Genomic DNA, 195,737 nt, shown 5'->3' on the forward strand with positions numbered 1-195,737 from the left:
CATAATCGCACCCGCAAATAACTATTTTTAGTATCCGTCCAGAAAGGTACAAATAATATTTCCACCCCTTTCTCGGCCAAAATCCGTGACAGTTCAGGAAACTCCACATCATAACAGATTAAAATACCGACCTTACCAGCATCCGTTTCGAATACAGATAGCTTGTCTCCCCCCTGAATGACCCAGTCATTCTGTTCGTGTGGAGTAATATGGATTTTACGCTGTTCATCGATTTTACCACTGCGATGACATAAATAGGACACGTTATAGACTTTGTCACCTTCACTCAATGGCATCGAGCCGGTAATAATATTGGCATTATATTCAATCGCCATTTGCGACATTTTTTCGCGAAATAAATCGGTATATTCGGCAAGGTAACGGATGGCCTCTGTTTGTGAGGCTTGATTGGTCAAGCCCATCAATGGCGCGTTAAAAAATTCGGGAAAAACAATAAAGTCACTTTGATAGTCAGACACCGTATCAACAAAAAACTCGATTTGATCAAGCAATTCTTCGACGGACTCCACTTCACGCATTAGCCATTGCACAGCCCCTACCCTGACCACACTTTTCGGTGAGGTAAGCACTTTACCGGTAGGCTCATATAAAATGTTATTCCATTCCAGCAAAGTGGCATAACCAACGGATTCCTGATCTTCCGGTAAGTATTTTTTCAGTAATCGTTTCACCTGAAAATCGTTGGCTAACTGAAAGCTCAAAATAGGATCGTAAATAGCTTTTTGATCCACCTGAGCAATATATTCCATGGGTGTCATTTCAGACTTGTAATTATGATATTTTGGAATCCGCCCGCCGGCCAGAATAGCGCGTAAATTATACTGGCGGCAGAGTTCTTTGCGGGCATCATACAAACGTCTGCCCAAACGTAATCCACGGTGGCTGCTTTTTATTACCACATCCAGACCATATAAGGCATCGCCATCTGCATCGCTATTAACATTATTATTGCTATCAACAATATCGTCATAGGTATGAGGGTTAGAGAATCGTGCATAATCCACTTGAACACTCAGTGCAATGCCCACCAGCTCCCCACCATCCAGAATACCTATCTGGCCTTCAGGAAATTCGTCAATCAAGTGAGAAATAGTATGTACAGGCCAAGCTCCGCCTAATTCGGTGTAGGTATCATCCATCAATGATTTAATTTGTGGATATTGAACTTTAGATAAATTACAAATTTCGATACGAGCTTTTTCAACTGACATAAAAAATCGTTATCCTGTTATAAGTTAAGGTGCACTATATCAACACCGCAATTTTATTGGTCAATTAACCAACCTTTAGCCACTGCCATATCAACCTGTTCTAGCACATAATTCCATAGCTTCGGGGCTAACTGTTGCAGGTAATCATTACGCTGTAATACTTGTGACTTGAGCACGGTGTGTTGGGCCCAACTACCACCTTGATTAACCACGTTTTGCAACAGCGGTAGCACGCGATCCATGGCTTTGGCAAAGCGGGCATCCGCGCTGGTTGCTTGTTCAAATTCCAGCCATAACTGTAACATTTGTTGGTATTGTTCTTCTGGCAATAAGCCAAATATTCTTTCGGCCGCTTGACGTTCTATGGCTTGCTGAGCATCCAGCTCCTGTTGCGAGGCAAATGCGAAGGTATCCCCCGCATCGATTTCAACAATATCATGGATCAGCAACATGCTAACCACTCGGTTTATATCTACCGGTTGCTCAGCGTAATCCTTAAGTACTTGAGCCATCAACGCAATATGCCAGCTATGTTCAGCACTATTTTCAAACCGATTATTGTCGCATTGAACTAACGCTTTACGACGGATAGCCTTAAGTTTGTCTAACTCGCGAATAAACGACAATTGTTGGGTGAGTGATTGCATGACGATTTCATTACTCCATCGTTTCTACTAGGGATTTGATCTTCGAGGCTTTTTCAAAATGATCCAGTTGATGAGTTTTTATCCACCATGTTGCAACTTGCATAAGAGTGTCAGGATCATCATTTTTGTTGGCGAAAAAAGCATAAAAAGACAATCCCACATTAGCGCCTTTAGCGGCTATTTTCTGCTCACAGATGCGTATAATTTTAGCTCGTAAGTCACGTTCAAAACCGTTCGGTAAAACTACCAAGGGAGGGATTCACCATTAGCATGCTGGAATTGACCGGATGTTTGCAGATTTAATTCATCGATGCGACTAATTAATTGCTGCGCGGCCACTTCAGCGGTGATATCTCCGGCTCCCCCCACCATATCGGTTTGGACAAACCCGGGATGTAAAATGGCCACAGCAATACCCTGTGCTTTTAAATCTTTTGCCAGTGATACGGCGCCCGCATTAAGTGCGGCTTTTGACATACGATAACCATAATAGCCACCGGACGCATTGTCCGTCATTGACCCCATACGACTGGTAATCATGGCAACTTTGGCCTTTTCCGCTAAACAAGGCAGTAACGTCTGGGTAAAGAGAATGGGCGCTAATGAATTAACCTGAAACTGGTACATGATCCGGTTGGCGTCCATATCTGACAAGGTTTCAGTTCCCAACACACCCGCATTATTGATAAGTAAATCAATTTTTTGTTTGGATAAGGCTGAACTGATTTTGTCGTAGGTCAAAGGCTCGGCCATATTAACCCCGTCAATTATCGTCGCTGCGGATTTATCCAACTCACCGGATGAATGCCGACATACAGCCCACACTTTATCTCCTCGCTGACTCAATTGTTTGGTTAAGGCCAAACCTATTCCACGGTTTGCGCCAGTAATTAATACATTGGCCATTATTGATTCCTTATCAATCGTTGTAAATCAGCGGGGGTATCCACTCCCGTTGGCGGTACCTGCCTAGCAATATCCACATGAATTTTTTCGCCGTGCCATAACACCCGTAATTGTTCCAATGACTCAATTTGCTCAAGTCCCGATGGCTGCATATTGACGTACTGCTTAATAAACTCGGCTTTATATGCGTAAATACCAATGTGACGCAGATAATAATCACCAATTTCATCAATCACGTCTTCATCCATAAAGCGGCTGCGATCATAAGGGATGGTAGAGCGACTGAAATACAAGGCATATCCTTGTTTATCGGTGACCACTTTAACCACATTAGGATTAAAGGCTTCTTCCACATCGGTAATCTTCACAGCCAATGTAGCCATTTCAGCTTGAGTAAAGTGATGTAAATTTTCAGCGACCTGTTGAATATTCACTGCCGGTATAAAGGGTTCATCCCCCTGAACATTAACCACCACGTGATCACTTTGCAGATTAAGTTTACTCACTACTTCGGCTAAACGTTCCGTTCCCGACTCATGTTGATTACTGGTCATGCACACTTGGCCACCAAACTGTTCTACCACATCGGCAATACGCTGATCATCAGTAGCAACGATGACCTGACTTGCTCCGGCTTCCAATGCTCGTTGGTAAACGTGCTGGATCATCGGCATTCCATTGATATCGGCCAACGGCTTGCCCGGAAATCGGCTGGAAGCGTAACGGGCAGGAATAATGACGGTAAATTTCATCTTCAACCTTTAATTTCTTCAAGCTCATCACTGGTTAATTCACGACTTTCATTTTCCAATAAAATCGGAATATTTTCCCTGACTGGATAAGCTAACTTGTCAAAACGGCAAACCAGTTCTTGATTATCTTTGTTTAAAATCAACTTACCTTTGCATAAAGGACAAGCCAAAATTGTTAATAAGGCTTTATCGAACGCCATTTTTTACCGCCTTCACTTTTTTAAGAAATAGTTGTCGAAATTCTTCGGTTAATTTAGCACTGACCGGCAGATACCACCAATTTTGCTGGGCAAACTCACGGCACTTTACTGCATCTTTTTCAGTCATTAAAACCGTCCCTGCCGGAATGTCTTTAGGTTTAAAACGATGGTGATCGGCAAAGACTAAACATTGGGCTAAATTAACCTGTTTAGACTTAAGCAAATCAAAAAAACGTTGGGGGTTACCAATTGCCGCTATCGCTGTCACAGGCTGTTGTTGTAACTCACTGATCGGCAAGCTTTTATTCGCCTGTTGAAGATTAACCAACCGCCCGGATTCAAGAGACATTAAAAAATCGCCTTTTCGGACCATTCCACCGTTCACCACCACAAAATCCACGCTATTCATTCGTTCTGCACCTTCACGCAAGGGGCCCATCGGCAACAAATAACGATTCCCCAAGCGTCGCTGGCCATCCATTACCACCAATTCGATATCACGATCAAGCGCATAATGTTGTAAGCCATCATCACAAATAATCACATCGCAACGGTGCTGCTCCAGCAAATATTGCCCCCCTCGTACCCGATTTGGATCAACAACCAAAGGACAACGAATGTGTTGACGCATTAATACTGGTTCATCGCCAACTTCCGCGGCAGAACTCTCTGTTTGCACCAATTGCGGATAATCAATACCTTTGCCGCCATAGCCTCGACTTAGCACTCCCGGGTGATAACCTTCCTGACGAAGAATTTCCACTAACCGTATAACCAATGGCGTTTTTCCGGTGCCTCCAACACTTATATTGCCCACCACAATAACCGGTACCGGAAGCTTGACAGATTTGAATATACCGCGCTGATAGGCTTTTTTACGCAACGTCGATATTGCCCAAAATAATGCCGTTAATGGCCACAACAACCACACTATTGGATTTTTACTATACCAGGCGCGTTCCAACCAACTCATTAATGATGACCTTCAACAAACTGCATCTTGTGTAATGATGCATAAGGGCCATCATTATCAATTAATTGGTGATGATTACCTTGCTCGATAATTTGACCTTGTTCGATCACTAAGATTTGGTCAGCCTTTTCAATCGTAGAAAGGCGATGAGCAATCACAATACTGGTTCTGTCCTGCTGCAGCTTTTCTAAGGCATCCTGAATTAAACGCTCTGACTCGGTATCCAGCGCGGACGTCGCCTCATCCAAAATCAATATTGGTGCATCGGTTAAAATGGCTCGTGCAATCGCAATACGTTGCCGCTGTCCACCGGATAACATTAAGCCGTTCTCGCCTATCTGGGTGTCCAACCCTTGCGGCATATCATCAACAAACTCCATGACATGAGCGGTTTTAGCAGCGGCCAAAATTTGTTCAGTGGAGACATTCTCGGCACCATAGGCAATATTATTGGCAATACTGTCACTGAATAAGGTTACCTGCTGCGAAACCAAAGCAAATTGTTTACGTAAATCTTTCAGTTTTAATGCCTCGATATTGATACCATCGAGTAAAACCTCACCTTGCTGTGCTTGGTAAAAACGCGTCAATAAACTGGATATGGTGGACTTGCCACTGCCCGAACGGCCCACTAACGCTAAGGATTCTCCCTGTTTTACACTAAAGGAAATATCCTTCAGGGCATCTTGCTCCTTACCCGGATAGCAAAATGTGACATGATTAAACTCAATATTTCCTTGCGAACGCACCAGCCGTTGTTGTCCGGTGTCCTGTTCCACTTTCTGATCAATTACTTCAAATACGCTGCTACAAGCCGCCATACCGCGCTGGAAATCGCTATTAATGGTCGTTAACTGTTTAAGCGGCTTAAGTAACATGATCATATTTACTACCACTTGAGTAAATATACCGGGAGTTAGATGTTCCACCATCTGCGGCACACTGGCGATGTATAACACCGCAGCCAAAGCTATGGAGGCAATAATTTGAATAGAGCTCACGCTTAAAATTTGTGCCACCAACAATTTCATAATTTGTTGACGGTTATAGTTATTACGCCGAGTAAACTTCTCTACTTCTTTATCTTGACCACCAAACATCAAAACGACTTTATGGCCTTTAATAACCTGCTCAACATTGGTCGTTAAACTTCCCATCGCTTGCTGGATGCTGCGACTGACTTCACGAAAACGTTTACTTACCACCGAGACAATAACGGCTACGACCGGCCCGATTAGCAAAAAGATCAACGACAATTGCCATGAGTAATAAAACATAGCAATAAGTAAACCCACCACAAACGCACCTTCACGTACCATGGTTGCCATGGCCTTGCCCGCCGCATTGGCTACTTGTTCGGTGTCGTAAATTACTTTGGAAATAAGATTGCCCGGTGCATTTTTATCGTGGAAAGAAACCGGCAAATAAAGGTAATGCTGGAAAAGTTGCTGACGAAGATTCATCACCACTTTGTTACCAATCCAACCTAGGGTGTACGTTCCCATAAAATTGAACAGGCCACGCAAAATGAAGATCGGCACTACAAACCAGGCTGCCATGCGTAAAAAATCGTAATCTCCGCCCCCCAAACTATCATCAATTAAGGGTTTAAGTTGGGCAATAACAAGGGCATCCAGTAAGGCATAACCTATCATGCCAATGGCAGAAACCAGAAACGCCAGTTTAAAATCGCTTAAATATCGGCGAAAACGACGAAAGGTTTGAGTGCGGTTGAGAGTTTCAGTCATAGTTATACTATTTGAGTTCGATTCGCCTATTGTAACGTTGCCAGCAAAATTACCCAACTATCAATAAGATATTTTAATTTTTATCTACCAGACAAAATGCCCCGCTGTTTCAGACAGCAAAAAATTGAATCACCATCCGACCTTTTGACTAACCCAGCTATATCCTAATTATTCGCATACCAATATGGGTATACGTCCTGTCGGTAGGTCAAGGTGGCTATGTTTTCTGGTGAAAAGATAAAGCTGGTTTGTCCGTTTTCTGACGTTGAATAAATTGTGGCTGCACTTTGCTGGTAACGAGCAACCACCTGTTTGTCCGGAAAGTGCCAACGATTCAAATAACCTTGACTGAATACCACTAATTGAGGATTAACAGCGTCAATAAATGCCGGTGACGATGACGTTTTGCTCCCATGATGGGGAACAATTAAAATATCAGCCTGTAATGAATCATTGGATGATTTTGTGACTAAATGCTGTTCGGCCAGTTGTTCTATATCGCCTGCCAACAACACCTTATGCAGCCCGTCACTGATCATCAACACACAGGAACGGTTATTTTCATTGCCGCTAAAATCAGCGGGTGGCCAGAGTACTTTTAATCTTAATCCATGCCATTGTTGCTGCCAGCCTTGCTGACATTGGTCGTGATTGGAAAGCTTTTGACGAATAGGTATCTGTGCAGATAGCGACGCAAGACTGCCTATATGATCCATATCATGATGAGAAATAAACACCCAATCCAAGCTCTGAATCCCGCGTTTTTGCAATACCGGTAGTAACACAGCATCTGCCATGTTGAATCCACTTGGATAGGCCGGCCCAACGTCATACACGAATGCATTCTGTTGAGCCTGTACAATCACAGATAATCCCTGCCCTACATCCAAGACATCCACTCGCCAGTCGGGTTTATTAGTATCGATAAAATGTGACAGTAGAGGTAATAACAACAAGCTACTTAAGACTTTTTTCATGGGAAGTGGTGGCAAGCAAATTTGTACAATAAACACACTTAAACACAGCCATGCCATCACACCAATATCCATCAAACTTATTGCCACACCATGGAGCTGACTCACCCACTCCAACGCTGTTATACAATAAGATGCTAACCAATCGGCAATGGAAAAAATCCACATCGCCACATTGCTGCTAACACTAAACGCTAGCAGTCCAACTAAACATAAGGGCACCAATAATAATGTCACCACCGGTACGGCCAGCAGATTAACAAAGGGGGCAACAAAGGACATCAGCCCAAATTGCCAAGCAACCATGGGTAACATCATCAAACATAACACCATTTGTACCCGCACCATTACTGTTAAGGACTGTTTGAATGTAATTGCCCTTTGAGCGGTTTTAGACTGTTTAACCACTGGCCAGCGCCAAAAAAGCAGACCGATAATCATCACGGCCATAAAACTCAACCAAAAGCTGACTGACAACATACTCAGCGGCATAAGCAGCATGAAGATCAATAGGCAACTTAACCAAATACGGCTGGGACGCCAGTATTGGTAGCGCACTACTAAGATTGACACCATTAACAGCATCAACCACGCACGTAGGGTAGGTAAGCTAAATCCGGCCAGAAATGAATAACCAAAAGCGCTGCATAGCGCGATAAGAATACTGGCATGATGCACATTAATTTGTTGTGGACAAAAGCGCCCCAACAGCTGACTAAACAGCCAGTAACTCAATGCGCTAACAATCCCAAGATGTAAACCTGAAATAGCAATTAAATGAGCAATACCGGTGCGTTGTGCCAGTTGCCAGTCATCTGGTTCCAGTAATCCACGGTAGCCCAAGGTTAAGGCGGCCAGCCAACGAGTATTTTGCAGAGGTAATTGGACAAATTCATTCAGTAGTTCCTGTCGCCAACTCACAGATGGCTGCAGAATCTGATTGTCCGCTTTATTAATGACGTAACCGGTGGCCCGAATATGATTAGCCAATAACCATTGTTGATAATTGAAGCGTGCATCATTGGCTAAACCATGGGCGGGTTTTAGCTTTACCCGTAATTTTACTTTTTGCCCTTGTTGTAGCAAAAACGCAGGTTCATTCCAGCTTAATCGCAATGAAGGCGCATTGAAGTCCAGCGGCTGGTGATTGAAACGAGTTACCAGCAGGTTAAAGCGAATCGGATTAGCCGGTAACACCACCGTGGTGATCTGCCCTTCGACCCAGACCGATTGTTTAACCAAGCTGGACGGTAACTGCCAGGATAGTTGCCAATAGCCCACTAAAGCGAGCCAGATGACGCCGGCTAACAAGCCCGATAACGCTAAACGATTATATTTAACACTGATTAAGCACACAAAAGCCGCGATACACAGTACCGCGGCTGAAGGTAATGTTGACCAGCATAATGCACTAAAACAGCCGAGTAGAAAAAATACAATCCATGTATTCACACAGCCTAACCTTAATCGTTAAATGTAGGGTTATGATTCCTCAAAGGTCTTGGATAATGAGGCAAGTTTATCGACTTCTCCACTCAACTCCACTGCAATCACATCGACTTTTTCGGCACTTAAAAAAGTTTGCTCCGACACTTCAGTGATCCGTTCTATATTGCGACCAATTTCATCACAAACATTTTCCTGTTCTTCAGTAGCCGTCGCAATTTGTAACGTATTCTCGGTAACTTCATTCATTAAATTGAGAATATCATTAATGGCGACTGCAGATTCCTCAGCATTGACGACACAACTCTCCGCCTGTCCTTTACTATCCTGCATCACATTGACCCACTCTTGAATGGTCTGATGCATGCCTGCGAGGTTCTTATGTATATTAGTCGTAGATTGCTGGGTACGCGAAGATAACGCTCTTACCTCATCTGCCACCACTGCAAACCCCCGCCCTTGTTCACCAGCACGTGCTGCTTCAATGGCAGCATTTAGCGCGAGCAAATTGGTCTGTTCGGCAATCGCTTCAATTTCACTCATAGTGGCACCGACTTTTTCCGCTTCGCTTACCAGTCTATTGGCCGAATCTGCCGCCTGTTGAACGGTATCAGCTAAGGCCTGAATTTTATTGGTGCTATTGGTAATTAATCCTTTAGTCTCGGCACATTTATCCCGCGTTTGATTAACGGTTTCAGAAGTATTCGCAGTATTTCTAGCAATATCTTGTGAGGTGGTAATCATCTCATTAATTGCCGTCGTAATTTGCTGCACTTCAGAAGTTTGATGTTCGAGATTGAGCTTGGCTGAATTAGAGGACTCGCGCATTTCGGTCGCCAGTTTCTGTAATGTTTGCCCCTGCGAACCGGTCATTCCCAAAATAGTTTTAATCTTGGCTAACGCAATTTTAATCCCAAAATCAAAAATAGACACCGCCCCTTTACCCGAGTAAATATAACGACTGATGCTGTCATATTTGGACTGCAGTTTTTGAGTACTAGACGCCAGACTAAATAATTCAGTACTAAATACTCCAAACACAATTAAGCTAGTTAACAGAATAGGTATCAAGCTTAACCAACCGATCGTTAAGCCAGAAGCAACGGCGACAGTAACAACTAATGCCAGCATAATTAGCCATTTTTGGCTTACCGTCATTTCATTTAACACACCGGTTTTATTGGCTAGTAACGCTTGATAAATTGGGATGGCACGCTGTCTTAACGCGGGGCTTAATTTACCTCTAACTGATTGATAACCAACAATCGACCCATTCCGATAAACAGGTGTAACAAAAGCGTCGACCCAATAATAACGTCCATCTTTACACCGGTTTTTGACGACACCACGCCAAGGTTTTCCCTGTTTGAGGTTCGTCCACAGATCTTTATAGGCCAGTGCTGGCATATCCGGATGACGCACAATGTTATGATTTTTATTAAGTAGTTCGTCCCGTGCAAACCCACTGACTTTAACGAAATTATCATTAACATACTGAATCACACCACGGGTGTCAGTAATGCTTATTAATTCTTCTTTTTCTGCGAACGTTACTTCTTGGTCTATCACCGTTGCATTTTTACGCATTTATTATATTCCTCGTGACCTAGTCCGGTTAAAATCCGATTTTGAGTCGATCTTAACTTATCTCGGCCTAACTTGTTTTAATTAAAATGATCAACTTCAGTACATGAACTACGGGAATTGGCAAGATTGCTTATTGCCAAGCAGAAGGTCAATGACCTAGAATTGCCTTTCTGTTCGAACCTTCAGCAAGGTTTACTTAACCGATATAGCGGCATATCAAACAGTTTGTTTAGTGGCGCAAGTGATCTCAAGGTCATAAATTTGCAAACCCGATGTTTCATGATGGACATATCCATAATAAGACTGACATACCATATTGATGTAGGAATATATGCCTAAAAAACTGATTAAACGTTTTATACCTGACCATCAGACGATAAAACAAAACAAGTTTATCGCGTTATTTGGCACCTTATTGCATGACGCAAATTTATGGCACCTTAATCGACGCTCAGCAGCAGGAGCGTTTGGTATCGGTGTTTTTTTCGCGTTCTGGCCCGTTCCGTTTCAAATGTGGTTATCTGCCGCAGTCGCCATTCCATTGCGAGTGAACCTGCCTTTATCGGTTGCAACAGTCTGGATCACTAACCCATTTACCATGCCGCCGATATTTTACGGCGCGTATTTGGTCGGAGCCTGGATTTTAAATACCCCGGCGAATGAATTTCATTTTCAATTAAGTTGGCAATGGGTTGTGCAAAGCGTAGAAACCATCGGCCCTGCATTTTTGGTTGGTTGTGGTGTCTGTGCGGTATTTTTTGGCTTACTCGCCTATTTCGGCTTGCATTTGGTATGGCGCTGTTCGGTGTCAAGAGCCTGGCAGCAACGTAAATTACAACGCCAACAGCCATCAGCCTAAACTAATGGCCTAATACCTGAGCAGGTTGTATTTTAGCGGCTCTAAGCGCAGGCCATACGGTGGCAACTAAACTTAAGCTCAATGCAATAGCAATTGTGATCCATACATCTTGCCAATGTAATTCCGACGGTAAAAAATCAATAAAATAAATATCACCGGATAAAAAGCGTGTACCGGTTATACGCTCAATAAACAATGCGATGGCGCTCACATTAAGCGCGCAGAGTACGCCAAAAAAAGCTCCTGCCAATGTTCCCACCAAGCCATTCAAGCCGCCCTGCAATACGAAGGTGCGAATAATTAGACTATTCTCCGCTCCCATCGTTTTAAGCATGGCAATTTCCGCCTGCTTTTCTGCCACGGCCATCATTTGGGCTGAAACAATATTAAAACAGGCGACTCCGATCACGAGGGTCAAAACCACATAGACCACCCAGCGTACCAGGATAATATCCTGATAAAGGTGACCTTGGGTGCGGGTCCAATCAGAAATATACACATGCTGCGCAAGGCTATAACCTATGTCGCGTGTTTTTTGCGGTGCCGAGAATGGATCTCGGAAATAAAATTGTAAACCTTGGGCACCAGTCGTCACGTTCACAATTCCTTGTGCATGAGTCAAATGCATTAAGGCAATATGCTTATCCAGTTCACCGCCTATCGAGAGCGCGCCAGCCACCTCAAGCCATTGACTTTTTGGCGCTTTAAGCTGATTTCCCTGACTAAATTGCGGTAATAAAAGTTGCACCTTATCCCCAATGCTCACTCCCAGTTCACGCATAATACCAGCACCTAACATAATGCTATGCGGCTTGCTGGCAAATGCAGGCCAATCTGGCACATCTATCGCTTTAAAAATCGGGCTATCGGCATAGATGCGCGGGTCCACTGCGGTGACTTCTACCGCCTTCATTTTCTTGCCTTGTTGCAACAAGCCGGTAATGTTAATCACCGGTTGTGAGAACACCAACTGGGGATCATGACTGAGTTGCTGTTGAATAGCTTGCCAGTTTTCTAATCCCTGACTGGATGCGGCCGTAATCTCTCCATGGGGGATAACATTTAATAATTCATCTTCCAGTGCACGTTCAAAACCATTCATAACCGATAAGATCAAAATAAGGGTAAAACAGCCCATCGCGATACCTAAGGTGGATGACGCTGAAATAAACGAGATAAAACCATTTTGATGTTTATCGCGGCGGAACCGCCAAGCCAACTGCCAACTAAGGTTAAACATTCGTTACAACTGCCGTCTCAGAGCGCGAACTAACTTGTTGTCGAAGCGTTCCACTGGTCAACTCCCATACAGTATCAAGCTTGGCCGCAAGTTGCCTATCGTGGGTCACCACCACAAAACTGGTATTAAAATCCTGACGTAATTCGCCAATGAGCTGATAAATCGTTTCACCGGTTTTGTCATCCAGATTCCCCGTGGGTTCATCCGCTAATACAATCGCCGGATTGGTCACCAGCGCTCTGGCAAAAGCCACCCGTTGGCGCTCACCGCCAGATAGCTGCGACGGTTTATGGCTGAGTCGATGACTTAATCCGACTCTATCCAATATTTCAGTCGCACGGGTAGTGGCGGATTTTTTATCCAACTTACCAATTAATAAAGGCATCGCCACATTTTCCAGCGCAGAAAATTCAGGCAATAAATGATGTAGTTGATAGACAAAACCCAACTGGCGGTTGCGAAAAGCGGCCTGCTGTTTACGGTTAAACTTAAAAATATCTTCGCCCTTAAACAATACTTGTCCGCTAGTGGGATTATCCAGCGCACCAAGAATATGCAACAAGGTACTTTTGCCCGATCCTGAATTACCTAAAATCGCCACTTGCTGACCGACCTGTAATTCAAAGTTAACCTGTTTGAGTACCTCAATTTGACTTTCGCCTTCTTGGTACTGTTTAGACAAATTAATACATTCTAATAAACTACTCATCATTGCTACTACTCGTATCTTAAGGCAGAGGCTGGCGCGACATTCGCTGCGCGGTAAGCCGGATATAAGGTGGCGACAAAGGTCAGGATCAATGAAAAAATCACAATACCGATGATCTGCTGCGGATCAATAACAACAGGCAAGCCGGTTGCACCAGGAATAGGAACCAGTCCGATTAAACCGGTGATGTTATTTAATTGATTGGCAATGACTAATCCTCCCAGCAAACCTAATAGCGTTCCTTTTAAGCCGTTATACAATCCATTCGTCAAGAATATGCGTAATATATCGCCCGCAGTCATACCTTGAGTGCGCAAAATGGCGATATCACCGCGTTTCTCGGTCACCACCATCACTAGCGCCGACACAATATTAAAAGCCGCCACGGCAATAATTAACAAAAGCATCAACCCCATCATGTTTTTTTCCATTTTAACCGCATCAAATAACGCACCTTCCCTTTCCCGCCAACTGCGCACTGGCACATCAACGAGGTGTTTAATCTGCTCAACCACGCTTAAATAATTAAACGCGTCGTCGAGGAATAAACGGGTCTGGGCAATACTATCGGTATGCTGGCGTAATAACCTCGCGCTATCATCGATATTGAGCAACACCACTTTGTCATCCAGTTCTGAACTTAAGTCAAATAACCCGCTGACCACAAATTTACGTTGACTAGGAATGGGACCGATAGGACTATAAACCGTCGCACCAGCAACAATAATACGCACCTCATCACCGGTCTGTACGCCTAGCTCCCTGGCCAACGATGCGCCCATCACCACCCGATAGGTTTTGTCTTGCAAATCCTTCAAGCTGCCAATCAGCATTTTGCTGGCAATGGCTGAATATTTATCCATTGTGTCTGGCGTGATCCCTTGCAACACAACGCCCTGCAATCCACGTTGACCTTGAATTAACCCTTCGGCTTCAATTTGCAAGCCCGCCCCTTGTACATGGGGGATAGATAACAGCTGTGAGGTAAAATCATTCGGTTGACCGGCACTTTGCACCAGAAGATGGGGCACTATGCCTAAAATCCGTTGTTTGAGTTGACTTTCAAAACCATTCATTACCGATGAAACCACAATTAAAGCCGTCATGCCCAAAGCAATGCCCATCACGGAAAAGAAATTAATAAACGCAATAAAATGCGAAGTTTTACTGGCACGAGCATAGCGCAGGCCGATAAATGCAAAGGTAGGTTGAAACATATCGGGTTATTTGAGGTCAGTTAGGTTCAGGAAAGTCACCAGCTGCTTGCCAGTTAACCGCCCTTATGGTTTCCTTAATGGATCAAGATGATACGTGTAAGCCCACGGTCACACAAGCGGAGTAATAATGGACAATTTAAGTCTGCAACAAAAACAACAACAATTTCATGAGTTTTTCACCATAAAACATGCCATTAAGGTGAATATGCTTCCTTTGCCAGACTCATTTGTATTGCCCAGCCAGGCTGAGTTAAGTGAACATATGCCCTATGAATTTCGCGTCGCCTGTGAAGTGTCCGGCATTGAGGCTAACGCGCTGCGCCCCTTACGTAACTTGGGTGAACAAGCCGTAGAGCTGGTTAATTATTTAAAAATGCAGTCGCGCAAAATTGATCTGATCATGTCAATAGTGCTGCAACATCAGGATGTTGCAGAAAACCGCTATACCAGTCTCGAATTTGGCGGTGGCGGCGTGACTTTAGTTAGTGATACCCCTGTTGACGTGGAATCAAAAGCCGAACTTAAACTATTTTTAACCGAAGAAGCAGCAGCTGTTTTTTGTTATGCCGAAGTTATTGCTTGCCAAGCGGTTGATGAGCAGTACCATATCTCGCTTATTTTTAACCGGATCAGAGAAGAAGATCAGGAGTTGCTGGTTAGAGCCAGCTTGCATTTACAAACACAACAACTTAAAAAGCGTCGAAATACATAACACATGACACAAAATATTTATGCTCCCACCCTGCCCAAAGGCAAGGGTGATCACCTCTATTGGGGAAATTTACAGGGCAGTAGTATGGCGTTGGCCATCGCCAATGCTGTAAAAAGTCGTTCCAGTTCAGTACTCATTGTGACCGCAGACACGCCTTCTGCTGTCAAGTTACAACAAGAGTTAGACTATTTCCTTAATCCTTCGACGTTGCCGGTCAAGGTTTTTCCCGATTGGGAAACCCTGCCCTATGATACATTTTCACCACACCAAGATATTATTTCGCAACGACTGGAAACCTTATATCGCCTAACCCAGCCAAAGCCTGGTGTATTTATAGTACCGGTTAATACCTTGTTGCTGCGCCTGGCACCAGTGGACTATTTGGCTCAATATCTCCTGCTACTCAATCAGGGCGATATGCTAAATATCGACGATTTCCGCAGCAATATGCAGCGCGCCGGTTACTATTCCGTTTCGCAGGTAATGAGCCATGGGGAATACTCCATCCGTGGCAGTATTGTTGATTTATTTCCCATGGGCTCCCGTCATCCTTATCGGATTGATTTATTTGATAACGAAGTAGACAGTATTCGTTTGTTCGATCCTGAAACTCAACGCGGTGGTGATAAAGTCAGTAAAATTAGACTGTTACCTGCCCATGAATTTCCCACTGATGATAAGGCGATTGATTTATTTCGTCAGCAGTTTGTCGATAAATTTGATGCCAGCAACGCTAAAGAATCACTATTTTATCAGGTTAGCAAGGGCATGATGCCCGCCGGTATCGAATATTATTTACCGCTGTTTTTTAAGCAAACCGCCACATTGTTCGACTATTTGCATCAAGACACCTTAATTATCAATTTGGGTGATCTTAAACCTTCAATTGAATTTTATTGGCGTGATCTCAGCGAACGCTACGAACAGCATCGTTATAATCCGTTACGCCCGTTAATGGCGCCTGCTGATTTATTTTTGCGGCAGGAAGAATTGTTTGCTCAATACAAACAATGGCCCCGCATCAGTTTATCGGTACAGCCAATTGAAGAAAAAGCCGGTAGGAGTAACTTTGCTACTGCCGTTATCGGTGATATAGCGATAAAACCCAATCTAAAAGTCCCTAATGCCTCAATACAACAGGCCATAAAAGACTGGCAAGCGGAAGGTCGCTTGGTCATGTTCAGTGCCGAATCCCAAGGACGACGGGAAAGTTTGTTAGAGCTACTGGCAAAAATGGGTCATAAACCCCACGAATTTGAACACTTGCAGGCTTTCTTTGACAGCGGTGAAGCGATTGGTATCAGCATCGGCTGGGCCGAACATAGTTTTTTACTCGAACAGCAAGGCAAAAAGTTAGCCTTTATCACCGAAACAGAATTACTCGGACATCGAATTAGTCAACGACGTTTGCGAGATAAACGTCAAGCAACCGATGAAAATGCGGTTATTCGCAATCTGGCCGAATTATCCATTGGCCAGCCTGTGGTGCATCTTGATCACGGTGTAGGCCGTTATCTTGGCTTGCAAACTCTGGATGCAGGGGGTATCAACACCGAGTATTTATGTATCGAGTACGCCAAGCAATCCAAGCTTTACGTTCCCGTCGCTTCATTACATTTAATCAGCCGTTATAGTGGTGGCGATAATGAGCATGCACCTTTACACCAATTAGGATCAGACACCTGGAGTAAAGCAAAAAGCAAAGCTGCTGAAAGAGTACGTGATGTGGCAGCACAATTATTGGATGTTTATGCCCAACGAGCCGCCAAACCTGGTTACGCGTACCCAATAAACTGGGATGAATACCGGGCTTTTGCCGACAGTTTTGCGTTTGAAGAAACCCCCGATCAACAGCAAGCTATCAGTGCTGTGATCAACGATATGGGCCGCGATAGTGCCATGGATAGATTAGTCTGTGGGGATGTTGGATTCGGCAAAACCGAAGTAGCAATGCGCGCCGCCTTTTTAGCTGCCAACGATGGCAAACAAGTGGCGATTTTGGTGCCTACTACCTTATTAGCCCAACAACATTACGATAACTTTAAAGATCGTTTTGCCAACTGGCCATTCCGCATCGAGGTCATGTCCCGTTTTCGTTCTGGCAAAGAACAAAAAGGCACAATATCGGGGTTAGATGAAGGTAAAGTGGACATTGTTATCGGTACCCATAAATTGTTACAGGATGACGTTAAATTCGATAATCTGGGGCTGGTCATTATTGATGAGGAACACCGTTTTGGTGTACGCCAAAAAGATAAATTTAAGGCCTTGCGCGCCGAGGTAGATATTTTAACCTTAACGGCCACTCCCATCCCCCGTACTCTTAATATGGCTTTTAGCGGCATGCGCGATTTATCCATTATCGCCACTCCACCAGCTAAACGTTTAGCAATCAAAACCTTTGTCCATCAGCGGGATAAGAATATTATTCGCGAAGCCATCATGCGAGAAATATTACGTGGTGGGCAAGTGTATTTCCTGCATAACGAAGTAGACAGTATCGAAAAAACCGCTCAGGAACTGGCTGAAATTGTTCCTGAAGCAAGAATTGCTATCGGTCACGGGCAAATGCGTGAGAAAGAACTAGAACGGGTTATGACGGACTTTTATCATCAGCGTTTTAATTTGTTGCTCTGTACCACCATTATCGAAACCGGTATTGATGTGCCCTCGGCCAATACCATTATTATGGATAGAGCAGATCATCTCGGTTTAGCCCAAATGCACCAACTGCGTGGCCGGGTGGGACGTTCCCATCATCAGGCTTATGCCTATTTACTCACGCCCCATCCTAAACGTATTACCAAAGACGCCAAAAAACGTCTTGACGCCATTGCCAGCGCTGAGGATTTAGGTAGCGGATTCACCTTGGCGACCCATGATTTAGAGATCCGTGGAGCCGGCGAATTACTCGGTGACGATCAGTCAGGCCAAATTGCCTCCGTAGGGTTCTCACTGTATATGGAAATGTTGGAACAAGCGGTAAAAGCCCTGAAAGAAGGCAAAGAACCCTCTCTAGAAGCGGTGATGGCGACTCAAACTGAAATTGATTTACGTCTGCCAACGCTATTACCGGAAGATTATATCGGGGACGTAAATACGCGCTTGTCCCTATACAAAAAAATTGCCAGCGGCAAAAATAAAAATGATTTAGATGAAATCCAGATTGAATTGATTGATCGCTTTGGTTTACTTCCACCAGCGGCTAAAAATTTGTTTAAAGTCAGTGAATTAAAACTACTTTCACAGCAAATTGGGATTAAAAAAGTTGAAGCTCATGCTCGCGGTGGCATAATTGAATTCAGCGAACACACTCGAATTGATCCCGGTTATATTATTAAGCTAATTCAAACCCGTTCAGATAGGTTTAAACTGGATGGTCCACAAAAACTGAAGTTAAGCTTAAATGCCGACGATAATCAGCAGAGAATTGAACTGATCAGCGATATGCTGAACGAATTCTCACAACACATGCAGGCGACAGCATCTTGATAAATAAATTATGGCCCTTTGCCTTATTAGCAACCAGTTTGATTAGTCCTTCTGTCATTAGCGAAGAACAAGATTGGTGGTTTGATGTTGAAGTGATCTTATTTAGTCGTGATGCAGAACAGGTCGATGAGGTTTTTGAACCGGTAGTTAAACCTATCGATGTCCATCGCTCAACAGATCTGTTGACGGCATATTTGGCCCCGGATTTATCATACTTACAGCAAATGTTACCGGCTTGCCAAGCGTCCGAGCATTTTCCAATGGCAACATTTCGTCTTGAGGGCAATCCGCTCTGGGATCCAGACTTAAGCAACTCCACGGTTACGCCCGTGATATTGCCATACTGGTTCGCACCACCGAACTGGCAACAGCTAACTCGACTGGATTGTTTAACTGAACAAAACTGGTTTGACCCCAAAATAAAACCTCCCTTACCTACTGAGGTTCCGGTGCATATTAGCGGAATAAGTCAACGTTATCCGGTTGCCAGCCATTTACTCAGTGCCGAACAACTAGAATTAAATTCAATTTATCAGCAACTTAACCGGTTACGCGGGGTTCAGCCCATGCTCCATGTGGGATGGCGTCAACAGGTGGTGTTTGGACGCGATAACGCTAAAGCCATCCGTCTATTTGCCGGTCATAATTATTCGGATCAATTTGATTATTGGGGAAATCAACTTGCCCCGGAACCAATCAATAGCCCCCTTCTAGAAGCTGCTGATACCCAACCCCATCAAAATCTGGTTGAACGAATTGAACTGGCCCTCAAAAATGATGCGTTGCCAGCAATCATCAAAAAGAAGGAAGAATTTGTACAACAGGAGTTTTCCGGTCAAATTCCGGCACAAGTGTGGCAATTAGACGGTTTATTCAAAGTTTATTTGCAATATATTAACCGGGTGCCCTATTTACATATCGATAGTCAGTTTAACTATCGTAAACCAGATGCCTTGGACACAACGCTAACCGCTCAAACCAATCATCTTAACGGGCCTCCGGAACAGTTTTTATATAGCTATCCGTTTAAACAATTACGCCGCGTTATTAGTCAGGAAATCCATTATTTTGATCACCCCTACATTGGTATGATTGTCCAAATTCGTCGCTATCATATCCCTGCACTGCCTAAAGAAGAGCAGAATTAATTGATGAAAATATATACCAAAGGTGGTGATAAAGGTGAGACCCAAATTTATGCCGATAAACCATTACGCCTGAAGAAATCCGCCAATGAACTGGAATGTTACGGTACGCTGGATGAATTAAATGCACATATCGGTATGTTAACAGCACAGTTAACCAGCCAAGCACCTGCTCTGCTGACAGAAATACAACAAGCCTTATTTCAGATTGGATTTGCCATTTCAGCAACCAGTCAGTTATCAGCCCACGATTTGGATAAACTGGAACGAGCAATTGATGACATGCAGGCTAATTTACCCGCCCAAACCAGCTTTATCCTTCCCGGCGGTACGCTTGCAGCCAGCCAGGCCCATATTTGTCGCACCGTGGCAAGACGTGCCGAACGTCATCTGGTAAGACTGACCGAACAGCACCAAGTGGCAGAGTTAAATTTAAGTTATATCAACCGCTTATCCGATTACTTTTACGTACTGGCACGACACATTAATTTTGCCAGCGGTGAACCAGAAGCAAAAGTGTAATTTTTCCTGAAAACGAGACAACTTAAGAAAAGCGTTCAAGTACTTGCTGGGCTTGTTGCCATTTTGAAGACTCTTTCAAGGTTGCCATTGTCGGACTGGTCGGTTTAGCCATGGTCTTTAATCTGTCGCTGGCTTGATAATCAATAGGTAAACCATCTAGCACTTGGATAGCTCCGGCCTGGTTGTTACACACCAATACCATATCGCAGCCAGCTTGCATGGCTGCCTTCGCCCGGTCAGCAAATCCCCCTACCACTGAAGCACCATGCATGGATAAATCATCGGAAAAGACCACACCGTCAAAATCGAGCTTTTTACGTAAAATTTCTCTTAACCATTTACTCGAAAACCCTGCAGGAAGCTTATCCACTTTAGGGTAAACAACATGAGCCGGCATAACCGCATCCAGTAATCCGCGCTGATGTACTTCGGTAAAAACCCGCATATCGCTACTCATGATTTCTTCCGCAGAACGTTTATCCACCGGACTGCTAGTGTGGGAATCCTCCAACACGCTGCCATGACCAGGAAAATGCTTGGCACAGGATTTCATTCCGGCTTGATGCATTCCCTGAATAAAACGACTGGCTAACTCGATTATAATGGTTTCTTTTTGATGAAAGCTGCGATCACCGATCATCTCAGACACTCCGCAAATATCCAGTACAGGAGCGAAACTAATATCAATATCGAAGGCCAATATCTCGGCGGCCATCAGCCAACCAAGCATTTCCGCATTGGGACTGGCGATTTCCATATCTGAACTGGCATTAGTATATATTCTGCCCATCGCCGGAATGGGACTGAATCCTTCTTTAAAACGCTGTACCCGCCCGCCTTCCTGATCCACAGCAATCAACACCTGATTGCGCGAATAGGTGCGGATTTGTCGGGTTAATTCAGTTAATTGAGCGTGGTCATGATAGTTGCGACTAAACAAAATTATCCCGCCAACCAAAGGATGATCGAGAATTTCTTTTTCATCAGCATTAATCTCGTAAGCTGATAAATCCAGCATTAAAGGACCCATGAAAACCTTCAATTAAAAGAGTCAGTTAGATAGGCGACTATAAAAGATGAGGAATAATTTTAAAAGCGGATAGGTGATATAAGAGGATAAATTAAGCCACAATAATTAATTTGCCATAAAGTAAAATATTACTTCAATTACCCCGCAATAAATGCTTATAATATGAGCGATTCTCCAGTTACATGCCTTGAGCGCGCTTTATGTGCGCTTTTTTTTGTCTGTAATTCAGTAATGACCTCGTTTGCTAGCTTATTATTTTACCAAACAGGATCAAAAACGCCGCTATATACAACCATATATAGCGGCGTTTTTAGTTATTAAATCAATATATTAGGCGACAGATTGCTTATCTTGTTCCTGTTGCTTTCCTTCCAGTACGCCTGGCTTGAACGTATCAACACTAATCGCTTTAACACGTAACGCCTCTGCTCGTTTCAGTTGTTCCGCTTCATGCTCGGAAATCACTTCTTTTTGCAGCGCATTGTCCACCGTTTGCTGGAAAATGGTTTTACGCGGGATCAATCCTTCTTTTTGCGCAACAAGAATTTTCTTCTCAATTGCGACCACTTCGTGCATGGCTAAAAATGCACTTTCAACAACCCCTACTGAATCATCGTCTTGCTTACCGATATAACATAAGTGAGTTAGACGATCTCTAGCTACACCAGGTTGCATCAAGGCGTTACTGACTTGTTGAGTGACATCATCTTTAGGCATTTGGTAATTAATCCCGTAAGGGAAAATAACCAGTTTTAATACCCGCGCCACAAAACGGCTGGTGAAGTTTTGGAAAAATCCGTCAAACGCAACACCAATTTTAAATAAACAACGCTCCAAACTGTATTGTACGAAAGGTAAATCGGCCACCTGACGGCCGTCATCTTCATAGCGTTTCAGGATACAGGAAGCAATATATAGCTGGCTCAATACATCACCCAAACGGGCAGAAATCATTTCCTTACGTTTTAAGTCTCCACCTAATATCAACATGGAAAAATCAGCAGCTAACGCCAACCCTTTCGACATACGGGATAATTGCTTGTAGTAAGATGCTGTAACACCCGACACTGGTGCACCGTTAAAACGTCCTCCGGTTAACCCCTGGAATAATGAACCAAAGAAGTTTTTAGTTGCGAACCCGACGTGGTTAACCAACAACTTATCGAAATCTTTTAAGCCTTGCTCTTTATCCGCATTAGCCGCGGCTTCCATTTCTGCAAACACATATGGATGACAACGGGTTGCACCTTGGCCAAAAATCATCAGGTTACGGGTCAGAATATTCGCCCCTTCAACTGTAATCGCCACTGGCGTCCCAAAGTACTGATGAGCCAAATAGTTCATTGGCCCGATTTGTACCCCTTTGCCCGAGTGAATATCCATTGCATCGTTAAGTAATTCCCGCGACATTTCGGTCATATGATACTTGGCAATAGCCGTTACCACCGATGGGCTTTCACCTAAATCAATGGCTCCCGCCGTCATCGTACGCATCGCTTCCAATGTATAGGTTAATCCACCAATCCGGCCCATCGCTTCCTGTACGCCTTCGAATTTACCGATAGACAATCCAAACTGCTTACGAATGGCCGAATAAGCCCCGGTCGTACGGGCGGATAAATGCGCGGTAGAGGTAGCCAGTGCCGGTAATGAAATACCACGTCCCGCAGATAAACACTCCACCAACATGCGCCAGCCACGGCCGGCATAATCAGGTCCACCAATAATCCAATCCAGCGGGATAAAGACATCTTTACCACTAGTGGTGCCGTTCATAAAGGCCATCGCGACCGGAAAATGGCGATCGCCAATATTCACCCCTTCATGACTGGTAGGAATTAACGCACAGGTAATACCGAGCTCTTTTTGATCCCCTAATAAGCCGTCAGGATCGTACATTTTAAACGCTAAACCTAACACGGTAGAAACCGGGGCCAAGGTAATGTAACGCTTATCCCAATTCAGTTTCAGCCCTAACACTTCTTTACCTTCATGTGTCCCTTTACATACCACGCCAGTATCAGGAATCCCGCCAGCGTCAGAACCGGCTTCAGGAGCAGTTAAGGCAAAACAGGGAATATCGGTTCCATCTGCTAATCGGGGTAACCAAAATTCTTTCTGTTGCTGGGTCCCATAATGCATTAACAGCTCACCTGGGCCTAAAGAGTTAGGCACCATTACCGTTACAGCACAGCTTAGTGAACGACTCGAAATCCGCGACACAATAGTTGAACTGGCAATCGCAGAAAACTCTAAGCCACCAAAGGATTTAGGAATAATCATGGCGAAAAAGCCGTTGTTCCGCAGGTAATCCCAGACCGGTTTAGGCAAGTCTTTATCTTCATGGACAATTTTATAGTCATCCAGCATCGCCAGCAGCGTTTCGAGCTGATTATCCACAAACGCTTGCTCTTCATCGCTTAACCGTGGTTTGGCATAAGCATGCAAGGTATTCCAGTCTGGTTTGCCTTTAAACAATTCTCCTTCCCACCAAATAGAACCGGACTCCATCGCTTCGCGTTCGGTACTCGACATGGGAGGCAAGATCTTTTTGAAAATATCAAACACCGGTTTGGTAATCAGGCTACGCCTTATCCCGGTTACGCCCAGCACAATGGCCAAAGCAACGATAATAATGAGTAAAATAGACATGTTGGTACCTTCTTAAGCTATGTCGAGAACAGAGTGATTAGTATTATTATTAGTTGGAACTGGCACATTGATTGGTGCGACAGTACCGGCTGAAATATAAGGAATGAGTCGTTTGATAATCCCTTCTATATTAACTATTTGTTGGTAATCTGCCGCGGCAATATCACCTAGCGCTTTACTTGATGCCATGGTGAAAACGAAAGTGCCGATGGCAAAATGTAAACGCCAAAATATTTCGCTTGCTGGTAATTCAGGGGCAGCCAGATGAACCGCTTCTACAAAACGTTTCAGCACTCCCCCATAATGGGTTTGAATATATTTGCGTAAATGCCCCTGAGATTCAGAGTATCCACGACCTAAAAGCTGCACAAAAATTGCCGTTCCCTGTTTCTGTACTGAATTAAGTAACAATAAAGGCTCCACTAAACTATTGAATACCTGATCCATAGTAGGTTGCGGATTGTGTTGTAGCAGCACAGTTAACTGCTTTTCCAGCGCAGGTGCCAACACTTGCAAATAGCGTTGCAATACCTCCTGGATTAACATTTTTTTTGAACCAAAGTGATAATTCACTGAAGCCAAATTTACTGACGCTTTAGTGGTTATCGCCCGCAATGATGTATCGGCAAAGCCATGTTCAGCAAACAGTAGCTCGGCAGCATCAAGAATTTCAGTTTTGGTGGTCACACTCATATTAAACAGCCATTTCAAACGAGAGTTTGAATTTATAAGTAAACGAGACAAAATTCAAGCGCGCGTTTGAATTATTTAGTATTTAACATTGTTCAAGCCACGACTATGGCTGACGACAGACAACAACCCGTTGTTTGCTATACTAAAATGCTTAAAAATAAAACAATCAAGGAATGGACAATATGATCAAACGCAAATTTACCCTCAGTGCATTAGTCGTTGCCTCGTTAATCGCCTGTACACCACAAAAAAAACCAGAAAAACCCGATACACCAGAAAAAAATGTTCCCGCTGTTAATAGCGGAGATACGACACACGCAAACACTGCTCTGACTGCGCAAGATGCCGCAGCATTCTTAACCATGGCCCAACATGATCTGGAAAAAATTCAATTACCTGCCGCCCAGGCTTCTTGGGTGTATAACACCAATATTAATTACGATACCGCTGCGGTGGAATCCTACTTAAGTGAAAAACTATCCAGTCGAGCATCTGAACTGGCCAAGCAAGCCGCACAATTTAATGAGGTCGATGTGGATTTTGATACACGTCGCCAACTAGATTTATTGCGCTACTCATTAACCATGCCTCCTCCAGCCGACCCGGACAAATCAGAACGGTTGGCAAAAATTAGTTCTGAATTAAATGGCATGTATGGAAAAGGTCAATATTGTCGGAATAAAGATGAATGTTTTAGCTTAGGTGATATGACAGCCTTTATGGCCAAGAGTCGTGATCCGGATTTATTGCTCGAGTATTGGAAAGGCTGGCGCGAAGTCTCTCCCCCCATGAAGGCAATGTTTGAAGAGCAAATTGAACTGGCTAATGAAGGAGCGCATGAACTCGGTTTTGCTAATGTTAGCGAACTTTGGCGAAGTAAATATGATATGCCAGCCGATGAGTTCCCCGCAACACTGGATAAGGCATGGGATCAGGTTAAGCCATTCTACGAAGCTCTACACTGCCATGTAAGAGCAAAATTGGGGGAATATTATGGTGAAGATGTCGTGTTACAAGACCAGCCTATTCCCGCGCATTTACTCGGTAATATGTGGGCGCAGACCTGGGGCAATATTTATGAACTGGTTAAGCCGGATCAAAAAATGGACGTTCCTGATGTCACCAACGCCCTTGAAACTCAGGGCTATGATGAAATTAAAATGGTTAAACAAGCAGAATCTTTCTTTTCTTCGTTAGGATTCGAGCCTTTACCTGATACATTCTGGGAACGCTCACTATTTACAAAACCCGCTGATAGAGATGTGGTTTGTCATGCCTCAGCCTGGGATTTGGATGATAAAGATGACCTTCGAATTAAAATGTGTATCCAGAAAACAGGTGAAGAATTCAACGTGATACATCACGAACTGGGGCATAATTATTATCAACGAGCCTACAAAAATGAACCACTACTCTATCGAAGTTCAGCGAATGACGGGTTCCATGAGGCGATAGGCGATACCATTGCGTTATCCATTACCCCCAAATATCTAAAACAGATTGGTCTTATTGATAAAATTCCGGATGAATCCAATGATATAGGCATGCTTATGCAGGTTGCACTGGATAAAATAGCGTTCTTACCTTTTGGATTGATGGTTGACCAATGGCGCTGGAAAGTGTTGTCAGGAGAGGTCGCACCAGAAGATTACAATACCGTTTGGTGGCAATTACGGGAAAAGTATCAAGGAGTGAAAGCACCGATTGAGCGCCCTGCCGATGCCTTTGATCCTGGGGCAAAATATCATGTTCCCGCTAATGTGCCCTACACTCGCTATTTTTTGGCTCATATTCTCCAGTTCCAATTCCACAAAGCGTTGTGTGAAATTGCCGGCGATGAAGGTCCAGTGCATCGCTGTTCCATATATGGCAGCAAAAAAGCCGGTGAAGCGCTAAATAACATGCTCGCCATGGGGCAAAGTAAACCTTGGCAAGACGCACTACAAACCCTAACCGGTTCAAGAGAAATGGATGCCACTGCAGTCCTGGACTATTTTGCACCATTAAAAGCCTGGCTGGATGAGCAAAATAAAGGTCGCACCTGCGGCTGGTAAAATAGGATTATCATTCTGGCTGCTGGCTGGCGGAACGGATTTCGCCAGTCGGCTTTTGTCATTATTACCCCTCTAAATAAAAATATCGTCATTTGATTACCACTTGGGAACGCATGGGTTCTGGTTGAACCTTCGCCTCACACCAAAATGTCAGGCTTAAGCTATCGTTAAGTATTTGCTAGTAACGTTACCCACATCGTAGTAACGGTTGGAGTACTTAATTTGCGTTTCCTACTTATTTGTTTCATGGCATGTTTTAGTGCGTGTACTTTGGCTAAGCCAGCTCCTGACTTTCCAATCAACGACACAACGCTTGCTGATTCGCTATCTGATTTAAAAGGTAAGGTGATTTATCTCGATTTCTGGGCATCATGGTGCAAGCCATGCCGAAAGTCGTTCCCCTGGATGAATACAATGCATCAGCAATATGCAGACAAGGGATTAGTCGTGCTAGCGGTTAATCTGGATAGTGATACCGCAATGGCCAAACAATTTTTACAACATATACCGGCTCAATTTCCGATTGTTTTTAATCCTACAGGAAGCATTGCCGAGCTATATGATCTATTGGGAATGCCCAGTAGTTTCCTAATAGACCGCAGCGGCACTATACGTTACTCCCATCAAGGATTCTTCGTCGATAAGCAAAGCGGTTATGAACATGAATTACTTACATTACTTAATAAAACGGAGTAACCACAATGAAAAATAAATTATTGCGTATTACTTTTGTCGTTACTTTACTGCAGTTATCCGGATGCGCTTCACTCGGTGTCAATCCATGGGAAAGAGATCTGCTGGCAAAAGATGAAATGATGTTAGATGCTGACAGTATTGATGTTGGGCTGGATGAGCATATTTACTTTAGTAAAGAAGCGACAAGTGGTGGTCGCGCATTTGGTGGTGGAGGTTGTGGATGCAACTAACAAAACACGCCAATATAAATACCGCGCTGGCCGCTGCGACATGTGCTTTATTAGGTACATCAACGAGTGCGACAGCGGCAGACGACGATGAAGGCTGGCAATTTGATACTGCAGTGCTTTATTACGGCGAAACCGATAGAGTCACCGCTCTGGAAACCGTGCTCAATGCCCGCAAAGATTTTGGCGATGAACATATATTCAACGGCAAAATGGTGGTGGATGCATTAACGGGTGCTTCAGCTTCCGGTGCAGTGGCACAGCCTGATATTCAGACCTTTACTCGACCTTCAGGCAAAGGTCAGTATCAGATTAATCCTGGTGATACACCATTGGATGACACATTTCATGACACTCGTGTGCAAGTTGATGCACAGTGGACTCAACCACTATTCTCTGACACAAGAATTACATCCGGCGCTCATCTGTCAAAAGAATATGATTATCTGTCTATTGCCTTGAATACTTCACTGGCATGGGATTTTTACAACAAAAACACCACATTATCGGCTGGCTTATCCTACGCCTATGACAGCATTGATCCTGAAGGGGGCCGACCTGTCGCACTTTCATCAATGGTTATTGATAACGGACAATTTAGCAGTGAGCAGGCCTATCAAAATGCCTTTGATGCCACTCGTCTGGATGGGAGTGATAACAAAGATACCATTGATTTGTTACTCGGGGTGACACAAGTCATCAACCGCAGAACCATTATGCAATTTAATTATGGGTTGTCACAAATTGACGGCTACCTGACCGATCCATTCAAAGTCGTTAGTTTGGTGGACCAACAAGGATTCACTCAACAATTATTGTATGAGAATCGACCAGATTCACGTACTCGGCATAATTTTTACTGGCAAACTAAATATGCGATGGATAGCGGCGTTGCAGATGTCTCCTACCGTTTTTCCACTGATGATTGGGACATTGATTCTCACACCATTGACAGTAAATTACGCTTTAACCTCAGTAACCATAGTTATATTCAACCGCATTTTCGGTACTATCAGCAAAGCGCCGCTGACTTTTATACGCCCTTCTTGAACCAACAAGATAGCGTACCGGAATTTGCCAGCGCCGATTATCGAATTGGTGAGATGACGGCTTACACTCTGGGGGTAAAATATGGAACGACGTTGAATAATGGTAATGAACTGGCCTTCAGGCTGGAGTATTATCAACAAACACCCAAAAATAATGGCGTTGAACTTCCGGGAGTTTTGCAGCAACAAGCCCTATTTCCGACAGTAAAAGCGGTTATTGCGCAGGTAAATTATAGCTTCTAAGCCACAGATAGGGACTATCTGGATTGATGAATAGCCACATTACTATCCAAGTAAATAACGACCACATATGTGGTCGTTTTAGTGCTATGGCCAGTCCTTGTGAAATACTGATTGAGAGTGACGATAAGGATGTCGCTATGCGCTTAGTCGAACAGGCTTACAACGAAGCTAAACGGATTGAGCACAAATTCAGTCGTTATTTGGATACCAGTATCATTAGCCAGATAAACCAGGCAAATGGTCACCCCGTAAGCTTGGATAATGAAACATTTAAGTTACTTACCTTTGCCGATACCTGTTTTGAGTTGAGTCAGGGATTATTCGATATTACTTCAGGTGTATTGAGAAAAATCTGGAAGTTTGATGGTTCAGACAATATACCCACTGCCGAACAGGTAGACTCATTGCAAAAATCCATTGGTTGGCGACGGGTTAAATTCGACAGCCAGTCAGTTACCCTGCCCCGTGGATTTGAATTGGACTTTGGCGGTATCGGTAAAGAATATGCGGTAGATTCAGTCGCTAAATTATGTCAAAAACTTGCCCCAACTGTTTCGGTATTAGTCAATTTCGGCGGAGATGTGCAAATCACTTGTCCACGTAAACAAGGTAAAGGATGGCAAATTGGTATTGAACATCCGGATATTGAAGATACTCCTTATAAAATCATTCAACTCGCTCAAGGTGGACTGGCGACGAGTGGTGATGCTCGACGTTACCTGCTAAAAGATGGCGTCCGCTACAGCCATATTTTAAATCCCAAAACCGGCTATCCAGTCAAAGATGCTCCACGTTCGGTAACCGTCATCAATCAGCATTGTATACAGGCTGGATTGATAACCACCATTGCTTTATTGCAGGGGCCCCAAGCCGAATCATTTTTACAACAACAACAGGTACAATATTGGTGTATTCGTTAGTCGCCAATAAATTATATTGAAGAATAATTTTACCTAGCTTCAGAAATTGTTAAGGTTATCTCAATATGCTGTTATTAAATAACTGATGTAGATCCTCATTTGAACTTTATCCAACTTTCAAATCGTTACGCATTAGGCCGCACTGCCAATATGCTGTTTTTGTCATTTTGTTGCTCTCAGACCTTCGCCTGTGAGAAACCGGTTGATGTCGATTTTATTATCCACCCAATCTTTGACGAAAGTCAGCCGGATATAATCTGGCTCCATAAATTGGCCAACTCTTTACATATTGATACCAAACCAGTCACCTTGGAAAATGAAGTGGCTTTTATGCCGCCATGCGACCTAAACGAAGACGATTTAGCAGAGGTAGAAAGGCATTTACGCAGCAGGCGTTATATTCGTGACGCCAAAGTAGTCGCAAAAATCGATGAACAAGGTCATCAGAAAGTACAAGTTGAGACGTGGGACAACTGGTCACTGCTGCCGACCGTTGACTTCGGTCGCAAAGGCGGTAAAAACCATTTTGCCATCGGCGTTAAAGATAGAAATGTGTTGGGATTAGGCATTGATGCTGATTTTGATTACTTTACCAATCCACAACGCAATGGCTACAAACTGGACAGCCAAATTCCGTTATTTATTGGCCTCAATAGCGTCGCCAACATCCGTTTACAAAACAATAATGATGGAAAACAGCTTTCTGTTTATTTAGATAAACCTTTTGTCAGCCTTAAATCTGACTATGCCGGTCGAATCGGTTATAACCACGAAACCCGCACTGATAGCATTTATCAAAACAGCCACGACATGTATCAGTTTAAACATGAGTTGCATTATGGCGAGTTAAGTTATGGCTGGTTAGATCAACACGATGGTGAGTCCACATTTCGTTACTTAATTGGCTTTCAAAGCCAAGTGGATTACTTCGAATCAATTAATACCACCGATACGGTGCCTGACGACAGGGAGTTTAACTATGTCTGGTTTGGTATCGAGTACATTGAAAATGGCTATAAAGAATTAAACAATATTCACCTAATTGATCGGATTGAGGATTTTAATCTGGGATGGTACTTCAGCAGTCAAGTAGGCGTTAGCCCCGCGAATAACAATACTGAGACTAGCCTGTTATGGAACTGGCAAGTAAGTAAGGGAATTGAAATTAATGACGATACCTTATTGCTAACCCATATTGATGTTGAGTCCAATAAAACCATAAATCAGCCCCGTCGCCTCAAGGCAGAGGTGAATGCCGAGCTATTTTATCAACTCGCTGCAAAATGGGCCCTTTATGGCAAAGCGTTGAGTACCTTTTCGCGTAATCAATTTATCGACCAGCCAGTTACATTAGGGGGGGATAATAATTTACGTGGTTATCCAGAACAATATCAGCATGGTGATAACAGTATTCTGCTCACTTCTGAAATTCGTTATTATCCGCGGATTAATTTATTTAAGTTATTCGAATTAGGCGGCACGGCCTTTTTTGATATGGGCAGAACAACGGGTTCTCCATTAATGCCCAACGATGAAAATGGCTGGTTGAAAAGTATTGGATTGGGCGCCCGTTTTTATTCCACCCGTTCCAGCGAGCAACAAGTTATCCATATGGATCTGGCCCATCCCATCTCTGCCAATCCAGACATTAGCAATTGGGAAATCCGTCTCGAAGTCAAACATGCTTTTTAATTAGTGTCTTTCTGATTGACTGTGGGGTGCTGACAACGAGGAACCCATTCCCACCACTGATGCTGACCATTGGCTTTATTATTCTGAGTTTGGTAAATATCCCACGTTACTAAGTAATCGGGGTTGAGCATTTTGCGCTGTTGACTACTGGTATGGTATTCACCTTTAGGGGCGCTAAACCAACAAGATAAGTCTATCGGTAGAATAAAATCCGCTTGATTACCCTGGCCTTCACTAAGTAATTGCAGTGTAATCCCTTTTTCCTGATCAACCTGGGTCACCTGTCCTGCCAATAATGTTTGCTTAATGATCTGCCCTTGTAAGTCAAAGTAGGTTAACCCAATGACACACCTTTTATCTAAACAGTCCTGTAAGCTAGTTAGTGACTTCATCATTAATGCGCCAATGGCGCCACTCCAGTGGCAGGGTTATTAGCTAAACCAATATCTCTGGCGTGCTGCTCAAAACCTTTATTTTTCCAGAAAAAGGCGCCAGGCATGGTGGTGGGTATGACCAGAATATAGAACAGTGCCCGGCCTATCGCTGCGGTAAAACAGTTTAGCAAGGCTAATCCTGTCCATAGCAACAAAATTAGCGGAGGATTCACCCCAACAACATTTAACGCCAGCAAGCCTAATGCGGCCAAAATATTAAATCCCAGCAACCAGTTGCGTAATACATAGGTTTTACCAAAGGTGGTGGATTGAATGTAGTGCGCCGCCCCGCCTTCATTTTCACTGCGGTTAAGATCATACTGATGCCCCGCCAGACCAATTCCTTCGAGCAACATACCGCTGATAAAGGTCAGGGTAAAAATGGGCAGTGCGGCATTGAGACTTTGTTCCATCAGATATAGCGCAGTTAATACCACCGTACCGGAGACAAAGGCCCCCAACGACAAGCTGTTGCCCACAAAAGAAGTCGCGGTCTGCCAGTGATTCCAAAAAGGACGCGCTTTAATCTGATAACACTTATTCATATAATACAATCCGCCACAACCAGCTAGCAGGGCAAACAACCCTGCCCCAATCATTAGCTCTTGCATCGGCAATTCAGCCGTTAGACGGGCTAAATTCAGTCCGATTAGATCAGTACTGAGTTGATTGACCCATTGATTGCCCGGTAGGGCAAATAATGCGGTTAATCCGGCACCGGCACTAAACATCGCCAGTCCAAATCCCTCGCGACTCATAGGCGAATAACGCAAATTATTAAACCCCCGATAAAAACGAAAAGGTTTGCCTAAATGGGTCACACTCATAAACAACCCGAAAGACGTCATGACTACCGCCAGCACACACAAAGGTAAAAAAGCATCGGAGGCCATAAAAAGTTGCAGCGATTCATTACCCAGTAAGGCACCGATAAAAGGAATAAAGAACGTTCCTAATGCCGCTTGGGCAAATAAGGTAAATAACACGAGGGGATTTTCGCGGCTATTCAGTTTTGAAAAATTCCAATGCCGCGCCTTACCCACCTTTTGGTCAATGACCGGTTTGTAGTCACCTTTATTATCGCGATGATATTTAACCGGCATTGAATCGGTACGATTCATTTCAATTGGCATGGTTTTAGTTTGCTGGAAACGGATATTTGGATGGGTGATCTCCGGATCGGGAAAACCGGGAATTTGAGTTTTACATTGCTCCCGATTTTGCGGAGTATTTTCAATCACACCAAAATCCAGTGCATTGCCCACACAAGCAGACACACAAGCCGGCTTTAAACCCACTTCTAGTCTGTCTACACACATATTACACTTGGACACGCGACCTTTTACCGGATCAAGCTGTGGCGCGTTATAAGGGCAGACCCAGGTACAATAGCCACAACCGAAACAGGTTTCAGGATCTTGTAATACCGCACCGTATTCGGCATGTTTGGTATACGCTTTGGTGGGACAGCCTTTAAGACATACCGGATCATCACAGTGATTACAGGCCATCGAGATGTTCATACGTTTATAGTCGGGGTATGAGCCCCCTTCTACATATCCTACCGAACGAAAAGCAATATGCGCCGGATTCTCATTTTTTTCCGAACAAGCAGCTTCACAGGCGTGACAACCAATACAGTTATCCGCCGTAAAGAAAAAGCCATGTTGCTTATTGCGGTTAGGATTACTGCCTACTTCAGGGTTTTCATTAATAAACATCGATCGACCGGCAGGTAACCCGCTAAGATCGACCAAATCGATAAGTTGTCCGTAACGGTTTTTGTCAGCAATAGGTTGCTCGGGCAAAAAAGCATATTGTTGTTCCTGGGTGCGGACTTCCCAATGACTGGATCGGCCTTGTTGCTCATTACCCGTTTCCATTGCTTTTGGATCAAAGGTTTCTACCGCTAAATCTTTATCTTGTATCACCTGATTCATTTTCAACTCCTGTAACTAGTATGTGCGTCGTTCAACATTTAAGCGGGCCGCTTCAGCCTGATCCACCGGTTCGATCCGCACAGAACACTGCTTAAATGCCGGTTGACGTGAATAGGGATCAAGTAATCCCAGTGATAAACGATTAACACAATCATGAAAGTGAAACGGGATAAATACCATATTACGTGGGACCCGGTGGGTTAACTGCACCAGTACTACGGCATCCCCTCGTCTGCTAGCCAGCCTGACATAACTTTGGTGTTGAATACCCGCCTCTTTGGCTGCATCGGGATTCATTTCCATATAAGGTGTAGGGCTGAACTTGTTACAGTTACCAATTTTGCCGGTACGGGTACGAGTATGAAAGTGTTCCACCACCCGACCGCTGTTTAGCCAGAAGGGATAATCGTTACAGGGTTGTTCGTTGTTGTTGTAAAACCTGACCGGGATCAGGTTGGCTTTACCGCTTTGGGTTTGAAATTTTCCATCGGTATATAAACGTGGATCACCTTTGAGTCCTTCGGCTCCCTCACGATAAGGCCACTGAATGCCTCTGGCGGCGATAATTTTTTCATAGCTCATGCCAGAAATATCCAGCGTTCGGTCTTTTCCCTTGGATAACCACTTCATCTCCTCAAAGGCCTGTTCCGCTTTGTCCGGAAAATGAATGACCTTGCCGTTATCAAAACGTTTAGCCATCTGGTTAAAGATCCAAAAGTCCGGTTTGGAATTGGCATACGGTGGTAACACGTTACTGGTTAAGTTAACCCGCCGCTCAGTATTGGTGTGGCATCCTTCTTTTTCTGCCCACACCGAAGCCGGAAAATACACATGGGAATACTGATTGGTTTCCACATCTTCGTACACGTCCTGTACCACCAAAAACTCCAGTTTTTCCATCGCTTTACGTATACGTCCCGTATTCGGCATCGAGGTCATCGGATTGGTGGCAACCAGCCATAAACCTTTAATTTCACCGGTCTCAATAGCCGGAAATATATCCGTTTGTGAAAGTCCTCTTTTGGTAGGGAAAAAATCTTTATCAATTCCCCAATAATCTGCGATCTCCTGACGATCCTGTTCGTTTTCCAGATAACGATAGCCCGGCAATCCCGAGCAAGATGACCATTCACGGGTGCCCATTGCATTGCACTGGCCGGTGATGGATAAACTGGTACCGCCGGGCTTGCCGATATTACCGGTGATCAGATTGAGATTGTTGATATTGGCCACGCCATCAGAGCCATGAGTAGACTGGTTAATCCCCATAGTCCAGATACTCATCGCAGCCGGTGCCTTGGCATAAATTCTGGCCACATTACGAATGGTATCTTCATCAATACCGCACGTGTGTTGTGCGACTTTGGGATCGTAATCCTGTACCAGTGCCTTGATCTCGTCAAAACCCTGGGTATGAGCATCAATATAAGCCTGATCCTGCAACCCCTCATTAATGATCACATGCATCATTGAGTTGATCAGCACACAATCCGTGCCGGGTGTAATGGGTAAATGAATATCGGCAAACTGGGCGAGCATGGTCACCCGGGGATCCACCACAATCAATGGAAACTTGCGTTTCTCAAGCGCTTCTTTTAACCGCCAGTAAATAATTGGATGTTGCTCGGGCAAATTGGAGCCAAAAGCCATAAAACAATGGGTATGCTCAAAATCGTCATAGCACCCCGGTGGGCCGTCAGAGCCGAAGGAGCGTTTATAACCGCTGACGGCAGAGGCCATACATAAGGTGGTATTACCATCATAGTTGTTAGTACCAATACAGCCTCGAACCAACTTCCCCAAGGTGTAAAACTCTTCGGTTAATAGCTGCCCGGTGGAAACTACCGCAAAGGAATCCTTGCCGTACTTAGCCTGAATATCCTTAATTTTCTGCGCGGTAACATCCAGTGCATTGTCCCAGCTGGTTTTTTCAAAGCTTTCATAATGCTTATTACGGATCAGCGGTTCTGTACCCCGTCCCGGGCTTTCAAATAATTCATGCTCCAGCAAGCCTTTAATACACAGTTTGCCACGGTTTACATCCGCCCCGGCATGGCCTCGGGTGGTCACAATTCTGTTTTGATCATTCAGACCAATTTCAATTGCGCAGCCGGTTGAGCAATAGTTGCAAGTGGTGTACTTCCATTCCTTTATTTTTTTGCTGGGAATAACAATAGGTTTTCTGTTTTTACGGCCAAACAGCATAAGTTATGATCCTGACTGAGTTAAAGCGGTAAGCATTTTACTGATGCATATATCGATAAAAGATAATTAGCAATTCTCAAGCCACATATTTATTCTTTATATTTCAAATAGATAGATTCTAACCTTGATTTTTTTGTGGGCCATTACGGTGCCATTGTCACAATATGGTGCATGGTTAAAATGGCGCACCAAAAAGGAACACTCATAAAAAATGGCATCAGCGGAGGATGTTTAACCAACAATCAATGAACATTTTATTTCTGCACTATACTTGGTGGGTTGTACTCCCCTTGCGCTTCCTCTGAGCCCAATTTAGCTCGTTGTATTGGATTAATTGGTTTTATCAGAGGACACACTATGTCAGACATTGATGCCATTATTACTGCACTGACTGTCGCTGCCGGTTTTTCGTTATTGATTGAACGAATTATCGAGTTTCTAAAACATGTGATTGATGGTGCCAACGCCAATCAGGTCAAATCCCAAGCCTTGCAAGAAAGCGCCTTTATGCCCCAAAAGGCTAACGAAGCCCTTAAGAAATATCATGCTGTACTCAATAACCTTGAAGATAAAACGGCTAATTTGTCTCCTTTAATTGATCTTCAATCTGAACAATACCAACAAAAGTTATTTAAAGATGGTGACTTTGCCATTATGGAAGAGCGCTTGTTTGAAAAAACCAGCTCAATCGCGTTAAAGCAGCTCGACTCGCCCACTGAAGCCGATTTAAACCGCGCCCGTTTGCAATTATTTTATTTACTCAGCGCTTTTGGGTTTGCCGTGGCAATCAGCTCATTAATGAATATCCATTTACTCAGCATGCTTATGTTAAAAGACTGGATGACACTTTCAGCAAGTTTAAAAGTGGCTGATCATATATTGACCGGACTGGTGATTGCAGGAGGAGCGCAGCCGATTCATTTATTGATAACCTTCCTAACCAGTAAGAAAGTCCCTGAACTCGAACAGCCCGTTGAGTACGAGTCAAAAGAACAGGAAATAGTGGCCAGTGCCAACGATACACCCGTAGTTTCAACTGCCACTCTCCAAATGGAAGTCGGTGATATTGCCGATATATGGACGCCAATTAATTATCAGGGAGGCGTAAGACCTGACTCGTTAGAAGAGCGTAATTTACGTCAGGGTGAACCTAATTTAATTGTTTATCATCATACTGCGATGCATAGTCAGTTAGGCTTTCAGGCGATTGTTGATGAATTTTTGATCGCCAAACAATGGTCTACCGGTTATCACTGCGTCATTATGCCTGATGGCGCAATTAAACCATTTTGCCGGTGGGACAGAGTCGGCAATCACACTAAAGCTTATAACAATCGTAGCCTCGGTATCGCTTTTCACGGCAACTTCCATCTGGCTGATGGCGATAAATATGCGAATAACGATGGACGATATGGGATCCAGCAGCCGACGCAAAACCAACTTCAGTCAGGTGCACGTGTTATTGCGTTGTGGACCCACCTATATGCGCAAATAAAATTAGATTTTGATAGCCATATTTTACCCCACTGCGATGTTTTAGCGGGTCAAACAGTGTGTCCAGGCTCCAATTTTCCTCATGTTCAATTGCAAAAACAAGTCAGTCACTTTTACTTGGCATGGCTAAATCACCCTGAAGCCATGCAACAAATTGAGCGGTTTCAACATAAAAACTATCTCTATTCACAGGAGGCGCACTAATGGACGGAACGCATTCTGCTCTGGTGTTAATCACCAGTGCGTTATTTATTGCCATGGTGATTGAACGAATTTTAGAAATAGTCATGGCGACCTATACCCTATTCGAGATTAAATGTGGCTGGTTTAATTTCTGGAATTGTCGGGCCATTCATCTGCAAAAACGTCTGCATGACTTTAATATCAACAACTTAAGCGCAACCGAAAAAAGCCAAAAGACCAGTGTGCAACTAGCTAAAATACGTGAACGAGTGATAGGCACCCTACTGGCACGTTTAAAAATAGACGATCCTGCTTATACTGATGTAGCTTCATTATCGGCAGCAAAACTGCGGCATTTCAGCATCAAATTCAGCCTAAAAGTACTGGGTGGCCTATTGGGGATTATTATCGCCGTACTTGTCAATATTGATATGTTTGCGTTAATCAGCCAATTACTTAAGCAGTCACCCAACTCCGCGCCTTCCCATTGGCTAATCCTGCTGCATCAAATACTAACCGGTATTGCCATGGGACTAGGTGCCGGTCCCTTGCATAAAATCATTACGGCACTGGAAAAAGCCAAACAAAAGCGCAAGACCCATTAAAGGAGTGATTATGTTTGAATTATATAGTCAGTATTCAGATTATTTAGGCGTCGTGATTGGTTTAATCGCGCTGATTATTGCTTGTTTATTATTGCCAGCAAAAATCAGAGGTCATGTGTTAACAGCGGGATTATCATTAGCTGCCCTGCGAATTTATCAAATTTATAGTAACCAGAAAAAACTTAAAGAAGCCGATCACCAATGGCAAAAACTACAACAGGATCACCAACAACTAAAAGGTCGTTTATCGACACTGCAAAATGAAACCGAATCTATCCGTGAGCAGAAAATCAAGATTGAACAAACCTTAGATCATTTAGAAGCGGAGAAAAAGCGGCTGGAGCTCTCTTCTGATCAAGACTTGCAGCGTAAACAACAGCTCGATCAACAAGTCGCATTGCTGAACAATGAAAGTGAACAACTCGCTTCTCAGCGTCAGAAGAATATCAATGCATTAAGAGCCATTGCTGCCTTTAACCGTCAGGTCACAAACCAACATCCCGATTAACGAGGAATAATAAAATGCTACGTATTTTTGGTTTTGTCGTTAGCTTATTGTCCAGCATGACAACCCTAGCCGACTGTTCATATGTCATTCTCAAACAGAACTTGCAAACAAAACAAATTGATGGCGAAACATATCTTGTAGTGCCACAAAAACTGGTGTCGACCCAGTGCATTGATATAGGAGCATTAGCGAATGATTTAGATACCTTAAATCAGTACAAATCGCTATTAGCCGAATATAAGCAACATGATGACTCTATGGCCGACAGTATTGTCGACTTTCGAAAATTATTGGCAGGATATGGTCAAACAAGTCAGGATCTTTTGCAATTAACCGCCCGCTACGACGAACATGTAAGTCAATATGACAAACTAAGCCGCGACTTTAATGACTTATTGATTGATTACAACGAGCTAGTAAAGAAATATCGCAGTATTGCGTTAAATCAATCCAGCTCATTGTCGTTTGATATTGGAGCTGGACTGTCAGAAGACGGTAACGTATCGGGCTTGATGGGAGTAGGATATGAAAAAATCAGAGTATGGGGAGTGTATCAAAATGGTCAATCCGCACTGATGCTAGGCACTCGAATCACATTCTGATTTTCCCGTGGCAGGTTATCCTGGGGCAACATAAAATAAGCTAACAGGCCACACACTAACCAACACACCGCAGCACTGGCGACATCATGAGACAGGAAGTGTGCCCCGCGCATTTGTTGCGCAACTCCAAATATAATACCGGTTAACATTCCCGGTAATAACCACTTATTCTGAGTTAATCTAGAGTCGATAATAGTGCCCGTTTGCTGTCGAATGCTACTAATGGCGCGAGCAGCAAAATACAAACTGAATAGTGCAAAACCACCAGATGCATGTCCCGACGGAAAACAATGGCCAATTTGTAAATTAGTCGAGAAAGCTCGTTCCAGTAGGATATTGGTGCGCTCCCCACCAAATAAAAATAAATCCCAAGGGCAAGGCAAGGTCGTTAATTGTTTCAGCATTGATACGGTCACCATCGACATAATAGTAGCGAATGCTACATAACGATAAACCGGGTTATATATATGTTGACGGTAACGTGGCAAAAAAGACCGTAATGCGACACCAAGCATCAACACCACAATAAGGCCAATAACATCCCTGCCGCCGCGATGAATAACACTATTAAGAAGCCAGCTTTGTTTAAATTGCCATTGCTGTGCGGGATAATAAATTAATTCAGAAAGATACAGATCAGTGCCTGAATATTGCAATATCACTACGCAAATAAACGCCAAAACGACAGGCTTGAGGATCGAAGTAAATGCCATGTTTTTTACACATTGAAAAAGTAAAAAACCAATTTACTGACATTTTCTTAGCTGATACTTAATTTAAGGGATTTGAATAACAACAAGGGAAAATTGTAGCTACTAAAATTTTGCGTTGACTTGCAACAAATTAATAGCAGCTACAATGATTGAATGGAATCTATTGCTATGGACGTATTATCGACTGCTCAATCCATAACTTCGATCTTCCATGGCCTCTCGCCAACCACCTAACCATTGAGAACGCGCATCTGATGTTGCATCTGCATGGGGACAATTTTCTTTGGATCTACCGGAAATTCCTGCTTGATAACCTTTTGCATGGGCTCTTGAAAGCTTATCTCTTTTTTGTCTTTTCATTGATTACCTCATCCATCTAATTATTGATTAATGATGTGATCATTGCGACCACAAATAATAGATAGGGTAACTCTGTGATAGGTTCAATAAAGTTGATCAACAAGTTATGGAAAATATAGTTAACCCTATGAATTAAATGGACTTTTATCGTTACATCTTTTTGTCATAAACCTTCCATAAAATTGATAATTTTGAGATATAAAACAGACTTCTAAATTGAATTCGCAGAAAACAAAAAGGATGCCGAAGCATCCTTTGAACTGTTTCTCGTCAGGTACAATCACTGCTCGGGGCGAACCAATTTGACTCAATATTATATTTTGCGACGCAATACCAACATTAGACCGGTAACGAACATGAACCATATCCCCATTGAGCCGGCTTTACGCTGATACTTATCCGTATCTTCAACTTCACAGTTATCATTACTTCCGCCCGCAACAGGTACTAATTTAACCGATACCACCACTTCACTTTGGGCCTGGCTGCCATCACTATTTAATAACGGCTCTCCGGCTAAATTAAACAAGTCTTTTTTCATCAATGCTGTACCAATAATTTCATCAAAATCATTGATGTCGTTAGCCTGTACAATAGTATATGGACTATCGCATGCAATGGTATCGTTTAAATCTGTAAAGCGTTGTTCATTATAATCATAAATAAAACCATGCCGACGACGCTCCACACCCAGTCCACTATCCACTTCACCATCACCCACAACTAGATTATTGTTGTTAATCCCTTTAGCGAGGCTGTCTGAACCGGTAAAAAAGTCTTTTGGATAAAGCGTTTCATTATTATCAATGTCATGGACAAAGAACTTATGCCGAGTATAACCATTGATTGTTTTAGAGCCTTGACCAATGACCAGATTATTATCGTTAATTCCGACTGCATCACTGGCAAAGTACTCATTGTCATCCGTAATACCAACCTCACCTTCATCATTAAAAATCGTAGCAAAGGTACTAACTTTATCTGGATCACCTTTATAAAAACCTTCTGATGTGCCCACGATGATACCGTTATTATTTATCGCCTTGGCTCGGCTATTATAAAAACGGGTAGCGTCCTCAGCAGGTTCAGCCAAGATGCCAAAGGTTTTCGTTTCAATTACCTGACCGTCAGCATCCAGCTTCCAATAAGCTGCACGAGTTTCATAAGCCGCTGAAGATGCGACGTTCTGTAAACAGTATTCAAGCGGAACATCGCCACGGGCTTCATCATCTTCACAATTATCAATGGCTTCTTGGGTACTCTCCGAAATAGCCGTGGTTGCCGCCCCAACTACTTCATTATTATCATTAATACCGCGCGCTTCACTTTTACCGCCCACTTTATCTTCAGGGGGTAATAGGCCAATGTTGGTGCCATCGATATCCACAAATGCACGCAGCGCAAAATCACGTATCTGCAACTTAATTTCTACATCATTTTCATTGAAATAGCTTAACGTTTGATAAGGAGCGGTCGCTCCTCCCACAACCCAACCATTATTATTAATATCATAAGCAAAGGTATTAACACTGTTGGAAAGTGTGCCCATTTCAGGGATCTGGATATCAAAACCGGTAAGACTATCGGCAACGTTTGTATTACCTTTTGCCGCACCATACTGGCTTATTTGCTGAAACAGCACATTGCCATCTTGCGCTTTGATTGCGTTATATAAAAAGATTAAATCATCGGCGTTAATATTGCCGTCGGCAACTGCATCAATATCAGTTAAACCGTTAATCAGTGCCTGACTTTCTAAATCCAGTAAATCAATATTAATCGGCGGATTATATTTAAATTCTAACGTAGAAATGAAATCACCCGAGTTATTCAGCGCCGTGGAATAACTATTGCGGCTCAACTCCCCCGTAGGCATTTCGATTACTTGATAAGTCGCGGCTTGTAAAGTAGGTATCGATACTAAAGCCAATGTTAGCGCTGACAGTGGTGCCAACCTTGTTTTATTCATTTTTATTCCTGTTTACTTCTTATTTCATATTCTCAAGTTCATCCCACCTGCTATAGGCACTTGCTAAACGGTGTTCCAATTCGGCAAGTTCATCCAGAGTCAGGCGTGATTGTGCAGCGTCTTGTTTGAAAAATTCAGGATCATTAACCTGAGTTTGCAATTGTTGCAGTGTACTTTCCATCTGTTCAATTTTTTCCGGTAACTGCTCCAGCTCTAATTGCAATTTGTAAGATAATTTTTTCGTTTTCGCAGTAGAAGACTTCGGTGTTGGACTTTGTGATTTTACAGAAGTTTCAGCCACAAGGATATTTTGTTTTTGCTCTTGATACCAGTGTTCAATATCATCATAACCGCCAATAAATTCAATGACTTCTCCCTGTCCTGCAAAGAACAGGCTGGAAGTCACCACATTATCGACAAATTCCCGATCATGGCTAACCAAAATAACCGTACCAGGATATTGACTCAGGGTATCTTCCAATAACTCCAGCGTTTCTACATCCAGATCATTGGTTGGCTCATCGAGAATTAATAAATTACTCGGTTTTATCAATAACTTGGCCAATAACAGGCGATTTTTTTCTCCTCCAGACAATGCGCTAACAGGCACGTTGACGCGTTCCGGGGTAAACAAAAAGTCCTGTAAATAACTAATCACATGCTTACTGCGACCATCAATCATGATTTCCCGTTTACCATCGGCGATACAATCAATCAATTTCATTTCAGGATCGAGTTGTAAGCGGTGCTGATCAAAATAAGCAATATCTAACTTGGTACCGCAATGAACTTTACCCTTATCCGGGGTTAATTCAGCCAATAGCAATTTGATTAAAGTACTTTTACCACAACCATTGGGACCGATCAGTGCCAGTTTGTCACCACGCATTATATTGACATTAAGGTCCTTAATGATCTGCTTTTCCGCAATACGGTAATCTAGCCCTTCAACTTCAAAGACAATTTTGCCCGACTGCTGAGTTTCTTTTATATGGATCTTGGCCTTACCTTGCACATTACGTCGCTCAGAGCGCTCATTACGCAATGCTTTAAGCGCTCTGACCCGCCCTTCGTTTCTTGTTCGTCGGGCTTTAATACCTTGTCGTATCCAGGTTTCTTCCTGACTGAGTTTTTTATCAAACAAGGCATTTTGGGTTTCTTCGATTTGCAAATCTTCCGCTTTTTTATCCAGATATTGCTGATAATTACCGGGATAACTGGTTAACTTACCTCGGTCCAAATCCACAATACGGGTGGCAATATGACGAATAAACGCCCTATCATGGCTGACGAAGACAACTGCCCCCTGATAATCAAGAATGGTTTTTTCCAGCCATTTAATCATCTCAATATCAAGGTGGTTGGTAGGCTCATCCAATAATAAAATATCCGGATCCGAGACCAATGCTCGCGCCAACGCCGCTTTGCGCCGCCAACCACCAGATAACGAAGACAATTGCTGATCCGGTGTTAATTGCAGTTGGCTGAGTACTTGCTGGATCCGTTGTTCAAACTGCCAGCCATTGAGGTGATCAAGTTGATGCTGCAGTTGTTCCAACTTATTCAGTTGTGCTTCGCTATGGTCCTCGGCAATCACCATTGTCTGGTGATAATAAGCCTGCAGCACTTTACCAATCTCGGCCAATTCTTCGGCTACATAATCAAACAACGACATTTCCACCGAAACAGGAGGATCCTGGGGTAAGCGCGAGATAACCACATCACTGCCCACTATACGTTGTCCATCGTCAAGCTTCATATCAGCGGCAATGACTTTTAAAAGCGTCGACTTGCCGCAGCCATTGCGTCCTACTAAACAAATCCTTTCGGAGGATTTAACCAATAATTCTATCCCATCCAATAACGGTGGATGGCCTAAACTCAATGATGCGTTTTTTAATTGTAATAAGGTACTCAAGCTAAAAATCCGGATAATAAGGTTAAATCAAAAGGCCAATTTAATTCTTGCTGGGTATCTTGGCGCTTTACAACGGGAATACTCACACCGTATCGCGCGAATAATGAGTCGTCATAGGCGATATCCACTTCTTCCAGTGTAACGTTTTGCGGATATTGCTGAATAATTGCCTTCGCTTGTTCACATAAATGGCAACCTTCAGTTGAATATAAAATAAGGCTAATTGGCATCAGTTAATAACCAGCAGTGATGAATTTTGGGGTTACGCTTGAAATCGTCTGGTAAGGTTTTTTGCGTCCAGTCTTGAATATGCAAACCCAGTGACTTAATCGCTTCCTCGTCGAGTTTGAAGCGACGTAAATTATTAGAAAAGATAATTTCTCCACCCGGTTTTAAGCAGGCTTTTGCCTGAGTTAATAACTGCACATAATCACGCTGTACGTCCCAGGTATTATCCATCCGCTTTGAGTTTGAAAATGACGGTGGATCTATAAAAATCAAATCATATTTTGCCTGATGATCGGCCAACCAAGTGGTGCAATCCGCCTGAATAAATTGATATTGAGAGCCACTGAGCCTATTTAGCTGAAAATTACGTTTGGCCCAATCGATATAGGTGTGTGACATATCGACCGTGGTTACCGAGGCGGCTTTACCTAATGCCGCGTGCACCGACACACTGCCGGTATAAGCAAACAGATTCAGCACATGTTTGTCTTTAGCTCGTTGCTGAACTAATTGCCGGGTAATACGGTGATCGAGAAATAAGCCGGTATCTAAATAGTCTCGAAGATTAACCTGAAATCTGGCGCCATTTTCATGTACTTCCAGATACTCGTGACGCTGAGCCAATTTTTGATACTGATCTTTACCTTTTTGCTGCTCTCTGACTTTGAGTACCACCTTTTCCGGATCACACGACATAATTCTGGGTAAGGCCGCTAAAATCTGATGAATACGTTGGCGCGCCTTGTTATCAGGCACATCTTTCGGGGCGGCATATTCCTGTACCACCACCCAATCTGCGTAACAATCAATCGCGACATTATATTCCGGTAAATCCGCATCATAAATCCGATAACAGTCGGTGTTCTGTGACTTTAACCATTTTTTGCTGCGCTGAATATTTTTCCCCAGGCGATTGGCGAAATCACTGTTTAGTGGCTGGCTATCACGAATTTCGCTGTTGCGAGTGTTCATATCATAGTTAACCAACTGGCATTCCAGCTTACCATTCATTAACTGGTATTCTTTTTTGGCGGAAAGTTTTAATTGCCTGAATAACTCTCGATTAGAGGTTAATAACGACAGTTTCCATTGTTGAAAATGCCGTTTTAAATGCAATCCAAGCTCATCAAACAACGGCAATAGCGCGGTAATTTCGCTGAGTCGTTCACCATATGGCGGATTGCTAACTAAATAGCCGGCAGACTTCACTGGTGGCACAAATTGCACGGCATCAGCACAACTAAATTGAATATAGTCTTCAACTCCCGCCAAGCGGGCATTGCTTTTGGCCACATTGATCACACGCGAATCAATATCATTAGCCACAATATCGGTGGTAACGGTTGTTATATTAGCTTCGGCTTGTTGAACGATTTGTTGCCACTGGGTCTCATCATGTTGACGCCACTTTGAGAATCCCCATACCTTGCGGTTATGTCCGGCAGGGATATTGGCCGCCATCAATGCAGCTTCAATAACGATAGTACCAGAGCCACACATAGGATCATACAAAGGGGCATCCATATTAGCCGCCCACCCACTGCGCATCAGCATAGCACTGGCTAAATGCTCTTTTAGCGGTGCCTTACCGGCATCTTGTCGATAATGTCGCTGGTGCAAGCTCTTACCCGACATATCCAGATAAATATTCAGCTCTTCACGCCAAAAACGAGCTTGAATACGAATATCGGCGTTAATTTTACTCACCGAGGGTCGCTTACCCAGATAACTGTTAAATTGATCGACAATCGCGTCTTTAATTTTAAGCGCACCAAATTGACTGTTATTGATCGTTCGATTGGTACCAATAAAATCAATCATAAAAGTATGATGCACATCAAAGTGTTCAGACCATTTCACTGAGTCAGCAATTCGATATAAATCTTCAGCTTGATCGACCCTGCCATGGGCTAGTTTGAGTAAAACACGATTGGCTAAGCGGGAATGTAAACAGATTCGATAGGCATCGGCCAAATCACCTTGTAACAACACTTGCCCAGGTTTTAGTTTGGTAGAACGCTCAGGGCAAAGCTGCTGCAATTCAGTTTGCAATAATTCATCCAGACCTTTTGCACTTGTTACTACTAATTCAAACATGCTTCACCTTTTTTGTCTCTGTGCTACAGAGTCTGCAACCAATCGGATTTAAACGGCGCGATTATAAGTGATTTGCAATCAAAAGGGGTGAATGAATCGGTGAATATTTGTAATCGCCCTGATTTTATTCAAATCAGGCCAGTTTAAGATCACTTTGTTCAGGAAAATAAGGAAATAAACAATCGTTCATCACCTTAATCACCGAGAATTGCCCCAATTGGTGATGCTCATCCAATTGCATGGTTTGACTCAGTAGCATACATAAACTGCAAGTCTTATCTTTATCAATAATCAGCACCGCTCCTTGGCCTAATGTATTTTCCAACACCGCTAAGCCATGATGATGACCAACGGATAACTGACGTTTGAAATACCAGCTTTTAGGCATTAACGGGCGGTAGAAACTATTCACTGCTGTGGCATAAATGGCAATTTGAGTGGCACTGGCTGCACTAAACTGTTGTTCAAAATGACTCAGCTTCTCCGCTACCTGCGTATAGTAATCCAGTTGTTCTAAATTGAATCCCTGACGTTGCATCGCAGCAGGTAACAGATGTTTTTGCCGATATGGGGTTAAACACAACATATCATCCAGCTCCAGTGCCAGGCACTGGTGCTGTTGTTCAAAATACCAACACCATTGAATTGAAGGTTGCAGCATAAGGCTTAGAGCGAATCGATGATGTTTTGAACCAATTCGGGACCTTGATATATCAAGGCTGAATAGACTTGGATTAGCGATGCTCCAGCATCTAGGCGTTGCTGAGCAGTATCCGCTGAATCAATCCCCCCTACCCCAATAATTGGCATACTACCATCAAGCACGGTGGCCAGTTTAGATAGCACATATTGGCTTTGCTCAGTTAACACGGAACCACTCAGGCCTCCCGCTTCATTGGCATAACGTAGACCCGCCACTTTATCTCTGGCCAAGGTTGTGTTGGTGGCAATCACCCCATCAATTGAGGCTTTAGTTAATGAGGCGGCCACGCCTTCAATTTCAATATCAGTTAAATCCGGCGCTATTTTCACCAATATAGGGACATATTTACCGAACTTGTCGGATAATAGTTGCTGCTCGGCTTTTAAACCGGCTAACAGATTATCTAATGCTTCCCCATACTGTAAATTACGTAATCCCGGCGTATTCGGCGATGAAATATTAACCGTCACATAGCTGGCATGATCGTACACTTTGCGTAAACAAATTAAGTAATCATCCAGTGCATGTTGTTCTTCGGTGGTTTTATTTTTACCAATATTGATACCTAAAATGCCTTTATATTCAGCCGACTTAACTTGCTCAACTAAATAATCCACCCCTTTGTTATTAAAGCCCATGCGATTAATAATGGCCTGAGCATCTGGTAAGCGAAATAATCTGGGTTTGTCATTGCCAGCCTGGGGTTTCGGGGTCACGGTGCCGATTTCAATATAACCAAATCCCATTGCCGCAAAGGCATCAATACACTCACCATTTTTATCCAACCCTGCTGCCAAACCTACGGGATTGGGGAATTGCATACCCAACACGTTAACCGGCTTAGCCGCCACATTTTGCCGATACAATCCTGCTAACAGGTTGTGCTGGGTATATTTTAGTCCTGTCATGGTGAGATTATGGGACAGCTCCCCGTCTAATTGGAATAAGGCTTTTTGCAACAGGTTATACACGCTGGGTTTCCTAGATTAAAACGTTAAAAAAAAGCCCTGATAAATATCAGGGCTAAGAGGCTGTTTACGCCACTATTACGAAACTTTCGTTTCTTTTAAGTGGCGAATATGAAAGATAAACGACCTCTAGGCTTTGCTTATCTTACCAGTTTATTGGCGTACACCACAATTGAGACTCAACAACATAAGCTCTCTGAGTGCTACCGAGAACTTGGCAAACTCATGAGTCGTACTAGTTTTGAATTCGTACATCATGTGAGTCCAGCGTTCTAGCAAGTTTTCATGTTCATGCATCCAGACATCCAACATTTTATCCGCATCTTTGCCTTTACGATCAAACTTTAACAATACTGCTGCGAGTGACCGTTGTTGCCAATCAAGTTCTTCTCGATAAGACGCCCTAGCCAAGGCTTGCCAATGGTTAGATACCGTTTGACGATTAATCTGGTCAAGGAACCAATGAATTTCGAGTTTATAACCCAGTTTAAAGTAAATACTCGCCACCGTAGCTTTATCCCGTTCTTCATTTTGGGCAATCTGGGCCAAATCAAAACAGGAGAACATGGTGCTCATACTACCAATCCGATACGCTATTTTTTCTGGCACCCCTTGTTTAGTTAAGTTTTGGATTTTCTTTTCCAACTCGACATATTCATCGGAAATCAGATATTTTTGCATATTTTTCAATAAATCGACGGCAAATGGACGATAAAACTCAATCTCGTTGCTAATTGAATTCGACTTATTACCATGGCGTAAATACCATCGTGATGCACGACGTAAAGTGCGACGGATTTCATTCAACATTTTCAGTTGGACGTCTGCCGACACTTTATTATCCAGATCTTCAATATCATCCCACAGTAACTGCACATCAAATACGCCCTTAACCACTGAATAGGCCTGAGCGATTTCTGCGTGGGACGCACCGGTCTCTTCCTGGATGCGGAACATGAAGTTCATGCCCATATCATTAACGATATTATTAGCTAATTTAGTAGCGATAATTTCGCCGCGTAACGCATGCTCTTCCATTCTTGCCGCAAATTTTTGCTGGAGTACTTTCGGAAAAGCCGTAGTTAACAAGCGACTGTGATATGGATTAGCGGTAATTTCCGGAATATTTAATGACTCTTTGAGGGCCATTTTACCGTAAGCAAATAGCACCGACAGTTCCGGTCTGGTTAGCCCTTGTGATGAGGCCAACCGTTCAGATATTTCATCATCGGCTGGAATAAATTCCAGTTCCCGATTCAAACGCCCTTCTCTTTCCAAACCGTGAATAAAGCGTAACTGCTCACGTAAAACCGATACACCGCCCATTTGAGTAATCGACATGGACTGGGATTGGCGATAGCAATCTTCCAATACCAGTGTTGCCACGTCGTCCGTCATTGAATACAGCAAGTCCTTGCGTTGCTTAATGGTCATATCACCACTGGCAACCAAAGCGTTGAGCAATATTTTGATATTAACTTCATTATCCGAGCAATCGACTCCACCGGCATTATCAATAAAGTCGGTATTAATGCGCCCACCATTAGCGGCAAACTCCACCCGACCTAATTGTGTACAACCTAAGTTACCACCTTCACCAATAATCTTGGCCTGGATTTCATGTCCATTAACTCGTAAATCGTCATTAGCCCGGTCACCCACATCCGCGTGACTTTCTTTTTTGCTTTTAACGTAAGTACCAATCCCGCCATTCCAGATAAGATCCACAGGCATTTTCAGACAGTTATTAATTAACTCATTTGGTGTCATCGACGCTTTGCTGGTGCCTAACCACTTTTTCATTTCCGGAGTTAGCTTGATAGACTTGGCCGCGCGCATAAACAGGCCACCGCCTTTAGAAATCAGCTCTTTATCATAGTCATCCCAAGACAAAGACGGATTGTCAAATAAGCGCTGACGTTCTTTATAGCTTTTAGCGGCATCCGGGTTGGGATCAAAGAAAATATGCAAATGGTTAAAGGCCACTATCAAGCGGGTATGTTTGGACAGCAGCATACCGTTACCAAAGACATCACCGGCCATGTCACCAATACCCACACAGGTAAAATCGGTAGTTTGACAATCAACGCCCATTTCACGGAAATGGCGTTTGACCGATTCCCAGCCACCGCGCGCCGTAATGCCCATCTTTTTATGGTCATAACCTACACTGCCACCCGAGGCAAAAGCATCCCCCATCCAGAAACCGTATTCTTCTGAAATCGCATTGGCAATATCAGAAAAGGTCGCTGTTCCTTTATCTGCGGCAACCACTAAATAAGGGTCATCTTCATCCAGTCTCACCACATCTTTAGGCGGCACAATAGCACCATCGACAATATTGTCGGTGATATCCAATAAACTGCGGATAAAGATTCGGTAACATTCTTGACCTTCTTTTATAAAGGCTTCACGTCCACCTTCAGTGGGTAAATCTTTACAAATAAAGCCACCTTTGGCTCCAACCGGAACAATGACCGCATTTTTAACTTGCTGTGCTTTGACCAATCCTAATATTTCAGTGCGGAAATCTTCCTGACGATCAGACCAACGCAAGCCACCACGAGCCACTTTACCACCACGTAGATGGACACCTTCCACTCTTGGAGAATAAACAAAAATCTCGAATTTAGGCCGGGGCAATGGCATTTCAGGGATCAGTTCCGGCAAAACTTTAAAAGAAACGTAAGCTTTTTCTTTGCCCTGTGCATCCACTTGATAAAAATTGGTACGCAAGGTTGCCATGATCATATCCAGATAACGTCTGACAATACGATCATCATCCAAATTACTAACCAGATCGAGTTCGGCGACAATGGTATCAACCAAGTCAGTCTCTTTCTTTTCAGAACGCTTTAATGCCGGGCTTAAACGCTGTTCAAACAATTGCACTAACAACGCCGCAATCTTGGGATATTTATCCAGAGTACGAGCGATATAATCTTTACTAAATGAACTACCGGTCTGGCGCATGTATTTTGAATAGGCGCGCAGTATTGTGACGGCGCGACCAGGCATCCCCGCACCTAATACCAAACGGTTAAAAGAGTCATCTTCGAGCTGACGATACCATACGTCAGAAAAAGCTTGTTGGAATAACTCTTGTGCTTTCTCTAACGTTAATTTCCCATTGTTGCTGTGTAACATGGAAAAATCCATGATCCAGCTAACACTGCCATCTTCATTTTTTATCTGATAAGGGCTTTCATCAATCACCCGCAAACCAAAATTTTCCAACATCGGTAATACGTCGGACAAATGAATGGGCTGGTTTAAGTGAAACAATTTAAGTTTCACCACCTGACTATCACTGTTTTCTTCTACCGGTCGGTAAAACAGCATATCCAAGGTTTTTTGTTCGTTTAACCCTTCAATTTTATCAATATCGACAACCGCCGTGCTGGGCAGATTGTGGTCTTTGTAACTGCGAGTAAAGGCATTGGTATACTGGCGTTCCAAGACTTTACCTTTCGATTCACCATGGGCGGATAACAGTGCCATAGCCAGTCGGTCATCCCAGCTTTTACCTAGCTCAATCAGGTTTTTCTCGATTTCCTTCACATTGATTTCCACATTGTTATTTTTCACCCGCACGATGTAATGCGTTCTGGCGTAAACAGATTCTGAAAAGAAGGTAGTAAACTCAACATCTTCGTTACTGCCAAATGCTTTTTGCAATAAAGCCTGTGTGCTAATACGCAGTGCCGTGTTGTAGCGCTCTCTCGGTACATAAGCCATACAGGAATAAAAACGGCCGAAATTATCCTTACGCACAAACAAACGGGTAATCCCCCGTTCCTGCATCTGGAATATTCCCTTGAAGATGCTAGCCAGCTCAGCTTCATCAACCTGCAATAATTCATCACGCGGATATGTCTCAAGGGTATTCAAGAATGCTTTAGACGCGTGGGTACCTTTACCAAATCCCGATTCGGCACAAATTCGTGCTATTTTATTCTGTAACACTGGCAGTTGTGTCGCACTACTATTATAAAACGCAGCAGAATATAAGCCGATGAACCGATCTTCACCAACCACCTTGCCATTTTCATCAAAGCGCTTAATACCGATGTAATCCATATAGGCATTACGATGAATTCTGGATTTAGAATTGGTTTTTGTCAGAATGAGTGGATTTTTACTTAGGGTTTCTTCCCGTGCCGATAACGGAATATTGGACAATAATCGATCCCGTTCACTGATAGACTTTTTCATCAGTCCCAAACTGGACTCTCTATCCGGTACCCAGCGATAATCGCCTTTGATGGCTTTGGACTCATAACCGCGATGACCCATTAGGGTAAAATTGTCGTTCAATACCCATTTAAGAAAATCGACGGTCTCTTTGCACCTTTCTTCTGAATTAGGATTAGGCTTATTGTTATATTCATCAATAATTTGTTGTAAGCGTTGGCGCATCGGTTGCCAGTCAGACACCGCCAAGGATATCTCGTCAACGACCGAATAAATTTCGTCAGTTAGTGCATCGATTAACTTTTGATTGCTTTGATGATCCACCTCGATCATAAAAACAGTTTGCTTAACCATGCCTTTAATCTTTTTACCCGGTTGTACAAAAGACTTGATCGAATTGTCCGAGTTTCGAATTAATCCAATAGGGGTATTGAGTAGTAAATGGGTGGTGATCCCCATCCTATTTAACACCATACGGATCGAATCGACCAAAAAGGGCATATCGTTAACGATCACTTCAATAACGGTATGGGTAGACTTCCAGCCGTGTTTAACGACTTTTGGATTAAATACGTTTATTTTGGCGCTGTTTCCATCAAACTTGCTGAAAACATTCCATAAACTTAGTACCGCCCCATATAAATCACTGTCATTACGACTTTCAAGATCATCTTTTGATATGTTCTTAAATAATGTGCGGGCAAATTGCTCTACATTGGCAGATTGGGATGGGTCGACTTTTTTGTGAATAAAATTGTAAACATTTTCAAGTAAAACTGAATGACTGTTGGCAACTGACATTTTATTACCTTGTTATGACGTTGTAGGGTTCGCTGTAACCCTTTCATTGTAACAAGACGCTGAGATATATACAGTTTTTTACTATGGCATTGAAGAAAATAAATGCATAACTATCTGCCAATTTTACCTTCCGACAACCCGTCTCACAGATTCAGATTAAACATTAAATTAACATTAAGTTAACGTCGTAATAATTCTGATTTATCCATTTCGAGGAAGTTATTGAAGGTTTATCTCTGATAGGCTCATTAAGTCCGCAGATCGATACATTTTTCCCAAGCTAAATAAAACTGACTTTTGTTGCTTTACGCCCAATAAAAAAGGGTAAGTCACCTTACCCTTTTCCTTTAACGTTATGCCTGTCTACTTATTTTTCTTGTACCAGAACAGAGCGGCTAACGCGGGCAGCACAATAATGGCGCCAAGCATATTAACGACAAACATAAAGGTCAGTAATATTCCCATATCCATCTGGAACTTCAGTGCCGAGAATACCCAGGTACTGACCCCAATAGCGAGTGTAATACCCGTAAAGAGTACCGCACTTCCCCGTTCCTGTAGTGCTTCAAAATAGGCTTGCTGAACGGGCATGTTCTGCTTCAGTTTATCACTCATGGTTGACAGTATATAAATCCCATAATCTACCCCTATCCCAACACCGAGGGCTATAACTGGCAGTGTAGATACCGTTAAACCAATGTTCAAATAGGTCATTAGTGCCTGAGCTAGAATCGATACCAGATACAATGGCAGTACCACTGACAAGGTAGCGCGGACGGAACGGAAACTCAGTAAACATAAGATGATTACCGCACCAAACACATACCACATCATTGGATTTTGAGCGGCTTTAACGGCTTCATTTGTTGCAGCCATAACTCCAACAGGACCAGAAGCCAGTAAAAATTTCAAATCATCGGTTTGGTACTGTTGACGAAACTCTTTTACTTTAGCGATAACATGCTCGATGGTCTCAGCTTTATGATTTTGCATAAACAAAATTACCGGCATGACAGAACAATCCCCATTAACCAATCCGGATGAGGTTGGAATTCTAGCGATAGCCTGAACTAAGGTTTGCTGATTACGCGGTAACACCCGCCATTTTGGATTGCCTTCGTTATAGCCGGCATTAACAATTTTAGCCACCGATGCCAAACTTACCGCGGACTGAACCCCCTCGACGTTAGCCATTTTCCATTGAAAATCATCGATTGCCTGCATTACCGAATTTGAAGTACAGCCTTCGGGAGTGGTTTCCACCAACACCGACATATAATCCACCGTAATCGCAAATTTGTCGGTAATTAAGAAGGTATCCTGATTGTAGCGCGACTCTTCATGTAACGCGGCAGCGCCATTATCAAGATCACCTATTTTCATTTTACCGGATTGATAAAAACCTAACGCAAACAAAATAACACTAATAGCAACGATGGTCATCGCCACCTTGGGTGTGGCCGCTTTTGACATAAAGCGCCAATACTTATCCGCATTACCTTCGGTATCTAAAAAGCGGCCTTTAAACTTGTCTCCCAATTTAACAAAAGAAATCAGAACCGGTAATAAAATTAAATTAGTCATAATAATCACGGCAACCCCTAAACTGGCGGTAATAGCCAACTCACGAATAATGCCAATATCAATGACTAACAAGGTCAAAAAGCCCACAGTATCAGACAATAATGCAATACCGCCCGGTAGCGCCAAACTGACAAATGCCAATTGCGCCGCGTTACAAACCGACATGCCACGACGGACTTCCTTACCCACCGCATTAATCATCTGCACGCCATGGCTAACGCCAATCGCAAAGATCAGGAAAGGTACCAAAATGGACATTGGATCCAGCCCGAATCCAAGTACCGTGAGCAAGCCCATTTGCCAAATCACCGAAACGACCGAACAAATAAGCGTCAGGATGGTTTTTTGCCAGGATTTGGAAAACAGATAGACCATGATGCCGGTGATCGCGATGGCTATCGCAAAAAAGACTAAAACGCCTTGAGCACCATTGGCCACATCCCCCACCATTTTGGCGAATCCGATAATATGAATGCTGATTTGGTCATTTTCATATTTGTCGCGTAATTGCTTTTCCAGCGTATCGGCTAACTTGATCGTATCGAGTTTTTCACCGGTGTTCGGGTTAATTTCCAGTAATCGTGCGCTGACCATCGAACAATGGAAATCATCAGAGACCATGCGACCAACAATACCGGCTTTGATGATATTTTCTTGGACAATATTCAAGGCTTTAGGATCAGCCGAATTAAAGTCAGCTGGAATCACCGGTCCCCCTGCAAAACCATCTTCCACCACTTCAGTAAAGCGAGTTGACGGTGAATACAGGGAACTGACTTGAGAGCGATCAATACCTGGAATAAAGAACAATTGATCATGGACATCTTTTAAGGTGTCAAAAAACGATTGGTTAAATATCTCGCTATCGCGGTCACATACCGCCACCAGAATACTATTGGCACCACCAAAATCTTGCTGATGTTTGACATAGTTCTGCATATATTCATGATTAAGCGGAATATTTTTACTAAAAGAGGCATCCAGTTTTAACTGGGTTGCCTGATAGGCCAAGAAAATCGTTGTTAATAAAAACAGTAATACTACAAGGCCACGGTGATTGAATATCGCCCGCTCACATAGCGCAATGGCTCTTTTTGTCGTCGTCATATTGCTATTTCCTACTTCACGTCTAGCAATTTAATACCAGCTTCGGTCGCTGCTATTACTTGCCCTTTAAACACTAGGGCGTCAATAATGGCTTTACCATCAGGTGACTGGGATAATACGCCTTGCCCGTCTTTCAACAATAACGTCCGGCCGTTGTTGCCCACCAACAAGGTGCGTTCATCTGTCAATTCAACAATCGAATTAAATGATGATGTGGTATGAGAATCTATGCTAGACCACTGATTGTTTTTAAAACTGAATACGTTGCCACGTAGCCCTGCTACAAGCACTTCACCGGTATCATAGTGATGTACGGCAAAAAAAGAACCGTAATAATCCACATCCATACGTTGCCAATGACGTCCGTTATCGTCTGAAAAAGCTAATAGACCCGCTTCTCCCGCTAAATAGATACGATGATTAACCACCGACGACAGGCGATTGAGATGAGGTAGTATTGAGCTAAGTTCTTGTTTGTAAAGTTGTTCATCTTCCTGTTTCAAATCAGCCAAATATTCCTGATCATCTTTATTCAGAAATTCAGCATGCAATTCTCTATTCCAACTCTGACCACCATCTTCGGTTCGATAAAATAAACCGTACGCGCCAATGGCGATTCCGTTTTGCTGATCAAAAAAATGAATATCCATTAACGGCTTCTCAAGCTCTGGATTTTGTTGTTGGATCGCCCAACTCTGCCCACCATCCTGAGTAACCAAAATCGTCGCATCATGGCCAACGGCCCAACCTAACTGGGGGGTCAAAAAAAATACAGCCGTTAAGGTCGCTGTGGTAGGCACCGTTTGTTGTTGCCAATCAAGTCCATTAGTGGATTCTAAAATATGCCCTCGTTCACCAACGACAATAATTTTTTCATCACTGACAGGTTCGATATCAAGCAACAACGACTCTTTGGCTAAGGGGGCGATATAGGCTGTACTCGTCTCACCATAAGCAGGTAAACCAAGGATGCAAATACAAACAACAAAAAATGAAACAAAATGGGTTCTCATATTTATTATATTTCTCCTTTGCTAGAAGATTAAACCTTGTCACTAGCCCAGACAGTTACCGTTCAACTAAGGTTTTCAATCTGACAAAACGTCTCGAACTGATTGCTCTGTTCAAACAGTCAACCAGTGTGGTTGTGACTATATTCTATTGCTCAACCATTGTGGATTAGCAAATTCATACGCTCTTAAATAAAAACGGCTGGCTAAGCCAACCGTTTCGGAAGTTTGCCGGTTATCTCAAACCATCTCGTCGTAACGCCTGAGGAGTGAACTCACTGTCATCGGGCTTGATGGTAAAGTTATACATACTGGCTTCATTGTCTAACCCCAGTGCCAAATAACGACGGGAGTTAAGATCATGATAAACCTCTAAGGTAGACCACTGGGTTGGTACATCATAATAGTTTATACCATGGGCCACTTCGACTCGATACAACTCACCGCGATTATCATACACATCAGCGACCTGAATCTGCCAGCTATCCTCATCAATATAGAAAACGCGTTTTTGATAAACATGACGATATTCAGGTTTAAGATTCGCTTCAACGACCCAAACCCGATGTTTTTCATAACGGACCAGATCAGGATTAATATGTCCAGGTTTCAAGATTTCATCATAGGACACTTTATCACTGTGCAAACGATAGTCATTATAGGCAATAAACAATTCCTGTTTGCCTTTTAAGGTCCAGTTGTAACGATCTGGTGCCCCGTTAAACATATCAAAATCATCACTGGTTCGCAGTCCATCAGATGCGGTTCCAGGAGCATCATAAGCCACGTTAGGAGCACGACGAACACGACGCTGACCGGTGTTATAGGTCCAGGCTTGTCGAGGCTCTTTAACCTGGTCCATGGTTTCATGAACTAATAAAGCAGTACCAGCTAAACGCGCTGGCGAGGTGACTTTTTGTTTAAACTTCATCACCATATTTTCTTTCATTAGCTCTTCTGGGGTTAAACTTCTGTCCGCATATTTTACCAACAGCTCGTCATCAAAACCGATGATATTGTAGTCACCTGAAGCGGTCACCGCCGCCTGACCACCGAACCGCTGAATGGCGCTGCCACGATAACGTAAAATGTGATTCCAAATTGCTTCCAGACCATTTTGTGGGATCGGGAATGGCACACTAATTGAGGCATTTCTAACTCCATTGCCACCTTCAACTAATTCAGCATGTAAGGCATTTTGCTTTACTGCATCATAAGTAAATTGGGGAAAAGAAGCTGAACGTCGGGTTTGATAAATTTCCATTTTGTAAGTATCTGGATAAGTTTCAAACAGTTTTTTCTGACCGTCTGTTAACAAGTCGCTGTAATCTTTCACATTCGCCGCAGTGATTTCAAACAAAGGCTTGTCATCCGGGAACGGATCAGGGTGATGATCACCGACTTTATAACCAGCAGGTGGCGTGGTTATGCCTCCCGTCCAAGCGGGAATACTCCCGTCTGCATTTCCGGCTTTTACCGCGCCCATTGGCGTTAGTTCTGTACCTAATTTGGCCGCTTCAGCTTCGCTGACTTTAGCCTGAGAACAAGTTGCACTCAGAGCAAGCGTTATTGCTGTCGTGACTAGGGCTAATTTATTCATATTACTGCTCCCCTAGATTGAATATTTAATATTGAATGAAACAAAATCTCGATCCGCTAACGCATTGGTAGTACCAATACCACCCCAATAAGCGTTATATGACATACTGGCCGACCATCTACTCAAATAGTCAAAGTCCAATGCCAAACTGGCCGATTTTTTATCTTCGGTAAACAGGAACAACGGATCAGGTGTAGTACCGTCTACATCATGGGAAAAAGTCCCTCTTACTGACATATTAATTCCCGCAAAAACGTTATTAAAATCAGCTTTAGCCAGAATTCGATATCCCCAAGCGGTATCCGTTGGGAAAGGATTGGTTTCAGGACCGTTAGACAAACCGATTTGCAATCCTTCTTTACCTAAAATCGGGCCACTGCGATTGGTACCTGGACCATTTAACCGCAACACATTTGGATCAGGCATATCATTGATCTTGATATAACCAACTTCGCCTAATAACACTAGGTTATCGGTACCTAATGCCGGACCAAACAAATGTGTAGCCGTGATCTGTGCCTGAACGGTATCCGTCAGAATATATCCCGCCGCGGTATCACCAGGACCCGGTGTGTACCCCAAATAGTTATCCATTTGGGAAATGCCTTCTAAATCCGGACGTAGCCCTGCATTAGCAAGCTGTTCTGGCATTCCCACATACAGTAACTCTACATCGTCAATTTGTAATGGTTCATCCTGACGATAGGCGATTTCACCGGCTACAGCAGTTTCACCAACGGTAGTATTAAAACTGAAACCGTATAATTTAATGTCTTCCGGATAACCAAATTCAGCCTTAGTAAAGGCTCTTAAATCCGTTAGATTATCCTTAGTAATAGTATTAGACGCTAAATAAGCAATATCTGCCCCAATACCTGCCGCGGTAAAATCAGAGGTCACTCCGGAAATAAGCGGACGCTGACTATGATAATTAATATGATATAAACCAAACTCAGTGTCGTTTAAATCCGCCGCATAATAGGATAATTTCACTCCGTATTGACCCGAGTCATCGGCGTCTTTATGAGCCGCATCACTATAGCCACGAACCGCCACTTTAGTGGGGAATCCCATATAGGCCTGTGAAATTTCAGCCGGATTAGCCCCTGCCTTTAACGCATCACCCAAACCATTTAAATTGGCTAGCAAGAAATTAAGGTCAATATCAGGGTTACCGGTAAAACCAAGTTGTACTAAAGCTTGTTGGCCGCCTTCTCCAGCAAAATCATTAGTAGAAAAGTAGCTACCTGATTGGGGTAAACGGCTACGCTCCCATTCATATTGATAATAAGTCGCTAGGCCAAGGTTTTCAGTTAAACCAAAAGAGGCGTAAACCATCCCCACAGGAATGAAAACCTCTTTCAACTCCGCGCCCGGTGACTGGGCACGGGTAACATCAACCGGGTTGATGGTATTAATACCGTGCTGGATAAAGGTGCTTTCCCCCCAACTAACTACTTGATCACCAATACGTAATGAAACTGGCACATTACCTAAATCAAAGTCGGCATAGAAAAACGCATCGAGAAAACGCGCATCAGTACAAAGCTCTTCTTTGGCACGAGGATCTGAACATGGATCAAAAGGTTTGGTAATACCCAGATTGGCTGCAGAAACCGGGTTAGCCCAGTCTCTATCGCCATCCATCATCTCAAAATCGTAAAAGTACATCCCACGAACAAATATTCCCATGTTCTTATAACGAATATCGAGATCATGCGATCCTTTAAACAAGGTGGAAAAAGCTTTGCCGGGATCATATAGCAAGTCACTATTATCACCGTTATTGGAATATGAACCGTTAGCCTGTGACCAAATATCCGCAGAAGGATAGATAACATTGCTGGTTCCGTTATAACCGCTCCAATTAAATTGTGGTTGGTTGCTGTTACCAATTAGACTCCAGTCGCGATCTTCAACCCGATAACTGGTTCCTAATGAGAAGTTTGAATCAAAGGTAATGGACAAATCACCCTTATTCCAACTCACTGCACTTGCCGGCATAATCATACCGGTAAGCAATGCGGCCACACCTAACGCAACAGGTGTTTTTCTAAACAATTGAGGTTTATTCTTCATTTTTAATGTTCTCCCCCGTATCTGCATCAATACATCATGTAGGATTTAAGCAGATCGTTTTAATAATTGTTAACAAAATGATTACATCATTTGTTTGCTTTAGCAAGAAGAAATCGTACCAGTTGAAGTTCACTATTTATAAGGTATGCGAGGCAACTATATGTGTTTAATTGAAGGTATCAGGCAATTTTTTCGAATGATTTAACTTTATTATTTGCATCGACAATCAACCTAAATCTGCCGTAGATCCCTTTTTGTTGCATAAAAGGTCGCAAATTAACACAAGGCAGTTTTACTTTTTCACCGCTTTCCGCCGCGATAACAACCGTGTTTATTCCTGGAGTATAGAGGTTGACACAATACTTATACGCCAACCCAATTTGGAAATAGTAAGTTTTCACCCTTAAAAATCCGACCAAGGTTATTCAATAAATTGTTGATACCAATACAAATTAGTCAAGCAAGCTCTTAGTGACTTTTTCATACAAATCCGGACTTAAATCAGGCATATCAGCCAATCTTAATAACTGATGTCTAATTAGCTCCTGACGTTTTTCATCATAGCGTCTAAATTGTAATAGCGGCGTAACTAATCTGGCTGCGACTTGGGGGGTTATCCCGTCTAGCATCATCAGTTGATCGGTTAACCAACGATAACCACTGCCAGAGATATGATGCATACCTTCGGTATTATAAAAACAAAATGTACCGATCAAAGCCCTGACACGATTGGGGTTTTTGATACTAAAGCCAGCATGCTCTTTGAGCAATTCCAGTCTTGACAGAATATCAGAACGTTGGGCATTGGCTTGTAACCCGAACCATTTATCCATGACTAACGGATCATGTTGCCACTGTTGTTCAAAATCATTCATCAGTTCATCAAAAATATCTATTGCGCCATTTTGACAGGCTTTCAACACACCTAGGGTGTCAGTCATATTATCTGATTGGTGATATTGCTGGCGAGCCAAAGCTGCATATTGCTGTTTGTCTGCCAACATTAAATAACGCAGACAAATATTTTTCATCCGTCGTTTGGCTACATCGATCTGATTATATTGATAATCACCGCAAGTATTGGCGAGATAATGCTGATGCCATTGGGCTTGAAGAGTAATGGCAAGGTGTTGCTCTATGGATTGTCTCGCCTGCAATAACCCTTCCACATTAATCTGACGAGTCAGTTGTGCTAATGTTTCAAAGCTTGGAATGTCGAGCATTTCTGCTTGCAACGCACGATCCATCGATTGATCCGCCAAAATCCCCTGCATCACTCGGGTTATTTGCTGCAATGACTCATCTGATAATTGACACACGGCACTATCAGATGTGATATCAATAGCGTTAAGAATATGTCGATTAAATAACTGCTGGCATGCGTCCCAGCGGGAAAACTCATCACTGGCGTGCAGAATAAGTTGTGACAACTGCTGATCAGTTTGCTCAAAGTTAACTCTAACCGGGGCAGAAAACTCTCTTAATAAAGAAATGGCCTCTGGTTTAACCGGGCAATCAATCTGCAATTGCAAGATTGAATCGGTCAAATTAATCACCTGATGAGAATGCCCGTTAAAGACATTAATACCCTGACCATTCTTATCTAACAGTTCAATATCAACAGGAATATGTAATGGTTGTTTATTTTTTTGGTCGGCTGTGGGTTCATTCAGCTGACTCAAGACAATATTTAACTGGCCATTATCTTGGTCATAATCGCTTTTTAGGGTAATTTCGGGCGTTCCCGATTGACTGTACCACCGTTTAAAGGTCGTTAAGTCTCGCTGATTCGCCGACGCCATCGCATCCACAAAATCATCACAGGTAACGGCCTGTCCATCATGGCGTTGAAAATATAAATCCATACCCCGACGGAAACCTTGCTTGCCCAATAACTTGTGCAGCATGCTAATCACTTCTGCACCTTTGTTATAAACAGTAACGGTGTAAAAGTTGTTCATTTCGATGACTGATTGTGGCCGAATCGGATGAGCCATAGGGCTGGCATCTTCTGCAAACTGATGTTCACGAATCACTTTAACATTGTTAATTCGATTGATCGCTGCGCTAGCCATATCGGAACTGAATTGTTGGTCACGGAATACCGTTAATCCTTCTTTAAGACTCAGCTGAAACCAGTCGCGGCAAGTGACCCGATTCCCCGTCCAGTTATGGAAGTACTCATGGGCAATAACTGATTCAATATTAAAATAGTCTTCATCAGTAGCAGAGGCGCTATCGGCCAATACAAACTTGCTGTTAAAGATATTAAGGCCTTTATTTTCCATCGCCCCCATATTGAAAAAATCGACGGCCACGATCATATAAATATCCAGATCGTATTCCAAACCATAGGTTTGTTCATCCCACAACATGGCTTTTTTAAGGGATTCCAAGGCATGAAAACCTTTACTCGCATTCCCCTTGTCCACAAAAAGCTGTAATGCCACGGTTTTACCGGAACAGGTAACAAACTGATCTTCCAGTAAATCAAAGTCACCCGCCACTAATGCAAATAAATAACAGGGTTTATTAAAAGGATCATACCATTTGACCCAATGTCTTCCGTTACTCAACTCGCCTTCATCAACTTTATTGCCATTAGATAACAAATAAGGGTATTGCGCTTTATCCGCCTCAATGGTGACATGATATTTTGCCAATACATCGGGTCGGTCAAGAAAGTAAGTAATCTTACGAAATCCCTCTGCTTCACATTGAGTACAAAAGGTCCCTTGTGACTTATACAACCCTTCCAGCGAACTGTTATTAATTGGATCTATTTCCGTTTCAATAGTTAATTGAAATCGCTCTGGTGGATTCAAGATCCGTAATTGTTGAGACTCTTGACGATAAGCAGTGCTATTTTGTCCATCAATTTGAAGGCTAATTAAGGTTAAATTCACCCCATCCAGAATGAGCTCACAGGCCTGTGGATTAACCTTATATACCGTGGTTGTCGATATGACACGAGTACGGTCATCGTGCAATTTAAATTGCAGATCAACGTCACTGATCTGAAAGTCTGCGGGCCGGTAATCTGCTAAATTTTTACTAGCGGGTAAACTGTTGGTCATCAATACCTCAAATTTTTCAGGATGCCTGAGTTCCGGGTTGGACGGTGGGCTTTATACGTAATATTTTAATGCCCAAATACGCGTAGATAATCGCCAACACCGGGCTAATCAGGTTAAAGAAGGCGTAGAAAATATATTGAAAAGGATCCACATGTAACACGCTGTGCATGTATGCACCACAGGTATTCCAAGGGATTAATGGCGAAGTTAACGTCCCACCATCTTCCAGACTTCTGGATAAATTAAGTTGATGCAGGCCCCTTTTACTAAATTCGTTTTTATACATTCTTCCGGGCATCACAATAGACATATATTGATCGGCAGTAATCAAGTTTGTGCCAATACAAGTCAAAATCGTTCTACTTACCATATCACCTGCTGATTTGGCGCCTTTAAGAAACACACTAACCGCCCGTTTTAGTAACCCCACTTTTTCCAATACCGCACCAAAACTTAATGCGCACATGATAAGCCAAATCGTGTTTAGCATACTCGACATACCACCACCACTAAGCAAACCGTTCATTTCAGGATTGCCGGTATCCAGTGACACCCCGTCAAATAATGCAGTCCATGTAACCGTCACCGGGGCCAACCAACCTTGATGATCACTACTTGCCAATTGATCAATCACTTCTGGCTGAAAAATTACCGCCCAAACCGCACCTAATAAGGCGCCGATGGTAACCGCTGGAAAAGCGGGCATTTTACGAATAGCCAACACTAGCAATACAACCAGCGGAATAACCATTTGCCAGCCAATATTAAATTGCTCGGCCAGCATTTGCTGAATTTCAACGATCTTATCCGTGGAAGCTTGCTGGGTTTCAGTTAGACCAAAAATGACGAAGAGTAAAATGGCCAACACAAAACTGGGTATTGTTGTCCATAGCATGTAACGAATATGTTCAAATAACTCGGTGCCGGCTACTGCAGGTGCTAAATTGGTGGTCTCCGATAAGGGCGATATTTTATCGCCAAAGTAAGCGCCTGACACAATCGCTCCGGCACTAACCGCTTCAGATAAGCCCATACCATTAGACACGCCCATTAACGCAACACCAACCGTCGCGGCAGTAGTCCAGGAACTTCCAATGCTCATTGCCACGATCGCACAAATAATACAGGTGGCAGCGTAGAAAATACTGGGATTAAGTAACTCTAAACCATAATAAATTAACGTCGGTACGGTACCGGCCAATAACCATGTGCCAATCAGGGAACCAACCGCCAATAAGATTAATACCGCACCTAATGACAATGAAATACCATTCACCATGGCCTGTTCAATATCTTGCCATTTATAACCATTTTTAAGACCAATAATCGCGGTGATACCGGTTGATAACAACAATGCAATCTGGTTTGGGCCATAGGATGAATTATCGGCAAACAGAATTACCGAAGCTGCAAGTAACGCCACCAAAATAACAATCGGGGTAAGAGCATCTAGCAATGAGGGTTCGCGCTGTTGTTCAGGCATATTATTATTCTCTCCGGAAAATCGTAAACCGATTTATCTCGATAATTAAAAAATGAAAATTCAACTCTATTTAAAGTGAATGGTAAAACATAAACAGGATGATGACCGGGCATACAAAGCGCACATACCATGGCCAAATTTTCCAGAATAATGATGATTCAACCTGTTCATCACCTTGTTGTAATTCTTGAAGGATTTTATCTCTCTTCCATACCCAACCCAGGAAAATACATAACATGAGTCCCAATAAGGGTTGGCTATATTGGGTTGTTAACGCAATCACCCACCCAAATAGCTGGCCAAAGTTTAAGGCAATAACGATGCTAATAATAAAAATTGCACAGGCAATTATCCAAACTGAACGTTTACGCCCTACCCCTTTACTTTCAACAATATAGGCGACCGGTACTTCTAACATCGAAATAGATGAGGTAACCGCAGCGATAATCATCAATGCAAAAAATGCAAATGAAATAGCCGCACCTGCACTCCCCATAGTATCAAACAAGGCGGGTAATACCGCAAAGATCAAACTCGGACCGGCGATCAACTCACCTGAATCAGAAAAAATTTCAACCCCATTGTGTGCGGCCACATACATAGCTGGAATAATCAGTAAACCGGCCAATATGGCGACCCCAATATCCACCAACGCAACCGATGCCCCGAGCATGGATAGCTTTTCTTTTTTACTGATGTAAGAACCGTAAACCAGCATGGTTCCCACCCCTAGTGACATCGAGAAAAAAGCTTGCCCCATGGCGCTAAGCAATAAATCAGGCTTAAACACCTTGGAAAAATCAGGTAGTAGATAATTCTTAAGCCCCTCCATTGCGCCATCTAACGTCAACACATAGACAATCAATAAAGAAATAATAATCAGTAATGCGGGCATTAATCTTACCGACCAGCGTTCGATCCCGTCTTTAACGCCACCAGAAACAATAAAGGCGGTTAAGATCATAAATAAACCACAAAACAGGATATTACGATAAATTGCAGAATCGGCCGCCATATCAGCGGTAAACCAGGCTGATAATCCATCCAAACCGGTTAACTGGCCAAGAGAAGCAACACAAAATGATGTCATCACTCCCGCCACCAGTGCATAAAAAGCTAAAATAAGTGAAACGGTGATGAATCCCCAAATACCGGTTGCACGGCCAATCGCACTTCCGGTAATTTGACCTAATGCATCCACCATATTGGATCTGGTTGCTCGGCCAATGACTAACTCCGCCATAAGCACCGGATAGGCTAAAGCAAAGGCTAAAATGATATAAACAAAAACAAAGGCGGCTCCTCCATTACTAGCAACTTGAGTAGGGAATCCCCACACATTACCTAGTCCAACAGCAGAACCCGCTGCTGCAAAGATGAAACCCAGTCTTGAAGAAAACTCTCCACGTGCACTCATAGTCTTACCTGCTTCATTTATTATTATTGTGATCAGTAACGTGATTAGAACGATACTGAATATTTCCTGTTACAGAGATAAAAAAACAGGGCTATTTACGTTAGCCCTGTTGATTAAACTACTTTATTACCACTTAATGTGATGTATTGATGGCATACTTACCGGTAGAAATAACATCAAAAGTTATTTTTGTTGCTTCGTTCATAAAGGGATCAATATCATCTAATACCCCATCCGGAATATCATCCAAACTGGTCACCTTTTCTTTACCTAACCGCACCAGACGCTCATTAGTCCGTGCAAGATTACGTGCATCCTGCTCTTCACGTTCAGCCTTGCGGACCGACTCAACTAACGAAATGCTTTTATCGTCCTGTTCTTTTTTATAACGAGCAATATCTTCAAATAAATAGGCAAATTCGGGATCATGTTTAATTCTTTCATTATGCAACGTATTCACCTGTTGCAACGCTGAACCTGTTTCACCAACGGTTACATAGTTAGCACGAGGAATACTGTCCCATGGCAAGGAGTTATCGTTTTGGCTTTCTCCCCAATCTTCAGGATCAATGGGTGATGGGAAAGACACATCCGGGATCACACCTTGGTGTTGAGTACTTCCGCCGTTAATACGATAAAACTTGGCAATGGTAAATTGCACACTTCCAATAGGATTATCATAAAGGTCATAAATACGGCCTAATCCGCGATGCTGCTGCACGGTACCTTTTCCATAAGTATGTTCACCAATAATAATGGCGCGCCCATAATCCTGCATGGCAGCGGCGAAAATTTCCGAAGCGGATGCACTATAACGGTCTACCAGAACCGTCATCGGCCCGTCGTAATAAGTAATACCATCGGTGTCACTATTGACATTAATCCGTCCGGCACCATCACGAATTTGTACTACCGGTCCGCGGTCAAAAAACAAGCCGGACAGTAACGTGGCTTCAGTAAGCGAACCACCACCATTGCCTCTTAAATCAACGATGATAGCTTCAATATTCTGTTCTTTAAGTTTAGCAATCTCTTTGATCACATCAGTATGCAAGTTATTGTAAAATGAAGGAATTTCAATAACGCCGATGCTCTCTCCCTTATGAGGACCAGAGTCTGGCGTAATAACTTTAGATTTGGCTGCGCGATCTTCCAGTTTAATTTTATCGCGAGTTAAGCTAACCACTGACGGTGTATTGGAATCTGATACACCTTTAAGTATCTGTAAGCGAACAACCGTCCCTTTAGGTCCTTTAATTAATTCAACCACTTCATCCAGACGCCAGCCGATAACGTCGACAAATTCTTCATCATCTTGCGCCACCCCAATAATTTTATCCTCGGGCTTAATTTGCTTGGATAACTCAGCCGGCCCACCGGGAACAATACTGCGAATAACAGTGTAATCATCTTCACTGGTTAACACCGCTCCAATCCCTTCGAAGGACAAATTCATTTCCATTTGAAAACGTTCGGCATTACGAGGCGATAAGTAGCTGGTATGGGCTTCAATACTGCGAGCAAAGGAATTCATCACAGTTTGAAATACATCTTCGCTTTCGGTCTGAGTTAAACGCTTAATCGCTCGCTCATATCGTTTGGTTAATAACTCGACAATCTCTGGCCAGTCTTTACCATTCAGCTTGAGGTTCAATGCGTCATATTTAACTCGCTGACGCCATAACTCATTGAGTTCGGCCTCATTTTTAGGCCAAGCCGCATCTTCACGATCAAAACTGAAGCTATCCCCGGCTTTCTCAAAATTAAAAGGTTTATCCAGCAGCGACAAGGCATACTCAAAACGCTCAACTCGACGCTTCATATTTAAATTAAAAATATCGTATGCCGCATCTAAATGGCCACGCTCCAATGCTTCATCAAAAGAATCTCGATATTTCTGCAAATCATCAATATCAGAAGCGAGAAACACATTTCTATTTGCGTCTAGGGAACGGATATAACGATCGAATATTTTTTCAGACAACTGATCGTTCAGGGAAACTTCTTTATAATGCGCTCGGGTAAATAAGGCGGAAACTCGTTTCGCGGCGGTGGCGTGTTGCGATTCCTGTTTAAGTACGGGTAAATTTTCAACAATGTCAGCCTGATTAACTGCCACTGCGGCCATACTCATGCCAACGATAGCAGCTGCCACTGATACACGAAGAAGATTATTCATATTACTACCTCTGAGACATTAGCCATCAAGCAAGCCCACTTACCCGAGCTATTTGATGTCTATTTCTTTACTTCACTTGCCAAGCGTAAATTATCAGCCTGCACTTTTACCGTCATGCCGGTGGCTAACTGAACGTGAACGCCATCTTTAGCCACTTCGGTAATCGTCGCCGGCATCGGCGCCTTACCTATTTTAACGGTGACTTGGGTACCGGCAACTAACTCATTATCGGTTAATTTGACCGGAACGACTTTCCTTTTAGGTTCACCGACTGGTGCTTTAGTTCCTTTAGCAACCGATTTTGTTGGTTTGGTTGCTTTATTTTTAAAGGATTTCTTGTCAGGGGAAGCCTTTTTCTGCTGTTCTTTGCGACGCTCAGCCACTTTTTGCTTGCTCTCATTTAATTGTAGCAAAGCATGATCAGCATGTTCTTTATCAATAACTGCATCCGGTTGCCCTTGCAGATCGACCCTGTTTGCCCCCTCTTTGATTGAGTGCAAATAACGCCAACTATTGGTGTAATGGCGTAAGGTTGATCTGAGCAGGGTTTTGCTGACCCTTGGCTCGTCAGTTAATTGTTCACATAAATCCTGAAATATTCCGATTTTAAGAGGTTTTGCTTCACCCTCAATCGAAAAACAGGCAGGAAATGTTTCAGCTAAAAAAGCAATGACTTCTTTGCTGGAGGAAAACTTCTCGGGATTATCCATTCAACTTCACTAATTATCGTCATCTAGACTGTTGGAATCACCATCATCCCAAGTTGCCAGTAATTGGTCAACCCAGTCATACAGATCCTCGGCATCAATATCGATTAAATGCTGATCTTTCGACCAATATTCCCACACATGTTGAATTATTTGCTCTAATTTCTCGGTTTCAATATCTTCATCAGCGGCATTATATAAATAATGCAGCATATCGTTAAAACGCTCAGCCACGTCTTCGGCATCATCTTCCCACTGCTGCATATCTTCAGCCGTAGCTAACACAACGTGAATATCGATCATTTCCTTCATCACAGAGTACCCTGCAAAATAGTTACTACTTTTTGCAAACCATCAGCATCCTGTTGATCAAAACGATTAAAAATGGGGCTATCAATATCCAATACACCGATCAATTGCTGTTGATGATAAACAGGTAAAACGATTTCGGAATTCGATGCTGCATCGCAAGCAATATGACCACTGAACTCATGAACATTGTCCACAAGCTGTATTTCCCCTGATTGTGCCGCCGTACCACATACGCCTTTTCCGATTGGAATACGGATACAGGCCGGTTTTCCTTGAAAGGGCCCTAATACTAATTCATTGCCTTTTAATAAGTAAAAACCACACCAGTTAATATCATCCAAATTCATCCATAAGATAGCGCTAAGATTAGCTAAATTGGCAATTAAATCAGTTTCATCTGCCAGCAAACCTTGAGTTTGCAGGCAGATATCTCGGTATAAAGACTCTTTATTCAGATTCATAAACTCTTCTGTATGATTAATAATTGATTCCGGCTAATCTGAACCAATGCGAAAGACCACTTCAACATCGGCATTAACCTCAATTTGTCCGGGTTGGTACCCTGAACTTTCAGCCATTGCACTCATTTTAAACATTGGCTGTGGAGCGCTATAACCGGAATTTTCGTTGATGGAGATTACCCCACCTAATTTAACGTTAGCTGACTGACTTAATATTTGAGCACGTTGCTTAGCATCTTTAACCGCTAATGCCAGCGCCCGGTCATACATGTCACGCTGATTAGACGCAATATACTGGAAACCCTCTATCCGATTAGCACCAATTTTCAGAATACCGTCAATGATTTTATCGTACTGCTCCAGTTGACGTAAATTAATCCTAATCTGGCGCGATAAAATGAATCCACTTTGTTTCATTCCATCGTCATTTCTTTCAAACCAGGGATTCAATTGCACACGCAATGATTGTATATCATTGTTATCCACATGATATTTATTTAGCAAATTAACGATAAGCTGACTGTTTTTTTCTAAATTCTCATTGAGTTTGCTGGTGACAGGACCTTTTTCTTCTAATAATACCGTAAATTGTAACTGATCCGGTTTAACTGCCACGGCTCCTTTACCTGACACCCTAATTTGATTTTCCTGAGCGACAAGGGACGTTGAACACAGACCGACTAATAACAACAAATAACTTAATTTCATGGTTTTCTCCTTTAAATTCAGGCCACAAAATAAGTCGTAATGAATGAACAACAACTGAATATAAGATTAATCCAACCAATAAAAGCCGCGATTATTCAATATCTTTTTGTTCAAAGAACACGGCTTTATTGGCAATAAAACTGACTTTAATATGTTTAGCTTTCTTATCACCCCAAATACAACCGTTAGTGCCAAATTTCTCTTCGCAGGTATCCGGGTTACCCAAGATCTGTATGACTGCTTTATAATCCATCCCGACTTCAAGTTTATCGTAGTTTTGTACAGTTAATTTTGAGCAACCAGCAAGCATCAACAATAAACCTAGCAAAAGTACTTTTCTAAACATTTTAAATCCCCTGATAAACACACTCTATATATATCACAAAATGAATTTGCAAAGCACTCAGATAGAGTTAATAAACATTAGATTGGTTCCCGTTTAAAAGGATAAACTTGATTAAACAACCGTCTTAATTCAATTTCTGTCAGCTGACCATTCCACTCCAAGTGCACCTGAAAATATTCAGGTTGCCAATAGGCCTGTTCGATCGCCCGGTTAAATTGACTAATCAATGATTTTCCCATCGCCGTTTTACTGCACATGATATACCCCACTCCCACAGGGGAAGCTTCTTTAACCGGATAGCTGGATAATTCAATATTTTGGGAAATAGCGTTATCGTAACGATTTACTACGGAGGGATACTCAATAATCGCCTGTAAGCGATTCATCAACAGCATTTTAAGCAATCCAACAAACATATCGGAGGAGGTTCTGGACCAGATTTTGTGTTGAATAGTTTTATCGGCCAGTAGGTCATCTAATTTTTTTCCATACGCTCTGCCCCCAACGACGCCTAACACTTTTAAACTCTCGCCAGATAAAGTTTGTCTCAGACTTATTGTTTGTTCGGTGGCGAAAATTGTTGCCAATTGCTGATCCAGTACCGATCCCTTAACCACATATAACCTTAAACCCGCTGATAAGGTTTGAGGTAAGTCGGTAAAATAATAGCGTTCCATACGAGCAGCGGTCTTGAGCTTATTGCCGGCACAAGCATTAGGTTCTTCATCAAGCAGATAATATGCACGGCTGTTATTAACCACGACATCGGTAAACGAGACGTTTGGCATATAATGTTTAATCAGCGCAATGGTGCTATCTGCAATATTAATAGACTCATTACTGTTAACCTTATCCCCTGACAAGGGTTTGAGCCATAACACCTGTTGAGAAAAGGCATTTGAGCAGGTCAACATCAGACTAGCGATCATAACAGACCTGATCATTCGCTTCCGCTTCATTGTTTTTCCTCATAAGCCTGATAGTTGACGGTATATTGTTCTTGTTACAACTGTAACGCACTGGTCAACATTTGGAGAAATAAAAAACACCATGGCAAGTTAAAAGCCGTTCAAAATCACGCAGATTCAACAAGCATTAGCCCATTATTCTGGTATATTTACCCCTCATATTGAACGAGATACTAATGAACCATAAAGCTTATATTCCTCAGGAATTTATATCCTCTATTGCCGAAATTTTACCTGCTTCCCTTGATATTGACGATTTCGTACGACATTGCCACATTCCTCTGCGTAAAAGCATTAGAGTTAATACTTTAAAAATATCGGTTGAGGAATTCGTCCAGCGAATGACCGCCGAAGACTGGCAATTAACTCCAATCCCGTGGTGTCAGGAAGGCTTCTGGCTACAGCGTACAGAACAACAAGAGACACAGTTGCCATTGGGCAATACAGCCGAGCATTTGATGGGATTATTTTACATACAGGAAGCCAGTTCGATGCTGCCTCCTGTCGCATTATTCGACACACTTTCCTACCCTGAATGGGTGCTGGATATGGCGGCAGCGCCAGGCTCAAAAAGCACTCAAATAGCGGCACTAATGAATAATCAAGGCTTGCTGGTGGCAAACGAATTTTCTGCCAGCCGGACAAAAGTATTATCGGCTAATATACAACGCTGTGGCATCACCAATACCGCAATGACCCATTTTGACGGCCGTATTTTTGGAGGCTGGAGTCCTGAGGTATTTGATGCCATTTTACTCGATGCGCCCTGTAGTGGCGAAGGGACGATTCGCAAAGATCCGGATGCCATGAAAAATTGGTCCCTCGAATCAATACAATCTATCGCCCACACTCAACGGGAATTGATTGAAAGTGCCTTTATTGCTTTAAAGCCCGGCGGCACACTTGTTTATTCAACTTGCACCATGAATCGGCAAGAAAACCAGCAAATTTGCCAACATTTACAACAGCGATTTGCTGATGCGGTAGAGTTTATTTCTTTACATGATCTTTTCGAAGGGGCAAGTCTATCAACGACTGAAGAAGGTTTTTTGCATATTTGGCCGCAAGTGTTTGATAGCGAAGGTTTCTTCGTTGCCAAGATACGAAAAAAAGCCGTTATTCCCTATCAATTTGCTGGCAAACCACTGGCTAATTTTCCCTTTTCTGTAGTCAATAATAAACAGAAAAATGAACTAAATTCATATCTTAAAAATCAATTTGACTGGCAACTACCGGATCATCTGGAGCTTTACCAAAGAGATAATCAATTCTGGTTATTCCCACGGCCAATAATCGACTTAATTGGCCAATTACGTTTTCAACGGATGGGGTTAAAACTGGCTGAACTTCACAAACACGGTTTTAAACTCACCCATGAAGCCGCTTTGGCCTTTGGCGATCAATTTAATCGTAATACTTACCAGTTAGCGGCGGAACAGTTGGAGGATTATTATCACGGTCGGGATATAAAATGGCCATTAACCACTAATGGTAGTGAAGCGTTGGTCACTTATCGTGGCTCGCCGGTTGGTTTGGTTAAAGCATTAAAAGGAAAATTGAAAAACAGTCTTCCAAGGGAATTAGTGAAAGATGGTCAGTTAATAAGCTGGGCATAACTAAGTGGATAAGTTATGAATTAGTTGTGTTTAAACGGAGGATAAAAGCCTTTTCCTGAAGCTAATTCATTGTATTTAATCAACTAAATAGTCTGTTGATAATATTATTTTAAATTTGTTTATTTTTTAAACATGCTTGTCTACAATTAACTTCCTAATTTTATATTACTTCTCCCATTGAAGAGTTTAAGTTAGCGCACGGCTCATCCAATGAGCCATTCCCCTGGACCCAGGACTTAAACCAGTCTCTGGGTCTTTTTTATTCCAAAAGGGTTAAGTCTTGTAGATAACGTTGAGCATTTTTCACATAGTGTGTGGCTGACGCTTCCAGATGCAGCGCCTGTTGTGGTGAAACTTGTTTAATTATTTTACCCGGTGAACCAACGACTAACGAATAATCGGGAATATCCATGCCTTCAGGAATAAGGGTATTAGCTCCAATGACGCAATATCGGCCTATTTTGGCGTTGTTCAACACCACAGCATTAATACCAATTAAGCTATAGTCTCCGATAGTACAGCCGTGCAACATCACCTTGTGTCCGACGGTAACGCCCGTGCCAAGGGTTAACGGAATTCCTTCATCCGTATGTAATACCGACCCATCCTGAATATTGCTGCACTCACCAATGGTAATTAGCGCATTATCTCCACGGATCACCGTATTAAACCAGACACTCGCCTGTGAATGTACCTCCACCGATCCAATAATATGACTCCCCGGTGCAACAAATACATCTGCGGCAACCTGAGGAATTCGCTTATTCAACTGATAACGCATCGCTTATTCCCTCAATTACTATCGCTGGCTGTGACTTTACGCATCAATCCTTCTTGCATGGCTGAAGCAATTAGGTTGCCTTGCATATCAAAAAATTGTCCCTTAACCAATCCTCTAGCATTGCCAGCAAAGGGACTATCCATGCAATACAAAATCCATTGATTAAAATCAAATTCCCGATGAAACCACATAGCATGATCAATGGTTGCCATCCGAATGTCTTTATCCATGATAGATAACCCATGGGGCTGCAATGCAGTAACCAGAAAATAGTAGTCCGACGCATAAGCTAACATTCGCTGATGCTCGGCAATATCATCGGATAGTAATTCGGTGGCACGCATCCAGACATAACGAATAGGATCACGGGTTTGCGGTGCTTGAGGATTTATCGCTTGCACTGAACGCATATCAATAGGTTCATGATAACTAAGCTTTTCCTGCATGCTGGCTGGCATGTTGGCAAACAGTTTTTTATAGCTTTCTATTTCTGACTCTAACGTTTCAGGAGCGGGTACGTCTGGCATCTGTGTAAACTGATGCTCCAGGCCTGTTTCAGGAAATTGAAATGACGCAGTCATGAAAAAAATGGTGCGACCATTTTGAATGGCTTTAACCCGACGAGTACAAAAGCTTCGCCCATCCCGAATACTTTCCACATCATAAATTACATCTTTGGTGGCATCACCTGGCAGCAGAAAATAACTGTGAAGCGAGTGTGCCACCTGTCCATCTGCTACGGTTTTTTGTGCTGCGGCTAATGCTTGTCCCAACACTTGTCCACCAAATAACGCTCTAAACCCCAAATCCCAACTGTGGCCACGATATAAGCCTACTTCCAGTTTTTCTAAACTCAGCAGGGCATTCAATTTCACATCACTCATTTTACTTTCCCCTGTTAAGCGTGCGGATTACGCGGATAAAATTTATCGGCTAGATGATCAATATGTTCAAAATAGCGAGTATCTTTATAAGGTAACTTCATAAACCCTGACAAGCCCAATCCGTTAATTTGTGGAATTAAATCAATAAGTTTGTCTAATAAATCAGCAAACTGTGTTTTTTTGTCATGAGCCAGCAATACAAAGTAACTATGGATTTTAAGATGAGTGGGTAGTGCTTCAAAAATAATACAGCCGGTATGATGAATTGAGTTTAACTCGGTAATAATACTCATCATTGAGGCAGGTAACTTAAGTAATTCATCAGGATCATCACCATCTTCAAAATAAGAATGCATCCGGCTACGATCTTCAGATAAACCACTTTCCGGTAATGGTAACTGGCTCATTTCAAATGGAATACGGGTATGACCTTTAGGAACAAAAGGCTGTGTTTCATTATCACGTTCGATATGCAACGTGTCTCGAGCATTAAACATACAGCTTTTGAATACGCCTTGACGATGAATAGCGCGGGCTAAAATAACCACATTGTTGACCGACATCTCAAACGACGCTCGCAAAGACGGATCATGTAAATTAAGACTGGAGTCAATGTACACGCCTTCCGCTTGCCAGCGCACAGCCAAGCCACCGACCACCGGGAATTTACCCAAGCGCCCTACGGCGGCGATAAAGGCCTTCTCGGTTTCTCCCATGCCTTGCATATAGTTTTTATAATAACGGTCAAACTGAGCATCATTCAGATAATTCATTTCATGATGATAATTTTCTACCCGCAAGAAGGATTTCCGAGAGCTGTACACCACCGTTTCGATTTCTCGTCTATTGTGGGATAACCAACAGGGGATCATTGGCTGATAGTGAATTTGGTCATTATCAGCAAAGGCTAACTGTTTTATATAACGCATATTAGCCAAAAAATAGTCGCCGCCTTTACGCCTGATATCAGGATCATCATCCATCATCGCGGTTAGCGTATTAGCCAGTTCTTTAGGTAAATTAAGTGAATTGGGGGGAATAACTTTACGTCCAAAGCGACTTGATTGTCCGGATGCCAGCGCGTAAAGCGTGCTCGCCAACCCTTGCTCATCAAAACGAACGGTAGATAACTGACCGGATAATTGCTCCTCACCAATGAAATACACATCGCCTAAACGAGCATTGGTGGTTTGTAAGTCGCCCGACATCAGATCCATGACATTGTTTCCAACAAACTGGCCATTACTATCTAGCTGGGCAAAGACCGACGACCCCCAATCAATCAACGATACGGATTCATTGTCAGGATTAAACATTATATTGGAGGGTTTAATATCACCATGCACAATAGGTTTGTAATGACCCTGCTGTTCAAACTGCCTCAATGCTATCAGTACATCAGCCATTTGCGCGGCAATTTTCACAACCAGTCTCGCTGATAACGGGCCTTGTTGTAACGAATATTGTTCTAAATCAAGTCCGGCGGCCCGCTCCATTACAAGGATAGCCTGTTTCTTGACTCGCTGAAATTCCACCAATTGCGGTACATTTGGATGATCAACCTGACTAAGCATAAAGGCTTCTTCTTCCAGTCGATCTTGGACATGCTGAGGCAAGTTAATCCGTGAAAATTTGAATACCAATAATTGACCGTCTGGTGCCGTCCCACCAAATACAAAACCAAATGCCCCTTTGCCAATCAATTCAATATTGGCATAACCAAGTCTTTCTAGCTGCTGATGACACAGTGCCAGCCAGTCTTTCAATTTTTGTGCATCCTGATGAGACAGCAGGTAAAACGACTGTTCGTCAGGAATATAAAAATGTTTAAGACTGGTGACGTTAGCGCTCATAAGTTATTTATTTTGCTGCAATTAACCACTGACTGCGGAAACCGCCCTGCCCGTGCTCTTCCATTGCCCGAGTTAACAACGGCAAACAGGCTTCAATTTTATTATCCACTTGCCAGGGCAGATTAATAAATGCCATACCGGAACCATACATACCGAGTTCTTGCGGTTGTTCTTTTATCCACATTTCAGCCACATACAAACTGGTTGGATTACTCGCTTCAATCGCATTAAGCATTGGTTTGCTCTTGTCACGTTGACTCGCTAACAACGGATACCACAACGCAATAACGCCCGTTGGCCAGCGCTGTTGTAGCTTGCTTATCACTTGGGTGACTTTTTGATAATCCTCTGCCAATTCATAGGGGGGATCGATCAGAATTAAGCCTCTGGCCGGCTCCGGTGGCGTTAAAGCCACCAGCCCTTCATAACCATCACGATGATGACAAGCGGCTCTTTTATCGCGAAATAAATTCGATTGTAAATGGGTAAATTCGTTATTGTGCCATTCCATCAAGCATAATCGGTCTTGTTCACGCAACAAATGTGCGGCGATAGCGGGTGATCCGGGATACTGATTATGGGCGCGGAATTCGCTGATCACATTTAGATAATTTAATAGATCCGGGTTTTGCTCCCCTTTATCCATTAAGCGATCAATTCCGCCCTGAAACTCTTTATTTTTACTGGCCATCTCCGAATCCAGTTGATATAAGCCTGCGCCACTATGGCTATCCATATAAATAAATGGCTTATTTTTTTCTTTAAGCTTATTGATAATCATCATCTGACAAAGATGCTTGAATACATCAGCATGATTGCCTGCATGGTAAGCGTGACGGTAGCTAAACACGGTGTTCTCAACGTTGATTCGGGCAGACCAGTTTACTGTAGCCATTAGCAAAAACCCACCTTTTCGGTGGGTTTGTTTAGGGTGTGAAGATTATTTAAGCAAGGTAAACATGCTAAGTGGATTCTCAAGATAGGATTTCCACAGATTACTGAATCTAACCATCGTGGCACCATCGATAATCCGATGATCACCTGACCAGCTAATATGCATAATATTCGCTGCAATCACTTGCTCGTTCTGATCGAAACGCGGCAACTTCTGGATCTTGCCTAATGCCACAATCGCAGCTTCCGGTTTATTAATTACCGGAGTTGCTACCGTGCCGCCAATCACTCCTACGTTAGAAATGCTAATGGTACCACCTTTAAGATCACTACTGCCCAGTCTTCCAGCACGGGCTTGGTCAATCAGCCGGTTTACTTCACGAGCGACTTCCAGCAATGACAAGTTTTGCACCGATTTAATGTTCGGTACCAACAAACCAATTTTTGAATCGACGGCCATACCAATATTGTGATCATCAAAATAGGTTAATTCGCTACAATCATCATTGACCTGTGCATTGATAATCGGGAATTCACTTAATGCCAATGACAATGCTTTGATAATAAATGGCATAAAGCTCAGTTTGATGTCCTGTTGTTCAAACTGCGCTTTTAACTGGTTGCGGGCAGCAATCAAATTGCCCATATCAATCTCGTCACTGACGGTAAAATGGGGAATGGTAGATACCGAATTCATCATTTGTCTGGCCATTGCAGCTTTCACACCACGAATGGCTTCAGTACGAGTGCCACCGCTAACCGGTGTGGCTTTACCAGAAGACTGTTTAGTCACCGTTTTATCATTACTCACAAAAGCGGCAATATCTTCCTTCATCACCCGGCCCTTTTTACCGCTACCTGGCACTTGATGAATATTTATATCCTGCTCTCTGGCTAAACGTCTTACCGCCGGACTCGCCAATGCTTTACCTGTTGTTGTGTGAGGCAAAGTGGTTGATTCTGGCGCTGCTGAATTCTGCGCTTGTGGTTTTACTTTGACTTGGGAAGAGCTTGATTTATCTGTTTGCTCCCCTTGTACTTCAATGGTTTGTGCAAATAACGGAGTATGTACCTTGGCGATATCACCTTTGGCATAGTAAAGATTTGTCACCACGCCATCATGTTTAGCCGGGATCTGCACTAACGCTTTGTCGGTCATTACTTCGGCAACGGGTTGATCTTCACTGACCCATTCCCCTTCACTGACTAACCATTCCACTAGTTCACACTCTACAATGCCTTCACCTATATCAGGCAAAATAAAATCTTCCTGGCGACTGGATTTTGAGGTCGACTCTGTTGTTGTGGTTTCATCCACCGATGACGGTTTTGTTATTTCTGTCTCGCCACTTTGATCATCTGCCGTTTGCATCGCAAATAAAGGTTGATGAACTTTAGCAATATCACCTTTTTTGTAATATAACTTGGCGACTTTACCGGCATACATAGCAGGAATTTGCACCAGAGCTTTATCAGTCATCACTTCGGCAACAGGTTGATCTTCTTCAATCATATCGCCTTCTGCGACTAACCATTCCATTAACTCGCATTCCACAATGCCTTCGCCAATGTCCGGTAATATAAAATCTTTCATCGACGACTCCTAAAAATTAACGCTACGCATAATGCCTTCATACACTTTTAGGTGATCGGGCATATACTCTTTTTCATGAGCAAGCGGATAAGGGGTATCTAAACCACAGATCCGTTCAATCGGCGATTCCAAATGCAAGAAACAACGTTTTTGAATTGTCGCCGCAACCTCACTAGCGAAGCCCCCGGTGAGCGGAGCTTCATGACTGATTAACAATCGGCCGGTTTTACTCACCGACTCGCAAACAGTCTCCGCATCCCAAGGCAAAATACTGCGCAAGTCGATGATTTCACTAGACACCCCTTGTTTATCTGCCATTTCCGCGGCTTTTTCCATGACTTCCATCTGCGCTCCCCACGCCAGCAGAGTAATGTCGGATCCCTGTTTAACGACTTCCGCTTTACCCAAAGGCAATTCATAGTCATCTTCAGGAACATCGCCCACCGATGCGCGATAGATACGTTTAGGCTCTAAAAACAGCACGGGATTATCATCACGAATGGAGGCCAACAACAATCCTTTAGCCTGATATGGGTTACGCGGAACGACTATTTTCAGTCCGGGAACATGGGCAAAAAAAGCTTCAGGGGATTGGGAATGATATAATCCACCAGCAATACCACCGCCGTAAGGAGTACGTATCGTCAGGCTTCCACAACTGAACTGGCCACCAGAACGATAACGGAATTTGGCCGTTTCGTTAACGATTTGGTCAAATGCTGGAAAGATATAATCGCCAAACTGGATCTCGGCTACCGGTATCGAACCTTGTGAGGCTAATCCATTGGCAAAACCAATAATGCCCTGCTCGGTTAAGGGTGTATTAAAACAGCGTTGCTTGCCGAATTTTTCTTGCAGGTTGCTGGTGGCTCTGAATACACCACCAAAATGGCCGACATCCTCACCAAACACCATGACCTTTTCATTGTCGTCCATGGCAGTGATAAGCGCATTATTAATTGCTTGTAATAAATTCATTTTAGCCATGATTCAGTCTCCCTGATGTTTTCGGATAGGCTTCAGGATACTTGGCTATGTGCTGCTTCAATTCGACAAGTTGTTCTTTTAAGTGCCATGGAGGTGTGTCATATACATCCCCAATGATTTCGTCGATCACACAGATGGGAACTTGCTCGACCCGTTTCAATTCTTGTAAGACTTCCTGACGAATGGCATCCAGTTCTTTCGTATTCTGCTCTTCATCCAACCAGCCTTGTACTTTTAGCCAGCCTGCATAGCGTTTAATCGGATCATTCTCTGCCCAGCGTGCTTCTTCTTCTTTGGAGCGATAACTGCTGGGATCATCCGAAGTAGAGTGCGCCGCCAGACGATAAGTCATCGCTTCAATCAACACCGGACATTGATGTTCCAGTGCGATTTCTCTCGCTTGTTGAGTCGCAGCATAAACGGCCAACGCATCATTACCGTCGACACGAATGGTTTTAATCCCATACCCTAGCCCTCTTGACGCGATACCATCTCCGGCAAATTGTTCACTCGCGGGAGTGGAAATCGCATAACCATTATTACGGCAAAAGAAAATCACCGGACAATTTAACACGGCGGCCATATTCAATCCGGCGTGAAAGTCGCCCTCCGACGCTGCACCTTCACCAAAATAACAAATAGTTACTGCGGGTTCTCCAGCCATTTTCTGCCCGTAAGCATATCCCGCAGCCTGAGGAATTTGCGTCCCTAATGGTGATGAAATGGTCATGAAATTAAGCGTTTTATCACCATAATGAATTGGCATCTGCCGGCCTTTATTCGGCTCTTGCTCATTGCTGAACATCTGATTCATAAACTGTTTGGTGGAATACCCACGGAATGCCAATGCGCCTTGCTCACGATACTGGGACATAATCATATCCTGCGGCTCCAATGCCGCAGCGCTGGCAACGGTTGAAGCTTCTTCACCGGTACATGCCAAATAAAAACTAATCCGTCCCTGACGTTGAGCAGCCACCATCCGTTCATCCAATACACGAATAAATTGCATGGTGTGATAAATTTTTAACGCTAGTGACTCAGACAACTCGGGTGTTTGAGCGTCAGGATAAACTTGTCCATCACTTTGCATAATCTGCAACATAGGAATATTCACTATGCCATTTTCTATCACTTCAACTTGATGAACACTGTTCACTTCAGAAGGTTGATTTTTTTTCTGCATAAAAGACCTTTACCTAGATACATTACTTTGTATTTATATAGTGTAGGGTACAAAGCAATGCGATGTTGTAAGGCTAAATAGTATGCTGAAGAGGGTGGGAAGGTTTTGCTATTTACGCCTATTCCATAACAATCTGCGCGGATAAGATGGCATTTCCATCTACAATATTGGGATGCTTATCCTAATTTTTATTACGATATTGAAATTTTAATCATATTTGTAAGTAATTGGTTAACTGTATGTCGTTTGAAAACCAATCCGGTCAATTGACCAATGAATATATTGAGGGAGGTAGCAGACAATGTTTATTTATGTCCGCCAATTTGCCAAATGGAAAATAAAAAGCAGGCTTTGATTTTAGACTAGTACGTCAACCAAAGCCTGACTGGATTTCACATCTTGTGGTATTGCTTAATAGATGGGAAGTTATTTCAACGGGTTAGTTAATTTCTATGTGAAATAACCTAGCGCATGCCTTTACCCGTGGCAGCCCAATAAATACCGCCATAAAGATGTTTAAGCAGCAATGCGTCTTCCCAACCTTCACGCATATGGCCTAAATTGGTATAAAAAGAACGGCCACCATCATAGTTCTGGTACCAACTGATAGGATGAAACTTACCCATACCATCTCCTTTTACCCGTCCCCAATCAGCTTTGGGTTGATAAGTACTTTCATCCACACTCAAAATATAATGCAAATTCTTGCTTAATTCAGGCCCAAATTGATACCACTCATCAGTCCATAAAAAGCTGTCAGGTAACGTGTCAGTGCCAGGAAATTTGCGATCCAATACTTGTACTCTGGCAGTTTGGTTGGTGGGATGGATAACAAACATCCGCCCTACTAGTTTGGTATACCAATCCCAGTCATATTCGGTATCCGATGCGCTGTGTATACCGATAAAGCCTTTACCTGACTTGTAGAACTTTTCAAATGCAGCTTGCTGCTCATCATTGAGAATGTTGCCGGTGGTATTTAAAAAAATCACCGCATCAAATTCGGCTAATTTTTTATCATTAAAATGACTGGCATCTTCCTGCCACTCCAAATCAAAGAAATGCCGTTTGGCCATTTTTTCCAGTGCGGTTACGCCGGCATTAATAGATTGATGGTGCCAACCATCCGTTTTACTGAAGACCATCACCTTGAATTGACTTGCCTGTATACTGAAGGCGAGTAACAAACCACTAATTAACAATAATATTTGACGTTTCATATGTATTTCCTTGTTATTCGATAACTTAAGCTTGCGCTGCCACAATCATATATTCTGTGAAAAAATCCGCGCTTTGTATAAAAATGTGCGCTAATTGACTCATTCGTCCGTTAAAGCTGCCATGCATAACTAAACTTTGCAAATAAGGTGCGATCCGTTTTAGTTAAGTGAGGGACTAACAAGTTATCCTGTATACCATTATCTGAATACCCTACATAGACTAAGGTTTGTGGGTTGATCTCGTAAGAATAAAGTAATTGTGACGTCAACGAGGCTTCTTGAGATGAATAAAGATCCGGCAATACATATAAATCCAGATTTCGATTAATACGGGTATATTGCATTATCAGGCTCAATCGACTGCGCATATTAAACTGATAAGTTAATTTGGCTTGCGTCAAATTAGCTTGAATAACTTTGCCTTTATCGTCTTCCAAGCTGTTGTAAATATGAAAAGTATCCAGATTAAAATGTTGATCCATTTGCCACTGTAAATAACCTTCAAGCTTCAATCCATCTGCCAACCTGGCGTTTTCTACGTCGATTTCAGTCCCGACTTGCAGGTAGGCTGCGACTAACAATCCACCGAATGGAGTAAATTCATTCCAGAGCGCCAGCTGATTTTCATTAAAATACTGACCTTGGTATAAACGTTTCCGATGCAACACGTTATAGTCACCATAAAACTGCATCTTTCCTTCAAAGCTGCCGTTAAACTCCCATTCTTCTTCAAGTAAATTACCATCTAAATCACGGGTTTTATCCCAGTTTCCCCCAATGGCAGCAATACTGAACCAGTTTTCAGCGCCAAAATAAAACGTACGGCTACTGCCGATTTCGGCTCGTTCATAATTGGATTGGGATATAAAGCCTAAGTCTGCACGAAAACCGCGATCGACGCGTTTAACATTGGCGTACATATCCACATCGCGGGTTTCATGGTGCAAACCAATAAAGTAGGCGTTGCCCGACTGCTGCTGCGCCAATCCAAAATCTTGTTGAACTTGCAATGGATTACGCGATTCGCTGCGCACCAGTTGATAATTCATACTGTTATTGTCATCAAGCCAGGCGGTGCCGTCGATAGACACCAATTCATTGCGATAATCATCCCCACGACGACTCGTCATTAGCACACCAACATTACTACGGCTGCCGACATCCATTTTGTAGCGGCCCATGGCTACCTTGCTTTTCATCTCTAAAATGGCGATATCGTTGCTTTGCGTGCCGGGAACAAGAAAGCTGGTATTATTGTCATCAGCGACCAGCAAACCGTAGCTGTGTTGTTGGTATTTACCGGTAATTTTGCCGCCAAAATCCGGGTCAGCGATGTTACGGGTATGTACCAGGTTAAACTTATCAGTGGTGAAATAATCGGCGCCATCAAGGAAAAATGGCCTTTTTTCATCATAGAATAAGGAAAAGGTATTGTTCACATCCAGCTGGGCAGAATCGGTTTCTACCTGAGAAAAGTCAGGATTCAATGTGGCGTTGATTACCGCATTTTTGGTAATTCCCCAGCGCATATCCAAACCGACATCTTTATTTACGTCGCCTTGTTGCCATCCCGTTTGTTCAACGACATCACGCACGTCGGTACGACCTAATGTCAGTGTAGGAGTTAACTGTAAATTATTGCCCGGTTCAATATTGGCAAAGCCCCGGTAACCGGAAAACTGACACAACGTACAACTTAAATTACGATCCAGCGCCACATCGGAAATTTGTGTCCAGTCATCACGGGGATAGTTACGATATAAACCAATATTCCAGCGAGTGGCTTCGGTCACATGAGCAAATCTAAGCGCTCTAAAAGGGATACTAAACTCAACAACATAACCTTGTTGATTAATTTTGCCGGCACTATCCCAAATCGCATCCCAGGAATCATCTTCTTCCATGCCATCTTTATCAACGATGGTTTTATCAGCTTGTGCACCGATGGCATTGGCAAAAAAGCCAAAGCCATTACGCTTGTCATTAAAGGTATCTAATATAATCCCAACATTGTCATCAATATTGATATTGTCACGGGCACGCAAGCTGGCGCGAATATTCTCCGGGTGGGGATCAAAGGCTTCAAAAGCCACATACAGATTGACACCGTCTTCATACAAATACACGTTAGTTTTGACGGGGGCCGGAACACCTTCGCCCGGATCATTTTCATAATCCAAACTAACCTTGGTGGCCAATTGCCAGACCGGTTCGTCTAATACACCATCGATATTGGCAGCCACCGAATCACGGTGCAAAGAATAGGATTGTTGAGGTTTTTCTATCGCGTTAGCTGTGGATAAATAAAATAAACATCCACAGCTTACTAAAGTACAAAGCAGCTTATTATGCATTTTAGTCCATTAATTATTGTTATTATTCCCTAACTCTACCGCTGCAGAAAAAATTCTGCAGCTATTTGTGTTAAAAAAATGTTTAACTGAGCAATTATCAATCAAATGCTACAATTTTACCCCTAATCTCAAGGCCACTTCTTCGTATGCCTCAACGACACCACCTAAGCCTTGACGGAATCTATCTTTATCCATTTTTTGCTTGGTTTCTTTGTCCCATAAACGGCAGCCATCCGGAGTAAACTCATCACCCAAGACAATATTACCGGCACTATCAACACCAAACTCCAATTTAAAGTCAACTAATAACAAACCAGCCTGATCAAATAAGGCTTTCAATATATCGTTAACCTGAAAACTCAATGATTTCATCCGAGCAATTTGTGCTTCTGTTGCCCAGCCAAAGGCTTGGATGTGATATTCATTCACCATCGGATCATGCAAGGCATCATTTTTCAGGAAAAACTCAAAGGTTGGAGACTCAAAAACCAAGCCTTCTTCTACACCCAAACGGCGAACCAGTGAGCCTGCTGCGCGGTTACGCACCACACATTCTACCGGGATCATATCCAGCTTTTTAACCAGGGCCTCATCATCAGCAAGTAATTCTTCAAGCTGAGTTGCAATACCGGCTTGCTCTAATTTAGACATAATGAAGTGATTAAACTTGTTATTCACCATGCCTTTACGATCAAGCTGATCAATTCTTTCACCGTCAAATGCCGATGTATCATTACGAAATTGTAAAATCAATAAATCGGGATTATCCGTAGTGAAAACGGTTTTTGCTTTACCACGATACAATTCAGCTCGTTTTTCCATCAGTTACTTTCTCAACAATTTAAATTTAAAGATCTAGATTTTTTTCTGCCATCACCGCAGAAAAACCTTCATAAATATCACTCATCGTTTGAGCTTCAAGGGGGTCATTATCTTCATTCATAAAACTAATGGAGGTTTTATCGCCATCAATTTCCTCGAGCTGAACTCGATAATCGGTCTCTTCCAGAGGCAATTCGTTGCCATCATCGCCCCACAGTTTATCCCACCAACTCACATCTGCGCCTACATATTCAACAAACAGCAGACCACTGGATTGATCCAAATCCTTTACATTAAAACCTAGCTTACGAAATACCAGCAATAATCGCGGCCATGTAACCGTATAAGCACCATCGACAATAAAGGCAGGATCGCCTTTGGCATTGAAACCTAATTCAGTTTTCAACCCTTCCTGAATTTCGCGAATTCGACGTACATCATCACGTCGCTGTTGATCCTGATAATGGCTAATGACTTTATTGAGTATATCGACTTCATTGGCTCGCACATCCGCCGTCGACATATCAACCACAGGCTTGCCATTAACGCTTTCTTTATAATCAGTCAATTTAGCCGTTAACGCTGCACTGCGTCCGTGACTTTTCTTTTCAAGACGAAACTCAAAACGTTTACCTACTTCTCTATCCGTAGCGTTCCAATCGTACCAGGATGAGCTTTCTTGCTCATTATAAATCAACCAGTCAGTAATCAGCAGTTGCTCGTCTTTATTGAAGTAAGTGACTCCAATCTCGCGCTCCTCCAAAAAACTGATCAAGCTATCCCATATCGCCGTATCAAGTTCTTTATCATCTCGGACTTGATCAAACCAGACCACGGCCTTTTTGGAACCTTCCTCTACATGGGAACCAGTCACAACCGGCATTACCACCGAAGGTGACACCACTGGCACTTCATTACCAACCAAATCGGTTTTAGCATTTTTATCCAAATCAGGAATCGCATATTGATCAGAATATTCCGGCGTTTGCGCGCCTTGTGGAATTTTAACGCCATTCGTTTGCTTGCTTTGCAGATAATCAAATCCACCATTAGCAACCCGTCTTTCTTCAACCGAACTACATGCCGCCAAACAGGCAACAATCGAAATTAATACTGTATTACGGGTCATGCATTTTCCTCTATTTTTATTATTCCAGCATCGAGCATGACCTGTTCGATGATTTTTTGGTTAGCAAGTTCCGCTGTGACTAAAGGCAATCTAACAATATCTGATTTAATTAGGCCCATACGGTACAGCGCCCACTTTGGCATCACCGGATTGGGTTCAATAAATAACTGGGTATGCAATTTAGCTAATCGATCATTAATACGTTGAGCGGCTTCAAAATCCCCGGTTCTGGCTAAGGACACCATTTGTGCCATTAATTTTGGCGCAATATTAGCCGTCACCGAAATCGTGCCATGACCTCCCTGTTTGATAAATTCAAACGAGGTATCATCGTCACCACTTAATAAAATAAAATCATCACTAACCAGCTTACGCATGTCTGCCAAGCGCTGCATATCACCGGTAGCATCCTTAATACCAATAATCTTGTCATGCTTGGCTAATACGGCCACGGTTTCAGGCAACATATCGGTCACCGTGCGACCTGGGACATTATATAACAGCACGGGCAAATCGGTGCAGTCGGCAACCGTTTCAAAATGAGCAATTAGTCCGCGTTGTTGGGGTTTATTGTAATACGGAACCACACTCAAAAAACCATCGATTCCCAATGGTGCCATTTCTTGGCTTAGTTCAATGGCTTCAGCAGTCGAGTTGGCACCACTACCGGCGATGACAAATATTCGACCGGCCGCATATTCTACCGTGGCTTTAATTACCTTAATATGCTCATCAACCGGCAATGTAGCAGACTCGCCAGTGGTTCCAACGGAAACAATACCGTCTGTGCCTGCATCAATGTGATATTCGACCAGTGATTTTAATGTTTGATAATCAACTTGTTGATCATCAGTCATAGGGGTAACGAGTGCGACTATACTACCTTTAAACATGTGGGCTCCGAGCAAAATGAGCGGCCAATCTTAATGGCCAACCCCAATAAAAACAAGCGATGGGGCAATAAAAAGCAAAATAAAAAAATCTATGCTAGAGTCTTGGGTTTTTACAGTGAGGTGAATATAGTGCAGCAACAGCTTATTGTTACTATTATCGGCGAAGATCAGGTGGGTATTTTAAGTGCTTTATCGAACACCGTTAGCCAATCAGGTTGTAATATTTTAGACAGTCGTCAAGCCGTCTATGGTCATGATCTATCACTCACCATGATTCTGGAAGGCGAGCAAAGCGCTATTACCAAAGCTGAAATGCAATTACCGATGGTATGTCAGCAATATGAACTGTTATCCATCATGAAACGCACCAGTAAACACCACAAACAGGATCTGGCAATATTAGCCGATGTTGAGTTTGCCGGTTTAGATGCCATTGGTACTATCCATAAAATTACGGCCTTCTTCGGCTCGCACAATATTTCGATTAGTGCATTTAGACAAAACACCTTTATTGAAAAAAGTACTCAAGCCAAAATGCTTAAAGGTAAAATGGTCGTCAGTCTGGACCAGGATACCGACATGAGCAGTATTGCCATCGCTTTCGAGCATTATTTAGATGATTTGGGGTTACTTGGCACCATTCGCCCCCACTGATTTATCTATCACTAACCTAGTTACAGAGGAATGTTATGCAACGATTAAAAGCCGGTGATAAATCACCAGACTTTAGTTTACCCAATCAGGATAATGAACCCTGCGCGATTAAACAGTTTTCAGGTAAAAAAGTGCTGGTTTATTTTTATCCCAAAGCCATGACCCCTGGCTGTACCGTTCAAGCACAAGGACTGCGTGATACAAAAGATGAGTTAGCTAAACACAACGTTATAGTTTTGGGCATTAGTCCTGATCCGGTTAAGCGTTTACCCAAGTTTATTGAGCGTGACAATTTAAACTTCACGTTATTGTCGGATGAAGATCATGCGGTAGCCGATCAATTTGGTGTGTGGGGCCCGAAAAAATTCATGGGACGCGAATTTGATGGCATCCACCGCATTAGCTTTTTAATTGATGAAAACGGCAACATTGAACATGTGTTTGATAAATTTAAAACCAAAGATCACCATCAAGTGGTATTGGATTATCTCAATCAATAAGTAAACGGCAAGGACAGCACTAGTATTGCTGTCCTTTTAATGCAACACGCTTATCCTTCTAATCCTGATTTGATTCTTTGATTGTTAATCTGACTTTGTTCTGACCACGCATTACCCACAGCCTTGACTAAAGTCGCCAAAGGTATGGCAAAAAACACCCCCCAAAAGCCCCATATTCCACCAAAAAATAATACCGCAATAATGATGTAGACCGGGTGTAAGCTGACCGCTTCGGAAAACAAAAGTGGCACTAGCAAGTTACCGTCCAACGTTTGGATTACGCCATAGACAATCATCAAATACCAAAAATCAGGCGTCAATCCCCACTGAAATAACGCCACAATCGCCACCGGAATGGTCACCACCGCGGCACCAATATAGGGAATTAATACCGATAACCCTACTAACACACCAAGCAATACAGCATAACGTAAATCCATCACCGCAAATGCCACCGTCGTCGCCGTACCGACAATAATGATTTCAATGACTTTACCGCGAATGTAATTAACAATTTGGGTGTTCATTTCAGACCCGACCTGCTTAATTAAGCGACGTTCACGAGGCAATAATTTACTGACATTGTCCAGCAGTTCACGTTTATCTTTCAGCATAAAGAAAATCATTAATGGGACCAGAATAAAATAAATCAGTACTGCAGCAATATTCACCAGCGAGCTAAAAGATGCGGTAATTAACTGTTGACCCAATGCAACAATTTTATCATTGGTCGATTGCCACATTTGCTGCAATTGCCCACCATCAATAATCCCCGGATAACGCTCGGGTAACATCATCACCCATTGCTGGGACTGAGCCCATATTTGCGGTGTTTCTTTGAGTAAATTCGTCCCCTGCTTAAAGATAATCGGTGCGAGAACCAACATAATCAGTGTGCATAGACTAATAAATAGCAATACCACCACACTGGTTCCCAATGTCCGTGCCACGCCTAGACGACTCAATCTTTCAACCGGCCAATCGAGTAAATAAGCCAATACCACTGCAACTATCACTGGGGCTAACATATTACCCCAGATAATCAGCGTCAGCACGCTAAGCAATATCATAACCAACAAGGTGGCGGCATCAGGATCGGAAAACTTGCGCTTATACCAATCACTAAAAACTTTAAACATCTGATTTTCCATTCCCGTCAAGGGGCACGTTAGGGTTGATAAGAATCACAATATGCAAACCGTCCGGCTGCTCACTTTGCATAATAATTTCATGTTCAGATAAATCAATGAAACGCAGAATATCTTGACTTTTCTGGCCTTTGGGTGCGAGTAATTGTACTTTCTGTTGAGGTAATCCTGCAGCTAACCAACGTTTAACTTGCAGTAATGCCAGAGGACAGGTTAAATGACTCACGTCGAGATTATTTTGCATAATTGAAGAATTACAACATCATTGAGATACAAGCCGATGGACTGCTTAAAGCATACCACAATTTTGGCTGTTACAATGAGGCGACTCAAACCATTATGGAATGAATTCTTAATCAAACAGAATATAAAACCGGAACCAACTGCGGCTTAAACACTCCAAACCGCCAGTAACATGAATCTATTTAAAGTTGTGAGAATGCTACGAAGTTTAGTTTTTATTTTATTATTTAGCGCAACGGCCAGCGCCGCTCAATCATTAAATCTAGGCATCAAAAAAAACGATCTACCCGAAATCGGTGTGGTGGCATCGAATGCGATGAGTATTGAACGCGAGCTTGCCGTAGGTGACATTTACATGCGTCAATTACGCGCACAGGCGCCCATTGTTAATGACCCGCTACTGGAAGAATATATTCAAGACCTGGGCAACAAACTGGTTGCTCAGGCAGATAATGTTAAATTCCCGTTTACCTTTTTCTTGCTAAATAGCCCTGAAATCAACGCATTTGCTTTTTTCGGTGGTCACATCGCGGTACATACAGGGTTAATTTTAAACGCAGATAATGAAAGTGAGCTTGCCTCTGTACTGGCTCATGAAATTACTCACGTCACCCAGCGCCATATGGCTCGCAGAATTGAATCAAATCAGAATTCATCCCCGGTTCAAATAGCATCATTACTCGGTGGTATATTATTGGCTATGGCAAATCCTGAAGCTGGGATGGCGGCCATTAGTGCCGGTTCCGCTGCGTCACAACAAATGTCGATAAACTATACTCGCGCCAACGAGCAGGAAGCCGACCGCCTTGGCATGCAAATGTTGTCTCAGGCCGGGTTTGATACCCGCAGTGCCGCGACCTTTTTTGGAAAACTGGCAGAAAAATACCGTTTCAAATCCAAGCCACCGGCATTTTTGCTAACGCACCCTTTACCCGAATCACGGATCGCCGATGCCCGTGCCAGAGCCCATTTATATGCACAACATAGCCCTGCCCCGAGTTTAAACTTTGCCTTAGCCAAAGCTCGTATTGTTGCTCGTTACACCGAAGACAATGGCAATAGTGAACACTATTTTAATGGCTTGTTGGAGCAAAATAATGTTATTGCCCAAAAAGCCGGTCAATACGGGACAGTATTGCTGAAAATTGGTCAGGAAAAGTATCAGCAGGCTGAAGATATTTTATTACCGCTACTGGAAGATGATCCGGACAACCTGTTTTATCTGGATACCCAAACCGATATATTACTAGCGAAAAATAAAGGTCAGGAGGCTGTGGATTTATTAACCCCCCTATTACTAAAAATGCCACGCAACCGCGTATTATCGCTAAATATGGCTAATGCACTATTTAGCTTGAAAAAGTACGAACGCGGCACCCAAATTTTAAAGGATTATTTACTGGTCAACCCAGAGCACACCTTAACCTATCAATTACTTATCGATGCCTATGCACAAACCAAACAGATGCTGGAAATGCATCAGACTCGCGCAGAATTTTACGCGCTGCTATCGGTTTATCCAAAGGCCATTGACGAGCTGCAAAGCGCCTATAATTACACCCATGACAATACGCTTGAAAAACAAAGAATTAGAGCCAGAATTGAACAGTTTCGTGATGAAGACCGTAAACTGAAAAAGCTCTAAACGCGTTTCAAGGGGTTTTATTTATTTTTAAGTTGCGCGATTTGTTGTTGCAACGACAGAGCCGTTTGTTCACCCATTAGGGTTTTCAACACCTTACCTTGTGGAGAAACGATAAAAGTGGCAGGCAATTGAGCCGGTTTTACAAAGGGTAATGAGTCCGGCTCCACCTGATAAACCAGATCAAACTCGATGGCATATTGGTCTGCAATCTGCTGTAACTGTGATTGGCTAAGATTATCCCAACTAATAGCAATTAAACGTGTATCGGTATTTTTTACCTGTTGATCAAATAAATTCAGCTCTGGAATTTCTTTTAAACAAGGTGCACACCACTGGGCAAAATAATTTACCACCAGCCATTGTCCATTAAAATCCTGCCATTGGTACTGTTGTCCGCTTAATAGCGTTAACTCGGCTTTATTTGTATGGGATACCCATATACCAGCACTCATCGCGCCAATGGCAACAATCACAAAAATAAGCTTTTTCAACAAAACCCTATACCCTCATGTTGTGGTCAGGCAAAATAGCCTTATCCAGATTAACCTTATGGAGCCAATAATGACCACAATATCCATCGTTCACAATCCCCGCTGTTCAAAAAGCCGTCAAACCCTTCAATTATTGCAAGAACAGGGGCATCAACCGGAAATTATTGAATATTTAAAAAATCCGTTAAACCATCAACAGATCCAACGTTATGTTGAATTACTCGGTTTTACATCGGCCAGACAGCTGATGCGCAACAAAGAAGATGAATATAAACAACTTAATCTGGCTGATGAATCACTAAGCGAGCGTCAACTCATCGATGCCATGGTTACGCATCCCAAGCTAATAGAACGTCCAATTGTGATCGCCAATGACCAAGCGCGAATTGGTCGTCCGCCAGAATCCGTGCTGGATATTTTATAGTGGCCCCGATACTCATCCTGTATTACAGCCAGCAAGGGGCAACGCGAAACATGGCCTATAAAATCGCGGCAGGCGTCGAAATGGCCGGATTAGAAGCGCAGATCCGAACGGTACCTTCAGTCAGTCATCATATTGATGAAAACCAACCTGCCGTCCCCGAAACCGGTGATCCTTATGTGAGCCGGGAGGAATTGCGCAATTGCAGCGGACTGGCGTTAGGTAGTCCGACTCGTTTTGGCAATATGGCCTCGGCAATGAAATATTTTTGGGATGGTACAAGCCAAGAGTGGCTATCGGCGGCATTGGCCGGCAAACCCGCATGTGTTTTTACTTCATCATCCACCATGCATGGTGGACAGGAATCAACCTTACTCAGCATGCAACTGCCATTACTGCATCATGGTATGGTATTTATTGGCTTGCCATACTCTGAACCAGCATTGCATAACACCACTACCGGTGGCACACCTTACGGTGTCAGCCATGTCGCTGGCGCAGCCGGCAATACAAAACTCAGTACCGAAGAACAACAACTTTGTCTGGCACAAGGCAAAAGACTGGCGAAAATAGCCCGACTACTCGCCGCTGAGTCAACCGCCCCTAATTAAAAATGGAATAGTCATGAGCAGTAAAACTTTATTTTTTCGACGATTAGCCCTTATCAGTTATCTCAGCTTATTGAGCTGGTCGATTATTTGGCATTTTGTATTGAGTCAACCACAAGTTCATTCCACATTATTTTTACTGTTGTTTTGGGTGTTGCCCCTTTTGCTGCCCGCTAAAGGCTTGATTCAAGGTTCGCCCTACACCCACGCCTGGGCCAACTTTATTGTTATGTTGTATTTATTGCATGGATTAACCGCAGTGTACGCTTCTACTGGTGAACAGTGGTATGCGGCTATAGAAATTTTGGCGGCATCCGGCATGTTTGTAGGTTGCAGTTTCTATGCTCGCCTGCGAGGCAGAGAGTTAGGCTTAGGGTTAAAAAAGTTAAAAGAACAGTAGTCATTCTTGAGTGAGGTGTAGCAACATGGAACGAGTGAATAAAAATCTCAAAGCGATATCCCCTTTATTACTATTAGTCCTGGTTGCCTGTGGGGGCGGTGGCGGTGCAAGCAGCAACACACCAACCACGCCGACTCCCCCTACCTCCGTCCCGGCATCTGAACCCGAAGCATTAACCTTAGTGGCGACCGAATCGGCTCAACAGCATCAGGCTATTGGGTTAGTCGCCTTATTACCTGAAAGCATGAATGGCAGTCCGGTAAGTTGGCAGCAAACAGCGGGGCCCGGTTTTCCGGAGAGCAAAGTCACCTTACTAGCTAACCATAGCCAAGTGGTTGGCTTTGATGCCGATCAAGCCGGTGATTATAGTTTTGAATTTAGCGTCAATACTGATCAAGGGGTTCTCAGCGATTCAATTAGTCTGTCAGTACAAAGTAGTAATACAGCGGTAGCGCAAGTCAGGCTTGATCATGAAGTCGTCGAACAAGGCAAAGTGTCACTCCGAGTGGATGCAAATAAGGCTTATAACTCAGTGGTATGGCAACAAATCAGCGGACCGGCAGTGACACTGGACAAGCAAGATAATATGCTATTCTTTGATGCGCCAAGCGTTGACTACGATACCTTAATGGAATTTAAGGCGACCCTTAATTTGTCTAGTGGTGGCAATGCTACCGATACTGTCTATGTGCTCGTTAAAAACGCGCAAATTAATCAAGACGGGATTTTCCCCAAATACGCGGAACAAATCGTTACTAACAGTGCTCATCCCTATTTGGCTGACAGTCCTTATGCAGATGTACTGGTCGATTGTGTTTATAGTAATACCCGCACCAATCCATGCACTTTTGCTCAGCTACCGCTGATTGGAACCGAACATCCCATACCTGATATTGATGATATTTTAGCCCGCTTAGTGGTCTCACATGACTGGATGGGCGAACGTTTTAAACAGTATTTAACGCAATCAAACGTCTCGGCGGATATGCTCAATTTATTGCGGGCGACCACTGCTATTGTGATTTCCTATGATGTGCGTCCCTCTTTCTACTGGTCTGCCACAGGCGCGATTTATCTGGATGCCGAAAACTTTTGGCTCACTCCGCAAGAAAGAGACAGTTTAAATGATGCCCCGGATTACCGCTCCGATTTTGGTAATGAATTACAATTCAGCGTGCCCTGGACCTATACCCACAACGGTGAAGCCGCTTTCGCTTATTACGATGCCGCGGCCAGACAACAACGTGAGTTTGCCGATATGGAATCTGAGGTGACCTGGTTGATGTATCATGAACTGGCTCATGCCAATGATTATATCGGTTCAGATCGCTGGAGTTCTTTATCTCCTGATAGCGATCCCAACCAAGCTGCAAACGATAGTGATTCTACATCAGACTCGATGAGCGCGATGTATCCGCTAACTGAAACCACAATGCTGGAATTAGCGGAGGTGAGTTTTGCTGGAAAAACAGCGACGGCACAACAAAAAGCCTATCACGCCAGTGATATTGTCAGTTTGTTCAGTGACGATAATGCAACAGATTTTTATAACTACTCTTCTAAAGCTGAAGATTTGGCCATGTTCTTTCAACATTTGATGATCAGTTACCGTCTCGGCTTCAAATCAGTAGTGGCAATACTGGATAACAATAATATCGTCGAATGGGGTGAATTCAGTCGGGTTGATCGGGCCCACTTACAGCAAAAAGCAAAATATGTGATCGATCATATCTTGCCCGAAGTAAATAGCTCAACCGTATTAGATTCACTACCTCCGGTCACCAATATGCAAACCGGTGTCAGCTTTTCACAGAGTGTTCTTGCGGGTAAACAGGCTAAAGGGATGTCTCGTCAGTTAGATAATCAAATTTGGTTAAAACATCAACGGCAAGCCCTACATATTGGCCGCCCTAAAGCGATAAAAAATTAAAAATCCAGAGCCTGTTTAACGAATGGAATGGTCAGCTTACGTTGTTGTTGCAACGAAAGCTGATCAAGGCGGTTGAGGGCTTTCATTAAACTTTTAGTATCGCGTTTACTGCGATTAAGCAAATATAATCCCACTTCATCAGGTAAATTAATCCCCCGCATCCCGGCACGTTTAACCAGCATATGGATACAGTCTTCATCGTTAAGTCGCTGCAACACAAAACTGACGCCCCAGGCTAAACGGCTTTGCAAATCGGGTAATTCCAATTCCATCTGTCCGGGCCCGGCAATACCGGTAATAACCAAACGAGCGTGATCGATTTCTTTGACTCGATTAATTAAATCAAACAATGCGACCTGCCAATCTCGATGACCTTTTAAGGCGTGAACATTATCCACACAAATATAATCACACTGCTCCAAGCCGACCAATACGTCAATTGACCACAAATCGATTTGTTGTAAATCGATATAGCTGATCCATTTTCCCTGTTGATCCGCCTCAGCACATACACTGTAAAGCAGATGACTTTTCCCAACCCCTGACTCACCACTAATATAGGTAATCATTGGACTGTCCACTGATGGATCAAACAACGCCATCAATTGAGCCACTAATAACGCATTGCTCCCTACGATGAAATTGCCGAAGGTTTCATCATCCGGCAACTGAACAGGTAAAGATAATTGAGTGTTCATTAAGGCGTCCAGACAAATTCCAGTTCTGCTACCGGCTGTCCGAACTGATCGACTACCCGCTGTATGCGATTATCCAAATTCAAGGCATTAATTAAATCTTGCTCAGTGCCAATCATGCGTAATTTGTAAGTGCCTTTACGGCCGCTAATATGACTTAAACTGACATCCCCCACCGCTGGGAGCTGATTTAAAAACAATCTGACATTTTCATATACTTCCAAGCCACTGACGTTATTGACGGTTAATTCTAGCCAGTGACTGACCGCCGAGGTTTGAGTATCGATTGCATAACGACTGGCGAGATGATCCGCCACGGTATCGACCAACTGCTGAATCACGTCATGCTGATTTAAATCAGCAAAACTGCCCTGAATTTGCTCGTTACCTAAAATAAAACTCCAATCCAATCGCCACATGGCTTGAGCCACCTCATCGTCAGGACTTTCCATTGGTTCCTTGGATTGATAAATCCGGCCAATGACAAGCGATTCAACCTGATAACGACTACTGGCCTTTATCACTGGTGAGGAAAAGCGTCCCCATACATCGTAGGCACTGACCTTCATCAAATCATCCAAATCCAGCAACGGAAAACTCATATCCAATCCACGTTCACTGGCGACCTGCAATACTTGATCTTTGATTGGCGACTGACTCTGTTCAGAAAGCAATACACGGTTAAAGTCATCATTGGACTGCTCTGCGAGCCAAATTAATGTAGCTGGACGAGTTTTTCCCCAAATAGGTAAATCAGCCGTGCGCAGTAATTTATCGACTTTCGATTGATCATACCTGGCGGTATAAACGCGGCTTTGTTGAACAACATTAAATTGATAAGACAACAGAAAATCAGTGGCTTTAGCCAAGTTAGCGCGAATTAAAGATTGCTTTAATACATCACGATTACCGCTAACTTTAACTAATACTTGCTTAAGACCTTCACGAGCAGCTTTATCTTGATCGATACTATTGGTCATCAACACGTTAGCGTTATAGAGAGAAGCGACTTCCCCAGCCAGTGCGGTATTAAACAGTGACAAACAGAGTAATAAACAAAACAGTCGAAAATTATTACGTAACAGCAAGACTTATCCATCCTTATCTATGAAACGCTATTGTCATCGAATTTGTGATCAATTTCATCCATTGATTTAGGGAAATATCCATTAACCTTAATATAAATCAGTTATCAACCGAGGTGATTGCTGATAAAATCCGCGCTGATTTTCAAGTCCAGTTATTTTGAGGTTAAATGTGAGCCAAACCAAACAATCCTTAAGTTACAAAGATGCAGGTGTCGATATTGATGCGGGCAATCAATTAGTTGAACGAATTAAAAGCGTCACTAAACGTACTCATCGACCTGAAGTTAGAGGGGGATTAGGTGGATTTGGTGCACTTTGCGCCCTGCCGGAAAAATATAAAAAGCCGTTATTGGTTTCTGGTACCGATGGTGTAGGAACCAAACTGCGTTTAGCTATGGATTTAGGTCGCCACGACAGTGTCGGTATTGATCTGGTAGGCATGTGTGTTAACGATTTAATCGTACAAGGAGCAGAGCCCCTATTTTTCCTTGATTATTACGCCACTGGAAAACTCGATGTAGATACTGCGGCAGCAGTCGTTAGCGGTATTGGTGAAGGTTGCGAGCAAGCAGGTTGCGCACTCATCGGCGGTGAGACGGCCGAAATGCCCGGCATGTATCACGGTAATGACTACGACATTGCTGGCTTTTGTGTTGGTGTCGTAGAACAAGACGACGTTATCGACGGCAGTAAAGTCGCTCCTGGTGATACATTAATCGCGTTGGCTTCATCCGGTCCTCATTCAAATGGTTTCTCACTGATTCGCAAGGTATTGGAAGTTAGTGGTGCAGATCCCACTCAAACATTTGAAGATTCCACTTTGGCTGATCATTTATTGGAACCAACCCGTATCTATGTCAAATCCGTACTGAAACTACTAGAAAAAGTCGAAGTTCATGCTATTTCACATATTACTGGTGGGGGTTTTTGGGAAAATATTCCACGCGTATTACCGAGTAACACCAAAGCGGTTATCGATGGCAATAGTTGGCAATGGCCGGCAATTTTTAACTGGTTACAACAACAAGGTAATATCAGTACTCACGAAATGTACCGTACCTTTAACTGTGGTGTCGGCTTAATTATAGCTCTCCCCCAAGCCAGTGCAGAACAAGCAGTAAACATACTCAATGAATCAGGCGAAAACGCTTGGGTAATCGGTAGCATTGCCGAACAAACTGATAGCGAACAAGTCGAGATTAACTAATTTCATGAAATCTATTGTTGTACTTATTTCAGGTAATGGTTCCAATCTGCAGGCGATTATTGATCAATGCCAAGCGAAAAACATTGCCGGTAACGTTACCGCCGTGATCTCGAACAAACCCGATGTGTATGGCTTGCAACGAGCAGCGGATGCCGGGATCCCGGCTCATGTCTTAAACAACCGGGATTATGCAGAGCGTGCAGATTACGATAGCGCATTAATGCAATGCATCGATCAATATCAGCCTGACTTAGTGGTATTGGCCGGTTTTATGCGGATCTTGACAGCGGATTTTGTTCAACACTATCATGGCAAGATGTTAAATATACACCCGTCTTTATTACCTAAATACAAAGGGTTACATACCCATCAACGGGCCATCGATGCAGGTGATAGTGAGCATGGTGCGTCAGTGCATTTTGTTACACCTGATTTGGATGGAGGCCCGATCATCATTCAATCCCGCGTGCCAATATTTGCGGATGATCAAGCCGAAGATCTGGCCGAGCGAGTGCAGCAACAAGAACGCAGCATATATCCATTGGTGGTAAATTGGTTTTGTGCCGGCCGACTGGTTATGCAAAACGAGAATGTATTGATGGATGGGATCCAACTGGACGCTAAGGGATATGCGGCCGATTAGGTTAGCCAGTTATTTATTACTATCCCTGTCATTCATGGTGACAGGGATAGAGTTATGTCCCTACCACGCTGAATATAAAGCCTATCGTTCGGGCTCCAAACTGGGTAAAGCCAGCCAACAACTCGAAGTCCTCAATGATCATCAGTATCGTCTTACTTATCAATCTCATGCCTCGTTTTTGTTTTTGTCTGATCATCGTCATGAAGTCAGTTTATTTAGTCAGCAAGCTGAGCAACTCACGTCGTTACGTTACCAATATACACGCACCGGTACTGGCAGTGATAAAGAACTCCAAGCAGTCTTTGATCCGATAGAACACCGAATTTTGATTAATAATGATGCTTATTTACCGTGGCAAGATGAACAAGATAATCAACTGTATCAATTGACGATTAAGCAATATCTGGCAGATGGCCAAACTGCATTTAGCCTTCCTGTGCTGAATTATCGCGGAGAAAAAGAGCAATATGATTTCGCCTTACAGGACAAAGAACAAATCAAACTACCCTACGGCAAAGTAGACGCGTTAAAAATAGCCCGTATCCGCGACAGTAAAAAACGTGAAACCTTTATATGGTTTGCGCCAGAATTAAATTATCTGATGGTGCGCATACGCCAGCTAAAAGAAGGTGATGAACAACTGGATATTCGTCTTAGCCACTATACCCCTGAAACCTGCTCTCCCAACAACAAGTCTGCCATAGCCGACCTATCAACCAACGACTCACCTACTAGCACCAATAAGGATTAAATTCCCTGTTGATTTCCTGCTAAATAACTATTTCATGCATACACTTAGGTTATATTTATCAAAGATCGATCAAAGCTATTACTTGATTTTTACCTAAATACATAATACTTTCTAACCTTCTGGTCTGACCTCTACAATCTGGAGTTTTTATGCACGGGTTACTATGGCTACTTTTATTAGTTGCAACCATCGGTAGCGTCAGCTATCTGCGACTTAAACTGATCAATGCAACCATTGCGATTGCAGCCGTGATGCTAATTGGTACCTTCACTGGCATTACCGGTTTATTTTCATGGATCCTATTCTTGGCAATTGCCCTTCCATTAAATATGGAATCGTTCAGAAGACAAAATATCACTCTGCCAATTCTGAAAATATACAAAAAAATCATGCCTGAAATGTCTCGTACCGAACAAGAGGCGATCAATGCAGGTACTGTTTGGTGGGATGGTGAAATCTTTAGTGGCAAGCCCGATTGGCAAAAGTTGCATAGCATTCCCCAACCTCGCTTAACGCCTGAAGAACAAGCATTTTTGGATGGCCCGGTAGACGAAGCCTGTCGCATGCTGGACGAATGGCAAGTAAACCATAAGTTAGCTGATTTACCCCCTGAGCTTTGGCAATTCCTTAAAGACAATAAGTTTTTCGCCATGATCATCAAAAAAGAATACGGTGGATTGCAGTTTTCATCCTATGCTCAATCTCGAGTATTGCAAAAACTGTCAGCCAAAGGTGCCGTTTTATCCAGTACCGTGGGCGTACCAAACTCATTAGGTCCAGGTGAATTACTGCAACACTATGGTACTCCTGAACAACAAAATCATTATCTGCCCCGCTTGGCCGAAGGACTTGAGATTCCTTGTTTTGCACTAACTAGCCCTGATGCTGGCTCTGATGCCGGTGCGATCCCAGATAGTGGAATTGTTTGTAAGGGAACGTTCGAAGGTAAAGAAGTATTAGGAATGAAGCTTACCTTCAACAAACGCTATATCACTCTTGCACCCGTAGCTACCGTCGTTGGCTTGGCGTTTAAACTATACGATCCGGAACACTTGCTCGGAGAAGAAGAAAATCTGGGTATCACTTGTGCGTTGATCCCCGCGGACACCAAAGGACTGGAAATTGGTAATCGTCACTTCCCGTTAAATGTACCTTTCCAAAATGGTCCAGTGCGCGGTAAAGATATTTTTGTCCCACTTGATTTTATTATCGGTGGTGCTGATATGGCGGGCCAAGGCTGGCGTATGTTGGTGGAATGCTTATCGGTAGGACGCTGTATTACCCTACCCTCCAACTCGGCCGGTGGCAGTAAAACCGTTGCGATGGCAACCGGAGCCTATGCGCGCATTCGTCGGCAATTTAAACTTCCCATTGGTAAAATGGAAGGGATTGAAGAAATGATGGCTCGCATCGGTGGGAACACCTATTTAATGGATGCGGTTACCAGTATGAGTACCATGGGGGTGGATTTAGGTGAAAAGCCCTCGGTTATTGGCGCAATCTGTAAATATCATTTAACTGAAAAAGCCCGTAATGTAATGGAAGCCGCCATGGATATTCACGGTGGTAAAGGCATTATGTTAGGCCCAAATAACTATTTAGGTCGCGGCTATCAAAGTATTCCTATCGGTATTACGGTAGAAGGGGCCAATATTTTAACCCGCAATATGATGATTTACGGTCAGGGTGCCATGCGTTGCCACCCCTATGTGTTAAAAGAACTGTATGCCGCAAATAACAATGATCGTGCGGAGAGTTTAAAAGAGTTCGACCAAGCATTATTCGGACATATTGGTTTTGCGATCAGCAATGTATTTCGTGCGCTATGGTTATCATTAACTGGGGCAATATTTGCTAAAGCCCCATTCAGCGACGAAACAGCGGGCTATTATCGTTCAATGGAACGCTTTAGCACTAACTTGGCTTTGTTATCCGACGTATCTATGGGTGTGTTAGGCGGAGAGCTAAAACGTCGTGAGCGCTTATCTGCCCGACTAGGTGACATGCTTAGTTATATCTATCTTGCTTCTACTGTCTTAAAACGTTTTGATGACGAAGGCCGTCAACAGGAAGATCTCCCTTTAATGCATTGGGCAATGCAGGATAGCCTGCATAAATTGGAAATAGCCCAAGAAGAACTATTACAAAACTTCCCATCCAACGCACTGGGAATGTTACTTAAAGTATTGGTTTCTCCCTTTGGTAAAAAATATAAACGTCCATCTGATGCGCTTGATCACCAGATTGCCAAAATACTGCAAACGCCGGGAACAAGTCGTAATCGTTTGATTCAAGGCCAGTATTTAACTCGCGAAGAAGGCAATGTAATTGGTCAGATGGAACAAACCTTAGAAGATGTGATCGCTTGTGAGCCCTTATATGACAAAATTTGTAAGGCTGCCAACGAACGTTTCTATTTTACTCAACTGGATGAACTGGCGAAAAAAGGATTGGAACTGGGCGTCATTAATCAGCAGGAAGCCGAGTTATTAACCCGAACTGAAATCGGACGTTTACAAGCTATTAATGTGGATGACTTTAGCCCGGAAGAGCTGATGGTAGAAAAGCCTAAGAGCCCAAAGGCCCCCGCTAAAAAAGCGCCGGCCAAGAAAAAAGCTACCGTTAAGAAAGCAACCGACAGTGAATCTTAACCAAAAACAGAGTATCGATTAAAGGCACCTTATGGTGCCTTTTTTATTGGTTATGTCGACCCTGTTCAATAGCATTGTCGATATGTATTGGCCTGTGTCGACTGGCATGTGATACTTAAGCCTATGTTATAAATACGCAATTTATAGGAAAACGATGTTAGACAACAACCCTATCACCGACTTTTTTAAACTCGAATCTGCAGGCGGGATTTTATTAATGCTGGCGGCGCTAATGGCCATGCTATGCGCCAACACTTCGCTGGCGTCCTATTATGATTTGTTTTTATCCACTCCGGTAGCAATCCAGGTTGGTGCATTAGAGATCGCTAAACCATTACTACTTTGGATCAATGATGGCTTAATGGCAGTATTTTTCTTCTTGGTGGGTTTGGAATTAAAACGAGAATTAATAGAAGGTGAATTGTCTGATAAGCGCAATATTATATTACCCGGTGTCGGCGCGATTGGCGGTATGTTAGCCCCAGCCCTGCTCTATGTGTACTTTAATTATGATGATCCGGTCGCGCTGCAAGGTTGGGCCATTCCCGCCGCAACCGATATCGCCTTTGCTCTTGGTGTATTGAGCCTGCTGGGCTCCCGCGTACCAACATCAATAAAGATATTTTTAACGTCACTGGCCATTTTTGATGATATTGGTGCCATTCTTATTATTGCTTTTTTCTATACCGCCAAAATTTCTGTCACCTCTTTAATTGTGGTGTCATTGTGCATTCCCGTTCTCGCCCTGTTTAATTATAAAAATGTAGAATCCAAAAGCCTTTATATTTTAGTCGGCATTATTATGTGGGTGGCGACATTAAAATCTGGAGTCCATGCCACGCTGGCTGGTGTGGTACTGGCGATGTTTATTCCGATCAAATCAAAAAGTACCCCTGGTTATTCTCCGTTAAAAAGCATGGAACACGATTTACACTCGGTGGTGGCATTCTTTATTTTGCCGGTATTTGCCTTTGCCAACGCTGGAATAAACTTTACTGGTGTGGGATTTGAGCAACTCGTGCATGGTGTACCGCTAGGTATCGCGGTAGGCTTGTTTTTAGGTAAACAAATCGGCATCTTCGGACTGTGCTGGTTATCAATTAAGTTAAAGCTAGCACAATTACCTCAAGGCATATCCTGGTCAACGCTGTATGGCACCGCCGCTTTATGTGGCATTGGATTTACCATGAGTTTGTTTGTGGGCGGATTAGCCTTCGAAGAAACTGGGGTAAACATAATGTTTGATGAACGATTAGGCATCGTTTTAGGATCGTTATTGTCCGGTATTGTCGGCTTTATTGTTTTGCGTGCCTGTTTAAAAAATCCGTCTGAAACCCACTAATATGGAAGGTTTTGCTAGTCACCAAGACGAATATTTGGATAAGTCATTTAATGGCTTGTCCAGCATAGACGCCACACTACAAAATAAAGAGTTTGATACCTGCTCCTTCATTTCATGTGATTTTAATCAATCCAAATTTAATCATTGCCGATTTGTTGATAGTGTATTTAAACAATGCAATTTATCACTGGCTTGTTTCGCTTATAGCAAATTTAACAACGTACGCTTTGAACATTGTAAATTACTTGGAGTTGATTGGACGGTGGTGGATTGGTCTGGCTTTGGCGGTGCCGCCGTGACTTTTGAACATTGCCTGTTAAACAATGCCAGCTTTTTTGGTCTTAATTTTCAGCACAGTCGTATCGAACACTGTAAAGCTCAGGAGGTAGACTTTCGTGATGCTAATTTTAAACAAGCATCGCTACAAGGCAGCGATTTACGCAATAGCCAGTTTGGCAATACCAATTTATCTGGGGCTAATCTGACTGATGCGACTAATTATCATATTGATGTCATGACGAACAACGTTCAACAGGCCACCTTTAGTCGGTATGAAGCACTTAATCTGTTGGCAAGCTTAGGGATACAATTAGTTTAGCAAACACGCATTCAAAATTTAGACATAAAAAAAGCCTCATAGAGGCTTATTTTCATTGTCACCAAATTGGCGGAGTGGACGGGACTCGAACCCGCGACCCCCGGCGTGACAGGCCGGTATTCTAACCAACTGAACTACCACTCCTAAAAGGATACTTTGATGTTGGCGGAGTGGACGGGACTCGAACCCGCGACCCCCGGCGTGACAGGCCGGTATTCTAACCAACTGAACTACCACTCCAACCTTAATCAAAGCTGAGTTATTTGAATTGGCGGAGTGGACGGGACTCGAACCCGCGACCCCCGGCGTGACAGGCCGGTATTCTAACCAACTGAACTACCACTCCAGTTATTCAAATAAATCATGCAGTTAACTTTGGAACAAGCCCCTAGCCAACTGCGGCGCAGATGATACGGTTTCACCTATATCGAGTCAACCTATTTTTAGGGCTTTTTTGCATTGTGAGCAAGGTTTATGCAGTTTTGCTGATTTATTAAGCAAAGCCAGTAAACACAAGGCTTATAGGGCTATTTTTTGTACAGCTTCTGGCGCTTAATTGAAGCCGTAACTAATCGGTCTTAGTGGATTGACTGATCTCATTTTTAGCCGGTTTAAAAATAAAAAATAATATCAAGCCACCGGCCAGTAATAAAAACAGGTTAATGCCAACAATCAACCATATTGATGTTTGTTGCTCAGCAATATCATTAGCCCCTTCCCCTGCCGACGGTTCAATCGAACTCGTTGCGGTTGGATTATCCAATCCAACTTCATTGCCACCAGCGTCTGCACCACCGACGGGAATGGTTTTGAGCTCTGGTTCTTCAATCAAAAAGTGATATTCCGGTACGTCCAGAATAAAATTACGACCATCAAGTGTATTGCCATAGACCGTGATTTTAACCCTGAAAATACCATACTCGTAATGGGTTATATTATGCTGGCGGGCTTGAGCAGAAGAGTCAGTAATGGAAAAGTTTTGCACATCCCCGTTGGGAAAGCGCACCTTACCATCAATTAACAGGCTGTTCATATCCACGTATTGCCGGTCCGCATCAATATTTAAAATATGATACCCCCTATCCCCTTTATTTTTATCCACGCTAATATGAATAGGGTTGTCCAATACCTGAACTTTTTCACCATATTGCTCGCGGTTATATAACGGTGTATTAACCACAAAGACCGGTATCCACTCACCATCGCCAACGGTTAAATCGTACTGCCCGGTAAATATGCCATCTCTGGGCACCTCATCCATACCACGGCCATCATCTTTGAAGGTGGCTATCTCCACATCATTAGCACCGAAGTTATCGTAGTTAGGGTTATTAGAGCTAACAAACTTGATGGATAAGTCCACTACATCGCGAAACTCTTTAAACTCAATCGGCTGCCCCCCATTCGTTAGGCGCCCCGTTTGCTTCATGATTTCGCCAGAAAACATAATCTTGGGTAAGGAGGGTACGTGTAATTCAATTTCGGATAAAATCATCACCCGGCTGCCGGGCAAAATTTGTCCCATGGCCTGCCAAGGACCCGGCATCGGATTTTTTAGTTTGATCACATCATAATTAGCTGAATAGACCCACTCCCCTATATCTTCGCTGATACGTGATTCAAATAATTTGGAGCCATCAGGTTTAACCAGCACTACAGGTGCACTGCCAAACGCTCTGAAGAACACCATACTGACTTCTTTAACGTTATAATCAATGCGAAAACGGTTTTGCAGCAAGGGAATACTATTTTGATATTCATCGCCCAGCATCGTCAGCGGATCGTCGGCACTTTTATTCTGCATTTCTGCCGTTTGTCCCCATACAGAGCAATGGCAAGCTAACAATAAAACCAACAAATAACGATATATACGCATAGAATGCAAAGACCTTATTGTCTCCAGAGGCAAGCCCCGCCTTTTTCAACTAAATCAAGACGTTGCTCATGTTGTTCTAGTTCATCGGCTGTGGCAGACACAATCTTTAACGGTTTTCGATCCGATGCCAAACGACGGATGGTATCTCCTTGCTGATTTTGCGTTTCAGATGACTTGCCAGACAGGTTTAATGCTGTCTGACCACCGGTCATTAATAAATAAACATCGGCTAGAATTTCTGCATCCAGCAAGGCACCGTGCAGCTGACGATGGGAGTTATCGATACCATAACGCTTACACAAGGCATCAAGGTTATTTTTTTGGCCGGGATGCAACTGTCGGGCAAGCGCCAAGGTGTCTAATACCGTGCAGATTTGGCTGGTATTTTTAACTCCCAGCCCACTAATCAAGCCAAATTCATGATCCATAAAACCGATGTCAAACGCGGCGTTATGGATCACCAGCTCTGCGCCACTGATAAATTTTATAAAATCATCAACAATATCTTTAAATACCGGTTCATCGGCCAAACGCTCATTGGTTAAACCATGGACAGCGACCACTTCAGCTTCAATAATCCGCTGAGGATTAATATAGACATGGAAATGATTGCCGGTTAAGCGACGATTAATCAACTCAACACAACCAATTTCGACTATACGATGCCCTTGCTTGGGATCAATACCTGTGGTTTCTGTATCTAGCACTATTTGACGCATGTTTAATCTATCTCAATTAAATAATTGTCAGCATTATACCCAAGCCCAAACAAGATGCGAGCGCACATCTTGCCTGCATTGGTTGTCGGTTTTGTTATATACTGCTGCGCTATACTAGGGTTCAGGTAAAAAGATAGAGATATAATGAAGCATGTAGAAATTTATACGGATGGTTCCTGTTTGGGTAACCCCGGTCCGGGTGGCTATGGTGCAGTACTTAAGTTTGGCCAACACCGCAAAGAATTAAGCCAAGGATTTACCCTGACAACCAATAACCGCATGGAGTTATTAGCCGCAGTCGAAGCGTTGGCAATATTAAGCGAGCCTTGTCAGGTTGATCTTACTACCGATAGCCAATATGTGCGTCAAGGTATTAGCCAATGGATCAATAACTGGCGCAAAAATGGCTGGCGCACAGCGGATAAAAAACCAGTCAAAAATGTCGATTTATGGCAACGACTGGATGCCGCCAATCAAAAACATCAAGTACAGTGGCATTGGGTAAAAGGTCATTCTGGTCACCCAGAAAATGAACGCTGCGACGATTTGGCAAGGCTTGCTGCTGAGGGGAGCAATTTAATTGCTGATAGTGGTTTTAAACCGACCAGCTAACCACTAATTTACCAATATTACTGTTATTCGCCAGTATCTGATGGGTTTGTTGTATTTGACTAAATTCAAATACCTGCTGGATATTGGCAGACAGTTTATGCCCCTGCAATAAGTCGCCAAATTGGTGATTAAACGCCTGAACCAGGCGCCCCTTGTAAGCATCAGAGCGATTACGTAACGTAGAGCCTTGTAATTTAACCCTTTTTCCAAGTAACAATGCGATATCCAATTGCTTGGCATAACGTCCGCCCAGCATGGCTAACTGCACTATTGCACCATCCAAACCAATCACTTTTAAATTACGATTTAAATAATCTGCTCCCACCACATCCACAATCGCATTCACGCTGGACCAGTGCTGGTGAATAACATCAACAAAATCATCTTGGCGATAATTAATCAGTAAATCCGCACCATTACGCTGACAGACAGCCAGCTTTTCAGCACTGCTACTGGTTACCGCCACCTGACAATCGGCATGCTTAGCCAACTGTATGGCTGCCAGCCCTACTCCGCTGGCACCGGCATGGATTAAGACCTTCTGATTGGATTGTAACTGACATAATTCAAACAAGGACTGGTAGGCAGTTAAAAAGACTTCCGCCACTCCAGCCGCTTCTGTCATTGGCATCGTTTCAGGCACGCTGATGAGATGACGGAAATCAACCACCGCATACTCGGCATAACCGCCCCCCGAAGTCAGGCAAAAAACCTTATCACCGATTTTCCAGCCCTGCACCTTTGCTCCGACGGCAACTATTTCACCTGCAACTTCCAACCCTAAAACCGGACTATGTTCGGGCGGGGGTGGGTATTTTCCTTCGGCTTGCAATACATCAGCACGGTTAATACCAAATGCGCCTACTTTGATTAATACCTGTTCGTCATTGGGAGTGGGAGTCTCCACTTCAGCTAAATCAAGCTTATAACCATTATCATTGGTTGTATGTTGACAATACCGCATATTAATACACCTTGAATCCACTTAAATTAGCTGCTGTGCATTGTTCACTTCGCACGTGTTCAACCACCGCAGCACTTGGCCCCAGCCTTAGCCACTCAAGCATTGTTTGTAGCGATGACTCATCCCCTTGCAGCCAAACTTCAACTCGCCCATCTGGCAAATTTTTAGCGTAACCACAAAGTCCTAATGCATCTGCCTGCTGTTTACAGCTGGCCCGATAAAACACACCTTGTACTCGCCCCGACACAAAAGCTTTTATGCAACTGTGTTTCATTTGGTATAGGATCCTGTTTTTCCTCTATTTCAGTTGATCATGCTATGTCATCCAGCGTCATTTTACAGCCCGAACGTGAAAAATCTTTACTCAGAAAACATCCGTGGATTTTCTCCCGCGCCATTGAAAAAACCGAAGGCAAGTTGCGATCCGGCGATACCGTTGATGTTTACAGTAGTGACAAACAATGGCTAGGACGGGGTGCGTGGTCACCAGAATCACAAATCCAGGTCCGGATCTGGACCTTTGACCAAAATGAAGTCATCGATAATGGATTTTTCTTACGTCGAGTGGAACGTGCTTATGCGGGACGCCAACATCTTATCCAGCAACAAGCATTAACCGGTTTTAGGCTGATTGGTTCAGAATCAGATGGTTTACCCGGTATCACCGTAGATTATTACAACGGTGTATTGGTCTGTCAGTTGCTGACGGCCGGGGCTGAAAAACATCGCAACAAAATTATCTGGGCATTACAAAAATGTTTTCCTGATGCCAGTATCTACGAACGTTCAGATGTCGCTGTCCGCGAAAAAGAAGGGCTTGAACAACGAGTCGATACATTACATGGTGAGGTCCCCAATGAAGTCGTCATTGAAGAAAATGGTATTAAGATCATTGTCGATGTCAAACAAGGCCATAAAACCGGATTCTATCTCGACCAACGAGATAATCGAGCGATTGCAGCAAGCTATGCCAAAGATAAAGATGTCCTTAATTGCTTTAGTTACACCGGCACTTTTGGCAGCTATTGTTTAGCGGCCGGGGCTAAACATGTTACCCATTTGGATGTATCGGATTTAGCGTTAGAAACCGCCAAACGCAATACTGACATTAATCAGCTTGATATGACTCGATGTGACTTTATTAATCAGGATGTCTTTACCGCGCTGCGCGAATATCGGGAGCAAGGTCGTCAGTTTGATTTGATTGTATTGGATCCCCCCAAATTTGTTGACAGTAAAGCCAGTCTCAATCGTGCCTGCCGAGGCTACAAAGATATTAATATGTTAGCAATGCAAATATTAAAACCCGATGGCTTACTGTTAACCTTTAGTTGCTCTGGATTAATGACCACGGATTTATTCAACAAGGTGGTGGCTGATGCTGCCTTGGATGCAGGACGAGAAGTACAGTACATTCAACGTATGACTCAAGCGGCAGATCATCCAATTAGCTCAGCGTTCCCTGAAGGATTTTATTTAAAAGGGATTGTTTGCCGGGTGTTGTAGTAAGGACGTTAAGAGTGGCGGACTTGGAGCCCAAGTAGAAAGATCATATCCCCGCTAACAATAGGCGGGGATACGGGTATTTTAACACTGACTATTTCATTTCAATAATTTCTACGCCGACAATAAAGCTGTCCGCAGTTTGCTCAGAACAACGCACTACTTTGCTGTCAGCCACAAGAGAAGGTATTTGGCTGCTAGTTGATTCAATCGACACATTGACTTTGGTCCCTAACTCGATAGGTTCATCTACTTCAAAAGACATGCCTGTGGCACTAATATCATGACACACCGCTGAAATAGTGCGGCTTGATTGTTCATCATTAATGGTCAGTTCGCACCCTGAATTAACCATCATGCGAAAAAAATTTCGTTTGTCATCATAGCCAAGCATGTTGTCTTCTCCTTCGAATAAGTCCACTCAATACAAGGTTATATTAACCTTAGTTCACAAAGTCAACGGCTAAAAGCTCCCCAAATGATTCATTATCCTTTTTTCGCTTATCGGATAGGCGGTTCCAAGCTGTTGGGCAAACAATGATACCCGCAGTTCTTCAAGCATCCAGCGCGCCTGTTCGATCTGTTCAGGTTGTGGTTGACCAGCCGGAATTTTATTTTTAGCCCCATCAATAGCCTGTTGTACTTTTTCCACGGTTAACTGTTGTAAACGGTCTTTATTCGGATCAATGGGCAATTTTTCCAAACGTCTTTCAATTCCCTGAATATAACGTTGCCAATCAGCCAACTTGGCTGCGCCAATGTGAGTCACGAATCCGGTAAACACCAGCCCTTTTAACTGCTGCTGAATATCACCATGGGCACTGATCATGTTGAGGGGGACATTGCCTTTCATCTTCTTTTTTATGTGATGAGCCAGGGTTAGTCCCGGTTCAATGGCTGTCGCAATCTGCAAGACTTTATCGTTAAGTTCAGCCCTGACCCAATCACAGGCTTGTTTAAACACATCCGGGTCACGAATATCATTAAACTTTTCCGACAATAACTGATCAATAGCGGCGTCGATGCAATCGTCAATCAGCACCTTGATTTGCCCAAATGGATTAAAATACAGCCCTAACTTGGCTTTATTAGGCAATTTTTCTTGCAGGTATTTAACTGGTGAAGGGATATTTAAGCGCAATAGACGCCGCAATCCAGCCTGTTGTGATAACGCCGCCTGATGAGGTTGATCAAATAACTTAATCGCCACCGTTTGACCATTATCCACTAACGCAGGATAGGCTTTAACCTGATAACCACCTTTATCTTCACTAAATTCCTTCGCCAAAGAGCCAAAAGTCCATTCAGTCAATTCTTTTTGCTCCACTTCAGGCGTCGCTACCTGACGTAAGCTAGATTTAACCTTATCACTCAGTTTATGCTGTAACACACTCAAATCACGCCCCTGAGCAATGACTTTATGGTTATCTATTACCTTAAAGTTAAATTTAAGGTGTTCAGGTAATTTATCCCACGGCCATTCATCAGGCGACACCTCGACCCCCGTCATCCGTTTTAATTTATAGGATAAGGCTTCCAGGAAAGGTTGTTCTGATGGGGTAATATCTGCCATACAGGCTTCGGCATAATTGGGAGCCGGAACAAAGTTTTTACGTAAACTTTTTGGTAACAGCTTGATTAAATTCAGGATCAGTTCGTAACGCAATCCCGCTACCAACCAGTCAAATCCTTGTGGTTTGAGCTGATTAAGTAACGGCAACGGTATTAAAATACTCACCCCATCATCAATAGCCGCAGGAGAAAACTGATAATCCAGCGCCAAATGCAGGTTTCCTTGTTGCCACGTTTCGGGATAGTTTAATTGGGTAACATTGGTTGCATCATGCTTCATCAACAATGCGGGATCAAAATGTAACAACTGTGGCTGTTGCTTAGAGACTTTCTTCCACCAGTGCCGAAAGCTCACTTCGTTACAAATATGCTCTGGCAGTTTTTGTAGATAAAACTGCTGCATGGCGTGATCATCTACCAATACATCACGACGGCGCGATTTGTCTTCCAGTGCTTGTATATCATCAATTAATTGCTGATTATGCTGTAAAAATGGGAAATTAAGCTTGCTATCGCCTTCAATCAAAGCGTGTTGAATAAACAACTCGCGGCATAAAGCAGGATCGATAGTGCTATAGTTAACCGTTCGTTTAGTGACAATCGGCAAACCATATAAACTAACGTTCTCGTAAGCCATTACCGCGCCGCGCTTTTTCGACCAGTGCGGTTCAGAATAACTACTTTTACTTAGGTGAGCGGCTAATGGTTCAATCCATTCAGGCTGAATTTTAGCGCCAATCCGCCCAAATAACTTAGACGTTTCCACCAGCTCAGCTACCATTACCCAGGCTGGATTTTTCTTGGCTAACGGCGAGCCGGGAAAAATCATAAAGCGAGCATTACGTGCACCTAAATACTGCTTTTCGGGCTCTTTATTACCGATGTGGGACAGTAATCCTGCCAGTAATGCTTGATGAACAGCTTGGTAATCGGCCGGGCTTGGATTTAATCTGAACCCCATTTCAGCAATCGCTTTTTTCAACTGGCTAACAATATCCTGCCATTCCCGCATACGCAGATAGTTAATAAAATATTGTTTACACCATTTACGTAACTGATTGTTATTTAATTCTTTTTGTTGCTCGCGAAAAGCCGTCCATAAATTAAACAGACTAATAAAGTCTGATTCCTTATCGGCAAATTCAGCATGTTGCTGATCGGCAGCCTGTCGTTTATCTTGCGGACGTTCACGGGGATCCTGAATACTCATACCGGCCGCAATAATTAATACTTCAGATAAACTGCCTAATTCGGCACTTTCTACCACCATTCGCGCATAACGAGGATCGATGGGAAGCCGAGCTATTTGGCGACCAATTGGGGTGAGCTTTTTACTGCCTTTATGACTGCTAATCGCCTGAATTTCTTCCAGTAATCTTAAGCCATCATTGATCTGACGGTTATCCGGTACCTCAACAAATGGAAACTGATCAATCTCCCCTAGCCCCAATGCCAACATTTGTAAAATAACCGAAGCTAAATTGGTGCGCAGTATTTCAGGGGTAGTAAATTCATCACGACTTAAAAAATCCTGTTCTGAATACAATCGAATACAAATACCGGCCGACACCCGACCACACCGTCCGGAGCGTTGATTAGCTGAGGCCTGGGATATAGCCTCGATGGGTAAGCGCTGTACTTTGCTACGGAAACTATAGCGAGAAATTCGCGCGGTACCGGGATCAATTACATATTTTATCCCCGGTACGGTTAATGACGTTTCCGCCACGTTAGTCGCCAAAACTATCCGCCGCCCCCCATGACTTTGGAAAATTCGATTCTGTTCCGCAGCCGACAATCGGGCATACAGGGGTACCACTTCGGTATGGCGTAATTGACGACGATTTAATGCTTCGGCAGTGTCACGAATGTCCCGTTCACCACTCAGAAACACCAATATATCACCCTGACTTTCGCGACTAAGTTCATCGACTGCCTGAATAATGCCTTGAGTTTGGTCAACGGTATCGCCATCACCATCGGTCATTTCATGCAAAGGACGATAACGCACTTCCACCGGAAAAGTCCTGCCACTCACCTGAAATACCGGGGCATTATCAAAATGACGGGCAAAACGTTCCGGATCGATAGTGGCCGAAGTAATAATTAATTTTAAATCGGGACGCTTTGGTAATAGTTGCTTCAGATAGCCCAAGATAAAATCTATATTTAAACTGCGCTCATGGGCTTCATCGATAATGATGGTGTCATACTGATTTAAAAATCGATCCTGCTGAATCTCGGCTAACAAGATCCCGTCAGTCATCAATTTAATATAACTACGTTCACTAACTTGATCGGAAAAACGGATTTTAAAACCAACCTGCTCGCCCAATACCGAATTAAGTTCTTCCGCAATCCGGTTAGCAACCGTACGTGCAGCTAATCGTCGGGGTTGCGTATGACCAATTAACCCGGCCATACCACGACCGGCTTCAAGACAGATTTTGGGTAGTTGCGTAGTTTTTCCTGAGCCGGTTTCACCGGCAATAATCACCACTTGATGCTGTTTAATCGCCTCTACCAGTTCATCTTTATGTTCGCTAACCGGTAGTGGTGGATAACTAATTTCAGGACATTGGGTCTTGCGTAATTCAACCGTCTGTATTGATTGCTGAATGTCCTGCTGCAATTGTTGAACTTTTTGCGCTTGCTGGTCTTTATCCAACCGTTTTAGTGCACGAAGCCGTTGATGAAAACGGTGCCTATGTTGCGCCATCGCATTAGGTAATAAAGAATATAAAGATTGAATTGAAACAGACAAATAACGGCTCCTATTAATGCAGGAGCCGATCCTAGAAGAAGTTATAGTTGATTACCAGCGAAGATTGGCGTGAAACGCCTCTCCTTCTTGCCTTAACCGGCTTTTTTATAGGCATCCTTTAAATGCATACCAATCGCTTTTAGTACATCAGCACGGCAAATAGATCCAACCAGTAATTCATCATCATCCACCACCGGATAAACCTTGGGTTTAGCACCTAACATTTGCTGGGCTAAATCTAATACCGAATCGTAAGGCTTAAGGGACAGCACTTCGGTACGCATAATATCTTTAACGTAGGCGGCCTGTTCATTGTAGTAACTGCATTCCATCATTTTGGCTAAACAGTCCTGCTCGGATAAAAAACCGACCAAACGGCTTTTTTCATCGATTACCGGTCCTCCGGGGTAGTGACTTGTAATTAATTTTTCAACGGCTTCGGCCACGGTCATTGAATGCTTAAGCGTTACCGGGTGAATATTCATATAATCACCCACTTTAAGTGATTCCATTAGCAATCCTCAATTTGGTTGCAGATCTTATTGTCACTTCAAAGATAGACCCTAAACTTATAGTTTTGCTAACTTTTTATGTTTTTTTTACATCCTTGTAACACTTCTGCGTTAATGCACTCAGCCCAAATAGCATTATTGCGCCGGTAGCTGCCATTCAATGTGGTTATTCTGGTAATCATTATTGGCTTCAACCTTAAAATCGAAGGTATAATCTTTACCATTCACATTCACTTTAGCCTGATATTGACCATAAAATCCCCGCTCCGCAAACTGACCATTTGCATCGGTCGTTCCGCTAAAATCATTCCACCATTGATGTAATACCAGATCTTGCCATGCCAAAGCGCTGGGTTTGGCACGCCAGTCCATATCAAACATTGCCGCATCCGGTTTCCAGATATTACCGGCCCAGAACCCCCACACCTGAACCCCCACAGTACTGGGATGACTAAACATCATGGTTAAAAAGTCACGCGTATAGTCTCCTTGTAACGTTTCATCGCTGGTATCAACATCAAACTCGGTAATACGGATTTCCAAATCAGGAAACTGTTTCGCGAATCGATCGACAATATTATACAGAGTCGGAATATCTGTTGGCATATCACCAAAATGACTTTGTAAACCAAAGCCGTTTAAAGGAGCTCCGTTATCCAATAAATATTGAATGGTTTGCAGATAATGATTTTGATGGCTGGTATTGCGGCCACCTGACGACAAGATCCCATAATCGTTAATATATAATTTTTGACTGGGTAGATTGCTGCGAGCCCGTTTGAACCAGTCGATCATAACCTGATCGCCAAAGGCATCCATTAAATAGTGATTATCAAATGGTTCGTTTAACACATCCCACTCTTCCAGTAGATAAGCTGTCGCTGATGTCACATCATCAATATGATCCAACGCAGCCTGTTTTGCGGCCGGATCGGCATTGGCCGGGTCATCGGGTAAATACTGCTGCATGGAATCAGGTAGATTGCGCTTAGAAGGCCACACCAAGACATGACCACGAGCATAAAAATCATTGTCTTTTAGCCACTGTAAACCGGCAATCGCATTTTGTTGGGTAAACTGACCACCGAACTCACCTTCCCAAGCGCCCCATTTAAGATCATTTTCTGGACTAGCCTGATTAAACAGTTGCTTTAAATGGGCTCGATACTGATCCGCCTGCTCGCTTTGCTCCACAAGACGGTGACCAACAATAGCCGTTCCAAAATGATAGGCATGTTGTTTAAAGTTAACGGTAATCTCCTGATTAGACAACGGGTTACCTTCGCTATCCTTGACGCTTAAGTTAAAATCCCCTTTGCGATATTGTTCAATTCTTGCCTTGGCCTCAGCACGCCACGGCGCATCTAACTCACGTCCTGCGTAAGACGGTCTGGTATTCGGCAAGTCGGCTAGGGTTTTATCGGAGTGATAGTTAATTAACTCAATTCCGCCTATTTGAAATTTTTGCGGACGATCACCACCTCCCACACCAAAAAATAAATCCACTTGATCTTGGCTAAACGAAGAAGTGGCTTGCATAGGAATAAAATACTCGACCCACTGATCAGTACTGGTAATCTCACGGTAAACAAATTTTTCATAATCAGGCGCTGGGCCTTGTACATAAACCGTCGTAAATCCGGCACCGGATTCAGCTTGGGTATTTATTGTGCGGAAATATAAATGCAGTAATAACACGTCGTTAATCGCGATATCCTGATTGATATCAATAGTCAATTGTCCATCCCAAACCACACCATTGGGATGGGTAATATCAATTTCGAGCGCTTGATTAAACTTCTCATGATCAACCAATACCGTTGCAACCGTTCCCACCGGTTGAGCACCACTGCCCGGGTTGAAAGTGGGATTTAATCCGCTTTCACTTATGATATTTTCACCCGTTGGAACGTCCGGCTCCGTTGTAGGCTCTGGAGTGGGGTCGCTAACAGGTGGCGAGACCGAAGGAGGTGAAGATGTTGCTTTGCTACCACCACTGCCACATGCGACAAGACATACGCTTAATACCATTGCTGGCAATAAGTTTAAGCTGAATAATTTTATATAACGTTTTTTCACTAAAAATCCTGTGACTCAATCAAAATGTTAATTATTTGTAACACGCGCCAGATTTGCTCACAATGCAGGAAATTTGATTATCAGATTATGAAAAGTTGGGTTGCATTCTGTGTTGTTATGTAGAGACTAGAGCGTCTTTATATTCGACTGAGATTATTCATGCCGCAAACTGCTTCACAACCCTCAATCCTCTGGCACGATTATGAAACCCCTTATTTTTTGTTGACATGTGGGCAAGTTTTTAATTTTAACGACACAATAACGACACAATAAAAAATAAATTGAAAATAATCGAATTATTTACTTGCAATTAAATATAGTCGCGCCTATACTCTCTACATGGTCAGGAACAAACCTAACCACTGGCCCCGCAGAACGGGGAATTTGAGGAAAAGAAAATGACTACTATCAAAAAAATTAGCGAAAACGAAAACGGTGTAACTTGGTACGAAATTACCGGTAATGATTTTAAAACAAACACTGATTTTGAAAATGAAATTGTTGGTATTACCTGTGAAGAAAATCCACGTGTTTTGGATTGCGATGGTTGCCCAGTTACTCAGGGTGACTGGTTTGATATTGCTGTTAGAAATATATTAAAAATTTAGTAAAAACAAGCCCCGGAAGGGGCTTTTTAATGGAATTTATCATGAAAAAACTTACATCAATCAGCATACCAGACACCATTAGTTTTGCTGATTTAAAATTAACCCGCGACAGTGACGGCATGGTGGCGTTTGACTGGGCACCAATTAACCATATTTGTGCCGCATCCGGGATTGATGCCAGCATATTTACAGAGCAAACCGAAGATAATGTTAGCAGCTTAATAGTGAGTTGGTATCAGGCGCATATAACCAACGGTGGTAAACCGGATGCAGTAGCTGAGGATTTATTGGCCGAAATAAAATTAGAGAATGAACACGGGGGCGGGTTGAGCCATCAGCCTGGTAAAGCATGACTAAGCCACTCCACATTGACGCCATCGATAAAAACGATAGGGTTGTATTCACCCAAGCCCAGCGTAATAGCTGGGTGAGGGCGGCAAGTAAAGCTGGTATGAAACTAAACGACTGGGTTACTGAGGCGTGTGATGCCCACGTTAGCGTTAACCACTGGCCAACCGTGTTACCACCCCACACCACTGACGAGGATTTTAAAACCCTGCCGGGAGACAATTGGCAGCAGCCAGATTGGTGTGCCGGCTTAACACACAGAACAGCGTTTTGTTTAGTTGAGCGCGGCGGGTATGTATCGCGCCAGCAAATAGAATATGATTTTATCCATAAACCGGCATTACATTTTTTATCAATCCCAAATTTTGGTAAAAAATCATTAATGGAGTTAGGCCAATGGCTGATAAATTAACGCCACAACAACTGGCTAACAAACGCCAGAACGAAAAACGCAAAGGTCAGCCCAGGTTGGGTGGGATGCCGCTTACTCAGGACGAATATGATTTACTCGATAAGTTAGCGGCAGAATACGGAGGTAAGAAAGCGGCGATTGTGGCGGGGTTGAAATTGCTGGATAGTTCTGATTGATTAAACCGGTTGTATTCTAAAATCCATTTCCAGTGTGTTTTCTAATCCTGATCCGACAATGGTTTTCCCGTTGGGGTATGTGGTGTTATAGACAATAACATCAACACAATATTCGCCCTGTGCAAGATCAAACGCACCTTTTTTAAATGTGATTTTATTACCAATAATATCCACATCATCGGTATCTACATCGCTATCAAGTACTGCACTACCGGCTACAATAACCGCCCTGTCGACTTGCATGGGCTGGTAATTTGTACCGCCTAGCGGATCTTCTGCGGCGGTGATAGTTACGGCCCCATCCCGCCCTTTTTTAGCTGTGATCAGCATAGTTATTCGCCTATTCCACCTGCTGCTTTTAGCACAAAGTTGTAAACGTCTTTTGCTAATGTGCCGGGGGCTATAACGACTTTTACCCAAATGGCTTTGGTATCGTCTGCGACCATATCGCCAATGGTTAGTGCATTGGCCAGTCCTTCTGCGTCGGTAAAAGTTACGTCAGCTGGGGCAGTATTTTTGTTGGCAATGGTTTGTTCTTCGGCGTTGATAGCTGCGCTGCCGAGGCCAAACGTCCAGTTAACGCCTGTATGTGCGGTTTCGCTTTCGATATACATGCGGGCGTTTGAGTAATCTACATCCGTTTCCAGTACGATGCAGGCGTATTCTGTGGTGCCATCGTTGGTTTCGGTGTCGTTAAATGCATCGAATAAATCCGATCCATCTGTTTCTGTGGCGGTGGCTGCGCCACCTAGGTTGCCGGTTGTTTTATAAAATGTCAGCATGGTTTACCCCTTGATTGATAGTTGATAGCTGGATTCTCTGATTGCGATGCTGTACGACGGTTCGGTAATACTAATTTGCAATGATGCAGGTGGCGGGATAACGACCGGCACCCCTTGATAACTGGTTGTGATTGTTAAAATACCGGTTAAGCGTTGCTGGTATTCGCTGCCTATGGTCAGCTGTGATTGCTGGCGCTGTAAATACTCGGATGCAATATCCAGCCCGTTCACCTGGCGCTGTTGGTATTGCGATGCAATTTGTATTTGATCTGCTTCGCGTTCGCGGTATTCGCTTTGGATATTGATTGGTGCGGATAATCTGGCCAGATAACTGGATTGGACATTAAACGTAAAAACAACATCACTGCCAGCCGCCAGGTAGCTGGATTGAATATCCAGCAAGTCGGTTAAGCGCTCTTGATAAGCGGATGTGATATTTAACGCATTTTCAGCACGTTCCAAATAATTTGTTGCGATTGCAATGGTATTTTGATCCCGCTGTAAATAGCCGGATAAAACATCCAATGTATTTATATTCCGTTGTTGATAAACGCTGGATAAAGAAAAAGCGGCTAATTGCCGCTGTTTGTAGGTTGTTGGAATCGGTAATGATGTTTCGGATCGTTGCCGATACGTTGACGTTATATCGAGCGAAAATATTGTATCTACGCCACCACCAACATAATAATACCCGCCTATGTCCCAAGCGCCAGCGCTAGCCCGGTCATTACCCCAAATATCAGTCACATAGTCAGGATATAAATTTATACCTGCACCAATCACATCAGCAGTAGATTTTAAACGTAAATCCAGTGCCGTTACGTCTGTGCCGCCTGCCACAATTTGGTCTGTCAATGTTAAACTGGTTAAGCAATCCGTTGTGCTACTAGCGCTAAATGTTGCTAAATCGGTGGCGCAGTTTGTAAAAAAATTACGCCCATTTGATACAGTGTCATGTCCCAAAAACAGGCAATTTTTGCACGTCGAATCACCGTAATCACCGCGTATCGCATTACCGCCATTGGTGCTATAAAACCGAGTGTTGATAAACTGGTAATTTTTTGCAATCACAACGCCCAGCGTACCACTACCTATTATCACCGAATCGCTACAAACATAATTATCGGTAGGTGATGTGGGGCGCGCGTAGAATATAGCCGGGCCATAACCGTTAGCGATTTGCTGCAAAATACATCCGTGGACGCGGGCATAACCTAATCTGATCGTGCCCGTGCTATTAGTCGCGCGTATCTGCAATCCAATCAGCGTTAAATTACTAAATACGTTAAATAGGCTGGCATATCCCGCTGTAAATGATATTGCAGCGCCGGTGGTCGCGTCATATCGTAGCTGATTTGTCGCGGCGTCTGCATCGTCTGCAAACCCTGCGCCGGACTCTGGCCGCAGGATAAATCTATTTACGTCATCAGTATTATGCCCTGCAAAATTAAACCCTGATGTGACGACAAACTCTTGTTTTTTTAACTCGCCAATCCAGATTACATCCTCAGCTTGCATATCAGCTGGCGCATCGTCTATCCACAGTTGTATTGTGCTGTAGTCGCCTGTTGCGCCGATTGTGCTGACTGTAGTTGTGGTCATAGCGTTTCCCGCATATACGCTGTTGCGTTGAGTGTGGCCCGGCCATCTTCACCTACCTGCAAAATTGGTACTGTGCGGGTGTCATCATTAAACCAATCTCGGGATTGTTGTGTGATAACAGTAGAGTCAAAATCTACTCCCCAAATGCGCTGATAATTGTCGTTTTGAGCTGTTAGCGCCTCCGCCTCAACTTGTGTTAACGGGCATTGGATAATGCGCCAATCGGGGTTTGTTAGCTCACGGTTGCTAAATTGGTGGTCATCGGGCAAATGACAAATAACATCACCGCGATTAAATCCAGCTTTATCACGTGCTCTAAAAACTAGATACATAACCATAATCCTGTTCTACGTTTGCACCGCCAACGGCTTGCCACGCATCCTCTATATCTTGCGTCCAATGCTCTGTCCAATCGCTATAGTTACCAGTCCATGTGCGTGTTAATCCCGGCAAATTAGCGTAAGCATCGGTTAAATACGGTACGTCTAAATACGTTGCAATTTGTTGGATAGTCACACCATCATCACCAATCAAATCCTCAAACCTAATAACTAAAGTGTTTTCGTCAGTAAGCCACGGTTTATAGTCGTTGTAATGCTGTACAAACTCAGGCATTGCGCCAATTATAAAACCCTGCGTGACTTGTTTATAAGTCCATCGGCACCAACTTATTAATACATCCCGTGGATTCCGAATTATTAAAATATGCTTATCAGATAGTGGTGCTGAGTACGCTAAATGCTCATGATCAGTATCAGTCACGCCTAATAACTGCACCGCTTTTAATAGAGCATGAGTTCCAGATTTTGGTATACCGTTGCAAATAACTCTCATACTACCCTCGTAAATTCTAAAAAACGGCCATTTTTGCTGCGTTCATATTTGTATGCACAAAATCCGGCATCACTCACATATTCAACAATTGCTGCGCGGATGGGGCGTGACATTTGGTTGCTACCCAGTGTTATACGGCACATTTCTAACCCGGCAGCGATTAGTTCACAGCGGAATAGCTCTGTGCCCGCGGTATTTTTAATGCGTAGGTTAGTCACGATTGGCTCGTATTCGACGATTAGCCCGTTGCCAGCGGTGAATTCGTGTAAGTTCATAACCCCTCCAGTTGTGCAATGTAGGGTGCCGCTGCGGCACAAAAATCAGTTTCCGCATTATCAATTGCGGCTTTGCCAGCGTGGCGCAGGTTGTGCGTGGTTTCTAAAAACGTTTCAAAGCCGGTTACCTGCGCCTCAATTTGTTGGGCTGCTGCCTCGTTAGTTTGGCTGGTATTGGTGGCGTAATTTTGCAGCATAACCGGCACGGTTTCGCTGGGTGATCCGGCGGTGCGCCAGTCTTTAATCCGGCAGGCTAGCAGGGCATATTCCTGATCAATCAATGTACCTTGGCTTACCACTCTAAACCGCGCGCGTCCTGCGGCCTGGTCAATAGCGTTTTTAGCGTCGGCTGCCGTCCACATTGCATCAACTGGGGGCAGTGTGGCCATTGTTGCTAAACCGGCACTTTTAATATCCAGCAATGCGGCATCCACTAACACGTCCGGTGCGGGTGGCTTTATGTTAGGGCGCAGGGCTGCGGCTTCTTGCTCAGTTAGCTCTTCCGGCTCGCCATCAACAAATTTAAATAAGTCTTTGGGGTAGGCTCCGGCCACAAACGTTTCGCCCTCTGTTAATTCGGCAGATAGTTGGTTTTCGGCGGTGACGAGGGCATCATCGATTGTTTTGTCGTGCAATTTAACAATACGTTGCTGTACGTTGTTTTTGATTACCGTGAATGCTGGCATTACAGTTGCTCCACGGCTGTTAAGTAACCTGATGCACTACCAGAATCCACATAATTTGATGCATAAACCTGCAATTGGTAACTTGCTGCACTAATCGTTGATACGTTGTGGTATGACAGGCTAACACTTGGAAATTTACTGATATCCGTGTCTTCATAACCCCCATTTACTGATCCATTTTTTAACCATCTGACCTTCAATGTAACTAGTGTCACATTACTGGCATTGGCCTGCACTTCCATATCAAAATCCCAGGTGCCCGCTGGTACAGATAGATTGACCAACGTTTGCCAACTTCCCCCAGGTAAACTGTTTGAAGAACCACTATCGGAATAAGAACGGGCTGTTGCAATTGGGCCAGGTGGCCCTGGTGGGCCTATGCCGCCATCTTGACCGTCTTGTCCGTCGACGCCATCTTCACCTACATATTTTGACCAAGTGTAATCACCCGCAGAGTTGCTTTCCGTTGCTGTGGTTTTATTGGTAGCAATGCCAATATATTTTTTGCCTGTAGGGTTATTGCTTAATCCGCTACCACTGCCGTTGTCGGCATATTTTATCCAGGTGTAGCGTGGCGTGCCGTCGGCACCCGGCGGGCCTTGTATACCGTCTTGGCCGTCACTGCCATCTTCACCCAAAATCTTGGACCACGCATAATCACCTGGCGTGCTGCTTTCTGCCGATGTGGTTTTGTTGTAGGCAAAACCAATATACGCCTTGCCTGTTGGATTGTTGCTAATGCCGCTGCCGCTGGCATTATCCGCGTACTTAATCCAGGTATAGCGGGGTGTGCCGTCGGCACCTGGAGTACCAGGCACACCCTGGGGGCCATCGTCACCCACGTATTTAGACCAAGTGTAATCAGCGGGATTGGTACTCTCGGTAGCCGTGGTTTTGTTAGTGGCAATGCCGATATAAGTGCGACCCGTAGGCGAGTTACTAAATCCGCTACTACCTGTTGCATTGTTTGCGTAACGTATCCAGGTGTAACGCGGTGTGCCGTCGGCGCCCGGTGGACCTTGTATGCCGTCTTGGCCGTCCTGTCCATCATCACCGAGTATTTTTGACCAGGTGTAATCCTCTGGATCGGTACTTTCGGTGGCGGTGGTTTTGTTGTAGGCAAAACCAATATAGGCTTTACCCGCCGGGTCATTACTTATACCGCTACCCGCGGCATTGTTGGCATAACGTATCCAGGTAAACGTTGTTGTACCGTCGGTTCCGGGGGCACCAGGCACGCCAGCGGCGCCATCTGCCCCGGTGCGTAGTTTTACAATGGTAAAGCGCTGGGTAATGTCGCTGTAACCTTCACGGGTGGCGGTTAAATCTACGTAGCCCTGGTCTAGACTCATTGCCGAAACAGTGTAAGTGCGGCCGGTTAAACTGCCGGTTACGCCGCTGCTGGCGCTGGCCGAAATGCTCCACGCTGCGCTGTCATCCACCAACCCAACATAAATAGATATTGTTGTAGCCGCTCCGCTAAAGTCGCCGCCCGTGCCATCTGGCGCAACAGATACAGCATGTACAGTGTTGCTTAACCATCCGCTAATTGCCGGTTCGCCGCCGCCAGCAGCTTGGGGTAGCCAGGTGTATATTGCCGGATCTGCAATACTTGCAGTGGCAACTGTACGGCCGGTTGCAACGCCGTAATAGGCTTTGCCGGTTGGATCTAAACTAATACCGGTACCGGTATCGTCGTCGGCATAGGCTAGCCAGGTGTAAAGGGTTTGTTCAACGCCGTCTATATCAATTGACACCCAGTTTTCGGCTGCGCCCTCGGGCGAGATGAGGCGGTATTCAATGGTATAGGTGACATCATCAATAATGTTTGGCAACACACATACCAACGACTGGCCGTAATACCTGACGGTGGTGTCGTCACTATTGTGCCACCGAAACTCATATATATGACTGGCAGAGTACGGTGTAGGCGGCTCTAACGTAATACTGCCGGGTACTGCATTAACGTTGGGTAGGGCAACGGGTGTAACCAGTACACCAATACCAAACGACTGAGTAACAAAATTGGAGAGTTCACCCAGGTTGTTTTTGGCGCGCACGTCTAGCTCGTAACTGCCCACCGCCAAGCCTTTAATAATATAGCTTTTGGTGCGGATGGTCGCGGTGGATATGACTTCTTCGGTTTCGCCCACTATTTTGTAAATTTGTACATCAAAAATACTGCTGGTGCTGGTCCAGCTAATTTCTAGCTGGCCGTCATTATTGTACAGCGGTGTAACGGTTAATCCGGTTGGATCTGCGGGGCCAGCGGTGGGGTTGATGGTGTCCGGAATGGGCGGTTGTGATGCACCAAAATCGATGTCGTATAAATACGGCTGATGCTCAACTAAATATAATTCGACCTGTAATGTGCTGTTTTTGGTGGTTTTTTCCAGCACTCTAAAGGGTTTTTGCACCCAACCCACGCTAGGGCGGGTAACATTAACCACCTGACCTACATTGAGTACATCGGCGTCGATATTAGCGGTTAATTTAGTATTTAGTGCCTCGCGGCTGCGATAGGCTAAAAACTTGGCTTGCTGCAGCGCTTCGTAGTAATAAATGGTGGCGGGTAGTTTTACCCGTTTCTCCATTCTTACCCCGTTATCTTCGGCCAGCCATTGTAAATCTAATGCGCTGTCTTTTTCGGGGAAGATAACCTCTTGGCTTTTCCAGTTTTTGTCTGGATCGAGATATTCGCAGATGATCCGGTTATAGCGATCAATGCCGCCCTCGGTGGTGGCTACATCACCAAAGAAGGTTTCGCCTTCGATTAACTCAAATGCTTCGGGGTCGTCGTCGCCTTCAATAATTAAATGATATTTGCCATCGATATTGGGCATGTGGGCGTTCATAGCGTTTAGCAGTACATCGATGTGATCGGTAATGTCGCGATCTGTTTCTAGTAAATAATTACAGGTGTATTTTCGGCGGGTGTCCTCACTGCCATCAAATAGCGGCACTAACTCGGCACATTTGGCGATAGCGTCGGTAAACGAGCCTTGATCAATTTTATTTGATGCTAACGTGTAGCCGTAACCCCAATCTGGGTTTTTTAACACGGTTAGTAAGGCGCTGGCGGCGTTTTCTGACCAGGTTACCGTTTGATCATAAATGTTGATATTGGGGTGGCCTTCGTCAACATCGACTGTGACCACTGGCTCGCTATTAAAGGCCTTGCCTTCTCCGTCCCACTGGCAGCGCAGGTAATCACACGCTAGACCGGTAAATTTATGGCGGGTTGGACTATAACCCGCCGCGTTTAAACGGGGGTCACTGTAGCCGTTTAAGGCATTAGGGAATGCTACCCGGTAAGCCCAGCGCCCGCCATCTGATGCATTAAATTTGGTGTTATTGATGGGTAGATCGTTGAGATAGATTTGCCCTAGTGTTGTTACACGCTCACCCCAGACAATAATGCGGTGCAACAAGTCGTTTTGAACATCATCCCGGTTGCCATCATTGGTATTTTGGAACGCGATAGTGCCAGATATACGCCCCTGCTTACCTAACACGACATTGATTGGATTATCGGTAGCGGGTCTGGTGACATCAATTCCACCGGTGTTGTTTTTGGGAATGTCGGGTTTTATTGCTATCGCTGCGCCAACACCCAGCAGCACCCCTATTGCTAATATCCACCACATTAGACGGTATAAACCTCTTCTGTTGCATAACGATCTTTACGGGTGGCACCGCCTGTATTGCTGTAAGTGCCAGGTGAGTAGGTTTTGGCCTTGCCCCATGCTACATCGGTCAAAATAAACGGGGTTTGTTCAAAACAGTCATCATCAGGATCGCGCTGGTGTTGCGATGTAATATTGCTGCGATAGCCCCGGCTGGTTTTGACGGCAGCCAGATCGACGGACTCAAACGTAATAATTTTTGAATTGTCGGTTTCGTTGTGCACGTAACCAGTTATTTCGCCATGGTAAATACGGGTAATGGTTTGTAGTTGTTGGTATTGATCCAACTTAACCCGAAACATTTGCATTTTTTTATTACGCCATGGTGCCGACAATAAGTTGGTAATAAGGGTACCGTCGAGATCGTGCAGCTCGAATTTAACCTGATTTTCTTGCGGGCGGCTGGTTTGTTTGATGTCTGGCACCTGATCATGCGGCCAAAAACCGGCTAAATAGGTATCACCGTTGTAATCAAAATCAACGCCATCGGTGGTAAAGTAAAACGTGGCATTACCCACCGGTAAAATAAGTAAAAATATATAGTTATTCATGCGCCTATCTCGCGTACTTCACATTTTGTGTGGCCGGTTTTACCAGTATTGGCAGCTATGAGCAGATCTTGCATGTCGGACTCTAACCGCACCTGAAACAACACGTTACTACCGGTTTTTATCACTTCATCTGCGGCAACCGAGGCAAACAAACCGGGGTAAATTTGCACTGTGGATTCGCCACTGCTATTGCTGTTGATTACGTTTTGCACCATGTAGCATTTGGTATGTCCGGCAAACTGGATAAAATTACCCACCTTCCATAAACTGTTTGAGCTATTAGGGAAGCCTTTTAGCGGAATGCTAAACTGCCCCTTAGCGGTACTGGCACGCACTAGCGGCGTGCCTAATAAGGTGCCGCGCTGCGGTAATGGGCTGGGTAAATTCCAGATACCACCCTGACCGCCCTGCCCGACTAAAAAGCTGTAAAAGTCCATCAGTTCGTCATAGTTGGAATTTTTTAGGGTTAAGTCCCACTCCCACACATGTTTACTGCCGCGTTTTGCAGTAAAGGCTTTGTATTCTTTGGCGTTATTAATTTGAGTGGGATCGTAAGAGTTGGGAACAGCCTCCCACCATCCAAATGCGGTTGATAATGTCGCCATTAGATGCGCCGCCCGGTTGCTGATTGCACATCACGGATGATGCGGTTTTTGTTATTTTTGTACCATTGATCATACCCGCTAACATCATTAAGTACGGGCGAGAACGTAATATTGACCCCCCCACCGGTGGGGCCATCGACTTTGTGATCGACAATGGATTCGTCCGGGTGAACTACCGCCAACCGCCCACCGCGACCATCCATCCCACCGGAACGGGGGCCGTCGGGGATATAACCGCCACCTTCGAAACTGGCGATGGTTTGCCCGGCAATTATACCGGCTGATGCGTAACCCAAACTACGTATAACATTTGAATAAGTTAGACCTGCAACAGGGCCCAATCCAATTGGGGGTGGCGCCAGTGCAGCAGCTGCTGCCATTTCTGTATTAACAACAGTTGTGGCAACCGCAATTGATTTTTGGATTAAAAAGGCGGCTTTTTGAATTGCCGTCCCGTCTTTTGCGCTTTGTTCGATTAGTGTAGCGGTTTGATCTGCCATGCTAGCTACATAATTAAACATGCCGTTTTCGGTTTGCTCTTGTATTTGCTGCTGACGGATGGAGGCTTGGCGCTGCATTTCTTCGAGCTTTTGAAAATGCTCAAACTTTATTTGTGCTTCCTGATCTTGCAGGTTAATTAACCCTGAAAAATCGTAATCTTCGGGCAGCAGGGGTTTAAAAACCAACCCCTGAAGCTCGGCCGATTCCGCATTAAATTCTGCATTAAATTGCAGTTGATCCTGAAACGATTGCCACATGGAATCGGCTGATTTTTTTGCATACTCATCAACAATTGATGTATCTGAAAATAAATTTAACCCATCTAAAATAGAACCGTCGGTCACCTCGATTATGGGCGCATCAATCCCTCCTCGATTAAATGTTGATAATTTATCCTTCCATGCGTTAACGGAGTTATCCCAAGCTGTATCTACAATGCCTAGTGATTTAGTTATAACATCGCCTGCAGTTAAAAACTGATCTGCAAGAGCAGACTTTAACTGACTTAATTCACCACCGTCTAAACTATCCGAAATTAAAGAAAAAATATCTTGAATACCTTGTTTTTTATTCCCTAAATACTCAAAACTAATACCTAATCCTTCAATAATTGCCGCTAAATTTTCCAGATCTCTGCCAACCGCTTTTGATACTTCAAATAGCTCATCCAGTTTACCTATAGCGACAATGGCAGAGTTTTCCATCACTTGAGCACTCTGACCAATGGTCTTATTTACCTTACCGAATTCTTTTTCTATTTTCTCTGCTTGGTTTAATAAAGTGCTGGATAATATCTCAGATGTTAATTGTCCTTGGGCGGCCATTTGACGTAACTGATCAATATTTACACCCAACTCATCAGTTAGAGCCTTCATTAACCTTGGAGCAGCCTCGGCCACAGAATTAAATTCATCACCTCTAAATGCTGAAGCTGCCAAAGCTTGAGATAACTGCTTAATAGCCCCGGCAGTTTCTTGAGCGTCAGAACCACTAATTACAAATGACTGACTCACTGCTTTGGTGATTTTTAGCACTTCCTCTTGACTGTAACCTAGATTGCTAGTTGCGCGGGTTAACTTTGCGTACAAAGTTACATTTGATTCCAACGCAGTTCGGGTTTCAGAACTTAGTTCATTTAGCTTATTAAAGTATTCATTCAATTCCCTTTGGCTTTTTGAAACCAGCTTAAGTTGAGAATCCATTTTTAAATACTGATCAATGTAACTTGACAATTTGGTAGCAGCCAGAGTTAACGAGACAGCGCCAAACGCTCTAGATAGTCCCAGTACTTCACTGCCCAATTTTCGAGTGGGCAGCGTAGCGGATCTCATTGACTTATCAAATATTCTGCTGTCATTTGCCGCTGTACGCGCAGTTTTACTATACGCATAGGTTTTGGCGGTGGTTTTTTCCAGCTCTTTTTTAAATTCTGCTGAGTCCACCGTCATACGGGTGACGAGTTCGGCCAGTACGGTTTTACCCATATTATCCTCTTAATTTACGGTTGCGTTTAGTCGCTTTTTTGGCTTTTTCGAGGGCTTTGGTTTGCTTATCCTGATTAACTTTGTAAAACGCCATCCAATAGGTGAATTCCACCCCTGAAAATTGCAGGATTTCGGTGATGGATTTGCCTAAATCACGCGCCAACTGGAATGCAAAAAACATCATTCCGTCGGCGCTTTGGAGTTTTTTTCGGCTTCCTCTTGCTCGGCTTTGCTAATGCCGGACAATTTGGCAGCGGCGGTGTAAAGCTCGGTGAATTCATCAATAGGAATTGGCTCTAAAAACGCGATCACCTCTTGAGCGTCGAGCTTATCGACTAAACGCTGGCCTTTTTCACATACCGATAACGCCACCACCACCATGGCAAATGAACAATTATTTAATGGGCTATCTTTATTATAAAGCTCCAACCGCTGGCTTAGATGCAGGGCTTTTAGCTCTATATCGTCCCCAATGGACTCAATACGCACCGTGGTAGTGGCGGTAGTATTTGCCAGTGTCTGGAGTTTTTTAATTAAACTCACGATGCGGCCTCGTCGTGTGTGATGTCATCGGTACGGCGCAGGGTGCAGACAAAATATTTAGTGGACTCCGGTGCGCCACTTGGAATACCGTAATTTTTGAGTTTTACCGGTACTTGCAGCTCATCACCATCGGCATAAACACACTTAATTAATACCGGGGTTTTATTTCGTGCCGCAGCGCGGAACGCGAGTTGATCTGCATCGGCTTTGTGATACTGGCAGGTTATATCCTGCTCTTGAGGCGTGTCCATTTCGTCCTCGAATTGATGCACGGTATCGTTAATAGTGGTGGTTTTACGCTCACCTTTACTTGTTCTGAATTCTGGCACCTCTTCAAGTCCATTTAGTACCACCCATGCTGGGGTTTCCAAATCCAGCGAATAGGACAACTCGGAACCGCCGATAATTGAGGTTTTGTCATTCATTTTTTGTTGCTCCAATAAAAAACCCGCCTAAGCGGGCGGGTTAGTTGTGAATAAAGTTGTAGGTTAGGTACACCTGGGTGATGTCTGGATCTTGCTGCTGTCCATCACCGTCACCGAGGAATTGGGTTAGCTTTACGGTTTTATCGCCCGCCGCCCCACGAAAACCATTTAGTAACGAGATAATGGCGTTACCGATATTGCGGGCATCGGCGTAACTTTTTGCGTGCACGACAATACTAAACTGGCTTTGGTTGTTGCCGGTTGGCTGGCCACTTATATCCGTGGGAATAACGGTATTGGTTTTTTGGTACGTAATAGCAGGGAAACCGTCATCGCGCAGGGCGGGCGAAATACGCCCATTTACCATGTCATAAACTGTATTACTGCTAAGCAGTAAGGTACTAAGCGCGTTTTCCATATTTTTTAATGCTCTGTAAAATAATGCGTTGATAAAGGCGCTGTTTAAAAATGGTAAGCGCCTGACGCTGGCCACGCTCAAAGGCGGGTAACAGCGTTGGCTGGGCTTTTATGCCGGGGTGCTGGACCGATTTATAAACCTTGCCACCAAAGGCGACGACGGCGGTGTTTTTGCGTTTACGACGCCCTCGCCCGATCTTTTCATTGGGGATGCGGTGCGGCTTGGTGCCTTTTTCTATAAACCTTGCGCGCCACCCAACCGACTTGTGGTAACCAATACTTAGGCTGACAACATTGTTACTGCGGCCTGTGCCGTTGTTGCGAAACACTTCGGTGCGGATGCTTTTTGCGAGCGCCCCGGTTTTACGGGCAACATTGGTACGGGCATCACGCACAATTGGCCGCGCGGCATCACGCAACGCTCCTGCCAATACTGTTTGACCTGCACTTTTACTCAGCTGCACCAGTGCACCTTGCAGTTGGGCTAAACCTTCAACTTTGTACATATTTTGTGGCCGTGATAAATAGTTCGCGATTGGCGTAATTGGGGTTATCTATATCGAGTATTTCGAATAGATCGTTTTTAAATTTTATGACCATATCGGCGGTGATACGCCGGTGATAACGCAAGTGGAACGTGAGGGTGTTTTGTATATCAATCCCGTCTGATACCTGGTCGCGCTCTTTGGCGTTACTGACAACCTCGGCTTTTAAATTGAATTTTTCTACCGGGGTTTCGGTGGTTTCTGCATATTGGCCTTTCGTTTTTGTGAGTACACAAAAACCTAAACGGTGTTTTAACAGTCCAGCGCGGATCATAATAAATTTACCGACAATTCACTGCACAGGGCTTTAAATGCGTTGGGCATGTCGTGTAGTTGCACAACGGCGGTGTCTTCGCGGTTGTTGTACCAGTCTGACACTAAGATCATGATTGCCTGTTTTGCCTGTTGGAGTTTGCCGTTTTCGATGATGCTGGTGGCATCTAATTTAACCGGATTGTCTCCGGTGGTACTGGCATGGCCAACGGTGATATTAATTTGCACGGCATCACGGCGGGTTTGTACCGCTGGCCATTTTGATACTGGGGTAATTACCCCTAACAGGCCGTGATCGTCTACCCTGTATTCTGATGGATCGAGCGTTTGTTGGGTGCCGGTTGCGTCGTAATACTGCACAGACTCGACGCTACGCAACGGCACCAACGGAATGCTTATTTCATTTTTGAAAAAAGGCATACTCAATCGCCAGGTTTGTTCAACCGTAAACCGGCTGGTGTAATGCTCGAACCGACTACGGGCAGCAGTAATAAGCGATTGCAAATACGCGCTTTCGCGGGCAGCATCTTCACAGTCGATTACGGTATGCTGCGCCAGCTCGGCAAGCGTGACCGGCTCTAATACTGGCTCGGTAATTAACTTGCGATTGAGTATGGTCATTTATTTTGCCTTTTTGGCCGGCTTTTTAGGTTGTGGCTTTTTATCAGGTGCCGCAGCTTTTTGAGCGGCCAACTTATTTTCGATCAAGTGTTTTTCGAATTCTTTTGAGCACTCTGGCACCTGCTCACCAGCCAGAACCGTACCAACGTGAACGCTGGTAAATTGGGTTAAAGCAATTAATTTCATTTTGTTACCCTTATAAAAAAAGGGGTGCCATCTGGCACCCCTTGGTTACGTTTTGCCAGGCTTACTGGCTAGCGGTTGGGTTATTTACGCTGTTACTAGATCACCACCGACTGATGAGGCTGGACGATAAATTTCCATTGCCGCACGCGCTGTGGCTTTGAGTGTTACCATATCTTTGGTGAAGTTATCATCATGACTGTCTGACATTTCAACGATGATTCCACGACGATTGGTAAATTGAGCTGACATTGCTAGGGCTGATACCAAAAACTTACCAGACGTCATTGCGCTGGTTTCTACAACAGGTTTACCCCATACCGTTTTAGTATTTTGCATACGTGGATTGGTACTAATGTACTCACCACCTGTCGCTTTTATCAAATCGATATTGGCGCAATCAGCAGGGTTTAAAAATACCGCATCGACCATATAGCCGTTTGCCTCCACCTGAGCGATAGCCCGGCGAATATTTTTGTATTGATCATCACCACTTGTTGCCCCGGCAAGCGCGGTATAATTACCCGTTTTAAATAAACCACTTAGATTTTGCCCCGTTCCGTTACCCACAAGTGTTTGTGTATCTTTGCGCAACTCTACGCCGTAGCGTAAGCGGCCATCAATGTAACTGGTGATAATAGAGTTATCTTCCACCATTTGTTTACTAAGATAAATAAAATGACCAATGTTACGAACTGGCGCACTGACCAACTCAAAAGTGATCGCAGATTCTGGATAGGCGGTATCACCTTCGGCTGTTTCTGCAGCGGCATTGGTATATGCCAGCTCGCGTACATATTCCACCGCATTGCTGTTGGTTGTACCTTGCGGTATAACATCCAGTACACGCAATGGCATAGCAATTCCACTAATTACACCGGAGCGGCGATCAGGTGCAACGGTAACATCACTACCAACAACGATATTATTTTCAACTTCAAAAGATGCTTTTGTTGAATTACCTGCAGAAAAGCCTTTATAGGCGTCTGAATCTGTAAATTGAGCCCCAACCGATTTAACCGCATTTTCAACATCATTTTGGCTAGTGCCTTGCTGCTCAAGCTCTAATACTTGGGCTGTAACCTCTTCAATTTTGTTGGTTAAGGTATCTAATTTTTGAGCATTATCAGCCCCAATTTTGCCGTGCTTTTTCACCTCTTCATTTGTGGCGCTAATGGCTTTTTTAACTTCATTATTAATGGAGTCAAGTTGGTTTTTTACGTCTTCTGGTGTTACTTGTGGCATGAGATATTCCTCAGTTAAGTTTAAAGTTTTTAAGGGTATTAAAAATAGCTTCGGTATGATCTACAGGCTCACCCTGCATAATATCCTTAGCTTTGCTGACCAACGCAGTGGCCAGCGATTTGGAACACCCACCAGACTCTCTCAGGACGTGTTCAAAATCTTTGATGTTGTTAATCTTTCCAACAATTGTACTCACTGGACATTGAGTTAATGCCGTGGGTAAATTGTCAAAACGACTGGTAAAATCATGGCTTAGGGCTGCAATTTTTATTTCGTCATCGACGGTAGTGGCGAACCCCATTTCCAGCGCGTCGGTGGCGTTAATCCATGATTCTGCAACTAACATTTTCATTAGTTCGCCGTCATCGATATTGATGTAGGGCGAATAAGTGGCGGCAAGTGCTGTTGTCATACCATCTAGAAAGTCTGCGGCTTCGCGTAGCTCTTTTGCTTTGCCGTAAATACCCAATGTAGGTTCGTGGATCATAAGGTAGGTATTGGCTGGCATGATCCGCTCATCTCCAGCCATAAATATGATTGATGCGGCTGATGCAGCTGCACCTAATATATGTGTCACCACTTTAGCACTGTGTTTACGCAGAACATTGTAAATAGCGATACCTTCAAATGCGCTACCGCCAGGGGATTGGATGAAAACATTAATTTCATCGGCTGTTTGGTTTTCGATTTGGTAAATAACATCATCACTACTATTACCCCAATCACCGACAACCCCATTGATATGCAAATTTATTTTACCTGGGGCGGCGTTTTCTATTTTAAAAAAGCCTTTAGCCATTGGTTGTTACCTCTTTTGAGTCGTTACGGCCTACTGAGGGCGCGGGGTTTAATTTTTTTCCGGATCCATCTGGCATTTCTGGAAGATTGAGCACTTCGCGACCCTCATCAGGTGTCATGATTGGCCCACCTACCATGCCTTTAATATATTCCATTTGAGTTTTGCTATCGCCGCGGGTTAATGCGCTAAAGTCATAATCGAATTGATGATTAACCCGTTCAGCGGGGGTGAATAATTTTTTTTGTATTGCTTGCTCCCACCGGCTGGCGTAAGGATTTAACCCTAATCGGTACCAGCCGATTAATATTTGCTCAATACTGCTGCCTAGTGTGGTGGTATCTTGAGTTTCACCTATCAGCACTGGCGGCACATTACCAAAAAAGCGGCAAATATCTTTTAGCTGAAAGTGGCGGGTTTCCAGCATTTGCATGTCGGATGGGCTCATTTGTATTTGTTGATACTTAAAGCCGGATGGCAATACGAGTAGTCGCTTGGACTCTTCTTTTTCTTCGGCAATTTCTTTAAAATTTTCACGCGTCAGGTTGCGCTGTTCTCTGGTTAATGTGGCATCGGTGTAAAGTACCCCGCTTGGTTTACCGCCATTAACAAAATATTTGCTTGCGTAAGTATCAGCAGCACTGGCTAGCCCAACTGAGTTACGAGCATAAGCCAAAGGACTTAGGCCAACTAAACCATTCCCAAATAACCGGATATGTAAAACATTTTTATCACTTAAAACTGTTACATCTGAACCATGATACCAGTTATGTACAACACTCCCGTTTTTGAGCAACTCTGTTTGAACGTGCTGAGCTGGCAGTGGCCAAAGTGCAACAACTTGTTGCGCGGTGTTGCGCTCTATTCTGGCATAGGCGTTACCATGCAACACTAAATTTAGTTGCATGGTTTCAGTAAATTCCACTTGAGTCATCCGGCTATTGGGCGTTCTTGTTAAAATTGTAAGCAACCGGTGACTTGTTATTTTTTCACGTTGGCCATTATTTATTTTGTACATACGTAATGGCAGGCTGGCGAATACCTCTGATAACAGCCTTGCACATGCCCAAACTGCCGAAACTTGTAATGCCGTGTTTTCTGTTACTAATGCAGCTGATGCAGTGTTATATAAATCGGGTTCACCAGACTGATCGCCCACTTCTACACCGGTGGCGTTACCGCCAAACCATGTGCGTATACCTCTGAATATTTTCATATTGTTATAGGATTTCTCAAAAAGTCGTCTAGGGCTTCGGTGCTGCCATCATCAAGCACCATTGAACGACCCAACGCCATGATTGATGCGGCGGCTGGATCTATTTTTTCGCTTACTTTGGATTTGTCGTACTTGATGTCGCCAGCAGCATTAATCGTGGCAACCACATTGCTCATAGCAAAGGTGAGTAATGCATTATTGTGTTCAACCTTGCCGGATAATGTCAGGCGTAACATTTCTTTCATTGGGGCATTAATACTGCCTGTACCCTGCCCCATCGCTACCATAGGCAACTCTAATTCAAGTAAATCGGTAACTAATTGAGAGCTATTCCAGCGATCAAATGCTATTTCTTTGACTTCAAATCGTTCACAAGCCGCTAGAACGTCGCGTTTTATAAATTCGTAATCACAGGTATTACCCGGAGTTACAATTAATTCTCCGGACTCCCTGAATTTTTGGTAAAGGTTTTTTAAGTGGCCACCTTTTTTCATGCGCTTTTCAAATGCGTATTCGCAAATATAACCACGAGTTAGTAATCGGTGTTTACCGTTGGACCGTTTAAAGTCTAGTGAGAATGCACAAAGATCTTCGGTTGATGCTAAATCAAGTGCGCCGAAGCAAGGCTGGCGATCTAACTCGGAGCCTTCACCTTTATGCCAACAAGATTGTTCTTTAAATTCTGGTACCTTGCATTCGTTCCATTTTTCCATATTCATCCATGCGGTTTCACCGTAAACCCATATATTTAACCGCTTGGTTTGGAACTCAACACGAGCGGTGGGCATTTCCTTTGCCTTGTTACATTGCTCGATCATGTCGTGAAGGCTAACCGATACTCCCAAGTTTGGATTGGCTTTTATCCAAACCTCTGGATCGGTCCAGTCGTCTTCGTCGTCGAGCGTATAAATTATTGCAAAGGTGGAGTCACATTCTTTTTCTGGTATTGATCCTTCCAGAACTTTAATTGCGTAACCGCGTAGCTCATAACAAAAAGAATTATGATTTTTACCGGCTGTTGTAATACCCCACATAATGGGCTGACGCCTGGCACCACGACCAGACTCAAGTACATCCCAGATGCCAGAGTCAGGATGTGCGTGCATTTCATCAACCAGCCCAGCGTGGACGTTAAATCCATCCATGCTGTTGTAATCTTTCGATAGCAATTGAACTTTGCTAGCGGGTGAATTCTTAGTATTTGCGTGAATTACATTGGTTTGTGGATTTAGTTTTGCGCTAAGCGTTTTATCCATCCTGACCATCTGTGCGATAGAATCAAAAACCTCTCTCGCCTGCTCGCGCTTAGTAGCAGCGCAATATACCTTTGCGCCAGGCTCGTAATCTCCTGCAACTAAATAAGTTCCTACACCTGAAATTTTTGTGGTTTTTCCGTTTTTTCTGGCTATCTCTTCATAGATATTTCTAAACCGACGGTGGCCAGTTTCAATACTGACCCAACCAAAAACGTTGGCAATAATAAAAGCTTGCCAAGGTTCAAACTGCAGCGTTTTACCGGCCCACTCACCCTGGTAATGCTTGCAATAATCTTCAACAAAATAAAAAACTGCTGCAGCGGCCGGTTCACTAAATACCCAACCACGTTCACTTGCTGTTTTTAAATCGCGATACCAACGTTCAACAGCTAGTTGAACATATCGACAAGATAATATTTTTCCCGATTTTACATCTGCAGCATAAGCATAGGCTTGGTCAAGGTAATGGCGACCAGCATCTGCTATCTTGACTACTGCGGCCATGGTTACAGGTCAAACGCACCCTGGTTCGGGTTCTCAATTTTTACCCGCTGACGGCCAGCAACAGTGATACCGAATTTAACGCACAACTTTTCGTACTGCTTTGAGTAACGATCCCATTGGATAGCCCAAGGCGTTAATTGCTGGTAACCATTAGGCGTTTCTTGAAACTGCCCATCTTCCTGAATTTTTTGTTCTGCTTCTTTCATACCAGCATAAGCAGTTGCCAAAATACACAATGCGCCCTGATCAATTCTGGCAATCAAGCCAGCTTTGAATAGTTGCTTTACTAAATCGCGATAATGTTTCTTTGCCTCAGAGCTTAACCATGCTGGACAACTTGGAGCCTCACCAACCAGACCTTGAAATAAATCTGGCTTAGATTCAGGATCTTTTTTCTGATCAACTTTTCGTGTCAGTGGTATGACGTTATTTGGTTGACTCATATTTATTTACCATAGGTGGGTTTTAACCCCCCCCTTAAAAAATTTGGACATCGTGAAAGTTTGCTTAGGGTGGCGGTGTCCTACAGAATTAAGCCTGAGTTTTAGTACCCCCCCGTGCATGAGATTCAGAAATGGTTTTATCTTCATGGCAATCATCACAAAGACTTTGTAAGTTGTTTGGATGATCGGTTCCACCTGCAGTCTTTGGTACTAAATGATCAACTTGGTTTGCTGGTTGATAAATTCCTCTAGCGCTGCAAGAAACACACATCCAATTATCACGGGCTAGAATTTGCTCCCTAATCCTCCTCCAAGCCCTAGTGCTTCCCTTACCTTTCCATGCGCTTAATCTTACGTTCCATCCAATCGATTTATCCTGATGCTTGTCACAAAATCCATTATCGTTAGTAGTAGCGCGCTTACATTCTCTGCACTGCCGGGCGGCTTTTATAGGCATTAATACTTAGCTTCCAGCTTTGATATGCGCTTTCCGTTATCATCAATCTGCCGTTGTAAGTTTTGATTAATAGCGTTAGCGACAGAACCTGTATACCTATCGTCTGCAGCGGCTTTAACGCTATTAGTTAATGATTGCATTTGAGCAGTTAACGTTGCGACCTGAACAGTTAACTTAGACACCTGCTCTTCCAGTTGTTTAATTGTTTGTTGTGAATCGTTGAACACAAACTGAGATAGAAAAATAACAATAGCGATTAAAATACTACCAAGATTATTAGCCAACACAGGGTGTCCCTTTCTTCTGTCGTTTAAAACCTTGGTATTCAAGACTTACGCCAAACTTTTAGGCCAACAGCTGCTAAAACAACTGTTTGCATCATAAATCCCATATCAATACCGGCGGTGGTTAACGCCTTAATTGATTCGACCCCTGCAGTTACCAGGCGTGCATCATCAAAAAACACCACACACACGCTGCCAATCACAAGCATTGCCAATGGCGACGTAATTAAAATAGTAACGTACTCATCTTTCCATGAGTCATTTAAACCATGGGCGCTAATGGCTTCCCATTCTGCATCAGTTAACGTTACTTTTTGCTGTCCATCTTGAATAGATTGACTTAACTTAGCTTTGGCCGACTCTGCCAACTTCTTGCGATCTTGCTTGGTTTTAAAAATATCAACCACACCACCTATCAGCTTAGTGATAGGAGACGCCAACGCACTAAACCAATTCATAACCACTCACCTGTAGCCATTTGATTAGCCATAGTCTTGGCGCGTTTAGGTGTCTGCAAGCTCCACTTGCTATCCAGCATTTCGCGGGATGCACTGTCATACTGCTGCTCAGACAAACAAGACAACGCCTTCTTAAACCCCAATAAACCACTAATACCCAACTGAAAACACATATTGATCAACACCGCTTGGCGCGGGCCATTATGCAACCCCATATTGATATACTTATGGCAAGACTCCTCAGCATTGGATAAATCACGCAACAACAACGCCTCAGCCTGCTCATCCGTAATAGCAAAAGATTTTAACTTTTCGATATAAGTCGGCTTTGACAATACATCACCAAAAATCATTCTTTGCTCATCATCTGTTAAACCATTAGTTTCCAAGTTACGACCATAACCAATCGTCCAGAAACCTTGCGAACACAGATACGCCAACAAGCACCTCCCCTCGAAAGACTTAACCTGATCGACAAGTAACTCGTAATTCATTCGTTTCAACCAATAAAAAACCCGCCAGACGGCGGGTTAACAAGGAAAACAACACAAACAAAAAAGCCCGAAGGTGTTAACCATCGGGCTTTAAAGCGTAGCTCTGCTGAGAGTACGTGAAAAAGCATAGTTTTTGTCTGGACGTCTGTCAACTATTTTTTTAAGCAGCGATTCTGACCGCATCCCTAGCCACCCAGACCACAATCTCACCAATAATGCTCGATACCTTATCCTTATTGAGTTTCGGCAATAAATTACTTATATCGCGATAACTAAAACCAGCAACAAAATACATACGAGCAATTTTAGGATACAACGGATCAAGATGCACCATATCAGCCACGCTAGCATCAATCATGTACGCATAATCAGCAGTTATCACCAAAGGGTTACCGTTTCTATCCAAAGCAACATCGCGCTTAATATCCAACCTCTGACATTTACAAACTGGCAAATAATTCTCGCGGGAAAACAACCCCCACTGCGCAAGATCATCCTCAGCCTGTTTACGGACATCAATCACCCCACTCATTTAATGCCGCCCCGCTTTAGCTTCGAACCCAGCTCAGCCAACCGCTGATTAAAAGCCTCAGGCACTTTAGGAATATGGCCATCAGACATATACACATTAATCGGTATAACCTCCGGTGGTACATAAGTAATAGCTTTGCGAACCTCCGGCAACGTATCTTCGCACGCTCGGGTAACCCAATACGAATACTCCAAATCAAACAACTCACGGGCATCATGTTCTGGCATTCGATAAACTTTAAACCCCACCCGTTCCGCTGTTAACGCCACCACACGATGACTAAAAACAAAATTATCATCGCCCTTACTTACACCATAGCGCCTTATCACCTCAACAAACGCATCATCCACGGACGGCAAATTCAAATCCTCAGCGCTAGGTTTACACAACTGCGCAAACTGGTACGGATTAGGTCTAAACTTCAAAGTCTTACACTTCCTGATCCCCAACTTCAATTGATCAGACGAAATACGCAAATCCACCAACTGCTGAGCATACTCACGCATCACCCAATCTTGCATTTCATCATCCGGAAACTTATTAACAAAATCCGGAAAATAAACCGTAAAAATCGGTTTAAGACTTCCTTCCAGCGCGGTTTGGACTCTCGTCAAGTACTGTAAAGTCGACCCCTCCTGTGGCGATAGCTTGTTGTTTGCATCTACTGAGCGTCCTTGCGGTTGAATTTTCATATCTTCCATCAGCTTGCTTACCGCTTGCATAATGCCCCCTCGTTTTACGCAAAATATTTACCCGGACAGACGCACAATATTTTCGCCATTGCCCAAAATGAGTTGCCATGCTCGCATTCACACCCTCGTAATCAGGAGTAACCTGCCAAGCAACAAATAACGCCTCTAATTCCTCATCCGGTATTACCAACCCCACCGAATTTGCCAATCGACTAAACTGCCCATCAAAAATCAACTGCGCGCGCGTATATATATCTTCTTGTTCAGTTAAATCAGTTATGTGTCGTTCATCCGGTTTTTTGAATTTCACCACATTTTCGCCACACCCCTTTAAAATAGAAGGCTCTAGCGAATTTACCGTCCGTGTCGTTCCCGTGTCGCTCTCGTGTCGTTCCTCATTTTGGGCAGAAAAAACCCTCTTAGCGTTAAAACTCGCCAAAACACAGCAATACTTAGCCGCCTGAGCACTATGGATACTCCCCTTTTGCACTAACTCAATCAGCCCACAGCGCAATAAAAACGCCACCGCATGCCGGATTTTGCTTTTACTCGGCTTTGTTGGCTCTCGCGTAGAACCGCGCGGTGGGTGACACTCCATCGCCTGGCGCATACCCGACAAACTCACCGACACCACCCCCGACTGGTAATCCATATTCGCCCTAAAACAGCGTATATACAGCGCCAACACAAACGGCGGCATATCCAGCTCAGCCAACGCCCCATACTCAACCTGGTTCATAAGTCCCCCCTAACACATAGGTTAAGCACCCTACTGCGGCCAACGGGCCAGACACAATCACAGCAAGGCACTTACCGATATATTCAGCAATAACGCATTGGTGATGGAAACTGCCTAGCCAAGGCGCTTACGAGACGCTAGGTGTTTCAGCGTCAGCCTTCATCCCAATACACCCTGCACTTATGGTGTGCAGGAACCGGTTTATTTAGGAATTTCAGCTATGCGCAATTCACGTGAGCCATAAACTGTGAAATCAACACTTTCGCCATCTTCCACATAAATATTTTGCCCATCCTTTTCCCCATCCAATACTTGAACTTCTACATGAGTAGTTGTTTTGTCGCAATGAGCTGCAACAGTTACTGTTGTCGTCATAATCATCTCCAAAATAATGTTTGAGTTACATTTGTTTTACTTTCACCTGCAAACCCGCAATAAAGCGGGTGCGGGGATAGTCTTTCCTACCAGTCTTCTAAGGCGGCTGGTTTGGCGTCCCTCACCAGCCTTTCTGTTGTATTACTTCTTACCTCTCGCCCTTAGCGCCCTGCGCTTTTTCGCCAATCGTTTACCGTGGGCAGGTGGCGCTGAATGTTTACTCAACCCACAAAAGTTAGCCCGCACATACCCCCGAGAAAGCGAGCTACCCCCAATATCATTAAAAAAGTGATGTGGCAGCGGTTTACCAGCCCTGCGTAGCGAGCTTGCAGCGTTAACCTCAGTAAATCGAGAGTCACCAGCAAGGGTTAAAAGAATGGATTGCAACAAAGATGAATGATTAAGCCCCATCAGACTGGCCTCCGGTAAGTTTTTGGAAACAACTAAGATCATGCTGCACATCCTGCAACACATTAGAAATAGAAGGGTCAAGCAACTGCGAAAGACGAAATAACACCTGCTGTTTAAGCGTAAAGTTATCTATTTTTTTGGGGTTAGACAGCGCAAACAGCCTTTCCAAATTCCCAAAAGAACGCCGAAGATCATCAGGCAAAGGAAGATCAACAAACTCACCTTCCGCTAAATCCTTAAAACTCACCTCCGAATCATCTTGCAAAACAACCTCAAGCAAAGAGGGATTGCTGTCCGGAGTAGGAAGTTGATAAAAATAACCATCCGAAACCCCACCAGCAGTTGTTTTTTTTAGATGATCAAAAACTCTATCAACTGCCTCACATGAATCATTAATGGAAGGAATATCAAGGTTTAAATCAGCATCACTTGACGCCCGTATCACAGGATCATCCGTCGGCCCCGTCTTAACTTGCTTAGTCCCCGGCAAACTCCACCAGCCGCTTGGCGACTTAACCAACCGATTTTTAGCCCTCAACTTACCCAACCTTTGCGACACCATCACCAAATCGGTTAAATCAGACGCCTTTAAAATTTGAGACCGACTATACTGCTTGCCAGGTTCAAACAGCCCCACCAACTCATCATCCGACATTGCCATGCTATTTACCCCGCTTAGATTTTTTATTGTTAACCAACACCCTGATTAAATCCTCAGGCGCCAACCAATATTCACCTACCAATGCATCGTAATAACGCACCATCACTGGTTTAGAACTCGTCACCTCAACCACTCGGCCAGAGGTTTCGCCATCAAACACATGCACATCATCCGCATTAATAATGCTGCTACCCTTAGCCCCACGTATGGGCCTAACAACATCATTTGGCGCAAAACACACAGCCCGATTAGGCGGTAAACTTAAATAAGGCATCAACACTCACCCTGAAAACTTAAAGCCAACAAAAGCAACAGCGCTATAGCGCTATCAGGTATCATCCCCAAACAACCGCTGCTCAACCTCATCAAGCCAATTATCCAGCGCAATGATCTTTGCCCTGCACCATCTACAAAACCCATTTTTTCTAACCAGCGGCTTAGTAGTAGCCCCACGCCCATTATTTATTGCAACCAACGTTTTCAATGTGCACTCCTTAAAATAAAAGAGCGCCAACAACGACGGGGAAACTGGAATAAAGCCCGTCATAGCGCATAAAAACCATTAATCCTTAGCGACACTCGCCAATAAATTCGCCTTCATACGGGTAATAATATTCAACGCGTCATCCAGGCTACCGCACAAGGTCTCAACCTCCTGCGGGTCCAGCTTGCCATCCTCCAAAAATCGGTCATACAGGTCAGCAAAATCCCCGTCCACCTTCTGGCGGCGCATAATCATGCTCACAATATTGGTTTGGTTTGGCTCTGTTGAGGGGTTTTTAAACATCTGGTAATCAAACGCCCTAACCAGACCATCAATCAGCGTTAAATCCCCGCTTTGCGCCGTGACCGCCACAATGGTTTCAAGGTCCAGTAAATGGGTATCGCGCAAGGGGTTAAGTTTGTCATACAGCCGCCCCTCCCTAACGCCCATCCGGGTAGAAATTAAATCCATACGATTAACCGCCACAAACGCCTGGCGGGCATCATCAATACATTGCGAATTAACATTAACGGGTCGCGGGATTTGCTTAGCCATATCAACTAGCCTTATCTAAAAGAGAATCATCGTTTGAGGAAATTGAATTGCCACGCAATACACCCCAATCAACATCAGGCCGTAACTGCTCGCAGCGAAACTTGCCTTCGCTTAGCTTCTCTATATCCGGGCAACGCTCTGCGGGAAGTTGCTTGCGCCACTTGGATACTGCCCACGGAGTAACCTTGAAATATCTAGCCAACACCGTAGGGCCACCCAGGTATGTAATTGCTTTTGATACTTCACTTTCTGCCAAATCGGACATATTAAAGCCTTAATTGCTACTTTGAGTAGCAATATACAACTTAAAATAGCAATGACGCAACTACTTTTGATCACTAAAATGCAACCTATGGTAGAAAAACCCCAATATCCCGAGTTTGCGGCTCGATTAAATACGGTTATCAAAGCGGAAAATATGTCTGTTAGAGAACTGTCGCGCTGCATGAAAGTAACGTATGAAATGGCCCGTCGTTACACATTAGGAACAGCCAAGCCCAGAGAAAATAAAATCGCTGATTTTGCTGATGCTACTGGGTACTCTTTGGCGTGGCTGGATAATGGCGAAGGTGAAGAGAAATTACTAAAAAACAAAGATCTATTTGCAATAAACGAATCAAAGAAAAACTACAATATAAGTTTGGAAGCGCAGCAATTGATCAAATTGATAGAAACTCACGATTTAAAAAACAGCAGAGCAGCGAAAACCTGGAATAGTATAAGTCAAATAATAAACAGCTTTGATTAAAGTAAAGGAACTAATAATGAGAATAATGATAATTGCGCTAGTGTTAATTATTTCCGGTTGTGCCACCCCCAGTTTTAACTACTCCCCAACAAAACTAGACATAAGTGAACCGCCGATAGACAGTATTAATACAGCCTATATTGGCGAAAGACTCCTGTCGCAAGGTAGCTTTAGTATGCGAAAGGTCCTGATCATAGATAATCAGATAGACTTTGGGGGTTATGACGTATTATCTGGGACGTATTTTAAAACTGGCCAAGACGCGAAATCGGAAACTTACATCCCTGATCCAGATAGCGGCGCTGCGATAATTAAAAGTTTTATTGCTGACCCACCAAAAGCGATAATGATATTCCCCGCAAAAAATGAAATATGTGTAATAACAATATTTAACGGAAAAAACTGCGAAAGGAATATTCAATATACCCTCACCGAAAAACCAATTGCAGAGCTAGACGCATATCAACAAACGCTTATTTATAATGGTAAAGTTGGGGATAAAATTAATGTAGGATATAGGGAGTTTAGTAACTCTATGGCCCGGCCAGCCTTCAATAACAATGTTGAGTATGATTTAAGTCAATCAAAAATAATAGGTTACCGCTCGGCCAGATTAGAAGTGCTGGAAGCCACCAATGAATTTATAAAATATAAAGTAGTAAAAAACTTTAACTAACATTCTTCCCTTCTCATATAAAACCGGCATTTGCCGGTTTTTTTTCGTTTTATAACACCATACTCTCGATTTATTCTACTTTTAGTTGTTGACATGCTACTTTTAGTAGTCTTTAATGCTACTTAAAATAGCAAAAGTAGGAACAGCCAACATGCAAACCCAAACAAAAAAAATCACCAGCATAAATGAAGCCGCAATCTTGGCCGGGCTGGATGAACTCATAAAACTGGCAGATTATAGTAACAGCCTGCCAAATATCACCATTGCCCATCACTACGAACAGTCCAGTAACTCACTGGCGCTGCAGGTAATTGACCACGGCGCGCTAACACTATCAAAAATAATCTACTTTCAGGATCGGGGCGGGGTAGAGCAACTGCAAACCGTCTGTAACCAACTGCGCCAAATAATGCCCGCGCCCAAAAAAGCCCCCATCATCGCCCCCGTAGTGCAACTATTTAGCGGCAGCGTATTTAACTTAAAAAATCCCACCTGGGGCGCATTTGACATACAAGACATCGCCCACAGCCTCGCGCACATTTGCCGTTTTAACGGCCACACCCGCGAGTTTTACAGCGTAGCCCAACACAGCGTGCTGGTTAGCCAAATAGTACCTGCAGAACACGCTCTAACCGGCCTACTCCACGACGCCGCTGAGGCCTTTTGTGGCGATGTCGCCACCCCACTAAAACAAATATTGCCCGACTACCAGGCAATAATCACCAATATAGAACAACACCTGGCAAGTCACATCGGCACCACCTACCCACTGCCAGAATGCGTCAAACAAGCCGACATGCAACTGCTCGCCACCGAAGTGCGCGACCTTATGCCAGCCGATGGTGACTACTGGGCATGTATTGCCCATGTTACCCCGCTGAAAGAAACAATCACCCCGCTTAGCCCCCAAAAGGCAAAGCAACAATTTTTAGACCGATTCTTTCAACTGATTAGTCAACCAAAACTGGTTGGCTAATAAAACCCAATTAAACAACCGCGCCATCAGGCGCCCAACAACACAAAAGGTAACATTATGAGCAACACAACAGCACAACCCACCCCAGTACTAGACGAGTTCTTAAGTGAAGTCGACACAGGCGCATTCCACCGACAACTCACCGCATTTTTGCAAGAAGTAGCCGGATCCGTCAGCCGGTTAGACAAGCCAGGCAAACTAATGATGCAATTTGACATCAAGCCCGCCAAAAACACCGCCCAAACCGGAGCCGGTAGCAAAGTAACGGTTATTGCCAAAAGTAGCTACATGCGCCCCACCAATGCCGGGAAGATCGCCGAAGAATCCACCAGCGAAACCCCAATGTGGATCAACAAAGACAACAGCATAACCCTACTGGCCAAAAGCCACCAGGACATGTTCAGCAACGACAACAAAGTCGCCAGCCTGAATAAATAACGGCAAACGCCCCCCTTAACCCGCAAATAAAAAGGACCATAAAATGTTAGATAAAGACGCAATATTAGAACTGCAAAAAGCCGCTACTGCCCAAGAAGCCACCCGAGCACTGGTAGAAAGCTACCAATCTGGCGTACAGCAGGACTCAGAAGTACCCGCAGCCGTCGCCCTGCCCGACAACTTTAAACTGGTAGATATTGAGCAATACCTACCCACCCGCACCCGCTTTCGCGGAAATTACAAAACGCTCGACATCCAAAGCTTTGCCGAATATTGCGGTGACAACGCAAAAGAATCCGTACCCACCGCCACGCAAATATTTATCAACGAAAAAGCCATGCAAGCCACCGCCATATTTAACATAGGCGACATTGGCACCCCAGGTCATTGCGACCACACCAGCCAGCTTGAACTGCCAAAATCAGCCGCCTACAAAACCCTGCTTGATACAGTAAACAGCCGTATTGACCAGCAAAGCTTTAGCGACTGGCTGGAAGACTGGGGCGGTAATATCAGCGTAATTGGCCTAAGCGGCGAAACCATGCCACTCGCCCTGGCTGTTAACGCCGTGCGCAAAATCAGCGTAGAACGCGCCCGCGAAATCGAAAGCACCGTTGGCCAGTTTGAAAACAGCGCCAGCGTAAGCGAACGTGTCGCCGCCAAAAATAAAGACGACCTACCCGCCTACATCACATTCACCTGCAGCCCATACCACGGCCTGATCGAGCGACAAATAAAAGTGCGGGTATCACTACTAACCAGCCGCGACGACCCCGCTTTTACCCTGCGCATAATTGCCGCAGAAGAACTAGACGAGCAAATCGCCAATGAATTTAAGGAATTAGTTATCACCAAAACCAAAGCCCTTAAATGCAGCGTCTACCTCGGTAAATTCGCCGCCTAAAACCGACGGGTTCGCCCGTCTTTACGTTTTTTAATATTCACTAACTGGTGAATATTAAAAAACGTAAAAACAAGAATATTCATTGGTTACGAGTGGAGATTTTAGAGTGTTATTCAACGAACTACTAATAGATAACTTTGCAGGTGGTGGCGGTGCCAGTCAGGGCATATACCAGGCCACCGGGCGGCATGTGGATATTGCAATTAATCACGACCAATCAGCAATAGATATGCACACCATGAATCACCCAAGTACCGAGCATTTTTGCGAATCAGTTTGGGATGTAAACCCCGTTCAGGTAACCAAAGGCCTGCCCGTTGGCGTTGCCTGGTTCAGCCCGGACTGTAAACATTTTAGTAAAGCTAAAGGCAGCAAACCCGTAAATAAAACCATTCGCGGGTTAGCCTGGGTTGCTGTTCGCTGGGCGGCTACCGCCAAACCCCGTGTTATCTATTTGGAAAACGTCGAAGAGTTTAAAACATGGGGGCCGCTGGTTAATGGTGAACCCTGCAAAAAACGCAAAGGGCAAACCTTTAACGCCTTTATTCGTGCATTACAACGGCTTGGCTACCAGGTAGAAACAAAAGAACTGCGCGCCTGTGACTACGGAGCACCCACCATCCGTAAACGTCTGTTTTTAATTGCCCGGCGGGATGGTCAGCCAATAAAGTGGCCAAAGGCCACCCATGGCGACCCAACAAGTGACGAAGTAAAAAAAGGAAAATTAAAACCATGGCGCACCGCCGCGGAATGTATCGACTGGTCGTTACCTTGTCCGAGCATTTTTGAGCGTAAAAAACCGCTGGCAGAAAATACCCTGCGCCGAATTGCCAAAGGTATTCAAAAATTTGTGATAGATACCCAAGAGCCATTTATTGTTACCTGCAATCATGGGGGAATTGGGTTCCGAGGACAAAGTATTAATGATCCAATGTTAACCCTGACCGCCAGCCGTGATGCTCATGGTCTTGTGCAACCGGTTTTAACCCCATTTATTACCGAACACGCCAACGCCAGCAACCAACGCAATATGCCTATTGATGAACCGCTGCGCACTATATGCGCCCAAGTAAAAGGTGGTCATTTTGCAGTTGTAGCGCCAACCTTAATTCAAACTGGATATGGTGAACGTAAGGGGCAAAGTCCGCGAGTTCTCGATTTACATAAACCTCTTGGAACTGTTGTGGCGGGTGGGCAAAAACATGCATTAGTTGCGGCGTTCCTTGATAAGTATTACGGCCCAAAGTCTGATAATGAAGTAAGGGCAGTTAATATGGCTGAGCCTATTCATACCGTCACCACTGAAAATCGCTTTAGCGTGGTGACCAGCCATTTAATGAAACTACGTGGCACTTGCCAGCACGGCCAGCCTATTGAGCAACCCATGCCTACCATAACGGCTGGCGGTAATCATGCAGCCGAAGTACGCGCATTTTTAGTTAAATACTACGGCACCAACATCGGCCACCAGGCAAACGAACCCATCCAAACCATAACCACCAAACACCGGTTTGGCTTGGTCACCATCCACGGAGTGGACTATCAAATAGTGGATATTGGTATGCGTATGCTGCAACCGCGCGAACTGTTTTTAGCCCAGGGATTCAGACCGGATTACATTATTGATGTAAAACCAGACGGATCACGAGTAACCAAAGCCGACCAGGTAGCCCGCTGCGGCAACGCCGTACCACCACCATTTGCCGAAGCACTAATCCGCGCCAACCAGCCCGAATTATGTCAACAAGCAAACCAAAGTGAGGTCGCCTAATGTCCCTCGCCCTAGCCTACAAAAACACACAAAACAGCGACGGAGACAACGATCTGGCGCAAACCCCGTGGCCAATAATAAAGCAGCTCGAAATAATCACCGGCTACAACATCGCCTGGGACGTATGCTGTCAAATTCAAACCGCCAAAGCCCCCCGGTTTTACACCGGTGGCCAAGAGGATGACGCCCTAAAATTAAGCTGGTACCACGACATGTACGGCCACTTCGAAGAATACGAAAACCCGCCCCGCAACTGGGCCGCCTACATGAACCCGCCATTCTCAAAAATGAAAGAATTTACCAAAAAAGCCAATGAAGAAGCACTAAAAGGCGTAGTGGTTATCGGCTGCGTAAAAGACGCACCCGACACAGGATGGTACCAAGAATGGGTAGAAGAAACCGCCACCGTTATTATAAAACCCACCACCCGGATACAGTTTTTAAAACCCGACGGTAGCCCATTTAAACGGTGGGATAAAAAGCAAAAAAGATGGACCAAAAGCGGTGCCAACTTCCCTGTTTGCTTCCCCGTGTGGACATCCATCCGGCACCTGCAAACACCACCAATAATCCGTTTTACACCAGAAAAAGGAACAAAATAATGCGCAGAACCACATACATAATTAACTACCTGTTAGAGCACGGCACCACCCGCGCAGAGCACTTTTTAAACCACTTTAACATGGCCCGCTCAAGCCTGCGTATTACCATAAAAAACATAAACGACACAGGTAACTACAAAATAAACGTCGACTACAAAGGCCGCGCCATCCACAAATTAAGCGTCGTAAAGTTAAACAAAAAAACCAAACGGCATCACCGCAAAGCCGCCCCAATGACTATTGGAGAAAGACAAGGCTTAAAAATAACCGAAACAAACTACCTAAAAGCGTGGCAAAAAATAGCCACCGACCCCGTAAAACGGTTACACAACCCCGCCTTCTGGCCAACCACCCAAGCGGCATAGGTGACTTATGAGAATTAACGTATATAGCCAAGAACTCACTAACGAACTGGTTCCTGTGATGAAAAAATCAAACACGGGGTTGGTGTATAGCGCCGTGCAAATAATTTTGCATTCATCAGAAAGGTTGCATCACCCACCAGAGGATGACGATAGAAGCGCAGTAACATTTTGGTTACCTAAGTCAAATCATCGCCGAGAGGAATTGGCGCAAACCTTCGAGCGCATGGCGGCAATGGTCAGAAATGCGCCTTCTGAAACAGGGTTGGACTAATTATGACTGAACAAGACCAACTAAAAGCAATCCGTGATGGTGCGCCTGATGGGGCTACTCACTGGAGTGAGGCATACAAAGAGTACTTAAAGGTAAATCTTGTCAGGAAAAGCTTTTTAGCGTGGGAAAAAGATGGGGAATGGCGGAAGTCAAAGGTACATGAAGATTTTCGCTCACTATCAGACACCAAAGCCCGTATCGAGCTAATGGAAGAAATTGAGCGGTTGAAAAATGAAAACGAATCTATCTACGCAATGGGTGCGGCGGTTTTATTCTCTGGTGGTGTGGATAGCCTGACCATGCATAGATGTAGGGAATTATTGGCCATGCGTGACAAAGAAATAATGGCGCGCGGGGTTGAAGAATTTCTTTCAGATTCAAAAATTCCATTAAAGGCAAAAGCGGGTTGTATCGGGGAATTTAAGTTCACAATTGAAGGTGCTAATTGCTGCCCACTGTGCTGGCATAAACCATCTGACGATTGTGAGTTATGCAGCGGACAATCGGGAGAAACGGGAAGATCTGACTTAGATGTTTCTGTGCCATGGGATATTCAAAAATCAATATGGAAACGCATTAACCATTTTGCGTTATCTCAACTCCGCAACCAAGTTAAGGTGGGTGGATTATGATCAAACTTATCAGCAAAAAACAACTTATGGATCAACTGGGCATATCCAGCACCGTTTATTACTCCGTCACCAAGCCAGACAGCCCCGACTATATCCCCGACTTTCCCAAACCGGTAAACCTGTTCACTGGTAAAAAACTGCGCTTTAACAGCGTCGAAGTCGAGCAATTTATTATGCGCCACTCCAACAGCGCCAACGACGACAACACCAACCAGCAAAAAGCGGGGTGAATATGATTGAAGTTAAACACCAACTGGAAAGGATAAACAGCTTAATAATGGCTCATATCGCCCACCATGGCGGATCAGCGTATTTATGGCAAGCGCTTGAACAAATAGACGATGCGGAAATTGCCCGTATCAACACCCTAACCAAACAACAACTGGATGAAGAAATGATAGAAATGGGCCTAGACCCAGTAGCGGAAGTCGAAAAATTCAAAGCTATCGTTGCAAAATTCAGTCATCAGGGGAATAAGTAATGAAACTAAGACGCCCTTTTGTAATAAAAGAAGATAGAACCAATAGACTGCAAGTTCTTTCAAACGGAGGCGGAACTCAATCGTGCTGTATTGTTGTATTGATTGCTATGGGGTGCTTGCCAAAACCTGACATTGTAGTGATGGCCGATACAGAGAGGGAAGCTGCAGGCGTATTTGAATACCAGAGAAAATATATTGTGCCATTACTTGAATCTATGGGAATTGAATATGCTTTTGTTAAAAAGAGCGACTGGACTGATGCTGATATCGAATACACCAATGAGGACGGAGATGTCAGCACATTACCGCCATTTTATACTGAAATTAATGGCAGAGATAAAAATAACGAATGCCAAAAGCAACCTGGTTATTGCAGTTCAATATGGAAAACAAAGGTTATTAAGCAATTTTTAAATAACAAATATGGAACATTAGAACTAACAAGGCGTGGCGTTGATTTTTGGGTTGGTATGTCTTTAGAAGAAAAACGCCGCATAAAATATCCATCTGGTAAATGGCAAAAGCGTTATCCATTATTCGAAAGTTTGATTGTTAGAAAACAGGCCATCCAAATTGTGCAAGATTTTGGCTTGCCAGAACCACCCAGATCAGCTTGTTGGATGTGTCCCAATCGGCACGATGACGAATGGCAGTGGATGAAAGAAAACATACCTAGCGACTTTGAAAAGGCGTGCACTTTTGATGTTGAGCTCAGACAACATTACGATTATTTGTACCTCCACCGGTACGGTAAACCTTTAAGTCAAATTGACTTCAAGAAAGCCAGCCGCAGCACCCCACAAACTGATATTTTTGATCAGTTTTGTGATACTGGTATGTGTTTCGTTTAGTATGAAAACCATTTTCCTGGCGTTAGGAAAATGGTGTTAAAAAATTCAGTCCTCCGGGGAAAAAATAATGCCAGGCGAATCGTTATCAAAAGAAGCATTTGAAGCTAAATACAATTGCAAATTGACCGTTACACGGAACCATGAGGGAAATTATCTACCCTGCCCGTTTTGCGGTAAAACTGAATTAAACGTAGAACCATTACAATCAGCGTGGGGAGATGATATTGCCGAGGATCATGTAATCTGCAACAACTGCGCCGCGAGCGCGCCGGTTGAATCTTGGCAACAGCGTAAATTAGATTAATTTACATTAACAATCGATTGCTCGATCAAATCACACCACAATTCATACGCTTTTCGCTGCTCATCAATCCAGTCGTGTTTATTATAAATTTTCATCACGCCCTGCAGCTCATGCCCCAGCATTTTTTCCGTGACATGGGGCAACACCCCCTTTTCCGACAAACGAGTCGACAACGTGCGCCTGAAATCGTGCGGAGTAAATCTCACCATATTATTAGCCGAGTGCAACTTACCCCATACCCGCTGCACAAAACGGTTAACACTATGGATAGTCATAGCCGTACCACGGTGGGCGCCAGGTATTAAAAACCCATCACCACCATAAATTAACGCCAGACTGTTAATAATACTCACCACATCATCACTAATCGCCCGCCTGATGATCTTACCCGTCTTGCTGCGACTGGCCGGTAACGTCCAAATCTTGCGCACCAAATCAAACTCACTAAACGTCGCCAGCCTAATTTCCGAATTCCGCGCCCCAGTTAAAATCAGCAACTTAACACACGCCTTAATCGCCGGAGTTGCCTTCGATCGCTCAGTCTCACGCCATACACCAGCTACCTCATATAAATCTAACGTCCGTTGACCCACTGCAGGTAGATCCCCCACCGCCCTAAGATCAATATCAAACACCCGCGAATGGTTTAACATCCCCCGCTGCTTACACCAGCGCAACATAGACTTAGTGTTTTTTAACACATTACCCGCATTCACCCGCGACGAATCAGCAGCGATAGCATCAAAATACGCAATCCACTCCTCAAAACGAGCTGTGCGCACATCATACTTAAAGCGAGCATCCGTAAAATATTTAATCGCCACCGCCGTATTTTTAGTGTTCGTCACTGCCCGCAAATTAACAACATAATTATCAAGCCAAGCCCTAGCACACAGATTTAATGACAAAATCTCAGTCGGGTCAGACTCAGCCGGCAATTTAGGATCAACCCCAGTTTCCAACAATTTACGGCAATTTACCGCCTTCTCCCGCGCATCAATCAAGCTAAATGCCGGGTAGCTCCCCAACACAATGCGCCGAGAACCGCCCCCATACCGGTACCGAAAAACCCAGCTTAACTTGCCAGACTTACCGCACGACACCACCAAACCATCACGATCTGGCAACTCAATAACAGCCGCCCGCTGTTTACCCAGCAAAGAACGTAGTTTAGTATCAGTCAACGCCATAAAAAATCCATATTCATCCAACGACACACAAAAGGCGAAAAAACGACACAATAACGCCACAAAAATACAAGTTAGATAAATATCAAAAATAACAGCAAATAACTACAAATAAATTTAAAAACCCAAAAAATCTATAATAATTAGTAATTTAAAGACCGGAAAAAACAATTAATGACACAACAAAAACAACCATCAATCCTCTGGCACGATTATGAAACCTGGGGGGCAAGTCCTCAACAAGATCATCCTGCCCAGTTTGCTGCGATTAGAACTGATCTTGATCTCAATCCCATTGGTAAGCCCAGCATGTTTTTCTGTCAACCACCGAGTGATGCGTTGCCACAGCCACAAGCTTGCCTGATTACGGGGATTACTCCACAACAAGCTATGCAACATGGGCATTGTGAAGCCCAGTTTATGCAAAAAGTGCACGATTTAATGAGCCAGCCACAAACTTGCGTAGCCGGTTATAACAGTATTCGCTTCGACGATGAGGTTACCCGGTATGGTCTATACCGTAACTTTTTCGATCCCTATGCCCGAGAATGGCAAAACGGCAACAGTCGTTGGGATATTATCGATATGTTACGTGCATGCTATGCACTAAGGCCGGACGGTATAGAGTGGCCATTAAGAGAAGATGGCAGTCCCAGTTTTAAGTTGGAACATCTTACCGCAGCCAACGGCATAAGCCACCAAGATGCCCATGATGCCTTATCTGATGTGTGGGCCACGATTGCCATGGCTAAACTGATTAAAGATAAACAACCAAAACTCTATGACTATCTATTTAATTTACGTCTAAAAAAGAATGTTGCTGCACAGATCCATATTGGCAGTTACACACCTTTAGTCCATATATCGTCAAAACTACCGGCGGTAAACGGATGCTGCACCTGGGTGGTGCCTATTGCTTTTCATCCCACCAATAAAAATGCCGTCATCGTGTTGAATTTGGCACTAGATCCTCAGCCGTTATTTGATTTAAGCGCTGAACAGTTAAAACATAAACTTTATCAAAAAAGTGATGAATTGGCTGATGGCGAACAACGCTTGCCGATTAAATTAATTCATTTAAATAAATGTCCGGTGATTGCCCCTGCCAAAACGCTGGATGAAAGCAATGCACTTCGATTAGGCATAGATCGTCAGCAATGTCTGGATAATCTTAATAAGATCAAACAACACTCTGGTCTGGCAGAAAAACTGGCGAATATATATCAGTTATCCGAGCCTAAAGCAGATCTTGATGTTGACTATGCATTATATAGCGGTGGTTTTTTCAGTGATGCCGATAGACATAAAATGGAGCAGATCCGGACAATGGAGCCAATGCAACTGGCAGGTCAATCCTGGCAATTTGATGATCCAAGGCTGTCGCTGATGTTGTTTCGCTACCGTGCCCGTAATTATCCTGCAACATTAACCGCCGGTGAAATGGAAAAGTGGCAACAACACCGCCAACAAAAATTAATGGATGACGGACCGCTAACCCTGCCTTCATATTACGCTGAACTAACAATTTTGGCCGAACAATATGCTCAAGACACGAAAAAACTAGCAATCATTAAAGCCCTATATCAATATGGTGAAGTTTTGTAAGTAAGCTTTAAAATCCTACGGCCGATAACCTATTGGATTGATGTAAACAGGCAGGTGATATGCGAGGAATATATTTAAGTAATTTAGATGATGAACGTTATCTGGATTTGATCATCCATCCAGATGAAGTCGAGGCTGATAGTCTGAATGAAAAAAGTCTATTTGCATACATAAAAGAAAAGTATGCGGATTTCTATCTGTTTGAAGATACTGTGCGTATTGCGTTTAAAACTTATACCACTGCACATCGAAATAACAACACCGATCCCATCAAAGAACGAATCGCTGAAGTACGTGATGCCGAAATAAAATTTATTATTGCTTCGGATGATATGAGCGCAGAACTGCAAATAGTCTGCGCTTATGGTGGTAAACATGTCACCCCAACCTATTTAATATCCAAAGCCAAACATGCAGGTATTGAAAGGGGATTAAGTTCTAAACGAATTATTGATTTGGCTACCCGAGCCCGAGTTGGTAAACCAGGGGCTGTACTTCAGGAATTGGTTGCGAAAGGACTACCGCCACGCAAAGGTAAAGACTCCAAGTTAGTTCCACTGGTTCCCAATGCCTTAGAACGTATATTACAACCACAATCGGTCAGTACCAGCCGCGTCGATATGCGCGATCTAGGTGAAATTATTTGTGTTAAACCTGGGGTAGAAATTCTTGAACGTCGGGCCCCCACCAAAGGCCGTAATGGTTATACCGTCCGTGGTGGAACCATTGATTCGGTTGAAGGCGAATGGCTTAAGCTAACCGCAGGTGACGGTACTTATATCAGTGATGAAAATCCCAATATTTTAAAAGCCGAAATAGCCGGCATGCCCAAATTCAAAGACGGCAAAATGTGGGTAGATGAAACCTTCATTTGTAAAGGCGTTAACATTGGTACCGGTAATGTCAATTACGATGGCGCGGTGATTGTTAACGGTGATGTCACAGAAAAAATGAAAATCATCGCTACTGGTGATGTCACCATTAATGGATTTGTGGAATCAGCGCATATTCAATCCGGAGGCGACATTATTATCACCCAAGGTGCGATGGGAAAATATGATGAAGAGGAAGAGCAGGAATACAGCGGCAAGCTGATTGCCGACGGAGGGATCCACATCGAGCATGGACAAGGCTTGGATATTATCTGCAACGGTAATGTGACCGTAGGTAAACAACTGGCTTACAGCCGAATTAAATGCCGAGGTAGCATCACCATTGGGCCAATCGATAACCCTAATGGCAATTTATTTGCGTGTGAAGTGCAGTGTGAAGATGTCGTTAAATCCGGTACGTTAGGTGCTATATCGGGAAGTAATTTATTTATTGATTTTAGTGACGGATTTAATTTGCTGGTGGCCAGAATAGATACGGTAGAAGAGCTTTTAACCGAATTAAAAGGTCATGTTCATCGTCATCAGGCTGAAATGAGTTCGATTAAGTCCCGCAAAATTCCGGCAGAATTACGTGATAAGTTAAGTCGACTGTTAGGTAAGTATCGTGACGAGCGCACCATGCTACAACAATTAATCAGCAAAGCAGCGAATTTGAAAGTGGCCAAAGAGCGCTATGTTAATCAGATTCAGCTCAATGCCAGTAAAAAGTTGTATCCGGGCGTGGTAGTAAAATTAAATAACCGGACTTGGAAAGCGGATCGTGAGTATTCATCGGCCAAGATCCATTATTTTGAACACCAATGGCAATTTGATACGTTATAAAAATAATGCCCCTTGATTGGGGCATTAATCAATCCGTTATTTTTACTTGAACCGAGTCAACAAACTGGACGTATCCCAACGATTTCCGCCCAGCTTTTGCACCTCGGCATAAAACTGATCAACCAATGCGGTTAAAGGTAAACTTGAGCCATTATTGCGCGCTTCCTGCAAGGCAATATTAAGATCTTTACGCATCCAGTCAACCGCAAAGCCATGTTCATATTCACCATTAAGCATGGTTTGATAACGGTTTTGCATTTGCCACGACTGCGCAGCACCTTGACTAATAACCTCAATCACTGCGGCGCAATCCATTCCGGCAGATTGGCCAAAATGCAATGCTTCGGCTAATCCTTGCACCACACCAGCAATACAAATTTGATTCATCATTTTAGCCAATTGGCCGCTACCGGATCCCCCCAGTAATTTACAACAACGGGCAAAACTGTTGATCACGGGCTCCGCTCGCACAAAATCAGCAGAATCACCACCGACCATAACCGTTAGCTGGCCATTTTCTGCCCCCGCCTGCCCTCCAGAAACCGGTGCATCAAGAAAACCAATTTGCTGTTTTTTGCAAATGGCATACAGTTCTCGCGCGACATCAGCTGAAACGGTACTATGATCAACCAATATACTTTCCGCTGACATGGCCTGTAATGCGCCCTGCTCGCCTAACACAACATCCCGCACGTCGTCGTCATTACCCACACAAACAAACACTATATCAGCGTTTAGAGCCGCTTCAGCCGGTGTGACAGCCATTCGACCTGCATATTGTTCACACCATTGCTGTGCTTTGCTGGTAGTACGATTAAATACACAAACATCATATCCCTGTTGATGTAAATGTCCGGCCATGGGATACCCCATTACCCCTAATCCAATAAAAGCGACTTTTTGTGTCATATTCAACTCTTTGATTGTCCAATTTAAAGCATTAAAGAGTACACTAATAAAAAAACACATACCATTTCAAGGAGCATTCATGAGCGACAATATTTATCAATTCTCAGCGACAAAAAACGATGGCAGTGAACAGTCTTTAAAAGAATACGAGAATAAAGTGTGTTTGATCGTTAATACCGCCAGTAAATGCGGTTTTACTCCACAATATGAAGGGCTGCAAAAGATCTATGAGCAGTATAAACAGCACGGATTTGAAGTATTGGCTTTTCCCTGTGATCAATTTGGTCATCAAGAGCCTGGAACTGATGAAGACATCGCTCAATTCTGTAGCCTGAATTTCAATACTCAATTTCCGTTATTTAAAAAAATTGATGTCAATGGAGAAAATACTCATCCGCTGTATCAGTATTTAAAAAGCCATGCTAAAGGCGTATTAGGCAGTCAGGGAATTAAATGGAATTTCACCAAGTTTTTAGTTAACCGTCGAGGCGAAGTCATTAAACGTTATGCACCAACGGCTAAACCAGAGAGCATTGTCGCGGATATAAAACAGCAACTGGGATAACTAAAAATGATTAAGGTATTGGTATTTAGCTGTAAAGACTATGATCGACACTATTTGTCTGAATATAATGGCGCAAACAATATCGAACTGGTCTTTACCGATACCAAACTTGACTTAGATACCTGCCAGTTGGCGGTTGGTTATGATGCAATCTGCACATTTGTTAATGATCGACTGGATAGCGAGATAATAAGGTTTCTGGCGATGCATCATGTTCAGCATATTGCATTGCGCTGCGCCGGGTTTAATAACCTCGATTTAGACAGTGCAAAACACCACAAAATATCGGTTTCACGTGTTCCCCATTATTCGCCTGAATCGGTTGCTGAACACGCCATTAGCCTGATGCTTACCCTAAATCGCAAAACCCATAAAGCTTTTAACCGGGTCAGAGAAAGCAATTTTTCATTAAATGGATTAATGGGTTTTAATATGTTTAATAAAACCGCAGGCATTATTGGCACGGGTAATATTGGTATTGCAACAGCCAATATTTTACTTGGTATGGGGTGCAAAATTCTCTGTCATGATCCTCAACCTAGTGTGACGTTACTGGAAAAAGGTGTCGAGTATGTCGACTTAGACCAGCTATGCAAGCAATCAGATATCATCAGCCTGCATTGCCCGTTGCTAAAGAGCACGCAACATATGATTAATACCGACACGATAAACCGCATGAAACCGGGTGTTATGCTGATTAACACCTCACGGGGTGGTCTTATTGATACACAAGCGGTCATTCAAGGGCTTAAAAGCAGGCAGATTGGTTATTTAGGGCTGGATGTCTACGAAATGGAATCAGAATTATTCTTCGAAGACTTATCTGAAACGGTCATTCAGGACGACTCCTTTGAACGTTTATTAACGTTTCCAAATGTTTTAATTACCGGCCATCAAGGCTTTTTTACCCATGAGGCCATGCAGCAAATCGCCCAAACCACGTTACATAATTTACAGCTTTTTGCTGCCGGAGAGGCTGAACCAAACACCTTCTTATGCGTTTAAGCTTCCCTACGGGAGATAATATGAAAATATTTACCTAACCACATATAGGGTTCCTTGGCACCATATTGCAATTCCATGTTTTTCAGTTGTTGGTAGTGACTTTGTTGAATCGTTTTGTCCCTGACATAATCGTGAAAACAGCGGATACCGGCCTGATGAACAATGGTCATTGATAACTGTTCTAATTCAGCCATAACCTGTTTAGGCATCACCGCATTATTAGGATTGAGTCTGACTCGATTACCCACCGCAAAATCCTTGTCGATATAGTCAAAATTACCATACAACACGTTTCCGAATAAATGCGCATCCCGATTGAAGAAACTTAACGATAGCAATCCAGCCGGCTTTAATAACGACTTTAGTTTAGCGATAACAGCAATGGGATCCTGTAACCATTCCAATACCGCGTGACAAATCACCACATCGTATTGTGGTTGCTCATCAAGTTGCTGGATTTCGCCGTGCTGAAAACTTACACCACTATATTCCGCACATTGTTGCCGAGCCAAAGCCAGCATATCCGCTGAAATATCATTAATATGCAGCTGATGGCCCCGTTTTAATAATTCAACCGCCATCTCGCCACTCCCTCCACCGGCTTCCAGAATTCGGCAAGGCTCAGTTGGTAAGTGCTGGTCGAGATAATGAATCAATAATTCATGGCGCAATTGTCCTTTGGTCGTGCCATAAATATTGCGCTGAAATTTATTCGCTATCGAATCAAAGCTTTGATCTGGTTTATGATGGGGTTTCATTTGCTACAAGTTGCCTGTTATGGAAATTTTTACACTCAAAAAAATCGCGTCAATGTTACTGATGCCACTACCTCTTATTGTGACACTTTTACTGATTAGCTGGATATGTATTTATTGGCATCGACATAAATTGGCATATGCATTACAGGCGTTCGCTGTCATCACATTATTAACCACTTCAACATCTTGGTTACCCAATTATCTGCTGGGCAATCTGGAACAGCAATATCATCAGTTTGACCTTGCTACACCTGTCGATAAAATTGTGGTGATGGGGTGTGGACACACCAATGATGGTCGCTTGCCTATTACCTCACAAGTAAAACCCTGCTCGCTATACAGGCTGATTGAAGGCATGCGCATACAACAGGCTAATCCGGGCAGTATCTTAATCACCTCCGGTTATTCAGAAGAGCCTTTTAGCAACGCTGAAATGATGAAAAAACTCGCTGTTAGTCTGGGAGCCGATCCTAGTCGAATTCAATTACAAAATAATTCCCGCGACACCGAAGAAGAGGTGCTGAAATTAAAACCGATGCTCGGTCAACAGCCTTTTGCAATGGTTTCGTCGGCTAGTCATATGCAACGGGCCATGCACTTATTTCAACAACAAGGCTTGCATCCAATCGCTGCGCCAACCGAACATTTGGTTAAATATAGTGATGCAGTTGAACCCAGTTGGTGGAGTGAGTTACCCCATTCAACCAATATCTATAAATTTGAACGATATTGGTATGAAGCCATGGGGCAACTCTGGTTATTTTTACGCGGCAAATAAGATAGCTAACTACCAGTGCATTTTTTGTTTAATAAACTGGGTTAATTTATCTGCATTAACCTGATGTTGGGCAACCCGAGGATGTTGCCCGTACCCGTTGAAGTCAAAAAATAAGGTAGATAATTTCTGATCATCGAACTTATCTTCCATGGTTTTGACGGCTTGGCGAATATAATCCGGCCAAATAGAACCTTGTTTAGTTGCGTCCATACTACCCAGCGCACAAATTATTTCTGCTTGTGGGTATTTTGCCCGTATGGATCGAACAAAGGCGATGTAGGCATCGATTCGTTGCTGATCATTAGGGACCACTTTCATGCGGCCTTCCCGCTCAACCAACCAGCTGTCATTCTGCAAAAGATTAATCACCACCACTTCCGGCGTCCATTGATTGAAATCCCACTTTGAATCGTTATCCCCTACCGCACTCAACTGGTCGTAAAATTGCGGCATAATAAACGGAAACCAGCTAACCATGATTCCGATACCACTTTGCGAAATAGTGTGTAGCTCCGCGTTAAGCTGACGGGCTGCAATAGAGCCGTACGCCAGATAATTGTTTTTTTCCGACAGCAAATCATCTTTACCGTTATATGCTCCTTCATTGCCAGCACCGCTGGTAATCGAATCACCATATATTTCTATTTTATGTGCCAACGCTGGCGGAGCGGCAGATAACTGTTGTCCATCGTCTAATAACAGCCCCTTAAAGAGCGTACTTCCTTCTTCACCTTCTGTTCGCTTATAAATTTCCAGTTGATGCTGGCCAGTGCCCAACGTATTCGAGATCCAATAGGTTTTAAGACCTTTTTCAGTTTGAAGCACATAAGGATAACGATCATCTCCATCTACGATGACGTTGAAATAGTTTTTACCTAACTCGTCGTCCAATATTATCGACAACGAGGTACCACTAAAATTGGCTTTGATGCTGCTACCCGGCCAAGACAATTGAGGCGTTTTAGGATCGGTAAAATCAATCCGGCCAACATACCTAAACCCTTTATTATCCGGGCTAATGACACGTTGTTCTGCCTGTACCGCAAAAACACAAACCAACCACACCAAGCAAATCCATTTCAATTTATTTATATACATAATTTTCTCTGTTAATTAAATCACCCAAAAATTTTCTAACCTTCCAAGAGAATAAATCCCTTAAGGTCAAACCGGGTTGTCAATATCGATAAATTTAACTTCTAATCCAAAAGCTGAGGCAATATATTCCCCAACCGCTTTAGCCCCATAACGTTCTGTCGCATGATGCCCCGCAGCAAAAAAGTGAATACCCATTTCTCGTGCGGTATGAATCGTCTGTTCTGAAACTTCTCCACTAATAAAGGCATCAATCCCCTGACTAGCGGCCAAATCAATATACCCCTGACCACCACCAGTGCACCATGCCACAGTTTTAATCGCATGTGATCCCCCAATTTCAACTAATGGCTGTCGATTTAATCTGTGCGCTATACGTTGTTCAAATTCCCTCACGTCAACAGGATTTTCCAATTCGCCTTGCATGGCGATACTTTGTGGATTATTTATTTCTAATCCTCCCGTGACATTAATCCCCAATAATTTGGCCAATTGGGCGTTATTACCCAATTCAGGGTGAATATCTAAAGGAAGATGATAGGCATACAGATTAATATCATGCTCAAGTAGCCTTTTTAATCGCCGTTGCTTCATGCCAACGATACGTTCATCCTCACCTGTCCAAAAGTAACCATGATGAACAAAAATTGCATCTGCATGATTTTCAATCGCTTTTTCAATAAGCGCTTGCGTCGCGGTCACTCCAGATACTAATCGGGATATTGTTGATTTACCCTCCACTTGCATTCCGTTAGGGCAATAATCCTTAACCGTTTGAGGCGCTAACAGATTATCCAACTCTATTAAAAGCTGCTTATTATTTATACTCATATTGCTTATCCTGTCGCCATAATTAGACATCCAATTTAAAAAGAGGTATAAAATGCCCTCACTTTTTAATCATAGAGAAAAACGGAACTATCCCGCAATGAGTAAACTGGATAAAGATCAAGTTATCGAAAAATTTACCCAAGCCTATCAGGCTGCTAATGGCAAAGCTCCGGTTATCGAAGCCAAAGGTGGTTGGTACAGTGTTGACGGTGGTAAAAATGTACGTCTGGCACAACTAGAAGAATTAGCTGACGAATTAGGTGCTGGTAAAGCAGCTCCTGCTGCTAAATCTGCGCCAGCGAAAAAAGCCGAGGCAAAAAAACCGGCGAAAAAAGCAGAAGCCGCTCCTAAAGCGAAAAAAGCAGCACCTGCTAAAAAACCGGCCAGCAAGCCAGCAGCTAAAACAAAAACGAAAAAATCTTCAGGCTTCTCGGTAAAAGAGTTTTGGAATAATTTGCTAAAATCGAAAGATCACGATTGCGACTCGCCTCGTTAATCGACTCTTCGTTGCAATAATTTGAATAAAAAACCTGTCAGATGACAGGTTTTTTATGTTGTATAACTTACCCAACCTTTAACTTAGTTGTATAACCCGGTTTATGTCGCTTTACCGGGATGAAATCACTACGTGCACAAATAATAGTTTGTTGCTCGGTCATGACGCTCAGCTCAAAGTTATTATTAGTTAACTGTTTCACTACGGTGGCAATACGAGCCTGAAAGCTTCCTCTTTTAATAAACACTTTTTTTCCGACTAAAGTCGAAGGTACTAAACCATACTGATTTAATAGATTGTCCGTTTGCATTGTCCGCTTAAAAGACTGAATTTAGTTGCCGCTAATTTAGCTTGTTTTATTCATTCAAGTAAGTATCAACAAAAATACCCATTCCAAACGTTTTATACCCAACCCATTGTCGCGATGTGTGTCATGTTGCCGACCTATTCATCCTTTGGGTGGAGACATAAAAAAAGCATCCTTTCAGATGCTTTATTAATTTACAACTTAGCGTTTTCTACGCGACTCTTAAGCTTTTGCCCGGGCCTAAAGGTAACAACCCTTCTGGCTCTAATCGGAATATCTTCGCCCGTTTTTGGATTTCTCCCTGGACGTTCATTTTTCTGGCGTAAGTCAAAATTACCAAAACCTGACAGTTTGACCTGCTCTCCGGCTTCAAGCGCTTCTCTTACTTCCTCAAAAAATGTTTCGACCAATTCCTTTGCATCACGCTTGTTGATCCCCAACTTCTCAAATAAATGATCCGCCATTTCTGCTTTGGTGAGTGCCATATATTCATTCCCTCAAGGATGCATCAAATTTCTCGGACAATACCGATACGATGTCGTTAACCATTGCCTGAATTTCTTGCTCTTCAAGTGTTTTTGTCGAGTCTTGTAAAGTTAAAGAGATTGCCAAACTTTTCTTACCATCAGCAACCCCCTTGCCTTTGTAGACATCGAACAAGTTTAGGCCAACTAATTGATTTACGCTACATTTTTCAATAGTAGACAGTATTTCGCCAATTGCAATTTGTTCATCAACAACAATCGCAATATCGCGCTTATTAGCTGGGTATTTGGATATTTCTTTCGCTGACGGCAATTGTCTTTGAGAGACCTTATCCAGATAAAGTTCAAATGCGAGTACTTTAGCATTTAAACCCAGTTTTTTATCGAACTGTGGATGCACTGCACCAACATACCCCACTAATTCATCAGCACAATAAATTTCGGCGGTTTGGCCTGGGTGTAAGGCGCTATGTTGAGCCGCTTTAAAACTGAATTGGCCTGAGTTAGCCGTGTTGGCTAACAGCATTTCAACGTCGGCTTTTATATCGTAAAAATCAACCGATTCAGCACCAAGATCCCAATGTTCACCATGACGGCTACCAGAGATACCCCCTGCGATCATTGCCTCCTGACGCACACCATTTTCAGCATTTTGATCAGGAATAAAACGTAAGCCTGTTTCAAATAAACGGATACGCCCCTGCTGCCGTTTCTGGTTGTATGACACAGCTTGTAACAATCCAGTCCATAAGCTTACTCGCATAACCGACATATCTGATGAAATCGGATGAGGTAACACTAAGCCAGGCAAATTGGGAAATAATGCTGATTGAACCGCAGGATCAACAAATGAATAGGTAATCGCTTCCTGATAACCACGATTAATCATGGTTTGCTTTAACATATTTAATGGCAGTTCAGCTTCACGACGGGTTGAAAGTTGTAAATGTGCCAACGGCGCCTGATCGGTAATATTGTTATACCCATATACTCTGGCAACTTCTTCAATTAAGTCTTCTTCAATACTAATATCAAAACGATAGGTAGGCACTGTCACATGCCATTCCAAGCCACTATCAGTTTGATTAGACTGCACATCAAAACCTAAGCGTTGTAGGATTTCCTGTACTTGTTCAGGCGCAATTTCAACTCCCAATAAACGGAATAGCCGTGCCTGACGTAACACCACCTGAGCGGCCTGTGGAATAAATTGTTCATCAACTGCTTCAACAATTGGCCCAGCCTGTCCACCGACGATACTTAACAGTAATGCGGTCGCCCGTTCCATCGCTGTACGTTGTAATTGCGGATCCACACCTCGTTCATAACGATGGGATGCATCAGTATGTAAACCATATTGACGGGCGCGGCCTGTAATGGCGAGTGGAGCGAAAAAAGCACTTTCCAGAAAAATGTCTGAACTGTTTGCCGTCACTCCGGAATCTAAACCACCAAATATGCCTGCCATTGCTAATGCTTTGTTATCATCGGCAATCACTAAAGTATCAGACTTGAGTTCGACTTCATTACCATCCAATAATACCAATTTCTCTTTATCGTTGGCCAAACGCACATCAATTTCACCCTCAATTTTTGACAAATCAAAGGCATGCATGGGATGTCCCATTTCCAATAATACGAAATTGGTTACGTCCACCACTGGATCGATACTACGCACTCCACAGCGGCGTAATTTTTCCTTTAACCATAACGGAGTTGCCGTGTTCAGGTTAATCCCTTTGATAACCCTGCCAAGATAACGGGGGCACGCCTGAGGTGCAGACAGTTTAATACCGCGTTTATCATCAATACTGGCAGCAACCGGTTCTACTTGTGGAGCGGTAACAGCCGCCTGATTTAACACCCCCACTTCACGGGCTAAACCACGAATACCTAAACAATCGGCGCGATTAGGCGTCAAATCCACTTCAATAGTCGAGTCATCCAATTGTAAATAATCCCGAATATCAACACCAATAGGCGCATCGAGTGGCAATTCAATAATACCATCGTGATCATCAGACAACTGTAATTCCGAGTTAGAACACAACATGCCAAAAGAAGGCTGACCGCGTAATTTAGCTTTTTTAATCTTAAAATCACCGGGCAATACGGCCCCCACCATCGCTACCGCGACTTTTAAGCCTTGACGGCAATTAGGCGCACCACAAACAATATCGATAAGCTCATCTTGGCCAACATTAATTTTTGTCACCTGCAATTTATCGGCATCCGGGTGTGGGCCACATTCCACTACTTCACCGATAATCACACCACTAAACTGACCTGCGACAGGCTCAACACCGTCAACTTCCAACCCGGCCATAGTAATTTGATGGGCAAGTTGTTCAGTAGATACTGCGGGGTTCACCCACTCTCTTAACCACTTTTCACTGAATTTCATTGTTATTTGCCCTTACTTGAACTGTTTGATAAAACGCAAATCGTTTTCGAAGAATGAACGCAAATCATTAACGCCATAGCGGATCATCGTCAGCCGTTCCACCCCAATTCCAAAGGCAAAACCGGTATATTCTTCCGGATCAATATTGACTGCTTTAAGTACATTAGGATGCACCATTCCGCAACCTAACACTTCTAACCACTTGCCATTTTCCTGCATCACGTCCACTTCAGCTGAAGGCTCGGTAAAAGGAAAATAGGAAGGACGAAAACGCACTTCCAGTTCACGTTCAAAAAAGTGATTTAAAAAGTCATGCAAAATGCCCTTAAGCTCGGCAAAATTGACATTTTTATCTACCATCAACCCTTCAACCTGGTGAAACATGGGTGTATGAGTCTGATCGTAATCGTTCCGATACACCCGCCCAGGAGAAATAATGCGTAACGGTGGCTGCTCGGTTTCCATCGTACGAATTTGTACCCCTGACGTTTGAGTACGCAGCATCAGGTTAGGATTAAAATAAAATGTATCGTGATCAGCGCGAGCCGGGTGATGGGCAGGAATATTCAGTGCATCAAAGTTATGGAAACCATCTTCCACTTCAGGACCCGTTTTGACACTAAATCCAATGCTACTAAAAAAGTTTTCCATCCGCTCGATAGTACGACTGACCGGATGTAATCCGCCCATTTCAGTGCTTCGTCCAGGAAGGGTGACATCAATAGTTTCAGCGGCCAGTTTGGCATTAAGTTCAGCTGCTTTTAATTCTTCACCTCGAAGATGAATAATCTGCTGAATTTGTTGTTTCGCCTGATTGATTTTTTGCCCTGCTGCAGGACGTTCTTCATTGGATAATTTACCTAACCCTTTTAGAAGTTCAGTCAACTTACCTTTTTTGCCCAGATATTCCACTCGAACTACATCCAGCTCGGCAGGCTGAGATGCACTATTTATCTGTTCTTCGGCTTGTTTAATTATGGCAATTAAGTCCATTATTTCTCCAACATGCAAATACGTTTTTGCAAGGCCTCACTCGGCCACGATAAAAAAGGGAGATTTTACACGAAAAGGGCTTTTATCCGCCAGTTTTGCGACGATAAATTACTAATTTTTCAGTATTTAAATGAAATTGAACGAGCGTTTTAGTTTACTGGCAAGCAAACGACGCAAAAATACACTTTTTCCGTCGGCAGAAACGAAAAACGGGAAGCATCCTGCTTCCCGTTTTCCGAAAGAACTTAAACTTAATTAATTAATAGTTAATTAAGCCAATGCACCTTTAGCCGCTTCGACTAATGCGCTGAATGCTGTTTTATCATGTACTGCGATGTCAGCCAGGATCTTACGATCGATTTCGACAGACGCTTTTTTCAGACCGTTGATGAAACGGCTGTATGACAAACCATTTTGACGTGCCGCAGCATTAATACGTGCAATCCATAATTGACGGAATTGACGCTTACGCTGACGACGGTCACGATATGCATATTGACCAGCTTTAGTTACTGCCTGAACAGCAACGCGGTAAACACGACTACGAGCACCGTAGTAACCTTTAGCCTGTTTTAATACTTTTTTGTGACGAGCACGGGCAACAACGCCCCTTGTAACTCTTGCCATTATTCAGTCTCCTTAGTTTAAGCGTACGGCAACATGCGTTGGATTAACGCAGTATCCGAATCATGGGCCAATTTTTTGCCACGTAAGTGACGTTTACGCTTAGAACTCTTCTTGGTCAAAATATGACGCAAGTGAGACTGTTTAGTCTTAAAGCGACCGGAAGCTGATTTTTTAAAACGCTTCGCGGCACCGCTATGGGATTTCATTTTAGACATTGCTAAAACTCCGCATTTTTAAATAAAGGGTTTAAAACCCTAATAGTTTCAACATGATAGCAAGGTGAACAGTGATGAGCTGTTACTTGTATACCTTAACTACCGCTTTATAGGGGCTAACACCATGATCATCTGACGACCCTCTACCCGATTAGGGAAAGATTCGCAGTTGGCAATGTCTTCTAAATCAGCTTTAACCCGATTAAGTTGTTCAATGCCAATCTCTTGGTGTGCCATTTCACGTCCGCGGAAACGGATTGTTACTTTGGCTTTATCACCGCCTTCAAGAAAGCGACGCAGGTTGCGCAGTTTTACCTGGTAATCGCCTTCATCCGTGCCAGGGCGAAATTTAATCTCCTTGACCTGAATTTGTTTTTGTTTCTTTCTCTGCTCTTTTACAGCTTTGCTCTTTTCAAAGAGGAACTTACCGTAGTCCATAATTTTACAAACCGGTGGTTCCGCATTTGGGCTAATTTCGACTAAGTCCAAATCCAACTGAACGGCGGCATTTAATGCTTCATCGATACTGACTACACCTAATTGCTCACCATCCTTGCCAACTAAACGAACCTCTTTTGCTTCTATTTCTTCGTTGATAGATGCTTTGTCCGCAGCCGAACCTTTATTGTTAGCGCCTTTAATATGCTATTCCTCCAGGAAATTAATCAAAATATTTGCTACTGACCTGTTGTTGAAGCTTGCCAATCAAGTCTTCAACACTCAACTTACCCAGGTCTTCACCTTTACGAGTCCTTACTGCAACTTGGTTTGACTCCATTTCTTGATCGCCAATTACCAACATGTAAGGAACACGCTTAAGCGTGTGCTCGCGGATTTTAAAGCCTATCTTCTCATTTCTCAAGTCCGACTTGACTCTAAATCCAGATTCTTTCAGTGTTTTTTCAAGTTTTTTGACATAAGCAGCCTGATTATCGGTAATATTCATGATTACCACCTGTAACGGTGCCAGCCATAATGGGAATAATCCAGCGTACTGCTCAGTTAAAATTCCGATAAAGCGTTCCAGTGAACCTAAAGTTGCACGATGGATCATGACCGGTACTTTCTTTTCACCATCTTCAGCCACATAAGTCGAACCCAGTCGTCCTGGCATAGAAAAGTCCAACTGTACAGTTCCGCACTGCCAGGCTCGATCAAGACAGTCATATAAGGTGAATTCGATTTTGGGTCCATAAAATGCGCCTTCGCCCGGTAAGTATTGGAATTCAATTCCTTTACTATCTAGTGCGGCAGCCAATTTTTGTTCCGCTTTGTCCCATATCTCATCACTACCGACTCGTTGTTCAGGACGAGTTGACAGTTTGACCACGATATTTTCAAAACCAAAGGTCTTGTAAGTTTCGTAGATCATATCGATACAACGACCTACTTCATCCAGAATTTGCTCTTCAGTACAGAAAATATGTGCGTCGTCTTGAGTAAATCCACGTACCCGCATTAAACCGTGCAAGGCACCTGATGGTTCATTACGGTGACAACAACCAAATTCAGCCATTCGTAATGGTAAATCACGATATGATTTCAGTCCCTGATTAAAGATTTGCACATGACCAGGACAGTTCATTGGTTTTATTGCGTACTCACGTTTTTCTGATTCGGTGGTAAACATATTTTCGGCATACTTATCCCAATGGCCTGATTTTTCCCACAAGGACCGATCCATCATTAATGGACCTTTCACTTCACCGTAATCATATTTACGTTGCTTTTCACGAATAAACTTTTCTAGCTCGGTGTAAATCGTCCAGCCATCATTATGCCAAAACACCATGCCAGGTGCTTCTTCCTGCCAATGAAATAAATCCAGTGTTTTACCAATTTTACGGTGGTCACGTTTTTCAGCTTCTTCTAAACGCACTAAATAACTGGCTAACTGTTTTTTATCGGCCCAAGCAGTGCCATAAATCCGCTGCAACATTTTATTGTCGCTATTACCTCGCCAGTAGGCTCCGGCCACTTTCATCAATTTAAAATGCTGACAAAAACGCATATTGGGGACATGAGGACCACGACACATATCGATGTATTCTTCGTGATGGTACAACCCGGGATGATCGCCCTTGTCTATATTGTCATCCAGAATCTCGATTTTGTAGGATTCACCGCGACTTTCAAAGGTATCCCGCGCTTGCTGCCAGTTGACGACTTTTTTAACGACGTCGTAATTCGTTTTAGCTAACGCCTTCATGCGCTTTTCTAAGGCATCCAAGTCTTCTTGAGATAAGGGACGGTCAATATCCACGTCATAATAAAAGCCGTTATCAATAACAGGACCGATAGCCATTTTGGTATCAGGCCACAATTGTTTGATAGCATGACCTAATAAATGCGCACAGGAATGGCGAATAATTTCAATGCCATCGTCATCCCGAGCCGTAATAATTTGCAACGCAGCATCTTTTTCGATCAAATCACAAGCATCAACTAACTGACCATCGACCTTGCCTGCAATTGTCGCTTTGGCTAAACCAGGACCAATATCATTAGCAACATCAAGAACAGAAACAGATTCAGAAAATTGGCGTTGGCTGCCATCGGGAAGTGTTATTAAAGGCATGTAAATTCCTAATACAGTGGTGACACAAACCAAGTGCCACATGCAATTTAAATAGTTCAAAAATATAAAACACCCACTTCGGGGTGTTTTTTAGGCTAAGTCCAAAATAAATAAATAGAATGAACTGATATAGGGCGTACTATAACGAATTTGACGATAAAAATGCAATCTATGATTTTGAGTTTAACACTTGTCAATAGCCTTTATGGACGCGATTCAAGCATAAAGATTTAAAGTAGAAAATGATCATATTCGGCTCGTTCGTAAAATGTCACCATCAAACATAAAATAATCACCGTTATAAATCAGATGAGCGGCCCTCAAGAATAATTGTTAAAGCCTATTCCAGTGCAATCCAGTGATCTGGATTCACAACATCATTAACCACTCATCTTTTCAAAAATATCGACCATAATTAACCAACGTTATCCAATTAGGTTTTAACTATGTGGCAATATATTTACGAACAGATTAGCGCGTCAATAGATGCCCCTTTTAGCTGTGATAAACCACGTTCGCTTAAAACCGCCAGTGACAAACAAATATATATTCTAGAAAACCCTCAGTACCAATTTTTTATTAAACTGGCAGCCAAAGGTCACAAATCACACTTTGAAGCTGAGGTAATAGGATTAGAGCATTTACGTATCGCGGGAGATCTTTATATTCCGCAAGTCATAAGTTGCGGTATCACCGCCCAAAAAAGCTTTTTAATCTTGGAATACTTGCCTTTTACTTCGCCTACCGAATCAGATTGGCAACGCTTTGGGCAACAACTAGCCCAATTACATCAATTTGAACCACAATCTATGTATGGGTGGCAGGAAGATAATTATATTGGTGCGACAGTACAACCCAATCAATGGCATAAAAAATGGGCCACTTTTTTTGCAGAACAACGTATTGGTTATCAATTACAACTGCTTAAAGAAAAAGGTCATGAATTAGCCAATATTGATTCGGTGATAGACAAGGTAAAAACCTTACTGCATAACCATCAGCCCGAGGCGAGTTTGCTGCATGGTGATTTATGGCAAGGTAATTGTAATTTTATCTATCAGCAAGCCTGTCTGTTTGATCCGGCTTGTTATTACGGCGACCGAGAAACCGATCTGGCCATGACCGAATTGTTCGGTAAATTTCCAATGCCTTTTTATCAAGGCTATAACCAAATATGGCCACTTGATGATGGTTATGAATACCGCAAACCTGTCTATCAGCTTTATCACATACTTAACCATGCTTTACTTTTTGGCGGTAACTATTTGGCATCTGCACACAGTCTTATCATCAACCTTGATGTATAGCTGACTAAAATTTACAATCATTTCAAATAATTAGTCTTAAATAAGCTAACAATGCAAAATAAAGTCATCCTTATTACCGGTGCCGCGAAACGCATTGGCGCCCATTGCGCAAAACACCTTCATCAGTTAGGCGCAAACATCATTATTCACTGTAACCATTCTATTGAGGATGCAACTCAATTAGCCAATCAACTCAATGGTATCAGAGCTCATTCAGCTAAGGTCATTCAGGGCGACATTAGTGATTATCAGCAGTTGGACAATATTGCCCAACAAGCCAGACAAGCTTTCGGGCACATTAATGTTCTGGTCAATAATGCATCTACTTTTTATCCCAAAGCTTTTGGCGACAATAATTTAGACGACTGGCAATCGCTAGTTGGCTCGAATATGCAGGGACCATTCTTTCTAACTCAGTATCTCAAAAAAGATTTACAACGAGATCATGGCGTTATCATAAATATGCTAGATATTCATGCACAAAGCCCGCTAAACAACCATACTTTATATTGCATGGCGAAAGCCGCTCAGGCAATGATGACCAAATCCTTAGCGATGGAACTCGCACCGCTAATCAGAGTCAACGGAATTGCCCCCGGCGCAATTATGTGGCCAGAAAACAGCATGGACAATCAAACCAAACAGGACATTCTGGCACAAATTCCGTTGACCGAATTAGGCAGCGCTGAAGATATTGCACAAGCCATGGCCTATTTAATTCAGGCACCTTACGTTACCGGCCAAATTTTGGCGGTTGATGGAGGAAAAAGCTTGAATTAACGATCTCAGGAGACGTTATGGACACTAAACATAAGATAATTGAATGCCCACATTGCGGGCATAAAATGCATATCGACCTTGATTACAGCAATGGTGATCAGGATTATTTTGAAGATTGCACCAATTGCTGTAATCCTATTCATTTAAACTTACATATTAATGAGTTACGCCATACGCTGGAGCTGAATATTAGTTCAGATGACGAACAGATTTATTAAACCCTGTATCGCCAGACTAATCTTTACCCCTTATATTTTAATGTAAGATGTTTAGGATCCGGTACTCGCACACGACTGGCTAAGGGATGTTGCTGGCGTTTCAATTCAGCTAACACGAGCTGCGCCACTTCTCGGGCACCTAATTGATTAAGATGCGTATCATCCGACACTCCTACCGGATAATTGGGGTGTACGCCAGGTGCAATATGCATAAAGCGCAATAAAGAACCAGCATCACCTTGAGCCTGAAAATGATCGTGGGTCAATTTTTCTGCATCAATTAATACAACTTTTTTTTCAGTAGCTACTTTTCTAACCAAATCCGCATAAACTGGGTGAGTTTCCTTTAAGTTGCCGTGTTGATCAAAATAACGCCGCGCGATAGGTGTTAACAGTAACGGATGCGCTTTTTTGGCTCGCGTATCTGCAACGAAACGTTTTAAATTGTCTATAAACTGCTCTGGGCTGGTATAACGATCGACCTTACTTTTATGCTCATCATTATGGCCAAACTGGATAAACACATAATCACCTGGATGTAACGCATCAAGAATAGATTGCCAACGTCCCTCACTTATAAAGGTACGAGTACTACGGCCGTTTTTAGCGCGGTTATCAACCTTAACCTGATCATCAAAAAAGTAACTAAACGGCACGCCCCAACCGGTTTCAGGGTAATCCTTAATCTCTTTAATCGCCATTGTAGAGTCGCCTACCATAAAAACTTGTGTAACCAATCCATCAGCCCATGAAATAGTGGCAGAAAATACCAATATGATAGTTAACAGGAGTTTGCGCATAGTAACCTCGTATTCAATCGTTGTATAAAACAGCAAGGCAAGAATAAAGCTTCAGCGTGAATATCACCTAACAATTGGATGTTTTATTCGTATATTAAACAATAACTGCTCAGTTAATGTTCAGTCAGTTCAAAAAATCCCTGTTCAACTCAATATTGGCCAAAAACTGCTTGCACTGATATGTTGGCATCGTTACTATACGCGCCGTTTCCAGCATCCACGCAGGAAATGACTTCTTCAGTGCGTCCGTAGCTCAGTTGGTTAGAGCACCACCTTGACATGGTGGGGGTCGGTGATTCGAGTTCACTCGGACGCACCATTTTTTCGTTTAAATTCTTTATATTTTCTCAGTTGGTGCACGCACCACCACTCTTTATCACCCGGTCCAAAGGTCGGTGATTCAAGTTCACTCGGACGCACCATTCATTTTTCCATTCCAATTTTTTTATACTCATCCATTTCAAATAAAATTAACGATTCATACATCTCCCGCTATTGCGTCGTATCAATGCTAATAAACTCTCAGTCCTAATTATTATTTTACATAAAATACAATCAGTTAGATTATTCTTCCTGATGACAATACACATAAAATAATCGTCAATTGTTTCATTCAATGACATCCTGTTAATTTGCAAACAGGGCATGCTTCACTAAGCCCATTGTTGAAAATTTATATGCCAACGCCCATGCATAATGGGTATACACTAACAAGATGAAAAATAAGTTAGTTAGCTAAACATGGCGTAAGGTATGGGTATGGAATTTAAAGACTACTACAAAATTTTAGGAGTCAAAGAAGACGCTGATCTGAAGGAAATTAAAAAAAACTATCGAAAAATGGCGCTTAAATATCATCCGGATATGAACCCTCACGACGGTGCCGAAGATAAATTCAAAGAAGTCGCCGAAGCTTACGAAGTACTTAAAAATGCCGAACGCAGAGCCGAATATGATGAATTGAGACGTTATGGCGGTGGGTCAAAAAGGGGGTTTGAGCCACCCCCTGACTGGCAACGCAGTGGCGGATACCACGATTCAGGCAGAGAACCTTCCGGGCAAAACTTTTCTGATTTTTTTAATTCTGTTTTTGGTGGTAGTTTCACTCAATCCCATCATACAGACCGTCACGACGGATTCGCTATTAAAGGTCAGGATGCCGAAATTGAAGTACCAGTTTTTCTGGAAGATACTCTTGCTCAACATTCCAGAAAAATTGAATTTAGTCTTCCTGTTTATGAAAACCATCAAATCAAACACGTCAATAAAATTCTAAATGTCAAAATTCCGATGGGGGTCAGTGATGGAGAACGAATAAGGCTCAAAGGGCAAGGTGGACCCAGTCAGGGTAATGGCCCTAGTGGCGACCTTTACTTGCATATTCGCTTGGTCCCTCACCCCTTATTCGACGTGCAAGGCCATAACCTGTTGCTAACCGTCCCCATATCTCCGTGGGAAGCCGCATTAGGCTGCAAAGTGACGGTGCCAACCTTGGCTGGAAAAGTGAATCTGACAATATCCCCTAATAGTCAATCCGGACAAAAATTGAGAATTAAAGGTAAGGGTCTAAGGAATAAACAGGGTTCAGGTGACTTACTGGCAGTATTGAAAATTGTCGTCCCTACCACTAGTACTGAAAAAATTAACCAGTTATGGCAGCAAATGGCTGAATTAAATGATTTCGATCCCAGAGCGGAATGGAGCAAATAATATGGCTGATTTAACCTTTCAAATATCAGCAGTTGAATTATATGCATTCGAGCATATTACGGCAGAAGTGGTAACCACAATTGTCGAATTTGGTATAGCCGAGCCAATTGATGGCGATAATCCCAGCGACTGGATCTTTGATACCAATAGCGCTCACTGGATAAAAAAAGCCGTTCGTCTCTATCGAGATCTAGAAATTGACTGGGTGGCGGTTTGTATGGTCATTGACTTGCTGAAGCAAAAAGATCAATTACAGCAAGAAAATCAGCAACTACGGGCACAACTACAACGTTTTATCTAAATCCACTCATCCATAAGGCTTTAGATAATAAACCCGACTACCTAACAAAAGGCTTGTAACCCGGTTTGGGCCCGTCCCAATATTAAGCCGTGCACATCATAAGTGCCTTCATAGGTGTTGACGGTTTCTAAATTGAGCATATGACGCATGACATGGAATTCGTCGGCAATACCATTACCGCCATGCATATCGCGCGCAGCTCTGGCAATATCTAATGATTTTCCGCAATTATTACGCTTAACCAAAGAAATCATAGTGGGATCCCAGTTCCCCTTATCGATAAGCCTTCCGACTCGCAATGAACCTTGTAATCCCAAACTGATTTCGGTTTGCATATTGGCTAACTTAGTTTGAAATAACTGGGTCTGAGCTAATGGACGATTAAATTGCTGACGATCTAAGCCATATTGACGAGCAGCATGCCAACAAAACTCGGCCGCCCCTAACGCCCCCCATGAAATGCCATAGCGAGCCATATTCAAACAACTAAATGGCCCTTTTAATCCGCGTACCTCAGGAAACATGTTTTCATCTGGGACAAACACGTTATCCATCACAATTTCACCAGTGATAGATGCCCGTAAGGATAATTTGCCTGCAATTTTCGGCGCACTGAGTCCCGGCATGCCTTTTTCCAGTACAAAACCACAAATTTGATTGTTATCAGCTTCGTTTTTGGCCCACACCACAAAGACATCAGCAATGGGCGAATTGGTTATCCACATCTTCGAGCCATTTAATCGATAACCACCCTCCACCTTTTTAGCGTGGGTTTTCATGCTTGCCGGATCGGATCCAGAATCAGGCTCGGTTAACCCGAAACAGCCCACATATTCACCCGTTGCCAATTTGGGTAAATATTTTTCTTTCTGAGCATCAGTACCAAATTGATAAATAGGATGCATGACTAAAGATGACTGCACACTCATCGCGCTGCGATACCCACTATCGACGCGTTCTACTTCACGGGCCACTAATCCATAAGTGACATAATTAACACCTGAACATCCGTAACCATTAATAGTGGCGCCCAATAAGCCGACTTCACCGAACTGACGCATTATATTAGGATCAAAGTGCTCATTGCGATTTGCCATCAGAATACCAGGCATCAATTTTTCCTGACAAAAGCTGTGCGCCGCATCACGCACCATTCTTTCATCTTCAGACAATTGATCATCGAGTAACAATATGTCATCCCAATTGGTTAATACTGCATTTGCCATGATGTACCCTTGTTAACAATATAAAATGTCATTCATGTATTAATAGCAACTCGCTGGTACTCTCACCCAACCTTCCATCAACACTCTGGCGCTGCGGCTCATTATGGCCTTAGTTACGGTCCATTGACCATCAACTTGTTTCGCTTCAGCCCCGACTCGCAATGTACCTGAAGGATGCCCAAAGCAAACCGAATTACGTACACCGCCTCCGGCCGCCAAATTGACCAGTGTCCCAGGGATAGCCGCCGCCGTTCCTATTGCTACTGCGGCGGTGCCCATCATAGCATGATGTAACTTGCCCATTGATAAGGCTCGGACATTGACATCAATATCATTCACATCGATTGGTTTGCCACTGGATGATAAATAACGTTTAGGTGCAGCAATAAATGCCACTTTGGGCGTATGCTGACGCGCCACGGCTTGATCAATATGGTCAATCAGTCCCATTTTAACCGCACCATACGCTCGGATAGTTTCGAACATGGCGAGGGCTTTTTCGTTGCTGTTAATCGCATCTTGCAACTCGGTTCCATCGTAGCCAAGCTCTTGAGCATTAATAAAAATGGTCGGAATACCCGCATTAATCAATGTCGCTTGCAATATCCCTACACCGGGTACGTCAAGCTGATCGACCACATTGCCGGTTGGGAACATAGCTCCGTCCCCATCAGCGGGGTCGAGAAATTCAACTTGCACTTCTGCCGCAGGAAAAGTCACCCCATCCAGCTCAAAATCTCCCGTTTCCTGTACTTCCCCATTTCTAATGGGCACATGGACGATAATGGTTTTAGCAATATTGGTCTGCCAAATTCGCACCATCGCCACACCGTTTTGCGGTATACGGCTGGGATCCACTAATCCCTTGCTGATCGCGAAGGAACCAACAGCGGCGGTCAAGTTTCCGCAGTTACCGCTCCAGTCGATAACCGGCTTATCAATCGCTACCTGACCAAACAGGTAATCCACATCATGATCCGGTTGTTGGCTTTTGGATAAAATCACCGTTTTACTGGTGCTGGAAGTCGCTCCGCCCATCCCGTCGGTATGTTTACCATACGGGTCCGGGCTGCCAATGACTCGCAGCAATAAGGCATCGCGCTCTTTTCCCGCAACCTGCGCTGCTTCCGGCAAATCCAGCAAGTTAAAAAACACGCCTTTCGAGGTTCCGCCACGCATATAAGTGGCTGGGATTTTAATTTGTGGCTGGAACGTCATCTATATACCTACCTAAGTAATGCTAATTTAAGTTACGCGCTGAAACAGTCCTTCGCTCGCTGATCAGCGCGCGTTATTCGCCGATAGACTTTATGCTGTAGCTTCCAGAAAATCCTGAGCAAAACGCTGTAATACGCCGCCGGCAGAATATATCGACAATTCTTCACCGGTATCCAACCGACATAACACCGCTACATCCTGTGACTGACCATTTTTGCGATTAATCCGCAGGGTCAGCGCACAGCCAGGCGTGGGGTCTCCTATTACGTCAAAGGTTTCACTGCCATCAATTTCCAGAGTATGTCTGTCGGTACCCGACTCAAATTGCAACGGTAACACGCCCATACCGACTAAATTAGTGCGGTGAATGCGTTCAAAGCCTTCGGCCACAATCACTTGCACGCCCGCCAATCGGACGCCTTTAGCGGCCCAGTCTCGCGATGACCCCTGACCGTAATCAGCACCAGCGATAATAATCAACGGCTGTTTACGCTGCATATAGGTTTCTATTGCTTCCCACATGCGGGTGACTTTGCCTTCCGGCTCAATTCGAGCCAGTGAACCCTGTACCGTTTTGCCATTTTCCTGCACCATTTCATTAAACAGCTTGGGGTTGGCAAAAGTCGCACGTTGCGCGGTTAAATGATCACCCCGATGGGTCGCATAGGAATTAAAGTCTTCCTCTGGTAAACCCATCTTATGCAGATATTCGCCAGCGGCACTGTCGCGCATAATCGCATTGGAGGGGGATAAATGATCAGTGGTAATATTGTCACCCAATACCGCTAACGGTCGCATACCTGTCATACTGCGTTCACCGGCCAGCGCCCCTTCCCAATAGGGTGGACGACGGATATAAGTACTTTGCGGACGCCAATCGTATAACGGATTAATTTGTTCACCGTAATCCACTGACAATTCAAACATCGGATTATATACATTGCGAAATTGTTCAGGCTTAACGCTTTGAGCAATAACCGCGTCAATTTCTTCATCACTTGGCCATAAGTCCTTCAATGTCACCGGATTACCTTGTGGGTCGATTCCCAATGTATCTTTTTCAATATCAAAACGGATAGTCCCGGCAATGGCATAGGCCACCACTAAAGCCGGAGAGGCCAAAAACGCCTGCTTGGCATAGGGATGAATACGTCCATCAAAGTTACGATTACCGGATAAGACTGCAGTGGCATATAAATCCCGCTCCACTACTTCTTGCTGAATATCAGGGTCTAGCGCACCGCTCATGCCATTGCATGAGGTACAGGCAAAACCAACGATACCAAAACCGAGTTTTTCCAGTTCAGCTAATAAATTGGACTCTTGCAAATACAGTTGTACCGCTTTTGAACCCGGTGCCAGCGAACTTTTCACCCAGGATTTACGAGTTAATCCTTTGGCATTGGCATTGCGAGCTAATAAACCAGCTGCGATGACATTGCGCGGATTACTGGTGTTAGTGCAACTGGTAATAGCGGCGATTATCACCGCTCCATCAGGCATTTTTCCTGCTTCGTTTTCTACCACACCGCTAATTCCGCGCTGGGCTAATTCAGAGGTTGGCACGCGACTATGGGGATTGGATGGGCCAGCAATATTACGTACCACCGAAGATAAATCAAAAGTTAATACTCTTTCATATTCGGCTGTGGCTAAACTATCTGCCCATAAACCGGTATGTTTGGCGTAGGTTTCCACCAGTTTGACTTGCTCGGCATCACGCCCGGTTAAAGTCAGATAATCAATGGTTTGCTGATCAATATAAAACATTGCCGCAGAGGCACCGTATTCCGGAGTCATATTAGAAATCGTGGCGCGGTCGCCTAAGGTCAAATGCGCGACACCTTGCCCATAAAATTCCAGAAATGACGACACCACTTTTTGTTGACGCAGGAACTCGGTCAGCTCCAATACAATATCCGTAGCGGTAATACCCGGTTGCGGTTTACCGGTTAATTCTACCCCGATAATGTCGGGCAAACGCATATAAGACGCACGTCCCAGCATCACGCTTTCGGCTTCCAGGCCCCCCACTCCCAAGGCAATCACGCCCAACGCATCCACATGCGGGGTGTGGCTGTCGGTACCCACTAAGGTATCAGGAAACGCCACACCATCACGGGAATGCACCACAGGCGACATCCGCTCCAGATTGATTTGGTGCATAATGCCGTTACCGGGCGGGATCACATCCACATTCTTGAATGCGGTTTTGGTCCAGTTAATAAAATGAAAGCGATCTTCATTGCGCCTGTCTTCAATATCGCGATTTTTTTGAAACGCATCAGCGTCAAATCCGCCATGTTCCACTGCGAGTGAATGATCCACAATCAACTGGGTTGGTACCACCGGATTCACTTTAGCTGGATCGCCGCCTTTAGCGGCAATGGCATCACGCAGTCCGGCCAAATCCACTAACGCTGTTTGACCGAGAATATCGTGACACACCACCCGGGCCGGAAACCACGGAAAATCCAGGTCGCGCTTGCGCTGAATAATTTGTTTGAGTGAATCGGTTAACATATCTGGTGGGCAACGACGCACCAGATTTTCTGCCAATACTCGCGAGGTATACGGCAATTTATCGTACGCACCGGGCTCGATGTCATTTACTGCGGCTCGAGTATCAAAATAATCCAGCTCGGTGCCGGGCAACGGTTTGCGATTTTGATAATTCATGGCGTTATTCACTTAGCTCGACGGTTGCGCGCTCTTCAATCGCAGGCACCTTGCGCAGCGACTCACCGGTATATTCTGCTGACGGACGGATAATACGATTATCTGCACGTTGCTCCATTACATGCGCGGCCCAGCCCGTTAAGCGTGACATCACAAAAATCGGGGTAAACAGCTTGGTCGGAATTCCCATAAAGTGATAAGCCGATGCATGGAAAAAGTCAGCATTACAAAACAGGCCTTTTTCCCGTTTCATAACTTCTTCACAGCGCACCGACACAGGATAAAGCACTTCGTCACCCACATCTTTGGCCAATTTTTGTGACCACTGTTTAATAATTTCGTTGCGGGGATCCGATTCGGAATAAATCGCATGACCAAATCCCATGATTTTCTCTTTACGCTCCAACTTGCCCATCATTTCCCGTTCAGCATGCTCTGCAGAGGTAAACCCCTGAATCATTTCCATGGCTGCTTCGTTTGCTCCACCATGCAAGGGACCTCGCAATGAGCCTATTGCACCGGTAATACAGGAATGCATATCCGATAAGGTAGAAGCACATACTCTTGCGGTAAAAGTAGACGCGTTAAACTCATGCTCGGCATATAAAATTAGTGATACGTGCATGACTTTTTCATGCAATTCGTTCGGCTTTTTGCCGTGTAACAGGTGCAGGAAATGCGCGCCGATAGAATCATCATCGGTTTCAGTATCAATCCGCACACCGTCATGGCTATAGCGATACCAGTAACAAATGATACTGGGGAAACAGGCTAACATACGATCAGTCACCAAACTTTGCTGCTCAAAGTCCAACTCGGTTTCCAGATTGCCTAACATTGAACAACTGGTGCGCAAGACATCCATCGGGTGAGCCTCGGCTGGAATACGTTCCAATACATCTTTTAGTGCGTCGGGTAACCCTCGCATCGCACGAAGTTCCGCTTTATATACATCCAATTCAACCTGACTGGGTAAACGCCCTTTTAAGATCAAATAAGCGACTTCTTCAAACTGACAGTGTTCGGCCAAATCTTTGACATCGTAACCACGATAAGTCAAACCTGAACCTGACTGGCCCACTGTGGATAATGCGGTTTTACCGGCTACCTGACCACGCAAACCAGCGCCACTTAATACCTTTGCCATAGGATTTTCTCCTGAATTTTATTTGTAGAATACGACGTTAATTTATGAGTTATTTAAATGAGTTGAGTTTCAATTTATTTATTTTTTTCTTGCGCAAATAACGCATCGAGTTTTTGTTCATAGTCGTGATAACCAAGATAGTCATACAACTCCATTCGAGTTTGCATGTTATCCAGTTCGGATTTTTGATCACCTTGTTCCAGAATAGTGCGATAGACCTTTTCTGCCGCTTTATTCATGGCTCGAAAAGCACTCAAGGGATAAAGCACCATATCGACGCCCCACTCTGCCAGTACATTTTTGTTCCACAATTCGGTCTTACCAAACTCGGTAATATTAGCCAAAATTGGCACATCCAGCGCTTCAGAAAAGGCACGATAATGCTGTTCGGTTTGAATAGCTTCAGCAAAAATGCCGTCCGCACCTGCCGCGACATAAGCTTTAGCCCGCTCAATGGCTGCATCGAGTCCTTCCTGCGCGAAGGCGTCGGTACGGGCCATAATAAAAAAGTCAGAATCCGTACGCGCATCCACCGCAGCCTTGATGCGATCGACCATTTCTTCGATTGAGACGATTTCTTTATTAGGGCGATGACCACAACGTTTTTGTGCCACCTGATCTTCCATGTGTACCGCAGCCGCGCCGGCTTTTTGCATATCACGGATGGTTTTGGCAATATTAAATGCACCGCCCCAACCGGTATCAATATCCACCATTAACGGTAAATCACAGGCAGAGGTAATACGTTGAACATCCACCAGCACATCATTTAACGACGTCATTCCCAGGTCTGGTAAGCCATATGACGCATTGGCAACCCCGCCTCCGGATAAATAAATCGCTTGATGACCGATCTGTTTGGCCATCATCGCTGAATAGGCGTTAATGGTACCGACAATCTGTAGTGGCTTATTGTCTGCCAGGGCCTGACGAAAATTTTTACCTGCACTCATAGTGGCTCCTCCTTTCAATCTTGTTTGTTGACCAGACCGGACAAAAATCAGCCCGACTGGATTAATCATTGTGTTGACTGGCTCAATCATCAACCAGTTTGGTTTGAATATTATTTTTCGAATATAAAATATGCCGGCGCATTAATAGCTCCGCCAATTCTTCATCCCGATTAGCGATTGCCTGTACGATATGTTTGTGTTCGTCAAACGCGGTAGTTACTCTGGGGCCTGACATACCCAGTTGCACACGATACATGCGCACCAGATGATAAATTCCGTCAAGCAACATACTGATAAGATGTTTGTTTTTGCTGCCGATGATGATTCGGTAATGAAAATCCACATCTCCGGCTTCCTGATAGTAGGACTCACCGCCCTTCACTTCCTGAAAATGCGAAGACAATAACGTATTTAATTCGGTGATTTCCTGTTCGGTCATATTTTTAGCCGCCAATCTGGCCGCCATCCCTTCAAGTGATTCACGCACTTGATACAGCTCCACCAAACCTTCTGGCGATAATGCAACCACTCGTGCGCCCACATTAGCCTTACGCTCCACCAGATGGCAAGACTCCAGACGATTGATCGCCTCACGGATCACGGCACGACTTACCGCATATTTTGTCGACAATTCAGTCTCACTCAGTTTAGTACCGGGTGCGATATTCCCTTCAACAATGGCTTTTCTAAGCTGAAAAAAGGTTTTATCCGACGAGGTAACAGGTTGTTCAGTGAAAAAGGTCATATAAGAAAAGTAACACATTGCCAATAAAGTGTCGACAATATAGGTATCATAAGTAATTTAGTCAACCAAATCAGTTAAGATTGTCGACAAAATACAACTTTCGTAGGAACTGAGATAGGATCGAAAAATTGCTGAATTGGCGCTACCGTTTATAGGGAACGGGAGTTAGCCCGCTAAATCCGAGTGAGCGCACATCCAGTTCGAATAATTGTCCCGCATGGGGTTGCACCACATCGACCTCTAATGGATTAGTAGCGGTAGTAATAAATAAGCTTGTCAGATTCTCACCGCCAAAAACCACATTAGTCACCCGTTGAGAGGGTAACGCTATCTGTAAGTCGAGTTGGCCTTGTTGATTAAAACGACAAACACCACCACCATCCCATTGCGCTACCCAGACTCCGCCCTGTGCGTCTACGGTCATGCCGTCCGGGAAGCCCATCGCATCACCAAAGCGGGTAAATACCCGTTTATTATGTAATTGGCCAGCGGCACCAAGATCAAATTGGTAAATCGTTCGATTGACCGAATCAGTATGAAATAGCCGCTTGGTTAACGGGCAGAAAGTAGGACCATTGCTCACTACATAGCCGGAATCCTGACGAATCGGCGTTGGGGGTGTACCGAGTTGATATAAATGACCGCTGGCCCGTTGTTCCTGATCGTCCATCGTACCGAACCACAATCGCCCCAACTCATCGACCTTGGCGTCGTTCAGACGGTTAAAAGCAGGTTCATTTGACGGCGCACAATAAAACTGTCGTTCGCCGTTATCGGGATCAAGCAAATAAATAGCGTTGGTCAAGCCGACGATCAAGGGCTTCCCGATCGTCGCAGCCACCCAACAAATAGATTCATCCAGGGTAAGTGAACGAACTTGCCGACTGGTCAGGCACAACCAGTGTAAATTGTGTTGCTTAATATCCACCCAATAAACCCGATGGTGTTCGGGATGCCAGTATACCCCTTCACCCAACGTACAATGGGGTCCCCAACATTGATAATCGAATTGATTTAATGGTATGAGCTGGCAATCAGACATGGTTATTTTAATCACTAAAAAATGGTGGGTTCGAAGACGTCAGACATTAATACTGACAGAACGACCTATAAAACGATAGAGGCCAGCCCGGAACATAGTGCCACAAACAACACCAATGGACGCACCACATCCACGTTAATCCGGCTATTAACCAACCAGGAAAACATCCAGCCCAATAATATTGCCGGTATACATTTTACGAAGAGTATAAAGTCCTGTGGACCGGCGGCACCGGTGAGCCACAGACTTAAAGTACCAAAGGCATTAATATACAGAAAAAATACACTTAGATTGGCCTTGAGCTGTTTGTGCTCGGCAGTCTGGTACAACAATCCCATTGGTGCGCCCCCCGCCGACGTCACTGTGCCCATAAAGCCGGACAAAGTTCCGGCAACCATATTAGTCAAAGCCGTAATTCTGGGACGAAATCCAATGGCTGACAATATCACCCCAATCACAATAGACACACCGAACAATACCCGGTATTGATGATGCTCGAGGAAAATCATGACACTGCTGGCGACGAGTACACCAATCGTACCGCCAATAATAGAAAAGGTCGTTTGTTTAACATTAATGGCGTCATGATGACGAATGGCTATTAACAGAGTCAGCAGCAGCGCATTAAGGATCATTGGAGCGGGTACCAGCTCAGGTAAAATAAGGAACAAAATGGGAGCACAAAGAAGGCCCAGACCAAAGCCGACAACACTTTGAAGGCAGGCGCCAACAAACAGTATCACATATACCCATGTCCATTCAGTCAAACTTTACGTCATCCTTCTGGTGTATAAAAAATTCATCGCTGCCCCTTTTAATAACCACCTTTCAAGCCCCAAACCCCTAGGATTATACATATTATAATATAATTATATTTGAGTTAATTAACCAGTTAAAATTTAAGCACGATTTGACGCTATGGATTTATGAATACTACTCGGAACAGACAGAAGATAGGCGTTCTAGACCCATCCCCCGTCGACTATAATAGATTGAGCGGTCAGCATCCGGCTGTCGTCAGCGGCCAAAAACAGCGCAGTATTGGCGATATCGTTCGGCTGCAGTGTTTGCTTTAAACATTGATTATTATGGATGTTTTTCATGTTGTCGGCATCCAGCCAACAGGAAAGCTGCTTGTCCGTCATCACCCACCCCGGAATAAGTGTATTCACCCGGATTTCGTCCTGGCCATGATGTCGGGCTAATGTGCGGGTTAATCCTTCAATTGCGGCTTTTGCGGTGGTGTAGGCAGGCATAAAATCCTGTTTTACCCGCCAACTGATCGAACCCATGTTAATAATACTGCCCCCACCGCTGCGTTTCATTTGGGGTACAACGGCTTGAGCGGCAAAAAAACAGGGGCGCAAATTGACCGCCATCCGTTCATCCCAATACTCAACCGATAAGGTTTCAGTATCATGACGAGTATCATCAGCGGCATTGTTAATTAGTACGGATATATCGCCAAAGGCCTCGTTCGCCTGTTCAATACTGTTAAGTAATTGGTCAACATCGCGAATGTCACAATGGATAAACTGTAATTCAAATTGACGCTCAGCCAGCAATTGTTGACACTGTGCCTCACCGGCTCGTTTATCAATATCAATAAAACTAACTCGTGCTTGTTGCTGGCAAAAACGGGCGACCAAGGCAGCACCAATGCCTGTTGCACCGCCTGTTATAAAGACATGCCTGGACTTAAGACTGGGGTATTGCGTATCGCTTATCGCGTTTTCAGACATATAAACTCAATCTATATTAAAAATGGTTAAAAGGCGTTTGATGCGAGGCCAATTATTTTGCTTTTTTACTCGCAATTTCGGCTTCAATAAACGACATAGCTTCGTCAATCAAGTAATGGATCATATTGCGTGCCCGCTCAGGTTGCCTGCTTCGAATCGCCTGATAGACCTTATTATGCTCATCAATAATACTGTCAATACTGCCTTTAGCAGGTGTCGTATGCTGAATACTGACATTCAGTGCGGTGCTGATAAAGTCCCTGAGCTGAAAGAAAAAGCGGTTACGACTGGCAAATAAAATGCTGGTGTGAAAAGCCAGATCTGCATCATGAAAACTTTTTTGCGGATCTTTGGCTGAGGCTTTCATTTCCTCCAACGCGTCACCGATTTTGGCTATATCATCATCTGTCGCATATTCGGCAGCCAACGCTGCGGCTTGCGGTTCAATAGCCATACGCATTTGCAAAAACTCTTTGAGGACCAGTAATGACGGACTACTTTCCAGCATCCACTTCAACACACTGGTATCGTACAAGTTCCAGTTCGACGGTTCTTCTACCTGAATGCCTTTGCGGGGTCTGGATGAGATAAGCCCTTTGGCCGCCAACATTTTTACCGCTTCCCTGATTGCGGTGCGACTAATACCATACTCTTCGCACAGCTTTGCTTCAGTCGGCAATCCGGTTTCGATAGTGTAACGCCCATCTATAATAGCTTGGCCTAACTCATTGGTGACTTGCTGGGATAGGTTTAGATTCTCGATCCGCGCCATCATTATTCCTCAAATTACAAACATGTTATTACCTACTAGAAATTTTATATCGGTAGGTCAAGGGTTTAACTTTCATAATACGCGTAGATGATGCCGTTTAAATCTTTTCTAGGCAATTTTAACGATAAAAATAAATAAACACGCCAACGGAAAAAAGTAACATTATTTCACCCCTTTTTAACTCATAATTAACAAATCACTCTTCTACAGCCACATATTATAATATAATATGTTATTTCAATAATAATAAACCGCATCAATATCACTGATTGGATAGTGTAACGGTCAACACATTGATGCTTTTGTGGGACATAAAATATGGTTGAATTAAGTGCGTTAGACTGGTTGGTATTGGGCGGTTTCTTCGTCTTGCTGATTGGTGTCGTATGGATGTCGATGCGGCAACGGGAAAAAGACACGGCAGACTATTTTTTGGCAGGTCGAAATGCCGGATGGCTGGTGATTGGCGCGTCAATCTTTGCGTCTAATATCGGTTCAGAACATTTGGTGGGGCTTTCCGGTGCCGGTGCGCAGTCGGGCATGGCAATGGCACACTGGGAATTACAGTCCTGGATTATCTTGCTACTTGGCTGGGTATTCGTGCCCTTCTATTGGAGCAGCAAAGTCTACACCATGCCGGAATTTCTGGAACGTCGATATAATTCTGCCTCGCGTACCTTTTTGTCAGTTATTTCACTGGTTAGCTATGTATTAACCAAAGTCGCCGTTACGGTTTACGCTGGCGGGATCGCGTTTAAAACCATTCTGGGCATTGATACCATATGGGGCATCGATTTTTTCTGGATTTCGGCAGTAGGTCTGGTATTAATCACCGGCTTATACACTGTACTGGGGGGGATGAAAGCCATTATGTGGACATCCGTATTGCAAACTCCGGTGTTGATTATAGGCTCTGTGGTCATTCTGGTCGTCGGTTTAGATAAAGTTGGCGGCTGGACAGAAGTAGAACGACTAAATGACGCCAATATGCACTTAATCCGTGCTGCAACAGATAGCGAATTTCCTTGGCCTGGCGTGATCTTCGGTTCGTTTATTATCGGTTTTTGGTACTGGTGTACGGATCAATATATTGTACAACGAGTGTTATCGGCCAAAGGCATTAAAGAAGCCCGTCGTGGTGCGATGTTTGCAGGCTATTTAAAGCTGTTGCCAGTATTTATCTTTCTGGTTCCCGGCATGATTGCTTATGCGTTGAATGCGAAAGGAATAATCCACTACGATAGCGCTGACCAAGCCTTTCCAACACTGGTTTCAGAACTGCTTCCTTCAGGTGTCAAAGGTATCGTCATCGGTGGTTTGGTTGCTGCGTTAATGAGTTCTTTAGCCTCATTATTTAATTCATCAGCTACTTTGTTTACCATTGATTTTTATAAGAAGTTTAAACCTGAATCCACCGAGTTACATTTACTTAGAGTGGGCAGAATCGCGACTATCGTAATTGTGTTATTAGGCCTGTTGTGGATCCCGGTGATGAGTCTGATAGCCGATGTGTTATATGAATATCTGCAAAGTGTTCAATCGCTAATCGCCCCAGGCATCGCAGCCGTATTCTTCCTCGGATTAATTAGCAAACGTATCACCGCAGCTGCGGGTTATATTGGTCTGGTGTCCGGCTTTATTATGGGGATGATCCGTTTAGTGTTATTACCATTTCGCGATGACATTCAGGGCACCTCCATTGCCTGGATCACCGATATGAATTGGCTGTATTTCTGTATCCTGCTATTTGTGCTGGTTTCAGCCATTATGGTGGTTGTAAGTTTATTCACCAAACAATGTGATGACGAAAAATTGCAAGGCCTAACCTTTGGCAGTATCAGTAAATCACAATGGAGTGAAATGCGCGCCGGACTGGATAAGTGGGATTACATCCATACCGCGGGTATCCTAGCCATTACCGCGTTTATCTATATTCGATTCTGGTAAGTAACAATCTTTTCTGTAGAAGGCGGATCCCTGAATAGTTGATATTTAGGCACCGCCTTTTTTATAGCAGCAATCTACTCATGGTAGCCCGCGAGCATCTATTGGAAATGGCGTTAATATCAATTGTTTTTGGTTGTTAATGATATCCAACAGACTTGTATTTAACGACTCCACCAAGCCGGCGATGTATGCCGTTTAACTGCTCTCACGAAAGGGTTAATCAAAGTCAGGTGCAGCTTTGCTAACCCCTTTAAATTCATGCCTCCCCTGATTTGCATAAGCCGTCAATCAACAATCAGTATGGTCAGGATGATAACAACAATCTCCCAACACTTAGCCGACTTCACTAATTGGTAATAAAAGCCTATTACTTCTTCAACAATCTTATTCGGTAAATCCCGCCAGCAATGGAGTTTTCACCGGCGACAAATTTCAGCTCGTACGTGCCATCTTCGGCTTGATCTAAAATCTGTTGCGGGAGCGCATAATCCACATAGTAAAAGTTCGCGCCTTTATCGCTAGCCAAAGTCACTTCGGCCAATAGTTCACCATTGAGCAATATACGGAACTGCCGTCCTCCATCACCACCAAAATAGCGAATTCGCAAGATTTTGGCTTGATGTTCCGGGTCGCGTAGCTGATAACTGAACCACTTCGAACTATCACGCCAATGCTGGTTAGCGTTAACACCTGCCCGACTGCCCTCGCCAGCAAAATGATGTTCGACTTCAACCTGTTGCTCGCCGGGATTAATCATATCGATAGTTTTGGCGGCCAGTTGCTGACGTTCACGATCCCGTTTTGCCTGTTGCTCAACAAAATCGTCATATTGTTCTGCTGGCATTTGCGGCCAATAAAGCTGATAGCGGCTTTCATGGATACGGAAAAACGGCACCAATAACGGGGGATTAGTGTTGATAGCATCCTTCCCGCCTTGCATTCCCTCACCTACCGCATAGGCTAGATATGCCCCCGGTTGGCGTTTGAGTCCATTAAGAAATTTTTCAGTATCACCAACAATCACTGGCAGTGCTTCAGGCGCACAAGTCGGGCCGCTGGCCACATGCCCCATACGATCGTCATTGGCAAAATATGATAGATTTTCGTTGCCAAACGGAGCGACTTTTTCGGCTAATACCACCGGACCATACAATACCGAATATTGATGACTGCCGTCCGGTAATCCCTCTAGCCTGGGCTGAAGCGCAAAGTCCCAACTTATCACGTCTCCGGCTTGCCACTGACGCGTTACACTGATGTAACCTTCGTGTTCAACTGCGCTTTGGATGACTTTACCGTTAAGCTTTAAATTGGCCGCCATGTTATTCAGCCACTGCGGCTGACGAATATTAACCGTCAATGGTTTAGTCTGATTTTTTGGATCAGACATCACCTTAATGCTCACCTGATTGTGATCAGGAAATAAGGTCTCTAAGCGCAGCGTTATGCCCTGCTGTTGCCAGTCGAGTTTAGAGGGAATAAACAGGTTAACAAACAATTCATCGTCTTGATGGGCATAAATTAACTCTCCGTATTTACTGTGATTTTCAATCCCTGAGCCAACACAGCACCACATCGAGGTGTCGACCTGTGAATAAGTGCGATAGTGTCCGGAGCGCATCGGGGTAAAATAGACTAGCCCACCGGTTTCCGGATGTTGCGAAGACAGGATATGGTTATAGGTTGCACGCTCGTAATACTCCAGATACTGGGTGTCAAGCGAATCCTGATACAACATTTTGCTCAATTTGAGCATATTGTAGGTATTACAGGTTTCCGGCCCCTCCACAGAATCGAGCATGGAACTGAAATCATCCGCATCATGAAAATGTTCTCGCACACTGTTGCCACCAATGGATACCGTGCGTTTTTCAGTCACATCGTGCCAAAAGAAATCCGCTGCATCGTGCCAGGCCTGATTATTATCCAGCTCGGAAATGCGTAAATAACCGATGACTTTGGGGATCTGGGTATTGGCATGCAAGCCGTTCAGTTTATCTTCGCCTTTCAGCAACGGTTGTAAAATCAGTTGATGAGCAAAACGTTTAGCCAAGGTCAAATAATGTTTATCACCGGTCATCGCATAAACGTCGGCAAAGACTTCGTTCAGCCCGCCGTGTTCGGCTTTCAGCATAGTCTGGACTTGCTGATCACTGAGGTTTTTGACCAAATTATCTACCCAATCAGTCAATTCCACTAACATAGTGCGAGCCAGTTCACTTTCACCCAACTGATACGCATCACGCAGTCCGGCCAGGGTTTTATGCAGGTTATACCAGGGCACCCAACGATCATTTAACGAGAATAAATCCGCCTTAATTTCACCCTGCCTGATTTCATCCCAGGCCGCTTGACCATTCGGTATTCCACCTATGTAGCCATCACCATTTTTAAGCTGGGCCTGGCGCAGCTGTGTGAGCATATAATCAAGCCTGTTTTTAAGCTCAACATCACCGCTAGCGGCATAGGCTAAACTCAACGCACTAAGATAATGCCCGCCAATATGACCATCGAGCCCCGAGTTTTCCCAGTTACCGTAGGATTCCGCTTCTGTTGGTAAACCGGCTTCGCGCAAGTAAGGCGCAAGCAATTTGTCCGGTTGCATGGCCAGAATGTATTCAATATTGGTTTGTTGTGCGTGCTTAAACGGACTATCGGTTAGATGCACCTGAGATAGCGGAAATAGTTCGACAGACTCAACCTGACTCGACAAGGTGAGACAGCACAGTAGTATTCCAAAAGACTTTGTTGAAAGGACAAAGCGGTTAACAAACGGAGTCATACTATCTCCTGACTATTCTTAATTCGGGTAGAGTCTTTGTTTTCGCATGGTGATGTCATATTGATCGGATGTTTTTATGGCTATAACACCAAGGTCAATAGAATATCGACCGGAAGAACTGCGAAATATATCTGCACCGGCTCACCAGTACCACAACTTGCCACCAGCGAAACCATCTGAATTTGCAATCGCGTTTAGTGACCAGATACTGGCAACCATGAATTATATCTATACATTTAATAGCAGCGGCAATCAATAAACCCTACCGCTACTATTATTAGTTACTTACTTAAGCTGAGCTACCAGCACCGATTTTGGCGGTAAACTGAAGCCTAGTTTCCCCTTGCTGGCCGTTGCTTTAAAACTGACTGGTTTGACGGTATCCGGCGAGTCAAAAGTATTGTGCGCATCCATTTTGTCAGCACTGAGGATTTGCCCTTCAATCATCTTATACTGACCGCCAATCTCGATATTTTCAGATTTGCTTGGGTCTGTATTAACCAAAGTGATCCAGGTTTTACCGTCAGTGCCTGTGGCGGCACTGGCACTGACTTTAGGAACCGCATAGTCACCCAACTTGTATTCCGGATTGTTGGCTAACGACACCGGCAAATAGGTCGCATCCTGAAACGGTTTATGCATTAGGAATACATAATAGGTCGGTGTCAGAATCATCTTGTCTTTATCGGTAAGAATCATCGCCTGTAGTACGTTTACCATTTGCGCAATAATCGTCATTTGTACCCGCTCAGCATGTTGATGGAATACATTGAAGTTAAGTGCAGCAACGATGGCATCTCGAATACTATTTTGCTGATACAGGAATCCGGGATCGCCTTCGGTAACGTCATACCATGTGCCCCATTCATCCACATAAAAGCCGAGCTTTTTCTCAGGATCATTCTTATCCAGAATGGCCAGATTTTTCTCCAGAATTTCTTCCATGTGCAGAGTACGCGACATGGTCGAGGCCCACTCTTCTTCAGGGAAATCTAATGCACTGCCTTTTTTCTCCCAGACTCCGGTAGGGAGTGTGTAGTAGTGGTGGCTTATCGCATTTATACGATAGGCAAAAACAGGTTCCAGACTAGATAATGTCTCTGTCCATTCAGTTCTGTCATCTGTACCACCACTGGCAATCAAAATAGGCGTATTGTCAGCAGGTGTTTTTAGAAAGCTCGCGTACTGTTTATACAAATTACTGTAAAATTCTGGCGTCATGCTACCACCA

At 43.7% G+C, this 195,737-nt stretch carries 190 protein-coding genes and 4 tRNA genes; 61 read left to right on the forward strand and 133 right to left on the reverse strand.

Going from position 1 to position 195,737, the window contains the following annotated elements; all coding sequences use genetic code 11:
• The 10 genes from ACTD55_RS07235 to ACTD55_RS07280 form a co-directional block, all read right to left on the reverse strand.
• Positions 1-1,232: GNAT family N-acetyltransferase (locus tag ACTD55_RS07235; protein ID WP_438863653.1), on the reverse strand; the 1,232-nt coding region annotated here is incomplete at its 3' end.
• A gap of 53 nt (positions 1,233-1,285) precedes the next feature.
• Positions 1,286-1,879, reverse strand: a complete 594-nt coding sequence (locus ACTD55_RS07240; protein WP_438863654.1) for an HD domain-containing protein — start codon at positions 1,877-1,879, stop codon at positions 1,286-1,288.
• Between the two features lie 10 nt (positions 1,880-1,889).
• The gene (locus tag ACTD55_RS07245) at positions 1,890-2,129 is read right to left on the reverse strand and encodes a DUF6500 family protein (protein ID WP_438863655.1); all 240 of its coding nucleotides are present in this window, start codon (positions 2,127-2,129) and stop codon (positions 1,890-1,892) included.
• Positions 2,123-2,785: an SDR family oxidoreductase gene (locus ACTD55_RS07250; RefSeq protein WP_438863656.1), complete on the reverse strand. Its 663-nt coding sequence runs from the start codon at positions 2,783-2,785 to the stop codon at positions 2,123-2,125. The genes ACTD55_RS07245 and ACTD55_RS07250 overlap by 7 nt, the downstream gene beginning before the upstream one ends.
• Positions 2,785-3,537, reverse strand: coding sequence for a 3-deoxy-manno-octulosonate cytidylyltransferase (gene kdsB / locus ACTD55_RS07255; RefSeq protein WP_438863657.1), 753 nt, complete (start codon positions 3,535-3,537; stop codon positions 2,785-2,787). The genes ACTD55_RS07250 and kdsB overlap by 1 nt, the downstream gene beginning before the upstream one ends.
• A gap of 2 nt (positions 3,538-3,539) precedes the next feature.
• A complete protein-coding gene (locus ACTD55_RS07260) occupies positions 3,540-3,737 on the reverse strand; it encodes a Trm112 family protein (protein WP_438863658.1) in 198 nt (65 codons plus the stop codon).
• The gene (lpxK, locus tag ACTD55_RS07265) at positions 3,724-4,710 is read right to left on the reverse strand and encodes a tetraacyldisaccharide 4'-kinase (RefSeq protein WP_438863659.1); all 987 of its coding nucleotides are present in this window, start codon (positions 4,708-4,710) and stop codon (positions 3,724-3,726) included. Before lpxK ends, ACTD55_RS07260 begins: the two co-directional genes overlap by 14 nt.
• Positions 4,710-6,458: a lipid A export permease/ATP-binding protein MsbA gene (gene msbA, locus ACTD55_RS07270; protein ID WP_438863660.1), complete on the reverse strand. Its 1,749-nt coding sequence runs from the start codon at positions 6,456-6,458 to the stop codon at positions 4,710-4,712. The genes lpxK and msbA overlap by 1 nt, the downstream gene beginning before the upstream one ends.
• Before the next feature lie 164 nt (positions 6,459-6,622).
• Positions 6,623-8,884 (reverse strand): DNA internalization-related competence protein ComEC/Rec2, encoded by a 2,262-nt coding sequence (locus tag ACTD55_RS07275; protein ID WP_438863661.1) that lies wholly within the window; start codon positions 8,882-8,884, stop codon positions 6,623-6,625.
• 30 nt (positions 8,885-8,914) lie between these two features.
• Entirely contained in the window at positions 8,915-10,465 is a 1,551-nt protein-coding gene (locus ACTD55_RS07280) for a methyl-accepting chemotaxis protein (protein ID WP_438863662.1), read from the reverse strand.
• 331 nt (positions 10,466-10,796) lie between these two features.
• On the opposite strand from ACTD55_RS07280, the gene ACTD55_RS07285 reads away from it, so the two are divergent.
• Positions 10,797-11,324, forward strand: a complete 528-nt coding sequence (locus tag ACTD55_RS07285; protein ID WP_438863663.1) for a DUF2062 domain-containing protein — start codon at positions 10,797-10,799, stop codon at positions 11,322-11,324.
• Position 11,325: 1 nt separating this feature from the next.
• On the opposite strand, the gene ACTD55_RS07290 is transcribed toward ACTD55_RS07285, so the two are convergent.
• From ACTD55_RS07290 to ACTD55_RS07300, 3 genes are read right to left on the reverse strand one after another with little or no spacing between them, the layout of a single operon-like run.
• On the reverse strand, positions 11,326-12,564 hold the full coding sequence (locus tag ACTD55_RS07290; protein ID WP_438863664.1) for a lipoprotein-releasing ABC transporter permease subunit: 1,239 nt from the start codon (positions 12,562-12,564) through the stop codon (positions 11,326-11,328).
• Entirely contained in the window at positions 12,557-13,273 is a 717-nt protein-coding gene (gene lolD, locus ACTD55_RS07295; protein WP_438863665.1) for a lipoprotein-releasing ABC transporter ATP-binding protein LolD, read from the reverse strand. Before lolD ends, ACTD55_RS07290 begins: the two co-directional genes overlap by 8 nt.
• 8 nt (positions 13,274-13,281) lie before the next feature.
• A complete protein-coding gene (locus ACTD55_RS07300) occupies positions 13,282-14,490 on the reverse strand; it encodes a lipoprotein-releasing ABC transporter permease subunit (protein ID WP_438863666.1) in 1,209 nt (402 codons plus the stop codon).
• 127 nt (positions 14,491-14,617) lie between these two features.
• Here ACTD55_RS07300 and ACTD55_RS07305 point away from each other — a divergent pair, with 127 nt between their 5' ends.
• From ACTD55_RS07305 to ACTD55_RS07320, 4 genes are read left to right on the forward strand one after another with little or no spacing between them, the layout of a single operon-like run.
• A complete protein-coding gene (locus ACTD55_RS07305) occupies positions 14,618-15,202 on the forward strand; it encodes a PilZ domain-containing protein (protein ID WP_438863667.1) in 585 nt (194 codons plus the stop codon).
• Between the two features lie 3 nt (positions 15,203-15,205).
• On the forward strand, positions 15,206-18,694 hold the full coding sequence (mfd, locus tag ACTD55_RS07310) for a transcription-repair coupling factor (RefSeq protein ID WP_438863668.1): 3,489 nt from the start codon (positions 15,206-15,208) through the stop codon (positions 18,692-18,694).
• On the forward strand, positions 18,691-19,842 hold the full coding sequence (locus ACTD55_RS07315; protein WP_438863669.1) for a CsiV family protein: 1,152 nt from the start codon (positions 18,691-18,693) through the stop codon (positions 19,840-19,842). The genes mfd and ACTD55_RS07315 overlap by 4 nt, the downstream gene beginning before the upstream one ends.
• A 3-nt stretch (positions 19,843-19,845) precedes the next feature.
• Entirely contained in the window at positions 19,846-20,361 is a 516-nt protein-coding gene (locus tag ACTD55_RS07320) for a cob(I)yrinic acid a,c-diamide adenosyltransferase (RefSeq protein WP_438863670.1), read from the forward strand.
• Positions 20,362-20,383: 22 nt separating this feature from the next.
• On the opposite strand, the gene nagZ is transcribed toward ACTD55_RS07320, so the two are convergent.
• The 3 genes from nagZ to ACTD55_RS07335 all read right to left on the reverse strand — a co-directional run bounded on the left by nagZ (position 20,384) and on the right by ACTD55_RS07335 (position 24,736).
• A complete protein-coding gene (gene nagZ, locus ACTD55_RS07325) occupies positions 20,384-21,379 on the reverse strand; it encodes a beta-N-acetylhexosaminidase (RefSeq protein WP_438863671.1) in 996 nt (331 codons plus the stop codon).
• Positions 21,380-21,721: 342 nt separating this feature from the next.
• Positions 21,722-24,043, reverse strand: a complete 2,322-nt coding sequence (locus tag ACTD55_RS07330; protein ID WP_438863672.1) for an acyl-CoA dehydrogenase — start codon at positions 24,041-24,043, stop codon at positions 21,722-21,724.
• 12 nt (positions 24,044-24,055) lie between these two features.
• The gene (locus tag ACTD55_RS07335) at positions 24,056-24,736 is read right to left on the reverse strand and encodes a TetR/AcrR family transcriptional regulator (protein WP_438863673.1); all 681 of its coding nucleotides are present in this window, start codon (positions 24,734-24,736) and stop codon (positions 24,056-24,058) included.
• 182 nt (positions 24,737-24,918) lie between these two features.
• Here ACTD55_RS07335 and ACTD55_RS07340 point away from each other — a divergent pair, with 182 nt between their 5' ends.
• The 6 genes from ACTD55_RS07340 (at position 24,919) to ACTD55_RS07365 (ending at position 31,617) form a co-directional block, all read left to right on the forward strand.
• On the forward strand, positions 24,919-26,790 hold the full coding sequence (locus ACTD55_RS07340; RefSeq protein WP_438863674.1) for a M2 family metallopeptidase: 1,872 nt from the start codon (positions 24,919-24,921) through the stop codon (positions 26,788-26,790).
• Between the two features lie 246 nt (positions 26,791-27,036).
• Complete coding sequence (locus ACTD55_RS07345; RefSeq protein ID WP_438863836.1) at positions 27,037-27,486, forward strand: TlpA disulfide reductase family protein; 450 nt, start codon at positions 27,037-27,039, stop codon at positions 27,484-27,486.
• Positions 27,487-27,491: 5 nt separating this feature from the next.
• Positions 27,492-27,716, forward strand: coding sequence for a DUF4266 domain-containing protein (locus ACTD55_RS07350; RefSeq protein ID WP_438863675.1), 225 nt, complete (start codon positions 27,492-27,494; stop codon positions 27,714-27,716).
• Entirely contained in the window at positions 27,707-29,005 is a 1,299-nt protein-coding gene (locus ACTD55_RS07355; protein ID WP_438863676.1) for a DUF3570 domain-containing protein, read from the forward strand. The genes ACTD55_RS07350 and ACTD55_RS07355 overlap by 10 nt, the downstream gene beginning before the upstream one ends.
• A gap of 26 nt (positions 29,006-29,031) precedes the next feature.
• Positions 29,032-29,925, forward strand: coding sequence for an FAD:protein FMN transferase (locus ACTD55_RS07360; protein ID WP_438863677.1), 894 nt, complete (start codon positions 29,032-29,034; stop codon positions 29,923-29,925).
• 99 nt (positions 29,926-30,024) lie between these two features.
• Positions 30,025-31,617 (forward strand): ShlB/FhaC/HecB family hemolysin secretion/activation protein, encoded by a 1,593-nt coding sequence (locus ACTD55_RS07365; RefSeq protein ID WP_438863678.1) that lies wholly within the window; start codon positions 30,025-30,027, stop codon positions 31,615-31,617.
• Here ACTD55_RS07365 and ACTD55_RS07370 read toward each other — a convergent pair.
• The 3 genes from ACTD55_RS07370 to ACTD55_RS07380 all read right to left on the reverse strand — a co-directional run bounded on the left by ACTD55_RS07370 (position 31,614) and on the right by ACTD55_RS07380 (position 36,196).
• On the reverse strand, positions 31,614-32,012 hold the full coding sequence (locus ACTD55_RS07370; RefSeq protein WP_438863679.1) for a hypothetical protein: 399 nt from the start codon (positions 32,010-32,012) through the stop codon (positions 31,614-31,616). The genes ACTD55_RS07365 and ACTD55_RS07370 overlap by 4 nt on opposite strands.
• The gene (locus tag ACTD55_RS07375; protein ID WP_438863837.1) at positions 32,012-33,934 is read right to left on the reverse strand and encodes a DmsC/YnfH family molybdoenzyme membrane anchor subunit; all 1,923 of its coding nucleotides are present in this window, start codon (positions 33,932-33,934) and stop codon (positions 32,012-32,014) included. Before ACTD55_RS07375 ends, ACTD55_RS07370 begins: the two co-directional genes overlap by 1 nt.
• A 72-nt stretch (positions 33,935-34,006) precedes the next feature.
• Entirely contained in the window at positions 34,007-36,196 is a 2,190-nt protein-coding gene (locus tag ACTD55_RS07380) for a molybdopterin oxidoreductase family protein (RefSeq protein WP_438863680.1), read from the reverse strand.
• A gap of 357 nt (positions 36,197-36,553) precedes the next feature.
• Between ACTD55_RS07380 and ACTD55_RS07385 the strand changes: the two genes are divergently transcribed.
• From ACTD55_RS07385 to ACTD55_RS07400, 4 genes are read left to right on the forward strand one after another with little or no spacing between them, the layout of a single operon-like run.
• Entirely contained in the window at positions 36,554-37,894 is a 1,341-nt protein-coding gene (locus ACTD55_RS07385) for a peptidoglycan recognition protein family protein (protein WP_438863681.1), read from the forward strand.
• Positions 37,894-38,478, forward strand: coding sequence for a hypothetical protein (locus ACTD55_RS07390; protein ID WP_438863682.1), 585 nt, complete (start codon positions 37,894-37,896; stop codon positions 38,476-38,478). The genes ACTD55_RS07385 and ACTD55_RS07390 overlap by 1 nt, the downstream gene beginning before the upstream one ends.
• A gap of 10 nt (positions 38,479-38,488) precedes the next feature.
• Entirely contained in the window at positions 38,489-38,986 is a 498-nt protein-coding gene (locus ACTD55_RS07395; RefSeq protein WP_438863683.1) for a hypothetical protein, read from the forward strand.
• A gap of 14 nt (positions 38,987-39,000) precedes the next feature.
• The gene (locus ACTD55_RS07400) at positions 39,001-39,588 is read left to right on the forward strand and encodes a hypothetical protein (RefSeq protein WP_438863684.1); all 588 of its coding nucleotides are present in this window, start codon (positions 39,001-39,003) and stop codon (positions 39,586-39,588) included.
• Here the strand turns inward: ACTD55_RS07400 and ACTD55_RS07405 are convergent.
• The 24 genes from ACTD55_RS07405 to ACTD55_RS07520 form a co-directional block, all read right to left on the reverse strand.
• Complete coding sequence (locus ACTD55_RS07405) at positions 39,549-40,301, reverse strand: phosphatase PAP2 family protein (protein WP_438863685.1); 753 nt, start codon at positions 40,299-40,301, stop codon at positions 39,549-39,551. The two genes, ACTD55_RS07400 and ACTD55_RS07405, sit on opposite strands and share 40 nt — an antisense overlap.
• A 177-nt stretch (positions 40,302-40,478) precedes the next feature.
• Positions 40,479-40,661, reverse strand: a complete 183-nt coding sequence (rmf, locus tag ACTD55_RS07410; RefSeq protein WP_438863686.1) for a ribosome modulation factor — start codon at positions 40,659-40,661, stop codon at positions 40,479-40,481.
• Positions 40,662-40,974: 313 nt separating this feature from the next.
• The gene (locus ACTD55_RS07415) at positions 40,975-42,630 is read right to left on the reverse strand and encodes a DUF3466 family protein (RefSeq protein ID WP_438863687.1); all 1,656 of its coding nucleotides are present in this window, start codon (positions 42,628-42,630) and stop codon (positions 40,975-40,977) included.
• A gap of 19 nt (positions 42,631-42,649) precedes the next feature.
• A complete protein-coding gene (uup, locus tag ACTD55_RS07420; RefSeq protein WP_438863688.1) occupies positions 42,650-44,548 on the reverse strand; it encodes an ATP-binding cassette ATPase Uup in 1,899 nt (632 codons plus the stop codon).
• Positions 44,545-44,778 (reverse strand): glutaredoxin family protein, encoded by a 234-nt coding sequence (locus tag ACTD55_RS07425; protein ID WP_438863689.1) that lies wholly within the window; start codon positions 44,776-44,778, stop codon positions 44,545-44,547. The genes uup and ACTD55_RS07425 overlap by 4 nt, the downstream gene beginning before the upstream one ends.
• Positions 44,768-46,873: a bifunctional 23S rRNA (guanine(2069)-N(7))-methyltransferase RlmK/23S rRNA (guanine(2445)-N(2))-methyltransferase RlmL gene (gene rlmKL, locus ACTD55_RS07430; RefSeq protein ID WP_438863690.1), complete on the reverse strand. Its 2,106-nt coding sequence runs from the start codon at positions 46,871-46,873 to the stop codon at positions 44,768-44,770. Before rlmKL ends, ACTD55_RS07425 begins: the two co-directional genes overlap by 11 nt.
• 133 nt (positions 46,874-47,006) lie before the next feature.
• Positions 47,007-47,534, reverse strand: a complete 528-nt coding sequence (locus ACTD55_RS07435) for a cell division protein ZapC domain-containing protein (protein ID WP_438863691.1) — start codon at positions 47,532-47,534, stop codon at positions 47,007-47,009.
• Between the two features lie 5 nt (positions 47,535-47,539).
• Positions 47,540-48,547, reverse strand: a complete 1,008-nt coding sequence (gene pyrD, locus ACTD55_RS07440; RefSeq protein ID WP_438863692.1) for a quinone-dependent dihydroorotate dehydrogenase — start codon at positions 48,545-48,547, stop codon at positions 47,540-47,542.
• A 150-nt stretch (positions 48,548-48,697) separates the two neighbouring features.
• Positions 48,698-53,539, reverse strand: a complete 4,842-nt coding sequence (locus tag ACTD55_RS07445; protein ID WP_438863693.1) for an NAD-glutamate dehydrogenase — start codon at positions 53,537-53,539, stop codon at positions 48,698-48,700.
• 363 nt (positions 53,540-53,902) lie between these two features.
• Positions 53,903-56,230, reverse strand: coding sequence for an efflux RND transporter permease subunit (locus ACTD55_RS07450; protein ID WP_438863694.1), 2,328 nt, complete (start codon positions 56,228-56,230; stop codon positions 53,903-53,905).
• Between the two features lie 11 nt (positions 56,231-56,241).
• Positions 56,242-57,243: a WD40/YVTN/BNR-like repeat-containing protein gene (locus tag ACTD55_RS07455; protein ID WP_438863695.1), complete on the reverse strand. Its 1,002-nt coding sequence runs from the start codon at positions 57,241-57,243 to the stop codon at positions 56,242-56,244.
• A gap of 232 nt (positions 57,244-57,475) precedes the next feature.
• The gene (locus ACTD55_RS07460; RefSeq protein ID WP_438863696.1) at positions 57,476-58,840 is read right to left on the reverse strand and encodes a DUF1329 domain-containing protein; all 1,365 of its coding nucleotides are present in this window, start codon (positions 58,838-58,840) and stop codon (positions 57,476-57,478) included.
• A gap of 12 nt (positions 58,841-58,852) precedes the next feature.
• Positions 58,853-60,919, reverse strand: coding sequence for a DUF1302 domain-containing protein (locus ACTD55_RS07465; RefSeq protein WP_438863697.1), 2,067 nt, complete (start codon positions 60,917-60,919; stop codon positions 58,853-58,855).
• 179 nt (positions 60,920-61,098) lie between these two features.
• The gene (locus ACTD55_RS07470; protein ID WP_438863698.1) at positions 61,099-61,320 is read right to left on the reverse strand and encodes a DUF2835 family protein; all 222 of its coding nucleotides are present in this window, start codon (positions 61,318-61,320) and stop codon (positions 61,099-61,101) included.
• A 51-nt stretch (positions 61,321-61,371) separates the two neighbouring features.
• Complete coding sequence (gene pepN / locus ACTD55_RS07475) at positions 61,372-63,996, reverse strand: aminopeptidase N (RefSeq protein ID WP_438863699.1); 2,625 nt, start codon at positions 63,994-63,996, stop codon at positions 61,372-61,374.
• Between the two features lie 16 nt (positions 63,997-64,012).
• Positions 64,013-65,479: a Na+/H+ antiporter NhaC gene (gene nhaC, locus ACTD55_RS07480; protein WP_438863700.1), complete on the reverse strand. Its 1,467-nt coding sequence runs from the start codon at positions 65,477-65,479 to the stop codon at positions 64,013-64,015.
• 70 nt (positions 65,480-65,549) lie between these two features.
• On the reverse strand, positions 65,550-66,896 hold the full coding sequence (locus ACTD55_RS07485) for a sodium-dependent transporter (protein WP_438863701.1): 1,347 nt from the start codon (positions 66,894-66,896) through the stop codon (positions 65,550-65,552).
• Positions 66,897-67,029: 133 nt separating this feature from the next.
• Positions 67,030-69,075 carry a carboxy terminal-processing peptidase gene (prc, locus tag ACTD55_RS07490; protein WP_438863702.1) on the reverse strand — a complete coding sequence of 682 codons (2,046 nt, stop codon included), beginning with the start codon at positions 69,073-69,075 and terminating at the stop codon, positions 67,030-67,032.
• A gap of 59 nt (positions 69,076-69,134) precedes the next feature.
• Positions 69,135-69,785 carry an RNA chaperone ProQ gene (proQ, locus tag ACTD55_RS07495; protein ID WP_438863703.1) on the reverse strand — a complete coding sequence of 217 codons (651 nt, stop codon included), beginning with the start codon at positions 69,783-69,785 and terminating at the stop codon, positions 69,135-69,137.
• 9 nt (positions 69,786-69,794) lie between these two features.
• Positions 69,795-70,094, reverse strand: coding sequence for a hypothetical protein (locus ACTD55_RS07500; protein ID WP_438863704.1), 300 nt, complete (start codon positions 70,092-70,094; stop codon positions 69,795-69,797).
• Positions 70,094-70,555 carry a GAF domain-containing protein gene (locus ACTD55_RS07505; RefSeq protein WP_438863705.1) on the reverse strand — a complete coding sequence of 154 codons (462 nt, stop codon included), beginning with the start codon at positions 70,553-70,555 and terminating at the stop codon, positions 70,094-70,096. Before ACTD55_RS07505 ends, ACTD55_RS07500 begins: the two co-directional genes overlap by 1 nt.
• 33 nt (positions 70,556-70,588) lie before the next feature.
• On the reverse strand, positions 70,589-71,263 hold the full coding sequence (locus tag ACTD55_RS07510; protein WP_438863706.1) for an SIMPL domain-containing protein: 675 nt from the start codon (positions 71,261-71,263) through the stop codon (positions 70,589-70,591).
• Positions 71,264-71,354: 91 nt separating this feature from the next.
• Positions 71,355-71,609 (reverse strand): DUF3862 domain-containing protein, encoded by a 255-nt coding sequence (locus ACTD55_RS07515; RefSeq protein WP_438863707.1) that lies wholly within the window; start codon positions 71,607-71,609, stop codon positions 71,355-71,357.
• Positions 71,610-71,686: 77 nt separating this feature from the next.
• On the reverse strand, positions 71,687-72,553 hold the full coding sequence (locus ACTD55_RS07520; RefSeq protein WP_438863708.1) for a hypothetical protein: 867 nt from the start codon (positions 72,551-72,553) through the stop codon (positions 71,687-71,689).
• Between the two features lie 200 nt (positions 72,554-72,753).
• Between ACTD55_RS07520 and rsmF the strand changes: the two genes are divergently transcribed.
• A complete protein-coding gene (gene rsmF, locus ACTD55_RS07525) occupies positions 72,754-74,193 on the forward strand; it encodes a 16S rRNA (cytosine(1407)-C(5))-methyltransferase RsmF (RefSeq protein ID WP_438863709.1) in 1,440 nt (479 codons plus the stop codon).
• 259 nt (positions 74,194-74,452) lie between these two features.
• On the opposite strand, the gene ACTD55_RS07530 is transcribed toward rsmF, so the two are convergent.
• The 12 genes from ACTD55_RS07530 to dapA all read right to left on the reverse strand — a co-directional run bounded on the left by ACTD55_RS07530 (position 74,453) and on the right by dapA (position 88,790).
• A complete protein-coding gene (locus ACTD55_RS07530) occupies positions 74,453-74,974 on the reverse strand; it encodes a gamma carbonic anhydrase family protein (protein ID WP_438863710.1) in 522 nt (173 codons plus the stop codon).
• A gap of 11 nt (positions 74,975-74,985) precedes the next feature.
• Complete coding sequence (locus tag ACTD55_RS07535) at positions 74,986-75,858, reverse strand: acyl-CoA thioesterase domain-containing protein (RefSeq protein WP_438863711.1); 873 nt, start codon at positions 75,856-75,858, stop codon at positions 74,986-74,988.
• A 14-nt stretch (positions 75,859-75,872) separates the two neighbouring features.
• A complete protein-coding gene (locus tag ACTD55_RS07540) occupies positions 75,873-77,711 on the reverse strand; it encodes a protein kinase domain-containing protein (RefSeq protein WP_438863712.1) in 1,839 nt (612 codons plus the stop codon).
• Positions 77,712-77,718: 7 nt separating this feature from the next.
• Entirely contained in the window at positions 77,719-78,606 is an 888-nt protein-coding gene (locus ACTD55_RS07545; protein ID WP_438863713.1) for a 23S rRNA (adenine(2030)-N(6))-methyltransferase RlmJ, read from the reverse strand.
• 45 nt (positions 78,607-78,651) lie between these two features.
• A complete protein-coding gene (locus ACTD55_RS07550; protein WP_438863714.1) occupies positions 78,652-80,199 on the reverse strand; it encodes a dihydrolipoyllysine-residue acetyltransferase in 1,548 nt (515 codons plus the stop codon).
• 9 nt (positions 80,200-80,208) lie between these two features.
• The gene (locus ACTD55_RS07555) at positions 80,209-81,186 is read right to left on the reverse strand and encodes an alpha-ketoacid dehydrogenase subunit beta (RefSeq protein WP_438863715.1); all 978 of its coding nucleotides are present in this window, start codon (positions 81,184-81,186) and stop codon (positions 80,209-80,211) included.
• Positions 81,179-82,372: a thiamine pyrophosphate-dependent dehydrogenase E1 component subunit alpha gene (locus tag ACTD55_RS07560; protein WP_438863716.1), complete on the reverse strand. Its 1,194-nt coding sequence runs from the start codon at positions 82,370-82,372 to the stop codon at positions 81,179-81,181. The genes ACTD55_RS07555 and ACTD55_RS07560 overlap by 8 nt, the downstream gene beginning before the upstream one ends.
• 464 nt (positions 82,373-82,836) lie before the next feature.
• Complete coding sequence (locus ACTD55_RS07565) at positions 82,837-83,592, reverse strand: ThuA domain-containing protein (protein ID WP_438863717.1); 756 nt, start codon at positions 83,590-83,592, stop codon at positions 82,837-82,839.
• Positions 83,593-83,702: 110 nt separating this feature from the next.
• The gene (locus ACTD55_RS07570) at positions 83,703-85,946 is read right to left on the reverse strand and encodes a DUF5916 domain-containing protein (RefSeq protein ID WP_438863718.1); all 2,244 of its coding nucleotides are present in this window, start codon (positions 85,944-85,946) and stop codon (positions 83,703-83,705) included.
• A gap of 108 nt (positions 85,947-86,054) precedes the next feature.
• Positions 86,055-86,768 carry a phosphoribosylaminoimidazolesuccinocarboxamide synthase gene (gene purC / locus ACTD55_RS07575; protein WP_438863719.1) on the reverse strand — a complete coding sequence of 238 codons (714 nt, stop codon included), beginning with the start codon at positions 86,766-86,768 and terminating at the stop codon, positions 86,055-86,057.
• Between the two features lie 25 nt (positions 86,769-86,793).
• Complete coding sequence (bamC, locus tag ACTD55_RS07580) at positions 86,794-87,897, reverse strand: outer membrane protein assembly factor BamC (protein WP_438863720.1); 1,104 nt, start codon at positions 87,895-87,897, stop codon at positions 86,794-86,796.
• Positions 87,894-88,790, reverse strand: a complete 897-nt coding sequence (gene dapA / locus ACTD55_RS07585; protein WP_438863721.1) for a 4-hydroxy-tetrahydrodipicolinate synthase — start codon at positions 88,788-88,790, stop codon at positions 87,894-87,896. Before dapA ends, bamC begins: the two co-directional genes overlap by 4 nt.
• A 129-nt stretch (positions 88,791-88,919) precedes the next feature.
• Here dapA and ACTD55_RS07590 point away from each other — a divergent pair, with 129 nt between their 5' ends.
• Both ACTD55_RS07590 and bcp read left to right on the forward strand, forming a co-directional pair.
• Positions 88,920-89,444 (forward strand): glycine cleavage system protein R, encoded by a 525-nt coding sequence (locus ACTD55_RS07590; protein ID WP_438863722.1) that lies wholly within the window; start codon positions 88,920-88,922, stop codon positions 89,442-89,444.
• 35 nt (positions 89,445-89,479) lie between these two features.
• Entirely contained in the window at positions 89,480-89,944 is a 465-nt protein-coding gene (gene bcp, locus ACTD55_RS07595; protein ID WP_438863723.1) for a thioredoxin-dependent thiol peroxidase, read from the forward strand.
• Positions 89,945-89,994: 50 nt separating this feature from the next.
• On the opposite strand, the gene ACTD55_RS07600 is transcribed toward bcp, so the two are convergent.
• On the reverse strand, positions 89,995-91,083 hold the full coding sequence (locus ACTD55_RS07600) for an AI-2E family transporter (protein ID WP_438863724.1): 1,089 nt from the start codon (positions 91,081-91,083) through the stop codon (positions 89,995-89,997).
• Positions 91,076-91,336 carry a sulfurtransferase TusA family protein gene (locus tag ACTD55_RS07605; protein ID WP_438863725.1) on the reverse strand — a complete coding sequence of 87 codons (261 nt, stop codon included), beginning with the start codon at positions 91,334-91,336 and terminating at the stop codon, positions 91,076-91,078. The genes ACTD55_RS07600 and ACTD55_RS07605 overlap by 8 nt, the downstream gene beginning before the upstream one ends.
• A 195-nt stretch (positions 91,337-91,531) precedes the next feature.
• On the opposite strand from ACTD55_RS07605, the gene ACTD55_RS07610 reads away from it, so the two are divergent.
• Entirely contained in the window at positions 91,532-92,980 is a 1,449-nt protein-coding gene (locus tag ACTD55_RS07610) for a beta-barrel assembly-enhancing protease (protein WP_438863726.1), read from the forward strand.
• 17 nt (positions 92,981-92,997) lie between these two features.
• Here the strand turns inward: ACTD55_RS07610 and ACTD55_RS07615 are convergent, their stop codons facing one another.
• Positions 92,998-93,471 (reverse strand): TlpA family protein disulfide reductase, encoded by a 474-nt coding sequence (locus ACTD55_RS07615; RefSeq protein ID WP_438863727.1) that lies wholly within the window; start codon positions 93,469-93,471, stop codon positions 92,998-93,000.
• A gap of 70 nt (positions 93,472-93,541) precedes the next feature.
• Between ACTD55_RS07615 and arsC the strand changes: the two genes are divergently transcribed.
• The 4 genes from arsC to ACTD55_RS07635 are packed head-to-tail and all read left to right on the forward strand — an operon-like array spanning position 93,542 to position 96,830.
• Positions 93,542-93,895: an arsenate reductase (glutaredoxin) gene (arsC, locus tag ACTD55_RS07620; protein WP_438863728.1), complete on the forward strand. Its 354-nt coding sequence runs from the start codon at positions 93,542-93,544 to the stop codon at positions 93,893-93,895.
• Entirely contained in the window at positions 93,895-94,503 is a 609-nt protein-coding gene (gene wrbA / locus ACTD55_RS07625) for an NAD(P)H:quinone oxidoreductase (RefSeq protein WP_438863729.1), read from the forward strand. The genes arsC and wrbA overlap by 1 nt, the downstream gene beginning before the upstream one ends.
• Before the next feature lie 13 nt (positions 94,504-94,516).
• Positions 94,517-94,900 carry a DUF2069 domain-containing protein gene (locus ACTD55_RS07630; protein WP_438863730.1) on the forward strand — a complete coding sequence of 128 codons (384 nt, stop codon included), beginning with the start codon at positions 94,517-94,519 and terminating at the stop codon, positions 94,898-94,900.
• 25 nt (positions 94,901-94,925) lie between these two features.
• Complete coding sequence (locus ACTD55_RS07635) at positions 94,926-96,830, forward strand: hypothetical protein (protein WP_438863731.1); 1,905 nt, start codon at positions 94,926-94,928, stop codon at positions 96,828-96,830.
• Here the strand turns inward: ACTD55_RS07635 and hda are convergent.
• A complete protein-coding gene (hda, locus tag ACTD55_RS07640) occupies positions 96,827-97,528 on the reverse strand; it encodes a DnaA regulatory inactivator Hda (protein ID WP_438863732.1) in 702 nt (233 codons plus the stop codon). The two genes, ACTD55_RS07635 and hda, sit on opposite strands and share 4 nt — an antisense overlap.
• Positions 97,528-98,613 (reverse strand): DUF2066 domain-containing protein, encoded by a 1,086-nt coding sequence (locus tag ACTD55_RS07645; protein WP_438863733.1) that lies wholly within the window; start codon positions 98,611-98,613, stop codon positions 97,528-97,530. Before ACTD55_RS07645 ends, hda begins: the two co-directional genes overlap by 1 nt.
• A 169-nt stretch (positions 98,614-98,782) precedes the next feature.
• On the opposite strand from ACTD55_RS07645, the gene purM reads away from it, so the two are divergent.
• The 6 genes from purM to ACTD55_RS07675 all read left to right on the forward strand — a co-directional run bounded on the left by purM (position 98,783) and on the right by ACTD55_RS07675 (position 105,805).
• A complete protein-coding gene (purM, locus tag ACTD55_RS07650) occupies positions 98,783-99,820 on the forward strand; it encodes a phosphoribosylformylglycinamidine cyclo-ligase (protein WP_438863734.1) in 1,038 nt (345 codons plus the stop codon).
• 4 nt (positions 99,821-99,824) lie between these two features.
• Positions 99,825-100,463, forward strand: coding sequence for a phosphoribosylglycinamide formyltransferase (gene purN / locus ACTD55_RS07655; RefSeq protein ID WP_438863735.1), 639 nt, complete (start codon positions 99,825-99,827; stop codon positions 100,461-100,463).
• Positions 100,450-101,214, forward strand: coding sequence for a DUF3108 domain-containing protein (locus ACTD55_RS07660; protein WP_438863736.1), 765 nt, complete (start codon positions 100,450-100,452; stop codon positions 101,212-101,214). Before purN ends, ACTD55_RS07660 begins: the two co-directional genes overlap by 14 nt.
• Before the next feature lie 149 nt (positions 101,215-101,363).
• A complete protein-coding gene (fadE, locus tag ACTD55_RS07665) occupies positions 101,364-103,865 on the forward strand; it encodes an acyl-CoA dehydrogenase FadE (protein WP_438863737.1) in 2,502 nt (833 codons plus the stop codon).
• A gap of 154 nt (positions 103,866-104,019) precedes the next feature.
• On the forward strand, positions 104,020-105,207 hold the full coding sequence (gene nhaA / locus ACTD55_RS07670) for a Na+/H+ antiporter NhaA (protein ID WP_438863738.1): 1,188 nt from the start codon (positions 104,020-104,022) through the stop codon (positions 105,205-105,207).
• A 1-nt stretch (position 105,208) separates the two neighbouring features.
• Positions 105,209-105,805, forward strand: a complete 597-nt coding sequence (locus tag ACTD55_RS07675) for a pentapeptide repeat-containing protein (RefSeq protein ID WP_438863739.1) — start codon at positions 105,209-105,211, stop codon at positions 105,803-105,805.
• A gap of 67 nt (positions 105,806-105,872) precedes the next feature.
• Here the strand turns inward: ACTD55_RS07675 and ACTD55_RS07680 are convergent.
• From ACTD55_RS07680 to dnaQ, 5 genes are all read right to left on the reverse strand, one after another.
• Positions 105,873-105,949, reverse strand: a tRNA-Asp gene (locus ACTD55_RS07680).
• 19 nt (positions 105,950-105,968) lie between these two features.
• Positions 105,969-106,045: transfer RNA gene (locus ACTD55_RS07685), tRNA-Asp, on the reverse strand.
• Positions 106,046-106,074: 29 nt separating this feature from the next.
• Positions 106,075-106,151: transfer RNA gene (locus ACTD55_RS07690), tRNA-Asp, on the reverse strand.
• Between the two features lie 222 nt (positions 106,152-106,373).
• The gene (locus ACTD55_RS07695; RefSeq protein WP_438863740.1) at positions 106,374-107,681 is read right to left on the reverse strand and encodes a TIGR03503 family protein; all 1,308 of its coding nucleotides are present in this window, start codon (positions 107,679-107,681) and stop codon (positions 106,374-106,376) included.
• Between the two features lie 14 nt (positions 107,682-107,695).
• Complete coding sequence (gene dnaQ / locus ACTD55_RS07700; protein ID WP_438863741.1) at positions 107,696-108,400, reverse strand: DNA polymerase III subunit epsilon; 705 nt, start codon at positions 108,398-108,400, stop codon at positions 107,696-107,698.
• A gap of 144 nt (positions 108,401-108,544) precedes the next feature.
• On the opposite strand from dnaQ, the gene rnhA reads away from it, so the two are divergent.
• The gene (gene rnhA / locus ACTD55_RS07705) at positions 108,545-109,012 is read left to right on the forward strand and encodes a ribonuclease HI (RefSeq protein ID WP_438863742.1); all 468 of its coding nucleotides are present in this window, start codon (positions 108,545-108,547) and stop codon (positions 109,010-109,012) included.
• On the opposite strand, the gene ACTD55_RS07710 is transcribed toward rnhA, so the two are convergent.
• On the reverse strand, positions 108,996-109,976 hold the full coding sequence (locus ACTD55_RS07710) for an NAD(P)H-quinone oxidoreductase (protein ID WP_438863743.1): 981 nt from the start codon (positions 109,974-109,976) through the stop codon (positions 108,996-108,998). The genes rnhA and ACTD55_RS07710 overlap by 17 nt on opposite strands.
• 1 nt (position 109,977) lies before the next feature.
• Positions 109,978-110,250, reverse strand: a complete 273-nt coding sequence (locus tag ACTD55_RS07715; protein ID WP_438863744.1) for an acylphosphatase — start codon at positions 110,248-110,250, stop codon at positions 109,978-109,980.
• Between the two features lie 44 nt (positions 110,251-110,294).
• On the opposite strand from ACTD55_RS07715, the gene ACTD55_RS07720 reads away from it, so the two are divergent.
• Entirely contained in the window at positions 110,295-111,482 is a 1,188-nt protein-coding gene (locus ACTD55_RS07720; RefSeq protein ID WP_438863745.1) for a class I SAM-dependent rRNA methyltransferase, read from the forward strand.
• A 91-nt stretch (positions 111,483-111,573) separates the two neighbouring features.
• Here the strand turns inward: ACTD55_RS07720 and ACTD55_RS07725 are convergent, their stop codons facing one another.
• The 4 genes from ACTD55_RS07725 to ACTD55_RS07740 all read right to left on the reverse strand — a co-directional run bounded on the left by ACTD55_RS07725 (position 111,574) and on the right by ACTD55_RS07740 (position 118,406).
• Positions 111,574-111,873, reverse strand: a complete 300-nt coding sequence (locus ACTD55_RS07725; RefSeq protein ID WP_438863746.1) for a PilZ domain-containing protein — start codon at positions 111,871-111,873, stop codon at positions 111,574-111,576.
• A gap of 69 nt (positions 111,874-111,942) precedes the next feature.
• The gene (gene hrpA, locus ACTD55_RS07730) at positions 111,943-115,845 is read right to left on the reverse strand and encodes an ATP-dependent RNA helicase HrpA (RefSeq protein WP_438863838.1); all 3,903 of its coding nucleotides are present in this window, start codon (positions 115,843-115,845) and stop codon (positions 111,943-111,945) included.
• A gap of 62 nt (positions 115,846-115,907) precedes the next feature.
• A complete protein-coding gene (locus tag ACTD55_RS07735; RefSeq protein WP_438863747.1) occupies positions 115,908-116,327 on the reverse strand; it encodes a CBS domain-containing protein in 420 nt (139 codons plus the stop codon).
• Positions 116,328-116,462: 135 nt separating this feature from the next.
• Positions 116,463-118,406 (reverse strand): endo-1,4-beta-xylanase, encoded by a 1,944-nt coding sequence (locus ACTD55_RS07740; protein ID WP_438863748.1) that lies wholly within the window; start codon positions 118,404-118,406, stop codon positions 116,463-116,465.
• Between the two features lie 398 nt (positions 118,407-118,804).
• Between ACTD55_RS07740 and ACTD55_RS07745 the strand changes: the two genes are divergently transcribed.
• Genes ACTD55_RS07745 through ACTD55_RS07760 form a run of 4 tightly spaced genes read left to right on the forward strand, consistent with a single transcriptional unit; the run spans position 118,805 to position 119,950 of the window.
• Entirely contained in the window at positions 118,805-119,014 is a 210-nt protein-coding gene (locus ACTD55_RS07745) for a hypothetical protein (RefSeq protein WP_438863749.1), read from the forward strand.
• 41 nt (positions 119,015-119,055) lie between these two features.
• Complete coding sequence (locus ACTD55_RS07750) at positions 119,056-119,367, forward strand: hypothetical protein (protein WP_438863750.1); 312 nt, start codon at positions 119,056-119,058, stop codon at positions 119,365-119,367.
• On the forward strand, positions 119,364-119,774 hold the full coding sequence (locus ACTD55_RS07755; protein ID WP_438863751.1) for a hypothetical protein: 411 nt from the start codon (positions 119,364-119,366) through the stop codon (positions 119,772-119,774). Before ACTD55_RS07750 ends, ACTD55_RS07755 begins: the two co-directional genes overlap by 4 nt.
• Positions 119,759-119,950, forward strand: coding sequence for a hypothetical protein (locus tag ACTD55_RS07760; protein WP_438863752.1), 192 nt, complete (start codon positions 119,759-119,761; stop codon positions 119,948-119,950). Before ACTD55_RS07755 ends, ACTD55_RS07760 begins: the two co-directional genes overlap by 16 nt.
• Here ACTD55_RS07760 and ACTD55_RS07765 read toward each other — a convergent pair whose 3' ends face one another.
• The 36 genes from ACTD55_RS07765 to ACTD55_RS07940 form a co-directional block, all read right to left on the reverse strand.
• Positions 119,951-120,280 carry a hypothetical protein gene (locus ACTD55_RS07765; protein ID WP_438863753.1) on the reverse strand — a complete coding sequence of 110 codons (330 nt, stop codon included), beginning with the start codon at positions 120,278-120,280 and terminating at the stop codon, positions 119,951-119,953.
• Between the two features lie 2 nt (positions 120,281-120,282).
• Positions 120,283-120,732, reverse strand: coding sequence for a hypothetical protein (locus ACTD55_RS07770; RefSeq protein WP_438863754.1), 450 nt, complete (start codon positions 120,730-120,732; stop codon positions 120,283-120,285).
• A gap of 3 nt (positions 120,733-120,735) precedes the next feature.
• Positions 120,736-122,334, reverse strand: a complete 1,599-nt coding sequence (locus tag ACTD55_RS07775) for a hypothetical protein (protein WP_438863755.1) — start codon at positions 122,332-122,334, stop codon at positions 120,736-120,738.
• Entirely contained in the window at positions 122,331-122,666 is a 336-nt protein-coding gene (locus ACTD55_RS07780; RefSeq protein WP_438863756.1) for a hypothetical protein, read from the reverse strand. The genes ACTD55_RS07775 and ACTD55_RS07780 overlap by 4 nt, the downstream gene beginning before the upstream one ends.
• Positions 122,650-123,168, reverse strand: coding sequence for a sulfotransferase domain-containing protein (locus ACTD55_RS07785; RefSeq protein ID WP_438863757.1), 519 nt, complete (start codon positions 123,166-123,168; stop codon positions 122,650-122,652). Before ACTD55_RS07785 ends, ACTD55_RS07780 begins: the two co-directional genes overlap by 17 nt.
• Positions 123,165-123,443, reverse strand: coding sequence for a hypothetical protein (locus ACTD55_RS07790; RefSeq protein WP_438863758.1), 279 nt, complete (start codon positions 123,441-123,443; stop codon positions 123,165-123,167). Before ACTD55_RS07790 ends, ACTD55_RS07785 begins: the two co-directional genes overlap by 4 nt.
• Entirely contained in the window at positions 123,440-124,129 is a 690-nt protein-coding gene (locus ACTD55_RS07795; protein ID WP_438863759.1) for a hypothetical protein, read from the reverse strand. The genes ACTD55_RS07790 and ACTD55_RS07795 overlap by 4 nt, the downstream gene beginning before the upstream one ends.
• Complete coding sequence (locus ACTD55_RS07800; RefSeq protein WP_438863760.1) at positions 124,129-127,776, reverse strand: hypothetical protein; 3,648 nt, start codon at positions 127,774-127,776, stop codon at positions 124,129-124,131. The genes ACTD55_RS07795 and ACTD55_RS07800 overlap by 1 nt, the downstream gene beginning before the upstream one ends.
• Positions 127,776-128,366, reverse strand: a complete 591-nt coding sequence (locus ACTD55_RS07805; RefSeq protein ID WP_438863761.1) for a hypothetical protein — start codon at positions 128,364-128,366, stop codon at positions 127,776-127,778. Before ACTD55_RS07805 ends, ACTD55_RS07800 begins: the two co-directional genes overlap by 1 nt.
• Positions 128,363-128,971, reverse strand: coding sequence for a hypothetical protein (locus ACTD55_RS07810; protein WP_438863762.1), 609 nt, complete (start codon positions 128,969-128,971; stop codon positions 128,363-128,365). Before ACTD55_RS07810 ends, ACTD55_RS07805 begins: the two co-directional genes overlap by 4 nt.
• The gene (locus ACTD55_RS07815) at positions 128,971-130,956 is read right to left on the reverse strand and encodes a tape measure protein (protein ID WP_438863763.1); all 1,986 of its coding nucleotides are present in this window, start codon (positions 130,954-130,956) and stop codon (positions 128,971-128,973) included. The genes ACTD55_RS07810 and ACTD55_RS07815 overlap by 1 nt, the downstream gene beginning before the upstream one ends.
• 1 nt (position 130,957) lies before the next feature.
• Positions 130,958-131,140, reverse strand: coding sequence for a hypothetical protein (locus ACTD55_RS07820; RefSeq protein ID WP_438863764.1), 183 nt, complete (start codon positions 131,138-131,140; stop codon positions 130,958-130,960).
• On the reverse strand, positions 131,137-131,499 hold the full coding sequence (locus ACTD55_RS07825; protein WP_438863765.1) for a hypothetical protein: 363 nt from the start codon (positions 131,497-131,499) through the stop codon (positions 131,137-131,139). Before ACTD55_RS07825 ends, ACTD55_RS07820 begins: the two co-directional genes overlap by 4 nt.
• A complete protein-coding gene (locus ACTD55_RS07830; protein WP_438863766.1) occupies positions 131,496-131,924 on the reverse strand; it encodes a hypothetical protein in 429 nt (142 codons plus the stop codon). The genes ACTD55_RS07825 and ACTD55_RS07830 overlap by 4 nt, the downstream gene beginning before the upstream one ends.
• Before the next feature lie 40 nt (positions 131,925-131,964).
• A complete protein-coding gene (gp17, locus tag ACTD55_RS07835) occupies positions 131,965-132,342 on the reverse strand; it encodes a tail completion protein gp17 (RefSeq protein WP_438863767.1) in 378 nt (125 codons plus the stop codon).
• Positions 132,326-132,847: an HK97-gp10 family putative phage morphogenesis protein gene (locus tag ACTD55_RS07840; protein WP_438863768.1), complete on the reverse strand. Its 522-nt coding sequence runs from the start codon at positions 132,845-132,847 to the stop codon at positions 132,326-132,328. The genes gp17 and ACTD55_RS07840 overlap by 17 nt, the downstream gene beginning before the upstream one ends.
• On the reverse strand, positions 132,834-133,160 hold the full coding sequence (locus tag ACTD55_RS07845; protein ID WP_438863769.1) for a phage head closure protein: 327 nt from the start codon (positions 133,158-133,160) through the stop codon (positions 132,834-132,836). The genes ACTD55_RS07840 and ACTD55_RS07845 overlap by 14 nt, the downstream gene beginning before the upstream one ends.
• Complete coding sequence (locus ACTD55_RS07850; RefSeq protein ID WP_438863770.1) at positions 133,157-133,780, reverse strand: head-tail connector protein; 624 nt, start codon at positions 133,778-133,780, stop codon at positions 133,157-133,159. Before ACTD55_RS07850 ends, ACTD55_RS07845 begins: the two co-directional genes overlap by 4 nt.
• Positions 133,781-133,966 (reverse strand): hypothetical protein, encoded by a 186-nt coding sequence (locus ACTD55_RS07855; RefSeq protein WP_438863771.1) that lies wholly within the window; start codon positions 133,964-133,966, stop codon positions 133,781-133,783.
• Positions 133,967-134,050: 84 nt separating this feature from the next.
• The gene (locus ACTD55_RS07860) at positions 134,051-135,208 is read right to left on the reverse strand and encodes a phage major capsid protein (RefSeq protein WP_438863772.1); all 1,158 of its coding nucleotides are present in this window, start codon (positions 135,206-135,208) and stop codon (positions 134,051-134,053) included.
• A gap of 10 nt (positions 135,209-135,218) precedes the next feature.
• Positions 135,219-136,007 carry a head maturation protease, ClpP-related gene (locus ACTD55_RS07865; RefSeq protein ID WP_438863773.1) on the reverse strand — a complete coding sequence of 263 codons (789 nt, stop codon included), beginning with the start codon at positions 136,005-136,007 and terminating at the stop codon, positions 135,219-135,221.
• A complete protein-coding gene (locus ACTD55_RS07870) occupies positions 136,000-137,220 on the reverse strand; it encodes a phage portal protein (protein WP_438863774.1) in 1,221 nt (406 codons plus the stop codon). Before ACTD55_RS07870 ends, ACTD55_RS07865 begins: the two co-directional genes overlap by 8 nt.
• Positions 137,217-138,980, reverse strand: coding sequence for a terminase large subunit (locus ACTD55_RS07875; RefSeq protein ID WP_438863775.1), 1,764 nt, complete (start codon positions 138,978-138,980; stop codon positions 137,217-137,219). Before ACTD55_RS07875 ends, ACTD55_RS07870 begins: the two co-directional genes overlap by 4 nt.
• A 2-nt stretch (positions 138,981-138,982) precedes the next feature.
• Positions 138,983-139,423 carry a phage terminase small subunit P27 family gene (locus ACTD55_RS07880; RefSeq protein ID WP_438863776.1) on the reverse strand — a complete coding sequence of 147 codons (441 nt, stop codon included), beginning with the start codon at positions 139,421-139,423 and terminating at the stop codon, positions 138,983-138,985.
• Positions 139,424-139,511: 88 nt separating this feature from the next.
• The gene (locus tag ACTD55_RS07885) at positions 139,512-139,880 is read right to left on the reverse strand and encodes an HNH endonuclease (protein ID WP_438863777.1); all 369 of its coding nucleotides are present in this window, start codon (positions 139,878-139,880) and stop codon (positions 139,512-139,514) included.
• Complete coding sequence (locus tag ACTD55_RS07890) at positions 139,880-140,209, reverse strand: hypothetical protein (RefSeq protein ID WP_438863778.1); 330 nt, start codon at positions 140,207-140,209, stop codon at positions 139,880-139,882. Before ACTD55_RS07890 ends, ACTD55_RS07885 begins: the two co-directional genes overlap by 1 nt.
• A complete protein-coding gene (locus ACTD55_RS07895; RefSeq protein WP_438863779.1) occupies positions 140,206-140,622 on the reverse strand; it encodes a hypothetical protein in 417 nt (138 codons plus the stop codon). Before ACTD55_RS07895 ends, ACTD55_RS07890 begins: the two co-directional genes overlap by 4 nt.
• On the reverse strand, positions 140,619-141,116 hold the full coding sequence (locus ACTD55_RS07900) for a glycoside hydrolase family protein (RefSeq protein ID WP_438863780.1): 498 nt from the start codon (positions 141,114-141,116) through the stop codon (positions 140,619-140,621). Before ACTD55_RS07900 ends, ACTD55_RS07895 begins: the two co-directional genes overlap by 4 nt.
• Before the next feature lie 160 nt (positions 141,117-141,276).
• Positions 141,277-141,648, reverse strand: a complete 372-nt coding sequence (locus ACTD55_RS07905; RefSeq protein ID WP_438863781.1) for a hypothetical protein — start codon at positions 141,646-141,648, stop codon at positions 141,277-141,279.
• Positions 141,645-142,262 (reverse strand): replication protein P, encoded by a 618-nt coding sequence (locus ACTD55_RS07910; RefSeq protein WP_438863782.1) that lies wholly within the window; start codon positions 142,260-142,262, stop codon positions 141,645-141,647. The genes ACTD55_RS07905 and ACTD55_RS07910 overlap by 4 nt, the downstream gene beginning before the upstream one ends.
• Positions 142,225-143,079 (reverse strand): hypothetical protein, encoded by an 855-nt coding sequence (locus ACTD55_RS07915; RefSeq protein ID WP_438863783.1) that lies wholly within the window; start codon positions 143,077-143,079, stop codon positions 142,225-142,227. Before ACTD55_RS07915 ends, ACTD55_RS07910 begins: the two co-directional genes overlap by 38 nt.
• 201 nt (positions 143,080-143,280) lie before the next feature.
• Positions 143,281-143,454, reverse strand: a complete 174-nt coding sequence (locus tag ACTD55_RS07920; protein ID WP_438863784.1) for a hypothetical protein — start codon at positions 143,452-143,454, stop codon at positions 143,281-143,283.
• 400 nt (positions 143,455-143,854) lie between these two features.
• Positions 143,855-144,526: a hypothetical protein gene (locus tag ACTD55_RS07925; protein ID WP_438863785.1), complete on the reverse strand. Its 672-nt coding sequence runs from the start codon at positions 144,524-144,526 to the stop codon at positions 143,855-143,857.
• Position 144,527: 1 nt separating this feature from the next.
• Positions 144,528-144,800 carry a hypothetical protein gene (locus ACTD55_RS07930; protein ID WP_438863786.1) on the reverse strand — a complete coding sequence of 91 codons (273 nt, stop codon included), beginning with the start codon at positions 144,798-144,800 and terminating at the stop codon, positions 144,528-144,530.
• A 288-nt stretch (positions 144,801-145,088) separates the two neighbouring features.
• Entirely contained in the window at positions 145,089-145,565 is a 477-nt protein-coding gene (locus ACTD55_RS07935) for a phage regulatory CII family protein (protein WP_438863787.1), read from the reverse strand.
• Position 145,566: 1 nt separating this feature from the next.
• Positions 145,567-145,830, reverse strand: a complete 264-nt coding sequence (locus tag ACTD55_RS07940) for a transcriptional regulator (protein WP_438863788.1) — start codon at positions 145,828-145,830, stop codon at positions 145,567-145,569.
• Between the two features lie 51 nt (positions 145,831-145,881).
• Here ACTD55_RS07940 and ACTD55_RS07945 point away from each other — a divergent pair, with 51 nt between their 5' ends.
• The 13 genes from ACTD55_RS07945 to ACTD55_RS08005 all read left to right on the forward strand — a co-directional run bounded on the left by ACTD55_RS07945 (position 145,882) and on the right by ACTD55_RS08005 (position 154,280).
• A complete protein-coding gene (locus ACTD55_RS07945; RefSeq protein WP_438863789.1) occupies positions 145,882-146,313 on the forward strand; it encodes a hypothetical protein in 432 nt (143 codons plus the stop codon).
• A gap of 16 nt (positions 146,314-146,329) precedes the next feature.
• Positions 146,330-146,989 carry a hypothetical protein gene (locus ACTD55_RS07950; RefSeq protein WP_438863790.1) on the forward strand — a complete coding sequence of 220 codons (660 nt, stop codon included), beginning with the start codon at positions 146,330-146,332 and terminating at the stop codon, positions 146,987-146,989.
• Positions 146,990-147,140: 151 nt separating this feature from the next.
• On the forward strand, positions 147,141-147,965 hold the full coding sequence (locus ACTD55_RS07955) for a YfbR-like 5'-deoxynucleotidase (protein ID WP_438863791.1): 825 nt from the start codon (positions 147,141-147,143) through the stop codon (positions 147,963-147,965).
• 57 nt (positions 147,966-148,022) lie between these two features.
• Positions 148,023-148,403 (forward strand): hypothetical protein, encoded by a 381-nt coding sequence (locus ACTD55_RS07960; RefSeq protein ID WP_438863792.1) that lies wholly within the window; start codon positions 148,023-148,025, stop codon positions 148,401-148,403.
• Positions 148,404-148,446: 43 nt separating this feature from the next.
• Positions 148,447-149,307, forward strand: coding sequence for a DUF2303 family protein (locus ACTD55_RS07965; protein ID WP_438863793.1), 861 nt, complete (start codon positions 148,447-148,449; stop codon positions 149,305-149,307).
• A 106-nt stretch (positions 149,308-149,413) separates the two neighbouring features.
• The gene (locus ACTD55_RS07970; RefSeq protein WP_438863794.1) at positions 149,414-151,078 is read left to right on the forward strand and encodes a DNA cytosine methyltransferase; all 1,665 of its coding nucleotides are present in this window, start codon (positions 149,414-149,416) and stop codon (positions 151,076-151,078) included.
• Positions 151,078-151,680 (forward strand): DNA N-6-adenine-methyltransferase, encoded by a 603-nt coding sequence (locus ACTD55_RS07975; protein ID WP_438863795.1) that lies wholly within the window; start codon positions 151,078-151,080, stop codon positions 151,678-151,680. The genes ACTD55_RS07970 and ACTD55_RS07975 overlap by 1 nt, the downstream gene beginning before the upstream one ends.
• Positions 151,680-152,045, forward strand: coding sequence for a hypothetical protein (locus ACTD55_RS07980; protein WP_438863796.1), 366 nt, complete (start codon positions 151,680-151,682; stop codon positions 152,043-152,045). The genes ACTD55_RS07975 and ACTD55_RS07980 overlap by 1 nt, the downstream gene beginning before the upstream one ends.
• 7 nt (positions 152,046-152,052) lie before the next feature.
• A complete protein-coding gene (locus ACTD55_RS07985; RefSeq protein ID WP_438863797.1) occupies positions 152,053-152,316 on the forward strand; it encodes a hypothetical protein in 264 nt (87 codons plus the stop codon).
• A 2-nt stretch (positions 152,317-152,318) separates the two neighbouring features.
• On the forward strand, positions 152,319-152,948 hold the full coding sequence (locus tag ACTD55_RS07990; RefSeq protein ID WP_438863798.1) for a hypothetical protein: 630 nt from the start codon (positions 152,319-152,321) through the stop codon (positions 152,946-152,948).
• Entirely contained in the window at positions 152,945-153,178 is a 234-nt protein-coding gene (locus ACTD55_RS07995; protein WP_438863799.1) for a hypothetical protein, read from the forward strand. Before ACTD55_RS07990 ends, ACTD55_RS07995 begins: the two co-directional genes overlap by 4 nt.
• A gap of 2 nt (positions 153,179-153,180) precedes the next feature.
• Positions 153,181-153,429, forward strand: coding sequence for a hypothetical protein (locus ACTD55_RS08000; RefSeq protein ID WP_438863800.1), 249 nt, complete (start codon positions 153,181-153,183; stop codon positions 153,427-153,429).
• Positions 153,429-154,280: a hypothetical protein gene (locus tag ACTD55_RS08005; RefSeq protein ID WP_438863801.1), complete on the forward strand. Its 852-nt coding sequence runs from the start codon at positions 153,429-153,431 to the stop codon at positions 154,278-154,280. The genes ACTD55_RS08000 and ACTD55_RS08005 overlap by 1 nt, the downstream gene beginning before the upstream one ends.
• 300 nt (positions 154,281-154,580) lie before the next feature.
• Here ACTD55_RS08005 and ACTD55_RS08010 read toward each other — a convergent pair whose 3' ends face one another.
• Entirely contained in the window at positions 154,581-155,774 is a 1,194-nt protein-coding gene (locus tag ACTD55_RS08010; protein WP_438863802.1) for a tyrosine-type recombinase/integrase, read from the reverse strand.
• A 171-nt stretch (positions 155,775-155,945) separates the two neighbouring features.
• Between ACTD55_RS08010 and sbcB the strand changes: the two genes are divergently transcribed.
• Both sbcB and ACTD55_RS08020 read left to right on the forward strand, forming a co-directional pair.
• Positions 155,946-157,376: an exodeoxyribonuclease I gene (gene sbcB / locus ACTD55_RS08015; RefSeq protein WP_438863803.1), complete on the forward strand. Its 1,431-nt coding sequence runs from the start codon at positions 155,946-155,948 to the stop codon at positions 157,374-157,376.
• 59 nt (positions 157,377-157,435) lie between these two features.
• Positions 157,436-159,091 carry a DUF342 domain-containing protein gene (locus ACTD55_RS08020; RefSeq protein ID WP_438863804.1) on the forward strand — a complete coding sequence of 552 codons (1,656 nt, stop codon included), beginning with the start codon at positions 157,436-157,438 and terminating at the stop codon, positions 159,089-159,091.
• A 42-nt stretch (positions 159,092-159,133) separates the two neighbouring features.
• Here the strand turns inward: ACTD55_RS08020 and ACTD55_RS08025 are convergent, their stop codons facing one another.
• Positions 159,134-160,000, reverse strand: a complete 867-nt coding sequence (locus ACTD55_RS08025; protein WP_438863805.1) for an NAD(P)-dependent oxidoreductase — start codon at positions 159,998-160,000, stop codon at positions 159,134-159,136.
• A 79-nt stretch (positions 160,001-160,079) separates the two neighbouring features.
• Between ACTD55_RS08025 and ACTD55_RS08030 the strand changes: the two genes are divergently transcribed.
• Together ACTD55_RS08030 and ACTD55_RS08035 are read left to right on the forward strand one after the other, a co-directional pair.
• On the forward strand, positions 160,080-160,565 hold the full coding sequence (locus tag ACTD55_RS08030; protein ID WP_438863806.1) for a glutathione peroxidase: 486 nt from the start codon (positions 160,080-160,082) through the stop codon (positions 160,563-160,565).
• A gap of 6 nt (positions 160,566-160,571) precedes the next feature.
• The gene (locus ACTD55_RS08035) at positions 160,572-161,570 is read left to right on the forward strand and encodes a 2-hydroxyacid dehydrogenase (RefSeq protein WP_438863807.1); all 999 of its coding nucleotides are present in this window, start codon (positions 160,572-160,574) and stop codon (positions 161,568-161,570) included.
• On the opposite strand, the gene ACTD55_RS08040 is transcribed toward ACTD55_RS08035, so the two are convergent.
• Positions 161,567-162,328, reverse strand: a complete 762-nt coding sequence (locus tag ACTD55_RS08040) for a methyltransferase (RefSeq protein ID WP_438863808.1) — start codon at positions 162,326-162,328, stop codon at positions 161,567-161,569. The two genes, ACTD55_RS08035 and ACTD55_RS08040, sit on opposite strands and share 4 nt — an antisense overlap.
• 19 nt (positions 162,329-162,347) lie before the next feature.
• Here ACTD55_RS08040 and ACTD55_RS08045 point away from each other — a divergent pair, with 19 nt between their 5' ends.
• Entirely contained in the window at positions 162,348-163,106 is a 759-nt protein-coding gene (locus ACTD55_RS08045; RefSeq protein WP_438863809.1) for an ElyC/SanA/YdcF family protein, read from the forward strand.
• Positions 163,107-163,115: 9 nt separating this feature from the next.
• Here the strand turns inward: ACTD55_RS08045 and ACTD55_RS08050 are convergent, their stop codons facing one another.
• Both ACTD55_RS08050 and ACTD55_RS08055 read right to left on the reverse strand, forming a co-directional pair.
• The gene (locus ACTD55_RS08050) at positions 163,116-164,204 is read right to left on the reverse strand and encodes an SGNH/GDSL hydrolase family protein (protein WP_438863810.1); all 1,089 of its coding nucleotides are present in this window, start codon (positions 164,202-164,204) and stop codon (positions 163,116-163,118) included.
• Positions 164,205-164,270: 66 nt separating this feature from the next.
• Positions 164,271-165,032 carry a Nif3-like dinuclear metal center hexameric protein gene (locus tag ACTD55_RS08055; protein ID WP_438863811.1) on the reverse strand — a complete coding sequence of 254 codons (762 nt, stop codon included), beginning with the start codon at positions 165,030-165,032 and terminating at the stop codon, positions 164,271-164,273.
• A 97-nt stretch (positions 165,033-165,129) separates the two neighbouring features.
• Between ACTD55_RS08055 and ACTD55_RS08060 the strand changes: the two genes are divergently transcribed.
• Positions 165,130-165,528 (forward strand): hypothetical protein, encoded by a 399-nt coding sequence (locus ACTD55_RS08060; RefSeq protein ID WP_438863812.1) that lies wholly within the window; start codon positions 165,130-165,132, stop codon positions 165,526-165,528.
• Between the two features lie 67 nt (positions 165,529-165,595).
• Here ACTD55_RS08060 and ACTD55_RS08065 read toward each other — a convergent pair whose 3' ends face one another.
• The 8 genes from ACTD55_RS08065 to thrS all read right to left on the reverse strand — a co-directional run bounded on the left by ACTD55_RS08065 (position 165,596) and on the right by thrS (position 173,137).
• Positions 165,596-165,838 (reverse strand): hypothetical protein, encoded by a 243-nt coding sequence (locus ACTD55_RS08065; protein WP_438863813.1) that lies wholly within the window; start codon positions 165,836-165,838, stop codon positions 165,596-165,598.
• Positions 165,839-166,029: 191 nt separating this feature from the next.
• The gene (gene ihfA / locus ACTD55_RS08070) at positions 166,030-166,320 is read right to left on the reverse strand and encodes an integration host factor subunit alpha (protein WP_438863814.1); all 291 of its coding nucleotides are present in this window, start codon (positions 166,318-166,320) and stop codon (positions 166,030-166,032) included.
• Positions 166,321-166,324: 4 nt separating this feature from the next.
• A complete protein-coding gene (pheT, locus tag ACTD55_RS08075) occupies positions 166,325-168,724 on the reverse strand; it encodes a phenylalanine--tRNA ligase subunit beta (RefSeq protein ID WP_438863815.1) in 2,400 nt (799 codons plus the stop codon).
• A gap of 12 nt (positions 168,725-168,736) precedes the next feature.
• Positions 168,737-169,717 carry a phenylalanine--tRNA ligase subunit alpha gene (gene pheS, locus ACTD55_RS08080; protein WP_438863816.1) on the reverse strand — a complete coding sequence of 327 codons (981 nt, stop codon included), beginning with the start codon at positions 169,715-169,717 and terminating at the stop codon, positions 168,737-168,739.
• A gap of 270 nt (positions 169,718-169,987) precedes the next feature.
• Entirely contained in the window at positions 169,988-170,344 is a 357-nt protein-coding gene (gene rplT / locus ACTD55_RS08085; RefSeq protein ID WP_416308363.1) for a 50S ribosomal protein L20, read from the reverse strand.
• Between the two features lie 17 nt (positions 170,345-170,361).
• Positions 170,362-170,559 (reverse strand): 50S ribosomal protein L35, encoded by a 198-nt coding sequence (gene rpmI / locus ACTD55_RS08090; RefSeq protein ID WP_416308362.1) that lies wholly within the window; start codon positions 170,557-170,559, stop codon positions 170,362-170,364.
• Between the two features lie 99 nt (positions 170,560-170,658).
• Positions 170,659-171,201, reverse strand: a complete 543-nt coding sequence (gene infC / locus ACTD55_RS08095) for a translation initiation factor IF-3 (protein ID WP_438863839.1) — start codon at positions 171,199-171,201, stop codon at positions 170,659-170,661.
• Between the two features lie 19 nt (positions 171,202-171,220).
• Complete coding sequence (gene thrS / locus ACTD55_RS08100; RefSeq protein ID WP_438863817.1) at positions 171,221-173,137, reverse strand: threonine--tRNA ligase; 1,917 nt, start codon at positions 173,135-173,137, stop codon at positions 171,221-171,223.
• Between the two features lie 446 nt (positions 173,138-173,583).
• Here thrS and ACTD55_RS08105 point away from each other — a divergent pair, with 446 nt between their 5' ends.
• Genes ACTD55_RS08105 through ACTD55_RS08115 form a run of 3 tightly spaced genes read left to right on the forward strand, consistent with a single transcriptional unit; the run spans position 173,584 to position 175,442 of the window.
• Positions 173,584-174,444, forward strand: a complete 861-nt coding sequence (locus ACTD55_RS08105; RefSeq protein WP_438863818.1) for a fructosamine kinase family protein — start codon at positions 173,584-173,586, stop codon at positions 174,442-174,444.
• A gap of 51 nt (positions 174,445-174,495) precedes the next feature.
• Entirely contained in the window at positions 174,496-175,224 is a 729-nt protein-coding gene (locus tag ACTD55_RS08110) for a pteridine reductase (protein ID WP_438863819.1), read from the forward strand.
• Positions 175,225-175,241: 17 nt separating this feature from the next.
• Positions 175,242-175,442 carry a CPXCG motif-containing cysteine-rich protein gene (locus ACTD55_RS08115; protein ID WP_438863820.1) on the forward strand — a complete coding sequence of 67 codons (201 nt, stop codon included), beginning with the start codon at positions 175,242-175,244 and terminating at the stop codon, positions 175,440-175,442.
• Between the two features lie 23 nt (positions 175,443-175,465).
• Here the strand turns inward: ACTD55_RS08115 and ACTD55_RS08120 are convergent, their stop codons facing one another.
• Positions 175,466-176,242, reverse strand: a complete 777-nt coding sequence (locus tag ACTD55_RS08120; protein WP_438863821.1) for a rhamnogalacturonan acetylesterase — start codon at positions 176,240-176,242, stop codon at positions 175,466-175,468.
• 242 nt (positions 176,243-176,484) lie between these two features.
• Here ACTD55_RS08120 and ACTD55_RS08125 point away from each other — a divergent pair.
• The 3 genes from ACTD55_RS08125 to ACTD55_RS08135 all read left to right on the forward strand — a co-directional run bounded on the left by ACTD55_RS08125 (position 176,485) and on the right by ACTD55_RS08135 (position 178,253).
• A tRNA-Val gene (locus tag ACTD55_RS08125) sits at positions 176,485-176,561 on the forward strand.
• A 440-nt stretch (positions 176,562-177,001) separates the two neighbouring features.
• Positions 177,002-177,952: a DnaJ C-terminal domain-containing protein gene (locus tag ACTD55_RS08130; protein WP_438863822.1), complete on the forward strand. Its 951-nt coding sequence runs from the start codon at positions 177,002-177,004 to the stop codon at positions 177,950-177,952.
• 1 nt (position 177,953) lies between these two features.
• Entirely contained in the window at positions 177,954-178,253 is a 300-nt protein-coding gene (locus tag ACTD55_RS08135; protein ID WP_438863823.1) for a chaperone modulator CbpM, read from the forward strand.
• 41 nt (positions 178,254-178,294) lie between these two features.
• Here the strand turns inward: ACTD55_RS08135 and ACTD55_RS08140 are convergent, their stop codons facing one another.
• The 10 genes from ACTD55_RS08140 to ACTD55_RS08185 form a co-directional block, all read right to left on the reverse strand.
• On the reverse strand, positions 178,295-179,479 hold the full coding sequence (locus ACTD55_RS08140) for an acyl-CoA dehydrogenase (protein ID WP_438863824.1): 1,185 nt from the start codon (positions 179,477-179,479) through the stop codon (positions 178,295-178,297).
• A 39-nt stretch (positions 179,480-179,518) separates the two neighbouring features.
• The gene (gene prpF / locus ACTD55_RS08145) at positions 179,519-180,697 is read right to left on the reverse strand and encodes a 2-methylaconitate cis-trans isomerase PrpF (RefSeq protein WP_438863825.1); all 1,179 of its coding nucleotides are present in this window, start codon (positions 180,695-180,697) and stop codon (positions 179,519-179,521) included.
• 90 nt (positions 180,698-180,787) lie between these two features.
• The gene (gene acnD / locus ACTD55_RS08150; protein ID WP_438863826.1) at positions 180,788-183,376 is read right to left on the reverse strand and encodes a Fe/S-dependent 2-methylisocitrate dehydratase AcnD; all 2,589 of its coding nucleotides are present in this window, start codon (positions 183,374-183,376) and stop codon (positions 180,788-180,790) included.
• Positions 183,377-183,380: 4 nt separating this feature from the next.
• Positions 183,381-184,523 (reverse strand): bifunctional 2-methylcitrate synthase/citrate synthase, encoded by a 1,143-nt coding sequence (prpC, locus tag ACTD55_RS08155; protein WP_438863827.1) that lies wholly within the window; start codon positions 184,521-184,523, stop codon positions 183,381-183,383.
• A 74-nt stretch (positions 184,524-184,597) separates the two neighbouring features.
• Positions 184,598-185,476, reverse strand: a complete 879-nt coding sequence (gene prpB, locus ACTD55_RS08160; protein WP_438863828.1) for a methylisocitrate lyase — start codon at positions 185,474-185,476, stop codon at positions 184,598-184,600.
• Between the two features lie 82 nt (positions 185,477-185,558).
• Positions 185,559-186,221: a GntR family transcriptional regulator gene (locus ACTD55_RS08165; protein WP_438863829.1), complete on the reverse strand. Its 663-nt coding sequence runs from the start codon at positions 186,219-186,221 to the stop codon at positions 185,559-185,561.
• A 142-nt stretch (positions 186,222-186,363) separates the two neighbouring features.
• The gene (locus ACTD55_RS08170; RefSeq protein WP_438863830.1) at positions 186,364-187,263 is read right to left on the reverse strand and encodes an SMP-30/gluconolactonase/LRE family protein; all 900 of its coding nucleotides are present in this window, start codon (positions 187,261-187,263) and stop codon (positions 186,364-186,366) included.
• Between the two features lie 65 nt (positions 187,264-187,328).
• A complete protein-coding gene (locus ACTD55_RS08175) occupies positions 187,329-188,030 on the reverse strand; it encodes a sulfite exporter TauE/SafE family protein (protein ID WP_438863831.1) in 702 nt (233 codons plus the stop codon).
• A gap of 195 nt (positions 188,031-188,225) precedes the next feature.
• Positions 188,226-189,005, reverse strand: a complete 780-nt coding sequence (locus ACTD55_RS08180; protein WP_438863832.1) for an SDR family NAD(P)-dependent oxidoreductase — start codon at positions 189,003-189,005, stop codon at positions 188,226-188,228.
• A 52-nt stretch (positions 189,006-189,057) separates the two neighbouring features.
• Complete coding sequence (locus ACTD55_RS08185) at positions 189,058-189,777, reverse strand: FadR/GntR family transcriptional regulator (RefSeq protein ID WP_438863840.1); 720 nt, start codon at positions 189,775-189,777, stop codon at positions 189,058-189,060.
• Between the two features lie 318 nt (positions 189,778-190,095).
• On the opposite strand from ACTD55_RS08185, the gene ACTD55_RS08190 reads away from it, so the two are divergent.
• Entirely contained in the window at positions 190,096-191,724 is a 1,629-nt protein-coding gene (locus ACTD55_RS08190) for a sodium:solute symporter (RefSeq protein ID WP_438863833.1), read from the forward strand.
• A gap of 367 nt (positions 191,725-192,091) precedes the next feature.
• Here the strand turns inward: ACTD55_RS08190 and ACTD55_RS08195 are convergent, their stop codons facing one another.
• Positions 192,092-194,506, reverse strand: coding sequence for a beta-L-arabinofuranosidase domain-containing protein (locus ACTD55_RS08195; protein ID WP_438863834.1), 2,415 nt, complete (start codon positions 194,504-194,506; stop codon positions 192,092-192,094).
• 285 nt (positions 194,507-194,791) lie between these two features.
• Positions 194,792-195,737 (reverse strand): alpha-L-arabinofuranosidase C-terminal domain-containing protein (locus ACTD55_RS08200; protein WP_438863835.1); only part of this gene is annotated, 946 nt, incomplete at its 5' end.

This window comes from Neptunicella sp. (genome assembly GCF_048268085.1).
In the GTDB taxonomy this organism is placed as follows: Bacteria; Pseudomonadota; Gammaproteobacteria; order Enterobacterales; family Alteromonadaceae; genus Neptunicella.

Bases quoted from the DNA above. Each gene is read 5' to 3' on its own strand.
- ACTD55_RS07750 (WP_438863750.1), top strand. From the start codon at position 119,056: ATGAAAAAACTTACATCAATCAGCATACCAGACACCATTAGTTTTGCT.
- rnhA (WP_438863742.1), top strand. From the start codon at position 108,545: ATGAAGCATGTAGAAATTTATACGGATGGTTCCTGTTTGGGTAACCCC.
- rplT (WP_416308363.1), bottom strand. From the start codon at position 170,344: ATGGCAAGAGTTACAAGGGGCGTTGTTGCCCGTGCTCGTCACAAAAAA.
- ACTD55_RS07795 (WP_438863759.1), bottom strand. From the start codon at position 124,129: ATGCCAGCATTCACGGTAATCAAAAACAACGTACAGCAACGTATTGTT.
- ACTD55_RS08180 (WP_438863832.1), bottom strand. From the start codon at position 189,005: ATGTCTGAAAACGCGATAAGCGATACGCAATACCCCAGTCTTAAGTCC.
- ACTD55_RS08040 (WP_438863808.1), bottom strand. From the start codon at position 162,328: ATGAAACCCCATCATAAACCAGATCAAAGCTTTGATTCGATAGCGAAT.
- ACTD55_RS07875 (WP_438863775.1), bottom strand. From the start codon at position 138,980: ATGGCCGCAGTAGTCAAGATAGCAGATGCTGGTCGCCATTACCTTGAC.
- ACTD55_RS07735 (WP_438863747.1), bottom strand. From the start codon at position 116,327: ATGGAATCACTTAAAGTGGGTGATTATATGAATATTCACCCGGTAACG.
- ACTD55_RS07770 (WP_438863754.1), bottom strand. From the start codon at position 120,732: ATGCTGACATTTTATAAAACAACCGGCAACCTAGGTGGCGCAGCCACC.
- ACTD55_RS08020 (WP_438863804.1), top strand. From the start codon at position 157,436: ATGCGAGGAATATATTTAAGTAATTTAGATGATGAACGTTATCTGGAT.
- ACTD55_RS07830 (WP_438863766.1), bottom strand. From the start codon at position 131,924: ATGAATGACAAAACCTCAATTATCGGCGGTTCCGAGTTGTCCTATTCG.
- ACTD55_RS07510 (WP_438863706.1), bottom strand. From the start codon at position 71,263: ATGAAATTAAGTTATTTGTTGTTATTAGTCGGTCTGTGTTCAACGTCC.
- ACTD55_RS08050 (WP_438863810.1), bottom strand. From the start codon at position 164,204: ATGTATATAAATAAATTGAAATGGATTTGCTTGGTGTGGTTGGTTTGT.
- hda (WP_438863732.1), bottom strand. From the start codon at position 97,528: ATGAACACTCAATTATCTTTACCTGTTCAGTTGCCGGATGATGAAACC.
- bcp (WP_438863723.1), top strand. From the start codon at position 89,480: ATGCAACGATTAAAAGCCGGTGATAAATCACCAGACTTTAGTTTACCC.
- ACTD55_RS07675 (WP_438863739.1), top strand. From the start codon at position 105,209: ATGGAAGGTTTTGCTAGTCACCAAGACGAATATTTGGATAAGTCATTT.
- ACTD55_RS07340 (WP_438863674.1), top strand. From the start codon at position 24,919: ATGATCAAACGCAAATTTACCCTCAGTGCATTAGTCGTTGCCTCGTTA.
- ACTD55_RS07360 (WP_438863677.1), top strand. From the start codon at position 29,032: ATGAATAGCCACATTACTATCCAAGTAAATAACGACCACATATGTGGT.
- sbcB (WP_438863803.1), top strand. From the start codon at position 155,946: ATGACACAACAAAAACAACCATCAATCCTCTGGCACGATTATGAAACC.
- ACTD55_RS07660 (WP_438863736.1), top strand. From the start codon at position 100,450: ATGCGGCCGATTAGGTTAGCCAGTTATTTATTACTATCCCTGTCATTC.
- prpC (WP_438863827.1), bottom strand. From the start codon at position 184,523: ATGGCAAAGGTATTAAGTGGCGCTGGTTTGCGTGGTCAGGTAGCCGGT.
- proQ (WP_438863703.1), bottom strand. From the start codon at position 69,785: ATGGATAATCCCGAGAAGTTTTCCTCCAGCAAAGAAGTCATTGCTTTT.
- ACTD55_RS07855 (WP_438863771.1), bottom strand. From the start codon at position 133,966: ATGAAATTAATTGCTTTAACCCAATTTACCAGCGTTCACGTTGGTACG.
- ACTD55_RS07570 (WP_438863718.1), bottom strand. From the start codon at position 85,946: ATGCATAATAAGCTGCTTTGTACTTTAGTAAGCTGTGGATGTTTATTT.
- ACTD55_RS07745 (WP_438863749.1), top strand. From the start codon at position 118,805: ATGACTACTATCAAAAAAATTAGCGAAAACGAAAACGGTGTAACTTGG.
- ACTD55_RS07555 (WP_438863715.1), bottom strand. From the start codon at position 81,186: ATGGCTAAAATGAATTTATTACAAGCAATTAATAATGCGCTTATCACT.
- rsmF (WP_438863709.1), top strand. From the start codon at position 72,754: ATGAACCATAAAGCTTATATTCCTCAGGAATTTATATCCTCTATTGCC.
- ACTD55_RS08055 (WP_438863811.1), bottom strand. From the start codon at position 165,032: ATGAGTATAAATAATAAGCAGCTTTTAATAGAGTTGGATAATCTGTTA.
- ACTD55_RS07715 (WP_438863744.1), bottom strand. From the start codon at position 110,250: ATGAAACACAGTTGCATAAAAGCTTTTGTGTCGGGGCGAGTACAAGGT.
- ACTD55_RS07755 (WP_438863751.1), top strand. From the start codon at position 119,364: ATGACTAAGCCACTCCACATTGACGCCATCGATAAAAACGATAGGGTT.
- ACTD55_RS07975 (WP_438863795.1), top strand. From the start codon at position 151,078: ATGTCCCTCGCCCTAGCCTACAAAAACACACAAAACAGCGACGGAGAC.
- ACTD55_RS07925 (WP_438863785.1), bottom strand. From the start codon at position 144,526: ATGGCAATGTCGGATGATGAGTTGGTGGGGCTGTTTGAACCTGGCAAG.
- ACTD55_RS07945 (WP_438863789.1), top strand. From the start codon at position 145,882: ATGACGCAACTACTTTTGATCACTAAAATGCAACCTATGGTAGAAAAA.
- ACTD55_RS08195 (WP_438863834.1), bottom strand. From the start codon at position 194,506: ATGACTCCGTTTGTTAACCGCTTTGTCCTTTCAACAAAGTCTTTTGGA.
- ACTD55_RS07810 (WP_438863762.1), bottom strand. From the start codon at position 128,971: ATGGCGACATTATCAACCGCATTTGGATGGTGGGAGGCTGTTCCCAAC.
- acnD (WP_438863826.1), bottom strand. From the start codon at position 183,376: ATGAATTATCAAAATCGCAAACCGTTGCCCGGCACCGAGCTGGATTAT.
- ACTD55_RS08065 (WP_438863813.1), bottom strand. From the start codon at position 165,838: ATGCAAACGGACAATCTATTAAATCAGTATGGTTTAGTACCTTCGACT.
- ACTD55_RS07865 (WP_438863773.1), bottom strand. From the start codon at position 136,007: ATGGCTAAAGGCTTTTTTAAAATAGAAAACGCCGCCCCAGGTAAAATA.
- dnaQ (WP_438863741.1), bottom strand. From the start codon at position 108,400: ATGCGTCAAATAGTGCTAGATACAGAAACCACAGGTATTGATCCCAAG.
- ACTD55_RS08010 (WP_438863802.1), bottom strand. From the start codon at position 155,774: ATGGCGTTGACTGATACTAAACTACGTTCTTTGCTGGGTAAACAGCGG.
- ACTD55_RS07465 (WP_438863697.1), bottom strand. From the start codon at position 60,919: ATGAAGAATAAACCTCAATTGTTTAGAAAAACACCTGTTGCGTTAGGT.
- ACTD55_RS08185 (WP_438863840.1), bottom strand. From the start codon at position 189,777: ATGGCGCGGATCGAGAATCTAAACCTATCCCAGCAAGTCACCAATGAG.
- ACTD55_RS07800 (WP_438863760.1), bottom strand. From the start codon at position 127,776: ATGTGGTGGATATTAGCAATAGGGGTGCTGCTGGGTGTTGGCGCAGCG.
- ACTD55_RS07485 (WP_438863701.1), bottom strand. From the start codon at position 66,896: ATGAGTGCACGTGGAGAGTTTTCTTCAAGACTGGGTTTCATCTTTGCA.
- ACTD55_RS07870 (WP_438863774.1), bottom strand. From the start codon at position 137,220: ATGAAAATATTCAGAGGTATACGCACATGGTTTGGCGGTAACGCCACC.
- ACTD55_RS07765 (WP_438863753.1), bottom strand. From the start codon at position 120,280: ATGCTGATCACAGCTAAAAAAGGGCGGGATGGGGCCGTAACTATCACC.
- ACTD55_RS07895 (WP_438863779.1), bottom strand. From the start codon at position 140,622: ATGAATTGGTTTAGTGCGTTGGCGTCTCCTATCACTAAGCTGATAGGT.
- ACTD55_RS07550 (WP_438863714.1), bottom strand. From the start codon at position 80,199: ATGAAAGATTTTATATTACCGGACATTGGCGAAGGCATTGTGGAATGC.
- ACTD55_RS07955 (WP_438863791.1), top strand. From the start codon at position 147,141: ATGCAAACCCAAACAAAAAAAATCACCAGCATAAATGAAGCCGCAATC.
- ACTD55_RS07710 (WP_438863743.1), bottom strand. From the start codon at position 109,976: ATGCGGTATTGTCAACATACAACCAATGATAATGGTTATAAGCTTGAT.
- ACTD55_RS07980 (WP_438863796.1), top strand. From the start codon at position 151,680: ATGCGCAGAACCACATACATAATTAACTACCTGTTAGAGCACGGCACC.
- ACTD55_RS07515 (WP_438863707.1), bottom strand. From the start codon at position 71,609: ATGTTTAGAAAAGTACTTTTGCTAGGTTTATTGTTGATGCTTGCTGGT.
- bamC (WP_438863720.1), bottom strand. From the start codon at position 87,897: ATGACCCGTAATACAGTATTAATTTCGATTGTTGCCTGTTTGGCGGCA.
- ACTD55_RS07805 (WP_438863761.1), bottom strand. From the start codon at position 128,366: ATGAATAACTATATATTTTTACTTATTTTACCGGTGGGTAATGCCACG.
- ACTD55_RS07345 (WP_438863836.1), top strand. From the start codon at position 27,037: ATGGCATGTTTTAGTGCGTGTACTTTGGCTAAGCCAGCTCCTGACTTT.
- ACTD55_RS07610 (WP_438863726.1), top strand. From the start codon at position 91,532: ATGCTACGAAGTTTAGTTTTTATTTTATTATTTAGCGCAACGGCCAGC.
- ACTD55_RS07930 (WP_438863786.1), bottom strand. From the start codon at position 144,800: ATGCCTTATTTAAGTTTACCGCCTAATCGGGCTGTGTGTTTTGCGCCA.
- ACTD55_RS08140 (WP_438863824.1), bottom strand. From the start codon at position 179,479: ATGGCAAATGCAGTATTAACCAATTGGGATGACATATTGTTACTCGAT.
- ACTD55_RS07400 (WP_438863684.1), top strand. From the start codon at position 39,001: ATGCTACGTATTTTTGGTTTTGTCGTTAGCTTATTGTCCAGCATGACA.
- ACTD55_RS07500 (WP_438863704.1), bottom strand. From the start codon at position 70,094: ATGAAGGAAATGATCGATATTCACGTTGTGTTAGCTACGGCTGAAGAT.
- ACTD55_RS07380 (WP_438863680.1), bottom strand. From the start codon at position 36,196: ATGCTGTTTGGCCGTAAAAACAGAAAACCTATTGTTATTCCCAGCAAA.
- ACTD55_RS07780 (WP_438863756.1), bottom strand. From the start codon at position 122,666: ATGTATCTAGTTTTTAGAGCACGTGATAAAGCTGGATTTAATCGCGGT.
- ACTD55_RS07960 (WP_438863792.1), top strand. From the start codon at position 148,023: ATGAGCAACACAACAGCACAACCCACCCCAGTACTAGACGAGTTCTTA.
- ACTD55_RS07390 (WP_438863682.1), top strand. From the start codon at position 37,894: ATGGACGGAACGCATTCTGCTCTGGTGTTAATCACCAGTGCGTTATTT.
- ACTD55_RS08060 (WP_438863812.1), top strand. From the start codon at position 165,130: ATGAGTAAACTGGATAAAGATCAAGTTATCGAAAAATTTACCCAAGCC.
- purC (WP_438863719.1), bottom strand. From the start codon at position 86,768: ATGGAAAAACGAGCTGAATTGTATCGTGGTAAAGCAAAAACCGTTTTC.
- rpmI (WP_416308362.1), bottom strand. From the start codon at position 170,559: ATGTCTAAAATGAAATCCCATAGCGGTGCCGCGAAGCGTTTTAAAAAA.
- arsC (WP_438863728.1), top strand. From the start codon at position 93,542: ATGACCACAATATCCATCGTTCACAATCCCCGCTGTTCAAAAAGCCGT.
- ACTD55_RS07335 (WP_438863673.1), bottom strand. From the start codon at position 24,736: ATGAGTGTGACCACCAAAACTGAAATTCTTGATGCTGCCGAGCTACTG.
- ACTD55_RS08035 (WP_438863807.1), top strand. From the start codon at position 160,572: ATGATTAAGGTATTGGTATTTAGCTGTAAAGACTATGATCGACACTAT.
- ACTD55_RS07405 (WP_438863685.1), bottom strand. From the start codon at position 40,301: ATGGCATTTACTTCGATCCTCAAGCCTGTCGTTTTGGCGTTTATTTGC.
- ACTD55_RS07385 (WP_438863681.1), top strand. From the start codon at position 36,554: ATGTCAGACATTGATGCCATTATTACTGCACTGACTGTCGCTGCCGGT.
- ACTD55_RS07905 (WP_438863781.1), bottom strand. From the start codon at position 141,648: ATGAGTGGGGTGATTGATGTCCGTAAACAGGCTGAGGATGATCTTGCG.
- ACTD55_RS07900 (WP_438863780.1), bottom strand. From the start codon at position 141,116: ATGAATTACGAGTTACTTGTCGATCAGGTTAAGTCTTTCGAGGGGAGG.
- ACTD55_RS08115 (WP_438863820.1), top strand. From the start codon at position 175,242: ATGGACACTAAACATAAGATAATTGAATGCCCACATTGCGGGCATAAA.
- ACTD55_RS07850 (WP_438863770.1), bottom strand. From the start codon at position 133,780: ATGACCATACTCAATCGCAAGTTAATTACCGAGCCAGTATTAGAGCCG.
- ACTD55_RS07370 (WP_438863679.1), bottom strand. From the start codon at position 32,012: ATGATGAAGTCACTAACTAGCTTACAGGACTGTTTAGATAAAAGGTGT.
- prpB (WP_438863828.1), bottom strand. From the start codon at position 185,476: ATGAGTGCAGGTAAAAATTTTCGTCAGGCCCTGGCAGACAATAAGCCA.
- ACTD55_RS07635 (WP_438863731.1), top strand. From the start codon at position 94,926: ATGGAACGAGTGAATAAAAATCTCAAAGCGATATCCCCTTTATTACTA.
- ACTD55_RS07350 (WP_438863675.1), top strand. From the start codon at position 27,492: ATGAAAAATAAATTATTGCGTATTACTTTTGTCGTTACTTTACTGCAG.
- ACTD55_RS07435 (WP_438863691.1), bottom strand. From the start codon at position 47,534: ATGCTGCAACCTTCAATTCAATGGTGTTGGTATTTTGAACAACAGCAC.
- ACTD55_RS07505 (WP_438863705.1), bottom strand. From the start codon at position 70,555: ATGAATCTGAATAAAGAGTCTTTATACCGAGATATCTGCCTGCAAACT.
- nhaA (WP_438863738.1), top strand. From the start codon at position 104,020: ATGTTAGACAACAACCCTATCACCGACTTTTTTAAACTCGAATCTGCA.
- dapA (WP_438863721.1), bottom strand. From the start codon at position 88,790: ATGTTTAAAGGTAGTATAGTCGCACTCGTTACCCCTATGACTGATGAT.
- ACTD55_RS07425 (WP_438863689.1), bottom strand. From the start codon at position 44,778: ATGCCAATTAGCCTTATTTTATATTCAACTGAAGGTTGCCATTTATGT.
- ACTD55_RS07880 (WP_438863776.1), bottom strand. From the start codon at position 139,423: ATGAGTCAACCAAATAACGTCATACCACTGACACGAAAAGTTGATCAG.
- prc (WP_438863702.1), bottom strand. From the start codon at position 69,075: ATGAATAATCTTCTTCGTGTATCAGTGGCAGCTGCTATCGTTGGCATG.
- kdsB (WP_438863657.1), bottom strand. From the start codon at position 3,537: ATGAAATTTACCGTCATTATTCCTGCCCGTTACGCTTCCAGCCGATTT.
- ACTD55_RS07695 (WP_438863740.1), bottom strand. From the start codon at position 107,681: ATGCGTATATATCGTTATTTGTTGGTTTTATTGTTAGCTTGCCATTGC.
- ACTD55_RS07280 (WP_438863662.1), bottom strand. From the start codon at position 10,465: ATGCGTAAAAATGCAACGGTGATAGACCAAGAAGTAACGTTCGCAGAA.
- ACTD55_RS07760 (WP_438863752.1), top strand. From the start codon at position 119,759: ATGGCTGATAAATTAACGCCACAACAACTGGCTAACAAACGCCAGAAC.
- ACTD55_RS08005 (WP_438863801.1), top strand. From the start codon at position 153,429: ATGAAACTAAGACGCCCTTTTGTAATAAAAGAAGATAGAACCAATAGA.
- ACTD55_RS07785 (WP_438863757.1), bottom strand. From the start codon at position 123,168: ATGAGAGTTATTTGCAACGGTATACCAAAATCTGGAACTCATGCTCTA.
- gp17 (WP_438863767.1), bottom strand. From the start codon at position 132,342: ATGGAAAACGCGCTTAGTACCTTACTGCTTAGCAGTAATACAGTTTAT.
- ACTD55_RS07790 (WP_438863758.1), bottom strand. From the start codon at position 123,443: ATGAACTTACACGAATTCACCGCTGGCAACGGGCTAATCGTCGAATAC.
- ACTD55_RS07455 (WP_438863695.1), bottom strand. From the start codon at position 57,243: ATGAGAACCCATTTTGTTTCATTTTTTGTTGTTTGTATTTGCATCCTT.
- thrS (WP_438863817.1), bottom strand. From the start codon at position 173,137: ATGCCTTTAATAACACTTCCCGATGGCAGCCAACGCCAATTTTCTGAA.
- ACTD55_RS07815 (WP_438863763.1), bottom strand. From the start codon at position 130,956: ATGGGTAAAACCGTACTGGCCGAACTCGTCACCCGTATGACGGTGGAC.
- ACTD55_RS07940 (WP_438863788.1), bottom strand. From the start codon at position 145,830: ATGTCCGATTTGGCAGAAAGTGAAGTATCAAAAGCAATTACATACCTG.
- mfd (WP_438863668.1), top strand. From the start codon at position 15,206: ATGACACAAAATATTTATGCTCCCACCCTGCCCAAAGGCAAGGGTGAT.
- ACTD55_RS07565 (WP_438863717.1), bottom strand. From the start codon at position 83,592: ATGAAACGTCAAATATTATTGTTAATTAGTGGTTTGTTACTCGCCTTC.
- ACTD55_RS07860 (WP_438863772.1), bottom strand. From the start codon at position 135,208: ATGCCACAAGTAACACCAGAAGACGTAAAAAACCAACTTGACTCCATT.
- rlmKL (WP_438863690.1), bottom strand. From the start codon at position 46,873: ATGTTTGAATTAGTAGTAACAAGTGCAAAAGGTCTGGATGAATTATTG.
- ACTD55_RS08045 (WP_438863809.1), top strand. From the start codon at position 162,348: ATGGAAATTTTTACACTCAAAAAAATCGCGTCAATGTTACTGATGCCA.
- ACTD55_RS07720 (WP_438863745.1), top strand. From the start codon at position 110,295: ATGTCATCCAGCGTCATTTTACAGCCCGAACGTGAAAAATCTTTACTC.
- ACTD55_RS07355 (WP_438863676.1), top strand. From the start codon at position 27,707: ATGCAACTAACAAAACACGCCAATATAAATACCGCGCTGGCCGCTGCG.
- ACTD55_RS08135 (WP_438863823.1), top strand. From the start codon at position 177,954: ATGGCTGATTTAACCTTTCAAATATCAGCAGTTGAATTATATGCATTC.
- ACTD55_RS08025 (WP_438863805.1), bottom strand. From the start codon at position 160,000: ATGACACAAAAAGTCGCTTTTATTGGATTAGGGGTAATGGGGTATCCC.
- ACTD55_RS07920 (WP_438863784.1), bottom strand. From the start codon at position 143,454: ATGACGACAACAGTAACTGTTGCAGCTCATTGCGACAAAACAACTACT.
- ACTD55_RS07290 (WP_438863664.1), bottom strand. From the start codon at position 12,564: ATGTTTAACCTTAGTTGGCAGTTGGCTTGGCGGTTCCGCCGCGATAAA.
- ACTD55_RS07845 (WP_438863769.1), bottom strand. From the start codon at position 133,160: ATGATCCGCGCTGGACTGTTAAAACACCGTTTAGGTTTTTGTGTACTC.
- ACTD55_RS07450 (WP_438863694.1), bottom strand. From the start codon at position 56,230: ATGACGACGACAAAAAGAGCCATTGCGCTATGTGAGCGGGCGATATTC.
- msbA (WP_438863660.1), bottom strand. From the start codon at position 6,458: ATGACTGAAACTCTCAACCGCACTCAAACCTTTCGTCGTTTTCGCCGA.
- ACTD55_RS08190 (WP_438863833.1), top strand. From the start codon at position 190,096: ATGGTTGAATTAAGTGCGTTAGACTGGTTGGTATTGGGCGGTTTCTTC.
- purN (WP_438863735.1), top strand. From the start codon at position 99,825: ATGAAATCTATTGTTGTACTTATTTCAGGTAATGGTTCCAATCTGCAG.
- ACTD55_RS07240 (WP_438863654.1), bottom strand. From the start codon at position 1,879: ATGCAATCACTCACCCAACAATTGTCGTTTATTCGCGAGTTAGACAAA.
- ACTD55_RS07995 (WP_438863799.1), top strand. From the start codon at position 152,945: ATGATCAAACTTATCAGCAAAAAACAACTTATGGATCAACTGGGCATA.
- ACTD55_RS07535 (WP_438863711.1), bottom strand. From the start codon at position 75,858: ATGAGTGATGTGAAATTGAATGCCCTGCTGAGTTTAGAAAAACTGGAA.
- ACTD55_RS07540 (WP_438863712.1), bottom strand. From the start codon at position 77,711: ATGAGCGCTAACGTCACCAGTCTTAAACATTTTTATATTCCTGACGAA.
- ACTD55_RS07415 (WP_438863687.1), bottom strand. From the start codon at position 42,630: ATGAATAAAACAAGGTTGGCACCACTGTCAGCGCTAACATTGGCTTTA.
- ACTD55_RS07775 (WP_438863755.1), bottom strand. From the start codon at position 122,334: ATGACCACAACTACAGTCAGCACAATCGGCGCAACAGGCGACTACAGC.
- lpxK (WP_438863659.1), bottom strand. From the start codon at position 4,710: ATGAGTTGGTTGGAACGCGCCTGGTATAGTAAAAATCCAATAGTGTGG.
- ACTD55_RS07950 (WP_438863790.1), top strand. From the start codon at position 146,330: ATGAGAATAATGATAATTGCGCTAGTGTTAATTATTTCCGGTTGTGCC.
- ACTD55_RS07530 (WP_438863710.1), bottom strand. From the start codon at position 74,974: ATGCGTTATCAGTTGAATAAGCGAATTCCTCAGGTTGCCGCAGATGTA.
- fadE (WP_438863737.1), top strand. From the start codon at position 101,364: ATGCACGGGTTACTATGGCTACTTTTATTAGTTGCAACCATCGGTAGC.
- ACTD55_RS07915 (WP_438863783.1), bottom strand. From the start codon at position 143,079: ATGAACCAGGTTGAGTATGGGGCGTTGGCTGAGCTGGATATGCCGCCG.
- rmf (WP_438863686.1), bottom strand. From the start codon at position 40,661: ATGAAAAGACAAAAAAGAGATAAGCTTTCAAGAGCCCATGCAAAAGGT.
- ACTD55_RS07985 (WP_438863797.1), top strand. From the start codon at position 152,053: ATGAGAATTAACGTATATAGCCAAGAACTCACTAACGAACTGGTTCCT.
- ACTD55_RS08130 (WP_438863822.1), top strand. From the start codon at position 177,002: ATGGAATTTAAAGACTACTACAAAATTTTAGGAGTCAAAGAAGACGCT.
- ACTD55_RS07520 (WP_438863708.1), bottom strand. From the start codon at position 72,553: ATGATCAGGTCTGTTATGATCGCTAGTCTGATGTTGACCTGCTCAAAT.
- ACTD55_RS08170 (WP_438863830.1), bottom strand. From the start codon at position 187,263: ATGTCTGATTGCCAGCTCATACCATTAAATCAATTCGATTATCAATGT.
- ACTD55_RS07935 (WP_438863787.1), bottom strand. From the start codon at position 145,565: ATGGCTAAGCAAATCCCGCGACCCGTTAATGTTAATTCGCAATGTATT.
- prpF (WP_438863825.1), bottom strand. From the start codon at position 180,697: ATGACGTTCCAGCCACAAATTAAAATCCCAGCCACTTATATGCGTGGC.
- nhaC (WP_438863700.1), bottom strand. From the start codon at position 65,479: ATGCCTGAACAACAGCGCGAACCCTCATTGCTAGATGCTCTTACCCCG.
- ACTD55_RS07305 (WP_438863667.1), top strand. From the start codon at position 14,618: ATGGACAATTTAAGTCTGCAACAAAAACAACAACAATTTCATGAGTTT.
- ACTD55_RS08120 (WP_438863821.1), bottom strand. From the start codon at position 176,242: ATGCGCAAACTCCTGTTAACTATCATATTGGTATTTTCTGCCACTATT.
- ACTD55_RS07630 (WP_438863730.1), top strand. From the start codon at position 94,517: ATGAGCAGTAAAACTTTATTTTTTCGACGATTAGCCCTTATCAGTTAT.
- ACTD55_RS07560 (WP_438863716.1), bottom strand. From the start codon at position 82,372: ATGCAGAAAAAAAATCAACCTTCTGAAGTGAACAGTGTTCATCAAGTT.
- ACTD55_RS07285 (WP_438863663.1), top strand. From the start codon at position 10,797: ATGCCTAAAAAACTGATTAAACGTTTTATACCTGACCATCAGACGATA.
- pheS (WP_438863816.1), bottom strand. From the start codon at position 169,717: ATGGACTTAATTGCCATAATTAAACAAGCCGAAGAACAGATAAATAGT.
- ACTD55_RS07250 (WP_438863656.1), bottom strand. From the start codon at position 2,785: ATGGCCAATGTATTAATTACTGGCGCAAACCGTGGAATAGGTTTGGCC.
- ACTD55_RS07725 (WP_438863746.1), bottom strand. From the start codon at position 111,873: ATGCTTGGCTATGATGACAAACGAAATTTTTTTCGCATGATGGTTAAT.
- ACTD55_RS08110 (WP_438863819.1), top strand. From the start codon at position 174,496: ATGCAAAATAAAGTCATCCTTATTACCGGTGCCGCGAAACGCATTGGC.
- ACTD55_RS07460 (WP_438863696.1), bottom strand. From the start codon at position 58,840: ATGAATAAATTAGCCCTAGTCACGACAGCAATAACGCTTGCTCTGAGT.
- ACTD55_RS08105 (WP_438863818.1), top strand. From the start codon at position 173,584: ATGTGGCAATATATTTACGAACAGATTAGCGCGTCAATAGATGCCCCT.
- ACTD55_RS07600 (WP_438863724.1), bottom strand. From the start codon at position 91,083: ATGTTTAAAGTTTTTAGTGATTGGTATAAGCGCAAGTTTTCCGATCCT.
- ACTD55_RS07885 (WP_438863777.1), bottom strand. From the start codon at position 139,880: ATGCCTATAAAAGCCGCCCGGCAGTGCAGAGAATGTAAGCGCGCTACT.
- lolD (WP_438863665.1), bottom strand. From the start codon at position 13,273: ATGAGTAGTTTATTAGAATGTATTAATTTGTCTAAACAGTACCAAGAA.
- ACTD55_RS07300 (WP_438863666.1), bottom strand. From the start codon at position 14,490: ATGTTTCAACCTACCTTTGCATTTATCGGCCTGCGCTATGCTCGTGCC.
- ACTD55_RS08000 (WP_438863800.1), top strand. From the start codon at position 153,181: ATGATTGAAGTTAAACACCAACTGGAAAGGATAAACAGCTTAATAATG.
- ACTD55_RS07260 (WP_438863658.1), bottom strand. From the start codon at position 3,737: ATGGCGTTCGATAAAGCCTTATTAACAATTTTGGCTTGTCCTTTATGC.
- ACTD55_RS07840 (WP_438863768.1), bottom strand. From the start codon at position 132,847: ATGTACAAAGTTGAAGGTTTAGCCCAACTGCAAGGTGCACTGGTGCAG.
- ACTD55_RS07375 (WP_438863837.1), bottom strand. From the start codon at position 33,934: ATGGAAACGGGTAATGAGCAACAAGGCCGATCCAGTCATTGGGAAGTC.
- ACTD55_RS07395 (WP_438863683.1), top strand. From the start codon at position 38,489: ATGTTTGAATTATATAGTCAGTATTCAGATTATTTAGGCGTCGTGATT.
- ACTD55_RS08030 (WP_438863806.1), top strand. From the start codon at position 160,080: ATGAGCGACAATATTTATCAATTCTCAGCGACAAAAAACGATGGCAGT.
- ACTD55_RS07605 (WP_438863725.1), bottom strand. From the start codon at position 91,336: ATGCAAAATAATCTCGACGTGAGTCATTTAACCTGTCCTCTGGCATTA.
- pheT (WP_438863815.1), bottom strand. From the start codon at position 168,724: ATGAAATTCAGTGAAAAGTGGTTAAGAGAGTGGGTGAACCCCGCAGTA.
- nagZ (WP_438863671.1), bottom strand. From the start codon at position 21,379: ATGCTGGATTTATCAGCTTACGAGATTAATGCTGATGAAAAAGAAATT.
- ACTD55_RS07320 (WP_438863670.1), top strand. From the start codon at position 19,846: ATGAAAATATATACCAAAGGTGGTGATAAAGGTGAGACCCAAATTTAT.
- ihfA (WP_438863814.1), bottom strand. From the start codon at position 166,320: ATGGCACTCACCAAAGCAGAAATGGCGGATCATTTATTTGAGAAGTTG.
- ACTD55_RS07965 (WP_438863793.1), top strand. From the start codon at position 148,447: ATGTTAGATAAAGACGCAATATTAGAACTGCAAAAAGCCGCTACTGCC.
- ACTD55_RS07820 (WP_438863764.1), bottom strand. From the start codon at position 131,140: ATGATGTTTTTTGCATTCCAGTTGGCGCGTGATTTAGGCAAATCCATC.
- ACTD55_RS07445 (WP_438863693.1), bottom strand. From the start codon at position 53,539: ATGTCAGTTGCCAACAGTCATTCAGTTTTACTTGAAAATGTTTACAAT.
- ACTD55_RS07330 (WP_438863672.1), bottom strand. From the start codon at position 24,043: ATGTCTATTTTACTCATTATTATCGTTGCTTTGGCCATTGTGCTGGGC.
- pepN (WP_438863699.1), bottom strand. From the start codon at position 63,996: ATGACCAACAGTTTACCCGCTAGTAAAAATTTAGCAGATTACCGGCCC.
- ACTD55_RS07545 (WP_438863713.1), bottom strand. From the start codon at position 78,606: ATGGCTACAGTAAACTGGTCTGCCCGAATCAACGTTGAGAACACCGTG.
- ACTD55_RS07990 (WP_438863798.1), top strand. From the start codon at position 152,319: ATGACTGAACAAGACCAACTAAAAGCAATCCGTGATGGTGCGCCTGAT.
- ACTD55_RS08165 (WP_438863829.1), bottom strand. From the start codon at position 186,221: ATGACCTTTTTCACTGAACAACCTGTTACCTCGTCGGATAAAACCTTT.